Annotated in this window: 227 protein-coding genes, 1 tRNA gene and 1 pseudogene (1 of these 229 only partly in view); 91 read left to right on the plus strand and 138 right to left on the minus strand. The window is 57.0% G+C overall.

Going from position 1 to position 226,239, the window contains the following annotated elements; genetic code table 11:
- Window positions 1-146, plus strand: a pseudogene (gene glyA / locus GOV90_RS21125) (serine hydroxymethyltransferase); the annotation flags it as partial.
- An 89-nt stretch (window positions 147-235) separates the two neighbouring features.
- Here the strand turns inward: glyA and GOV90_RS04735 are convergent.
- From GOV90_RS04735 to GOV90_RS04750, 4 genes are all read right to left on the minus strand, one after another.
- Entirely contained in the window at window positions 236-520 is a 285-nt protein-coding gene (locus tag GOV90_RS04735; protein ID WP_171093944.1) for a hypothetical protein, read from the minus strand.
- Between the two features lie 37 nt (window positions 521-557).
- Entirely contained in the window at window positions 558-1,235 is a 678-nt protein-coding gene (locus GOV90_RS04740; RefSeq protein ID WP_171093946.1) for a PspA/IM30 family protein, read from the minus strand.
- A gap of 93 nt (window positions 1,236-1,328) precedes the next feature.
- Window positions 1,329-1,919: a TetR/AcrR family transcriptional regulator gene (locus tag GOV90_RS04745; RefSeq protein WP_171093948.1), complete on the minus strand. Its 591-nt coding sequence runs from the start codon at window positions 1,917-1,919 to the stop codon at window positions 1,329-1,331.
- Between the two features lie 57 nt (window positions 1,920-1,976).
- A complete protein-coding gene (locus tag GOV90_RS04750; protein WP_171093950.1) occupies window positions 1,977-2,351 on the minus strand; it encodes a hypothetical protein in 375 nt (124 codons plus the stop codon).
- A gap of 89 nt (window positions 2,352-2,440) precedes the next feature.
- Between GOV90_RS04750 and GOV90_RS04755 the strand changes: the two genes are divergently transcribed.
- Entirely contained in the window at window positions 2,441-3,199 is a 759-nt protein-coding gene (locus GOV90_RS04755; protein WP_171093952.1) for an alpha/beta fold hydrolase, read from the plus strand.
- Here the strand turns inward: GOV90_RS04755 and GOV90_RS04760 are convergent, their stop codons facing one another.
- The 6 genes from GOV90_RS04760 to GOV90_RS04785 form a co-directional block, all read right to left on the minus strand.
- The gene (locus tag GOV90_RS04760; protein ID WP_171093954.1) at window positions 3,200-3,385 is read right to left on the minus strand and encodes a hypothetical protein; all 186 of its coding nucleotides are present in this window, start codon (window positions 3,383-3,385) and stop codon (window positions 3,200-3,202) included.
- A 92-nt stretch (window positions 3,386-3,477) separates the two neighbouring features.
- Window positions 3,478-3,855, minus strand: a complete 378-nt coding sequence (locus GOV90_RS04765; RefSeq protein ID WP_171093956.1) for a rhodanese-like domain-containing protein — start codon at window positions 3,853-3,855, stop codon at window positions 3,478-3,480.
- 66 nt (window positions 3,856-3,921) lie between these two features.
- Window positions 3,922-5,274, minus strand: a complete 1,353-nt coding sequence (locus tag GOV90_RS04770; protein ID WP_171093958.1) for an HlyD family type I secretion periplasmic adaptor subunit — start codon at window positions 5,272-5,274, stop codon at window positions 3,922-3,924.
- A gap of 2 nt (window positions 5,275-5,276) precedes the next feature.
- Window positions 5,277-7,346 (minus strand): type I secretion system permease/ATPase, encoded by a 2,070-nt coding sequence (locus tag GOV90_RS04775; RefSeq protein ID WP_371732504.1) that lies wholly within the window; start codon window positions 7,344-7,346, stop codon window positions 5,277-5,279.
- 192 nt (window positions 7,347-7,538) lie between these two features.
- Window positions 7,539-9,494 (minus strand): type I secretion protein, encoded by a 1,956-nt coding sequence (locus tag GOV90_RS04780; RefSeq protein WP_171093962.1) that lies wholly within the window; start codon window positions 9,492-9,494, stop codon window positions 7,539-7,541.
- Between the two features lie 133 nt (window positions 9,495-9,627).
- Window positions 9,628-11,928 (minus strand): hypothetical protein, encoded by a 2,301-nt coding sequence (locus tag GOV90_RS04785; RefSeq protein WP_171172819.1) that lies wholly within the window; start codon window positions 11,926-11,928, stop codon window positions 9,628-9,630.
- Window positions 11,929-12,527: 599 nt separating this feature from the next.
- On the opposite strand from GOV90_RS04785, the gene GOV90_RS04790 reads away from it, so the two are divergent.
- Window positions 12,528-13,280 carry a response regulator transcription factor gene (locus tag GOV90_RS04790; protein WP_253284685.1) on the plus strand — a complete coding sequence of 251 codons (753 nt, stop codon included), beginning with the start codon at window positions 12,528-12,530 and terminating at the stop codon, window positions 13,278-13,280.
- On the plus strand, window positions 13,273-13,770 hold the full coding sequence (locus GOV90_RS04795; protein WP_171093966.1) for a hypothetical protein: 498 nt from the start codon (window positions 13,273-13,275) through the stop codon (window positions 13,768-13,770). The genes GOV90_RS04790 and GOV90_RS04795 overlap by 8 nt, the downstream gene beginning before the upstream one ends.
- Window positions 13,771-13,834: 64 nt before the next feature.
- Here the strand turns inward: GOV90_RS04795 and GOV90_RS04800 are convergent.
- From GOV90_RS04800 to GOV90_RS04815, 4 genes are all read right to left on the minus strand, one after another.
- Window positions 13,835-13,920: transfer RNA gene (locus GOV90_RS04800), tRNA-Leu, on the minus strand.
- A 487-nt stretch (window positions 13,921-14,407) separates the two neighbouring features.
- The gene (locus GOV90_RS04805) at window positions 14,408-14,908 is read right to left on the minus strand and encodes a hypothetical protein (RefSeq protein ID WP_170806662.1); all 501 of its coding nucleotides are present in this window, start codon (window positions 14,906-14,908) and stop codon (window positions 14,408-14,410) included.
- A 672-nt stretch (window positions 14,909-15,580) separates the two neighbouring features.
- Window positions 15,581-15,973 carry a potassium channel family protein gene (locus GOV90_RS04810; protein ID WP_367397140.1) on the minus strand — a complete coding sequence of 131 codons (393 nt, stop codon included), beginning with the start codon at window positions 15,971-15,973 and terminating at the stop codon, window positions 15,581-15,583.
- Between the two features lie 82 nt (window positions 15,974-16,055).
- Entirely contained in the window at window positions 16,056-17,009 is a 954-nt protein-coding gene (locus GOV90_RS04815; protein ID WP_170380016.1) for a helix-turn-helix domain-containing protein, read from the minus strand.
- Between the two features lie 78 nt (window positions 17,010-17,087).
- Between GOV90_RS04815 and GOV90_RS04820 the strand changes: the two genes are divergently transcribed.
- The gene (locus GOV90_RS04820; protein WP_170380015.1) at window positions 17,088-18,425 is read left to right on the plus strand and encodes an amidohydrolase family protein; all 1,338 of its coding nucleotides are present in this window, start codon (window positions 17,088-17,090) and stop codon (window positions 18,423-18,425) included.
- A gap of 104 nt (window positions 18,426-18,529) precedes the next feature.
- A complete protein-coding gene (locus GOV90_RS04825; protein ID WP_170380014.1) occupies window positions 18,530-19,339 on the plus strand; it encodes a DUF3299 domain-containing protein in 810 nt (269 codons plus the stop codon).
- 362 nt (window positions 19,340-19,701) lie between these two features.
- On the opposite strand, the gene GOV90_RS04830 is transcribed toward GOV90_RS04825, so the two are convergent.
- Window positions 19,702-21,378 carry an adenylate/guanylate cyclase domain-containing protein gene (locus tag GOV90_RS04830; RefSeq protein ID WP_171105801.1) on the minus strand — a complete coding sequence of 559 codons (1,677 nt, stop codon included), beginning with the start codon at window positions 21,376-21,378 and terminating at the stop codon, window positions 19,702-19,704.
- Window positions 21,379-21,602: 224 nt separating this feature from the next.
- Between GOV90_RS04830 and GOV90_RS04835 the strand changes: the two genes are divergently transcribed.
- Window positions 21,603-22,403, plus strand: coding sequence for a methyltransferase domain-containing protein (locus GOV90_RS04835; RefSeq protein WP_171093970.1), 801 nt, complete (start codon window positions 21,603-21,605; stop codon window positions 22,401-22,403).
- 108 nt (window positions 22,404-22,511) lie between these two features.
- Here the strand turns inward: GOV90_RS04835 and GOV90_RS04840 are convergent, their stop codons facing one another.
- The 3 genes from GOV90_RS04840 to GOV90_RS04850 form a co-directional block, all read right to left on the minus strand.
- A complete protein-coding gene (locus GOV90_RS04840) occupies window positions 22,512-23,384 on the minus strand; it encodes a methyltransferase domain-containing protein (protein WP_254429067.1) in 873 nt (290 codons plus the stop codon).
- A 130-nt stretch (window positions 23,385-23,514) separates the two neighbouring features.
- A complete protein-coding gene (locus GOV90_RS04845; protein ID WP_170806671.1) occupies window positions 23,515-24,087 on the minus strand; it encodes a carboxymuconolactone decarboxylase family protein in 573 nt (190 codons plus the stop codon).
- A 478-nt stretch (window positions 24,088-24,565) separates the two neighbouring features.
- On the minus strand, window positions 24,566-25,438 hold the full coding sequence (locus GOV90_RS04850; protein WP_171093972.1) for a bile acid:sodium symporter family protein: 873 nt from the start codon (window positions 25,436-25,438) through the stop codon (window positions 24,566-24,568).
- 194 nt (window positions 25,439-25,632) lie between these two features.
- Here GOV90_RS04850 and GOV90_RS04855 point away from each other — a divergent pair, with 194 nt between their 5' ends.
- From GOV90_RS04855 to GOV90_RS04870, 4 genes are all read left to right on the plus strand, one after another.
- Entirely contained in the window at window positions 25,633-26,643 is a 1,011-nt protein-coding gene (locus GOV90_RS04855; RefSeq protein ID WP_170806673.1) for an AraC family transcriptional regulator, read from the plus strand.
- Window positions 26,644-26,804: 161 nt separating this feature from the next.
- Window positions 26,805-27,671: a cysteine hydrolase gene (locus GOV90_RS04860; protein ID WP_058282012.1), complete on the plus strand. Its 867-nt coding sequence runs from the start codon at window positions 26,805-26,807 to the stop codon at window positions 27,669-27,671.
- Between the two features lie 48 nt (window positions 27,672-27,719).
- On the plus strand, window positions 27,720-28,205 hold the full coding sequence (locus GOV90_RS04865; RefSeq protein ID WP_171093974.1) for a YHS domain-containing (seleno)protein: 486 nt from the start codon (window positions 27,720-27,722) through the stop codon (window positions 28,203-28,205).
- A gap of 135 nt (window positions 28,206-28,340) precedes the next feature.
- Window positions 28,341-28,910: a carboxymuconolactone decarboxylase family protein gene (locus GOV90_RS04870; RefSeq protein WP_171093976.1), complete on the plus strand. Its 570-nt coding sequence runs from the start codon at window positions 28,341-28,343 to the stop codon at window positions 28,908-28,910.
- Window positions 28,911-28,956: 46 nt separating this feature from the next.
- Here the strand turns inward: GOV90_RS04870 and GOV90_RS21295 are convergent, their stop codons facing one another.
- Together GOV90_RS21295 and GOV90_RS04880 are read right to left on the minus strand one after the other, a co-directional pair.
- Window positions 28,957-29,349 (minus strand): LysR substrate-binding domain-containing protein, encoded by a 393-nt coding sequence (locus GOV90_RS21295; protein ID WP_256368028.1) that lies wholly within the window; start codon window positions 29,347-29,349, stop codon window positions 28,957-28,959.
- 352 nt (window positions 29,350-29,701) lie between these two features.
- Window positions 29,702-29,971 carry a DUF2312 domain-containing protein gene (locus tag GOV90_RS04880; protein ID WP_171093977.1) on the minus strand — a complete coding sequence of 90 codons (270 nt, stop codon included), beginning with the start codon at window positions 29,969-29,971 and terminating at the stop codon, window positions 29,702-29,704.
- A 151-nt stretch (window positions 29,972-30,122) separates the two neighbouring features.
- Here GOV90_RS04880 and GOV90_RS04885 point away from each other — a divergent pair, with 151 nt between their 5' ends.
- Window positions 30,123-30,341 (plus strand): hypothetical protein, encoded by a 219-nt coding sequence (locus tag GOV90_RS04885; RefSeq protein WP_171093980.1) that lies wholly within the window; start codon window positions 30,123-30,125, stop codon window positions 30,339-30,341.
- Between the two features lie 9 nt (window positions 30,342-30,350).
- Here the strand turns inward: GOV90_RS04885 and GOV90_RS04890 are convergent, their stop codons facing one another.
- A complete protein-coding gene (locus GOV90_RS04890; protein WP_171093981.1) occupies window positions 30,351-30,566 on the minus strand; it encodes a hypothetical protein in 216 nt (71 codons plus the stop codon).
- A 244-nt stretch (window positions 30,567-30,810) separates the two neighbouring features.
- Between GOV90_RS04890 and GOV90_RS04895 the strand changes: the two genes are divergently transcribed.
- Genes GOV90_RS04895 through GOV90_RS04910 form a run of 4 tightly spaced genes read left to right on the plus strand, consistent with a single transcriptional unit; the run spans window position 30,811 to window position 33,001 of the window.
- Complete coding sequence (locus tag GOV90_RS04895; RefSeq protein WP_171093983.1) at window positions 30,811-31,674, plus strand: MBL fold metallo-hydrolase; 864 nt, start codon at window positions 30,811-30,813, stop codon at window positions 31,672-31,674.
- Between the two features lie 26 nt (window positions 31,675-31,700).
- A complete protein-coding gene (locus GOV90_RS04900; protein WP_171093985.1) occupies window positions 31,701-32,129 on the plus strand; it encodes a YeeE/YedE family protein in 429 nt (142 codons plus the stop codon).
- The gene (locus GOV90_RS04905; RefSeq protein ID WP_171093987.1) at window positions 32,129-32,560 is read left to right on the plus strand and encodes a DUF6691 family protein; all 432 of its coding nucleotides are present in this window, start codon (window positions 32,129-32,131) and stop codon (window positions 32,558-32,560) included. The genes GOV90_RS04900 and GOV90_RS04905 overlap by 1 nt, the downstream gene beginning before the upstream one ends.
- A 9-nt stretch (window positions 32,561-32,569) precedes the next feature.
- Window positions 32,570-33,001, plus strand: coding sequence for a TIGR01244 family sulfur transferase (locus GOV90_RS04910; protein WP_171093988.1), 432 nt, complete (start codon window positions 32,570-32,572; stop codon window positions 32,999-33,001).
- A 10-nt stretch (window positions 33,002-33,011) separates the two neighbouring features.
- Here GOV90_RS04910 and GOV90_RS04915 read toward each other — a convergent pair whose 3' ends face one another.
- The 5 genes from GOV90_RS04915 to GOV90_RS04935 form a co-directional block, all read right to left on the minus strand.
- On the minus strand, window positions 33,012-34,115 hold the full coding sequence (locus tag GOV90_RS04915) for a FliM/FliN family flagellar motor C-terminal domain-containing protein (protein WP_171094462.1): 1,104 nt from the start codon (window positions 34,113-34,115) through the stop codon (window positions 33,012-33,014).
- A gap of 77 nt (window positions 34,116-34,192) precedes the next feature.
- Complete coding sequence (locus GOV90_RS04920; RefSeq protein WP_171093990.1) at window positions 34,193-36,871, minus strand: sensor histidine kinase; 2,679 nt, start codon at window positions 36,869-36,871, stop codon at window positions 34,193-34,195.
- On the minus strand, window positions 36,871-37,176 hold the full coding sequence (locus tag GOV90_RS04925) for a hypothetical protein (RefSeq protein WP_171093992.1): 306 nt from the start codon (window positions 37,174-37,176) through the stop codon (window positions 36,871-36,873). Before GOV90_RS04925 ends, GOV90_RS04920 begins: the two co-directional genes overlap by 1 nt.
- The gene (locus GOV90_RS04930; protein WP_171093994.1) at window positions 37,176-37,556 is read right to left on the minus strand and encodes a response regulator transcription factor; all 381 of its coding nucleotides are present in this window, start codon (window positions 37,554-37,556) and stop codon (window positions 37,176-37,178) included. The genes GOV90_RS04925 and GOV90_RS04930 overlap by 1 nt, the downstream gene beginning before the upstream one ends.
- Window positions 37,557-37,633: 77 nt before the next feature.
- On the minus strand, window positions 37,634-38,926 hold the full coding sequence (locus GOV90_RS04935) for a helix-turn-helix domain-containing protein (RefSeq protein WP_171093996.1): 1,293 nt from the start codon (window positions 38,924-38,926) through the stop codon (window positions 37,634-37,636).
- A 212-nt stretch (window positions 38,927-39,138) separates the two neighbouring features.
- On the opposite strand from GOV90_RS04935, the gene GOV90_RS04940 reads away from it, so the two are divergent.
- From GOV90_RS04940 to aat, 4 genes are all read left to right on the plus strand, one after another.
- Window positions 39,139-39,675: a helix-turn-helix transcriptional regulator gene (locus GOV90_RS04940; protein WP_171093998.1), complete on the plus strand. Its 537-nt coding sequence runs from the start codon at window positions 39,139-39,141 to the stop codon at window positions 39,673-39,675.
- Between the two features lie 150 nt (window positions 39,676-39,825).
- Window positions 39,826-40,326 (plus strand): acetyl-CoA carboxylase biotin carboxyl carrier protein, encoded by a 501-nt coding sequence (accB, locus tag GOV90_RS04945; RefSeq protein ID WP_171094000.1) that lies wholly within the window; start codon window positions 39,826-39,828, stop codon window positions 40,324-40,326.
- Between the two features lie 9 nt (window positions 40,327-40,335).
- The gene (gene accC, locus GOV90_RS04950) at window positions 40,336-41,682 is read left to right on the plus strand and encodes an acetyl-CoA carboxylase biotin carboxylase subunit (RefSeq protein ID WP_171094002.1); all 1,347 of its coding nucleotides are present in this window, start codon (window positions 40,336-40,338) and stop codon (window positions 41,680-41,682) included.
- 51 nt (window positions 41,683-41,733) lie between these two features.
- Window positions 41,734-42,366, plus strand: a complete 633-nt coding sequence (gene aat / locus GOV90_RS04955; RefSeq protein ID WP_171094004.1) for a leucyl/phenylalanyl-tRNA--protein transferase — start codon at window positions 41,734-41,736, stop codon at window positions 42,364-42,366.
- Here the strand turns inward: aat and GOV90_RS04960 are convergent.
- The 6 genes from GOV90_RS04960 to GOV90_RS04985 all read right to left on the minus strand — a co-directional run bounded on the left by GOV90_RS04960 (window position 42,321) and on the right by GOV90_RS04985 (window position 46,173).
- Complete coding sequence (locus GOV90_RS04960) at window positions 42,321-42,689, minus strand: DUF2155 domain-containing protein (RefSeq protein ID WP_171094006.1); 369 nt, start codon at window positions 42,687-42,689, stop codon at window positions 42,321-42,323. The genes aat and GOV90_RS04960 overlap by 46 nt on opposite strands.
- Window positions 42,686-43,138, minus strand: a complete 453-nt coding sequence (mlaD, locus tag GOV90_RS04965) for an outer membrane lipid asymmetry maintenance protein MlaD (protein ID WP_171094008.1) — start codon at window positions 43,136-43,138, stop codon at window positions 42,686-42,688. The genes GOV90_RS04960 and mlaD overlap by 4 nt, the downstream gene beginning before the upstream one ends.
- Window positions 43,139-43,149: 11 nt before the next feature.
- Window positions 43,150-43,533, minus strand: coding sequence for an NADH:ubiquinone oxidoreductase subunit NDUFA12 (locus tag GOV90_RS04970; protein WP_171094011.1), 384 nt, complete (start codon window positions 43,531-43,533; stop codon window positions 43,150-43,152).
- An 80-nt stretch (window positions 43,534-43,613) separates the two neighbouring features.
- Window positions 43,614-43,976: a RidA family protein gene (locus GOV90_RS04975; RefSeq protein ID WP_171094014.1), complete on the minus strand. Its 363-nt coding sequence runs from the start codon at window positions 43,974-43,976 to the stop codon at window positions 43,614-43,616.
- Window positions 43,977-44,140: 164 nt separating this feature from the next.
- Window positions 44,141-45,409 (minus strand): ATP-dependent Clp protease ATP-binding subunit ClpX, encoded by a 1,269-nt coding sequence (gene clpX, locus GOV90_RS04980; protein WP_171094016.1) that lies wholly within the window; start codon window positions 45,407-45,409, stop codon window positions 44,141-44,143.
- A 131-nt stretch (window positions 45,410-45,540) separates the two neighbouring features.
- A complete protein-coding gene (locus tag GOV90_RS04985) occupies window positions 45,541-46,173 on the minus strand; it encodes an ATP-dependent Clp protease proteolytic subunit (RefSeq protein ID WP_170530866.1) in 633 nt (210 codons plus the stop codon).
- Window positions 46,174-46,540: 367 nt separating this feature from the next.
- Here GOV90_RS04985 and GOV90_RS04990 point away from each other — a divergent pair, with 367 nt between their 5' ends.
- Window positions 46,541-46,882: a helix-turn-helix transcriptional regulator gene (locus GOV90_RS04990; protein WP_171094018.1), complete on the plus strand. Its 342-nt coding sequence runs from the start codon at window positions 46,541-46,543 to the stop codon at window positions 46,880-46,882.
- Window positions 46,883-46,943: 61 nt separating this feature from the next.
- A complete protein-coding gene (locus tag GOV90_RS04995; protein ID WP_171094020.1) occupies window positions 46,944-47,081 on the plus strand; it encodes an entericidin A/B family lipoprotein in 138 nt (45 codons plus the stop codon).
- Window positions 47,082-48,235: 1,154 nt separating this feature from the next.
- Here the strand turns inward: GOV90_RS04995 and GOV90_RS05000 are convergent.
- On the minus strand, window positions 48,236-48,685 hold the full coding sequence (locus GOV90_RS05000; protein ID WP_171094022.1) for a hypothetical protein: 450 nt from the start codon (window positions 48,683-48,685) through the stop codon (window positions 48,236-48,238).
- Between the two features lie 448 nt (window positions 48,686-49,133).
- On the opposite strand from GOV90_RS05000, the gene GOV90_RS05005 reads away from it, so the two are divergent.
- Window positions 49,134-49,664, plus strand: coding sequence for a hypothetical protein (locus tag GOV90_RS05005; RefSeq protein WP_171172820.1), 531 nt, complete (start codon window positions 49,134-49,136; stop codon window positions 49,662-49,664).
- 30 nt (window positions 49,665-49,694) lie between these two features.
- Here the strand turns inward: GOV90_RS05005 and GOV90_RS05010 are convergent, their stop codons facing one another.
- The 4 genes from GOV90_RS05010 to lepA all read right to left on the minus strand — a co-directional run bounded on the left by GOV90_RS05010 (window position 49,695) and on the right by lepA (window position 53,726).
- Window positions 49,695-50,015 (minus strand): hypothetical protein, encoded by a 321-nt coding sequence (locus tag GOV90_RS05010; RefSeq protein WP_171094029.1) that lies wholly within the window; start codon window positions 50,013-50,015, stop codon window positions 49,695-49,697.
- A gap of 82 nt (window positions 50,016-50,097) precedes the next feature.
- Window positions 50,098-50,451 (minus strand): hypothetical protein, encoded by a 354-nt coding sequence (locus GOV90_RS05015; protein ID WP_171094031.1) that lies wholly within the window; start codon window positions 50,449-50,451, stop codon window positions 50,098-50,100.
- A gap of 230 nt (window positions 50,452-50,681) precedes the next feature.
- The gene (locus GOV90_RS05020; protein ID WP_171094034.1) at window positions 50,682-51,896 is read right to left on the minus strand and encodes a hypothetical protein; all 1,215 of its coding nucleotides are present in this window, start codon (window positions 51,894-51,896) and stop codon (window positions 50,682-50,684) included.
- A gap of 30 nt (window positions 51,897-51,926) precedes the next feature.
- On the minus strand, window positions 51,927-53,726 hold the full coding sequence (lepA, locus tag GOV90_RS05025; RefSeq protein ID WP_171094035.1) for a translation elongation factor 4: 1,800 nt from the start codon (window positions 53,724-53,726) through the stop codon (window positions 51,927-51,929).
- 305 nt (window positions 53,727-54,031) lie between these two features.
- Between lepA and GOV90_RS05030 the strand changes: the two genes are divergently transcribed.
- From GOV90_RS05030 to GOV90_RS05040, 3 genes are all read left to right on the plus strand, one after another.
- Window positions 54,032-54,622, plus strand: coding sequence for a hypothetical protein (locus GOV90_RS05030; RefSeq protein ID WP_171094038.1), 591 nt, complete (start codon window positions 54,032-54,034; stop codon window positions 54,620-54,622).
- Between the two features lie 238 nt (window positions 54,623-54,860).
- A complete protein-coding gene (locus GOV90_RS05035) occupies window positions 54,861-55,169 on the plus strand; it encodes a hypothetical protein (RefSeq protein ID WP_171094041.1) in 309 nt (102 codons plus the stop codon).
- 66 nt (window positions 55,170-55,235) lie between these two features.
- Window positions 55,236-56,189: a LysR family transcriptional regulator gene (locus GOV90_RS05040; protein WP_171094043.1), complete on the plus strand. Its 954-nt coding sequence runs from the start codon at window positions 55,236-55,238 to the stop codon at window positions 56,187-56,189.
- Here the strand turns inward: GOV90_RS05040 and GOV90_RS05045 are convergent.
- Window positions 56,186-56,629, minus strand: coding sequence for a low molecular weight protein-tyrosine-phosphatase (locus GOV90_RS05045; protein WP_171094045.1), 444 nt, complete (start codon window positions 56,627-56,629; stop codon window positions 56,186-56,188). The genes GOV90_RS05040 and GOV90_RS05045 overlap by 4 nt on opposite strands.
- 27 nt (window positions 56,630-56,656) lie before the next feature.
- Here GOV90_RS05045 and GOV90_RS05050 point away from each other — a divergent pair, with 27 nt between their 5' ends.
- A complete protein-coding gene (locus tag GOV90_RS05050; RefSeq protein ID WP_171094047.1) occupies window positions 56,657-57,355 on the plus strand; it encodes an NAD-dependent deacylase in 699 nt (232 codons plus the stop codon).
- Window positions 57,356-57,416: 61 nt separating this feature from the next.
- A complete protein-coding gene (locus GOV90_RS05055; protein WP_171094049.1) occupies window positions 57,417-58,025 on the plus strand; it encodes an HdeD family acid-resistance protein in 609 nt (202 codons plus the stop codon).
- 88 nt (window positions 58,026-58,113) lie between these two features.
- Here the strand turns inward: GOV90_RS05055 and GOV90_RS05060 are convergent, their stop codons facing one another.
- The 4 genes from GOV90_RS05060 to meaB form a co-directional block, all read right to left on the minus strand.
- Window positions 58,114-58,602 carry a copper chaperone PCu(A)C gene (locus GOV90_RS05060; protein WP_171094051.1) on the minus strand — a complete coding sequence of 163 codons (489 nt, stop codon included), beginning with the start codon at window positions 58,600-58,602 and terminating at the stop codon, window positions 58,114-58,116.
- A 44-nt stretch (window positions 58,603-58,646) separates the two neighbouring features.
- A complete protein-coding gene (locus GOV90_RS05065; RefSeq protein ID WP_171094053.1) occupies window positions 58,647-58,997 on the minus strand; it encodes a hypothetical protein in 351 nt (116 codons plus the stop codon).
- Between the two features lie 405 nt (window positions 58,998-59,402).
- Window positions 59,403-59,690: a 50S ribosomal protein L28 gene (gene rpmB, locus GOV90_RS05070; protein WP_171094054.1), complete on the minus strand. Its 288-nt coding sequence runs from the start codon at window positions 59,688-59,690 to the stop codon at window positions 59,403-59,405.
- Window positions 59,691-59,875: 185 nt separating this feature from the next.
- On the minus strand, window positions 59,876-60,847 hold the full coding sequence (meaB, locus tag GOV90_RS05075; RefSeq protein ID WP_171094056.1) for a methylmalonyl Co-A mutase-associated GTPase MeaB: 972 nt from the start codon (window positions 60,845-60,847) through the stop codon (window positions 59,876-59,878).
- A gap of 176 nt (window positions 60,848-61,023) precedes the next feature.
- Here meaB and hrpB point away from each other — a divergent pair, with 176 nt between their 5' ends.
- The 3 genes from hrpB to GOV90_RS05090 all read left to right on the plus strand — a co-directional run bounded on the left by hrpB (window position 61,024) and on the right by GOV90_RS05090 (window position 65,655).
- Window positions 61,024-63,474, plus strand: coding sequence for an ATP-dependent helicase HrpB (gene hrpB / locus GOV90_RS05080; protein ID WP_171094464.1), 2,451 nt, complete (start codon window positions 61,024-61,026; stop codon window positions 63,472-63,474).
- Between the two features lie 136 nt (window positions 63,475-63,610).
- The gene (locus GOV90_RS05085) at window positions 63,611-64,087 is read left to right on the plus strand and encodes an NUDIX hydrolase (protein WP_253284683.1); all 477 of its coding nucleotides are present in this window, start codon (window positions 63,611-63,613) and stop codon (window positions 64,085-64,087) included.
- An 89-nt stretch (window positions 64,088-64,176) separates the two neighbouring features.
- Window positions 64,177-65,655, plus strand: a complete 1,479-nt coding sequence (locus GOV90_RS05090; protein ID WP_171094058.1) for an inorganic phosphate transporter — start codon at window positions 64,177-64,179, stop codon at window positions 65,653-65,655.
- 9 nt (window positions 65,656-65,664) lie between these two features.
- Here GOV90_RS05090 and GOV90_RS05095 read toward each other — a convergent pair whose 3' ends face one another.
- The 3 genes from GOV90_RS05095 to GOV90_RS05105 all read right to left on the minus strand — a co-directional run bounded on the left by GOV90_RS05095 (window position 65,665) and on the right by GOV90_RS05105 (window position 68,633).
- The gene (locus tag GOV90_RS05095) at window positions 65,665-66,639 is read right to left on the minus strand and encodes a 2-dehydropantoate 2-reductase (protein ID WP_171094060.1); all 975 of its coding nucleotides are present in this window, start codon (window positions 66,637-66,639) and stop codon (window positions 65,665-65,667) included.
- Between the two features lie 77 nt (window positions 66,640-66,716).
- Window positions 66,717-67,679: a pirin family protein gene (locus GOV90_RS05100; RefSeq protein ID WP_171094062.1), complete on the minus strand. Its 963-nt coding sequence runs from the start codon at window positions 67,677-67,679 to the stop codon at window positions 66,717-66,719.
- A 120-nt stretch (window positions 67,680-67,799) separates the two neighbouring features.
- Window positions 67,800-68,633: a phytanoyl-CoA dioxygenase family protein gene (locus GOV90_RS05105; RefSeq protein ID WP_171094468.1), complete on the minus strand. Its 834-nt coding sequence runs from the start codon at window positions 68,631-68,633 to the stop codon at window positions 67,800-67,802.
- A 210-nt stretch (window positions 68,634-68,843) separates the two neighbouring features.
- On the opposite strand from GOV90_RS05105, the gene GOV90_RS05110 reads away from it, so the two are divergent.
- A complete protein-coding gene (locus GOV90_RS05110) occupies window positions 68,844-69,332 on the plus strand; it encodes a twin-arginine translocation pathway signal (protein ID WP_171094065.1) in 489 nt (162 codons plus the stop codon).
- Window positions 69,333-69,338: 6 nt separating this feature from the next.
- Entirely contained in the window at window positions 69,339-69,935 is a 597-nt protein-coding gene (locus GOV90_RS05115) for a ferric reductase-like transmembrane domain-containing protein (protein ID WP_174825483.1), read from the plus strand.
- On the opposite strand, the gene argF is transcribed toward GOV90_RS05115, so the two are convergent.
- Together argF and GOV90_RS05125 are read right to left on the minus strand one after the other, a co-directional pair.
- The gene (argF, locus tag GOV90_RS05120) at window positions 69,932-70,858 is read right to left on the minus strand and encodes an ornithine carbamoyltransferase (RefSeq protein WP_171094069.1); all 927 of its coding nucleotides are present in this window, start codon (window positions 70,856-70,858) and stop codon (window positions 69,932-69,934) included. The two genes, GOV90_RS05115 and argF, sit on opposite strands and share 4 nt — an antisense overlap.
- Before the next feature lie 75 nt (window positions 70,859-70,933).
- Window positions 70,934-72,121, minus strand: coding sequence for an aspartate aminotransferase family protein (locus GOV90_RS05125; RefSeq protein WP_171094071.1), 1,188 nt, complete (start codon window positions 72,119-72,121; stop codon window positions 70,934-70,936).
- Window positions 72,122-72,422: 301 nt separating this feature from the next.
- On the opposite strand from GOV90_RS05125, the gene GOV90_RS05130 reads away from it, so the two are divergent.
- Window positions 72,423-73,325 (plus strand): DMT family transporter, encoded by a 903-nt coding sequence (locus tag GOV90_RS05130; protein ID WP_171094073.1) that lies wholly within the window; start codon window positions 72,423-72,425, stop codon window positions 73,323-73,325.
- Here the strand turns inward: GOV90_RS05130 and GOV90_RS05135 are convergent.
- From GOV90_RS05135 to GOV90_RS05145, 3 genes are all read right to left on the minus strand, one after another.
- Window positions 73,305-73,724, minus strand: a complete 420-nt coding sequence (locus GOV90_RS05135; RefSeq protein ID WP_171094075.1) for a NusA N-terminal domain-containing protein — start codon at window positions 73,722-73,724, stop codon at window positions 73,305-73,307. The two genes, GOV90_RS05130 and GOV90_RS05135, sit on opposite strands and share 21 nt — an antisense overlap.
- Entirely contained in the window at window positions 73,721-74,617 is an 897-nt protein-coding gene (locus GOV90_RS05140; protein WP_171094076.1) for a Hint domain-containing protein, read from the minus strand. The genes GOV90_RS05135 and GOV90_RS05140 overlap by 4 nt, the downstream gene beginning before the upstream one ends.
- Before the next feature lie 321 nt (window positions 74,618-74,938).
- Complete coding sequence (locus GOV90_RS05145) at window positions 74,939-75,742, minus strand: ABC transporter permease (RefSeq protein ID WP_171094079.1); 804 nt, start codon at window positions 75,740-75,742, stop codon at window positions 74,939-74,941.
- A gap of 126 nt (window positions 75,743-75,868) precedes the next feature.
- Between GOV90_RS05145 and GOV90_RS05150 the strand changes: the two genes are divergently transcribed.
- Window positions 75,869-76,444, plus strand: a complete 576-nt coding sequence (locus tag GOV90_RS05150; RefSeq protein ID WP_171094080.1) for a GcrA family cell cycle regulator — start codon at window positions 75,869-75,871, stop codon at window positions 76,442-76,444.
- Window positions 76,445-76,449: 5 nt separating this feature from the next.
- A complete protein-coding gene (locus GOV90_RS05155) occupies window positions 76,450-77,094 on the plus strand; it encodes an NUDIX hydrolase (RefSeq protein WP_216602321.1) in 645 nt (214 codons plus the stop codon).
- A gap of 3 nt (window positions 77,095-77,097) precedes the next feature.
- Here the strand turns inward: GOV90_RS05155 and GOV90_RS05160 are convergent, their stop codons facing one another.
- Complete coding sequence (locus tag GOV90_RS05160) at window positions 77,098-78,174, minus strand: DUF2235 domain-containing protein (protein ID WP_171094082.1); 1,077 nt, start codon at window positions 78,172-78,174, stop codon at window positions 77,098-77,100.
- Window positions 78,152-80,443: a xanthine dehydrogenase family protein molybdopterin-binding subunit gene (locus GOV90_RS05165; protein WP_171094084.1), complete on the minus strand. Its 2,292-nt coding sequence runs from the start codon at window positions 80,441-80,443 to the stop codon at window positions 78,152-78,154. The genes GOV90_RS05160 and GOV90_RS05165 overlap by 23 nt, the downstream gene beginning before the upstream one ends.
- A 112-nt stretch (window positions 80,444-80,555) precedes the next feature.
- Between GOV90_RS05165 and GOV90_RS05170 the strand changes: the two genes are divergently transcribed.
- The 4 genes from GOV90_RS05170 (at window position 80,556) to GOV90_RS05185 (ending at window position 86,203) form a co-directional block, all read left to right on the plus strand.
- Entirely contained in the window at window positions 80,556-81,284 is a 729-nt protein-coding gene (locus GOV90_RS05170; RefSeq protein ID WP_171094086.1) for a dienelactone hydrolase family protein, read from the plus strand.
- A 79-nt stretch (window positions 81,285-81,363) separates the two neighbouring features.
- The gene (locus GOV90_RS05175) at window positions 81,364-84,525 is read left to right on the plus strand and encodes a valine--tRNA ligase (protein WP_171094088.1); all 3,162 of its coding nucleotides are present in this window, start codon (window positions 81,364-81,366) and stop codon (window positions 84,523-84,525) included.
- Window positions 84,526-84,667: 142 nt separating this feature from the next.
- The gene (locus tag GOV90_RS05180) at window positions 84,668-85,831 is read left to right on the plus strand and encodes a benzoate/H(+) symporter BenE family transporter (RefSeq protein ID WP_254429068.1); all 1,164 of its coding nucleotides are present in this window, start codon (window positions 84,668-84,670) and stop codon (window positions 85,829-85,831) included.
- A 39-nt stretch (window positions 85,832-85,870) separates the two neighbouring features.
- The gene (locus GOV90_RS05185) at window positions 85,871-86,203 is read left to right on the plus strand and encodes a DUF1992 domain-containing protein (RefSeq protein WP_171094090.1); all 333 of its coding nucleotides are present in this window, start codon (window positions 85,871-85,873) and stop codon (window positions 86,201-86,203) included.
- On the opposite strand, the gene GOV90_RS05190 is transcribed toward GOV90_RS05185, so the two are convergent.
- The 3 genes from GOV90_RS05190 to GOV90_RS05200 form a co-directional block, all read right to left on the minus strand.
- Entirely contained in the window at window positions 86,200-86,574 is a 375-nt protein-coding gene (locus tag GOV90_RS05190) for a VOC family protein (protein WP_256367905.1), read from the minus strand. The two genes, GOV90_RS05185 and GOV90_RS05190, sit on opposite strands and share 4 nt — an antisense overlap.
- Window positions 86,571-87,353, minus strand: a complete 783-nt coding sequence (locus tag GOV90_RS05195; protein WP_171094092.1) for a crotonase/enoyl-CoA hydratase family protein — start codon at window positions 87,351-87,353, stop codon at window positions 86,571-86,573. The genes GOV90_RS05190 and GOV90_RS05195 overlap by 4 nt, the downstream gene beginning before the upstream one ends.
- A gap of 66 nt (window positions 87,354-87,419) precedes the next feature.
- Window positions 87,420-88,490 carry an SMP-30/gluconolactonase/LRE family protein gene (locus tag GOV90_RS05200; RefSeq protein ID WP_171094094.1) on the minus strand — a complete coding sequence of 357 codons (1,071 nt, stop codon included), beginning with the start codon at window positions 88,488-88,490 and terminating at the stop codon, window positions 87,420-87,422.
- An 86-nt stretch (window positions 88,491-88,576) separates the two neighbouring features.
- Here GOV90_RS05200 and GOV90_RS05205 point away from each other — a divergent pair, with 86 nt between their 5' ends.
- Window positions 88,577-89,692, plus strand: coding sequence for a pyridoxal phosphate-dependent aminotransferase (locus tag GOV90_RS05205; protein WP_171094096.1), 1,116 nt, complete (start codon window positions 88,577-88,579; stop codon window positions 89,690-89,692).
- Window positions 89,693-89,713: 21 nt separating this feature from the next.
- Here the strand turns inward: GOV90_RS05205 and GOV90_RS05210 are convergent, their stop codons facing one another.
- The 6 genes from GOV90_RS05210 to GOV90_RS05235 all read right to left on the minus strand — a co-directional run bounded on the left by GOV90_RS05210 (window position 89,714) and on the right by GOV90_RS05235 (window position 98,523).
- On the minus strand, window positions 89,714-90,904 hold the full coding sequence (locus tag GOV90_RS05210) for an alanine--glyoxylate aminotransferase family protein (RefSeq protein WP_171094098.1): 1,191 nt from the start codon (window positions 90,902-90,904) through the stop codon (window positions 89,714-89,716).
- Between the two features lie 51 nt (window positions 90,905-90,955).
- Window positions 90,956-91,588: a bifunctional 4-hydroxy-2-oxoglutarate aldolase/2-dehydro-3-deoxy-phosphogluconate aldolase gene (locus tag GOV90_RS05215; RefSeq protein ID WP_171094100.1), complete on the minus strand. Its 633-nt coding sequence runs from the start codon at window positions 91,586-91,588 to the stop codon at window positions 90,956-90,958.
- Window positions 91,589-91,591: 3 nt separating this feature from the next.
- Window positions 91,592-93,397 (minus strand): phosphogluconate dehydratase, encoded by a 1,806-nt coding sequence (gene edd / locus GOV90_RS05220; protein WP_171094101.1) that lies wholly within the window; start codon window positions 93,395-93,397, stop codon window positions 91,592-91,594.
- Window positions 93,398-93,400: 3 nt separating this feature from the next.
- On the minus strand, window positions 93,401-94,846 hold the full coding sequence (gene zwf / locus GOV90_RS05225) for a glucose-6-phosphate dehydrogenase (RefSeq protein WP_171094104.1): 1,446 nt from the start codon (window positions 94,844-94,846) through the stop codon (window positions 93,401-93,403).
- Between the two features lie 148 nt (window positions 94,847-94,994).
- Entirely contained in the window at window positions 94,995-97,238 is a 2,244-nt protein-coding gene (gene ptsP / locus GOV90_RS05230) for a phosphoenolpyruvate--protein phosphotransferase (protein WP_171094107.1), read from the minus strand.
- Between the two features lie 46 nt (window positions 97,239-97,284).
- Complete coding sequence (locus GOV90_RS05235; RefSeq protein ID WP_171094108.1) at window positions 97,285-98,523, minus strand: aspartate kinase; 1,239 nt, start codon at window positions 98,521-98,523, stop codon at window positions 97,285-97,287.
- 165 nt (window positions 98,524-98,688) lie between these two features.
- On the opposite strand from GOV90_RS05235, the gene GOV90_RS05240 reads away from it, so the two are divergent.
- A complete protein-coding gene (locus GOV90_RS05240; RefSeq protein WP_171094110.1) occupies window positions 98,689-99,045 on the plus strand; it encodes a hypothetical protein in 357 nt (118 codons plus the stop codon).
- Here GOV90_RS05240 and GOV90_RS05245 read toward each other — a convergent pair.
- From GOV90_RS05245 to GOV90_RS05265, 5 genes are all read right to left on the minus strand, one after another.
- Entirely contained in the window at window positions 99,039-99,677 is a 639-nt protein-coding gene (locus tag GOV90_RS05245; protein ID WP_171094112.1) for an SDR family oxidoreductase, read from the minus strand. The two genes, GOV90_RS05240 and GOV90_RS05245, sit on opposite strands and share 7 nt — an antisense overlap.
- Window positions 99,678-99,680: 3 nt before the next feature.
- Window positions 99,681-100,136, minus strand: coding sequence for a DUF1178 family protein (locus GOV90_RS05250; protein ID WP_171094114.1), 456 nt, complete (start codon window positions 100,134-100,136; stop codon window positions 99,681-99,683).
- A 72-nt stretch (window positions 100,137-100,208) separates the two neighbouring features.
- Window positions 100,209-100,670 carry an NUDIX hydrolase gene (locus GOV90_RS05255; protein ID WP_171094116.1) on the minus strand — a complete coding sequence of 154 codons (462 nt, stop codon included), beginning with the start codon at window positions 100,668-100,670 and terminating at the stop codon, window positions 100,209-100,211.
- Window positions 100,671-100,805: 135 nt separating this feature from the next.
- Window positions 100,806-101,549 carry an EcsC family protein gene (locus tag GOV90_RS05260; RefSeq protein ID WP_171172821.1) on the minus strand — a complete coding sequence of 248 codons (744 nt, stop codon included), beginning with the start codon at window positions 101,547-101,549 and terminating at the stop codon, window positions 100,806-100,808.
- A 52-nt stretch (window positions 101,550-101,601) separates the two neighbouring features.
- Window positions 101,602-102,096, minus strand: a complete 495-nt coding sequence (locus GOV90_RS05265) for a GNAT family N-acetyltransferase (RefSeq protein WP_171094120.1) — start codon at window positions 102,094-102,096, stop codon at window positions 101,602-101,604.
- A 71-nt stretch (window positions 102,097-102,167) separates the two neighbouring features.
- Here GOV90_RS05265 and GOV90_RS05270 point away from each other — a divergent pair, with 71 nt between their 5' ends.
- Window positions 102,168-102,773: a flavin reductase family protein gene (locus GOV90_RS05270; protein WP_171094121.1), complete on the plus strand. Its 606-nt coding sequence runs from the start codon at window positions 102,168-102,170 to the stop codon at window positions 102,771-102,773.
- Between the two features lie 136 nt (window positions 102,774-102,909).
- Here the strand turns inward: GOV90_RS05270 and GOV90_RS05275 are convergent, their stop codons facing one another.
- Window positions 102,910-104,544: a SulP family inorganic anion transporter gene (locus tag GOV90_RS05275; protein WP_171094123.1), complete on the minus strand. Its 1,635-nt coding sequence runs from the start codon at window positions 104,542-104,544 to the stop codon at window positions 102,910-102,912.
- Between the two features lie 61 nt (window positions 104,545-104,605).
- Between GOV90_RS05275 and GOV90_RS05280 the strand changes: the two genes are divergently transcribed.
- Both GOV90_RS05280 and GOV90_RS05285 read left to right on the plus strand, forming a co-directional pair.
- Window positions 104,606-105,271 (plus strand): hypothetical protein, encoded by a 666-nt coding sequence (locus GOV90_RS05280; protein WP_253284681.1) that lies wholly within the window; start codon window positions 104,606-104,608, stop codon window positions 105,269-105,271.
- A 65-nt stretch (window positions 105,272-105,336) separates the two neighbouring features.
- Window positions 105,337-106,209, plus strand: coding sequence for an S-methyl-5'-thioadenosine phosphorylase (locus tag GOV90_RS05285; protein ID WP_171094125.1), 873 nt, complete (start codon window positions 105,337-105,339; stop codon window positions 106,207-106,209).
- A 2-nt stretch (window positions 106,210-106,211) separates the two neighbouring features.
- Here the strand turns inward: GOV90_RS05285 and GOV90_RS05290 are convergent, their stop codons facing one another.
- Complete coding sequence (locus GOV90_RS05290) at window positions 106,212-107,060, minus strand: alpha/beta hydrolase (protein ID WP_256367904.1); 849 nt, start codon at window positions 107,058-107,060, stop codon at window positions 106,212-106,214.
- A 251-nt stretch (window positions 107,061-107,311) separates the two neighbouring features.
- On the opposite strand from GOV90_RS05290, the gene GOV90_RS05295 reads away from it, so the two are divergent.
- The gene (locus GOV90_RS05295; protein WP_171094128.1) at window positions 107,312-107,941 is read left to right on the plus strand and encodes a LysE family translocator; all 630 of its coding nucleotides are present in this window, start codon (window positions 107,312-107,314) and stop codon (window positions 107,939-107,941) included.
- A gap of 7 nt (window positions 107,942-107,948) precedes the next feature.
- Here GOV90_RS05295 and GOV90_RS05300 read toward each other — a convergent pair whose 3' ends face one another.
- A complete protein-coding gene (locus GOV90_RS05300) occupies window positions 107,949-108,122 on the minus strand; it encodes a hypothetical protein (protein WP_170384937.1) in 174 nt (57 codons plus the stop codon).
- 107 nt (window positions 108,123-108,229) lie between these two features.
- Here GOV90_RS05300 and GOV90_RS21300 point away from each other — a divergent pair, with 107 nt between their 5' ends.
- The 3 genes from GOV90_RS21300 to GOV90_RS05310 all read left to right on the plus strand — a co-directional run bounded on the left by GOV90_RS21300 (window position 108,230) and on the right by GOV90_RS05310 (window position 109,640).
- Window positions 108,230-108,364, plus strand: a complete 135-nt coding sequence (locus tag GOV90_RS21300) for a hypothetical protein (RefSeq protein ID WP_256367903.1) — start codon at window positions 108,230-108,232, stop codon at window positions 108,362-108,364.
- 83 nt (window positions 108,365-108,447) lie between these two features.
- Entirely contained in the window at window positions 108,448-108,987 is a 540-nt protein-coding gene (locus GOV90_RS05305; RefSeq protein WP_171094131.1) for an adenine phosphoribosyltransferase, read from the plus strand.
- Between the two features lie 170 nt (window positions 108,988-109,157).
- Window positions 109,158-109,640, plus strand: a complete 483-nt coding sequence (locus tag GOV90_RS05310; RefSeq protein ID WP_171094133.1) for a fasciclin domain-containing protein — start codon at window positions 109,158-109,160, stop codon at window positions 109,638-109,640.
- Window positions 109,641-109,677: 37 nt separating this feature from the next.
- Here the strand turns inward: GOV90_RS05310 and GOV90_RS05315 are convergent, their stop codons facing one another.
- The 11 genes from GOV90_RS05315 to coxB all read right to left on the minus strand — a co-directional run bounded on the left by GOV90_RS05315 (window position 109,678) and on the right by coxB (window position 119,638).
- Complete coding sequence (locus GOV90_RS05315) at window positions 109,678-111,093, minus strand: FAD-binding oxidoreductase (protein ID WP_171094135.1); 1,416 nt, start codon at window positions 111,091-111,093, stop codon at window positions 109,678-109,680.
- Window positions 111,094-111,131: 38 nt separating this feature from the next.
- On the minus strand, window positions 111,132-111,950 hold the full coding sequence (locus tag GOV90_RS05320; protein ID WP_171094137.1) for an MBL fold metallo-hydrolase: 819 nt from the start codon (window positions 111,948-111,950) through the stop codon (window positions 111,132-111,134).
- A gap of 103 nt (window positions 111,951-112,053) precedes the next feature.
- A complete protein-coding gene (locus tag GOV90_RS05325) occupies window positions 112,054-112,638 on the minus strand; it encodes a GNAT family N-acetyltransferase (protein ID WP_171094139.1) in 585 nt (194 codons plus the stop codon).
- A complete protein-coding gene (locus GOV90_RS05330; RefSeq protein WP_171094141.1) occupies window positions 112,638-113,900 on the minus strand; it encodes a pitrilysin family protein in 1,263 nt (420 codons plus the stop codon). Before GOV90_RS05330 ends, GOV90_RS05325 begins: the two co-directional genes overlap by 1 nt.
- Complete coding sequence (gene thrC / locus GOV90_RS05335; RefSeq protein WP_171094143.1) at window positions 113,897-115,285, minus strand: threonine synthase; 1,389 nt, start codon at window positions 115,283-115,285, stop codon at window positions 113,897-113,899. The genes GOV90_RS05330 and thrC overlap by 4 nt, the downstream gene beginning before the upstream one ends.
- Window positions 115,282-115,959, minus strand: coding sequence for an SURF1 family protein (locus tag GOV90_RS05340; RefSeq protein ID WP_171094144.1), 678 nt, complete (start codon window positions 115,957-115,959; stop codon window positions 115,282-115,284). The genes thrC and GOV90_RS05340 overlap by 4 nt, the downstream gene beginning before the upstream one ends.
- A 156-nt stretch (window positions 115,960-116,115) precedes the next feature.
- Window positions 116,116-116,931, minus strand: a complete 816-nt coding sequence (locus GOV90_RS05345; RefSeq protein WP_171094145.1) for a cytochrome c oxidase subunit 3 — start codon at window positions 116,929-116,931, stop codon at window positions 116,116-116,118.
- Between the two features lie 22 nt (window positions 116,932-116,953).
- Window positions 116,954-117,529, minus strand: a complete 576-nt coding sequence (locus tag GOV90_RS05350; protein WP_171094147.1) for a cytochrome c oxidase assembly protein — start codon at window positions 117,527-117,529, stop codon at window positions 116,954-116,956.
- Window positions 117,529-117,690: a hypothetical protein gene (locus GOV90_RS05355; protein ID WP_171094149.1), complete on the minus strand. Its 162-nt coding sequence runs from the start codon at window positions 117,688-117,690 to the stop codon at window positions 117,529-117,531. Before GOV90_RS05355 ends, GOV90_RS05350 begins: the two co-directional genes overlap by 1 nt.
- Window positions 117,687-118,637 (minus strand): heme o synthase, encoded by a 951-nt coding sequence (gene cyoE, locus GOV90_RS05360; protein ID WP_171094151.1) that lies wholly within the window; start codon window positions 118,635-118,637, stop codon window positions 117,687-117,689. The genes GOV90_RS05355 and cyoE overlap by 4 nt, the downstream gene beginning before the upstream one ends.
- Before the next feature lie 89 nt (window positions 118,638-118,726).
- Complete coding sequence (gene coxB, locus GOV90_RS05365; protein WP_171094153.1) at window positions 118,727-119,638, minus strand: cytochrome c oxidase subunit II; 912 nt, start codon at window positions 119,636-119,638, stop codon at window positions 118,727-118,729.
- A gap of 176 nt (window positions 119,639-119,814) precedes the next feature.
- On the opposite strand from coxB, the gene tldD reads away from it, so the two are divergent.
- The 5 genes from tldD to GOV90_RS05390 all read left to right on the plus strand — a co-directional run bounded on the left by tldD (window position 119,815) and on the right by GOV90_RS05390 (window position 126,819).
- A complete protein-coding gene (tldD, locus tag GOV90_RS05370) occupies window positions 119,815-121,236 on the plus strand; it encodes a metalloprotease TldD (RefSeq protein WP_171094154.1) in 1,422 nt (473 codons plus the stop codon).
- Between the two features lie 237 nt (window positions 121,237-121,473).
- Window positions 121,474-122,598, plus strand: coding sequence for a DNA-processing protein DprA (dprA, locus tag GOV90_RS05375; RefSeq protein ID WP_171094157.1), 1,125 nt, complete (start codon window positions 121,474-121,476; stop codon window positions 122,596-122,598).
- A 180-nt stretch (window positions 122,599-122,778) separates the two neighbouring features.
- Complete coding sequence (gene topA / locus GOV90_RS05380) at window positions 122,779-125,397, plus strand: type I DNA topoisomerase (RefSeq protein ID WP_171094158.1); 2,619 nt, start codon at window positions 122,779-122,781, stop codon at window positions 125,395-125,397.
- Window positions 125,398-125,488: 91 nt separating this feature from the next.
- Entirely contained in the window at window positions 125,489-126,193 is a 705-nt protein-coding gene (locus GOV90_RS05385; RefSeq protein WP_171094159.1) for a CoA transferase subunit A, read from the plus strand.
- Window positions 126,193-126,819: a 3-oxoacid CoA-transferase subunit B gene (locus GOV90_RS05390; RefSeq protein WP_050603192.1), complete on the plus strand. Its 627-nt coding sequence runs from the start codon at window positions 126,193-126,195 to the stop codon at window positions 126,817-126,819. Before GOV90_RS05385 ends, GOV90_RS05390 begins: the two co-directional genes overlap by 1 nt.
- Before the next feature lie 36 nt (window positions 126,820-126,855).
- Here the strand turns inward: GOV90_RS05390 and GOV90_RS05395 are convergent, their stop codons facing one another.
- On the minus strand, window positions 126,856-127,722 hold the full coding sequence (locus tag GOV90_RS05395) for a lytic transglycosylase domain-containing protein (protein WP_171094160.1): 867 nt from the start codon (window positions 127,720-127,722) through the stop codon (window positions 126,856-126,858).
- A 353-nt stretch (window positions 127,723-128,075) separates the two neighbouring features.
- Between GOV90_RS05395 and GOV90_RS05400 the strand changes: the two genes are divergently transcribed.
- The 15 genes from GOV90_RS05400 to pdeM all read left to right on the plus strand — a co-directional run bounded on the left by GOV90_RS05400 (window position 128,076) and on the right by pdeM (window position 143,704).
- The gene (locus GOV90_RS05400; protein WP_171094161.1) at window positions 128,076-128,303 is read left to right on the plus strand and encodes a Flp family type IVb pilin; all 228 of its coding nucleotides are present in this window, start codon (window positions 128,076-128,078) and stop codon (window positions 128,301-128,303) included.
- Between the two features lie 303 nt (window positions 128,304-128,606).
- Window positions 128,607-128,846, plus strand: coding sequence for a hypothetical protein (locus GOV90_RS05405; protein ID WP_171093942.1), 240 nt, complete (start codon window positions 128,607-128,609; stop codon window positions 128,844-128,846).
- A 286-nt stretch (window positions 128,847-129,132) separates the two neighbouring features.
- On the plus strand, window positions 129,133-130,014 hold the full coding sequence (gene cpaB / locus GOV90_RS05410; RefSeq protein WP_171094162.1) for a Flp pilus assembly protein CpaB: 882 nt from the start codon (window positions 129,133-129,135) through the stop codon (window positions 130,012-130,014).
- A 194-nt stretch (window positions 130,015-130,208) separates the two neighbouring features.
- Entirely contained in the window at window positions 130,209-131,582 is a 1,374-nt protein-coding gene (locus GOV90_RS05415; RefSeq protein ID WP_171094164.1) for a type II and III secretion system protein family protein, read from the plus strand.
- A 16-nt stretch (window positions 131,583-131,598) separates the two neighbouring features.
- On the plus strand, window positions 131,599-132,219 hold the full coding sequence (locus GOV90_RS05420) for an OmpA family protein (RefSeq protein ID WP_171094167.1): 621 nt from the start codon (window positions 131,599-131,601) through the stop codon (window positions 132,217-132,219).
- A gap of 208 nt (window positions 132,220-132,427) precedes the next feature.
- Entirely contained in the window at window positions 132,428-133,666 is a 1,239-nt protein-coding gene (locus tag GOV90_RS05425; protein WP_171094169.1) for an AAA family ATPase, read from the plus strand.
- A 24-nt stretch (window positions 133,667-133,690) separates the two neighbouring features.
- Window positions 133,691-135,133, plus strand: a complete 1,443-nt coding sequence (locus tag GOV90_RS05430) for a CpaF family protein (RefSeq protein WP_171094170.1) — start codon at window positions 133,691-133,693, stop codon at window positions 135,131-135,133.
- Between the two features lie 11 nt (window positions 135,134-135,144).
- Window positions 135,145-136,113 (plus strand): type II secretion system F family protein, encoded by a 969-nt coding sequence (locus tag GOV90_RS05435; RefSeq protein ID WP_171094172.1) that lies wholly within the window; start codon window positions 135,145-135,147, stop codon window positions 136,111-136,113.
- Between the two features lie 9 nt (window positions 136,114-136,122).
- Complete coding sequence (locus tag GOV90_RS05440; RefSeq protein WP_171094174.1) at window positions 136,123-137,097, plus strand: type II secretion system F family protein; 975 nt, start codon at window positions 136,123-136,125, stop codon at window positions 137,095-137,097.
- A gap of 15 nt (window positions 137,098-137,112) precedes the next feature.
- A complete protein-coding gene (locus tag GOV90_RS05445; RefSeq protein WP_171094176.1) occupies window positions 137,113-137,694 on the plus strand; it encodes a tetratricopeptide repeat protein in 582 nt (193 codons plus the stop codon).
- Between the two features lie 29 nt (window positions 137,695-137,723).
- Window positions 137,724-138,575, plus strand: a complete 852-nt coding sequence (locus GOV90_RS05450) for a lipopolysaccharide assembly protein LapB (RefSeq protein ID WP_171094179.1) — start codon at window positions 137,724-137,726, stop codon at window positions 138,573-138,575.
- A gap of 3 nt (window positions 138,576-138,578) precedes the next feature.
- Window positions 138,579-139,124: a prepilin peptidase gene (locus GOV90_RS05455; protein ID WP_171094181.1), complete on the plus strand. Its 546-nt coding sequence runs from the start codon at window positions 138,579-138,581 to the stop codon at window positions 139,122-139,124.
- Between the two features lie 117 nt (window positions 139,125-139,241).
- Window positions 139,242-140,549: an ATPase gene (locus GOV90_RS05460; RefSeq protein WP_171094183.1), complete on the plus strand. Its 1,308-nt coding sequence runs from the start codon at window positions 139,242-139,244 to the stop codon at window positions 140,547-140,549.
- 40 nt (window positions 140,550-140,589) lie between these two features.
- The gene (locus tag GOV90_RS05465; protein WP_171094184.1) at window positions 140,590-143,001 is read left to right on the plus strand and encodes a ligase-associated DNA damage response DEXH box helicase; all 2,412 of its coding nucleotides are present in this window, start codon (window positions 140,590-140,592) and stop codon (window positions 142,999-143,001) included.
- A gap of 40 nt (window positions 143,002-143,041) precedes the next feature.
- Window positions 143,042-143,704 carry a ligase-associated DNA damage response endonuclease PdeM gene (gene pdeM, locus GOV90_RS05470; RefSeq protein WP_171094186.1) on the plus strand — a complete coding sequence of 221 codons (663 nt, stop codon included), beginning with the start codon at window positions 143,042-143,044 and terminating at the stop codon, window positions 143,702-143,704.
- 2 nt (window positions 143,705-143,706) lie between these two features.
- On the opposite strand, the gene GOV90_RS05475 is transcribed toward pdeM, so the two are convergent.
- The 18 genes from GOV90_RS05475 to ruvC form a co-directional block, all read right to left on the minus strand.
- Window positions 143,707-144,393, minus strand: coding sequence for a LytTR family DNA-binding domain-containing protein (locus GOV90_RS05475; RefSeq protein ID WP_256367902.1), 687 nt, complete (start codon window positions 144,391-144,393; stop codon window positions 143,707-143,709).
- Between the two features lie 270 nt (window positions 144,394-144,663).
- Entirely contained in the window at window positions 144,664-145,554 is an 891-nt protein-coding gene (gene folD, locus GOV90_RS05480) for a bifunctional methylenetetrahydrofolate dehydrogenase/methenyltetrahydrofolate cyclohydrolase FolD (RefSeq protein WP_171094190.1), read from the minus strand.
- A 52-nt stretch (window positions 145,555-145,606) separates the two neighbouring features.
- Window positions 145,607-145,912: a chorismate mutase gene (locus tag GOV90_RS05485; RefSeq protein WP_171094192.1), complete on the minus strand. Its 306-nt coding sequence runs from the start codon at window positions 145,910-145,912 to the stop codon at window positions 145,607-145,609.
- 58 nt (window positions 145,913-145,970) lie between these two features.
- Window positions 145,971-147,647 (minus strand): formate--tetrahydrofolate ligase, encoded by a 1,677-nt coding sequence (locus GOV90_RS05490; RefSeq protein WP_171094194.1) that lies wholly within the window; start codon window positions 147,645-147,647, stop codon window positions 145,971-145,973.
- Window positions 147,648-147,812: 165 nt separating this feature from the next.
- Complete coding sequence (locus GOV90_RS05495; RefSeq protein ID WP_171094196.1) at window positions 147,813-148,388, minus strand: MOSC domain-containing protein; 576 nt, start codon at window positions 148,386-148,388, stop codon at window positions 147,813-147,815.
- 99 nt (window positions 148,389-148,487) lie between these two features.
- Complete coding sequence (ftsH, locus tag GOV90_RS05500; protein ID WP_171094198.1) at window positions 148,488-150,404, minus strand: ATP-dependent zinc metalloprotease FtsH; 1,917 nt, start codon at window positions 150,402-150,404, stop codon at window positions 148,488-148,490.
- 75 nt (window positions 150,405-150,479) lie between these two features.
- Entirely contained in the window at window positions 150,480-151,739 is a 1,260-nt protein-coding gene (gene tilS / locus GOV90_RS05505) for a tRNA lysidine(34) synthetase TilS (protein ID WP_371808828.1), read from the minus strand.
- Window positions 151,730-152,551, minus strand: coding sequence for a tol-pal system protein YbgF (ybgF, locus tag GOV90_RS05510; RefSeq protein WP_171094201.1), 822 nt, complete (start codon window positions 152,549-152,551; stop codon window positions 151,730-151,732). The genes tilS and ybgF overlap by 10 nt, the downstream gene beginning before the upstream one ends.
- 4 nt (window positions 152,552-152,555) lie before the next feature.
- The gene (pal, locus tag GOV90_RS05515) at window positions 152,556-153,062 is read right to left on the minus strand and encodes a peptidoglycan-associated lipoprotein Pal (protein ID WP_171094203.1); all 507 of its coding nucleotides are present in this window, start codon (window positions 153,060-153,062) and stop codon (window positions 152,556-152,558) included.
- A gap of 72 nt (window positions 153,063-153,134) precedes the next feature.
- Window positions 153,135-154,454, minus strand: a complete 1,320-nt coding sequence (gene tolB / locus GOV90_RS05520) for a Tol-Pal system beta propeller repeat protein TolB (protein WP_171094205.1) — start codon at window positions 154,452-154,454, stop codon at window positions 153,135-153,137.
- On the minus strand, window positions 154,451-155,554 hold the full coding sequence (locus GOV90_RS05525; protein WP_171094206.1) for an energy transducer TonB: 1,104 nt from the start codon (window positions 155,552-155,554) through the stop codon (window positions 154,451-154,453). Before GOV90_RS05525 ends, tolB begins: the two co-directional genes overlap by 4 nt.
- A gap of 9 nt (window positions 155,555-155,563) precedes the next feature.
- Entirely contained in the window at window positions 155,564-156,040 is a 477-nt protein-coding gene (gene tolR / locus GOV90_RS05530; RefSeq protein WP_152457226.1) for a protein TolR, read from the minus strand.
- Between the two features lie 2 nt (window positions 156,041-156,042).
- Window positions 156,043-156,738, minus strand: coding sequence for a protein TolQ (gene tolQ / locus GOV90_RS05535; protein WP_171094208.1), 696 nt, complete (start codon window positions 156,736-156,738; stop codon window positions 156,043-156,045).
- A 110-nt stretch (window positions 156,739-156,848) separates the two neighbouring features.
- Window positions 156,849-157,232 (minus strand): tol-pal system-associated acyl-CoA thioesterase, encoded by a 384-nt coding sequence (ybgC, locus tag GOV90_RS05540; protein WP_171094210.1) that lies wholly within the window; start codon window positions 157,230-157,232, stop codon window positions 156,849-156,851.
- The gene (locus tag GOV90_RS05545; protein ID WP_171094212.1) at window positions 157,229-157,852 is read right to left on the minus strand and encodes a hypothetical protein; all 624 of its coding nucleotides are present in this window, start codon (window positions 157,850-157,852) and stop codon (window positions 157,229-157,231) included. Before GOV90_RS05545 ends, ybgC begins: the two co-directional genes overlap by 4 nt.
- Before the next feature lie 63 nt (window positions 157,853-157,915).
- The gene (gene ruvB / locus GOV90_RS05550; protein ID WP_171094214.1) at window positions 157,916-158,935 is read right to left on the minus strand and encodes a Holliday junction branch migration DNA helicase RuvB; all 1,020 of its coding nucleotides are present in this window, start codon (window positions 158,933-158,935) and stop codon (window positions 157,916-157,918) included.
- A gap of 4 nt (window positions 158,936-158,939) precedes the next feature.
- A complete protein-coding gene (gene ruvA, locus GOV90_RS05555; protein WP_171094216.1) occupies window positions 158,940-159,617 on the minus strand; it encodes a Holliday junction branch migration protein RuvA in 678 nt (225 codons plus the stop codon).
- The gene (gene ruvC, locus GOV90_RS05560; protein WP_171094217.1) at window positions 159,614-160,111 is read right to left on the minus strand and encodes a crossover junction endodeoxyribonuclease RuvC; all 498 of its coding nucleotides are present in this window, start codon (window positions 160,109-160,111) and stop codon (window positions 159,614-159,616) included. Before ruvC ends, ruvA begins: the two co-directional genes overlap by 4 nt.
- A gap of 334 nt (window positions 160,112-160,445) precedes the next feature.
- On the opposite strand from ruvC, the gene GOV90_RS05565 reads away from it, so the two are divergent.
- The gene (locus GOV90_RS05565; protein WP_171094219.1) at window positions 160,446-160,661 is read left to right on the plus strand and encodes a DUF1127 domain-containing protein; all 216 of its coding nucleotides are present in this window, start codon (window positions 160,446-160,448) and stop codon (window positions 160,659-160,661) included.
- Between the two features lie 103 nt (window positions 160,662-160,764).
- On the opposite strand, the gene GOV90_RS05570 is transcribed toward GOV90_RS05565, so the two are convergent.
- From GOV90_RS05570 to GOV90_RS05585, 4 genes are all read right to left on the minus strand, one after another.
- Window positions 160,765-161,109 carry a hypothetical protein gene (locus tag GOV90_RS05570; RefSeq protein WP_171094221.1) on the minus strand — a complete coding sequence of 115 codons (345 nt, stop codon included), beginning with the start codon at window positions 161,107-161,109 and terminating at the stop codon, window positions 160,765-160,767.
- 101 nt (window positions 161,110-161,210) lie between these two features.
- Window positions 161,211-162,089, minus strand: coding sequence for a 50S ribosomal protein L11 methyltransferase (locus GOV90_RS05575; RefSeq protein WP_171094223.1), 879 nt, complete (start codon window positions 162,087-162,089; stop codon window positions 161,211-161,213).
- Window positions 162,090-162,155: 66 nt separating this feature from the next.
- On the minus strand, window positions 162,156-163,388 hold the full coding sequence (locus GOV90_RS05580; RefSeq protein ID WP_171094225.1) for an MFS transporter: 1,233 nt from the start codon (window positions 163,386-163,388) through the stop codon (window positions 162,156-162,158).
- A gap of 79 nt (window positions 163,389-163,467) precedes the next feature.
- Window positions 163,468-165,663: a primosomal protein N' gene (locus GOV90_RS05585; protein ID WP_171094227.1), complete on the minus strand. Its 2,196-nt coding sequence runs from the start codon at window positions 165,661-165,663 to the stop codon at window positions 163,468-163,470.
- Window positions 165,664-165,751: 88 nt separating this feature from the next.
- Here GOV90_RS05585 and fsa point away from each other — a divergent pair, with 88 nt between their 5' ends.
- From fsa to GOV90_RS05605, 4 genes are all read left to right on the plus strand, one after another.
- Window positions 165,752-166,405, plus strand: coding sequence for a fructose-6-phosphate aldolase (fsa, locus tag GOV90_RS05590; protein ID WP_170520531.1), 654 nt, complete (start codon window positions 165,752-165,754; stop codon window positions 166,403-166,405).
- A 197-nt stretch (window positions 166,406-166,602) separates the two neighbouring features.
- Window positions 166,603-167,310, plus strand: a complete 708-nt coding sequence (locus GOV90_RS05595) for a DUF484 family protein (RefSeq protein WP_171094228.1) — start codon at window positions 166,603-166,605, stop codon at window positions 167,308-167,310.
- Window positions 167,307-168,227 carry a tyrosine recombinase XerC gene (locus tag GOV90_RS05600; RefSeq protein ID WP_171094231.1) on the plus strand — a complete coding sequence of 307 codons (921 nt, stop codon included), beginning with the start codon at window positions 167,307-167,309 and terminating at the stop codon, window positions 168,225-168,227. Before GOV90_RS05595 ends, GOV90_RS05600 begins: the two co-directional genes overlap by 4 nt.
- Window positions 168,228-168,296: 69 nt before the next feature.
- A complete protein-coding gene (locus GOV90_RS05605; RefSeq protein WP_171094233.1) occupies window positions 168,297-168,992 on the plus strand; it encodes a phosphatidylcholine/phosphatidylserine synthase in 696 nt (231 codons plus the stop codon).
- A gap of 22 nt (window positions 168,993-169,014) precedes the next feature.
- Here GOV90_RS05605 and GOV90_RS05610 read toward each other — a convergent pair whose 3' ends face one another.
- The 10 genes from GOV90_RS05610 to GOV90_RS05655 form a co-directional block, all read right to left on the minus strand.
- A complete protein-coding gene (locus GOV90_RS05610; protein ID WP_171094234.1) occupies window positions 169,015-169,482 on the minus strand; it encodes a hypothetical protein in 468 nt (155 codons plus the stop codon).
- A 76-nt stretch (window positions 169,483-169,558) separates the two neighbouring features.
- A complete protein-coding gene (locus GOV90_RS05615) occupies window positions 169,559-170,014 on the minus strand; it encodes a methylated-DNA--[protein]-cysteine S-methyltransferase (protein ID WP_171094236.1) in 456 nt (151 codons plus the stop codon).
- Between the two features lie 78 nt (window positions 170,015-170,092).
- Window positions 170,093-173,050: an isoleucine--tRNA ligase gene (gene ileS / locus GOV90_RS05620; RefSeq protein ID WP_171094238.1), complete on the minus strand. Its 2,958-nt coding sequence runs from the start codon at window positions 173,048-173,050 to the stop codon at window positions 170,093-170,095.
- A gap of 163 nt (window positions 173,051-173,213) precedes the next feature.
- A complete protein-coding gene (locus GOV90_RS05625) occupies window positions 173,214-175,916 on the minus strand; it encodes a DUF2339 domain-containing protein (RefSeq protein WP_171094240.1) in 2,703 nt (900 codons plus the stop codon).
- A 79-nt stretch (window positions 175,917-175,995) separates the two neighbouring features.
- On the minus strand, window positions 175,996-176,478 hold the full coding sequence (locus tag GOV90_RS05630; RefSeq protein ID WP_171094242.1) for a DUF2269 domain-containing protein: 483 nt from the start codon (window positions 176,476-176,478) through the stop codon (window positions 175,996-175,998).
- Window positions 176,475-177,791, minus strand: a complete 1,317-nt coding sequence (locus GOV90_RS05635) for an SDR family oxidoreductase (RefSeq protein WP_171094244.1) — start codon at window positions 177,789-177,791, stop codon at window positions 176,475-176,477. The genes GOV90_RS05630 and GOV90_RS05635 overlap by 4 nt, the downstream gene beginning before the upstream one ends.
- A 76-nt stretch (window positions 177,792-177,867) precedes the next feature.
- The gene (locus tag GOV90_RS05640; RefSeq protein ID WP_171094246.1) at window positions 177,868-178,578 is read right to left on the minus strand and encodes a VIT1/CCC1 transporter family protein; all 711 of its coding nucleotides are present in this window, start codon (window positions 178,576-178,578) and stop codon (window positions 177,868-177,870) included.
- A gap of 60 nt (window positions 178,579-178,638) precedes the next feature.
- Window positions 178,639-179,628 (minus strand): YcjF family protein, encoded by a 990-nt coding sequence (locus GOV90_RS05645; protein WP_171094248.1) that lies wholly within the window; start codon window positions 179,626-179,628, stop codon window positions 178,639-178,641.
- On the minus strand, window positions 179,621-180,076 hold the full coding sequence (locus tag GOV90_RS05650; RefSeq protein WP_171172824.1) for a GNAT family N-acetyltransferase: 456 nt from the start codon (window positions 180,074-180,076) through the stop codon (window positions 179,621-179,623). The genes GOV90_RS05645 and GOV90_RS05650 overlap by 8 nt, the downstream gene beginning before the upstream one ends.
- Window positions 180,073-181,488 carry a YcjX family protein gene (locus tag GOV90_RS05655; protein ID WP_171172825.1) on the minus strand — a complete coding sequence of 472 codons (1,416 nt, stop codon included), beginning with the start codon at window positions 181,486-181,488 and terminating at the stop codon, window positions 180,073-180,075. The genes GOV90_RS05650 and GOV90_RS05655 overlap by 4 nt, the downstream gene beginning before the upstream one ends.
- A gap of 107 nt (window positions 181,489-181,595) precedes the next feature.
- Between GOV90_RS05655 and truA the strand changes: the two genes are divergently transcribed.
- Window positions 181,596-182,363: a tRNA pseudouridine(38-40) synthase TruA gene (gene truA / locus GOV90_RS05660; protein WP_171094254.1), complete on the plus strand. Its 768-nt coding sequence runs from the start codon at window positions 181,596-181,598 to the stop codon at window positions 182,361-182,363.
- On the opposite strand, the gene GOV90_RS05665 is transcribed toward truA, so the two are convergent.
- The 4 genes from GOV90_RS05665 to GOV90_RS05680 form a co-directional block, all read right to left on the minus strand.
- Window positions 182,360-183,346 carry a nickel/cobalt transporter gene (locus GOV90_RS05665; RefSeq protein WP_171094256.1) on the minus strand — a complete coding sequence of 329 codons (987 nt, stop codon included), beginning with the start codon at window positions 183,344-183,346 and terminating at the stop codon, window positions 182,360-182,362. The genes truA and GOV90_RS05665 overlap by 4 nt on opposite strands.
- Complete coding sequence (locus GOV90_RS05670; protein ID WP_171094258.1) at window positions 183,331-183,978, minus strand: DUF1007 family protein; 648 nt, start codon at window positions 183,976-183,978, stop codon at window positions 183,331-183,333. The genes GOV90_RS05665 and GOV90_RS05670 overlap by 16 nt, the downstream gene beginning before the upstream one ends.
- Window positions 183,979-184,050: 72 nt before the next feature.
- A complete protein-coding gene (locus GOV90_RS05675) occupies window positions 184,051-184,857 on the minus strand; it encodes a thioesterase family protein (RefSeq protein WP_171094260.1) in 807 nt (268 codons plus the stop codon).
- 8 nt (window positions 184,858-184,865) lie between these two features.
- Window positions 184,866-186,095: an acyl-CoA dehydrogenase family protein gene (locus GOV90_RS05680; protein WP_174825490.1), complete on the minus strand. Its 1,230-nt coding sequence runs from the start codon at window positions 186,093-186,095 to the stop codon at window positions 184,866-184,868.
- A 131-nt stretch (window positions 186,096-186,226) separates the two neighbouring features.
- On the opposite strand from GOV90_RS05680, the gene GOV90_RS05685 reads away from it, so the two are divergent.
- On the plus strand, window positions 186,227-187,162 hold the full coding sequence (locus GOV90_RS05685) for a glyoxylate/hydroxypyruvate reductase A (RefSeq protein ID WP_171094264.1): 936 nt from the start codon (window positions 186,227-186,229) through the stop codon (window positions 187,160-187,162).
- Window positions 187,163-187,177: 15 nt separating this feature from the next.
- On the opposite strand, the gene GOV90_RS05690 is transcribed toward GOV90_RS05685, so the two are convergent.
- Window positions 187,178-187,534 carry a hypothetical protein gene (locus GOV90_RS05690; protein WP_171094266.1) on the minus strand — a complete coding sequence of 119 codons (357 nt, stop codon included), beginning with the start codon at window positions 187,532-187,534 and terminating at the stop codon, window positions 187,178-187,180.
- 174 nt (window positions 187,535-187,708) lie between these two features.
- Here GOV90_RS05690 and GOV90_RS05695 point away from each other — a divergent pair, with 174 nt between their 5' ends.
- The 3 genes from GOV90_RS05695 to GOV90_RS05705 all read left to right on the plus strand — a co-directional run bounded on the left by GOV90_RS05695 (window position 187,709) and on the right by GOV90_RS05705 (window position 190,018).
- The gene (locus tag GOV90_RS05695) at window positions 187,709-188,536 is read left to right on the plus strand and encodes a bifunctional allantoicase/(S)-ureidoglycine aminohydrolase (RefSeq protein ID WP_171094268.1); all 828 of its coding nucleotides are present in this window, start codon (window positions 187,709-187,711) and stop codon (window positions 188,534-188,536) included.
- A 117-nt stretch (window positions 188,537-188,653) separates the two neighbouring features.
- Window positions 188,654-188,977: a hypothetical protein gene (locus GOV90_RS05700; RefSeq protein ID WP_171094270.1), complete on the plus strand. Its 324-nt coding sequence runs from the start codon at window positions 188,654-188,656 to the stop codon at window positions 188,975-188,977.
- A 54-nt stretch (window positions 188,978-189,031) separates the two neighbouring features.
- The gene (locus tag GOV90_RS05705) at window positions 189,032-190,018 is read left to right on the plus strand and encodes a type I glyceraldehyde-3-phosphate dehydrogenase (RefSeq protein WP_171094272.1); all 987 of its coding nucleotides are present in this window, start codon (window positions 189,032-189,034) and stop codon (window positions 190,016-190,018) included.
- 47 nt (window positions 190,019-190,065) lie between these two features.
- Here the strand turns inward: GOV90_RS05705 and GOV90_RS05710 are convergent, their stop codons facing one another.
- From GOV90_RS05710 to puuE, 3 genes are read right to left on the minus strand one after another with little or no spacing between them, the layout of a single operon-like run.
- Window positions 190,066-191,496 (minus strand): uracil-xanthine permease family protein, encoded by a 1,431-nt coding sequence (locus GOV90_RS05710; protein ID WP_171094274.1) that lies wholly within the window; start codon window positions 191,494-191,496, stop codon window positions 190,066-190,068.
- A 42-nt stretch (window positions 191,497-191,538) separates the two neighbouring features.
- Window positions 191,539-192,045, minus strand: coding sequence for an ureidoglycolate lyase (locus GOV90_RS05715; protein ID WP_171094276.1), 507 nt, complete (start codon window positions 192,043-192,045; stop codon window positions 191,539-191,541).
- The gene (gene puuE, locus GOV90_RS05720; RefSeq protein ID WP_171094278.1) at window positions 192,042-193,460 is read right to left on the minus strand and encodes an allantoinase PuuE; all 1,419 of its coding nucleotides are present in this window, start codon (window positions 193,458-193,460) and stop codon (window positions 192,042-192,044) included. Before puuE ends, GOV90_RS05715 begins: the two co-directional genes overlap by 4 nt.
- A 164-nt stretch (window positions 193,461-193,624) precedes the next feature.
- Here puuE and uraH point away from each other — a divergent pair, with 164 nt between their 5' ends.
- On the plus strand, window positions 193,625-193,981 hold the full coding sequence (gene uraH / locus GOV90_RS05725; RefSeq protein ID WP_171094280.1) for a hydroxyisourate hydrolase: 357 nt from the start codon (window positions 193,625-193,627) through the stop codon (window positions 193,979-193,981).
- A gap of 16 nt (window positions 193,982-193,997) precedes the next feature.
- On the opposite strand, the gene GOV90_RS05730 is transcribed toward uraH, so the two are convergent.
- Window positions 193,998-194,918: a LysR family transcriptional regulator gene (locus tag GOV90_RS05730; RefSeq protein WP_171094282.1), complete on the minus strand. Its 921-nt coding sequence runs from the start codon at window positions 194,916-194,918 to the stop codon at window positions 193,998-194,000.
- A 96-nt stretch (window positions 194,919-195,014) separates the two neighbouring features.
- On the opposite strand from GOV90_RS05730, the gene GOV90_RS05735 reads away from it, so the two are divergent.
- The 3 genes from GOV90_RS05735 (at window position 195,015) to GOV90_RS05745 (ending at window position 202,270) form a co-directional block, all read left to right on the plus strand.
- Entirely contained in the window at window positions 195,015-196,238 is a 1,224-nt protein-coding gene (locus GOV90_RS05735; RefSeq protein ID WP_171094284.1) for a urate hydroxylase PuuD, read from the plus strand.
- Window positions 196,239-196,379: 141 nt separating this feature from the next.
- Entirely contained in the window at window positions 196,380-198,185 is a 1,806-nt protein-coding gene (locus GOV90_RS05740) for an autotransporter assembly complex family protein (RefSeq protein WP_171094286.1), read from the plus strand.
- Window positions 198,182-202,270, plus strand: a complete 4,089-nt coding sequence (locus GOV90_RS05745; RefSeq protein WP_254429069.1) for a translocation/assembly module TamB domain-containing protein — start codon at window positions 198,182-198,184, stop codon at window positions 202,268-202,270. Before GOV90_RS05740 ends, GOV90_RS05745 begins: the two co-directional genes overlap by 4 nt.
- A 4-nt stretch (window positions 202,271-202,274) precedes the next feature.
- Here GOV90_RS05745 and GOV90_RS05750 read toward each other — a convergent pair whose 3' ends face one another.
- From GOV90_RS05750 to ychF, 7 genes are all read right to left on the minus strand, one after another.
- The gene (locus GOV90_RS05750) at window positions 202,275-202,796 is read right to left on the minus strand and encodes a thioesterase family protein (RefSeq protein ID WP_171094289.1); all 522 of its coding nucleotides are present in this window, start codon (window positions 202,794-202,796) and stop codon (window positions 202,275-202,277) included.
- Window positions 202,797-202,807: 11 nt separating this feature from the next.
- A complete protein-coding gene (locus tag GOV90_RS05755; protein ID WP_171094291.1) occupies window positions 202,808-203,593 on the minus strand; it encodes a cyclase family protein in 786 nt (261 codons plus the stop codon).
- A 115-nt stretch (window positions 203,594-203,708) separates the two neighbouring features.
- Complete coding sequence (fdhF, locus tag GOV90_RS05760; protein ID WP_171094293.1) at window positions 203,709-206,492, minus strand: formate dehydrogenase subunit alpha; 2,784 nt, start codon at window positions 206,490-206,492, stop codon at window positions 203,709-203,711.
- 13 nt (window positions 206,493-206,505) lie between these two features.
- A complete protein-coding gene (locus GOV90_RS05765; protein ID WP_171094295.1) occupies window positions 206,506-208,209 on the minus strand; it encodes an NAD(P)H-dependent oxidoreductase subunit E in 1,704 nt (567 codons plus the stop codon).
- Between the two features lie 85 nt (window positions 208,210-208,294).
- Window positions 208,295-209,176 carry a LysR family transcriptional regulator gene (locus tag GOV90_RS05770; RefSeq protein ID WP_171094297.1) on the minus strand — a complete coding sequence of 294 codons (882 nt, stop codon included), beginning with the start codon at window positions 209,174-209,176 and terminating at the stop codon, window positions 208,295-208,297.
- A gap of 89 nt (window positions 209,177-209,265) precedes the next feature.
- Complete coding sequence (locus GOV90_RS05775) at window positions 209,266-209,607, minus strand: DUF1493 family protein (RefSeq protein WP_171172826.1); 342 nt, start codon at window positions 209,605-209,607, stop codon at window positions 209,266-209,268.
- Window positions 209,608-209,719: 112 nt separating this feature from the next.
- Window positions 209,720-210,817, minus strand: coding sequence for a redox-regulated ATPase YchF (gene ychF, locus GOV90_RS05780; RefSeq protein WP_171094301.1), 1,098 nt, complete (start codon window positions 210,815-210,817; stop codon window positions 209,720-209,722).
- A 200-nt stretch (window positions 210,818-211,017) separates the two neighbouring features.
- Between ychF and GOV90_RS05785 the strand changes: the two genes are divergently transcribed.
- The 7 genes from GOV90_RS05785 (at window position 211,018) to GOV90_RS05815 (ending at window position 217,030) form a co-directional block, all read left to right on the plus strand.
- Window positions 211,018-211,506, plus strand: a complete 489-nt coding sequence (locus GOV90_RS05785; RefSeq protein ID WP_171094303.1) for an acyloxyacyl hydrolase — start codon at window positions 211,018-211,020, stop codon at window positions 211,504-211,506.
- Between the two features lie 78 nt (window positions 211,507-211,584).
- On the plus strand, window positions 211,585-212,376 hold the full coding sequence (gene trpA, locus GOV90_RS05790) for a tryptophan synthase subunit alpha (protein WP_171094305.1): 792 nt from the start codon (window positions 211,585-211,587) through the stop codon (window positions 212,374-212,376).
- 147 nt (window positions 212,377-212,523) lie between these two features.
- Window positions 212,524-213,690, plus strand: a complete 1,167-nt coding sequence (locus GOV90_RS05795; RefSeq protein ID WP_171094307.1) for an alpha-hydroxy acid oxidase — start codon at window positions 212,524-212,526, stop codon at window positions 213,688-213,690.
- Window positions 213,691-213,937: 247 nt separating this feature from the next.
- Window positions 213,938-214,591: a 50S ribosomal protein L25/general stress protein Ctc gene (locus GOV90_RS05800; protein ID WP_171094310.1), complete on the plus strand. Its 654-nt coding sequence runs from the start codon at window positions 213,938-213,940 to the stop codon at window positions 214,589-214,591.
- Window positions 214,592-214,718: 127 nt separating this feature from the next.
- A complete protein-coding gene (gene pth / locus GOV90_RS05805) occupies window positions 214,719-215,399 on the plus strand; it encodes an aminoacyl-tRNA hydrolase (RefSeq protein WP_171094311.1) in 681 nt (226 codons plus the stop codon).
- A gap of 83 nt (window positions 215,400-215,482) precedes the next feature.
- Entirely contained in the window at window positions 215,483-216,646 is a 1,164-nt protein-coding gene (locus GOV90_RS05810) for a serine hydrolase (RefSeq protein ID WP_171094313.1), read from the plus strand.
- Between the two features lie 9 nt (window positions 216,647-216,655).
- Entirely contained in the window at window positions 216,656-217,030 is a 375-nt protein-coding gene (locus GOV90_RS05815) for a DUF2237 family protein (RefSeq protein ID WP_171094315.1), read from the plus strand.
- A gap of 39 nt (window positions 217,031-217,069) precedes the next feature.
- Here the strand turns inward: GOV90_RS05815 and GOV90_RS05820 are convergent, their stop codons facing one another.
- The 8 genes from GOV90_RS05820 to GOV90_RS05855 all read right to left on the minus strand — a co-directional run bounded on the left by GOV90_RS05820 (window position 217,070) and on the right by GOV90_RS05855 (window position 224,744).
- A complete protein-coding gene (locus GOV90_RS05820) occupies window positions 217,070-218,719 on the minus strand; it encodes an Ig-like domain-containing protein (RefSeq protein ID WP_171105819.1) in 1,650 nt (549 codons plus the stop codon).
- Window positions 218,720-219,243: 524 nt separating this feature from the next.
- Entirely contained in the window at window positions 219,244-220,491 is a 1,248-nt protein-coding gene (gene trpB, locus GOV90_RS05825; protein ID WP_171094319.1) for a tryptophan synthase subunit beta, read from the minus strand.
- A gap of 69 nt (window positions 220,492-220,560) precedes the next feature.
- Complete coding sequence (locus GOV90_RS05830; RefSeq protein ID WP_171094321.1) at window positions 220,561-220,896, minus strand: DUF3291 domain-containing protein; 336 nt, start codon at window positions 220,894-220,896, stop codon at window positions 220,561-220,563.
- Window positions 220,897-220,943: 47 nt separating this feature from the next.
- Window positions 220,944-221,585 (minus strand): phosphoribosylanthranilate isomerase, encoded by a 642-nt coding sequence (locus tag GOV90_RS05835; RefSeq protein ID WP_171094323.1) that lies wholly within the window; start codon window positions 221,583-221,585, stop codon window positions 220,944-220,946.
- 9 nt (window positions 221,586-221,594) lie between these two features.
- Window positions 221,595-221,945 carry a lipopolysaccharide assembly protein LapA domain-containing protein gene (locus tag GOV90_RS05840; RefSeq protein WP_171094325.1) on the minus strand — a complete coding sequence of 117 codons (351 nt, stop codon included), beginning with the start codon at window positions 221,943-221,945 and terminating at the stop codon, window positions 221,595-221,597.
- 7 nt (window positions 221,946-221,952) lie between these two features.
- On the minus strand, window positions 221,953-222,237 hold the full coding sequence (gene ihfB / locus GOV90_RS05845) for an integration host factor subunit beta (protein ID WP_008758048.1): 285 nt from the start codon (window positions 222,235-222,237) through the stop codon (window positions 221,953-221,955).
- A 270-nt stretch (window positions 222,238-222,507) separates the two neighbouring features.
- Window positions 222,508-224,184: a 30S ribosomal protein S1 gene (rpsA, locus tag GOV90_RS05850; protein ID WP_171094327.1), complete on the minus strand. Its 1,677-nt coding sequence runs from the start codon at window positions 224,182-224,184 to the stop codon at window positions 222,508-222,510.
- Between the two features lie 266 nt (window positions 224,185-224,450).
- Window positions 224,451-224,744, minus strand: coding sequence for a DUF6525 family protein (locus tag GOV90_RS05855; RefSeq protein WP_256367901.1), 294 nt, complete (start codon window positions 224,742-224,744; stop codon window positions 224,451-224,453).
- A gap of 197 nt (window positions 224,745-224,941) precedes the next feature.
- Here GOV90_RS05855 and GOV90_RS05860 point away from each other — a divergent pair, with 197 nt between their 5' ends.
- A complete protein-coding gene (locus tag GOV90_RS05860; protein ID WP_171094329.1) occupies window positions 224,942-225,349 on the plus strand; it encodes a hypothetical protein in 408 nt (135 codons plus the stop codon).
- 43 nt (window positions 225,350-225,392) lie between these two features.
- On the opposite strand, the gene GOV90_RS05865 is transcribed toward GOV90_RS05860, so the two are convergent.
- Window positions 225,393-226,239, minus strand: the 3' portion of a protein-coding gene (locus GOV90_RS05865; RefSeq protein ID WP_171094331.1) for a tryptophan halogenase family protein. 839 nt of this gene lie beyond the right edge of the window; only the last 847 of its 1,686 coding nucleotides appear in the window; its start codon lies off the right edge, out of view — the gene reads right to left on this strand; it ends in the stop codon at window positions 225,393-225,395.

Genomic DNA, 226,239 nt, shown 5'->3' on the forward strand with positions numbered 1-226,239 from the left:
AGTTCCGCCAGATCGCCGATTGGATCATCGAAGTGGTCGACGGCCTGGCTGCCAACGGCGAAGATGGCAACGGCGCTGTCGAAGCCAAGGTCAAAGCCGAGGTCGCAGACCTCTGCGCCCGCTTCCCAATCTATCCGAACTTGTAATCTATAAAACACAAATGATAACGGCGCCTCTGAGGCGCCGTTTTTCTTACTAAGGCTCGGGCCAAACGCCGCGGCCGGAACGGGTGAGATCAGACCTCGCCCTCGGCCTCTTTCAAAGCATCTTCAAGCAGTTTCTCATTTCGCGCCTCTTCGATCCTGTTGATGCGATCCTCGGCTGAGCGGCTGTCAAAGCGGTATTTCACAACGTTGATCAGGCTGAGTGTCAGCAAAACAATGCCCATACCCCAGTAACCCTTGGTCGCCAGCGGCACGTCGGTAGACAAGTACAAAGAGATGCCCAGCAACAGGTAAGCCACAGCCACGCCAGCACCGTTCAGCATCAGGATCAAGTTGTTTTCACCACGGTTAGTCATTTGAAGTCTCCTTAGTCAAAATACGGGTTCGTCAGTTTCAGGATTGAGCCTTAAGGCGGCTCAGAACTTCCGCTGCGCTAGAGCGGGTTTTGGGGCCGTACCCGGCCTCTTCCATCCGTTGGGCCACGGTGCTGTGATCCAAGCCCGCGTCGATCTCGCGCAGGATTTCGGATTGTTCAAACGGGTCATCCTGAGACATCACTCGGGCGATCAGCTCTTCCGCCTCTTCCGCCGGGCTGGTGCCACCCAAGTGACGGTTCAGCCGCTTTTGCAGCCCCTGCTCTCGTTTCACCGCTCGCGCCGAGATTGCGCCTTGTTTGAGATCCAGAATACGGCGGTTGGCCGTTTGCACCGAGTGGCGCAGTTGTAAGATACGCGCCTCAAGCCGGTCGACGGTTTGCTGGCGCAACGCCAATTCGTTTTCCAAATCCGCAACCGCCTGCGCCGCGCTTTGAACAAGGTCTTGCTGATCATCTGCCAGCGCCTGACGGGTCCTTTCCATCAAATCCTGGATGCGAGCCTGCAAGGTTTCGATTTGGCGGGTTTCACCGCGTTGCTTCTGGATCAGGCTGGCAAGCGTCAACTTGGCGGCCTTAAGATTTTGGTCGGCCTCTCGGATTTTCTGGTCAATCAGCTCAATTGAAAAACTATCGCGCAGCCTGTCTTCGGCCCGGGCATTTGCACCATTCATCAGGGTCTTCAATGTATTGAACATGTGATCCTCCAAATTCATGAACATCGTTCACAATTCGGAGGTAGCAATTTCCTGAACAGCGTTCAAGTATTTTCATGAACGGCGTTCAGGAAACTATTTGTTTCCAATTCGTGAAAGAACCTGCGCGATCATGCGTTCAATCTGTTCAGGCGGCACGCCCGAGATACGGTTCTCAAGCCCAAGGGTGACAATTCCGTGCACCGATGAGAACAGCGCCCGTGTCATCAAGTCCATTTCGACCCGATCCAATTCGGGGAACAATTCGCTGACAGGTTCGGCAATAAAGGAAAACAGGTCTTTCAACGCGCTGCGATACCAATCGGGTACCGAGCCATCATTCGGCATCTGCAGATCAAACAAAGCCCGCCACAGATTGGTATTTTTGTCGGCGAAATGCAGGTAGGCCGTGCTCATGACAATCAGGCGCTGCACCGGTGGCTCACTGCCGTCAAAAGACGTTCCGACAGCTTGCCCAAGACGTTTGAACGTACGCCCGTTTACAGCCATGACAATCGCGTTCAGATCTTCAAACACGTTATATATGGCACCCAATGCGCATCCAGCATCTTTGGCCAGATCGCGTGCACGAAGATCGCTTAGACCGTGTTGACCGATACGTATCTCGGCCGCCTCAACCAGTTTTTCGCGCAACTGTTCTCGCCGGATTTGTGCTTTGGTTGCCATTGCGCCCTCAGAGCTTGAACCACGTTCAGATCCCTGCGCATAATCCGGAACCCAAGGTCAGATCAAGCCACGCCACCACAGAAAAACCAGCAGCAGTGTCGTCAGTGCCAGCAAGTTAAAGGCCAACCCACCCAGCATTCCCAAAAACCAGCCCCATCTGCGGTCGGCCAGATTGATCGCGCTGAGATGTCCTTGCACAACATCAGACGCGCGGATCAGCTTGGGTGTGTCCAGTACCTGCCTCAGCTTGGGATGCGCAGCCATCGCCTCGGACCGTGCCAACACCATGGCTTGTTTGTAAACACGTCGCGGCAGGCGTCGCTTGGCTTTTCGGATCGACGCCTCAAGCGTTTTGTCCCGCACGCCAAGCTTGGCGCGCAGCAAGGCTACGGTCTCGGCAATCCGGGTTTGAATGTCTGTGTCCTGCGACATGGGACCTCCTAACGCGGCAATCTAGCCTTTGGCTCAAAGACCTACAATGGGGCTAGTCGTCCGCAGCGCGTGCGGGTATCACTCGGGACATGTTGAATACAATAATACATGGCGAACCGACTGCCCTTCCGCCGCTTATCATTGCACATGGCCTTTATGGATCCGCCCGCAACTGGGGTGTGATTGCCAAACGGCTTTCGGACGAACGGCAGGTCGTGGCGGTGGATATGCGCAATCACGCGCGCAGCATGTGGGACCCGCAGCATGACTATCCGCATCTGGCGCAGGATATCGCCGAAGTCGTCGAACAGTACGGCGGCAAGGCCGATGTGCTGGGGCATTCGATGGGCGGCAAGGCTGCGATGACGCTGGCGCTGCAACACGGGTCATTGGTGAACAAGCTGGTGGTCGCAGACATTGCGCCAGTGAAATACACGCATAGTCAGATCCAGTTCATCGAGGCCATGCGGGCAGTGGATTTTTCACGCATCGAACGCCGGTCAGACGCAGAGCAGCAACTGGCTGAACTGGGTGTTGAAAAAGCACTGCAGAGCTTCTTTACGCAATCCCTGGACATCAATGGCAAACGTTGGCTGTTGAATCTGGATGTATTGGCGGACCAGATGCCCAACATCATGGGCTTTCCCAACTTGGATGCCTCATGGAACGGGTCCGCTCTGTTTTTGTCAGGTGGTGCATCAGAATATGTTCTGCCAGAGCATCGTGACAAAATCCGCGCGCTGTTTCCCAACGCACGGTTTGCCAAAATTCCCGGAGCCGGTCATTGGCTGCACGCCGAGAAACCGCGCGAATTTGAAGCGGCCGTCAGAACGTTTCTGAACGCTTGATCATGCGCCCTGATACAGCCGCTTGGCGACCATCCAAGACGCGGGCGCAGCAAGCACGGCCCCTGCTGCTGCGGCACCAACAATCGCGCTGACCGAAACCATACCGGCAGACAAAACGGCGATCACAGCCGAGCCCGACAGGGCAGTTGCGATAAGTGAATACAGCATAGCGGCAAGGCGAAACATGGCCGGAATTCCTTTTGGTGACTTCCAGCTAAATATCACACGATTCGAATGTGTTTTGCTTTGATTTGGGTCAGATGCGAAACGCCCATATGTTAGGCGCTGACAAGTTCGCCGCCCCCGTTCACCCAATCCACCAAACCGCCAAGGTTGTAGACCTGCTGATACCCCATGTCTTTCAGCAGCTTGCAAGCCAACGCTGCACGCCCACCCGAAGCACAATGTAAAATGATGGGACGGTCTTTGCGCAATTCCGGGTCGTGGGATTGCAGCGTGTCATCTGCCCGGAACTCCAGCATTCCGCGCGGGATATGATGTGCCCCGGCGGCACGACCGGTGGCTTGCAATTCCGATGCATCCCGAATGTCCAGAAGCAGACCGCCCTGTTCCAGGATGGTCTTCGCCTGCGCTGTATCAATCCGCGCAACCACCGCATTGGCGGCCGCCATCATGTCTTTGACCGTTACCGGCATGTGTGTACTCCTTCACCTGTTCCGGCAAAGGGTAACATGCAAAAATTGGAAGGTGTAGCCGTGACCTCAATGCTCACGAAATGCGCGAGACATGCTGTCTGACACTGGTTTCGCGATATAGGCGGCAAAGGTCCTCTCTTCAGTCTGGATCATGATTTCTGCGGGCATCCCGGGCGTTGGGATAAAGCCGCTGACACGTTGCAGTTCATCCGGAGTAAGGGAAATACGTGCCAGATACACTTCTTGAGGGCTGCCTGTGGTCTGTTCAGGCAAAGCGTCAGCAGAAATATAGAAAACCTCTCCATACAAAACCGGGGTCGTGCGTTGGTTCAACGCGATCAGACGCACCGAGGCCGTCTGCCCTGTAATCACGCTATCGATTTCCGTACGAGGAATCTGCGCTTCGATGATCAGGGGGGCATCGGCAGGCAGGATCTCGGCAATGGGTTCGCCAGTTTCAATAACACCGCCCGGCGTGTGGTAGTGCAGCCGCACGACTGTACCGGTAACTGGGGCCCGGACAACCGCCCGGTCCAGAACGCTGCGGGCCTGACGGGATTTTTCACGCACGCTTTCCAGATCGGCTTCGATCACGCCCAACTCATCCAGCGCAGCTTCACGATAGGCAGATCGGGTGCGCATGATCTGCTCTTCGTATTTCAACAGCATCTGGTTGATCTCGGCGGCTTCGGCCTGCAAGCGCGCCTGTTGTCCTTCGGCCTCGGCCTGAACGCGACGGATCGTGTTGAGCTCACCCTTGCGGACCAACCCCTTTTCGTAAAGTTGGCTCTTGGCCTCGTATTCTTCCTGCAAAATCTCGGCGCGCCGCATCATGCTGTCCAACTGAGCCTCAAAGCCGCTGGACCGGATTTTCAACGCTTCCATGTTCCGCTCAAGCAATGCGACATCATTCAGCAACGTCTTGCGCGACACGTCAAAACTGAGCTTTTGCCCGTCGAGAATAGCCATGACCTCGACATCATCGGATGCCTCGACAAGATCAGGGGAAAACACAAGTCGGTCGCGTTCACCGTATTCGGCCAGCAGCCGTTGGGTCATGGCTTGCAGGCGCAGTTTGCGGATGAACAGCTCGCGCTCATTAGCTTGTGCCGAGGTTTGGTCCAACGTCATCAGCACTTGCCCGGCCTGAACCGACTGACCTTCGACCACCTTGATATCTTCAATGATGCCGCCTTCAAGATGCTGAACGATCTTGTTGCGACCGGTGGCCACAAAGCTGCCCTGTGCAATTACCGCAGCCGCCAAAGGGGCGCTGAAGGACCAGACCCCAAAACCGCCAAAGCACACCAGAAGCATGATAAGCCCGATGGCAATCAGCCGGTTGATCGAGCGCGGAACCTCGGCATACCAAAGCTGAGGTTCATCGGCAGAATTCTTCACAGGTACGAGGTCATTCATGGTCAGCCCCCCTGCTGGCCTTCAATTCCGGTTTGTTTGCGCGGCGCGTTGATCTGTTGCAGGACCTGATCGCGCTGCCCGAACAGGGCCACGCGCCCATCGGTCAGCAGCATGATCTTGTCGACCACGTTCAACAGCGTCGGTTTCTGCGTGATAACGACCACGGTGATCTTGCTTTCGCGCGCCTGTTCAATCGCCCGGGCCAGCGCTTTGTCACCAGCCACATCGAGGTTCGAGTTTGGCTCATCCAGCACAACCAATCTCGGGTTGCCGAAGAACGCCCGCGCCAGCGCTATGCGTTGTTTTTGCCCACCGGACAAAGGCGCGCCATCTGCGGCGACCACCGTCTCATACCCTTGCGGAAGGGTCGCGATCATGTTGTGAACATCGGCCAAAACGGCAGCATCGTGGATCTGTTCGTCGGTCGCATCGGCCCGCATCCTACCAATGTTGTCCTTGATCGTGCCGGGGAACAGTTGGACATCCTGCGGCAGGTAGCCGATGCTTTCCCCAAACTGGCGTGGATCCCAGTTGCGAATATCCATCAGGTCCAGCCGCACACTGCCCGAAGTCGGCAGGATAGACCCCACCAGTGTTTTCCCCAGCGTCGTCTTCCCCGCTCCGGAATTGCCGATAATGGCCAACGTTTCACCGGGTGTCAGCGAGAATGTGATCCCGTTCAAAACCACCCGTTTGGTCCCACCGGGCACATACAGCAGGCGTTCAACATCCAAACGGCCCTCGGGGCGCGGCAGGCGCAGTTTTTCGTATTGCAATGCCGAGGTCGACAGCAACGCTTTGATCCGGCTGTAGGCCCCACGTGTCAGCAAATAGCTGTTCCAGCCTTCAATCGAACCTTCGATGGGCGCAAAGGCACGACCTGCAATGATCGAGGCGGCAATCACCATCCCGCCGGTGATCTCTCCTTGCAGGGCCAGATAGGCGCCCCAGCCCAGAATACCAATTTGGGTCAGCAGCCTGACAGCGCGCGAAACTGCGGCGAAGATCACATTGCGGTCCTGTGCGCGCACCTGCCAAGTCAAAGACTGAGCGGTGTCCCTGCCCCAGATCCGCACGGCTTCGGGGATCATGGCCAGCGCGTTGATGATCTGGCTGTTGCGCGACATCGAATCCAGATGCTGGTTCGCCAGCGACTGCGCCTTGTTGGCCTCGGCAAAGGGTTTGGCTGTCATTTTCTGGTTGATCAAGGCAATCGTCATCAACAGCAGCGCGGTCACGACAACGATCATGCCCAACTGCGGATGCACCAGGAAAATCATCAGGATAAACAAAGGCGCGAAAGGGACATCCAAGAATGAGATCAGAGTACCCGATACCAAAAAGCCACGCAGTTGCTGCAAATCGCCTAACGTCTGGTATTCGCGCCCGTTGCCATGCAGAGACGCATGGGCCGCCGCGCTGAGCACAGGTGCGCCCAAGCGGGCAGCCACTTCAACCCCGGTGCGCATCAGCATGAACCGGCGCACCGCGTCAAAGGCCGATTGAAAGATCACCGCGCCCGCAACGATTGCGGTCAGCATGATCAATGTGTCCAATGACCGGCTGGTCAGAACGCGGTCACTGATCTGAAACAGGTAAATCGGGATCGCCAGGATCAGGATGTTGGTGGCGCAGGTCAGAACCAGCACAAAAGCAAGGTTACGCCAGATCGCGCGGTTCGACACCTGCAAGGTACGCTGAAAATCCTCGGGCGGGGTACGCTTGTGAAAAGTTTGGGGTGGCCCCTTGCCATCACCGCCGCCGGTCTGATTTTGCGGCAGTGGCTGGTTCGCCTTGGCCTCGATCGTGGTGCCCATGCGGTTTTCGCCGGCCGCGCGCGCAGAGGGGGTCTTACGCGCGGTCGTTTCCTCGGCGGTTACCTGATCGGGGCCATCGGCATCGGCCACCCCATTGCCGCCACCCGTTGGGTCTTTGTCTTGTGCGGGCTGCGGCTGCACGCGCCGATGGGGAGGATCAGCGCGCCGTTGTTCCTGTGAGTGGTGTTGGTCCTCGGCGTGTTTCAGTTTCTCAGGTTTCTCTGACTGTTTTTCATCTGGGTTTGGTACGCGCATCTGCTCTGTCAGATGCAGACGCGGTGCGATTTTGGGCCTTTCGGGCGCGGGTTTCACCCTTGCACCAAGATTTTGGCTTTGCGGCCTTCCTCCGCCCTGTCTGTCCAGGGGGCTGGATAAGTAAGGGCGGCGCGACGTGAATACGATCGACATCTACTAACCTTTTGGTCACTCGGTAAAAAAACAGGAAAATCAGGCCAGCACGGATTGCAGGCCGTCGTCGTTGGTCGTGGTATCTGTTGCCGGAGTGGTCAAGGCCAACGCAGCATCCGGCTGCGCGACACTCATATCGCTCATTATGGCGGCGATGGCTTCGTTGGTCATTGCCGTTATGTCTTCATTCGTGGGCATATCCAGCAGACTGGCCTGATGCAAAAGCAGATCCGAATACGCTCCGTTTGCGGCCATGATTGTCGAATCCACTCCCATCTTGGTCACACTTGCGCTGTTCAACAGGGCGTTGCTGCCGGCGACCACTTCGGTCTGCGGCGCTTCGGGGCCGGATAGCTCAATGTCATCCTGATCCTGCATCACGGTGGTCTGTTCAACGACGTTCACCTGCACCAGATCTCCGTCGATCTTCAGAACACGGATCTGCTCCATCCCGGCGAAATTGGGATCATTCAACAAAGCGTCTTCAAGCGCGGCAATGTCGTCATCGGCCAGCGCCATAGTGTCGGACATCTCCTGGGACATGTCCTGATAGGTATCGTCCCCAACCGTTTTGACAGTGGCTTCGTTCATAACCAGGTTTTCGTCGCCCCCGGCTTCGCCTTCATCCATTGACGGGTCCATGCCGCCGCTGATCACATCGTCATCCACCAAAACGAGCGTCTGGTTCACAACGTCCACAGAAACCATGTTTCCGTCGATGATGATCACATCATAGTAATTGCCCAACTGAATAAGGTCCGAGACGTTGTACATCTCGTTGTCGCCCATCGCATACACGGTCGACGAAGCCGAAATTTCGGTCTCGATTTGGTCGATATCTGTGGCATCGATATCCTGCTTGATGAAATTCGCGACGACCAGATCACCCTGAACATGGTCAACGATAACAATCGGCGCCGCTGCCGCAGCGCCTGATGTTGCACCAAGCCAAGGTGCTGTTTTGGACTCGACCTCGATTTGCGAAGTCTGCACGATATTCGTACCACTTCCCGTTCCCGGAGCACCTTGATCCCAATCGGACACAACGGCGACCTGACTAATGGCCGTCAGGCTGACCGCCTGCCCTCCTACAGCTATGATCGGGGCATCCACCCAAGCCACAGTGGCCGCCATGGCGTTGACCGCAACGTTGCCACCGGTCACAACCAGGTGTCCGTCATCAAACTCCGGGTCTTTTGACTGATCCCATTCATCGGGATACGGCAGCTCAGCCGTGTTTTCCGTGTCATCAGGCTGATGATATTCGGGAAGCAGATCCTTCCATTCCGGAGCCTCCGTGACGTATTCGCCGTTGACGATCACACCCAACGCATCGTCGCCATGGAACTGGTGCACAATCACGCCTTCAATGTCCGCGATCACCGGGTTTGCCATCTGTTCGGCCAGCGCCTCAAGCATTTCTGTCGATTGGTAGTCCGCGAGTGAAAATGATGGCGCAGCAATGGCGTGAAGCGACAGAGCCATGTCCATCATCTGCTCGCCCTGGGCCATCAGAACCTCAGGATCCCGGAAGTCGCCCTCGCCGACGACATCGTTATCGCGCATGTAGACGCTTTGTACCGTAACGGTCACAGCCGAACCCAAAGGCACTGTTTCAGGCGGCAGAATGATCAGTTGGACAAACGAAGACGGGCCTGAATCGCTTATTTCGTTTTCCGGCACATACCGCACAGGTTCTGCGGAACCATCGATAACAATCATCGCTTCGGACACCGGAACGGTAGGCGCGTTCGGCAGCGGCAATTCGGGGTCAGAGGGTTGGAAAGTATAGGGCAAAGCTTTGTACTCGCCCGCAGGAATATCAAGGTCTGCCTTGATGTGGATCGAGGCCGAATCTTCCAGCCCTTCGATTTCGGCTTTGCGCCTCAGAGCGGTGAATTCTTCGTATTGATCCCGCAACCGGGACTGTTCGATCGTAAGCTCAAAAGTTCCAACAAAATGCGCTATCGTTTCAGAAATACTGTCTAGGGCCATGTCGGTTTTCCTTTTCACCCGTGCCAGCACAAATTTCCGGTCTGGGTTCTGTTGGGCCGGGGCCGCGTTTTACGGCCCCGGCAGTTTTGTAGAATGAGACGAGGCCCGAAAATGCGGGCCCCGCTTGTTTGACTTAGGTGTCGGTGTCGTCGCTTGCGTACGAGGACGTCATCGAGCCGCCAACCATGGTCGTATCGACCGAGTTACCAAGCACGTTGGCACCCATGACGATCGATTGGTTGAAGGCCGAAGTATCGACAACCGCCGCAGCCGAGGCGTAGGATTCGCCGGTCACGATGCCATCGCCACCATTGTTTGCGCCCCAGTTGCCGCCCGTGCCACCTGCGCCACCGTCACCCGAATAGGCTCCGGCTGCGCTGCCGCCCGTGATGGTGCCACCCATGGTGTCACCCGAGGTTGCGCTGCCCATCGAGGCTCCGCTGGTTCCGCCGTTTGCAGCAGACGCGCCACCGGCACCACCGTTGCCCGAGTCAGCCGAACCCGTCGCATCACCGGAACCGGTCGAGGTCGAGTCGTTGTCGGAACTACCCGCGCCGCCGTATCCGGCAATCGCTTCGGCCAGGCTGTCCGCTGCACCGTTTGTATCTGCGTCTCCGAAGACATCCGCTGCACCGCCGCCGCCTGCGGTATTGGCTGCATCGGCAGATCCGGCACCGTTGCCGCTGGATGTAGACGTCGGAGTGGTGCTGCCACCTGCGCCGCCGTCACCGTCAGCTGCAGATGTGCCAGAGCCCATCGCATCTGCCGCGCCGTCGGCTGCATTCGAACCGCCGTCACCGCCGCTGCCATCTGTGGCTTGCGAGTTGCTGGCTGAACCGTTCACATCGCCTGGGCTCTGGTCGATATCAGGACCACTTGCCGATTGATCGCCAACACCCTGAGCGTCGGAATCCGCATCAGCAGTGCCACCGGAACCATCGCCGCCCGAGCCGTCTCCAGCCGTTCCGTCACCGCCGTCACCATCTCCGCCAGTTCCGTCACCGCCGGTTCCGTCACCGCCTTCACCGGGTTCCGCATCAATCATGCCAAGCTCTTCCTGCAGCTCCATGATCGCAGCTTCAAGCAATGCGGCAAAACCACCTTCGCCGTCACCGCCGGTTCCGTCACCACCGGTTCCGTCGCCGCCGGTTCCGTCACCGCCTGTGCCGTCGCCGCCAGTTCCGTCGCCGCCGTCACCATCAGCCGAACTGTCCGCACCGCTGTCTGCAGTGCCATCCGCTGTGTTGTCGCCTGCAGAGGCGTCATTGGCTTCGGTGTCGCTATCGCTGCTGTTCGAAGCTGAACCTTCTGTCGCAGCATTACCGTCGCCGCCGTCCGCTCCGGACGCATCTGTTGCGTTGTCGGCAGTACCGGTACCGGTTCCAGTCGAATCGGAATCGCTGTCTCCGCCGTCGGCGTTACCCGACGAGCTTGCACCCGACAGACCCAGACCAAGACCCAAGCCGAACGAATCCGCGCTGCCACCTGCGCCGCCGGTTCCATCACCGTCTACGCTTGTGCTGCCATCGTTGTCCGAAGAGGCCGAGTTGTCAGCGTCGCCGCCGTTGCCACCCGAGCTGTCGCCGGTCGAGCTGGCATCGGAAGTGCCCATGCCCATACTTGCGTTGGACGCGTCACCCGAAGACCCACCGTCTCCGCCTGCCGAATCCGCGTCGGCGCTGCCGGTGTCACCACCTGCCGCCCACGCGTGGCTGCCAAGCGTTGATGAGTTTGCCGAACCACCTACTGTGGTACCGCCATCACCCGATGTTCCGCCATCTGCATTCGCGCGAATACCTTCTGCAGCCGTGGCTGTACCGCCATTGGCGTCGCCGTTCTGGTAGAAGCCTGAATTGTTGGCAACGCTCGCGGATTCCAGCGTGTCGTCATCGCTCAGGCTAGCAACCTGATTGTTGACTGATGACATCGCCGTACCGGCACCATCCATTGAGATGTCCAGGTTCATGTCATCACCGGGATCGTAGTTCAGATCACGACCTGCGGTGATCACATCGCCAACCGTCGCGGAATCACCAAGATCCAGATCAACCTGATCATCGTCGCGCGGTATCCATTCACCACCACCAAAGTCGATATTAATGGCGTTGTTGTTCGAGTTGTCGTTGCTGTCGTCACCGGCATCCAGTGTCTGCGACTGGTCTTGTCCCTGACCTTGATCCTGACCTTGACCTTGGTCCTGACCCTGATCCTGGCCTTGGTCTTGACCCTGATCCTGTCCTTGGCCTTGGTCTTGGCCCTGACCCTGATCGTTCGAGTTGTCGACATTCTGGTCTTGCTGCTGCTGTTGCGCTGTCAGATCAGCCTCTACAAAGGCTTCTTCTACAGGAATTTCAACATTGACCGGAGCATCCAGATTTTCGACGTTAATTTCATCGACGGTCGTCACGTTGGTATTATTTACATTACGTCTCATAACAAAATCCCATTTCTGGAACGCCAGACCGCCATTCATCTACAAAGCGGCATCAGGCGCGGTTGAAACAAAAAACCACACGCAGCGAACCAAGCGCTGAATGCGGTGTAGATTTACTAATTCGAGGCCACCTCCTTTCCCGGCTTAGCCGAAAACGTGACCCTCTGATTCAATGCTGAAATACGCTGAAGGCGATCACGTCAGGGATAGTTGCTTCTGAAATTGAAGCTTGGCCATGTTCGCAGCGACATCAGCCCGCGCCTAGCTGATTGAAAGTATAACTTTACTCAAGTTTTTGATTTTTAACATTATTTTAGCGAAGCGCTCAAGACAGCGCTGGATCATGGTCGAAGTTCTAGACCTGGATATAGTCAAAAAATAAACACAATTGTTTCCGCTGCTTACACAAGAGGAGGCATTAAAACCTAATCAATAGTTCTATATCTTAACGGCCCGTCCTGCATCGTCAGGTTGTAGAGATTCAAGACTTGAGCTATAATAAAAAGAATATAATTCCTTGATTAGTTAACGTTTTTTACCCTGGTTCTAATTTAATTAAGCACCAATTTCCGGTTACGCCTGTTTTGTAGGGGGCAATAATGAGTAAGTCTTTGCAGAATGAACATGCCAGTCTTGACAGTTGTTCAGAAGATCTATCGATAATCTTTGTTGGGAAGGAGCTGTTCTATTCCAATCAAACGCTCAGAAGCGTGCAGACCGAATTTGGCGTGCATGCAGAACGTTTCGAGACCTTTGAAGCGATGCGTGCGCAGGCGCCAACCGGTAACAGGATTATCGTTGTCGACCAAATGATGCTTGAAGATCTCCTGTCGCGCCCCAATGCCTATACCAACTCGACCGGCGCTGGTTGTTTGGCGTTTGCTTATCGCAAAGAAGATTTGGCCCGCCGCTTGTTTGAGCGGTGGGATCGAGCGCAATTGGGTGAGATCGGATTTCTGCCAATGAATGTTGCACCTGATGCATGGCGCGCAATCCTGAGATTGCTGATGCATGAAGAGCTGTATTTACCCAGTTTTCTGGCTGACTGCGTTCCCGCCCCATCCCAAAGAACTACCCCGACTGCTATCCAAGCGCCGTCGGTTGCTCCAAATGGTGTCGACAGACATGCCCGCTACTCAAAACTGACCCGTCGTGAAAAACAGGTGTTGCAACTTGTTTCGCAAGGCAAAAGCAACAAGCTTATCGCAGCCAAGCTAGGGATCACGGAACATACAGTCAAACTGCACATGCACAATGTGGTGGGTAAAATTGGCGTCAGCAACCGAACCGCTGCGGCGCATTTCTATTTTGAGGTCGCGCCTCACGCGGCGCAGCAGTCTGCCCTTGACTGACACATTCGAAACCCGGTTCGACCGCCTGATCTTATTGGTTGGCAGGTTGAATTACATGTGGACCAATACGGAAAGCCTGTTGATCCACTTGATAGCAGGCCTGACAGGGGCATCCAAAGACGTCTCGGTAATCATCTTTCTGACGCTAAACACCACCCGCGCTCGAATCGATCTGGTCGAACGGCTGGCCAAGATGGAGGGGCGGTCGCCCCAAATTCGCGACCCGATCCTTGCACTTACACAGCGGCTGACCAAACTGTCGGGCATACGCAACAAATACAACCACTGTATCTATTCCTTCGACCCCGAAAGCGGCAATCCAAAGACTATTCTGATGCGGATCGCGGATCGTAAAACCGACATCAAACTTGGTCGCGAAGATACAGTGGACGACGATGCCTTACGTGAAATTGAACGGGTCGTTGATCAGCTGTCCGTGGCAAACAAGGACATTTGGAAGTTGATTCAAGATCTGGGGTATCCGGTTTAGATTAAACCAGCGCGACCGGTTCCAATGCATCTGCGATAAAACGGATGGTCGTGTCGGATCAAAGTGGTGCGGGCGGTGGGACTCGAACCCACACGGGCGTAAGCCCTTCAGATTTTAAGTCTGATATGTCTACCATTCCATCACGCCCGCACGGCGCGGCCCATTCGGGCTATGCAGTTTCCTTACATTCACAACAGGACGAGAACAATGCGCTTTGATGCAGATGAGGTCGGAAATATGGTCGGCGGTCCAATCCCAAGCCACACATGCCTTTTTGCCTGACAAGGGAGACGCACTGCCCCTCCCCGGTGGAAGGTCTCACATACCAAGTGCTTCTTTATTATGTTGGCTCAGAAACCGAGTCGTAGCTTAGTTTACTATTCGCTTTGGCTTTGAATCGGTTCTCAGCCGCTCCATAGCCACCAAGCCACGAAGATCCGTTGCGGAAGTTAATAAAACTGAAGTTCGTCTTCTAAAGGTTCGAGTCGCTGTATGAGTCTGCGATAGATCTCACCCAGATTCCCAACCGTGAACCGAAGACATTTCAGAGCAGTCCTGAGCTCAGTAAGGTGCCCAGCATGTCAGCTGTGCTGCGTAAGGTCATCAAAACTTAGCCACAAGGCTTTGAAAAATGACGTCACTTTCGTTTTCTTGAGCCGATCCCAACAACATTTCCGCTGTCACGCATGTTGCGAATATCTGCTTCCAGGTTTTCTATTTTGGTTTGAAGCTTTTCTTTCTCGATAAGCCAAGATTGTGCCTCAGATGACATCACTCTTATTGCTTCTTGAAGAAATGAAATCGAGTCCCGCCTGGCTTTCTTAGATTTCCGTTTGGCGGCAGTGTCAGATCTCTTGTGTTTCTTTAACCAGGCTTTGACGTGCTCGCGAAGGTCTAGATGGCGCTCGTTCCTCAAGTAGTTAACACCAAGACCAGATCTTCGCAGAACCTCTGCCATTGAAAGGCCAAGAGGCCGATCAGGGTCCTTGGGATCACAATAATAACCTCGCGCAGAAATCTCCGTATCGATCTGCTTCATCATATCGATAATACCATCGCGAGCTCGCTTGCTACGGTTTGCATGATAGTCCTTTAAAGGCGCCGATTTCCTGCTTTGCTCTTTTGGTTCGCGTTTCATACTTAGCCAACAAGTTGAGCTAGTTTTTCTCGGGTCGATGGCGGGAGCGGCGCGAACAGTCTCTTTTCACAGTCGAACAGAGCATCCTTAAATCGCTTGTCGTCGAGAAACTCGTCAATCGTTGACTCAAAGACGGACAAGTTCCCGATAATCTGCGATTGAAAGTATACTCGGATGCCCCTTCCCACGTCCCCAGAAAGGAGTTGTAGGGCATTCCTGATTGCTTCCTTTCTATCTTGTCGAGACGCAGCCATTTCCAATCGAAATATGCAGGAAGAGTTGCAAGCTCCAACGTCACGTTGACCTGTAAACTTTGAACAGAGCCCATTCTCCATATCCCCAGCAGTGCAATATCTTTCTGGGCCAACTTGTTGAATGTTAGGCAGTACTGCCAGAAGCAGCGCTGGGTCATCGTCTCCAAGGTCTTCCCGTATACCGCGCGCACGGAGTTCGTCGCGCGCCACTCGAATTCTAGGCGCGCTTGGCCCACCGCACTCATCAATTTCATTGACGATCCTCACTCGGAGCAAATGCTTGTGCTCCTGCCTAACTGATAAAGAACCTTGTCTTTGCTTTGTTTGCCTTAATCCAAGCAGTTTCTCAACGACCTTAACCGCATACGGCAGAGCGAAGCGCTAGGGTGCAACGACCGAAAGACCGTTGCTTCAGTCTTCAATTATCTGACGACTTTTTCTCATCGTAGTCCCTAAGAAGGGCATGTGTGAATTGTACAAACAGCGTGATGAAGACCCCGACGCCTACGAAAATATACAACACGGTAAAGAGTTTTCCTGTGTCGGTTACGGGCGTTAGGTCACTGAGGCCAACCGTAGAAATAGTAGTTGCACTGAAGTACAGCGCGTCCACCCAAGACCACCCCTCGACGCTGACATAAAACAAAGTTCCGGAAAGCAACAAGAGTATTGCAAGGGTAAGCGCTCCGCGGAATCTAGGGCTACTCCACGAGCGGACAATCGCTTTTAAGAGCCTGTAGAAATTCAAAAAAAATGAAAACATTCCGCCGTCCAATCCATAGTTCTGTTTGGCAAATCGTTGAGGTGCCATTGCAATCCGTCAAGGGAACTCTGCTAAATCGGAGCCGAGATTCGTATTAATCGGTTTTCGGCAGAACTAAAAAGACAACCGGTCAAATGGGTACAGTACGCTCAATTTGCTCTGATGGTAAAATTCCATATATGCTTTTGTACAGGCTCCCAAATCGTCCCAAATCGGTGAATCCGTGAGCGAGCGCCACTTGCTTCACCATGGGTTTTTGCTGAGACGCCTGAACAAGTTCATCATGGACATTGGCCAGTCTTTGAAGAGCAAAAAATCGTGCTGGTGTTTCACCCGTTACGTCGCGAAATGCTGAGATCAATGTTGGCGCGCTTACCGCGGTTACTCGACACAGATCTGCCACTGATGGCCTTTTTGACAAGGCGGAAGAATAGTACTCTCGTGCTTTTGAGACCAAACCCACTTTTTGAGACCAAGTCGCTTTGCGTGCATTCCCACTATTCAGAGATAAGGCAAAGAAGATCGCAAGCGTCCTTGCAAGACGCGCCTCCAAATCACTCTGGGTATATTGACCATCGGCTTGGTTCATTATGCAGCTAAGTGTTCGCACCAAAGCTGCGTGAAAATCAGAAGACAGTTTCACGATAACCGTTGGTCCGCGAAAATCCGATGTATTTCTGCCGGAAAAAAGTTGAACCTCTTTGAGAAATCGTTGCAAGGGCACACGACCACATAACGAAGTTCGATTGCGCGCGACTACCTCGGTTTCCGATGCAGTGAAATTGAAGAAAACGGAGTTTTCTTTCAAAGGAACGCCACTTACCGTCCATAACTCTGAAGCGCAGATTGGTACAGTGAAATTAGCGAAGCTTTCACTTTGTGCGGTTCTCACCAATGCATTGGGCTTGAAGCGGATACTAGACAAACGGGAAAGCCCTAAACGAGCTGTGAAAATTGCGCCTTCGTCAGCCCCCTTTCCCAACTGTATCACATCGCCATCGAAAACCTCTCCTGTCATTGCTTCACGTACGGTTGCCGCAAAAAGCTCCGGTTTGCCTTCGCCAAGTTCCTTAAAAAAGTTCATATCGATTTTCCTCGGAGAGTTGGCTACCTTCGTTAAAATTAAACAATCGAATGCTTTGATATTCCTAGGGTGAAAGATATGCGCAAAAATCAATTGTCAACGCTCTGCTTGGTAATCTCAAGCATGCTGGCAACGCTGGCGAGCGCTCAAGAGGATTCTACAAGAACTCTCATAACGAATGTTCATGTTTTTGACGGGGTAAACGAAGCACGCATCGAGAATGCTAACGTTTTGATCGAAGATAATCTCATAACCGCTGTTTCTTCCGACCCAATCGAAGCCGAGAACGCGGTGGTGATTGACGGTGGCGGTCGCACGATGATCCCAGGATTGATCGATGTCCATTGGCACACGACGTATGCCTACACCCCTGCATCCGTTCTAATGTTGAATCAAGGCGACATGTCGGAAGTGGCCATTCGCAGTATGAAGGGGGCTGAAGAGACTTTAATGCGTGGATTTACCACCGTTAGAGACCCTGGCGGAAATCCGTTTACGATCAAGAAACTGATTGACGCTGGTGAATACCCCGGTCACCGCATTTTGCCCTCCGGACCATTCATGAGCCAAACGTCAGGCCATGCCGACTTTCACACGCTGCTTGAAAACCCAAGAAACTCCAACTCTGAACTGAGTTATTGGGAAAAAAATATGATGGCGATGATTTCTGATGGCGTACCGGAAGTCAGAAAGAGAACCAGAGAAATCCTCAAGTTTGGTGCTACTCAGGTCAAAATCACGACTGGTGGTGGTGTCTCTTCCCAATACGATCCGCTGGATGTGAGCGAGTATTCGGTCGACGAAATTCGTGCGGTAGTCGAAGAGGCAACGAACTTTAACACCTATGTTTTGGCGCATGTGATGACAGACAGAGGTATCCGTACCTCAATAGAAAACGGCGTGATGAGCATTGAGCACGGCTTCTTCGCATCAAGAGAAACACTGGAATTGATGAAGGAAAAAGGCGCTTGGCTCAGTCCTCAGGCGATGTTTGAGGCCGATATGGTTTGGGATAGCCCAGTTAGTGCCAAAAAGTGGAAACAGGTGACTGATGCTGTAGACGCGCTGTACCCAATGGCCGTCGAAATTGGCGTGAATCTCGCCTTTGGCACCGATCAACTCATGGATCCATCAAAGGCGTATCAACAGAGCGAATATCTTGTGAGGTTGGGAACTTGGATGACGCCTTATCAAGCGCTCAAGATAGCGACCTCTGAAAATGCCCGCCTAATGGAAATGAGTGGCCCTCGTCATCCCTACCAAGACGGTCCACTCGGAGTTATCAGAGATGGCGCATACGCTGATCTGATCCTCGTGGACGGCAACCCGCTTGAAAACTTGGAGCTTGTAGGGGACCCACAAGAAAACTTCGACCTGATTATGAAGGACGGAGTCATCTATAAAAACGAGCTTTGAACTGTGTTTCGCTTAGAGCCCAAGTGTCCATAAATGTCTTAAGCTGGCAGGTGATGACGCATTGACCAACATCCAAGTGGCCATACGGTTGAAAAGGATAAGTCATGAAGATTTGGAGAATAGTCTGTGTTGCCTCTTTGATTTCAACGTCGTTGTCGGCAGAAATCGCTGAGTTAGACTGGAACCAATTGATTGATGAAGAATCTCAGGAATACGTAGATCCTTTCAAAGAACTGACACCTGACCAGCTTAGTGGTCTTGTTGAAGTCGTCCGACTAAAGCTCAGACTGGATAGTGGAGCCCATTCCGAAGATGTCCGCAAAAGTCTTGAAGCGAAAATTCTGGAAAATGAGACGCCGCTGCAAAAGGCTGGGATCGACGTTGATTGGTTGATTGAACAACGATGGGTCGTTGCAGAGCGACGAAAGAAAGCCGCCACGGCTGGTAATCCAGAAATTGACGGAAAAGTCGTAAAGCTGGCGGGCTATGCGATACCCGCACCACCGGATCCTGATGGTACAAACGTCGCTTACTTGGTTCCGGAGAGAGGTATGTGCAGCCATACGCCTCCACCGAACCCAAACCAGCTTATTCGTGTTCGATTGCCGGAAGGTTGGTATCCAGAACGCTTTCACGAGCCAGTTCGCCTTACAGGGATAGTTTCTATTTCGCCGTCAGAGAGGACGATGAATTTCGTGGATGGGTTCGTTCCAATGAGAGCAACGTATTCATTTGAAGCTCAGTATGTAGAGGCTGGCGATGATCTCCCAGCTTATGGTTGGAAGTTCACTGACGCGGATGAGGTCAACGATCCAAGCGCCATTGGAAAATTAGGTTCCGGGGCTGCAAAATTTGACGCGTCAAAATTGGCAAGTTTTCGAGCCAAAGCTGCGCGTGAAGCAAATTCGAATTAAAAACCGCCTGTCTTAAGCATATGAAAGCCAGTGTGTTACGTGCCCAGACTGTGGATAAAACAGAATGTCATGCAGTAATACTTAAATGAAATTGCTTAATACGATTATCAATCTGGCGCCCACCAAGCATTGAAGTGCTGCTTGAAGTGGAGACTGTGACTTTGCAAAGTCAGCTTTCTGCGCATTGCTGTCATTGGGGCGTCGAGCAGCATCGGTCAAAGTGGGCTCGTAGTCGACCTTCGCTACCTCTCGCACAATTGGCTGGAGGCAGCCCGAAGCCGACCTTCAAATCCGAGCTTTGCAGCTACCAAGATGCGCGATCAAGCTACCGGCTTTGCTAGCGCAACTTGGTTCCAGAACCGCTATTCTGGCAACCCTGCGCGGCGAAGCGCCTCAAAGTAGCGTTCAGCGCCTTCAGAACCGCCATAGTCCACGTTGCTACGCCATTTCGAGATCGTTTCATCAGGTTCCATTTGCAGCATTCGCGCCAACGCCGCAGATGCCTTTTCAGGTTCCCCAAGCATTGCGTGAGCAGCAGCCCTCGTGCTGTGGAGTGGGGCATAGTTCTTTGAAAAGCGCAAACCTGCCTCTGCATAGGCGATAGCATCGCGGTCTCGACCAAGCATTACGCAAGAGGTGGCAGCACCTCCGGAAGCCCCCACGAAAACGGCACCATATCGGCCCAACCGAAGCGCCGTCTGAAAACAGCCAAGTGCCATTGTAGGAAATCCGGCCCAGTTGTAGCCCCACCCCATAAACAAATGCAGACGGGCATCTAATGGCGCTCTTTGCCGGATTTGCTCAAGCGCTACGGAGAGTCGATCCGCATCTCTGTCTACATTGTAGTCAGCCACAGCGACACTCAGATCAAGCGTTGGGCTTTGCCCCGCCATGTGTCGCCCGGCCTCGATCCAGCCTGGCAGTTTCTCATAGTAGGATGACAATTCGCGACGGAGATCATAGGTGTTCGCGCCATTCATTGTCCAAATAGCTTCCGCATAGGCCGCCGCGAGGGTTGGTTTGGCTTCTATGGCCCTGGCGTGGTACGATAACGCCTCTTCGTAGCTGCCGATGCCAGCGTCCGACCAAGCGATCATGCCCATCAGGACACACTGTTCGGCAGTCAGTTCGTCTTCAGGCAAAGCAGAGAGCTTTGCGGTCTCAGACTGGATCAAGATCCCACTCACGGCATCCAATAGCTTTTCTACGACCTCGTCCTGCCAATCAAAGATTGCATCGACCGAACCGTCGAACTTTTTAGTCCAGATTTCGGAACCAGAAGAGTCATTTAAGCGGGCTTCCAGGCGCAATCGGTCGCCGTGTCCACGCAGCACCCCACGAAGTGCATATCCCTCTGATGCTTCCGCGGATGTTACTGCCGCGTTTAACCAGTTGATCGTTCGAAAACAAGAACCGAAATCTGAAGTGAGAGCTGCGGCCATTTCCTTGAGTTCAGCGCGTTGGTCGCTGCACGTGACAGGATAGATGGATAGCTTTGGCAAGCTCGTCTCTGTAAAAGAAGGCGAGCTTTGCGGTGCACTCAGTTGTGGTCCATCGTGAATCCACACATCCAGGCTGCGTTGGATGTTTTTGAGCTTCTTCTTCCCAACTGTTTTGAAAGCGTCTGCCAGATTGTGTTCAAGGTTCAGATGTACGGGTTCAGAAATTGCGATACCACCGGTTGGCGCAATGCTCTCAAGCCGTGCGGCAATGTTCACACCGTCACCCAGGATGTCATCACCTTTTTCTGTGATGTCACCCACATGAACACCGATCCGCATGTTTATTAACGAGTGTTCAGCCAACTGCTCTTGTAGCTGCATTGCTGCGGTTACAGCTTGCGCCGCGCTGTCAAATTGTAGCAGCCAACCATCGCCCATGCTCTTCACGACACGACCTGATTGGCCGGCTATCGTTGGGATGACGATGTCGCTTTTCAGGTGATCAAGCATTAGAATTGTGGCTTGCTCATCTTTGTGCATAAGCGCCGAATACCCAACGACATCCGCGGCCAGTATTGCCGCCAACCTTCGTTGCAACTGTTGTCCCTTGTCCGACATGCGTTCGACGATAGATGATGCGGCCCTCTACTCCAACTGCCTGAATACGAGGTTCGCTCAGGGCTTTTTACTGAAGCTCCCTGCCCTTAGCATAAACCTCCTATTTGCCCCAAGTATACCCATTTTGGCACGGCTTGTTCTTGGTTCAGGTGATGCTAGGGTTTTTGGTAGAGAATACTGAGCGTTAATGGAGGGTGGTTGGGATGGCTGATCCGTTTCAAGATGTAGATGCTGCGGGTGCGGAGTTCATTGCCGCATTTGCCGACTCGATGGACGCGCGTCAGGCCGATCCCACAATGGAAAAGATCGTTTCAAACTATCTGGCCAAACTTGAGTTTGCCGAGGATAGTCTGACGATTGAAGTCGGATGTGGCGCAGGAGCTGTCACGCGCCGCATTGCGGAGAAGGCCAAACCCGCGCGCATCATTGGTTTTGAGCCGTCTGTCGGCTTTGTGACCGAAGCAAGAGCGCGGGTTGGGGGCCACGACAATGTGGCGTTTGAGGTCGCCGATGGAGCGTCGCTGCCCCTGGATGATGGCTCGGTTGATAACTTGATAATGCACACGGTGCTTACCCATGTGGAAGATCCGGCACCTCTTCTGACCGAGGCAAGGCGCGTTCTAAGGTCGGGAGGGCGTCTCGTGGTGTGTGACGCTGATTTTTCGAAAGCGTCACTGGGAAACCTGCCAAACGATCCTCTGGACGCCTGTGCCAAAATATTTGTGAACGAGTTTGTCACCGACCCATTTGTTGTCGCCAAGCTGCGCGGACTGGCCTCAAATGCCGGCTTCACTGTCGAAGACTTCAGTCTTCAAAGCAGAAGTATACTGGACAATGACCAAATGCTCCCCTGGGTCGAAGAAACGGGAAAAGTGCTGATGAAACGCGGTGACATTGGAGAGGATCTGCACAATGGATTAGTCGCCGAGTATCGCCGTCGAGCAAGAGAGCGCACACTTTTTGGCTATCAGGTCTTTGCAACACTGATTGCGAGACGGCCTTAAACTCTTGGCATTCGAGTGGCGACGGTAGACAACCGTCAGCCGCCAACCTTGCTCCATACGATGGTTTAGCGCGCACGGCCGAGGTCAAGTGGCAGTATTGTAGAACGATCAACCCTTTTTGCGCGCCACGACGATAAATTGGGTCATCGAAAAGAAGAAGCGTCCAGCTTTTGCAAGGCCGAGCTGCTCATCGAACCACGATTGCGCAACAGCGGGATCCACATGGTCATTTGCAACAGCGTATTGCTTCATGAGGTGCATCATCATGATTGCGAGGCCATCAGGCTTTAACTGGTGATCTGTCATTGTGAACGACAAGACATTTTCCACATGGTCGCCGCGAGCCTTTATCAGTGCAGGCAGTCTTTCCGGTAAGGAACCACTCACAAAGTGATGGTTCCAGGAAGTCAGCATCTTTTGCATTCTTCCGGGCTCGTCGCTGAACCAAATCAAGCTGCCAAAGTGTAGATCGCTGATGACAAGGCGCCCGCCGGGTTTGACGCACCGCAGCGTGTCAGCCAGTGCACCGTCTACATCGTCGATGTACTCAAAGACCTGTACCGAGACGGCCTTGTCGGCACTCTCATCCTCAATGGGCAAGCTATTTGCGGCACCAGCACGAAACTCCACGTTTGCGTAGTCGCTGCATCGTTCTTTAGCGGCTGCTGTCATGTCGGCGCTTGGGTCAATCCCGATGACATAGCCATCCGAGCCAACTGCGCGGGCCAACTCCGCTGTTAACATCCCGTTGCCACAACCGATGTCCAAAATAGTTTCACCGGGAGCCGGGCACAGCGCATCAAATGAAGCCTGTCTTCGCCGCGTCAATTCAGCTCCTTGATAGGCGATTTCAAGTAATCTCGTTGTCTCCGCGTCAAACTTAAGCAACTCTCCCCCCTTACAAAGCCGACAAGTTCCCAAAACCTTATCAGAAAATGGGCTATCAACGAAAAGCAGGACGGATAGTTGAGGCTTGAACATGGATCCACCGACAATAAATGAACACGCCGATTTGATCCGACGAGTGATTTAACCCTGAGAGCGAAGGACGCTGCTGGCGTTTTATCGGACCATCTTTTTGTGCTCGTTCGAAAGTTTGAACAACATCAATTCATGGGATGTCGAGGCCGTTCTCTCGTCCGAAATCGGTATAGAAGCTGTCACTGCGGCATCTGTCTAAAGTGGCTTCGTCCGCTTCTCTTGGGTCGGTGCCAGGGCTTTGAACACCTGTTCCTTCTATGAAGCGGTTCACGAGATTGAAGACACCACAGACCTGGATAGCATCGAACAGCGCGCGCTCTGACCAGCCTGCCGCGTAGACCGCATTTGCGTCGGCTTCTGTCATTCGTGATGGCGAGACGGTGAGCTTTTCAATGTAAGCCAGTAGCGGTTTGAGATGATCCTCGACCGGTGCCGTATCGCGGTCTTCCATCAGTGCTTCGATTGTCTCGACCTCAATGCCGTAGGCTTTGGCGAAAACGATGTGCGCCCCATGGCAATACGCACAAGCATTCAAGCCAGAGACATAGGCTGCAATCAATTCACGTTCAGCAACCGAGAGGTCGCTCTCGCCCCTCATCACAAGGCTTTCGTACGCACAAAGCGGAGAAAGTTTGTCTGGAAAGGCTTGATAGACACTTCCCAGCGTCGCGTTCTGCGGCAGAGATGGAAACAGGCGTTTCATTCAATTCTCTTTCAATCTTGCTTGAGTAAACCTCGTCTCAAAGTGAGGAACCAAAGTTGTTTACGCAACCCCGAAGCAATTCCGGGTTCCGCACAGAGATTCTGTTGGAACACTACGAACGGCAGGTTTGCCTAACGAGACCCCAGCAAGTTCGTCGTTTGGTTAAAAGCAATATCATTTGAGCCGTTCTCGTAAGTCTTCAAAGTATGGATTGAGCTCAAAACCGGGGCTTCACATCCAAGCGTGGTGACTTCCGCCTTGCGGACAAAACTGACCTTGGAGTCTACACCTTCGCTGACGCAGGATCCACCGCACTGGCAGCAACAGTTTTTCCCTTCAACAGGGAAAATCGCCAAAGCGGCCGTTCCACAGAGGGCTTGGGAGCTCCTTGATCGCTCTTTGACCAGATGGCGCTCCGGCATGGAAACTAAGGGACTTGGCCCAGCCCATAATCAGAGCTGGCAAATAGGCGTCAGGATCATAAAATTGGGCTTCTTCGCGCAAGGAAAGCGAACACAGGCAACATTGTTACGATCCAGACCACGCTATAAATTGCGGATGGGATGGCATATTCGCTTAACCCATTGGTGTTAGGCAACAGCAAGGTGGCAATTGCGATCCCCAAAGCTCCGTTTTGAACGCCGGTCTCAATTGAAATCGTCTTCGCCTCGATGTCTGTGCATCCGAGCATCCCTGAACTCATGATGCCAATAAACGTGAGTGACGCACCTACAACCAAAAGTGCGGGTCCAAGCCTAAGGAAGTTATCCGCGACCACCACCCAGTTTGAAATGATCGCGCCTCCAATGACCAGCGCAAAAAGTAGCATAGAGACCTTGCTAAAGACTGGTTCGACAGCGGCTACAATCCGCGGCGCCAATGACCGCGCGGTCACCCCGACTAGGATTGGAGAAGCTGTTAAAAAAAACATTTCTAAAGCCGTCGAAGAGATGTCGATAGCGGGCGCAGTTGCCCCCATGAACATCTGCATCGAAAACCCCAGGATAAGCGGTACGGTAACGACACAAGTCAGACTGAAGACTGCTGTAAGAGTAACGGACAAAGCAACATCCCAATTCGAAAGCTTGGTTACGATGTTACTGATCGCCCCGCCCGGACAGGCCGCTAAAATCATGATACCAACGGCTGTCTCGGTGGAAATCCCAAAGATAAAGATCACCATCAAAGCGATGCAAGGCAGCAAAATGATCTGGTTGAGAGCCCCGACGCAAAAGGCACGTGGACGTCGTCCGATGCGTTGAAAGTCAGCCGCTGTGAGTCCGAGGCCAAGGCAGAACATGATGACAACAACTGCGAGCGGCAGCAGCACAGATATAAAAATTTCGCCCATCCACCATGACCTCTATGACTGCATGCTTCCGCACGCTTTCGGACGATACCGTTCAGAAAACCTGATGACGAGTTTTATCAGTTTGGCGCATTTATCCTCAAGCGCCCGAAGATCGAGGCTGTCTCTATTTATTATACCTATCACTGGGTGGGACGATCTGGTGTGAAAGAGCATTCCAGTGCTAATCTCACTGTATGGCAAGTGTAACTTACGCATTCGCCCGCGCGATGGCCAACGCCGCCGGGATGACGCTGAACGACGATGGCGCCCTGATTTCGAATGGCGCTGTCGTGCTGCGTCTACCAGAAGCTCAAGACGGCCAATTGGCGGATGATGCGTATTTCGATCTGATCGATTGGATTCGTGCGCAACAAGCGGATGAGGTTGCGTTGGTTGAGGCCTATGCGAACGCGATTGCGACCGATGATCTCGGCGTCCTTGGCCTGGCTGTAAAGACAGCTCCCACCTTGCGGGAATCTTTGCAACGGATCGAACGTTACTTTCGTCTCGTCACGGACACCGCAGTTTACAGACTTGACGAAACCGGCGATCCGGTCCTTTGGATATTTGAAGGGCAAACGCCACATCGCGCCGCCTTGGAATTGCGCAACGAATGCGCGCTTGCCGCCTTTGCACAGAATATGTATCGGTTTGTGGGTGCTGGATTGTCGCTCGAATATGTCGCGTTCAAACATGCGTGCCGACAAGAGCATGAACGTTACGCCGAGCATTTTGGTTGTCCCGTGCAATTTGGTACTGACCACAACGCCATTGCTATGCGCCCTGCTATGCTGGAAAGCGAAAATCGTCTTGGCGATCCGGGCTTGTCAGATTTCATGACGAAGCACCTAAATGAGGAGTTCAACTCTCGCGATGACGACACCTCACTGAGCCAAGCAATTGTCCACCGGCTTACGCCAGCCCTAAGTAACGGCGCACCGCAGGCGGCGCATGTCGCCCAAGAGATGGGAATGAGCGAGCGCACTCTTTACCGCAGGTTGGCCGAAGAAGGGCTGACCTATCGCGACGTTCTTGGTCAGGCACAAGTTGCACTCGCTCGTGACCTGCTCCGTGACGGTAAGGCTTCCATAGCCGAGATCGCCTTTATGACCGGGTTTTCGGAACAGAGCACGTTCAGCCGTGCCTTCAAGCGCTGGGTTGGCCAGGCTCCGGCACGATTCAGGCAGCAGGCGACCTCCGACTAGCCACACACCTCAAGACCACATGGCAGGTTCGGCCAAAACCTTGGCAGGGCGGGCCGATACCTCAATCGATGTGGCGCCTAACTTCTTCTTTGTCAGATCCACCTGGGGCGCTCCCGAGTAAAGCAAACCCATTTGCCCCTCTCAGACAAAGGAAATTTGCAATGAGCAATCATGACCACAAACATGGAGCAAGCTGCGCTTGCGACGTCACGCCCGAACGCGTTGATATGGCGCGCCGGCGACTCTTGCAACAAGCCGCCGGTGCGGCCGCGGCAGGTACAACAATAGTGGCTGGCGGGCAGGCCCTTGCCGCGACCGACGAAGCACGCGCCTACTATGCTGACCCGGAAAATCCAGGCCTTCCCCAAATCGACATGACCATCGAGCCGGGGCGTACTGCGCTTGTGGTGACCGACCCCCAGATTGATTTTTTGTCAGAGGACGGTGTGACGTGGGGCGTCGTTGGCGAAAGCGTGACCGAGCAGGGCACCGTCGACAATATCGAACGGCTTTTCATTGCCGCCAAGGCTGCGGGGATGCCGGTCTTCATCTCGCCCCACTATTACTACCCACATGACCACAAGTGGGAGTTCGAGGGCACTCTGGAAGCCACGATGCACAGCATCGGCATGTTTGACCGCCTGGGACCGCTCAATTTGGACAACTTCGAGGGCTCAGGTGCCGACTGGATGCCGCAATACAAGAAGTACATCGAGGATGGCGAAACCATCATTTGCTCGCCACACAAGGTTTACAGCCCTGCTCAGAATGACCTGAACCTGCAATTGCGTAAACGCAAGATCGACAAGGTGATCCTCGCGGGGATGTCGGCGAACCTGTGTACGCAGGCGCATCTCTACGAGCTGCTGGAGCTGGGCTACGAAGTCGCTGTCGTTCGCGATGCCACAGCCGGGGCCAAGGTGCCTGAAGGTGACGGGTATCTCGCCGCCATCATCAACTTCCGCATGGTCGCCAACGGCGTCTGGTGGACCGACGACGCGGTTGAGCGCATCGGCCAATCAGCCTGACCCGAACCGACTTTCCAAATTGATCCTGACATCACGAAAGGACACAACATGAAACGCATCTTTATGTTTCCTGCGCTTACAACAGCGCTGACTCTTGCCCTGGCGGCGGCGGCATTGGCCGATGATGAATACAACGTCTCGAACAGTCTGACGCTGACCGGACACCCCCTTGGTATGCACGGCGTCGATCCTGTGTCGATGTTTGAAGCTGAGAAACCCGAGATGGGCAACGCCGCTTACACATCGGCTCATGACGGTGTGGACTACTATTTTGCATCACAGGCAGCGCAAGCCACGTTCGAAGCGGATCCGACGGCACATCTGCCCCAATTCGGCGGTTTCTGCGCCTTTGGCGTCTATGTCGGCAAGAAGCTTGATGGCGATGTTCGCTATGCCGATATTGTCGACGGCAAACTCTATCTCTTTGTGAATGAAGACATCTTCAAGAAGTACCTTGAGGACAAAGAGACCGTGATCCAAGGCGCCCATGCGAAATGGGCAGATATCCACCAAACGCCTGTCGGCAGCCTTTGACCAAGGAATTTGGTGGCTTTTGCCGGTCGGAGCCACCCCTGCCTCTCCCCTCCCCAAAGACCGGCATTTCTCCAAGACGCCCTGTCCGCAAGGACAATACGGGTGCGAAAAACCTCATCCCAAAGGAAACCAGACATGACTGATTTTGAGACCTATACAATCGCCTCTGCCCCTGAAGCCGCGAAACCAATTCTGGAAGCATCGCTGAAAGGGTATGGCTTTGTACCCAACCTTTATGCTGCCATGGCCGAAGCTCCTGCAATTCTGGAAGGCTACACGACACTTTCCAGCATCTTCGGAAAGACCAGCCTGTCAGAGACTGAGCGCCAGATAATCCTGATGACCAACAACCGGTTGAACGGGTGCAAGTACTGCATGGCCGCCCATACCACGCTTTCCCAGATGGCCGGTGTCCCCGAGGACGTCATCACCGCATTGCGAACTGGCAGCCCCATTGCCGACCCCAAGCTGGAAGCGCTGCGCAAATTTGCCATCGTGATCAACGAAAGCCGGGGCTGGCCCAGCGACGCCCAGATCGAGGCGTTTCTAGTGGCAGGTTACACACGCCAAACCATGCTGGAAGTCATCCTTGGCACCGCTTTGAAAGTCCTGTCGAACTATACGAACCATGTGGCGGACACCGCTTTGGATGATGCCTTTATTCCAAATGCGTGGACCTCTTCGGTTTCGGCGGCGGCTGAATAGCGCGAACTCGCCCTTTGTTGGTCGCGCGTTCAGAACTGGACTCTTTTCAAGCTAGAAGGGGATTGGATTTGAGGCGCTCGGCCGTAAAATTGACAAAAGCGCGCACCTTCGCAGACACGGTTCGTCCCCCTTGATGAACAAGGTGGATGGGAACCTCGGGTGGCTCATATGACTTCATGACAGTCTTGAGCCGCCCATCTGCAATGTAGGGTGCCACCTGATACGACAAAAGCCGTCCGATCCCATGACCTTGCAACGCCAACTCAATCACGGCGTCATTAGTATTCATGCTGATGCGTGGGTTCACTCGTTTGGTTATGCTCTTTCTACCGCTTTGAAAATGCCATTGGGCGGATGCATTCAGGGCAGTAGAATTAATGATCGCCGACCTTGTGGCTCTCCACAGCCCGGGAGGAGCGGTTTCCGATGCACTGTCCATTGGTAAGCAGGTGAGAGGTGCTGAGCTTTCTACAGCCGTTCTAGCTGGCTCGATGTGCGTGTCGTCATGTCCTTACATCCTTGCAGGCGGTGAGGAACGCCTCGTCTCTCGTCGAGGCATTGTGGGTAGGCCCGGAATACTGCGAAAATAGGCTTCTGTTGCTACCCGTACCAAAGACTTTGCAAAGTCCGCTTACTGCGCATTCCCGTTACTCATCGTTTTGAAGGTCAGCCTAATAGTGCCCTTACTATTTGTGCGCAGTGCTATGTCGCTCTTCTTGGCATTCGCCAGCCCTCATCACCACTCCAAGGGCAAGTGACCTGAGTCTCAGAGCTGGTTCATAGACTCGGTTTTAGGTCATACCAAGAATTTCTTTGTACATCTCCAACACAGCCTCTTCTTCGGCAATGTCGTCCTTGTCACGCTTGCGCAGCGCGATCACTTTGCGCATGACCTTGGTGTCGTAGCCCCGGGCTTTGGCTTCGGCCATGACTTCTTTCTGTTGTTCGGCCAAGTCTTTTTTCTCGGCATCCAGACGTTCGAACCGTTCGATGAACTGGCGCAGCTCGCCTGCGGTCACGCGGTAATTGGCGGCGGCCTGATCTTCGGTGATGTCTTCCATTTGCGTCTCTCCCAAAGGCTGAAAATCTGATGCAAGATGCCGGATACAGTGCTGTAGCCCGGGTCGCAAGCACCCAATCCTCAGACGCACTTGTGCCACCTGATCCGATCCGTTAAGCGCGGGGTCAGTTCACGATGAGATGTGGGGAACCATGTTTGAATTCATCACCTGGGGCGGAGCAGCCCTGTCCCTTGCCGGGCTTTGCGGTCTTGTCTCGTGTATTCTTCGCGTGATGAAAGCGCGCAAGGCCGGTTTGTCGGATGACGAATTGCGCGCTGTTGTTCAGGGCGTACTGCCCTGGAACCTGGCCTCTTTGTTCTTGTCGGTTATTGGATTGATGATGGTCATCCTCGGGATATCCTTCGGATGACCGCCTAGTTCAGATCGGCAGGTTATCGAACTGCGCTTCCATCGCGTCTTCGCACAAAGCCGCATCCAGTCGCCGCAATCGCGACGGCACGTGCATACCCTGCTGTCGCATTCGATCAACAACCTTGCTCACACTCGGTTGCAGCGCCAATCGCGTGTCCAGACACGCGCCTTGAAGCTTTTGTTCAAGCTGTTCTGCTTCGGAATACAGATTAGTTGCTGTCATAACCATCCTCCCAAGTGTTGCCAGTATCCCTCATATAGGTAACGGGAATAAGACCCGCAGATGTTAACCTGAATGTGTGCGGGATTTTGCCTGACGTAATCGTAATTTCGGCAATTCGGCGCAGATGGGTTAAAGTTTAAGCCATTTTAATCGAACCTGCCTTGACGGGCATCAAATTCAGATTGGCAGTTGTGTCACATTCCGAAATACATATATGAATTAAGCAACCGAAACGGAGGACAATATGACGCCCGCAGTGAAAGCGTTTTTCGACGATCAAACCTTTACGGTGTCTTACGTCGTCTACGAACCACAAGGGCGCGCCTGCGCCATTATCGACAGCGTTTTGGATTTCGATCACGCCTCGGGTCGAACAACGACCGCTTCGGCTGATCAGATCATCGACTATGTGCGCAGTCACGACCTTAGGGTTGAATGGATTCTGGAAAGCCACGTTCACGCCGATCATCTGTCTGCGGCCCCCTATCTGCAACAGGAGCTGGGCGGCAAGATCGGGATTGGCGCTCAGATCGTCACCGTTCAGGACACGTTCGGCAAGGTTTTCAACGAAGGAACCGAGTTCCAGCGCGATGGCAGCCAGTTCGACGCGTTGTTTTCGGAAGGCGACAGTTTCCACATCGGCCAGATGCGCGGAGACGTGCTGCATACCCCAGGTCACACGCCTGCCTGCCTGACCTATGTGATCGGCGACGCAGCTTTTGTAGGCGACACGCTGTTCATGCCCGATTTCGGAACGGCACGATGCGATTTCCCCGGCGGCTCCTCGGCGACCCTCTACGCGTCGATCCAGAAAATTCTGACCCTGCCAGATGAGACGCGAATCTACGTGGGCCACGACTACAAGGCCCCGGGCCGCGACGAATACGCGTGGGAAACGACAGTGGGCGAGCAAAAGGCCCTGAACGTCCATATCGGACAAGGCCGCAGCATCGAAGAGTTTGTGGAAATGCGCGACGCACGCGATGCGACACTTGCTATGCCGCGCCTGATTTTGCCGTCCTTGCAGGTTAATATGCGCGCAGGACAGATGCCGCCTGCAGATGAGGAAGGTGATGTCTTTCTGAAACTGCCGATCAACAAACTCTGACACGGGTAAACAAAGGGATGAACCTCATGAATATAGAGTGGGTCATGGGCCTGTTCGGCGGTTTACTGATTGGTCTGGGCGGGGCTGTTTATCTGCTTGGCAACGGTCGGATCATGGGCGCAAGCGGCATCCTGGGCGGCCTTGTTGATGGCAGCGCCCGCGATACGATGGCCGAGAAGTTGGCCTTTGTTGCTGGTCTGATCGGTATGCCGTTTCTATTGCGCCCGCTGATTGCGCCCGAGGTTCAGACACATCTTACCAGCAACTTGATCCTTGTCGTCATCGCCGGGTTGCTGGTTGGCGTTGGCACACGCATCGCCAATGGCTGCACGTCTGGTCACGGGGTTTGCGGCATTTCCCGGTTTTCACTGCGCGGGATCGTGGCCACCGTCTTTTATATTCTAGCCGGGGGCGTGACCCTGGTTTTGTTGCGTCACTTGTGGGGCCTGATCTGATGCGCCTTTTCATTGCTTTACTTGCCGGATCACTTTTCGGTACCGGATTGTTGATTTCAGGCATGACCGATACGACGAAGGTTCAAGGGTGGCTGGATGTTTTCGGCAACTGGGACCCGACCTTGGCCTTTGTGATGGGTGGAGCGATTTTGCCTATGCTGATCGCATGGCGCTTGACATCAGGACGTAAGTCTTTGACTGGGAACGCATTTCCGCCAGCTGCAAAACCCGAAGTAGACCGAAAGTTGGTCGTAGGATCAGTGCTGTTTGGAATGGGTTGGGGGCTGGTTGGTCTTTGCCCCGGACCAGCGATGGCGTCGTTGAGTTACGGAGGGCTTGGCGGTGTGGTCTTCCTGGTCGCGATGGCGGCAGGCATGTTCGTTGCCCCAACATTTGGCGCGCAACTGGACAGAGCGGCAAACGCGGCCTAAGGAATTGGCATGGAGATTCGACCCATCACCCCCCGCTATGCCGTATCGCCGCAGATCACAGTTGAGGATGTGCCTGCAATAGCCGCTGCCGGCTTTGTGAAGGTGATCTGCAACCGCCCCAATGTCGAGGTCCCGCCCGTGATGCAATCCGATGCAATCGGCGATGCCGTGCGTGCTGCGGGCATGGAATATGAGGTGCTGGAGCTGACCCATCAGACGATGACACCAGAAAACGTGAAGCTTCAACGTGATATGGCAGAAGGCTGCGGCGGACCGGTCTTGGCCTACTGTGCGTCAGGCACGCGATGTTCCGTTGTTTGGGCTTTGGGGCAATGCGACCAAATGAGTACAGATGAAATCCTGAACGCAACGACGAATGCAGGGTATCAGTTGGAAAATTTGCGCCCTGCTTTGGACAGTCTTCGCACCAAAGCGGGTTAAACACTCTGCGTTACGAGCTGCCATTCTCTGGTTCGGGTGTATTCAGCCCGGCCAGTTGAGAGATTTCGGCCACCATCCGATCAGAGTCGTCCAGGATCAGATCTTCTGAAAGGCTCCCCTCAAAGTCCGTCATGGGCACCGGGGGTGTGATTTCTACCACGTTGGCCATTGGTTCGTCCAAACTGTCCTGCGGGTGAATCCCTCTGCGGCTTTCAATAAACTCCTGGGCTTCAGTTCCGCTTAGCGCTGGTAGCGCAGCATGTTCGTTCAAGCGTACTGCTCGCAACCCTCCGCACTGGCCCAAGCGACCAACACCTGCCCGCGTGCGTTCGATCGTCAGGATCTCGGTTCGGTCCAAACGCGCCCCACGCAGGGGCAGGATGTCGCCAATTTGCACAGCGGTCAGCATAGACAACGGCACGGTCATCCGACACAAAGCCGCGTTCAAATCGGCCTTCACCACACCCGAGGAATGCTCAAGTCGCGGACCTGAATGATCCGATGCCTCATCAGCTATGTCAGACACGATTGGGGATTCTGGCACAAAGACCGAGATATGCCCTTGCCGTATCCCATTGGCCAAATCGACGGTCAGATCAAAGACCCGATATACTTCATCTGTCAGAGCCAGCGACAGTTCCCGAAGGTTCGCAGCGCGCGATGCATACTCATGACCATCAAGGCAAACCTGCTCTGCTGTCGGGTCAATCAGACCGGCGGATCGGGTCAGAGCAGCTTCGATCAGAGGCGAAGACATGGCGGCGTCCGTGTCTGTAAATGCACGAGGAGCCGGATCGTCCTGCAAGACCTCTCCGATCGTTTGGGTTTGAACGATGGCGGACACCAGATGCGGGTCAAGGCAAGCCGCCAAACGCCCCCCAGGCCCGTCAAACACCAGCAACAGCCAATCCGGACCAATCGCTTCGACCAGATCCTCTGCAGACCGGCTGGATTGCTTAGCCCCTATTACTGCAAGCGATAAATTCACGCGGTCGTTTGCGGCCCGCGCAAACCCCAGACGCAGCGCCCGCAGAACCGAGCGCGGACGGTCACCCAGATCTTTCTGACCAACGGTCAGTTTTCGCGCCAAGGCGGCATTGACGGTTTCTGACATGACGCCGATCACCAATTGTTCCAGCAACTGGTAATAGGTTTACATCGCCGAACGTTACAAAGTTCTTTATGACCGCATCACTGAGCAGCTTGCCGATGAGCCAAAGGCAAGCTGACTCGAAACGCCGCTCCGCCCTGTCCCGGCAGATAGGTGATCTCGCCCCCAAGCCGCTGCATGATCTCGCGGCAGATGGCCAGACCCAGCCCTGCCCCGCCGGCCTTGTCGACGCCAACGCGCGCAAATTTCTCGAATACCATCGAACGCGCGCCGGGTGGAATGCCACTGCCATTGTCGATGAAATCGATGATAACTCGCCCGCCAACATCATATGCTGAAATTGTCAGAACGGGCTCGACCGCATCGCAGTATTTCTGTGCGTTTGAGATCAGGTTTATGAACACCTGACCCAGCCTGTCTAAATCCGTGTGCAAGACAATCCGCTCAGCAGCTCGTGCGCGCCGTACAGTTATCTTGCGGCCTGCTCCGGCCAATGCGCTGGACACGGCACGATCCAGAACCGAACGCAAACTGTCATCACTGATGTTGAGGTTGACCTGACCGTTTTCCAGAACACTCAGATCCAGCAGATCGTCCAGCAGGCGGGTCAATCGCAGCGCCTCATCGTGGATGATTGTGGCGTATCGGGTTTGTTCCTCACGACTCAGACCTTCAGTGTCACGCATGATTTCAGAAAACGCCCGGATCGAGGTCATGGGCGTCCGCAATTCATGACTGACCTGACTAAGGAAGTTGTCCTTTTGCGCAGACACCTGTGTAAGTTTGGAATTAGCCTCGCGCAGTTGCCGCGCCGTTCGGCTAAGCTCGGATGACTTCACCTCAAGCTGGCTGGAGTATTCCAGCAATTGCGCGGATTCATCCGCCACAGCCAGCAGATCTTCGACCGACACTGACGAGCCGCCCACGATCTGGCCGATCATGGCATGGGCCGTGGCCGTCCCAACGGACCCGCTCAATTCGCGTTCCAAACGGCTGAGAAATCCGGGGGTAGGTTCCGGCAGTTGCGACCGCCCTCCCTGCTTCTCGGCTTCGGCCTGAAAGAACTCCTGCGCGGGACCGGTGCCCAGAATGCGCTGGGTCATGATCATCAGGTCTTCGCTTTGCGCGACCGAGCCCGACCAGCCGCGCGGAGCGACCGAATGATCGAACACGTTGACAAATTGCGCCCCCTGCAACCGCTCAAGCGGGCTGGGAAAACTGAGCAAAGAGGCCACACAGAACGCGATTGTGTTCAGCAACAGCGACCACATCACGGAATGGACGATCGGATCTATCCCCTCAATCCCAAACAAGGCCTGTGGACGCAGCCAGCCGATTCCGAACAACCCGTTCTGCAGCACGCCATCGGGCATTGATGCGCCGCCCATTCCAGGCAGCAGCAAGGTGTAAATCCACAGAAGAAACCCAACCGTCAGCCCGACAAGTGCACCGGTTCGTGTAGCCCCGCGCCAAAACAGACCACCAACCAAAGCAGGCAGGATCTGAGAAATTCCGGCAAAGGCGATCAAACCGATCGAGGCCAGCGCGGCTCCACCGCCCGACGCCCGATAATAGAAATAGCCCAGCGCCATAACAACGGCGATAGACACGCGGCGGGCCATCAGAACGATATTGCGAACATCGCCCGAGACCGAGCCCGTGCCTTCCTGTGTATTCAGCCAGATGGGCATGACGACATGGTTTGACACCATGGTCGATAGCGCCATAGCGGTCACGATTACCATTGATGTCGCAGATGAAAATCCACCGATAAAGGACAGCATCGCCAGCCAATCGTTACCCTGTGACAGGGGCACAGTCAGAACGAACAAATCTGGATTGGCGCCTTCGGGCAGCAGGTCCAGGCCCACGACGGCAATCGGGACGACAAACAGGCTCATCAATAGAAGATAGAGCGGGAAAGCCCAGGCTGCGGTTCTCAGATGGCTTTCGTCGTCATTCTCGACCACCATCACCTGGAACATGCGCGGCAAGCAGATAAAGGCTGCAGCAGACAAGAAAATGAAGGTCGTCCAACGCCCGGCGTCGACGTTCCAGTGCCCAATTTCCGACGCATCGATCCGCTCCATCATGGGTGCGATACCACCGGCAATGCCCCAGACGACAAAAACGCCGACTGCGATGAGTGCAAACAGTTTGACGACGGCTTCGACCGCAATCGCCGTGACCACCCCGTGATGGCGCTCATTTACGTCCAGATTGCGTGTGCCAAAGAGAATGGCAAACACGGCCAAGCCAGCCGCAACCCAAAACACGCTCGAGCCTTCGCGATACAGGCCCGACGGATCGGCCTCGGCAAAGATCGAGAAAGACAGCGTAATCGATTGTAATTGCAGCGCGATATATGGCGTTCCGCCCAACACCGCCAGAATGGTGACGCAGACCGCCAGTGTGTTTGACTTGCCATAGCGCGACGACAGCAGGTCCGCGATCGAAGTCACCCTTTGACTGCGCCCCACACGCACAAGTTTACGCAGCCCCCACCACCAGCTGACCATAACCAGCGTGGGACCAAGGTAGATGGTGACAAACTCTAACCCCGACCGCGCGGCGTTGCCCACAGCACCGTAGAACGTCCAAGCGGTGCAATAGATCGACAGAGACAGCGTATAGATCAGGGGAGAGCGCAGCCATTTCCCACGCCCAGCCGCAGCCATGCGATCTGCTGCGAAGGCTACAGCAAACAGAAATACGACGTAGCCCAAACAAACGAGAATCAGGACGTTCACAGTGGTCATCATTCAACCCCTGTGTCTTGATCCTCGGGCGTGGGTATGCGGCGGGCAGCAAACCCAAAGATCAGACCGATCACAATCAGTGCGCCCCAGCAAACGAAGACGTAGAAGATTGCCGATGACAGTGGCACTGCGACATCCCCGCTGGAGCGATCTGGCCACAGAAGCGGTAGTGCGAACAAGAGAGCCCCAAGAAATGGCAGCAGTCGGGCAGCGTCTGTCAACCTGCGACGGCGATAGCTTTGACGTTCCAGAAAAACCGAAGATCGTGCGCCCGGCCGCTGATCTTTGTTACCCTCGTCTGACATTATAGCCGCGTCGCCTGCGCATGCAGATCACGCACAGCCGTTAGCACTTCGGCGTTGGAAAAGGGTTTCGTCATAAATCGGCTGACGCCTGCATTTTCCGCCATTTCCCGGTCGCGCGACTGTCCGCGCGCCGTCAGCATAAGTACAGGAAGACCAGACAGCTCTTCCATCTCTCTGAGATCACGCAGAATATCCATGCCGCTTTTGCCCGGCAGCATGACGTCCAGAATGACCAGATCAGGCTGTGCGCCCTGAATTACCTGAAGCGCGTCGGCACCGTCGCCGTGAATCTCGACCTGCCAACCCTCGCGGGTCAGCAGGAACCGGATTGCCTCGGCGATATTCGGCTCGTCCTCGATCAACAGAACCTTACGGCTCATATTTTCAGTTCCTCCCAAGACCGGTCGCCCATCCCTTGGCCGGTCGTAGCCAGATTAAGCGTTCTGTCAGGAAAGTGTCAAAAACCTTCGCTCAAAATCGACGGCTCGCGGCGTGCTGTGCAATCATTGCGTGGGCAGACCCGACAATTAGGTCCAACCTCGGTAACTGCTGGTTCGAAAGCTGTTTCCGGCTCGGGGCGCACCAACATGACAGATCGATAGGCTGGATCTTGATCGTACCCGGCCACAGAATGCGGCCAGGCATACGCGAAACACTCAAACGTGGCCGAGGCCCGTCCAGTCTGCACAACGCGCTTGCGCACCGGCACCAGGGGGCGGTTCAAAGCAGTAAAAACTGGCCAAAGGGGGCAAGCCTCGCCATGTCTTGGCATGGCAAATCCCGGAACCGGCTTGAGAAATAAGATGCTGCCGGACGCATCGCACAGCACCAAGCCGATCGGGCCAGACACAACACTTTCGGGCAAACATGCCAAGCGTCTAAGGACCGTTGCCATGTCCACAGAAAAGTGGCGCGCAAGGTTAATCGGATCTGGGCCAGCGTCTTGGATAAACGAGGCAACCGCATCCATTGGCATGGCTTGTGCGTCAGCGCTCAGTGTTTCCAACATTTCACGTGCGACGGCTCGGGCCGCCGCAGTGTTAAGGTCACTCAGGTCAATGATATCAGCCTCACCTCGACCCTCCAATTCCGAGAAAGTGTAATCACGCGCCTGAAAGAACGCTTCGACCTCTTCCAAAGGTACACCGCGCGGGTCGACCGCTGTATCGCTTTCATCCAGAAACGTCACCAACGCCTTGGAACTGCCTGCCAACCGTTCGGCATCCTGATGCAGGTTCTTATGAAACCGTTCGCGCCATTCAGCCTCGATATCCTCGGTGTCTGCAAGAATCGCGGCCGTAGATCGAATCGCTGCTGCTGTTGACAAGACCTCGTGCATCGAGGCCGCCAGCTGGGGATCATGGGTCAGTCGGTCAGACAGCATCTCGACATTGCGTTCCAACGAGACGACACGGCGATGCATCTGTGCCAGCACCCCGGCCCAGCCTGGAAAGCGCCCGGCGAACTCTTCCAGACCGTCCAACTCCGCGGTCTGACCAACCGCATCATCCGCTGCTTCGCGCAGGGCCGACACCAATGTGGCCTCGATCCCCTTTGTCAGCACCGAAGGCTCTACCGACAAGGCCGCCGCGATATCCACCAGCAGCTTGCCCCCGATCCGACGCCGATTATGTTCGATCAAGTTCAGGTAAGAGGCCGAAATCCCAGCCAACCGCGCCAATTCAGCTTGCCTGAGCCCGGCAATCTGCCGCCTCTCTCGGATACGGCTTCCCGTCAGAGTATCACGCATGCTTGCATCCTCCTGGCTAAGGTTAAGCCGAGATCGCGAAAGTTATTATCGAAACATATTATATATTTCTGAGGTTTAGTTCAAAGTTTTCAATCCGGATTTACAATTTTGACAAAGCCAGCGTGGTCACCGCGCAGGGAGGACTTGTCGTTATCACACGATAAGGCCCATCCCCCCTTCTCTTCTGCGCAGTTTCCCGGCACGATACCCGCATGAGCGACCCAGCCTTCGAATATGCGCCCATCGGCCTTGTAGAGCTTGAAAACCGGATCATCCGGCGCTGCAATCTGCAATTCGCGCGCACGTTCGGTGGCGAGGAAGCAGACTACCGCAACATGCCACTGCTGCACCTTTATCCTTCGGTCGCCGATTGGGAACGGATCGGAGAGCGCAGCCTGCAGGTCATGCGCGACACCGGCTATTACACTGACGAGCGTGTCATGAGACGCCGCGATGGCGATCTGTTCTGGTGTCGCGCGCGCGGTCGATCACTAACCCCCGACGATCCGTTTCGGCACGGCATCTGGAGTTTTTCGGATATTTCAGAAGAACGACCTCTGGTTGAATTGACAGTGCGTGAACGCGAAGTGGCCATCTTGTCCTGCCGCGGTTTGTCGGCCAAGGAAATCGGCGCAGAATTGGGGCTGAGCTATCGCACGATCGAAGCCTATCGCGCCCGGTTGCTTGAAAAATTTGGCGCACGAAAGCTGTCTGAACTGGTCGCGAAGCTGTCTGGGATGCCCCTGTAAGTCAATCGGCCCTTTAAATTAAGCGGCAAACCAGTTCGTGATGGTGCGAGTCGGCGCTTTTCATGCACCGCTGCTTGGCCTATAACGCTGCGTAATTTGATCAGAGCCCGCAAAAACAGACGGGCCAAAGGGGAACCGTCGAGGACACTCATGACAGATACCAAACACGAAGCGGATGTGGCATTCATCAAGGCTCTGGCTGAATTGCTGCGCGAAAACGACCTGACCGAATTGCAGGTCAAACGCGAATACGGCGAAGAAGACAGCCTGAACGTGCGCGTCAGCCGTATGACACAGGCCGCTGCCGCTCCGGTTCAGGTCGCGGTGCCCGCCGCAGCCCCTGCTCCTGTTGCCGCCCCTGCGGCCGCCCCTGCCGCTGCCGAAGCCCCAGCGGCGCAGGAAGACCCGGCCAGCCATCCCGGTGCTGTGACCTCACCCATGGTTGGAACGGTCTATATGCAACCCGAACCCGGTGCGCCTGCATTTATCTCCGTTGGTGCTGCGGTCTCGGAAGGCGACACGCTGCTGATCGTCGAAGCGATGAAAACCATGAACCACATCCACGCCCCAAAATCGGGCACGATCAAACGCATTCTGGTCGGTGATGGCGACGCTGTGGAATTCGGCACTCCTCTGGTCATCATCGAGTAAGGCGGGCCCATGTTCGACAAGATCCTGATTGCCAACCGAGGCGAGATCGCCCTGCGCGTCATCCGCGCTGCCCGCGAGATGGGGATAAAGACGGTCGCCGTCCATTCCACCGCCGACAGCGACGCGATGCATGTACGAATGGCGGACGAATCGGTCTGCATTGGCCCCCCGCCCAGCCCGCAAAGTTATCTGTCCGTGCCTGCCATCATTTCGGCGTGCGAGATCACTGGTGCACAGGCCATTCACCCCGGCTATGGCTTCTTGTCCGAGAATGCCGAATTCGTGCAGATTGTCGAAGATCACGACATCACGTTTATCGGCCCCACCGCCGAGCATATCCGCGTGATGGGCGACAAGATCACCGCTAAGGACACGATGAAAGCACTGGGCGTGCCTTGCGTGCCCGGATCTGACGGTGGCGTACCCACATTGGAAGACGCCAAGCGCATCGGTGAGGAATTCGGTTATCCGGTCATCATCAAGGCCACAGCAGGTGGCGGCGGTCGCGGCATGAAGGTCGCGATGAATGCGGATGAAATGGAAAGCGCCTTTATGACCGCGCGTGCAGAAGGCAAAGCCGCCTTTGGCAATGACGAGGTCTATATCGAGAAATACCTGACCACGCCGCGCCATATCGAAATTCAGGTCTTCGGCGACGGCAAGGGTAAAGCGGTGCATTTGGGTGAACGCGACTGCTCGTTGCAGCGCCGGCACCAGAAAGTGTTTGAAGAGGCCCCCGGCCCCTGCATCACCCCCGAAGAACGGGCCAGGATCGGCAAGATCTGTGCCGACGCCGTGGCCAAGATCAACTATATCGGCGCGGGCACCATCGAGTTCCTCTATGAGAATGGCGAGTTCTATTTCATCGAAATGAACACCCGCCTTCAGGTGGAGCATCCGGTAACCGAAGGCATCTTTGGCGTCGATCTGGTGCGCGAGCAAATCCGCGTGGCCGCAGGCGAGCCGATGTCATTTGGGCAAGAGGATCTGGAAATCAACGGCCACGCCATTGAGGTGCGGATCAACGCGGAAAAGTTGCCGAACTTTTCACCTTGCCCGGGCAAGATCACCGCGTATCACGCGCCGGGTGGTCTGGGCGTGCGGATGGATTCAGCGCTCTATGATGGCTATTCCATCCCGCCTTACTATGACTCGCTGATTGCCAAGCTGATCGTTCAGGGCCGCGACCGGGCCGAAGCGCTGGCGCGTCTGGAACGCGCATTGGGAGAGTTGATCGTGGACGGCATCGATACCACAGTGCCTCTGTTCCATGCCTTGCTGCAGGAACCCGACCTGCACAGCGGCGACTACAACATCCACTGGCTGGAGCGCTGGCTTGCGGAGAATATGGAATAGGAACCTCCAAGAACCGGAGGGCACACGCCTTCCGGTTCCTGCATATCCCAGATGAGCCTATCCGCTGAACTTTTGCTGCACGGGTACTCCATCGGCATTTTCCCGATGGCAGAACACCGCGATGACCCCGAGCTGTTCTGGGTCGATCCAAAATTTCGCGGCGTGTTTCCGTTGGACGGGTTCCATGTCTCCCGTAGTCTTTCACGCCGCATCCGCAATTGCGGGTTCGATATCACAATAAATCAGGACTTTTCAGGCGTCGTGGATGGCTGTGCCGATCGGGCCGACACCTGGATCAACGCAGAACTGCACGATCTGTACCGCCAATTGCATCAAACAGGTTATGCCCATTCTCTCGAAGTCTGGGACGGAGCCGCACTTGTGGGCGGTGTCTATGGTGTAACCTTGGGGGCTGCATTCTTCGGGGAAAGCATGTTCTCACGCCGCACCGATGCGTCGAAAATCGCCCTTGCCTATCTTGTGGACCGCCTGCGACAAACTGGATTTCACTTGTTCGATACGCAGTTTTTGACTGCGCATCTGGCGTCCCTTGGCGCTATCGAAATCCCGCGCAGCGCTTACAAAAGAGAACTTGAAGAGGCTCTGAATCTCAGCGCCGATTTCAAGGCGTCAATCGATCAGTCCGCAGCGGGTGTAATACAGCGGATCACCCAGACATCATAACGCGCATGGTCCAACGCATTTAGGGCTGGGGATGTCGCAATCATCCAGCCGTCAAACAACTGATCAGCTTTCCCCGTTTCCCAAATCGTCAGATAGGCAAACGCGTCACCCGTCGGGTTATCAACCGGATAACGACAATCCCCCAGCGCGACATCCAAGCCGAACACAGCTTCGGTCTCACCGCTTTGCATTTCAACATCGACGGTTTGACCGCTGACTTTGTCCAGCCCGCGCAGCATGGCCCCCGGACCGGACTGGACCTTTTGCTGAGCAACAGCACTGGTTCCGACCAGAAGAAGGGCAATCAAAACGGCGCGGATCATTCGCTGCCATCTCCGGCCACAAACTTGACCAGCAGAGAGATCAGACTGACCGCGCCTTGTGTATCTTCGATCTCGTCTCCGGGTTCGAAATAGAATGGCGACCCCCCGGGCATAACTTCGACGAAATTGCCACCCAGCAGCCCCTCGGACGAGATCACAATGGCGCTGTCATCCGGCACTAGGATGCCATCGGCAATGGTGAACGTCGTGTCTGCGCGATAGGTATCCGCGTTCAGCGTCACACCGGTTACAGTTCCAATCTTGACGCCTGCAAGACGGACATCCGTGCCAACACCGACCCCTTCCAACGACCTGAAAGACGCACCAAGTTCGTACCCGGCCGCGCCTTGCGACAAGCCCGTCGATTGGCTGGCGTAAACGCCAAATGCCAGCGCACCGGCCAACACAACGCCACCGACAAATACTTCGGTCCAATTATGGCTCGACATGTTCGCCTCGCTTATTCTGGGCTCCAGGCCTCATAATCCTTGCGTTCTACCGGCTCGGCCCGACGCAGCGAACCTGCAGGCGCATAAGCCATAGCAGTGCCGGTCAGGTTTTCCTGATGCGGCTTTTCCCAGGATTTATGCGGCAAAGGCTTGTCCGTCGGAGGCTCATCCCAGGTGCGATGCAACCAACCGTGCCATTCGGGATCAACTCGGCTGGCTTCAGCCTCACCGTTGAAGATCACCCAGCGTTTGCTGTCGTCCGCTGTGCGATAAAACACATTGCCTTCATTGTCTTCGCCGACTTTGACGCCTTTTCGCGAAGTGTAAATCTGCGTGTTCAAAGTGGACCCGTTCCACCAAGTTACGGCTCGCAAAAGACTGTTCAGGATTCCCATCGGGTGCCTCCGGCATTTCGGTCGAGAAAAGGTATGGACCAAAGGCTCGCCAAGGTCCAGTACCCCTGGGGCCGCATGCGTCACTCCGGCAGAAACGCGGTCACTTCGATCTCGATCCTGTATTTCAGATCGATCAATCCACATTCAATCATGGTCGCAGCCGGAGGATTTGCGCCGAAGGTGTCCGCCAGAATGGGCCAGCAAGGCTCAAACTCTGTGCGATCCGGCAACATGTATGTCACCCGAACCACATCCTCGAATCCTGCACCTGCCTTTTGCAGAGCAGTTTCAATGATGCTCAGCGCGGAGCGGCACTGCGCCACAATATCTTCACCCTGCCCCACTGTTCCGGCCACGTGAACCCAGCCGCCCGCGACAACCGCACGGCAGTATCCAACTTTTGCTTCGAATTCACCGCCGGATGAGATCCGCTGAATCGCCATGCCGCTTCCTCTTCGTTGATCGCAAGCCAAAGACCACTGCTACAAACGAAAAAAGGCAACAATCGCCAGTTCTCGGGCCGCAACTGTCTCGGGGACACTGGTAAAACGGCAGCGGGGGCAGAACCCCCTACTGTCTTGTCAAATCCAACACCCGTGAATTGCTACTAACCTGCTGATGCCGATTCCGGCGCCGCGTCAGCATAGATGAACAGTGGTTGTGACTCGGACGATACCGCCTCTTCGTTCACGACAACTTCACTGACGTTCTTCATGCCCGGCAGTTCGAACATGGTATCCAGCAGAATGTCTTCCAGGATCGACCGCAAGCCGCGCGCACCGGTTTTGCGCTCAATCGCTTTCTTGGCGATAGATTTCAGCGCATCATCCGTGAAGTCGAGTTCGACATCTTCCAATTCGAACAAGCGCTGATACTGCTTGACCAAAGCGTTCTTGGGCTTGGTCAGGATCGTGACCAAGGCGTCTTCGTCCAAGTCTTCGAGCGTTGCCAGAACCGGCAAGCGTCCCACAAACTCGGGGATCAAGCCGAATTTCAGCAGATCTTCCGGCTCAAGATCCTTGAAAATCTCGCCTACGCCGCGGTCGTCATTGTCACGCACATCGGCACCAAAACCCATGGCCGAACCTTTGCCGCGCTGCGCGATGATCTTGTCCAGACCGGCAAAGGCGCCGCCGCAGATGAAAAGAATGTTGGTGGTATCCACCTGCAGAAATTCTTGCTGCGGATGTTTGCGTCCACCTTGCGGAGGAACGCTGGCCACGGTGCCTTCCATAAGTTTCAGCAAGGCTTGCTGCACGCCCTCGCCCGAAACGTCCCGCGTGATCGACGGGTTCTCGGACTTGCGCGTTATCTTGTCGACCTCGTCGATGTAGACGATGCCGCGTTGCGCGCGTTCGACGTTGTATTCGCTGGCCTGTAGCAGTTTGAGGATGATGTTTTCGACATCTTCGCCCACATAGCCCGCTTCAGTCAGCGTCGTTGCATCAGCCATGGTGAATGGCACGTCCAGAATACGGGCCAGTGTCTGCGCCAGAAGCGTCTTACCGCACCCTGTTGGGCCAATCAGCAGGATATTGGACTTCGCCAGTTCAATGTCGCTGCCGGCTTTCTGAGCATGGTTCAGACGTTTGTAATGGTTGTGAACCGCAACGGACAGAACGCGCTTAGCGGTTGCCTGCCCGATTACATAGTCGTCCAGGACCTCGCAAATGTCTTTGGGCGTGGGGACACCATCAGACGACTTCAGCCCGCTGGCCTTGGTCTCTTCACGGATGATATCCATGCACAGTTCGACGCATTCGTCACAGATGAACACGGTCGGGCCCGCGATCAGTTTTCGCACCTCATGCTGGCTTTTCCCGCAGAAACTGCAGTAGAGCGTGTTCTTCCCGTCGCCGCCTGAATTCGTCGCCATGATCTACCTTTCGGGCCTCGTCCCTGCACCCCGGCAGGGATGCGCTTACGCCTGTTTGTGCAGCTTAGGCCAGCACTCTGGCGGCTACAATCTCAAAATGACCCCCGCGCCGATGGCGCGGAGCACTGGCCTTAGGCCTCTTCCGTGTCCATTTTTGCACGGTTTTCGACGATTTCATCGATGTGGCCCCAGTCTTTCGCTTCTTCCGGGCTCATGAAGTTGTCACGGTCCAGCGCCTTTTCAACCGCCTTTTTGGTCTGCCCGGTATGACGCACGTAAATGTCATACAGGCGATCCTTCAGCTTTTGCGTTTCGGCCGCATGGATCATGATATCGCTTGCCTGACCCTGATAGCCACCGCTGGGCTGGTGAACCATGATCCGGCTGTTGGGCAGCGAAAACCGCATCCCTTTCTCACCACCGGCCAGCAGAACCGAGCCCATCGATGCCGCCTGACCGATCACCAATGTGGAACATTTCGGCTTGATATACTGCATTGTATCGTAAATCGACAAACCGCTGGTCACCACACCACCAGGCGAATTGATGTAGATCGAGATTTCCTTGTTCGGATTCTCGGCCTCAAGGTGCAACAGCTGCGCAACTACCAAATGGCTCATACCATCGTGAATTGGGCCGTTGATGAAGATGATCCGCTCTTTCAGCAGACGCGAGAAAATATCGTAAGCGCGTTCGCCCCGGCTGGTCTGCTCGACGACCATGGGAACGAGCGTATTCATGTAGGTATCTACGGGATCGAACATTCTGAACCTGCCTGCTTTGCTATGGATCGGGACACTACCCCAACAAGTATTACCCGAGTCTTAGTATCGGCTCGGGGGGGCTGCAAGGGGGGCAAGTGAGAACGACGCAGGAATGTGTACTGTGATCAAATACGCGCAAGGCAGCACCCGGTCTTCACATTCAAAAACGAATGGTGGAACGCAGCCGGCGCCCTTTGGTTGCGGTAGGGGGGAAAGGTGGCTTCTGTTTCCCTTTCACTCATCACGGTATTTTGATTTATACATATGGAGCAAAATGACCGAAACATGTAAGTGGATGCAACGCGGCAAAGGTTCGTTGTGATGTAATAACGTGACCAACTTGATGGGTTAGCAAGGAAATAGAACAATGGCACTTCCCCAACTGTCACAAGACATGTCCCAAGAAGACTTTGACCGCATGGTCGGCAACGCGACACGTGCGTCGAATTTTCTTAAAGCGATCAGCCATGAAGGGCGCTTGATGATCTTGTGCCACCTGGTATCGGGTGAGAAATCTGTGACAGAATTGGAAGAGCTTTTGTCCGCAAGGCAAGCCGCGGTGTCTCAGCAATTGTCGCGCCTTCGATTGGAAGGTTTGGTCATCCCAAGACGGGAAGGTAAAGCGATCTATTATCGTCTGGCGGACAATCGTCCAAAACGGATGTTGGAAGTGATCTATGAGTTGTTTTGTGGCGAGGGTGCTTCTTAACGACTGGTTTCATTGGCGGAAAGCTGCTACCGAACCTCCATCGAGCACCAAGGAGACGACAATGATCCGTGTTATTTTGATTGGCCTGAGCCTGTTTGCCCTGACAGCCTGCGAAACTGCAAAAGGCGCTGGGAAAGATATTGAAAAGGCCGGGGACGCCATCCAGGACGCTGCGACAGACGTGCAGGAAAACCTGTAAGGTTTTCCGAACTTGCGCAGTGCGTTCGTCTTCAAACCAAGTAGACGGATTGCTGCGCCCGATCCCAATACCCACATTGCCGAGGCGCAGCCTCTTGGCTTTATTTTCCAGAACCACATCGGGGCTCTTTTGCACGCGCGAAAGAGCCCCGTTCTCGTTCAGCTGGGGGTGAGTGGTAGCCTGTATAAAACCGTAAACCGGCAAAGGAAAAGGCGTCAGGTGCGCCGACGTTGTCTTTGCGAGTACCCTTTCGGATACGCCTGACGCCTTACCGGGTCGATGCGCCCCAAGGGGTGCCCCGATCCTTTTGCCTCAGCCCACTGAGGGGCCGTGACAACTGCTCTGACCCCTAAGGATCGCGCAGCCTGCATCGGCCATCAACGAGGACAGTCAACTGAAACAAGCGCGATGCCTGCCCACAACTGACCTTAACGGTAAGTCTTTGAAGCTCTAAGAAAATCCCAAGACCCTCTCAAACCCTCAAACCTCTGGACCTTTGCTTGCCACCGTCGGTTCCGAGGACCCTAGGCAGTGATCAGACTGTTACATTCCGGTCCTCGCCCGGCAAGAAAATAGCACTGCAGCATGAAAAATAGACGGGGATAAAATGTTGATATCCGGCGGGACATTTCTGTGGATAATCCGAGAAAGCACGACACCGCGCTGAGTTGATCGGATGTTCAGGTAGCCGTCGATTATGTGCCACTTTTCCATGAAATGCTGCGGGTGCAAAGGCGGCAGCGCGGCCGTTTCGGTGAAAACCACTGGGTTTGTTCAACTCTCAGGCGCCAATTCCATCGAATCGGCGACCTGAACAGCTCTTTATTAGGTCACTTCGTTACCCACGGCAGTGCTTGGCCCCCAGCTGAAATAGGGCGTGAAAAACTCTTGTCGGTAATTCATCAGAAACCGGATGGCGAAGATTCACTACGTGCGAGACCCAACTGGCCCCGGTCGTGGGACAGCGCACTCCAACCGAAACGCTTTGAATCCTGCAGCACACAGTGACATCGCCACCCGGTCTCCTCCCCTTGAAAAAGACAATGGCTTCAATACTGAGAAGCGGTCCGACCCGGACGACGACCGGCCACTCTGCCGCATAGGCGGCGGGCGGCGGTCTATACCCCCTACGGTCCGACCGGGCCGGAACCGCTTCAGTTCACCTGACGTTCCAGAACGGTGCTGTAAGTCGTTCCGTTTCGCAGGCTACGGAAATCCGCATAGATCTTGCCGTCTTCATACCGCGCATCGATCAACGCATTGGCGCCAATCACCAGCGGTGACGTTTCAACGATGCCGATGGCACCAGAGCCGTCCAGACTGATGGTTCCGGTCGCCTCGTATTCATTCCATTCGGTGTCGCCATCGCGCCGCCACTTGCTGGGACCCCAGAAGACATTGTCCTCCTGAATCTGCACATCAAGCATCCATTCCGCTTGGTTGAACCGAGGCTCGTCGCCTTTGTAGTAATGGCTTGGCTGGACGGTCGTGTAAGACCCCAACCACGTACCGCGCAGGTCAGGCGTTGTTTCAGCCATCGCGGCTGTTCCAAGGGTGAGTGTCGTGGCCAAAGCAGCTGCTCCGGCAGTCATGTATCTGGTCATGGGCTCTCTCCTTCTGTGTGCCCAACAGATTGGGAGAGCGCGTAGCGGTTACAACTTACCTAAAGTAAACTTCACACACCGTTCAGGTTGCCGGGCGCATGAAGCGATCGGAACCTGCTGATGGTGCGCCTTTTTCCTTCCCACAGCAGTCAACGCAACTTAAAGACTGGGTGCGATACACCCGCCCGACGGACAGAAACGCGAATAGGTACAAATGCACTTTCCCAAAAGACACCATCGCGCCTTCAAAAGCGCTGTCCGACGCTTCCGAAGCGAGTTTTCGCAATTTGTACTGGAACAAAGCGGCTCTGAAGTGCTGTGCGGGCCGATGAAAGGTTTTCGCTTTACCGAAAACGCCTTTTGGGGCGGGCACTCTGATACCGCCACAAAGATCTTTGGCCTTTATGAGCAGTAGAACCTTGGCATTCTGAGCAACTCGGACAAGCCCGTGCTGGTGGATATCGGCGCGGCCGATGGCTTTTGGGGCGTTGGCCTTGTCTCGACCGGTAACTTCGAGAAAAGCGTGTGTTTTGAAGTATCGGCAAAGGGCCGCGAGGTCATCCGCGAGACGGCCGAGCATAACGGTGTCGGCGACCACGTGACCGTGTTTGGCGACGCGCTGGATAACACCGCCGAGAATATCGCAAGCGTTGCCCCCAACCCCGGTGACATTTTCTTTCTGATCGACATCGAGGGCGTGGAATTCAGCCTGCTGACCGAAGAATTTCTGACCCAGTATCGCCAGTCGGAATTCCTGATCGAACTGCATCCTCAGATGGTCGAGAACGGCGCTGCCAAATTGAGGGCCATCGAAGATTTTTGCGGTCAGTATTTTCAGATCACCTATGTGGACGGCAGCGTCCGCGACACGTCAGAGATGGATAAAATCCTCAAGCTGGGGGATGATTTCAAATGGCCGATCATCTCGGAAGGGCGCGGGTTTCCGATGCAATGGCTGCATCTGGTGCCGCGCGGATAAGGCATTTGGCCTGAGCGAAAAGAGAAAGCGTCAGGCCCAGGCCAGCGCTGTCCCGATCAAAACCAGAGCGATCCCAGCAACTTCCCGGTATGAGAAATTCTCGCCAAACAGAAAGAATGAGGCGATGGCGATCAGAATGACCTCGGCCCCCAGAATACCCGTATAGATGATACCTAACCGCTCCTCACGCAGGGCGGCGAGTTCCAGCGTTGCGGCGGCCAGCAGGGTTGCGACGATCAACAGGCTGAGGCCGACTCCGGGGAGTTTCCACCAAAACTTCATCGAGATCATGGCCACGGAATAAAGACCCGCCGACCCAAGGGCGATGAGGGGGATCATGGATGTAGACATCGGGGCCTCCTGCCAAGGTTGCCGTGGGATCAAGTTTAGCAGGAGTATGGGTTTGGGGGTGTGAGGTTGGTCACAGACCCGGTCAGAACACAATCGCGATGAGTTCGGCCAGCCCGATCAGACCGAGCAACACATTGGACGTTAAGATAAGCCCTTTCACGTTATGGGATTTGACGCCCTTGCCGAAATTCGACGCCGCCAATTCGTCGTCCATGTCGTCCCGCAGGTTTTCGACATCGGCCAAAGCGGTGCTGCCCGCCAGAATGCCAAAAGCCGCAGTGGCAATGACCAGGACTACCAGAACCAGCGAAATTCCCTGAGCGCCAAACCCGATTATGGCAGCGAGCGCCACATAGGCAAAAATTGTCGTCCGCATGATGTAATAGTAATGATCCAGACGGCCCATAGACGTTCTTGAACGCAGAGTCTGATCCATAACACACTCCCCCATTTTGAATTTTCTGAATTCAATGTTGGGAGTGTAGCATCTGATGGCGGAAACTCGAAATCTGGGACGGTGGTTTTTCAGCAGAGTTTACGGCAGCGCCGTCCCGAGAGGAGGCGCAAACGCGCCACCCCATGGGGGCGGGTCGACGTGGCCCGGCGGTGCCGCCGGGCGGGTGAGCCAAACGATGGGAATATATTTCAAACAGTAGGAGTTTTCAGTCACTCAAAAAAGCCCGAGTAATCATTGATTAAATCCGAACATCCCACTTGGTCGAACTCTAGGCTCTGCACGTTTAGTCTTCCTAGGCCGTTTTTGTACCAAGTTGATATACGATTTTTAGCTTTGTTATCATTGTATTCTGAAACACCCAGATTTGTTCCGAAACACTGGCATTCTACACCGTCATCCGGCTTCAAATAATCCATGTTCAATTTCAAAAAAGAAAACCCTAGAAAGAATATGGAATCCGAATTTTCAAGACTTTTTCGCACCTCAGAGCGCACCTTTTCATCTCCGCCTTCTGTAAAAACACGTAGTGAAGATGCTGCATCGATAATATCTTGAGACTGCTCTCGTTTTCCGAACCCCGAACCTTCTGCTTTGGGTTTTAGCTCTCCAAGTGACCCATATGGATGTAGAATGTTCAGGTTTTCAGCACAAAACCTGTCCGCCTCATCCTCGGAGAGATCGAAAGCCGCCTGAATAGCGAGAAAAAAGAAGCGTGCAATCACCCTATCGTAGTTAAACGAAACGAACGTGATTTTTTTGAGTTTTTCTGCCACGTCCTCAACTTTGCCGACTGTACATAGTGCACTGAACAATGCCGCGAGCCAAGTATCGGAAGTTTGTGAAAAATCAAAACGGTCATAGAAATTTGTTGGATTAAAAAACAGTTTTGAGGCTTTCTCTGCGGCGAGAAGCTCGCTAGCAATCAATATTTTTCCCAGTTTGACACGGCAATCATTGGTCGAATGCGCATGCAAGTAGTTATCAATGGAAGGAAGCAGCAAAACCCCCGCCGAGATTTTCTTCATTTCTGAAACGACATTGACGTCCGGGTATTCGTTTGAAATCCATCGGGCCACGTCACTCAATAGTCTATCTGTGCCAACTATTCTTCCGAAATCCTCGACTTCGACTGAGTTTGCACTCGATGAGATCGCTTGTTTGAGTGTCGATCCGACAGGCAGGCCAAACTCAACGCTCGCCCCAGCACCGACAACAAACACAATGCGGCTATCCTCGTTCATTCTCAAAATCTCTTCGCTGCCAATTTGATTGAATAAATTAATAAATATTCTCTCACCCAACCCCGTGGGCACGCAGTTGGCTGCGCCACCCGCTTTCAACCACCCGTCGTAATAATGCCCAGCCTTCAGCTGTCCAACAGCACTATTACTGTACCGGGTGCCGCACGCGTTTGGCTTTGCCAAACGCTTTCGCGCTTTCGCACTTAAAATGGATTAAGAATCCATTTTAAGTGCGGAAATAAACGCCTCCTGCGGGATATCAACCTTCCCGAACTGGCGCATCTTCTTCTTACCCGCCTTCTGCTTGTCCAGCAGTTTGCGTTTCCGTGTAGCATCCCCTCCGTAGCACTTCGCGGTCACGTCCTTGCGCAGCGCCGAGAGGGTCTCGCGGGCGATGACCTTGCCTCCGATGGCGGCCTGGATCGGGATTTTGAACATGTGGCGCGGGATCAGGTCCTTGAGCTTTTCGCACATCGCCCGGCCCCGCATCTCGGCCCGGTCGCGGTGAACCATGGTCGACAGCGCGTCAACCGGTTCGTCATTCACCAGCACCGACATCTTGACCAGGTTATCCTCGGTATAGCCGGTCATCTGGTAGTCGAACGAGGCATAGCCCTTGGTCACCGATTTCAGGCGGTCGTAGAAGTCAAAGACAACCTCGTTCAGCGGCAGGTCATAGACGACCATGGCGCGGCTGCCCGCATAGGTCAGGTCCAGCTGGATGCCGCGGCGGTCCTGACAGAGTTTCAGTACGTCACCCAGATATTCGTCTGGCACCAGAATGGTCGCCTTGATGCGCGGCTCCTCGATATGGTCGACCTTGGACGGGTCGGGCATGTCCGCGGGGTTGTGCAGCTCGATCATCTCGCCGTCCTTCATGTAGACGTGATAGATCACCGAGGGCGCGGTGGTGATAAGCTCGATATCGTATTCGCGTTCGATGCGGTCGCGGATGACCTCAAGGTGCAGCAGGCCAAGGAAGCCGCAGCGGAAGCCAAAGCCCAGCGCGGCCGAGGTTTCCATCTCAAAACTGAACGAGGCGTCGTTCAGGGCCAGCTTGTCGATCGCATCCCGCAGGTCTTCAAATTCGGCCGAGTCCACGGGGAAGAGGCCACAGAACACCACCGGCTGCGCGGGTTTGAACCCGTCCAGTGCGTCTTCGGTCCCGTTGCGGTCATTGGTGATCGTGTCACCGACGCGGGTGTCGCGGACCTGTTTGATGGATGCGGTCAGAAAACCGATCTCACCGGGGCCGAGGCTGTCGACCATTTCCATCTCGGGCCGGAAAACGCCGACGCGGTCGACGTGGTGCAGGGTGTTGTTCGACATGAACTTGACCCGCATCCCCTTTTTCAGCGTGCCGTCCATGATACGGACCAGAACGATCACACCCAGATAAGCGTCATACCACGAATCCACCAGCATTGCCTTGAGCGGCGCGTCCAGATTGCCCTCCGGCGCAGGAAGTTGCTGCACAATGGCTTCCAGCGTTTCGTGGATGCCCTGCCCCGTTTTGGCGCTGACCTGAATGGCATCAGTCGCGTCGATGCCGATCACATCCTCGATCTGTTCGGCCACGCGGTCGCAGTCGGACGCGGGCAGGTCGATCTTGTTCAGCACTGGAACAATCTCATGATCGGCGTCGATGGCTTGGTACACGTTCGCCAGCGTCTGCGCCTCGACCCCTTGGGTCGAGTCCACAACCAGCAGCGAGCCTTCGACCGCACGCATGGACCGTGAGACCTCATAGGCAAAGTCCACGTGGCCGGGGGTGTCGATCAGGTTCAGCACATAGTGCTCGCCGTCATCCGCCGTATAGTCGATGCGAACCGTGTTGGCCTTGATTGTGATACCGCGTTCGCGCTCGATATCCATGCTGTCGAGCAGCTGTTCTTTCATGTCGCGATCCTTGACGGTTCCGGTCTCTTGGATGAGCCGGTCAGCAAGGGTGGATTTGCCATGGTCGATATGCGCGACGATGGAGAAATTGCGGATATGAGCGAGGTCTGTCATGGGTTGGGGATATGTAGAGGAATCGTGGGTTGGTCAAGGTGGATTGAGTGCGCGTGGCAGATTGCAAATCTTCTTTCTAGCGCAGTGCCAAAACTGAAGCTTTCGAATTGGTGGAGCATCTTAACAACCTTGAGCTGTTGGTCCACTTGTAGTCATCACATTCCTTCTCCTTTGATGCCTGCTTACCTAAAATGCTGGTCTCTGATTGAGCTATTGGCCTTTGTGCTGTGATTTGCTTGCTTGGGATTGACTAAACGTGCTCCAAGGACAAACACGCAACACATTCAATCAGGGCAATAAATGCTATGAAATTTGATTTTGTTTCAATTTTTGTCGGTCTCGTTATCCTTCCAGCTTCCTTGTTTGCAAGGGATGTGAACGCAATAGTCGGCGCTTGGGACAAAGAGGTTGTCCTGGCCGGCGAGAAGGAGACTCCATCACTAGAGAACCCCACCGATTACGAGATCAGCATCGGAACTCGTATTGAATGTGTGGGTGTTCAGTCAAAAGGCTTCAACTACAAAGACTCAGAATGGATTTCTGAGAACTTTAGCACCAGTCGATACCAGTTCTGGAAAGTTGATCCAGATGATCACGACTTTTGTAAAGTTTCTCTTTCAGAAGAGTTGGATTACGAAACGCAATCAGAGAAATTCCTGCAACGTTGCTGGCAAACTTTTGAAACAACCAAAAATTCCATCACAAACCCCAGCACAAGAAAATGCACTGAAATCTACGTTGAAAATGGATTTTTGGTGTCCGTGCACTGTGGGGGCGTACACTTCCACCCGAGCGGAGCATTTTCGGTCGGAAATGACTACATGTTCGATTTAAGAAAAAACGCTCCCTACAACGATTCATTATACGTGGAGGTCGGTTATTGCTCTCATCAATGAAGTCATAGGCGGTACTTTCTCAATAGCATTGGTCTAATCCTGAGGCACTGTGACTCTTTTCGGCCTGTCACAATTATTGGTGCCGAGTTGAAGCCCGCCCTGCGGGCTAGGCGTTTCCGACTCGTGCAATCACTTTTTCGCAACGTATGATTGATCCGTTAACCACATTGATTCATACTCCCGCGCAGACCGAGAGGGGCACAAGATCCCTTAGGGCAGGCAAAAACGAGGCATGAGCATGAAACAGTTCCTCTTAATCGCATTCTGTGCCGCAACGATGACGGCCATCGCTCCGCAGGTTGAGGCTGCGCAGATCAAGCGCGCCTGTCTGGCGTCGGATCGGGCGGCGGCCACACGTGATCGGTGCAGCTGCATTCAGCGCGTGGCAGATCAGGCACTGACGCGCAGTGACCAGAAGACCGTCTCGAAATGGTTCGAAGACCCCCATCAGGCGCAAGAATTGAAGATGTCGAAGACCGCGCGTGATGATGCGCTGTGGGATCGTTATCAGAACTTTGGCCAGATGGCGCAGGCGATCTGCAGCTAACGCACCGCAAATCCTTGACCTGATGCAAGCTGCGCCTCAGAAAAGGCGCAGCGAAAGGTGTGTGCGATGGTGATGAAAGGGCTGACCCTGCGGGGCCTTGAGGTGTTCGAGGCTTTGGCGCGGACGGGATCGGTAGCGCAGGCCGCCGAGATCACCGGGCTTAGCCAGCCATCCGTTTCTCAGCAATTGCGCAATCTGGAAAAGGCGCTGGGCACCGATCTGGTTGATCATGGACGCCGCCCGATGCGACTGACGCAAGCCGGGCGCAGTTTTCTGGAACGGGCCGAGGCCGTTTTGGCCGAGTTGCAGATGGCACAAAGCGAGCTGTCGGTCATGGAGCTGGGGCACCTGACCACGCTTTCCATCGGGTTGATCGACGATTTCGACAACGATCTGACCCCACGGTTGGCCACGCTGCTGGCGGACAGCCTGACGCGGTCGAATTTCAAACTGATCACCCTGTCCAGCCTCGATCTGTTCGAGGCACTGGCCGAACAACGGCTTCATATGGCGGTCACCGCCCATAGCGGCGAGGTGCTAGAGGGAGTGGTCGAATATCCTCTGGTGCGCGATCCATTCATTCTGGTGGCCCCGAAGGGGTCTGGCGGCGTGACAGCGGTGCAAGACGGTTTACCGTTTCTACGCTATGCCCGCGAGCAACTGATCAGTCGCCAGATCGAAGTGCATATGGCGCGTGAGGCGCAGGAGTTCGAGGAACGGTTTGAGATCGGGTCGCATATGGCGCTGATGGCCATGGTCGCGCGTGGCCTGGGCTGGGCGATCACGACGCCGTTGGGTTTCATGCGTGCAACACGGTTCCATGATGGCTTAGAGGCCCACCCTGCCCCTTTCGGAGATTTCTCTCGCACGATCTCTCTTTTGGCCCGCACCGATTGGTCGGATCAGGTGCCGCAGGAGGTCGCGGGAATGACACGTCGGCTGATGCAAAACCAGATCATCGAACCGGCCCTCAACAAACTGCCCTGGCTGAACGGTCAGTTGAAGGTGATCGGCGGCTAGCGCTCCAGATGAATGGCCAGTCCGGCCACTGCTGTTTCGATCAGATCCAGTGCACCATCGAAGTCCCGCGTGTAGTAGGGGTCAGGCACATGGTCCGACTGGGATTCATGGGCAAAGTCCGTCAACAGGCGCACAGGCGTGTTATTGCCTGCAGGGCGCAGATCTTCGATATCCGCCATGTTGTTTGCATCCATACCGATGATCAGATCGAAACGTTCGAAATCGGCAGCCGTGAACTGTCGGGCACGCAGGTCGCTGAGGTCATAGCCCCTGGCTTTGGCGGCGGCCTGCATCGGTCCGTAGGGTGGTTTACCCGCGTGCCAACCCATTGTTCCGGCACTGTCGGTTGAATGATGCGGCGCGCGAGAGCGAAAGACGCCCTCGGCCGCGGGGGATCGGCAAATGTTGCCGAGACAGACAAAGAGGATACGGTGTGACATGGCAAAGCTGTACCGTGTGGAGGGGATATGGAAAAGATCGTCATTCTGACCGGAGCCGGAATTTCCGCCGAAAGCGGGCTCAGCACCTTTCGCGATGAGGGCGGGCTATGGGCGCAACACAGGATTGAGGATGTGGCCACACCCGAAGGCTTCGCCCGCAACCCGGCCTTGGTGCAGGGATTTTACAATGCGCGTCGCACTCAGGCGGCGGGCGTAGAACCGAATGCCGCTCACAAAGCACTGGCACGTCTGCAACGGGACTGGCCCGGAGAAGTGGTGATCGTCACTCAGAACGTCGACAGCCTGCACGAAGCTGGTGGCGCGCGAAATGTCATTCACATGCACGGGACACTGGCAGGTGCGTTGTGTTCGGCCTGTGGGCATCGCTGGATCGCTCCACCTGAGATGGCCGTGGGTGAGCCCTGCCCATCCTGCAACCAGCCAACGGCCCGTCCCGATGTGGTCTGGTTCGGAGAGATGCCGTACCACATGGATGAGATTTACGACCATCTGGCCAGCGCGTCGCTTTTCGCCGCCATCGGCACCTCAGGTCAGGTCTATCCGGCTGCAGCGTTTGTGCACGAGGCACAAGCCGCGGGCGCACAAACCGTAGAGATTAATCTGGAGCCGACGCTTGGGGCCTCGGGATTTGACACATATATCCTCGGCAAAGCGTCAGAAACGGTGCCGCACTGGGTTGAGCAATTGCTGGCGCGACCCTCATAAGGTGCAGACACCGCTTGATTTATTTGCTTAGATTGCATCCGAAACAACCGGAGGATCAGCCATGACCGACCAAGAACCCAAAACCGGCGAAATCCTTGAGGATGGCAGCATGGCCCAACGCGACCTGCTGGGCGCGCAATTGTCCAATCTCTGGTGGACCTTCTTGCTGCGTGGCGTTCTTGCGGGAATTGTGGGCATCGCTGCGCTGTTCTGGCCGTCTGGCAGCATCGCCATGCTGTTGCAACTGGTCGGTGTACTGTTGATTTTAGATGGCGGCCTGACACTTTTGGGGATCGGACGTCGCGGGGTGTTGGGAGGCGCTGCAATCGGCGCACTTCTGATCGGTTTGATCCTGTTGATTTGGCCCGAAGGCACGGTCAAGCTTGCCTTTTTCCTTTTGGGCGCATGGGCATTGATTATCGGAATCGGTTCACTGGCAGCGGCTCAACAGATGCATGAGCGGGACCCACAGCGTGGCTCCATGCGGGTCTCGGGCTTTCTGGCTTTGGTTATCGGGTTGGTTCTTATGATCTGGCCAGCAGTAGCGCTGGTGGCGTTGGGCTGGGGTATCGCCTTCTCAGCGCTTGCAATTTCTGCCGTCATGTTCTGGCTGGCCTCCCGGTTCCGCAAAGCGGGTGACCGGGTCGGATTGAAGACCGTCAATAAGTAGAGCGGCCATTGACCAAAAGCGTTTCAGGCCGGGCAGTGCCCGGCCTGACGTTTTTCAAAGGTCGCTGGACTGTCCGAAGACTCGCGCTTTAATCTGAATGCGATCCGTGATCGTGTGACCCGTGTCCGCCTTTGTCCTGACGTTCAAGGTCGACGGGGATCTCGATCTCAACCTCACCAGCATTCTCGAAAATCAGTGTCACCGGGACCGTAGCATCTTGCTCAAACGGTGCAGTCAGACCCATGAACATAACGTGGTCACCACCGCGTTTCAGCATGTGAGTTTCGCCCGCTGGAATCACAAAGCCTTCTTCGACATGCACCATCTTGGCCACACCGTTGTCATCAACCTTGTGCGTGTGCAGCTCAACGCGCGCCGCAGCATCTGACGTTACGCCAATCAGGCGGTCGTCCGTGTCGCTCTGGTTCTGGATCATCATGAACGCGGCACCAGCCTTGGCGGTTTTACCCGAGGATCTGGCATAAGCGTCATCCACAGAAATGGTGCCGTCAGCCAATACAGGAACGGCCAGGGTCATAGCAGCCAGGGTTGCGAGCAGATTTGATTTGAAAGACATCGCGTCTCTCCTTGTTGTTTGATTTCTCGAAAAAAGATGGAGTTTCAAACAACAACTGGCGGTGCACGGGCCGGGGTATGGGGAACTGGCAACGCAATCTGATTACCGACATCCCGTAACGGCGCGGGCTGCGACAGTTCCGGCGGTGCGGGCATCGGGGGATGGGATGCAGCAATCGCACCCATAAGGGACAACGCGTAATCCGGGCAATAATGCGGTGGCGCTGTGGGCTGACCACGTTCGTCCATATAGACAACAACCGGGCCAGTACCGGTGCACAGCACCATCTGACCCACAGCAGTGTCCATACCACGTGACATGGCAACGCCCTGCCCGGTCAGCACCAGCAGCAGGGAAACGACGAAAGGTAGGAATCTGGTAGTCTTAGGTCTCATCCTGACCTTGGTATAGGTCAGCGCCCGAAGGCGCTTCAAGCGCAAAAGGGTCGCGCTTGAAGCAGGTCTTAGTAGTCCAGTCCGGTCCGTTTCACCTGGCTTGCGGTGAAGCTGGTATGGGTCCGGTTCACCCTGCGCTGCATCTGTGAACAGGCTGCAATTGCCTTACGAAACACAGCGGCCAGAAACAAAAAAATGTAGAAACTTTTTAACGACATTATAGGGCCCCCGCCTGATGAATGCCCTGACGTTAGGTCAGATTCGAATCTCTGTATGTGAAGAAATTCACCAATCGAGAAAAATAATTTCGAAATTGGGAACAATGCCAGCCACTCATCGGAGGCCGCTACAAAAAAAGCCCCGCACTTAAAGGTGCAGGGCTTTGAATTTCATAAGGAAAAAAGCTTAGGCCGATGCTTGCGCCTTGGCAATTTCCTTTTTCACTTTCAGTGCGTTTGCCGACAGCTCTTCGTCCTTGGCTTTAGCCAGGAACGCGTCCAGACCACCGCGGTGGTCGACCGAGCGCAGGGCAGCTGCCGAGATGCGCAGCTTGACGCCACGGCCCAGAGTCTCGGACTGCAGGGTGACGTCGTTCAGGTTCGGCAGGAAACGACGTTTGGTTTTGTTGTTGGCGTGGCTGACATTGTTGCCAGTCATCGGGCCTTTTCCGGTCAGTTCGCAACGGCGCGACATGGTTTCTTCCTTTGTTTCTGGAGGCCGGGCTTCAGACCCTTGGCCAAATCACAAGGGGCGCAACCCGAAGTCGCGCCCGAAAACTGGTTGGATGCGTGTAGTGGGAATCGCCGGGAGGGTCAAGACAGGCCGCGCGAAATCTTTCATTTTGCTCGGCCATCACGATCCTTGCCCGCGCCCAACCATCAGGTCAATGTGCTGAGCAGTTCTTCCGCCGCTTTGGCCGGGTTCAAATGGCCCGCTGAGACTTCGGCGTTCAGACGCTCCATCTCGGCCCTGGCTTGCGGCGTGTCAAGGCGCGCAAGCAGAGCATGGCGAACCTCTTGATCGAACCAGTAGCGCGCCTGTGCGGAACGGTTTGCGTCCCATATGCCATTGTCACGACGCCATTGGGTCAAGGATTGCATTTCGTCCCATGCCTGCTCCAGGCCCTGCTCTTCAACCGCTGAAACAGTCATCGCCTTGGGAAAACCTTCCGGGTCTTGTGGACGCTTGCGCAGCAGCCGCAATGCGCCTGCATAGTCAGCGCAGGTACGCGTAGCGGTCGCCTTCAACTCACCATCGGCTTTATTGATCAGGATGATGTCGGCCATTTCCATGATGCCGCGCTTCACACCCTGCAATTCGTCTCCACCCGCAGGGGCCAACAACAGCAGGAACAGATCCGACAGCTCGGACACAACCGTTTCTGACTGCCCGACCCCGACAGTTTCGATCAGCACCACATCATATCCCGCAGCCTCGCACAGGGCGATGGCCTCACGGGTGCGGCGTGCAACGCCACCGAGGTGGCTTTGACTGGGAGAAGGACGGATAAAGGCGTTTTTTTCGCGGCTCAGGCGCTCCATCCGGGTCTTGTCACCCAGAATCGAGCCACCCGAACGGGCCGAGCTTGGATCAACCGCCAATACCGCCACGCGCAGCCCTTGCTCCGTCAACATCATGCCGAAGCTTTCGATGAAAGTGGATTTACCCACACCGGGTGTCCCCGACAGACCAATCCGCAACGCCTGACGTCCGGATCCTGCCAGTTGGGCCAAAAGATCGCTGGCCTGTGCCCGGTGATCAGCACGGTTACTTTCGACCAGAGTAATCGCACGCGCCAGCGCTCGACGCTCACCGTTTAAAATCCTGTCGCTTAAACTGTCTGTCTGCATTCTTGTCCCGATCCATGAGGCAGGAATAGTTGCCGTGGTCAGGGGGCGTTTGTCCAGACCAGAGAACGCGTGAAATGCATTCCAAACAAAACCTGCGTCATTTCGTTCTGGGAAATGTGCCGATGGGCGTGCGGGAACTAGACGCCATCGGAACGATGGCGGATAAGGTCCGCATGATAACAAGCCTGCCTATAGACGACGCCGTTCCCGACCTGCTGAATGCCCTAGGCACACACGGGAGAGCGGTTTTGCAAGCGCCACCAGGCGCAGGCAAGACCACGCGGGTGCCATTGGCGATGCTCGAGGCGGGCCTGTGCGACGGCAAGATCGTGATGCTGGAGCCCCGACGCTTGGCGGCACGGGCGGCGGCCGAGCGGATGGCCGAAACTCTGGGCGAACGCGCGGGACAAACCGTGGGTTACCGCGTGCGCGGCGACGCGAAAGTGTCAAAAGACACGCGGATCGAGGTCGTAACCGAAGGCATCCTGACCCGGATGCTGCAATCCGACCCTGACCTGCCCGGTATCAGCGCGGTGATTTTTGACGAGTTCCACGAACGCTCTCTGAACGCCGATCTGGGGCTGGCGCTGTGTCTTGAGGTGGCGGGTGCGCTGCGGGATGATCTGATCCTGCTGGCCATGTCCGCCACATTGGACGCAGAACCCGTGGGCCGGTTGATGAACGCCCCGCTGATCACGTCCGAAGGGCGCAGCTTTCCGGTCGAGACCCGCTGGCTGGATCGCCCTCTTGCGCCGCAGGCTCGGCGTTTGGATGCACTGGTTGAACTTGTGGTACAGGCCGAGCGTGAAACCCGCGCAACAGGGGGTGGCCTTTTGGTTTTTCTGCCCGGCGAGGGCGAAATCCGTCGGGCTGAAGGCGCGCTGAAGTCCCGGCTGCCCGAAGCCTGCGCCGTGCATCCGCTGTTCGGAGCAATGCCCTTTGCCGCCCAGCGCGCGGCGATTGTCCCGGCCAAGACCGGGCGCAAAGTGGTGCTGGCGACGTCGATTGCCGAAACCTCGCTGACCATCCCCGATATCCGGGTGGTCGTGGATGTGGGCCAAGCACGGCGGGCACGGTTTGATCCGGGCTCGGGCATGTCGCGGCTGGTCACAGACCGCGTGACACGTGCCGAAGCGACGCAACGCGCAGGCCGCGCAGGCCGTGTGGCCGAAGGCGTTTGTTATAGGCTCTGGTCAAAAGGTGAGGAAGGCGCGCTGGCCGCCTACCCGCCAGCCGAGATTGAGGCAGCCGATTTGACCGGGTTGGCGTTAGAGCTGGCCCTTTGGGGCGCGGATGCCAGCGACCTGGCTTTTCTGACCCCACCGCCCGACGGAACCATGTCCGAGGCGCGGGCTTTGCTAAGAATGCTGGGCGCGTTGGACGGCAACGGCCGGATCACGGATCACGGGCGCGCCTTGGCAGCGCTGCCTCTGCACCCCAGGCTGGGTCACATGTTAGAGCGCGCAGGCGTGCAGGCCGCTTCACTGGCAGCACTGATGGCCGAGCGCGATCCTCTGCGCGGTGCTCCGGTCGATATCGCGCTGCGGCAAGAGGCGCTGCGGGATGTGCGGGCGTTTCAACGCAACCGCGTCTGGCAGGTGAATATGGGTGCCCTGGACCGAATAAAGGCCGAGGCCAAACGGTTGCGGGCGCAAGCCACCGACGGATCCGAGCCGCAAAGCACGGCTGCCATGGCCGCCCTCGCCTATCCAGATCGCATAGGACAAAGGCGCAAGGGTGAAGCGCCACGCTATGTGCTTTCGGGCGGCAAAGGCGTTGTTCTGGACAACGGCGACACGCTGGCAGGCGCGCCTTACTTGGTTGTGACCGATACGGATGGCAACCCGCGCGAAGCAAAGGTGCGACTGGCCACGCAGATCTCGGAACAAGAGATCCGGGATTTGTTCTCGGACCAAATCGCATGGACAGACAGCTGTACATGGTCGAAACGTGAGCGCCGGGTTGTGCCCCGACGACAAGAACGGTTCGGATCGATCACACTGGATGATCGTATCTGGAAGGATGTCCCGGATGATGTGGTCGCCAGGACAATGTTGGACGGGGTACGTGATCTGGGCTTGCGACTGGATGGGGCTGCCGCGCGGCTGGCGGCTCGGGTCGAACTGGTTCGCGCGGACGGGGTCGACTTGCCCGATTTCTCGGTCGAAGGTCTGATGGCCAGTTTGGAGGGCTGGCTCCTGCCGATGCTCTCAGGTGTCAAAAGTGCAGAGGATTGGAAGCGGTTCGATCTATTGCCCGCCTTGCGCGCCAGATTGGATTGGTCCCAAACGCAAGAGCTGGACCAGCGCGCGCCGGGGTCGTTTGAAACACCGCTGGGGCGCAAGGTGCCGATTGATTACAGTGCTGCGGTCCCAGAAATCTCGGTCCGGTTACAGGAGTTGTTTGGCGTATCCAGTCATCCGGTTGTCGGAGGCGCGCCGCTGAAGATCACCCTTCTGTCCCCTGCGCAGCGCCCAATCCAGATCACACGCGATCTGCCTGGATTTTGGGCTGGCTCTTACGCAGACGTCCGTAAGGACATGAGGGCGCAATACCCCAAACATCCCTGGCCCGAGGACCCAACCCAAGCCGACCCCACGCTACGAGCCAAACGTAGGCGCGACTAGACTCGCCCCAAAAGCTCAAAACACACAGTATTTCCGCAATCCGCCCCTAAAACCGCTCGTGAACAGAGAATTCCTGAAGATTTAATTGAAATTCAACATTTCCACTGTTACGTCCCTTCAATTCCGATGACAGCATATGGGTAAACCGCTTCTAATGGGCTCAAAACTGCGAAATCTATGGGAAGAGGTCGGCAGACCTCTGATCCTGCGCCCTCGGCGGGTGCAGTTCGCGGCCCTATGCACCCGAAAGAAGAAAGGCCAGGACGAAGTTCTGTTGATCACAAGCCGTGACACAGGTCGCTGGATCATTCCGAAAGGTTGGCCCATCGACGGTCTGGACGGGGCTGAAACAGCACTGCAGGAAGCCTGGGAAGAGGCCGGAGTGCGCGCGGAAACCGTTGATAAGAAGCCGGTAGGTCACTTTACCTATGACAAAATCCTCAAGGACGGGTCTGCTCAGCCGGTGCTGACCAATGTCTACCGGATTGCTGTCAGTAAGCTGGTCGAAGATTTCCCCGAAGCTCATCAGCGAACACGCAAATGGTTTTCCCCGGCTGAGGCGGCTTCGCACGTGCAGGAACCTGAGTTGCGGGCGTTGTTGCGCAAAATGTAACCTTTACACAACAATTTCATGACACGTGGCTTGCTCTTGCAGTAGCGAACCGTTAGCTGCGGGCGGTCTTTGAAAAACTGATCAAGCCCATGTCTGATACAAACCCAAAACCACGCTGGCAGGCGCTAGATACCGATCTGCATCGCATTTCTCGCGTTGAAAACGCCAGCATACACGTGTCGCGCCCCATGCTGGCACCCGGCATCGCGTTGGCGTTCATGGTCGTTGCAGGACTGCTGGCAGCCGTTCTGTTTGGCCAAGCAGAGGGCAGCTATATCGTGGTGGCTGCTGCCGCTTTCGGGGCCTATATGGCGATCAATATCGGCGCCAATGATGTGGCCAACAACATGGGCCCGGCAGTTGGTGCAAACGCGCTGACCATGGGCGGGGCCATTGTGATTGCCGCCATTGCCGAAAGCGCGGGCGCGTTGCTGGCAGGTGGCGATGTGGTCTCGACCATCTCGAAGGGCATTATCGACCCTACTTCGGTTCAGAACAGCAATGTGTTCATCTGGGCCATGATGGCGGCTCTGATTTCTTCAGCCATGTGGGTCAATCTGGCGACCTGGGTCGGTGCGCCGGTATCGACCACGCACTCGGTTGTCGGCGGGGTTATGGGGGCCGGAGTCGCAGCTGCGGGGCTGAGCGCAGTCAGCTGGGGCACGATGAGCGCGATTGCAGCCAGTTGGGTGATCTCGCCCGTGCTGGGCGGTGTGATTGCCGCGTGTTTTCTGGCGCTCATCAAGGCCAAGATCCAGTATCAGGACGACAAGATTGCAGCTGCCCGAAAATGGGTGCCTATTCTTGTGGCGATGATGGCAGGGGCTTTTGCGACCTACCTTGCGGTCAAAGGTCTGAAACGCATCGTGAAAATCGAACTTGAGATGGCCCTTCTGATCGGTTTTGGCGCGGGTCTGCTGGCTTGGTCCGCCGCCGTGCCTTGGGTGCGGCGCAAGTCCGAAGGGCTTGAAAACCGGACACGATCGCTGAAAACCCTGTTTGGCCTGCCTCTGATCATCTCGGCGACGTTCCTGAGTTTCGCCCATGGTGCCAATGACGTGGCCAACGCGGTCGGCCCTTTGGCTGCGATTGTGCACGCGGCAGAATTCGGAGATTTCGCTTCAAAAGTTACAATCCCGCTTTGGGTGATGATCATCGGCGCGTTTGGCATTTCGTTCGGCCTGTTCCTGTTCGGCCCCAAGCTCATCCGTATGGTCGGCAGCCAGATCACCAAGCTGAACCCCATGCGAGCCTTCTGCGTTGCGCTTTCGGCAGCGATTACCGTGATCGTAGCCAGCTGGCTTGGCCTTCCGGTCAGCTCAACACATATTGCTGTGGGTGCAGTCTTTGGCGTCGGATTTTATCGTGAATGGCACTCAGAACGGCGGCGCAAGCAAGTCAGCTTTCAACGTGCAGCGACCCAAAGTCTGGCCCCAGAAGAGCACCGTCGTCGCAAGCTGGTACGGCGCTCACATTTCATGACCATTGTGGCGGCATGGGTGATCACCGTACCTGCTGCTGCAACTATGTCGGCCGTTATCTATTGGATGTTGACTGCCTTCGTTTAACCGGAGTGGTTACAGCCTGATCTGATCCGGGGTCAGCGGGTGATCGGGCGCGTGTTTGATCAAGTCAGACACTTGCGTGCAAATGGGTGTCGGCACGCCGGTTTCTCGACCCAATCGTATGATATGGCCTTGCAAGCTGTCGATTTCCGTTTGCCGTTCAGCCATCAAATCATAGGCCATCGAGGTTCGGGCGCTTGGATCAATGGTCAGCATCCTGGCCGAAATGCGGGTGAATAAGGGCGTCGGCAGCCGCAGGATATGCGGGGTCATCCAGGCGGGAAGCGGCGTGGTAGAGGCCACAGGGTGCCCCGCTGCTTTTAGAACGGAAAGCGCTTCTGCCATCTGATCTGCAACGAGGATGCGCCAGTCGCGGTTTGTCAGTTGATCCACAATCGTAAGGCCTGACAACGCATTCAGCGCGTTGTTCAGGTTGATCAGCAATTTGCCCCATTGCACGGCTTCGATCTGGTCGCTCGCCAAAACAGGCAGATCCGGGCTGCTGAGGCGGGACGCCAGATCGCCCGGACCGCTTTCAATAACAATCTCGCCCGACGTCGCCCGGTGATAGGTGGCAGGGCCATTGGGCACGACGTTGAAAGGCACCATTCCGGCGCGCACATCACGCCCTGGCAAGGCTGCGCGCAAGGTCGCTGCGTTTTCGATCCCGTTCTGCCAGGACAGAACCGGCACGTCTGGCAATGCCTCGGTGCCGATCTGGTCGGCGATATCCGCCGTGGCCACCGATTTCACGGTTACGATGATCAGTTCCGCATGCCCCAGACAGGTTGGGTCTTGGCTGAGAGCCAACGATGCTGCTGGTGCGGTATAATCGAGCCCGTCAAAATCCGTGACCGTTAACCCGTTTTCGTGGATCGGATCCAGCACACGCGCACGGCCCAGTAAGGTGACGGAATGACCCGCTCGGGCCAACAGAGCTCCGCAATAGCAGCCAATACTGCCCGCGCCCGCAATGACTAGTTTCATAATACCCCCTCAGAAATACCTGAAAGGATCACCGCAAACCGCTGGTTACACAACCCCGCCCCACTAGGGACGGCCTGTTATCGCGCCAGACGTGGTTTGGTTCGCTCAAGTTCCTCAGAAATCGGGATAAATTCGTGGTCATCACCGGGCGGAAGATGAAAGGCACCGTTGGCCCAATCGGCGCTTTTCCACTCACGCGTTGCAGTTTCGATCTTTTCTTTCGACGACGAAACGAAGTTCCACCAGATATATCGGTCTTCGTTCAGTGTCGCACCGCCCAGCAGCATCAGCCGCGCCCCCAAAGGACCCGCCTTGACCGACAGTTTGTCACCGGGGCGGAACACCATCATGCGGCCTTCGTCAAACGTGTCGCCCGCGATCTCGACTGAACCCTGCGTCACATAGACACCGCGATCCTCGTGATCGTCGGGCAGCGGGAAGGACGCGCCGGGCTCAAGCTGTACATCCAGATAGAACGTCTCAGACAGCATGGTGACCGGGCTGGACTCACCATAGGCTGAGCCCAGGATTAGCCGCGCGCTGACACCCGCATCCTGAATGTGCGGCAGCGCGCCTTGTTTGTGGTGCTCAAAATCAGGGGCCATATCCTCATGCGCTTCGGGCAAGGCGATCCAGGTCTGGATGCCAAAAAGGCTGTGTTTCTTGCCCCGTGTCTCATCGCTGGTGCGTTCGGAATGGGTCACGCCGCGCCCTGCTACCATCCAGTTAACCTCACCCGGATAGATCATCTGGTGGGTGCCAAGGCTGTCGCGGTGCTCAAACTCGCCCTGATAGAGGTACGTGACAGTGCCCAACCCGATATGCGGGTGGGGCCGCACGTCTATGCCACCTTCGGTGATGAATTCAGCTGGACCCATTTGATCGAAGAAGATGAACGGGCCCACCAATTGCCGTTGGACCGAAGGCAAAGCGCGGCGCACCTCGAAACCTCCCAGATCTCGGGCGCGCGGAATAATCAACGTATCCAGCGCCGGATTTTCCGAGACGCAATCTGGATTGTGGGTCGGGTTCCAGCTCATTCCTTTTCTCCCTAGATCTCAGATGGCCGGGCTGGCACATCGTTCGCTGATAACAGAGTAACCCTAACCACGTCCTGATAAAGTGCATCTTCGCACATACCAGGTGCGAAACGAGCGCTCTTATCGTGGCCAGAGCTGAGGGAAGAATGCGCCGTCGATCCGATCCCATTCGCCATAACCCGCGGCCTCGAACTGCGTACGCTCGTTTTTGGCCCAGTCGCCACGGTATCGGATGACGCCATCCGGAGCGGTCATGCGAAGGGTAAAACGGCGAACCGTTTCCGACGGGGTCGTCGCCGATAGCCCGCCATGCAAGGTTCGCATATCGAAAAAGATGCAGTCCCCAAGCTCCAGATCCCATTGCAACAGGTCATACGCATCAGGGTCCGCATTCACGTCAGGTGGCGGGTGATAGGTTTGCCCGGCAACCTTAGTCGGCTCATAACTCGGATGCCCATCAGCAAAGCGCACCCGCATGAACAACTTGTTCCACAGGTGCGAACCTTTGACGAATGCGATGCCGTTTTCCTTCGTCACCGGCTCCAGCGGCAACCACAGCACGCACATAGTGCCCTCAAAATCGAAATACGACAGATCCTGATGAAACGGCGGGCGCGATGTTGATCCGGCTTCACGAAGGAACCAGTTGTCCATAACAAGGTTGATGGACGGTGCACCCAGCAACCCTGCGGCAAGCGGCGCACAGGGTGAGTTGCGAACGAAATCGTCGAATTGGGAGATCTTGTTCCAGGCCCAGTAATCCTCGAAATAGCCGGGGGCATTGGGGTCCTTGGTATGGCGCGTGAAATTGTCAGTCGGATTTTCAAGGTCGGCGTCGATGCCTTCACGCAACAACGACAGCCAGTCACGCGAGAATTTGGACCTCAGAACAACTGCACCGTCGCGCCGGAAGGCATCTATGTCCTCGGCTGAGACCTGATCCGCTTGTGTCATGGCACGACCTTTCGTTTCAGAAACGATGAATACAAACATCGCACCTTGCAAAACGAAACGTCAAAGAGATTCGGTGCGGCCGCCTCTGTCCGTCTCACAGAACCGTGAGAGTAAGATTTTGTGATCCGGTGTGCCTCGGAATCCACCGGAACCATGCTATCTTGAGTATCGATGTCGGACCGTAAGGGGTCGCGGATTGGAGGTTTCTCAATGGCTGACGCGTTGCTCTCCCGTCGTTCACTGATCACCCAAGGTGCCGCTGTTGTGGCAACTGGGGCCTCGGGGCTTTTGTCACCAGCACGTGCGAGCGGGCTTGCACCAACGCCGTCGATGCGGGGCGGATCGAACAATTACCGTCCCGGAGCACCTATCGTGAACCGGATCGGTGGCGGTGGGTTCTGGATGACCGGCACGGTGCGGCGTGCAGGCGACGGAGCTCCCCTGCCCGGCCAACGCATTCAGATCTGGGCGCACACGACTGAGGGGCACGAACGCGATCCGCACAGCCATGGCGCGACGTTGACGGATGCGAAGGGTGAGTTTCGGCTGGAGATGCCGCAAATCGTGCCCGCCTTCGGTCAACCTCACGGGCATTTGGCCTATGACAGCGGGGAGTTCGAGACCGTTTTCCTGCGCCCTGTGATGTCGAGCGCAAGGGATAAGACACTCGCCGCGCATTTTGTATTGCAGCCTCTCTGAGTGGTGCTGAGGCGCAGTCTGATCTGGGTGCTGTTAAGTGCCGCACTTGCTATCCCGATCACCGCAGCGGCCTACAGCCCTTATCTGGCGTGGCGTGATCCGATCTACATTCTCGCCGGATTTGCGGGCATTATCGGAATGTGCCTTTTGCTGCTGCAACCGCTGCTGGCCGGGCGCTGGTTGCCTGGACTTTCCCCTGTATCCAGCCGCCATTGGCACAGGTGGTGTGGATTGGCCCTGATCGTGGCCATATTGATCCATGTGGGAGGTCTATGGATTACCAGCCCGCCAGACGTAGTCGACGCCTTGCTTTTTGTTTCAGCCACCCCGTTTTCGAATTGGGGTGTCATCGCGATGTGGTCAGCTGTTGCGGCGGTTCTGTTGGGTGTCATGCGCCAACGTTTGAACCTGCGGTTTCGCCTTTGGCGGCTTAGCCATACCGGTCTGGCAATGGTGACAATTATCGGCAGCGTTGTTCACGCGATGCTGATCGAGGGAACAATGGAAGTCATGACCAAGACCACGTTATGCGTTCTGGTTCTCTTGGCGAGCACACGGACGCTCGCCAAGCTAAAGGTTTGGGATATCCGCCGACGAGCCTAAACGCCCAGGCACCAGCGCATGACCGCTTTTTGCGCGTGCAGGCGGTTTTCGGCCTCATCGAAAATGACGGAGTTCGGGCCGTCCATCACCTCGGACGTGGCTTCTTCTTCACGGTGCGCGGGCAGGCAGTGCATGAACAACGCATCCGGTTTGGCGTGGGACATAAGTTCCGTGTTGACCTGATAGGGGCGTAGCAGGTTGTGGCGACGTTCTTTGGCCGATTGGGAATCATGCATGGAAACCCAGGTGTCTGCGACCACCAGGTCCGCCCCTTCAACGGCTTTGAATGGGTCGCGTTCCACCACGATTTGCGAGCCTTTCTGGCGCGCAAAGCCCATAAACTCTTCCTCGGGATCAAATTGCGCCGGACCTGTGAATGTCAGATCGAACCCGAACTGGCCCGCCGCGTGCAGGAATGAGGCACAGACGTTATTCCCATCTCCGGTCCAGACCACCTTTTTGCCTGCGATGGGGCCGCGATGTTCTTCGAACGTCAGCACGTCGGCCATGATCTGGCAGGGATGCGTGCGGTCGGTCAGGCCATTGATCACCGGCACGTCCGAGTATTCTGCCATCTCGGTCAGGATCGTTTCATCAAAGGTCCTGATCATGATCATGTCGACGTAACGGGACAGCACGCGGGCTGTGTCGGCAATCGTCTCGCCATGACCCAGTTGCATGTCCTTGCCCGAAAGCACCATGGTCTGCCCACCCATCTGGCGCACGCCAACGTCAAAGGATACGCGCGTCCGGGTCGAAGGCTTTTCAAAGATCAACGCGACCATCCGGTCTTTCAGAGGTTGTTCCTGATCAAGTGCTGCCTTGGGTCGACCCAGACGCGCCTGCTTCATTGCGCCTGCCTGATCAATCATGGCCCGCAGGTCGGCGGCGTCGGTTTTATGGATGTCGAGGAAATGGTTCATTTTACTTCGCTTTTTGGCTGATGACGGGTGGGGGCCAGCCCCCACACCCCCGGAGTATTTGGGAAAAGATAAAGCTTAGGCCGTCGCAAGCTGGGTTTCGATTTGTTTCGCGGCCTTGTCGAGCCGGATCATGGCCTGTGCGATGTCATCCTCGGTCAATGTCAGTGGTGGCAAGAGGCGGATTACGTTGTCCGCGGCGGGGACGGTGATGACCTCGTGGTCATACCCCGCATTCACCACATCGATGTTGGGTGCCGTGCACTTGAGACCAAGCATCAGGCCAGAGCCGCGAACCTCTTCGAATACATCAGGGTGGTCGGCAATCAGACCTTCGAGTTTTTGACGTAGAAGGCCGGCCTTGCGGTTTACACCTTCGAGGAAAGCTGGCGTTGCGACCTGATCGATCACAGCGCAGCCCACAGCGCAGCCCAACGGGTTGCCGCCATAGGTCGAGCCATGGGTGCCAGCCGTCATGCCCGAGGCGGCATCTTCGGTTGCCAGCACCGCGCCAAGAGGGAAACCGCCGCCAATGCCTTTGGCGACCATCATGATATCGGGAGTGATCCCGGCCCATTCATGCGCAAAGAGCTTGCCGGTACGGCCAACACCACATTGGACCTCATCAAGGATCAACAGTAGACCGTTGTCGTCGCAAATTTGACGCAGAGTTTTGAGTTCAGCATCAGGCACCGGGCGGATGCCGCCTTCGCCCTGAACCGGCTCGATCAGGATCGCTGCGGTTTTATCGGTTATAGCGTTGGTGACGCCGTCAAGATCGCCGAAGGCAAGATGAACGAAGCCGGGCAGCAACGGGCCGAAGCCTTTGGTCATCTTTTCGGACCCAGCGGCGGCAATACCAGCCGAGGACCGGCCATGAAATGAGCCGTCAAAGGTTATGATCTCGACCCGCTCGGGCTGACCTTTCTCATAGAAATACTTACGTGCCATTTTCACGGCCAACTCGCAAGATTCAGTGCCGGAGTTCGTAAAGAACACCGTATCGGCAAAGGTGTGTTCCACAAGTCTGTCGGCCAGCGCCTGCTGCTGTGGGATGTTGTACAAGTTCGAGACATGCCAAACGGCATGCGCCTGTTCGGTCAGTGCGGCCACCAGTGCCGGATGCGCGTGGCCCAGCGCATTCACTGCGATCCCCGCCCCGAGGTCCAAGAAACGTCGGCCATCCGCCTCGGTCAGCCAGGCGCCTTCGCCCTTCACAAATGTCAGGGGCGCACGGTTATAGGTCGGCAGAACGGACGGGATCATCGGATCATCCTTTTCGAATAGCTTGAGCCCTGTGAGTGATACACGAGAGCCTTGGTCGTCAACAGATTTGGTGGGGTTTGCGCAGATTTTGAACGCGCAATAGATCAAACGGGCCGGTTACGCGGTCAGGCGTCGGCGTCGGAGTCGCAGGATATGTGCGGCTTTGATCATGGCGGCTCGTATAACGAGGCTGGTTCGATCTGGAAACCCTTTATTTGCGATGCTTCGAAAATTCGCTCGGAAGTAATAACGGCGAGATTTCCTACTTGTCATTCGCGTCCGCGTGTCGCACCGCTGGGGCATGACACCCGCACGCCAGAATCCAGCCCTCGCGGCCTTGTTGATCTTTGCCGCCAGCGCTCTTCTGGCTGGCACGACCTTGCTGGCCAAGGTGCTTGGCACGGATACGCTGGGCCCGCCACTGCATCCGATGCAGATCAGCCATGGTCGATTTTTGTTTGCGTTTCTTGTGATTGTCTCAGCCGTTGCTGTAATGCGCCCGACCCTTAGACGCCCGCATTGGAGGCTGCATATCGGGCGTACCAGTTTTGGGTGGCTGGGTATCACACTGATGTTTGCTTCGGTCGCTTACATTCCGATGGCAGATGCTACTGCGATTTCATTCCTAAACCCGGTTTTTGCCATGGTTCTGGCGATCCCGCTATTGAAAGAAGGGGTTGGGCCCTGGCGCTGGCTGGCGGCGGCCGTTGCCCTTATCGGCGCATTGATTCTGTTGCGCCCGACCCCGGCCAGTTTTCAACCTGCGGCTTTGCTGGCTTTGACCGCAGCCGCGGTCATTGGAATGGAGTTAATTTTCATCAAAAAGCTGTCTGGCCGCGAAATTCCGATTCAGATCTTATTGGTGAACAACTCCATGGGATTGGCAATCGCCACTGTTGCAGTGATTGCGGTGTGGCAGACGCCAACTTCGGCGCAATGGGCGGCGTTGGCTGGAATCGGCGTTTTGATGGCCTGTGCGCAAGCCTGTTTCGTTAACGGCATGGCGCGGGCGGATGCTTCTTTTGTAGCACCGATCAGCTATGCGACACTGATCTTTGCTGCGTTTTACGATTTCGTCGTGTTCGATGTGATCCCGGATCGGACAAGCCTGATCGGGTCCGCCATTATTCTGGCGGGAGGATTGATTTTGGTCTGGCGTGAAGCGCGGGTGGTTAAACACCCTTCAGCGCACATTGATCGATAAGTTCCGAATCTGTGTCTCGCCTGACCGTAACCACTCTGAAATCCTGTGCGGATGAATGGGGGGCACGGGATTTACGACATAGTGCCCAAGTTCGGCATCCGACTGCGTGTTTCTAATATCGGTGAGCGCGACTTCACGGTACTCATTCAACATAACGTCGACGACTTTAAGAACCTGAGCCAATTCAATTGTCCCCTCTTTCTTGACCTTGGCCCAGAATTCGTACTCGGCCCCATACTCCGCCTCGGCAGCGCGAACATAGGCCGCTTCGATTTCCCGCAATGCGGTTTCCCGCGGGATCTGCTGCGCTCGGGTCAGGACGTTTGCCAGGACAAGCAAGTTTCGCTCGCCTTTCAGATTTATCTCCTCAGGAAGGTCCAGAAATATTTCACCTGTCATGCAGAAACTTCCACCACAGGCTTTTTGTTCTGGATCAGGCGTTGGCACAATCGGTTGATGTGTTTTCCGTGGGCATGAAACGGTCGCGCGGGTGCGGGATTGGTAGTTTTATCGAGAAGGTCGGGAAACAGACATTCCAGTTCTTCGATTGCTTCGGCGCTCAGCATTTTCATTGCTTGGGGGCCGATGTAGAGAGATTCGGCATAGGCACCATCCGCGACCACAATTGAGTGGTCTTCGAGTGCAAAATGGAAATACTCAACCTCTTCACAGGTTTCGACTCTCTCAATCCCCTGCAACCCGGTAAGTTTCTTGGCGGGAACAAGTATTTCAGCCTCTCCCAGAACCCGTTGCGCCACTTTTGAGCGCACCAACAGACGGTGCTGAGGGGAAACCGTCAGATCGGTTGCTGGCATGCCCAGACCAAGCGCACCTTTCAGAATGCGTATCGGTCGCATTTTGGGATTGGCGATCAAGTCCAGACGGCTGAGTTTCTTAGACCCGATCCAACGGATAGCCTGCGGCGCACCGTCCAGAGTTGTAACCAAGTCGCCCGCTGAAAGGTCATCGATGTCCACTTCACCATCCGGTGTCTTGATCCGGGTGCCAGATGTGAAACAAACCATCAACGAGACATTGTCGAGGATCGTTCCGAGACTGTTGTTTGGACCCTGTTCGGTAAAGCGAAGCGTGTACGTCCCTTCGGCACCGAAATTGAAGTTCAGGGAAACGTTCGTGAAACTTCCTACAGTGGTCGGCGTCACGACTTGCGTAAAAATCACGGTGTTGCTGGAATCCACAACCTCAACAAGAACCGGGTCTGCAAACACCCCGCCCGTGTTTCGGGCTCCGATGTCGAAACTCAGCGTTGCACCTCGGTTGTCACCGGTCACCACAAAACTCTGCTGAACAACCGAAGTCGGGCCCGCGTTGCCATCAAGCTCAAGGACAAGGTCTGACGGATCTCCGCCAGTGAAGAAGAGTGATTGCTGGCCAATTTCGATTTCATTGCCGAACCACGCCCCATAGGTGCTGAAGATCTAAAACGGACCCGTGATGCCGGGTGATTGAAAATCCCCACCGACAATAAGTTCTGTAAGTGCCATAAGAAAATCGCCTGTCGTTCTTCGGTATCCAAATACCCTACTCGGCCCTCGCCGCCAACATAACAGTCGGAAAACGCATCAACTTTACGTGACGTCGCCTGCGCAGCACTATGCTTTGAGGCGATACCCTGTGCGCAACATCTGCCAGGTGATGAGGCCGATCAATACCGTAGCAAAGGAACAGACAGCCATACCCACCCAAGGCGAACTGTCCGAGACACCGATCATCCCGTAGCGCAAACCGTCGATCAGATAGAACACCGGATTCAGATGGGTCAGACGGTTCAAAACCGGGGGGAGCGCCTGAACCGAATAGAACGTGCCCGACAGGAAGGCCAGCGGTGTGACGATGAAATTGGTAATGGCTGCCATTTGGTCAAACTTATTGGCAAAAATTCCGGCAAACAGACCCAATGCTCCCATAAAAGCGCCGCCCAAAACGACGAAGATCGTCGCGATAATGAAGTTTTGTGGCACGATGCCAAGAACCAGGGCCAGCGCAACAGCGACAACACACGCAATCAGGATGCCTCGGGCGATTCCCCCCGCCAGATAGCCAAGCAGGATTTCAAGCGGCGACAGCGGCGGCATCAGGGTATCCACGATATTGCCCTGTACTTTGGAAATGACCATGGAAGACGATGTGTTGGCAAAAGCATTCTGGATCACCGTCATCATCATGATCCCCGGTGCCAGAAAGACCAGGAACGGCACCCCCATGACATCCGGGCGGCTGGGCCCTATGGCAATGTTAAAGATCAGCAGAAACAGGCCCGCCGTTACCAACGGCGCTAAAAGGGTTTGCGTCCAAACCGCCAGAAAGCGCAGAGTTTCGCGCTGCGCCAGCGTGTAAAGGCCCATCCAGTTGACTGCTCCGAAGCGGTGCGCGGTCTGTTCTGCGGAATTCTGCATGGTTTACCCTCAACCTGATTCGAAGACAGCTTGTAACTCGGGCTGCAGTGTTTAGAATAGGGGGCTGAGACGATTTCCCAAGGCGGCCCGAATCCGGGGCCGCTTTCCGCTTTTGAAAGGCTAACGATGTCCTGGACAGACGAGCGCGTAGAACTGCTGAAGAAGATGTGGGGCGAAGGCCAGTCGGCCAGCCAAATTGCCAAGGAACTGGGCGGCGTGACCCGCAACGCGGTGATCGGTAAAGTGCATCGCCTGGGCCTGTCCAACCGGGCAGCGGGCGCTTCTCCGGCCAAGTCAGAGCCAAAGGAAAAACCAGCTCCGGCACCCAAGGCCGAGGCCAAGCCAAAGCCTGCGCCCAAGACCGAACCCGCACGTCCGGCCCCTTCCCCCGCGGCCGAGGCCAAACCGGCCGTGCCTGCCCGCCGTCAGATCATCCCTGCCGGTCAACCGTTGCCTCCACAGCCGTCGGCCAACGAGATCAGCCCCGAGGCGTTGGCAAAGGTCAACGAGGTCGAAAAGAAGGCTAAGAAGCTGACGCTTATGGAACTGACCGAGAAAACCTGCAAGTGGCCGGTCGGCGATCCAGCGACAGAAGATTTCTGGTTCTGCGGTTTGCCCGTTGAAGCCGGCAAACCCTATTGCGAGGCGCATGTGGGCGTGGCCTTCCAACCCATGAGCGCGCGTCGCGACCGACGCCGGTGACACAGATGCGCCAGGATCCGACAGCAATGGAGGATACCTGGCTAGCCCGTGCAAAGCGCCTGCTGGCCCTGTCTGAAACCGGCCAGCATTTCACCAAAGACCCTTTTGACCGGGAACGTTTCGACGAGATCGCCGCCATGGCCCGCGCCATGCTGGCTGATCTCGGTCAGGTACCGATTTCGCGGATTGAAGGGCTGATCACAGATCACGCGGGTGGCTATGCCACGCCCAGTATCGATATTCGCGGTGCGGTGATCCGGGATGACCGCATCCTTCTGGTGCGCGAACGCAGTGACGGGTGTTGGTCGATGCCCGGCGGCTTTGCCGATATCGGCAGCTCTCCGGCAGAAAATATCGAGCGTGAGGTCTGGGAAGAAGCCGGGCTGCGCGTTCGGGCGCAGCGTTTGTACGCCCTACGCCACAAAGCGCGGCATCCCTACCCGGCAGATGCACGGGATTTCTATAAGTTCTTCTTCTTGTGTGACGAAGTTGGGCAGGCTGACCCCAAAGCGGGAAGCGAAACCAGCGATGTTGGTTTCTTCCCAATGGCAAATCTGCCAGACTTGTCCCTTGCCCGAAATATTGAGAGGGACATTGCAGAAGCGTTTGAAGCGCAATCTACCTCGACGGCAACAGCGCTGTTTGACTGATCTCTACTGCGCGGGATGTGACGGCAGGTTCGGCATCGCCACCCAACCGGGCAATTCGTCAGGTGAAACCGAGACGTGCAGACGCTCGGATTGATCGCGGCCTACTTTGCGGTGTTTGCGCAGAAGGAAAATCTTGCCCCAGCCGCGCCACGTCCCAACCGAACGTGCGTGCGGATCGGTGGGGAAGCGGTCACGCCAGCCTTCAGGTAGCGGCAATCCGTGCATCTCGGCCTTGTCCAGCATCCAAATCAAGGAAATGTTGCTGAGCGGCCGTGCCTCTTCATACCCGTTCAACTGCCCGCCGATGTCACCATGTGTGCCCCGGAACCAGACTTGTTCCACATGCCCTTTGAATTCGGGCGTGCATTTCCACAGAACCGGATCGAACACCTCGCGCGTCTCGTCCAATGCCATCGCGTGATAGCCGTGGCGGGTCGAGGGGCCCAACTGATGGTTGTGGAAGGCGTGGCGTTCTTCGGCCCAGCGCCACAACAGCGGCAGCCGCAGGCCCAACGCCTTGACGGTGTCCCAGACCCCGATCATCTCGATCTCAACCTCGTCGTGACAAAACTTGCGGCGGAAATCGCGCGCGGCGGTGCCACTGGGATTGCATTCATAGTGACGATAGGCTTGCTGGATGTTGCGCTCGGTCGCGTGTTCGGCCTTGAGCAAGCCGATCATGTCGATCACTCCGGCCAGACTGCGCACGCCGTACGCCCCACGCGAATAGCCAATGAAATAGATCCGGTCCCCAGGTTTGTAGCGTGAGGCAAGATAGCCATAGGCACGGCGGATCTGGCGATTGATACCCCGCCCCATCATCACATCCAGCGAGGACTTCCAGCTCTCCCACTGCACGCCCGCCTCATAAAACACCGAAACCTTGCTGCCCATCTCGCAACACAGGCGCAAGGTTTGCCCTGCATGGGTCTCGAACCCCGGTTCGAGCGTCGACATGGTACCGTCAAGGATGATGACATGGCTGAGCGGTTCGCGGTGAAGAACCTCGGCAGAATGTTCGGACCGCAAAGGCCGTCCGAGCCATCCAAGAACCTTTCTACTCAGCCGCGACAGATTCATGCGTCAGCAATTCCCATACTCTTTGAGGTGTGAAAGGCATATCCGCCTGCCGCACCCCGTGATCCCAGAGCGCATCCTGAACCGCGTTTGCCACTGCGGCCAGCGCGCCCACTGTACCGGCCTCGCCGCACCCTTTCATGCCCATCGGGTTCGAGGTTGACGGAACCGGCACCGAGGTAAACTTAATCATGGGTATGTCGGCGGCACGGGGCAAGGCGTAATCCATAAACGAAGCCGTGAGCAGTTGCCCGTGTGCATCGTGCACAACATGCTCGCTCAGCGCCTGTCCGATGCCTTGCACCACCCCGCCGTGCACCTGCCCTTCGGCCAGCATCGGGTTGATAAGGTTGCCAAAATCATCAACAACCGTATAGCGATCAACCCACGTTTCCCCGGTGTAAGAATCGATCACGACTTCGGCAACATGCGCGCCGTTGGGATAGCTGCGGGCATCTAGGTTGGAGCGCGCTTCATGCTGTAGCAAATCCATACGTCCATCGATGCGCGCCATCTCGGCCGCTTCGGTCAGGGTCGGCGTCAGGTTGGACCCCGGCGCGCGGAATGTCTCGTGGTCAAAACTCACATCGTTTTCCTCGACACCCATCTTATCGGCCAGATAAGGCGTGAATGCGGCGATCATCTTGTCGATCGTGGCGAGCGTTGCCGTGCTTTGCACCGTGACCGAACGTGATCCGCCCGTGCCGCCGCCGTGGCCAAGCCTGTCGGTATCGCCCTGAATGACCGTAATTCTATCCATGGGGATACCGGTCTGGTCCGACAAGAAATGGGCGTAAACCGTCTCATGCCCTTGCCCGTTCGACTGCGTGCCCACGTAAAGGTTCACTCTGCCATCCTCGCAAAACTCGACCTTTGAGTTCTCGGAAGGATCACCCAAAATACTTTCGATATAGTAACAAAGGCCCCGCCCCCGGATCAGGCCGCGCTCGGCATCTGCCGTTTTGCGGGCCTCAAAGCCGATGGTCTGGCTGGCTGCGCGACTGAGGATCATGTCGAAATCGCCGACATCATAGGTTTCGCCAGTGGCCGAGGTGTAAGGAAAATCGTTGGGGCGGATAAAGTTCTTGCGCCGCAGCTCCCACGGATCAACCCCCAGCTCGCGTGCTGCACGGTCCATCGCGCGTTCCAGCACATAGATCGCTTCGGGGCGGCCTGCACCGCGGTACGCATCGACTTGCGTCGTGTTTGTGTAAAACCCCTCGACCCGCAGATAGGTGGTTTGCACGTCATAAACACCCATCAGCACCTTGCTGAACAGGCTTGTCTGAATTGCCTGCCCGAAATGGCTGTTATAGGCACCAAGATTGACCTCGCTGTGGACACGGTAGGCCGTGATCTTGTGATCAGCATCAAAGGCCAGTTCAGCCAACGAGTGCAGATCGCGGCCATGGTGATCGGACAGCATCGCCTCGGACCGGTCCGACATCCAGTGCACCGGTTGGCCCAGCTTCATCGCAGCGACAGCGACGCAGAAATATTCGGGATATGGCATCACTTTCATGCCGAAGCCGCCGCCCACATCCGGCGTGGTGACCCGGATATCCTCAGCATCAAGCTTCAGCTTTTGAACCAGTTGCGCCTTCATCGCCCAGACGCCCTGCCCGCCATAAGAAAAATGCAGACGACCTTCGAACCAGTCGGCCTGACATCCGCGCGGTTCCAGCGAGCTGATGATGACCCGGTTGTCCTGCACGTTCAGCGACACGGTATGAGCTGCGTCCTGAAAAGCGGCCTCGGTGGCGGCTTCGTCACCCAGCCCCCAATCAAAGGCCCGATTGTCGGGGGCTTCTGGGTGCAGAATCTCACCGCCTGCCTTCACGTCCAGCTTGGCAGGGCGTTCTTCCGTGTCCATCCAGATCAACTCGACCGCGTCCTGCGCCTGTGCCAGCGTGTCCGCGATAACAACCGCCACCGGCTCGCCGACAAAGCGCACGCGGTCCTTGGCCAGCATGTGCCGCTCCGGAGCCGCAGCCTTCGATCCATCGCGGTTTTGTAAAACGGCGGCGTTTAGCACCGTGTCGATGCCCGAAGCTGCCAGATCATCCAACGTCATCACCAGTCGCACACCTTCGGCAGAGCGCGCATCCTCAAGATCTAAACTTGTAATTTCCCCATGGGCAACCGGGCTGCGGAAGAAGGCAGCAAACAGCGCATTTTCAGGCACGGCATCATCCATGTAACGCCCCTGTCCAGTCAGGAACCGCTGATCTTCGGTCCGTTTGACGGGCTGGCTCTTGCCGAATTTTTCCATGGGCGGTCCTCCTTATGGATCTTGCGGCCGAGCCTAGCCCGTGCCCCGACGATGTCCAGCGGGGCTCACGGAAATTCGTTTGTGCCTGCCAGATGTTGGAGTAGGTTTGGTCATGACCTGGACCCACGACACCGTTTTTCCTTTTTCCGCTCCGCTAACTGGCGGTCAGAGCGTGACACATGACGTCTATGTCGGCGGAGAGGGGCCACCGATCCTGATCCTTCAGGAATTGCCCGGAATCGGACCAGAGACTTTGGCGCTGGCAGTAAAGCTGAACGCATCCGGTTTTCGTGTCTACCTGCCACATCTGTTCGGCACCTACGGTAAGGTCGAGATGGCCAAAAACACCGCCCGGCTGTTTTGCGTCCGGAAAGAGTTCAACATCTTCGCCAGAGGCAAACAAAGCCCCATCGCAGGGTGGATGCGTGCCCTTACTCATGAGATCAAAAAGCGCGAAGGTAGCGCCGGTGTAGGTGTCATCGGCATGTGCCTGACAGGCAGTTTTGCCCTGACTTTGATGGCCGAAGACGCCGTTGTTGGTGGGGTCGCCAGTCAACCTGCATTGCCAGTTTTTGGTGGCAAGCATCTGCATATGAGCGCGCAGGATATCGGCGCAGCATCGGCAGGAATGGCCGCGAAGGGGCCCGGGCTGGCAATGCGGTATTCCGAAGACAAGCTGGCACCTAAGAAACTGATGCAAGCATTGGAACAGGCTTTCGGCGATCTGTTGGAAACGGTTGAATACCCCGGCAGGGACCATTCGCTGCTGACATTGGATTTCCACAATCCCGCCTATCAACGCGTGGACGCCTATTTCAAAGCCCGCTTTGGTATAACCTAAGCGCGCAAGGCCTTTCCCTTCCTGCCTCCATTCGCTATTGCAGGCGCTGACCCGAATTTGTTGACGCAGGACGCACCCCATGGCGATGGAAAAGACATTCAACGCGGCCGAGGCCGAGGCCCGCATCTATGAAGCCTGGGAACAGGCCGGAGCCTTCAAGGCAGGCGCAAATAAATCGCGCGACGAAAGCTTTACCATTATGATCCCGCCGCCCAACGTTACGGGTGCGCTGCATGTGGGTCATGCGTTTAACAACACGTTGCAGGACATCCTGATCCGCTGGCACCGGATGCGCGGGTTCGACACGCTGTGGCAACCCGGTCAGGACCACGCGGGCATCGCCACGCAGATGCAGGTCGAGAAGATGCTGGCCGCCACGCAACAGCCGGGTCGGCGCGAGTTGGGCCGTGAGAAGTTCCTGGAGAAAGTCTGGGAATGGAAAGGCGAGTATGGCGGTACAATCATCGAGCAGCTGAAACGCCTGGGCTCCTCCTGCGACTGGTCGCGCAACGCCTTCACCATGGCCGGTGCAGCTGGTGATCCTCGCACGGGGCATGAGAACTCGGCCAATTTCCATGACGCCGTGATCAAGGTCTTCGTCGATATGTACGAAAAAGGTCTGATCTATCGCGGCAAGCGTCTGGTCAACTGGGACCCGCATTTCGAGACAGCGATCTCGGACCTTGAGGTCGAGAATATTGAGGTCGCCGGGCATATGTGGCACTTCAAGTACCCCTTGGCCGGCGGTGAGACATATGAGTATTTGGAAAAAGATGAAGATGGGAATGTGATCTTCCGCGAGGAGCGGGATTATATTTCCATCGCCACCACACGCCCCGAAACCATGCTGGGCGACGGCGCGGTTGCTGTTCATCCGTCGGATGAGCGCTATGCGCCCATTGTGGGCAAGCTCTGCGAAATCCCGGTTGGTCCGAAAGAGCATCGCCGTCAAATCCCCATCATCACCGATGACTACCCCGATCCGGATTTCGGCTCAGGCGCAGTGAAGATCACAGGCGCGCATGACTTCAACGACAACATGGTGGCCAAGCGTGGTGGCATTCCGATGTATCGCCTGATGGACACCAAAGGCGCGATGCGGGCCGATGGCGCGCCTTACGCCGACGAGGCCGACAAGGCGCAGGAATACGCACGCGGCAAGGAGTTCACCGAAAACGAGATCGACGCGATCAACCTGATCCCCGATCACCTGCGTGGGCTTGATAGGTTCGAGGCGCGCGCGAAGGTTGTCGAGGAAATCACCGCCGACGGTCTAGCCGTGATGACCCGCGCGGATGATCCGCGTCTGGGCTCAACCGCTTTGAAGCCCGATCACGAAGGTGCCGACAAGATGGTGCCGCTGGTCGAAAGCAAACCGATCATGCAGCCCTTTGGCGACCGCTCGAAGGTCGTGATCGAGCCGATGTTCACCGACCAGTGGTTCGTCGACGCCGAAAAGGTCGTCGGCCCCGCGCTGGATGCAGTCAAGGACGGCACGGTCAAGATCATCCCCGAGTCGGGTGAGAAAACCTATTACCACTGGCTGGAAAACATCGAGCCCTGGTGCATCTCGCGCCAGCTGTGGTGGGGGCATCAGATTCCGGTTTGGTATGGCCTTGATCTCTCGGCTGAGAACTTCAAGGACGACGAAAATGACGGCGACCTTGATCTGGTCGAACTGGGCCGTTTGTTGAACGAAGGTGGAATGCTGCACCGTGGCAACGTCATGGAATGCGGTGCGAGCCTTGAGGCTGTGACGGAGAAATTCCTCGACGACAACGCAAACATTCCAAGTCCACTGAGCCACGCGACGGTTATCGAAGTCGGTGACAAGCAGGAAGCCATCCATCAGTTTGCGGAAAGCCTGGCTCAATATGCCGTCGAACAGGATCCAACCAAGCTGGTCTACCCTGTTTGGCGCGACCCCGACGTCCTCGACACATGGTTCTCGTCCGGCCTCTGGCCCATCGGCACGCTGGGCTGGCCCGAACAGACCGAGGAGCTGGAGCGTTACTTCCCTACGGATGTTCTGATTACCGGCTTCGACATCCTGTTCTTCTGGGTCGCCCGGATGATGATGATGCAGCTGGCCGTGGTCGATCAGATCCCGTTCCACACCGTCTACCTGCACCAGCTCGTCCGCGACGAGAAGGGCAAGAAGATGTCTAAGACCACGGGCAACGTCATCGACCCGCTGGAGATCGTGGACGAATTCGGCGCCGACGCGCTGCGGTTCACCAACGCCTCGATGGCGGCGATTGGCGGCGTGTTGAAACTGTCCCGCGAGCGCATCACCGGCTATCGCAACTTCGGCACCAAGCTGTGGAATGCCGTCCGCTTTGCCGAGATGAACGAGGTCTTCACCGACGCCGTGCCACAACTGGACGTGGCAGATTTGAAACCCAAAGCCGCCGTGAACCGCTGGATCATCGGCGAAACCGCCCGCGTGCGGGAAGAGGTCGACGCCGCGCTGGAAAGCTATCGTTTCAATGACGCGGCCAACGGGCTCTACGCCTTTGTCTGGGGCAAGGTCTGCGATTGGTATGTGGAGCTGTCCAAACCGCTTCTGCAAGGCGACGATGCCGAAGCGCAAGCCGAGACCCGCGCCACCATGCGCTGGGTTCTGGATCAGTGCATGGTCTTGCTACATCCGATCATGCCCTTCATCACCGAGGAACTCTGGGGCCTGACCGGCAACCGCGCGAAAATGGTCGTCCACGCCGACTGGCCCAGCTTTTCCGCCTCTGATCTGATCGACGCCGAGGCGGATCGAGAGATGAACTGGGTAATCTCGGTGATCGAAAACACCCGTTCGGCCCGTGCGCAGATGCGGGTGCCGGCTGGCCTCTACGTACCAATGCTGGTGACAGGGATCGACACCAATGGCCAAGCTGCATGGGATCGCAACGAGGCGCTGATCAAGCGCTTGGCGCGGATCGACAGCCTGACATCGGCGGATGAGCTGCCCAAAGGCACCATCTCCATCGCCGCCCCCGGAGCCTCCTTTGGCCTGCCGCTCGCCGACATCATCGACATCGGCGCTGAAAAGGAACGGCTTGAGAAAGCCAAGGGCAAATTAGCCAAAGAGTTGGGCGGCCTACGCGGGCGCTTAAACAACCCCAAATTCGTGGCCTCGGCCCCGGAAGAGGTGGTGGAGGAAGCCAAAGCCAACCTCGCTGCCCGCGAAGAAGAAGAGGCGAAGCTGAACGAGGCGCTCGCCCGCCTCGCTGAGATTGCCTGACTTTCATCTTTTCAAAAATACTCAAGTCCCAACCCCTGCGCCCATACCGACGCAAGGGTTTTTCTTTACCCTCAGAGCTTTCCCCTTGTTCGCCCCACCCGCCAGTTGTTAGCAATCAAGCAAAACAACGCCCGAGGCTCTGATGGCGCAGCCCTTTCCCCCGATGCAAACCGTCTCGACCGGACTGGTCGTGGCTGTCGTCGGGTTCTTCAGCTCGTTCCCCATCGTCCTGCAAGGGCTCACCGCCATGGGCGCATCCAAGGCCGAGGCTGCCTCGGGTCTAATGAGCGCCGCCATCGCCATGGGGCTGGCCGCGATCTTTCTCAGCTTAAGATACAAGCAGCCGATTAGCGTGGCCTGGTCCACCCCCGGCGCGGCGCTGCTGGCCGTTTCCGCCACCCCGGTCGAGGGCTTCTCGGGCGCGATCGGAGCATTCCTCTGCGCCGGCGCGTTGACGGTTTTGGCCGGACTCTGGAAACCGCTCGGCCGTTTGGCTGCTGCAATCCCGACGACGCTGGCCCAAGCCATGTTGGGGGGCGTTCTGCTACCGCTGTGTATAATCCCCTTCAAAGCCGCGGTCGAACTGCCCTGGCAAGCCCTGCCTGTCATCCTGACATGGTTTATTGCCGGGCGCTTCAACAAGCTATTCGCCGTGCCCGCTGCCGTTGTGGCCGCCGCACTGGTCGTCGTATTCAGCGCCGACGGTACATCAGTACGACCCGAGAGTTACCTGGCTGCTCCGGTCTGGACAATGCCCACATTCTCGCTGGCCTCTGCCATCGGCATTGGCTTGCCCCTATTTGTCGTGACAATGGCCACCCAGAATATACCGGGCATCGCGGTCATGCGCAGTTTTGGCTACACGCCCGAACCGGGCAAGCTGTTCTCGTCAGTGGGTGGCGCAAGCCTGTTGTCCGCCCCATTCGGGGCACCCGCCACTTGTCTTGCAGCCATCACGGCCGCCATGTGCTCCAACGAAGACAGCCACCCGGATCGCACCTTACGCTATTGGTCAGCGATCATGGCGGGGGTGTTTTATTGCCTGTTTGGTATTTTCGCCGTAGCGATTACCGGATTTGCCGCCCATGCCGACCCGTTGTTGATGGGGACGCTGACCGGTGTCGCTTTGATCGGCGTGATGGCCAACGCCACCTTCACCGCGCTGGAAGTTCCTGCAGAGCGCGAAGCAGCCATCCTGACCTTTGCAATCACAGCTTCGGGCATCACTGCGTTTGGTTTCGGCGCGGCTGTTTGGGGTCTGCTGGCGGGCGGGGTCGCCTACCTGATCTCGCAACGGATCAGATAGATGGTTTTTCTGACACTCCAGATCGCTTAAATTGAACCCATGTTTGGAGCATTGGCAAAACTGGTCGAACGCCAGATCAAGAAGGCTCAGTCCGAAGGCCAATTACAGGGGTTGGAGGGTGAAGGCGAACCGCTGCCTGACAGGTCATCAGAAGCGATGACTGATCCGGCCATCGCCGCAGGTCACCGGATCATGGCGCAAGCCGGTGTCTTACCGGAAGAGTTCCACATCAAGAAACAGCTCGAAACAGCGCGGCAGACCTATACCGACCTGAATGACCCGGCCAAGCGTAAAGCCGCGATGGCGCGCATTGCCGATTTGGAAATGCGCTACAATATGGCCCGCGACGCACGCCGGGCCTTTATGCGTTAGCACTTGTTCAGGAAAGCGCGGCTCGAGACGGAAACAGAGTTTTTAGATGGGTCTTTAGTATTTGCAAACTGATACCCCTCAGCCTGATGAATCGGCCCAAATACCACGCCGCACTCAGCTGCCTGAGCGCAGAACTCTGCAACATTCGGTACGTCGAAAACCAGCTTCACAGCGGCTTGCCCTTCTCGGGCGCCTTTGGCCGCCGGATGCAGAAGAAGATGTACGCCACCTGATTTTGGGACCAGTTCAACAATTCGATCACCCGGGTTCCGCTGAACAACATAGCCAAAGTGGGTTTCGTAGAAAGCCACCATTTGGTCCATTCGTTTGGTGTACAGCACCAACCGGTTGATCGCGGGAAAAGCGGTCACTTGAACTCGGGCTTGCGGCCCTGCATCTGCGCCATCACAACCTCCATCTGGTCGGGCTTGCCGATCAGTTCCACCTGCTCGGCGGATTCCGCCATCAGAACGTCAGTGCGCCCCTGCGTTTCGGCGACTTCGATTAAACGCTTCGCAGCGCGGATGGCCGAGGGGCTTTGACCGGCGATATTCTCGGCAAGGGCCAGAGCTTCGGTCAACGGATCATCGGAAAGCTGCGTGACCAAGCCCCAATCCACCGCTTGCTGCGCACCAATGGGACGCGCGGTGTACGTCAGTAACCGAAGCACATCCGAACGGACCAAACGCGGCAACAAAACCATGCCGCCCATGTCCGGAATGATACCCCATTTCATTTCCATCACAGCCAGTTTGGTCTCGGGATGCGCAATCCGAATGTCCGCGCCCAGCGCAATCTGAAGCCCACCCCCATACGCCACACCTTGCAAGGCGCAAATCACCGGCACCGGGACACGGCGCCAAACAAGGGCCAGTTCCTGCATCTCGTTGGCGTCTTCGTGGCTGCGGGTCATCAGCCATTCGGTTGGGTCCATATGGGCCATCTTCGCAAAGCTGGCCATGTCCAGCCCCGCGCAAAAGCTTTTTCCTTCCCCGGACAAGACCACGGCGCGCGCATCCGAGGCCGCAACCTCTTTCCCGGCGGACAACAGCGCTTTGATCATCGCGTCATCCAGCGCGTTCATCTTGTCGCCTCGTGTCAGCGTGACATGGGCAACATGATCTTGGTAAGTGACGGATACACGTGACATAGGCGGCCTCTCGAAATTCCAGTGTTGCAAACATGCCCGCCCCGGCGGTCGAATACCACTGCGACGTCAGGGCAGATCGCTGATAGGCATCCGCCCAAACCATGGGGAATCGAGGGTCATGACATAGAACTGATCGCCCACGATCTTGCCCCCGGTTGTGATACCCAAGCGGCCCTGCGGGTCCTGTAACGTGCGTAGGATTGTGCCCTCGCCATCGAATTGCACTACCATGCCTCGATGAATTGGTGCCGGACGCACTGCTGGACCCAGCCGCCAGATCACCTTCCGCAAGAACGGGTAGGGCATCAGCGCTTCGGACGGTACGCGCGGGCTGGCAAAAGCCAACCAATAAGTGCCATCTCCCTGCGCCTCGATATTGTCGGGGTACCCAGGCAGGTTTTCCATCAGAATCTCTTGTTGTCCGGCCTTGGAACCGGTCAGCCAAAGCTTATGCACCCGTGCGCGGCCCGTTTCTGCGATCAACAGAAAGTCCTCATCAGGTGAAAGGGCGACGCCATTGGTATAGACGAACCCGTCGGCGATCTTCTCGGTCGTACCATCCGGTGCGCGACGCGCGACATAACCTGTGTCGGACTGTTCCCAGATGGTCAGGACCGAGGTGGGTTTGGTCCCCCCCATGGTTTCCGGGTCGAAGCGGTCTGTTGAATTGGAAAAATAGATGGTGCCATCCTGCGCCACGTCCAGTTGGTTGGCATAGATCACTGGCGCACCGTCGACGTCAGCAACGACAGTTTCCAAGGTGCCCGGCCCGGTCCATCGCATCACACCGCGAAAACTGTCAGCAATATAAAGTGCGCCATCTGGCCCGGCCTTAAGGCCAAGAGGTCGCCCACCCAGGCGATCAACCTCGACAGGCTCAGCCCCGTCAACGCGGTAAAGTATGCCTGCCAAGCTTGTCGTATACACCGGGCCATCAGACATAACGGCGATGTCTTCGGGGCCAACCTCTTCTCCGGGCAAGCGGACAAGCTGCGCGGCGTCCAGCGCTGTATTTTCCGCGAAATCCCCAGTAAATCCAGCGTCCTCCGGAAACTCGACGGCGACGGGTGCAACCGGTACAGGCCAGAACAGAAGATAAGCGACACCCAGAAGAAAAACCGCGAAAAGAATGCGCATTTGCGTTCCCTTGTTAAAGTCCGCCACAGCGCGACTAACCGCGTTGTGAGCTTGCTCAATAAGCGGGCTTGAGGTTATCTGCCCACATGACCGGACCTCGATACACACCGCTTGCCCAATCCCTGCCCGCCACCGTGCCCTTTGTCGGCCCCGAAACGCAAGAGCGGCAACGGGGTGCCCCGTTCGCGGCACGTCTTGGGGCAAATGAAAGTGTCTTTGGCCCTTCACCACAGGCTATCGAGGCCATGGCGCAGGCCGCATCTGAAATCTGGATGTATGGCGACCCCGAAAACCATGACCTGCGCAGTGCATTGGCAGATCATCATGGTGTGATGCCAGAGAATATCGTTGTGGGCGAAGGGATTGACGGGCTTTTGGGGTATCTGGTGCGTCTGATCATAGGTCCCGGAGACGCGGTAGTGACCTCGGACGGGGCCTATCCGACCTTTAACTATCACGTGGCCGGGTTCGGCGGCGATCTGCATAAAGTCCCATACACCGGTGATCATGAGGACCCAGATGCCCTGTTTGCCAAAGCAACCGAGGTCGGCGCCAAGCTGGTTTATTTGGCCAACCCAGACAACCCAATGGGCAGTTGGCACTCGGGCGCAGAGATCGTGACAGCATTGGATGCCATGCCAGAAGACTGCCTGTTGGTTCTGGATGAGGCTTACGTGGAATGCGCGCCTGATGGGACCGTTGCGCCTGTCGAAATAGATGACCCCCGAGTGATCAGGATGCGAACCTTTTCAAAAGTTTACGGTTTGGCAGGCGCACGAGTAGGCTATGCGTTGGGAGCGCCGGATCTGATCGCCGCCTTCAACAAGGTGCGCAACCATTTCGGCATGAACCGCGCGGCGCAAGCCGGTGCCTTGGCGGCGCTGCAGGATCAAGCCTGGTTGTCGCACATTCAGGCCCGGATCACGGAAGCACGAGATCGTATCGCTGCTATAGCGCGCGAGAATGGGTTGGACCCTCTGCCTTCAGCGACCAACTTTGTCGCGATTGACTGCGGTCGGGATGGAGACTTCGCGAAAGCAGTTTTGGACTCTTTGTTTGCGCAGGGGATTTTTGTGCGGATGCCGTTTGCTGCACCTCAGAACAGGTGCATACGGGTCAGTTGTGGAGAGGCCGCGGATCTGGACGCGTTTGCCGCAGCCCTGCCAAAAGCGCTTGCCGACGCGCAGGAACGCGTCGGCTGATCTTCAATCGCTTGGCTTAGTTTATGTCGCAAGCGTCGTTGCGGCGGCCTCTAGCGCTCCTACGCCTCGGGGGATGTCCAACGCAGCCAATGCGGTTTCCATGCCCCCTAGCATCGCCATGATCATTTGCCCGTTCACATGCCCCATGTGGCCGAGACGGAAACAGCCGTCGTAGTCCTCCATCCCCAAACCGATACCAAGCGTCAAACCCAATTGGTTTTCGGTGTAGGCGCGCAAAGGGGTACCCCTGCCATCACTCAGGCGCAACGACGTGACTGCACGGCTGCGGTGGGCACGGTCGGTGACGTTGAGATGCAAAGCCCCGCCTTGCGCCCAGGTTTCGCACGCGGCCCAGATCGCTTTGGCCAGATGTTCATGCCGGGCCCAAACGTGTTCGATCCCCTCGGCATGGATCAGATCCAGCGCGGCGCGCAGACCGTAGAGATGATGCGTCGGCGCTGTCCCATTGAAATACTGGTAGAAAAGGTCTGGGTTTGCGCGCGGCTGCCAGTCCCAATACTGCGACACGCGCGGCATTGCGGCCCGCTTGGCCTGAGCTTTGTCGTTAAAGAAAACAAATCCCAAACCGGCTGGGGTCATCAGACCCTTTTGGCAGGCACTGACTGTTACGTCTACGCCCCAGTCATCCATCTCAAACCGGTCGCATCCCAAAGAGGCAATACAATCAGCCATCAGCAATGCCGGGTGACCGAGATCATCCAGAAGTCGGCGAAGCGTAGGGATGTCGTTGCGGATCGAGCTGGACGTGTCCACATGAACCGCTAGCACGGCTTTGATCTGATGGTCTTTATCCGCGCGCAACGCATCGTCGATTTGGTCAAAATCCCACGCTGAGGCGGTTCCAAAGTCGAGCAGTTGAACCTTGGCCCCCACCCCTTCAGCCATTTCAGCCCATCCGTGGGTGAATCGGCCAGATGCCGGGGCAAGCACTGTTTCACCCGGCGCGATCACATTGGAAAGTGCTGCTTCCCAGGTACCGTGACCGTTGGCAATGTAGATTGCCACATTATGTCGTGTCTGTGCGACGCGCTTTAGATCAGTGATCAGCGCGGGCATCATCTCGACCAGTTCACCGTCATAAATATTTGGCGACGGGCGGTGCATGGCTTGTAATACGGCGTCGGGCATGACCGACGGGCCGGGAATGGCCAAATACTCGCGCCCTTGCACGAGCGAAATTTGGTTTGTCATAAGATCAACCTGTCTGAATTGATGCACACCCTAGCAAGGGTTTTGGCGGCGTCAATCCATCAGCTTCGAGGCTTCGCTTGCCAGCGCTTCAATACCCGCCCAATCCCCGGCTATAACCAGATCCTTTGGCGCAACCCAGCTGCCGCCAGCACAGACCACGTTGGACAATGTCAGGTAATCGCGGGCGTTAGAAGGGGACACACCACCTGTAGGGCAGAAGCTGATCTGCGGCAGAGGCGCACCGATTGCTTTCAATGCCGGTGCCCCGCCCGAAGCCTCGGCCGGGAAGAATTTCAGCATGTCGTAGCCTTTTCCTAACAACTCCATCGCTTCGGTTGCTGTGGCAGCGCCGGGCAACAGCGGCAGGCCCTCTGCCTCGCACGCTGCGATCAGCGCGTCAGTTGCGCCCGGAGAGACACCAAACTGAGCGCCCGCTTCTTTGGCTGCACGGACATCCTCGGGGGTGACCAGTGTACCTGCGCCTACAACACCGCCGGGCACTTCTGCCATGGCCCGGATTGCATCCAATGCAGCCGGTGTGCGCAGTGTGACTTCAAGCGCGGGCAAGCCGCCAGCCACCAGCGCTTCAGCCAAAGGGCGCGCATGCGCTGCGTCATCGATCACCAGGACAGGCACAATAGGCGCAAGAGCGCAGATTTCGCGGGTGCGTTGGGATTTCGTCATCACTTATGCTCCGAATATGCTGGCGCCTGTGTCGGCAGATCCGACATTCAGCCGGAACGCACCAAAAAGGTCACGCCCGACACCGTGTTGATTTGCTGACAGGTCGGCGGTGGCAACGGGGCGGTCCAGCACGCCTTCGGTCAGGATTTCCAACTGACCCTGCACCGCATCAACACGCAGGATGTCGCCATCCTGCAGGCGCGCTATGGCACCACCGTCCAGCGCCTCGGGACAGACATGGATGGCAGCGGGGACTTTGCCCGACGCACCGGACATACGGCCATCTGTGACAAGCGCCACCTTTTGACCCCGGCCTTGCAGGATCGACAGAATAGGGGTCAGCGAATGCAATTCAGGCATCCCATTCGCTTTGGGTCCTTGGAAACGCACGACAACGATGACGTCATCCGTGAACTCCCCGGCCTTAAAGGCCGCTTTGACGTCATCCTGATCATGGAACACGCGTACCGGTGCTTCGACCAGCTGATGTTCGGGGGCAACGGCTGAAACCTTCATAACACCGGTGCCTAAGTTGCCCGTCAGGCGCGACAGACCTCCGGTTGGTTGGAACGGATCATTGGCCGGGCGCAAAATCTTTTCGTTCAGGCTGTGGTCGGTGCCGTCTTGCCAGACAAGGTCTCCGTCCATCAGTTTGGGTTCCTTGGTGTAATTGTGCAGGCCCTGCCCTGCTACCGTAAGGGTATCGGGGTGTAGTAGACCGTTCTCAAGCAGAGTGCCGATGGTATACCCAAGCCCTCCGGCGGCATGGTAGTGGTTCACGTCCGCCAGACCGTTGGGATAAACCCGCGCAACCAAAGGCACCACGGCAGAGATTTCGGAAAAATCTTCCCAATCCAAAACGATACCGCCTGCCCGCGCCATAGCGATCAGGTGGATCAGCAGGTTGGTCGATCCACCTGTTGCCATCAGACCCACGATGCCGTTCACAAAGGCACGTTCGTCAAGGATTTGGCACACAGGTGTGTAATGGTTGCCCAGCGCGCTGAGCGACAGGGCGCGGCGTGCACCTTCCTCGGTCAAGGCATCACGCAAGGGCGTATTTGGATTGACAAAGCTGGAGCCCGGCAGGTGCAGGCCCATGAACTCCATCAGCATCTGGTTCGTGTTAGCCGTGCCATAAAAGGTGCAGGTGCCGGGGCCATGATAAGCGGCCATTTCCGCCTTCATGAGCGCATCGCGGCCCACCTCTCCGGCCGCGAATTGTTGGCGGACCTTGGCTTTTTCGTCGTTCGGCAACCCGCTGGTCATCGGACCTGCGGGCAGGAAAACGGCTGGCAGGTGGCCAAAAGCCTGCGCGCCGATGATCAGTCCGGGGACGATCTTGTCGCAGACCCCAAGGAAGACCGCGGCGTCATACGTGTTGTGGCTGAGGGCAACCCCGGTCGCCAATGCGATCACGTCGCGTGAGAACAGCGACAGTTCCATCCCCGCCTCACCTTGCGTGACGCCGTCGCACATCGCCGGAACCCCACCCGCGACCTGCGCGGTGCCGCCAGCTGCACGGATCGCCTGACGGATCAGTTCGGGATAACGCTCAAACGGCTGATGCGCCGACAGCATGTCGTTATAGGCGGTGACAATTCCCAGATTGCCTGCCGTACCGGTTGCCATGGACTGCTGGTCGTCACCGGCGCCTGCGTAAGCATGAGCCTGCCCGCTGCAAGACAGGTGCGCACGGGCCGGGCCTTTGGATTTAGCCTGCTCCATGCGTTCCAGATGCGGACCGCGCAGATCGGCGCTGCGGTCTATGATCCGTTTGGTGACGTCGGTAATAACTGAATGTACCATTGATTACCCTCCGATCTGACGCCAGCGGCGTCCATCGCGATGCATCAGCATCAGTGCTTCTTCGGGGCCGGAACTGCCCTGATCGTAGCGAGACGGGCGGTCGCCGCGCTGTTCCCAGCCCTGAATAATGGGATCGACCCAAGCCCAGGCGGCCTCGGCCTCGTCGCCACGCATGAACAGCGTCTGATCGCCTCGGATGACATCCATGATCAGCCGCTCATAGGCATCTGGGGCTTGCGCTTCGGCGCCAAGCGCATCGGCAAAGCTCATGTCCAGTGCCACGTCCGACAGGCGGAACCCACCGGGACCCGGATCCTTGATCGTGGTGCGCAGGGTAATGCCTTCGTCGGGTTGCAGACGGATTACAAGCACGTTTCCGTGCAGGGGGCCGACATTGGGGAAAATGGTATGTGGCGGATCCCGGAAGAACACCGCAATCTCGGATTCGCGCGCGCGCAGACGTTTGCCGGTGCGCAGATAGAAAGGCACACCCGCCCAACGCCAGTTACCAATATGAACCTTTAGGGCAATGAAGCTTTCGGTTCGGCTGGCGGGGTTGCCCACATGATCGACATAGCCGCCCTCACCCTTGTCCGCCCGGTATTGGCCGCGCGCGATATCTTTGGGCTCGACCGGCTCCAGCGCTTCGATGACTTTAACCTTTTCGTCACGCACGGCGTTTGGTGCGTATTTCGAAGGCGGCTCCATCGCTGTAAGGCACAGCAATTGCACCAGATGGTTCTGGATCATGTCCCGCATTGCACCGGATTGATCGTAATAGGCCCCGCGCCCTTCGACGCCCACGGTCTCGGCCACTGTGATCTGAACGTGATCGACATGGGTGGAATTCCAAAGCGGCTCGAACAGCGAGTTCGCAAAGCGCAGCGCCATCAGGTTCTGCACGGTTTCCTTGCCCAGATAATGGTCGATCCGATAAATCTGATGCTCTTCGAAACAGGCGCGCAAACCCTCGTTAAGTGCCTTAGCCGAGGCCAGATCATGACCAAACGGCTTTTCGACGACGATGCGACTGTCGGGTGTCGCCAAGCCAGTGTCATGCAAGCGCTGCGCAATGCCAGCAAACAGACTTGGCCCAACGGAAAGATAAAAGGCCCGCACAACATCATCACGCACCAGCTTTTTTAGATCGGGCCACCCGCCTTCACCCAAAGCGTCCACAGGCACATATTCGACATGTGCCAGAAACCGATCCAGCGTCTCGGACGAAAAGTCTGGTGCAAATTTCTGCATCGAGGCGCGGACCTGATCACGGAAACCATCGCTATCAATTTCCGATCGCGCCGTACCGATGATACGCGCGCCCTCGGGCATTTGACCAATCGCGAAACGATGGCACAAGCCCGGCAGGATCTTGCGTTGCGCCAGATCGCCGGTCGCCCCAAACAGCACCAGATCAAATGGTTCTACCGGAATTACGCGTGAAACCATCACGGGCTCCTTCTGAGTGTGCCGATATCAATCTCGCATGGCACGAAACCGCACAATACAAAGATTGTTATCGCTAACATTGCCAGTCAAATAGAAAGCTCTAGCAAAAAAATCAAGCAGAGTTTCCCAAACTGGATCGTTTTGCGCCCTACCCTTGATTGCGCAGCCATTCCATCACAGCCGGGCGTACACTCTGCTCGCCGCGATGGCGGGCGTCGGCAATGATTTTACGCACCTCCGACAGGTCACAGCGCAACAACAGGCTTTTAACTGGGCCAATTGAGGCTGGACGCATCGACAATGTCCGTATCCCGATCGCCGCCAGACACAGAGCCTCGACCGGGCGGCCTGCGTCTTCGCCACAGAAGCTGAGGGGGGTGTCCGAGATATCGCAGCGCTCGACAATCCGCTCCATTAAGCTCAGGAAACTGACATTCAGCGTGTCATATCGCCGGCGGACCAGCTCGTTTTCACGGTCGGCCGCGAAGAAAAACTGTTTGAGATCATTGCCGCCGATCGAGATGAAGTCCACCTCGTCAAAGAACTTCTGAGGGGCAAAAGCCAGCGATGGTGTTTCCAGCATCGCGCCGACCTCAAGCATTTCCGGCAGGACGTGGCCCAACCGTTTCTCACGCTCGATGGTTTTGTTCACCTCCCACCGGGCTTCGCGGAACTCGTCGGCCTGCGCGACAAAGGGGAACATAATGGTCAGCGGACGACCATTTGCAGCCCGTAGAAGCGCTTGCAACTGCATCCGCATGACGCCGCGTTTGTCCAGGCCCACCCGAATGGCGCGCCAGCCCAGCGCAGGGTTTGGTTCGGCCACGTGTTTCATGTAGGGCAACACTTTGTCCGACCCGATATCGAGGGTGCGGAACACCACCCGTTTGTCGCCTGCCGCATCCAGAACACGTTGATATTGTGTGACAAGCTCGGACCGTTTCGGCATCTTGTTACGGATCAGGAATTGCAGCTCGGTGCGGAACAGGCCCACGCCTTCAGCGCCTGACGTTCCCAGCGACGGCAGGTCAGCCATCAGACCCGCATTCATCACCAAATTGATGCGCGCACCATCACGGGAAACACACGGGGTTTCTCGGATCGAGGCATAGCGTTCCTGCGCCTTGGCCTGCATGGCGATCTTGTCTCGAAAGGCACTGACCACGGTATCTTCGGGGCGCAAATGCACAACGCCCTGATCCCCATCGACCAGAATATGATCACCGTTCAACGCTTCGGTCGTAATCCGACCCACATGCACCACAAGAGGAATCGCCAGTGCCCGCGCCACGATGGTCGCATGGCTGCCGACCGAGCCTTCCTCGAGCACGATCCCCTTCAGCGCCCGTCCGTATTCCAACAGGTCTCCGGGGCCGATATTGCGGGCGATCAGGATCGGATCAGGTGGCAAATCGGCACTGTCGGTCTTGCCCTGCCCGGTCAGAATGCGCAGCAGGCGGTTGCTCAGATCGTCCAGATCCGCCAGCCGTTCGCGCAGATAGGGGTCCGTGACCTGCCCCATGCGCGCCCGCGCCTGCGATTGCTCTTTCTCAACTGCAGCTTCGGCGCTTAGGCCAAGTGCAATGTCCTCTTCCATTCGGCGCATCCAGCCTTTGGAATTGGCAAACATGCGATAGGCTTCCAGCACTTTAAGCTGTTCGGTGTCGCCGTTCTGAGAAATCTCGAGCATCTTGTCGACACCGACACGCAGTTCGTCGACCGCTTCGACCAGCCGTTCACGCTCTCGGTGGGGGTCTTCGGCAATCGGGTTTGTGACTACGACGCGGGGCTCATGAAGCCAGACATGTCCTTCCGCAGACCCTTCCTGTGCCTGACCACCACGCAGCAGAACCGATTGCTGGTGCAGCGGTGACAGTGCCGCGCCCTCGCCCACAAAAGCACCAAGCTCGGCCATTTCGGCCAGAACCATGGCAACCACTTCCAACGCATACACTTCGTCAGCGGAAAATTCGCGCACTTCACGAGACTGGACCACCAAAACGCCCAGCTTTTCCCCTAGGCGCTGAACCGGAACGCCCAGGAAGGACGAATACCGTTCTTCGCCGGTTTCCGGCATGTACCGGAATCCCTTTTCGGACGGTGCATCCGCCGTATTCACGATTTTTCCGAACTTGGCGACGCGTCCCACTAGACCTTCGCCCATGCGCATTCGCGTTTTATGAACCGATTCAGGTGAGAGACCCTCGGTCGCGCACAGTTCCAGCGTCTCTTCATCGCGGAACAGGTAGACCGAGCACACCTCGGCCCGGATGCTGTCAGCAATCAGGTGGGTAATCCGATCAAGGCGCTCCTGACCGGCGGCTTCGCTCGCCATTTCCTCGCGCAACCGCCGCAGCAGCTTACGGGATTCTGTTTCGGTGCCGTCCGCCATGGCCCACCCAGTTTAGTGTGTCAGGCGAGACCCTTGGCTGAAAAGCTCAGGCCGCCTTGTCCAGTTCAAAGGCATCATGCAGCGCCTGAACAGCAAGTTCCATGTATTTCCTGTCGACCAGAACGGAAATTTTGATCTCAGAGGTTGTAATGACCTTGATGTTGATCCCCTCATCCGAGAGCACATTGAACATTTTGGCCGCAACACCCGACTGCGAGCGCATGCCGATTCCCACAACCGAGACCTTGCAGACATCATTGTCGGCAACCAACTCAGCATAGTTCAACTCGCCCGCCTCTTTGATCGCAAGCAACGCTTTTTCTGCGCGTGCCACCTGATCGGTCGGGCAGGAGAATGTCATATCCGTGCGGCCCTCGTCCGAGATGTTCTGAACGATCATGTCCACATTCACACCCTCGTCGCTGAGCGCAGTGAAGATGATCGAGGCGATACCAGGGCGGTCGGCCACCGATACGACGGTCATCTTGGCTTCGTCACGGGAATAGGCCACACCGGCCACAACATTGGATTCCATGATATCCTCCTCGTCGCAGACCAAAGTACCGGCCTCGTCGGATTGTTCTTCGAAACTTGAGAGAACGCGCAGTTTCACTTTATAGCGCATCGCCAGCTCGACCGAGCGGGTTTGCAGCACTTTTGCGCCCAGCGATGCCAGTTCAAGCATTTCTTCGAACGAAATGCGGTCCAGCTTGCGCGCCTTTTCGCAGATGCGTGGATCGGTGGTGTAGACCCCATCCACATCTGTGTAGATGTCACAGCGCTCGGCACCGAACGCCGCTGCGAAAGCCACAGCTGTGGTGTCCGAGCCGCCGCGACCCAACGTGGTGATACGGCCCTCGGGACTAAGACCCTGGAAGCCCGCAACAACAGCCACTTTCATGCCTTCCCCGAACTTCTGGTTCAGGTTCTCGGTCGGGATCTCCTCGATCCGGGCCTGGCTGTGCGCGCTGGTGGTCAGCAGCGGCACCTGCCAGCCCTGCCAACTGCGTGCGGGAATATCCATTTCCTGCAAGGTCAGGGCCATCAGACCAGCAGTGACGTTTTCACCCGAAGACACAACAGCATCGTATTCACGCGCGTCAAACAGGGGCGATGTCTCATTCACCCAGCCCACCAGCTCGTTGGTTTTGCCGGACATGGCCGAGACGATGACGATCACGTCATAGCCTTTGGCAACTTCGACACCAATGCGCTTGGCGGCACGGCGGATGCGGTCCAGATTGGCGACAGATGTGCCACCGAATTTCATAACGAGTAAGGGCATGGGGGCAAAAGTCTCCGCGCCGTGGATTAGAGGTTCCGTGCCTCATATGCGAGGGGCATCCCAAGAGCAAGGGCGCAAAAGGCGTCTGCCTGCGGCGCAGGGCCGCTTTACTTTGTAAGGGCGTGGTGTCAGCCTAAGGACAACAACCAAATCAAGAGGTTCTACATGTTTCGCCTAGCCCTTGCCGTTGCTCTCCTTTCATCGCCTGCCCTGGCCCAAGTCGCAAGCGTCGCGGGGACTGATGGCCAGAACGCATTGGGGACTGTGCCCTGCGCCGCCAATGCAGGTGATCCGCTGCAAAGCTGTAATGCAGAGCTGCGCCGCCACGATGACGGCACAATAACGCTTGCAGTCGGTTTGGGCGGCGGACAAGTGCGCAATATTTATTTCAAAGATGGCGTGCCTGAATCCAGCAGCTCGACCTCGAAAATGTCTTATGAAACGCGTGGCGATCTGATGGTGATCTATATCGATCCAGGCGAGGTCTACGAGATCCCCAAGGCCGCACTGGTTGCTCAGTAAGCGTGCGGCTGCCCGTCATAGGTTTCAAAACAACCTGAGGTGGACAGTGACAAGTCATCAAAACGGTCCATCAGGCCGGACACGGCCTGGTCGACATGAATGTCAGCCGCGACACCGCCCATATCGGTTTGAACCCAGCCCGGGTGATAGATACCAACGGCAATACCGTCTTGCTTGAGGTCTGTCGCCAGGTTGCGACCCAAGTTCAGCACCGCCGCCTTGGACGCGCGGTAGATATAGCTGCCACCCGGCGCGCGGGTATGCGAGGCCATTTGCGACGACAGGATCGCCACCTTGCCGCCTGACGCGCGAAGATTGGGCAATAGGGCCTGAATGGTCAGGAACACTCCGGTAACGTTGGTCGCAAAGCTTTGCGCCCACATGTCGGCCGGGTAGTCGTTGATCGTGTGGCCCTTGTCCAGATACACGCCTGCATTGCAGATCAGAAGGTCGATGGGCTGATCCTTCAACCGTTCAGCCATTGCCGCCTGTTGCACCGGATCCGTTACGTCCAGACGCAATTGCGCGCCGTCGTCGCGCGACGTTCCGGTAACAGCGTCGCCCCTGTCGCTGTAGCGCTGAGACAGAGCGCGTCCGATGCCGCGATTGGCGCCGGTGATTACGACGTGCATATGTCAGTTCGTCTTTCTGCTGGGGACAAAGGGCAGCGGAGCGACCGGCACGCCATCTTCGATAAGCGATTTGGCCTCGTCTGGCTTGGCCTCTCCGTATATGGCGCGATCCGGGGCCTCGCCCAGATGGATCTTGCGCGCCTCGCTGGCAAAATCCTTGCCTACGTAATCCGAGTTTTCTTCGACATGCCGCCGCATCTCGGCCAAAACTTTCTCAATTTCCGGCGACGGGGTGGCAACATCGATTTTCTCTTCCGCAGATGGCGGTTGTTGAAGTTTCGGTTGCGCGTTTCGCGCCGGACGAACGCGTGGCGTCATGATCGCCTTTTCAACCCGCTCACATCCGCAGACCCCGCAGGTTACCATCCCTGCCGCAGCCAGTTTGTCGTAGGCTTCGGCGGATTGGAACCAACTGTCGAACGTGTGGCCTTCACTGCATTTCAACGCGTATTGAATCATGTTCAGTCCAAAAAATCGATTGGCGAATAGATACCGACCAGAATGACAATATCAAGCCTCTCGGGCCTGATCTTAATGTGCGTATGGCTTAAAGTCTCGTAACAGATTGGACAGTCCGGGTGAATGCACCTTAAGAGCTGCCTTTTTGAGCGGATACCACTTGCGTTTGCGCATCCCTTGTTCCGGGAAGTCCTGCGAAACGGACCGCACGTGAACCGGGAACACATCCACCAGAATCAACACGGGCGGTCGATTCGACTGGTGTTTGTGATGAAGAAACTGCCCCTGCCGAACCCCGCTGCTTTGGCCGGAGACCCCTGCTTCTTCCCACGCTTCCTGCAAGGCCGTTTCAGCCGGGGACAAGCCCGGGATGAACCAACCTTTGGGAATAATCCAATGCTGTGCCTTGCGTGTTGTGATCAACAATACCTCGGGCCGGTTGTTCTTGATCCGGTAACACAGTGCAGCGGCCTGCTGCAAAACGGGCTGTTCCGCAGCGTTAAGATCTTCAAGACGCAGCAGCGTTTGTTTCATGACCTGGCGGTTCCTTAGGTCAAAATTCAGCCCTTTCGCACATAGGATCAAAACGAACCCATTTGGTGCAAGGCATGCTACAAGATACCATATAATGTGTTGATCGCCAAGTCAGGCGCAGGTTTGATGGGCGAACTACATTCGGGCCGAAAGCTGCCGCACCAGTTCGTCGTGGGGAATATCAGCGTCGATTGCCAGACGTCTCAATCCAAAATGTACGCGTGCAATCTGCTGGTAGTACCGCGTGTAGACATAGTTCGTCCCACCGCCGGCTAAGGCTCCGAGTACAGGTACGGACTGAGCCGCCAGCTTTTGGCCCAACACAATCGAAAAGCGCGGTGCAACTGCTGCAATCAGGCGCTGCATAGCGGGCCCCGTCAGGGTCAAGCGAACCGAGAAAAAGCCAAGATCCGCACCATCGTCATGGGAAAGCGGCCCCGAGGCGGGCAGAACCCGCACACAGTCGAATTTCACGTTCTCTGCTGTAGGGTCAAAGCCTTCGCGCGCCGCAGCCCCTTGAATGGCGCGCAGCAGCATAGCGGTTGTTGCAGGCAGTTCCATCAAAGCTGTCGAAACCCCACCCAGCCCGCCAGCCGCACCCATGGCCGTCGTGACAGCGGTATTCACCCAGGGTTTCTGATCGGGAACGGCGCGCCGTGAACCTTGCGCGGCGTGCATCGCCAGCCACAAAGCCTGCTCGGTAGCTCCGGTCAAGCCAAGCCGCACCGTTTCCGGCAACTGCTCAAGCAAAGACTCGGCTGATCCGCCCAGCTTGTTCAAAAGTTTGACGCCAGCACCACCGGCAGATCGGTAGTGATCCGCCAGACGATCCAGTTCGGCCTCGGCATCCACGTTTTCGACAAGAACCACGTTCTGCATCTACGCCCTCCTGTCTATCAACATCGGCGTTGCGCGGCGTGGATTCAATAGGTCAGCGGCTCCAACGGGTCACTGCACCCTGCACTCCGGACCAGACGCCGGGTTTCAATTCCAATCCCAAAACCCTGTCAGGATTGGTGGGCGGCGGCATCTCGACCCCGCTTAAACGCTGGAATCCGAACCGTTTGTAGTAAGGTTCATCACCCACCAGCATGACCCGCTGCCACCCGCGCGTGCGCCCTGCCTCAACACCTGCGTGGATCAGATACCCGCCCAGCCCCTCGCCCTGATGAGTAGGGTGTACGGCGACGGGCCCCAACAGTAACGCATCGTGATCGCCGACATGAACGGGCCAGAACCGGATTGCACCGGCCAGAATGCCCTGACCATCCCGCGCGACCAAAGACAGACCCGCAACCGGCGGCACGTCATCGCGCAATCGATAAGACGACAAAGCCTCACGACCCGGCGCAAAGCACAGGTCATAGAGGGCCTCAACCTCCCACCAATCGTCCGGCTCTTCCGGCCTGATCCCGAATTGCTGCACCCTGCCCTCTTTTCCTTGCTGGAATTCGCCCTAGCACTTCGGTACGCCTTGGGCAAACGCTTGGAGATCAGATGTTCTATCGCCCCGAAGACGGCCACGGCCTGCCGCACAACCCGTTCAACGCCATTATCACACCGCGCCCGATCGGCTGGATTTCAACCCGGGATGCAAACGGGATCAACAATCTGGCACCTTATTCCTTTTTCAATGGCGTCGCCTACACGCCACCGCAGGTGATGTTTGCCACAACCGGCACCAAACACGATCAGAACGGAGGTAAGGACAGCATCGCCAATATCGAAGCGACCGGCGTTTTCTGTGTCAACGTGGTGGCTCATGCTCATCGGGATGCGATGAACGCCAGTTCGGCCGGACTACCGAAAGACGTTGATGAGTTTGAGCATGCCGGGCTGTCACCTGTCGAATGCAAAACGATTCCATGTTCCCGGATTGCAGGGGCACCCGCTGCACTGGAATGCAAGCTCACCCAGATCGTCACTCTGCCCGGTGAAGCCAATCGGGTTGTATTTGGCGAAGTAATCGGCGTGCACCTGCACGATGATCACATCCGGGACGGCAAGTTTGATGTGACATCGTTTCAACCATTGGCTCGCCTGGGCTACCGCGATTACTCGGTCGTGTCCGAGTTGTTCTCACTCAATCGCCCAGATGATTAGCGTGATCCGGGGGCGCTGCCCCCGCCGCCCGTTCCGGGCGACTCCCCCGAGGTATTTGACGCCAGATGAATAAAGGATCCCCTGCTTCATCTGGCTAAAAATACCTCGGAGCGCGAGGCAGAGCCTCGCAAAAGACTTAGTGCCCGCCAAGAATACCGGTGCGGACAGAGTAATCGACCGCCAGTTCGTAATCCGGGTCGTCATCGCTGTCGACCATCAGGTGTCCTGCCTTATTCAGCAGCTTGTGACAATCGCGGCTCAGGTGACGCAGCATGACGCGTTTGCCCGCAGCTTCGTATTTCGCGGCGATGTTTTCGATGGCCTGCAAGGCTGATTGATCGACCACGCGACTTTCGGCGAAATCGACGATCACGGTTTCAGGGTCGTTCGGGACGTCGAACAGTTCGATGAAACCATCAGAAGACCCAAAAAACAGCGGTCCTTGAATTTCGTAGACCTTTGCGCCCTTTTCGGTCTCAGAGTCGCGCGTGACCGCGTGAATGCGTTTGGCGTTGTTCCAGGCATAAGCCAGAGCCGAGACGATGACGCCGACCACAACGGCAACCGCAAGGTCCTCCATCACGGTCACGACGGTCACCAGAACGATGACAAAAGCATCTGTCGTGGGAACCTTGCGCATGATCTTGAACGAGTTCCACGCAAAGGTGCCGATCACCACCATGAACATCACACCGACCAATGCGGCCAGCGGGATTTGTTCGATCAGGGGCGAGGCAAACAGGATAAAGACCAGCAGGAACAGCGCCGCAGCGATACCGGCGATACGAGTTCGGCCGCCGGATTTCACGTTGATCATCGACTGACCAATCATCGCGCAGCCGCCCATGCCGCCAAAGAACCCGGTTACGATATTCGACGCACCCTGCGCGATACATTCCTGAGACGCGCCACCACGTTTACCCGTGATCTCGCCCACAAGGTTCAGGGTCAGCAGGGATTCGATCAGACCAATGGCCGCCAGAATGACAGCATAAGGCAGAATGATTTCGAACGTTTCCCAGTTCAGCGGCACCATCGGGATGTGGAACGCAGGCAATCCGCCCTCAATCGAGGCAAGATCGCCAACGCGTGGCACATCCAGTCCCAGGCCGATCACCAGAGCCGCGACCACCAGAATTCCTGCCAGAGGCGCAGGAATGATACGCGTGACACGCGGCATGACCCAGATCACCGCCATTGTCAGCGCCACAAGACCCAGCATGGTATAAAGCTGCATTCCCGACAGCCATTCCCCTCCGCTCATGCCATGGCCGGTGTTTTCCATGGTTCCGGGCACCTTGAACTGTCCCATCTGCGCCAGAAAGATCACGATGGCCAGACCGTTCACAAAGCCCAGCATCACCGGATGCGGCACCAGACGGATAAAGCGCCCCCAATGCATCGCCCCGGCTATGACTTGGAGAATTCCCATAAGAACAACGGTCGCAAACAGATATTCAACTCCGTGTTCGGCCACCAGCGCCACCATGACAACCGCCAGAGCGCCGGTCGCGCCCGAGATCATACCGGGCCGCCCGCCGATCAGTGCCGTGATGAGGCCAACCAGGAACGCCGCATAGAGACCAACAAGCGGGTGCACGCCTGCGACAAAGGCAAAAGCCACGGCCTCGGGCACCAGCGCAAGGGCCACGGTCAGGCCGGACAAGAGTTCGATCCGCAGGCGAGAGAAGGTCAGCCCCTCATCAGGCACCCAGCGCAGATCGGGCATGGCAACGCGGTTGGCAAAACTTGCCAGCAAGGCTCGGGGCATTGGTCAGTCCTATAGGGTTTTATGTTCGCGCGAAGGCGCCTATGTAGCGGACACAAGGGTGTTGAGCTACCGCATCAAGCGGGATGCAGCCATGTGCTTGATGCATACCTCGGCCTCGCGGCAACGTGACTTGCAGGTCTACGCTTCACCAACCAACAGTGTGGTCATGCGTTGGATCATGCTCTTTCTCGTCTCAGCCCTGCCCGCTTTGGCCCAGGATCTGGAAGGTAACGACACGGCCGGGAATTGGCGGGTCACCCACCATGAGATTTTCGGGATATGGAATTCGATCTGCGACGAACGCGAAGAACACGGGGCGTTGAAGCAGCGGTGTTACATCCGACGGGCAGAGGTGTTTTCGCCCAGACCGAAATTCGCGGCACAGTTCGTTTTCATCACACCAGAGGTCGAAGGTTTCAAGGTGGAATTCGGAATGGAACCCGGCACCCTTTTCAATCCGTCCGGGTTTCGCATCGACAAGGGTAATGAAACCATCTGGCGCACGCGGCGTCCCGGTTGCCTGACCGGGCTTGGCTGCACCTTCGAAGATCAGCGTGCCGAAGACCTGTTAGATGCCATGCTGGCCGGGGACGCGTATCGCTTTTTATTTCGTGACAGGCATGGGCAACCGCAGGACTTAACCTGGCCACTGGAAACATTCGGCACAGCCTGGGCTGATTTCAAGACACAGTCCCGTCTGCGCAACCTGTTACCGAAACAGGATTAGCCCCCTTGTCAAAAGCCCCCCAACCCGCAAAAATTCAACAGCAATTCAATACGTGGAGCAGGACTTTGACCCAAACCAAGATTGCCGTTATTGGCGGATCAGGCATTTATGAGATCGACGGGCTGGAAAATGCGGAATGGGTCGAGGTTGAGACTCCTTGGGGAACACCATCGGACCAGATCCTGACCGGTTCATTAGACGGTGTCGATATGGCCTTTCTGCCGCGTCATGGGCGCGGCCACGTGCATTCGCCAACCGATGTGCCCTATCGCGCCAATATCGACGCGTTAAAGCGGCTTGGCGTGACGGATGTGATCTCGGTTTCAGCCTGCGGATCGTTTCGCGAGCATATGGCACCCGGCGATTTCGTGATTGTCGATCAGTTCATCGACCGGACTTTTGCACGGGATAAGAGCTTTTTCGGAAGTGGCTGTGTGGCTCATGTCAGCGTGGCGCATCCGACTTGTCCGCGCCTGTCAGACGCCTGCGAAACAGCAGGTAAAGCCGCAGGCATCAATATCCATCGTGGCGGCACCTATCTGGCGATGGAGGGGCCTCAGTTCTCATCCCTAGCAGAATCCAAGATGTACCGCGAGCAATGGGGCTGCGATGTGATTGGCATGACCAACATGCCCGAAGCCAAACTCGCCCGTGAGGCCGAGCTTTGTTACGCCTCGGTTGCGATGGTCACGGATTATGACAGCTGGCACCCGGACCATGGTGAGGTTGACGTGACCGCCATCATCGCCACGCTGACCGGCAACGCAGACAAGGGTCGTGCTTTGGTCAAGGGTCTGCCTGCATTGCTGGGGGCTGAGCGAGAACCTTGCCCGCATGGCTGTGACAGGGCCTTGGAATACGCGATCCTGACTGCCCCCGATAAACGCGACCCTGCGCTGTTAGCCAAGCTGGACGCAGTGGCAGGACGCATTCTCTGACGTTACCTTTGTGGCAAACGGTCCTGAACAGTTTGCCACAGACCATGTGACCACAAGTCATTGTGGGTTCCGTCGGGAACCGAGAAGAACTCCACCCTTTCACCACCCATGTCGGCAAGCCGTTCTCCGTGATGAACGGGAACGGTCTGATCGTCGGTGCCGTGGAAGATCAATGTCGGCACCTCGATCGCGTCGATGATGTCTCGGGTGGCGAACTGGTCGCGCATCAGGGCCGATACGGGCAACCAAGGGTAACGTTCAGCTGCCACATCCACGGTCGCTGTAAACGGCGCTTCCAGCACCAGCATCTCGGCCTCGGGCCGTTGCGCCGCAACCGCCGCAGCCACTCCTGTACCAAGGCTTTGGCCATGTAGAACAACTGGCTCTCCGGCGCTGCGCAATTGGTCAAACAACTCTAATCCGTCCGAGATCAAACCCGCCTCGGACGGCGCGCCTGCGCTGCCGGGAAACCCGCGATAGCTGGGCGCCAGAAGCCCGTAGCCGCTGTTCAGTATCGCTCGGAACCGATCCGCGCGATCGCTCAGATTGCCGCTCTGGCCATGAAAGAACAATACGGTCGGGGCACCTTCGACGGCTGCCGGCGCGGCCCAAGCCGTCAGAACCGTACCATCGGACATAGGAATTGAAAGCACATCGATATCCGCCAAAGAAACCGAGGCGGGATCAGGCAATTCACCGTCTGGCTTGTAAAGCAGCGATTGCTGGTTGAAGTACATGTATCCGACGATGACCCCATACACGACGCCCCCGGCCAAAAAGAGGCCAAGCAGCAACCGTTTGATGCGATTGACCCGCCTCATCGTATTGGCATCTGTACTTTGGATCTGCACCTTTGCCTCCTGCGAAGTTATACCCTTTAGTCTGGGCAGGTTCAGCACCGTTTCAAGATGAATGAGCAAAGCTTCATCTAAACTTCAAGTCGTCGCCACACTGCTTAAATCCATCAGCTTTGCGATTCAGATGCGAGAAACGCGCAGGTGCTCGATCTTGCCGCCTCAAAAACAGCCAAACGATCAAGGCAGAGACTTGACGTTGGCTTCATACAAGGGCTTGGTGTGACGACGCCTTTACAGGAGACCCCATGTCGCTTGAACTCTGGCTGGCTTTTGTCGCCGCGTCCACCGCTTTGCTGCTGATCCCCGGCCCGACGGTGTTGCTTGTGCTTAGCTATGCGCTGTCCAAGGGCCGCAGCGTTGCTGTGGCCTCGGCAACCGGAGTCGCGGTGGGGGATCTTATCGCGATGACCGCCTCACTGTTGGGGTTGGGCGCGCTGGTGCTGGCATCCGCCACCTTGTTTTCATTGCTCAAATGGATCGGGGCAGCCTATCTGGTCTGGCTTGGGATCAAACTGCTGCGAAGCGCACCGTCCGGCGGGCTGAACGCGGTCGATACCGACAACGATGTATCGGCGCGCAACGTGTTTGGGCACGCCGCTGCGGTGACCGCACTGAACCCGAAGTCCATTGCCTTTTTCATCGCCTTTGTTCCGCAGTTCCTGCGTCCAGCCGATCCGCTGGGTCCCCAATTCGTCATCCTGATCGCGACATTCGTGGGGCTGGCCTGGCTGAACGCGTTGGCTTATGCGCTGCTGGCCGACCGGCTGCGGCGCGTGATTGGCCGTGCCAGCGTTATTACAGCAATGACGCGATTTGGTGGGCTGACTTTGATCGGAATGGGGGTCGCGACGGCTGTTCTGCGCCGCCCGGCCTGAGGCGCGCTTAGTCCTCGGCGTGTTCTTTCATGAAACCACGAATAAACCGGCGGATTTCGCGCGCGGCTGACGTATCCAGTTCTTTGCACAACTCCACAAAAGCGTCGCGCTCATCCTTGTCCAAGCGCAGGACCAGTTGACTGTTTTTTTTGGTCGATCCCTTGCCGTCTTTCTTAGCCACGCGCGCTGTCCCCAACATCATCTTGCAATTTTAGGCGATGCATTGTATATACATAGCATAGTGATTGTCGTTATCGGGCACTTAACAACAATAAAAGGAATATGGCAATGAACCTTCATACTGCTCAGGCATTTCTATTGCGAGATCAACGCAATTGGCGCAAACCGCACCTGTCTTGGTTGCCCGCCACGCTGTATCGCTACAAAAGCCTGCCCAAGGCTATCGTGACCCGCCGTTCCTGACCGTGCGCCGGAATGGCATCTTGCATGGTGTCGTTTGATAGGCCAAAAACCCTTGCGTGTTTTGCCGCTAAAAGGGTTGGCCTATGTCCAGAAATAAATCTGTCAAAGATTACATCCGAACCATCGTCGATTTCCCCCACGAAGGGATCATGTTTCGCGATGTAACAACCCTTTTTGCCGACCCGCGCGGGTTTCGGATGGCGATCGACCAGATGCTGCACCCCTACGCCGGTGAGCAGATCGACAAGGTGGTTGGGCTTGAAGCGCGGGGATTTATCCTGGGCGGTGCGATTGCGCATCAGCTGAGTGTTGGTTTTGTGCCGATCCGTAAAAAAGGCAAACTGCCCGGAACCACAATCAGCCAAGACTATAAACTTGAATACGGTGAGGCCATTGTCGAAATCCACGACGATGCCATCCAACCCGGAGAAAAGATTCTGGTGGTCGATGATCTGCTGGCCACAGGCGGCACGGCGGCGGCAGGCATCAAGCTGATCGAACGGCTTGGCGGCGAAATTATCTCATGCGCATTCATCATCGACCTTCCCGAGTTGGGAGGCCGCAAAGTTCTTGAAGACATGAACATGGATGTGCATGTGCTGTGCGAATTTGAAGGGCTCTGATCGAAAGAACTTCACAAAAACGTGACTGGAAACCAAAAGCCGCGCTGGCTTAGCGCGGATTTCTTGTTGATCAAGTCGCAAGTTGGCTCAAAACAAGTGATCTTGCTGTGAGGCTACTGCGTAACTTGGGTGATGCTACTTGAAGCATTCTAACCTAGGGAGATTAGCATATGTTCCGCAAACTCGCCGCCGCCGGTGTCGCCTCAATCCTGTTCAGCACAACTGCTTTGGCCGATGGTCACGGCAAAGACATCGTTGACACAGCAGTTGCCGCTGGCAGCTTTGAAACACTTGTTGCCGCTGTGCAGGCCGCCGAACTGGTGGACACGCTGAAAGGCGAAGGCCCGTTCACAGTGTTTGCCCCAACAGATGACGCGTTTGCGGCTTTGCCTGAAGGCACAGTCGAAAACCTGCTGAAGCCGGAAAACAAGGATCAGCTGGTTGCGATCCTGACCTACCATGTTGTGCCGGGTAAGGTCATGTCAGGTGATCTAAGCGACGACATGACCGCCGCAACCGTTCAGGGCGGCGACATCACAATCGATCTGGATTCTGGTGTGATGGTCAATGACGCGAACGTCGTTCAGGCCGATATCGAAACCAAGAACGGCGTGATCCATGTGATCGACAAGGTGATCCTGCCTGCGTCGTAAAGCGATCGTCGGACACGGCCCCTGGTGTGGGCCGTGTTCACACCTTCAGGACCGCACCGGGGTTCATGATACCCTGCGGATCCAAAGCTGCCTTGATGGCCCGCATCGCACTCAGCTTGACCGGATCGCCATAACGCTCCAGATCGTCGGTCTTCAGACGCCCCACCCCATGTTCCGCACTGACCGAGCCGTCATGGGCGTCAACCAGATCATGCACCGCTTGTTTGATGACACCGCGTTGATCTTCAAATTCTGATCGGCTGTGCCCATTGGGTGGAAATACATTGTAATGCAGGTTGCCATCCCCAAGGTGCCCAAAGCAATTGATCCGGTACGGGCCAAGTTCAGCGATCATCTTTCCACCTTCGCGAATGAAGCCAGGAATTCTGGAAATCGGAACCGAAATATCGTGGCTCGAAACCGAACCGATCAGCCGATTGGCCTCGGGGATGCGTTCGCGTACCGCCCAAAGATCGGCACGTTGGGCTTCGCTTTGCGCAATCACCCCGTCCAGAACTTGCCCACGATCTTCGGCAGAAACATAAAGAGTCTCCAAAGCATCTGAAGATGATTGACCCGCGGCCAGACCCAGCTCGATCAATACGCACCACTCTGGGCGGGTGCTGAACGGTTGGCGGACGTCTGGAAGAACCTCTGACAGGAAATCAAACCCTTGCCGGTGGATCAGTTCAAAAGTGCTGACAGTCTCGCCCACCTGATCCCGTGCCAGCGCAAGCAGGTTAATGGCCGCTTCAGGTGAAGCCACCTGAAACATGGCCGTGCCCTGAACTGCAGGCTTTGGAAACAGCTTGAGGGACGCGGCCGTGATGATGCCCAATGTGCCCTCGGCCCCAATCAGAAGATCGCGCAGGTCGTAGCCGGTGTTGTCCTTCCGCAAGCGGCTGAGCCCATGCCAAATCTCGCCATTGGGCAGCACCGCCTCAAGCCCCAGACACAGATCGCGCGCGTTGCCGTAGCGGAGTACGTTGACGCCCCCGGCATTGGTCGACAGATTGCCCCCGATCCGGCAGGACCCCTGCGCCGCCAATGACAGTGGAAACAGCCGATCCACTTCCTCAGCCGCCACTTGAACGTCTTGCAGAATGGCACCGGCTTCGGCGATCAGAATGTTTTCAGTCGGAAACACAGACCGAATAGCTGTCATGCCCTCCAAAGAGATCAGCAAAGGTGGCGGGCCGTCTGAGATCACCTGCCCGCCTACCAGACCTGTGCCGCCGCCATAAGGGACAACCGGCACCCGCTCCTCTGCAGCCAACCGCACCAACGCGGCAACCTCTTCGGTGTTTCGGGGAACAGCCAACACACCGATCTGGCCAGCGAACCGCCCGCGCGGTTCTTCCAGATACCGATCTTCTACGGGGCGCAGGATATCTTCGCCCAATGTCGAACGGATCAGCGCAGCAAAACGGGCATCGGCGGGGTTCAAACTCATACGTTTTCAATGCCCAAGTAACGCGGCTGCGGCAAGCCCTATTCCAGATCAATCAGATATTGCGGCTCCAGAACAATTACCGTCGGCCTGTCTGGCAGATCCCTGAGGGAAACGGTGAGTTCTGACACCCCCTGGCGGTCAACTGGAAATGTATCACGAATATCGACCAGAAACCGATCCAGCGAGAACCCCGAGAACCAATGCATCGGAATAATCACCGAACTCTTCAGCCGCTTCAAAACCGAGATCATATCCGGCAAGGGCATCGTGGTCCCCCCATCAACCGCAGCCATGACCACATCCAGCCGCCCCAAAGCGGCAAACTGTTCGTCTGATGGCACATGATGCAGATGACCCAGATGACCAATACACAAACCCTCAACCTCGAATACAAAGATCGAGTTCCCGCGCTCCTCGACCCCGCCATAGGCTGACCGGATATCGGTCGAAACATTCCTCACAAGCATCTCACCCAGATCAAGATGATGCTCAATGCCCTGCCCGAACTCTCCCCATCCCGGCAGAACATTCGGGATCGCCGGGTCGGGGTGGGCGGTCCAATGGGTGCTGTGGGCATGGTTCATCGTCACAACATCGGGGATCAAATCTGCGCTGCCGATGAACCCTGTAAAATCCGTGACGGCATTCAACCCACCCCGCGTCTGGATCAGAAACGACGCGTGCGCGATGTAGCTGATCCGCACGGAAAATTCCGGCACTGGATCCTGCCAAGCCGCTTTGTGAAGGTATTCAATACCCGGCGCTGCATCTGCGATAGCAATGCAATGGCTCGGCCGCCGCTCCTGCGCTACAGCCCCGCCCGAAATCACCATCAATGCCGCAACCAACCAGCGCATAATCCAAGTGTAGCGCAGAACGCGCCCGAGTCATGCCCCCTTGTTCATCTGGCCAAAAATACCTCGGGGGAGGCGCGGCGAGCCGCGACGGGGGCAGCGCCCCCTAACCCGCGTCGGTTTTCCCGCGCCTGTCGGATCGTAGGCTGGCATACAAAACGTGTGTCCGCCACCGCCCGTTGATCTGCAGGTAAGATTGCGCCACACCTTCGTATTTGAAGCCCGAGCTTTCCAACAACCCGCGCGAAGCCCGGTTTTCCGGTAAGCAGGCCGCTTCGATCCGGCTCAGATCCAGTCGGGTAAAGGCGTGATGAACCATCGCACCAATTGCTTCACGCATGTATCCCTGCCGGGCAAAAGCCTGACCGGTCCAATATCCCAGAGTACCCGCCTGCGCGGGACCACGCCTTATATTGTCAAGCGTGATGGCCCCCACCAGAACGTCATCCTCGCGGCGAAACAGGAACAGCGGTATCGCAGTACCACTGGCGACTGAACGCTGTGCCCAATACACCCGATTGGTAAAGGATTTGCGGCTTAGATGATCGCTGGCCCAGACAGGCTCCCACGGCGTCAGATAGTCTTTTGAAGACCGCCGCAACGCGGACCAGTTATTGAAATCGGAATGTACAGGCGGGCGCATGCTAAGCCGCGCTGTTTCGAGTTTCAGCTTGCGTCTGCCCAACAGCATCACGCCGCCCGCCTCTCCTGCAGTTCGGTCAAGCTCGGCGCACCGGACACAGGCCCATAAAGCGCCAGAGCTGCCGGAGCCTGTACAGCCATGGTTTCTGCAAAGGCTCTCACATCTTCAGTGCCAACCGCATCGATCTTGGCAACAGTATCCTCAAGCGAGGGCACCCTACCCCAAATCTGCACCAGCCGCGCCAAACGTTCGGCCCGGTTCGATGGGCTTTCCAGTCCCATCAACATCCCAGCCTTCATCTGGGCGCGGGCCCGGGCGACCTCCTCTGCGCTCATGTCCTCGGCCGCGCGTTTCATCTCATCAATGGTGATCGTCGCCAACTCACCAACCTGATCCGCCGAGGTTCCCGCATAAATCGTGGTTGTACCAGTATCAGCGTAAGCACCGGTCTGAGCAAAGATTGTGTAGCACAGCCCGCGCGTTTCCCTCACCTCCTGGAACAAGCGTGAGGACATGCCGCCGCCCAAAGCCGTCGAATAAATCTGCGCCGTATAAATCGCGTCGTCGCGGTACCCGGGGCTTTCCAGCGCCAGGGCAAAGTGCGCCTGCTCCAACTCTTTCTCTTGCCGTGCCTCACCTCCGGTGAACCGTGCGACGTCCGGGATCAGGCCCTTGCGTGGTTGCAGATGCCCGAACATCTCTTCGGCCATTTTCATCAGCGCATCGTGATCCACGGCACCGGCAGCCGACAGGATCATCTGCTCGGGGCCGTAATGCTCGGCTACAAAGCCCGACAGATCCTCGCGTGAAAACGCACTGACCTTTTCAGTTGGCCCCAGAATAGTGCGACCCAAGGGTTGGTCGTGATAGCTCTGCTCTTGCAGCCAGTCAAAGATCACATCGTCCGGCGTATCATAGGCCTGACCGATTTCTTGCAGGATCACCCCACGCTCAACTTCGATCTCACGCGGATCGAAAACCGGGTTCAGAACAATGTCACCGATCACGTCCATCGCCAGCGCGACGTCGTCCTTGAGAACACGCGCGTAGTAGGCCGTCACCTCGCGCGAGGTATAGGCGTTGATATAGCCGCCCACATCCTCAATCGCTTCAGCGATTTGCAGCGCAGAACGACGCTCGGTTCCCTTGAACGCCATATGTTCAAGGAAATGCGCGATGCCGTTTTGCTCGATCCGCTCATGCCGCCCACCGGCGGTCACCCAGATGCCGATGGCCGCTGATTGCAGCCCCGGCATATGTTCACTGACGATACGAAAGCCGTTCTTCAGTTGGTCTTGTCTGACAGTCACTCGGCGATATGCCCTTTGATATGATCCTCGAGGGCACCCAGATCATTTGCAATGCGGGTTACCCGTTCCGGACGTTCATACAGATCAGACATGCGGGATGGAAGAGGCGGATGCACGTCGCTCGCCTTCTCGACAGCCGCCGGGAACTTTGCAGGGTGCGCAGTCGCCAGGGTGATCATCGGCACGTCAGCCGCTCGGTGCTCTTCTGCAACCTTGATACCAATGGCGGTGTGCGGGCAAACCAGTTCCGCGCTATGCGCCAGCGTGTGCTTGATCGTTTCCAGCGTCTGATCTTCGGATACGCGGCCCGAGTCGAAACTCTCACGCAGCGCCTCCATCGCGCCCTGGCTGACGTTGAAGCCGCCATTCTTGAGCTCGTCCATCAACTGAGCGACCGCGCTGCCATCCTCGCCATACGCGTAGTACAATGCGCGCTCAAAGTTCGAGCTGACCTGAATGTCCATCGAGGGGCTGATCGAGGGGATGGTATCTCCCTTGAAATACCCTTCACCACTCAGACAGCGGTGCAGGATATCGTTCTGATTTGTCGCAACCACCAACCGATCAATGGGCAGGCCCATCCGTTTGGCCAGATAGCCTGCAAAAATATCCCCAAAATTGCCGGTCGGCACGGTGAAGCTGACCTTGCGATGTGGCGCGCCAAGACTGACGGCAGCAGAAAAATAATACACGATCTGCGCCAGTACGCGGGCAAAGTTGATCGAGTTCACACCAGCCAGTTTCACGCTGTCGCGGAAGTCGAAGTCGTTGAACATGTCCTTCAGCGCGGCCTGACAATCGTCAAAATCACCATCCACGGCCAAAGCGTGCACATTGCTGTCCGCTGGTGTTGTCATCTGTCGCCGCTGCACCTCGGACACGCGGCCATGTGGGTACAGGATGAACACATCCACCGCGTCCAGCCCCCGGAACGCCTCAATGGCAGCGGAACCTGTATCACCACTGGTTGCACCCACGATGGTCACGCGGTCATTGCGGCGCTTCAAAGCCACCTGGAACAGCTGACCGATCAATTGCATCGCAAAGTCTTTGAAAGCCAGCGTGGGTCCATGGAACAGCTCCAGCAGGAAGTGGTTCTCGTTCAACTGTTTCAATGGCGCACGGGCATCGTGGCCGAACCCGGCATAGGCGCGTGTGATGATCTCTGCGAACTCGTCTTGCGTGAATGAGCCGCTGACATAGGGCCACATCACGCGCATGGCGATCTCTTCATAGGGCAAACCGGCCAGTTCGGCGATCTCGTCCTGGGACATCACCGGGATCTCGTCGGGCAGGTACAGGCCGCCGTCGCGGGCCAGACCGGTCAGCATCGCCTCTTCAAATGTCAGTTCAGGCGCTTGGCCACGGGTCGAGATGTATTTCATGTCGCGTCACTCTCAGAATTGGCACGGCTGCGCCACAGGAAGTATCCGGTCATCGCGGCCCAGACCAGAGCCAGACCAAACCAGGTGATTGCATATTGCAGGTGATCATTCGGGATGCCCGCCGTATCGACCGGTAAGGGCGTCACATTCGGGTCGGTTTGTGACCGGGCGATCAACAGAACTGGTTCGGCCCCCAAAGCAGCGGCCAAGTTCTGTACGTCACGGGCGAACCATATATTGGCGTCGATATCCGCCTCAGGCGTGTAACTGTCGATCTCATCCGGCCAGTGAAGATTCCCGGCAATCTCCATTGGGCCGGTCAAACGCTCAGTGTCTTTGGCAGTTGTTGGAACGAAGCCCCGATCCACAAGGATCGTACGATCCCCTGTGTTGAAAGACTGGATGATGCGATAACCCGCCCCAACCTGTTTCACGGAGACCAGCACGTGAATTTCCCCGGGAACCATTTCACCTGACACGACCACCGGCAGATACTTATCCGCTTCTTCTGACACCTGCGCTGGCAGATCCACAGGATTCGCCGAAATTCGATCCTCAATCTCAGCCAGCACCTCTTGTTTCCATGACAGACGCTGCACTTGCCAAATGCCAAGCGACAGCAACACGCCCAGACCGGCGAGACCGAAGATCAGCAGGAAAAGAATGCGGCGCATGGCGGGATCAGACCTCGTTGCAGGAACCGGCGTCTTGTTAAGGGCGGAGCAGACGAAAATGCAACCACGCAATTGTATCGGGCGCAATCTTGTGCCCAGAACAGAGAAAAAGCCGCCCCAAAGGGCGGCTTTTCCAATTGGATTACCTGATCGGCATTACATCAGCGGGGCTTGGCCCCAGATGTAGACGGCGAAGAACAGGAACAGCCAGACAACGTCAACGAAGTGCCAGTACCAGGCCGCCGCCTCAAAACCCACATGCTTCTCGGGGGTAAAGTCGCCCTTAAGAGCACGGATCAGACAGACCGTCAGGAAGATTGTCCCGATGATCACGTGCGCGCCGTGGAAACCGGTTGCCATGAAGAAGTTCGAATAGAACTGATCGCCGCCGAATTCCCAGCCTTCGTGGGCCAGCAACTCGTAGTATTCGTAGGCCTGCAGGAAGGTGAACAGCAGACCCAGTACGATACCGATGGCCAGACCGTTGATCAGCGCCTTGCGGTCATTATCATGCACCAGCGCGTGGTGTGCCCAGGTGATCGCACAGCCCGACAAAAGCAGGACCAGAGTGTTGATCAGCGGCAGGTGGAAGGGGTCAACCGCATGAATGTCCGGCTGGATGTACTCAGTGCCCGCATAGTCGTACATCGGATACATGCGATGCTTGAAGAACGACCAGAACCAAGCGAAGAAGAACATCACTTCGGACATCACAAACAGTATGAAACCATAACGCAAACCGATGCGGACGACGGGCGTGTGATCGCCTTGACGGCTTTCAACAACCACTTCTGACCACCATGCGAACATGGTGTACAGCACCGCGACCAGACCGGCCCAGAACATCCACGGCGTAAGGCCATGCATCCAAAGGACGGCCCCGAACAGCATCACAAAGCCACCAACGGCTCCGATCAGAGGCCAGATCGACGGGGCCAGAATGTGATAATCGTGGTTTTTAGCGTGTGCCATCAGCGTCCCTCACCTACAGGCGTTAGTTCGTGTTTGTATCTGCCTGCGTTTCAAGGGCGGCATAGCCCTCGGGCAGGTCAATTTCGTAGAATGTATACGACAGCGTGATCGTATGAACATACTTTGCTTCAAGATCGTCGACCAGTTCCGGGTCGACGAAGAAGGTCACCGGCATCTCTACACGTTCGCCGGGTTGCAGCACCTGCTCTTCAAAGCAGAAACAGGCGATTTTCTGGAAATACCCACCCGCCGAATAGGGGGCGACGTTGTAAGAGGCTTGGCCCGCAATCGGCCGGTCGGTTGGGTTGTATGCTTCGTAGAAGGCAAGCCCGGTTTCGCCGATGCGCACTTCCATCTCACGCTCAATCGGTTTGAACTCCCAAGCCATGCCCTTGGCCTTAGAGGCGTCAAACCGGACGGTGATGGTGCGATCCAGAATGTCTTCGGGCGCTGACTCAGCTACACCCGTGGTGCCGCCAAAACCCGTTACCCGACAGAACCAGTCATAAAATGGTACAGCTGCCCAAGCCAGACTGCCCATAAGGATGACCACACCAACAGTCTGTGCAACCGTTTTCTGGGGACCTGTCAAAGCCATCAGTTCTGAACCTCCTGTGGTGCCATACCGAAATCCGTGCCCGAGACCTTAACAACCGTCAGCCCAAAAATAATTACGATAAAGGCGGCCAGTGTCAGACCAACACCCAGATTGCGGCTGAAGCGTCGCTGATGCAACTCATGGTTCTTGCGCAGGCTCATGACCAGCCTCCCAGGCCATAGGGTTTCAGCAAAGCCTCAACCAGAATGGCGCCGAAATGCAGGAAGAGATAGAGCAGCGACAGTTTGAAAAAGCTGCGCTCAACCTTGAAATTATCGGCTTCGGAATCCTCTTCGGTCCGCCGCGAGATTTGCCAAGCTCCGCGCAGGAACAGGGCGTTCAGCACCAGCGCAACCGCCAGATAAACCGGGCCACCGATACTCGAGAACGCCGTGCCGACAGCCAGCACTGCAAGCAGAGCGGTGTAGACCAGGATATGAAACCGTGTGGCGCGACGGCCATGTGTAACGGTCAGCATCGGAACACCCGCGTCATCATAATCCGAGCGCATGAACAGAGCCAACGCCCAGAAATGCGGTGGAGTCCACATGAAGGTCAGGGCGAACATCAGCCAGGGCTCAACCGTCATCGAGCCGGTGGCAGCAACCCAGCCGATAACGGGCGGGAACGCACCAGCGGCACCGCCGATGACGATGTTCTGCGGCGTCGAACGCTTGAGCCACATTGTGTAGACAACAACGTAGAAAAAAATCGTGAAGCCCAGAAACGCGCCTGCAAACCAGTTTGTTGCAAGACCCAGCATGATCACGGAAAGGCCCGAAAGAGCCAGCCCAAGCGCCAGCGCCTCACCCTCTTCCACCTTGCCGGAAGGGATCGGGCGACCCTTGGTGCGTTTCATCACGCGGTCGATATCTGCGTCCCACCACATGTTCAAAGCACCAGACGCTCCACCGCCGATCGCTATGAACAAAATGGCGCAAAAGCCAACGAAAGGATGCACGGAAACGGGTGCCGCCAGCAGTCCGACCAGCGCGGTGAAAACAACCAGAGACATCACACGCGGCTTCAGCAGAGCGAAGTAATCGCCAAAGCTGGCCTCGTCCGCATGGGCGGTCGCAGTGCTGGCATTGATGCTTGCGTCGGTCATTTCCGGTCCTTCTGGGGCGAAAGCTGCGCGATTACCCGCGCAGCCTGCGTCATGTCCAAGGAGGGGTTATCCCCGCCCATGTCGCTCAGTTAGTTCGAGGCGACCTGATAGCTTTGCGGCAGACCCGCATATTCGTCGATCGCGCCCTGAAGCCATGCGTCGTAAGCTTCCTGGCTGACCACTTTGACGGTGATCGGCATATAGGCGTGGTCCTTGCCGCAGAGTTCGGAACACTGACCGAAATAAACGCCTTCTTTCTCGGCTTCGAACCACAGTTCAGCCAAACGTCCGGGCACGCCGTCCTGTTTCACGCCAAAGGACGGGATGGTCCACGAATGGATCACGTCGGATGCGGTCACTTGCATCACGATAACCTTGCCAACCGGTACGACCACTGCGGTATCGGTGGCCAGCAGCCATTCGTCGTCGCTGTAACCCGCATCTGCCAGCTTGGCGCGCATGGCGTCATCCAGAACAAACGGGGTCACGTCCGCATCTGCAGGGCGCGCACCTTCGTCCAATGTGGCCGGGTGGCCCAGCAAGTAGCTGTCGAACGCAAAGTCGTGATCGACATATTCGTAGGTCCAGTACCACTGGTTGCCCACAACTTTGATGGTGATGTCACCTTCGGGAATTTCCTGTTGCTTGAACAGAACCGGCAGCGAGAAAGCGCCAATGAAGACCAGAATCAGGATCGGACCGAGGGTCCAGGCAATCTCGACCGGGGTATAGTGCGAGAATCGCGCCGGGGTCGGGTTTGCACGCTGGTTGTAACGTACGATGCAGTAAAGCAGCAGGCCCGCAACAAACAGACAGATCACGGTGATGATCACCAGAATCATTGTGTCCAGCCGCTGAATACCATCGGCCAAGCTTGTGGCCGCAGGCTGGAAGCCCATGCCGCCATCGACCGGCTTGCCAATAATCTCAAGCTCCTGAGCCATGGCGGGAAGGCTGGAGAGGGCTGTCATAAACCCTGAAAGCATCAAAGCATTCTTCATGTTCTGTCCTGATCGTTTGATCTTTGCGTCCCTGGCGAAAAGGTGTGAATCGGTCGCACCTCTCCCGTTGTCTTTGGCCGCGTTAAAAACCATATTCCGTCGGGTAGATAAAGCAAAATGCTTGCGTCAAACAGACGCTATTTTTGATCTGGATCAAACCCGAAAGGTCACAACCCATGTCCGACGCCCCGTTTCGCCCGTTTGAAAGCGCCCTTCCGCATGATGAGGCGTTATCTATTCTGCAATCGGCGACCGCCGGGGCGGAAGACGGAGAACTGTTTGTCGAGCGTCGCAAATCCGAGTCTTTGGTGTTTGATGACGGACGTCTGCGCACCGCGTCTTACGATGCGTCCGAGGGATTCGGGCTGCGCGCAGTTCAAGGCGAAGTGGCCGGTTACGCGCATTCCACAGATGTGTCGATTCCCGCTCTGAAACGCGCGGCCGAGACCGCGCGGCTGGCCGTTGGGGACGGCGGTGGGACGCTGGCCGAGGCACCCCGGTCCACCAACACGCGGCTCTACACCGACGAAGATCCCATCGACTCTGCCGCGTTTCCGGTCAAGATCGAAACCCTGCGCGAGATCGATGCCTTTGCCCGCGATATGGACCCGCGTGTGGTGCAGGTCAGCGCTATGATCTCAGCCGCTGTTCAAGAGGTCGAGATTCTGCGCCCTGACGGCGTGATGGTGCGGGATGTGCGCCCGATGACGCGTGTGAATGTTTCGGTGATCGTTGAACAGAACGGACGCCGCGAAAGTGGTTCGGCAGGTGGCGGTGGCCGCGTTGGCCTGAGCGGGTTGATCGATCCGAAGGACTGGCAGGCCAAAGCCCGTGAAGCGTTGCGCATTGCGGTGGTCAATCTTGATGCGGTTCCAGCCCCTGCAGGGGTGATGGAGGTCGCGCTGGGCCCAGGCTGGCCGGGTATTCTGTTGCACGAGGCCATCGGCCACGGTTTGGAAGGAGATTTCAATCGCAAGGGCAGCTCGGCCTTTGCCGGTCTCATGGGACAGCAGATCGCCTCAAAAGGTGTAACCGTAGTCGATGACGGCACGATTGCTGACCGCCGAGGCTCGATCACCGTGGATGATGAAGGCACACCCAGTTCGCGCACAGTGCTGATTGAGGATGGCATTTTGACTGGCTACATGCAGGACCGTCAGAACGCGCGTCTGATGGGAGTTGCGCCCACTGGCAACGGGCGGCGGCAGAGCTACGCGCACAAACCCATGCCGCGTATGACCAATACGATCATGCTGGGAGGGGAGGCTGACCCTGCGGCCTTGGTCGCGGATATAAAGGACGGCATCTGGGCCGTGGGTTTCGGCGGCGGACAGGTGGACATCACCAACGGCAAGTTCGTCTTCTCCTGCACCGAAGCGTATCGAGTGGAGAACGGCAAGATCGGCGCACCCGTCAAAGGAGCTACACTGATTGGTGACGGACCGTCTGCTTTGAAACGGATCCGGGGGCTTGGCAACGACATGGCGCTGGATCCCGGTATGGGCACCTGCGGCAAGGATGGACAATGGGTGCCGGTGGGGGTCGGACAGCCAACTGTGCTGATGGACGGTCTGACCGTAGGCGGCTCAGCGGCCTGAGTCGGAAAAGTATGGAAAACACGGGTGCAGGGTTAACCTTGCACCTGTACGCCTTACCCTCTGACCGCAAGCCTCATTCTGCGCTGGGGTATCCGAATTTATTTTAATGCATATTTTCCAACGCTTTAGGGAGTTTTTGACAGCACGTTCGAAAAAATATGCCTTTAATTTTCTACGATTTACAGGCTGTTAACCCGCCCTCTTGTAAACCAGTTTTGCAACAAGGCGGAGCACCGGATGACCGAAGAGCAGCTTTCTTCCAATCACCCCCCACTCCCACCCACCACGGAAGAGGACAGGTTTTCGTGGCTTCGCCTTTTGCGTTCTCGCAAGGTTGGTCCGGCGACGTTTCGCCGGCTTCTACGAGAACATGGCTCGGCGCAGAACGCGCTGGCTGCGCTGCCCGAAATGGCACGCGCCGCCGGAATAGAAGGGTATGAAATCTGCCCCCCCGGCGTGATCGAGGCGGAACTCAAGGCCGCAAAAGCCGCCAAAGCGCGGCTTTTGTGCCTTGGGTCCGCTGATTTCCCAGCAGCCTTGAATGATCTGAACGATGCGCCCCCGATGCTGTGGGCGATCGGCAACGTATCTCTGCTGCAGCAACCAGCTATTGCAATGGTCGGCGCGCGAAACTGTTCCTCGCTTGGCGCACGGATGGCCCGAGGGTTGGCGACCGATTTAGGCGGCAAAGGACATGTCATTGTCTCTGGCCTGGCCCGAGGAATAGATACGGCAGCGCATATTGCAGCCCTGACTTCCGGCACCATTGCTGTCATGGCGGGCGGCGTGGATGTGATTTACCCGGCAGAGAATACAGAACTGGCCCATGACATCGCCTCCAACGGGCTGCGCCTGTCGGAACAACCGATGGGCGTGACACCTCAGGCCCGGCACTTCCCTCGTCGGAATCGGATCATCTCGGGCCTTGCGCAGGCCGTAATCGTGGTCGAGGCTGCAGCCAAGTCCGGCAGTCTGATCACGGCGCGCGATGCGTTGGATCAGGGGCGCGAGGTTCTGGCCGTTCCTGGCCACCCTTTTGACGCGCGGGCAGCCGGGTGCAATCTGTTGATTCGGGATGGTGCTACTCTGGTGCGGTCGGCAGAGGACGTGATTGAAGCCCTGCCGCAAAAAGACAGTCTGCTGTCACGTAAGCCTGATCAGCCCCCTACCCCCGCCGCACCAAGGTCCCAAGACTTGCACGTTCAAATCCTCGAACGGCTCGGCCCCTCACCTATCGCAGAAGACCAATTGCTTCGCGACATTGCGGCTTCGGCTGGTGAGCTTGGCCCCGCATTGGTCGATCTGGAACTGGATGGACGAATCCAGCGCCAGCCCGGAGGTCTGCTGTCGCTGGCAGGCTGATCGAACCGCCCACCGAGACCATGGCATCGGCCTATCTAACGGCACGAGAGCTGTAATAGTTGCCTGAAATCACGTTGCTTTTCAGCCTGCAAAAGGAACGCATTGACAATTCCCGCTTGCCCCACACATTTTGCATCACCATAGAAGGCGCCAAATTCGTCGAGCGAGGTTTCCCCTTAAATGCCTGTAGTTGTTGTAGAATCTCCGGCCAAAGCAAAAACAATCAACAAATATCTCGGCCCCGACTACACCGTTTTGGCCTCTTACGGCCATGTGCGGGACCTTCCTCCGAAGGATGGATCGGTTGATCCCGAGCATGAGTTTTCCATGAAATGGGAAGTTGGCAATGACAGCCGCAAGCATGTCAAAGCCATCGCTGACGCGCTGAAAGAAGACAACGCGCTGATCCTTGCAACCGACCCTGATCGTGAAGGCGAGGCGATCAGCTGGCACTTGCAAGAAGCTCTGACCAAGCGCCGTTCGATCAAGAAAGATACGCCGGTCAGCCGCGTAACGTTCAACGCCATCACCAAAGAAGCCGTCACCCAGGCAATGCAGAACCCGCGTGAGGTCGATATGCCGCTGGTCGAGGCCTATCTGGCACGCCGTGCGCTGGACTATCTGGTGGGCTTCAACCTTTCTCCCGTCCTTTGGCGCAAGCTGCCCGGAGCAAAGTCCGCCGGTCGCGTGCAATCGGTCTGTCTGCGCCTGATCGTTGAACGCGAGATGGAGATCGAGGCGTTCAAGCCGGTTGAATACTGGTCGGTTAAAGCGCTTTTCGAAACACCGCGCGGCCAGACCTATGAGGCCCGTCTGGTTACGCTAGCCGGGAAAAAGCTGGATAAACACGATCTGGCCAACGCCACGCAGGCGGAACTGGCGGTGCAGGCGATCACCAGCCGCGCGCTGAGCGTCACCTCGGTCGAAGCGAAACCGGCAGCCCGCAACCCCAGCGCGCCGTTCATGACGTCAACCTTACAACAAGAGGCCAGCCGCAAGTTCGGCATGGGTGCGCGCCACGCGATGCAGGTGGCGCAGCGGTTATATGAAGCCGGGTACATTACCTACATGCGAACCGACGGCATCGACATGGCCCCCGAGGCCGTGGCCGCGACCCGCGATACAATCGCGGACCGCTATGGCGCCGAATATGTGCCAGACAGCCCGCGCATGTATAAGAACAAGGCAAAGAACGCACAGGAAGCGCACGAGTGTATCCGCCCAACGGATATGTCACGCGATGCCAAGGCACTGAAGGTCACCGATGAGGATCAGCGCAAACTTTATGACCTGATCTGGAAACGCACTATTGCCTGCCAGATGGCCGCCGCCCGGTTGGAACGTACCACCGTCGAGATCGGCAGCGATGACGGGCAAGTCGGCCTGCGTGCCACCGGTCAAGTGGTTCTGTTTGATGGCTTCATGCGCGTTTATGAAGAAGGTCGCGACGATGTAGCCGATGACGACGAAAAGCGCTTGCCGCAGATCATGCAAGGCGATCCGGCACGTTTTGCCAAAACCTCACTGAAAGATCAGTTCGCGAAAGCCGAAGAAAAAGCCGCGATCCTGTCCGAGAACGAGGCCGTTCTGGCGTTGCAACACCACACCCAACCGCCGCCCCGCTATACCGAAGCCACCTTGGTTAAGCGGATGGAAGAGCTTGGGATCGGGCGTCCGTCAACCTATGCCTCGATCGTGACGACGATTCAGGACCGGGAATATGTGCGCAAGGACAAGAACCGGTTAATCCCCGAAGAAAAGGGCCGGATCGTTACGATCTTCTTGCTGAACTTCTTCCGGCAATATGTGGGTTATGAATTCACAGCCAATCTGGAAGAAGAGCTGGATGACGTCAGCGCCGGGGACCGTGATTACAAAGACCTGCTGGGCAAGTTCTGGCGCGATTTCTCGGCCGCTATCGGAGAGACATCCGAGCTACGGATTTCCGAAGTACTGGACAAGCTGGACGAAGCGCTGGCGCCTCAGCTGTACCCGCCGCGTGAGGATGGATCGGATCCGCGCATATGCCCGAAATGCGGTACCGGCCAACTGCATCTCAAAACCTCGCGCACGGGCGGTTTCGTCGGTTGCGGCAACTACCCCGAATGCACCTATACGCGCCCCATCGCGGGTGAAGGTGCCGAAGGGGATGAACGTTTGCTGGGCGAAGATGCAGGCGATGAGATCTGGCTGAAATCCGGTCGTTTCGGTCCTTACGTTCAGCGCGGCGAACCCACGCCCGAGAACAAGAAGCCACCGCGCGCCTCTCTGCCGCGTGGTTGGAGCAAGGATGACATGGATCTGGACAAGGCACTGACGCTGTTGTCCCTGCCACGTCAGATCGGCGAACACCCGGAAGGCGGCATGATCAGCTCGAATTTCGGGCGGTTTGGCCCCTACCTGATGCACCAACTGCCGGAAGAGGCAAAGCCGGTTTACGCCAATCTCAAAGATCCAAACGATGTGTTCGAGATCGGCATGAACCGTGCCGTTGAAATGCTGGCCGAAAAACGCGCCAATCCAGGGCGCGGACGTCGGGCCGCTGCCAAACCGTTGAAAGAGTTGGGTGAACATCCCGATGGCGGCGCGATGCAGGTTCTGGACGGGCGCTATGGGCCTTATGTGAAGTGGGAGAAGGTCAATGCGACCATTCCCAAGGACATCAAGCCCGAAGACGTGACGCAGGAAATGGCCATCGAACTGGTGAACGAACGCGCCGCCAAGAAGGGCACCAAGAAAAAGGCAGCCCCAAAGAAGAAGGCGGCAGCCAAGAAGACAACCAAGAAGGCGGCGGAATAGGTAGAAATACCAACACCCCCTTGGTTTCATTGACTTCCCCATGACGTGGCGGCACAACCTGCCCATCACCATGTCATTGGGGGAGTTTTCCATGAAGAAAGTCTATGCCAATGCCTCTGAAGCGCTCGACGGAGTGCTTTCGGATGGCATGCTAATTGCCGCAGGCGGGTTTGGCCTGTGCGGCATACCGGAGTTGTTGCTTGAGGCCATCAAGGATTCGGGCGTCAAAGACCTGAGCTTTGCATCGAACAATGCCGGTGTGGACGATTTCGGAATCGGCATCCTGCTGCAGACCAAGCAGGTCAAAAAGATGATCAGCTCATATGTCGGCGAAAATGCAGAATTCATGCGCCAGTATCTGAGCGGTGAGTTGGAACTGGAATTCAACCCGCAAGGTACTCTGGCTGAACGGATGCGCGCCGGCGGCGCTGGTATTCCGGGGTTTTACACCAAAACCGGTGTGGGCACCGTGATCGCCGATGGAAAGGAACACAAAGACTTCAACGGCGAGACCTACATCCTAGAAGAAGGCATCTTTGCCGATCTGGCCATCGTTAAGGCGTGGAAGGCGGATGACACCGGAAACCTCGTGTTCCGCAAGACCGCCCGTAATTTCAATGTGCCTGCGGCGACCTGCGGCAAAATTTGCGTAGCCGAAGTAGAAGAGATCGTTCCGCGCGGCTCACTTGACCCGGATTCGATTCACCTGCCCGGCATCTATGTGCATCGCATCATTCAGGGCGATCACGAAAAGCGCATCGAACAACGCACCACCCGCAAGAAGGAGGACGCATAATGCCCTGGGACCGCAATCAGATGGCCGCGCGCGCGGCAGAGGAACTGGAAGACGGCATGTATGTGAACCTCGGCATCGGGATTCCGACGCTGGTGGCGAACTATGTGGGTGACAAGGACATCACCCTGCAATCCGAAAACGGCATGCTGGGCATGGGCCCCTTCCCGTTCGAAGGCGAAGAAGACCCGGACCTGATCAATGCGGGCAAACAGACGATCACGGAACTGTCCCGCACCGCCTATTTCGACAGCGCCACATCCTTTGCCATGATCCGTGGCGGCAAGATCGCTGCGGCGATCCTGGGCGCAATGGAAGTGGATGAAAAAGGCGACCTGGCAAACTGGATGATTCCCGGCAAGCTGGTGAAAGGCATGGGCGGCGCGATGGACCTGGTCGCTGGTGTCGGCCGTGTCATCGTTGTGATGGATCACACCAACAAGCACGGCGACAGCAAGGTACTGAAAGAATGCACCCTACCCCTGACAGGTAAAGGCGTGGTCGATCGCATTATCACCAATCTGGGTGTGCTGGATGTGGTCGAAGGTGGGCTGAAGATCGTCGAATTGGCCGATGGGGTCAGCGAAGACGAGATGCGCGCTGCGACCCAAGCGACACTTGTTTCTTAAAAGAACAAAGGTCCGCCGAATCAAGGCGGGCCTTATTCAGTTTGAGGTCTGGAACACGCAACCGTCAGAAATCAGATCGGGCGGCGTGGCACACAAGGCCTTTGCGATCTGGAATGCCGCCAGAACCTTGGGCACGTAGTCGCGGGTTTCCGTGTAAGGCGGAACGCCACTATGTTTGCGCACGGCCCCTTCACCCGCGTTATACCCGGCCAAAACCAGAATCGGGTCATTCCCGAACTCTTCCATCAGCCAATTGAGGTATTTCACACCCCCGGCGATGTTCTGGTCTGGCTGAAGGCTGTCTTTCACACCAAAACGAGCTGCCGTGGCGGGCATGAGCTGCATAAGGCCCTGCGCGCCTGCGGAACTGATCGCATCTACCCGTCCTGCCGACTCGACCGAGATCACTGCCAGGACAAGAGCGGGAGAAACATTCGTTCCAACAGTTGAACGCAGAATCTCTTTGCCCTGCTGCTGCGCAATGTTCTGGAGCGTTTGCAGGCGGGGCGACCGGACGTTGGTAGCAGCAAGGGCGGAAATAGCTGCATCCAGGCGCCCGGCCCCACCTTGGGCGATCTCTGGCGAGATCCTGTCCCAAAACGCCTTGTACGAGCCTTTAGGATCACGCTTAGGCTTCAAATCCGGCTGAACAGGTTGGGCAACTTCGGTGCGCGCAATAACTTCAGGCACCGAAATCTCAGCCCCTGTACTGGGTGCTGAGGGCTGCGTCGCATGTTCTTCTGCAGTAATCTGTACAGTCACCCTAGGGCGCTGCCCCGGTTGGGGTGCCTTGATCCGTTTGTACACGCCGCGCGGTTCAACCTCGGTCGCATCTACTGATGCGACACCCGATACGAGAAACGCCAGTACACCGGCGCATTGGAGTGCGGTCCGGAGATTCATTTGCCTGCCTCATGTTTTCTTTTTAGGCGATTTGAACCCCGAATCTTCGCGCAACGCCAGAAAAACAAAGCGAAATGGGGCAATTTCGCCTCATTTGACGCAATTTTGCACCGCCCAGGGAAGTGCGAAGCAAATCAATTGATTTTTTATTTGTTATTTTTCAATTGGTTACGAATTTTCTAACCAAAAAGTTAAGTTGCACGGAAAAAAATCTGCGTTTGGCCCAATTCCTGCCACGCCTCACAGGCAAACATAGATGCATACCGAGACGGACGGGAGCGGACTGAGAGAGGAAGCTCTGGAAGACGCCGAGGTTCATTAGACTTATTTAGATCCTTTAGGAGGGACGTAACATGATCAAGTTCATCAAGAACTTCCGCAAAGACGAAGACGGCGCAGTAACAGTTGACTGGGTTGTTCTGACCGCAGCAGTCATCGGCCTGGCCGCCGTTGCATACAACCAGATTTCGGCAGGTGCCACAGGTCTGGCGACCGACGTAAACACCGCGCTGAATGCTGCATCGCTGAGCACCGGCAGCAACACCACCACCGGTGGTATCACTGGCGAAGGCACCAACTAAGCTTTTGCTTTAGTAAGGTATCGGGACCGCGCCTTTTGGCGCGGTCTTTTTTTGTGATCACTCGCAAGACCAAACAACTTGAACGTCGGCTGGTGACCCATGTGTGCGTGCCGCGCTGAGGCTCGCACCACAGTATTTGCAATCAAATTTCAGGACAGGCCGCATCAATAAAGCATCCGGTAAGCTGAGAGGGCTGCGTTTTTTCGAAATCAATTTTTGGCCCGATTTCCGCCATGCAGATGAACTAGTTATCGACGACTTTTAAAAAAACACTGAAATGATCTACGTATTGGAGAGAAACGCATGCTCAGGTTCATAAATCGGTTTAAGTCCGACGAAGCGGGCGCTGTGACAGTTGATTGGGTGGTATTGACTGCTGTGCTCATAGGATTGTCGGGCGCGACCTTTTTTGTCATCAGCTCAAGCGTTGACGGCTTGGGCGGCAACGTCAACGAAGCCATGAGTACATCTGTCGTCAGCACCGGCTCGAACAGCACGCCCGGTGGCCTTGTAACAGAGGGCACCGCAGGTGGCGGAAGCTAAAGCTCGGCCGCATTTTGCCTAAAGCAGTCTAAGCTGGCCACGGTTATCGGCGCGAAAAAAAACGCGACATCCTTTAGGACGTGGCGTTTTTGCGTCCGCCGCGAACCTATCCCGCTCGAATGGCCTAACGGCTCGAGCAAAAAATTGTGCGGATTTTGGCGGCGAAACTGATAAACAGACATATTTGTCCCACATTTCGACACAATTTGCTTTTAAGACATAGGCTGTTTCAAAACGACCTATTGGCCGTTTAGTGTTCGACAAAACAAAATAAAGAGGTACTCGCATGCGAGCGGTATTCGGACTTGTCCTGATTGTCGGCGTAGCTTTGGCCGGTGGCGCAGTCTATATGGCGCGCAACTATATCTCGGCCTACCAGAACGAGCTTGCCCGTCAAAGACTGGCCGCAGAAGAGGCTCTGGCCAATGCCCAGGTCGAGGTGATTCCAACGGTAACTGTCTATGTGTCGAATCGTGCGCTGAAATATGGCGAACGTCTGACCCAAGAAGACATCCGTGCTGTGGACTGGCCGGAAAACGCGATTCCGGAAGGCACTTTCTCGGAACTCACCGCATTGTTCCCTGAAAGCGGCCCTACTGAGCGTTTCGTTCTGAGAACGATGGAAAAAGACGAAGCGATCATGGCTGTCAAAATCACCGAACCCGGTGAAAAGGCGGGGCTGACCTCGCGCCTGGAAAAGGGAATGCGGGCCTTCGCAATCAGCGTCGATGTTGCCTCGGGTGTTTCCGGCTTTCTGCGCCCAGGTGACAATGTTGACATTTACTGGACCGGCACCAGCGGTACCATTGAAGGAAATGGCAGTGGCGGTATTACCAAATTGATCGAAACCAATGTACAGCTGATCGCAGTCGACCAAACAGCAGGTTCAGACGTAGCCAACACGACAATCGCGCGAACTGTCACTGTTGCGGTGACTCCTCAACAGGTCGCCGCGCTGGCCCAAGCCCAGAATTCAGGGCGTCTATCCTTGGCATTGGTTGGCGTCGCTGATGAATCTGTTGCGTCAACGATCGAGGTCGACCAGCGCAAGCTGCTTGGTATTCAAGCTGCTGCCCCTGAACCAGAGAAAAAGGTTGAAGAGGTTTGCACAACCCGCATCAGACGCGGCGGTGAGATCGTCAACGTGCCAATTCCCTGCACAAACTGACGCCAATTCAGAACCTTACAAGATCAGAGTCGTACCTTGGGTGCGGCTCTTTTTTTATGATTGTTGCCAATTCTCCACATAAGGAACATTCCAGAAACCATTGATTATTGCAATAAATTTGGAATTCGCGCAGTCTATTTCCCTATAGGGCATAAGACCCAAAAAAACGAGGCGTGATCGGAGAGGCAGGTCACATGACAATACGTTCCTGGATCAGCGCAACCCTGCTGGGGTTGTCGCTTGTTGTAAGTCCGGTTGGCGACGCCGCCTGGGCTGAAACTTTGCGCGTGGTAAAAAAGGGTACAGTGGAAACACTGGATGTCCCCATGAACCGCGCAATCGTCGTTGAAAGCGAGCAACCCTTTGCCGAGCTCAGCATTGCAAATGCGGGCATTGCGGATATCTCGTCATTATCGGATCGAACTATTTATGTTCTGGGCAAGGCCCCCGGCCTGACGACGCTAACCCTGTTTGACGGGGCCGGCAACTTGTTGGCCAACGTACGCGTACGCGTTTCGCCCGACGTTACAGAGTTTAAAGAACGTCTGCGTCAGATTCTACCGGATGAACCCATTGAAGTTCGGACAGCAAATGATGGCATCGTCTTGTCCGGGACAGTTTCAGGCGCGGCCAAACTGGCACGCGCGCTGGAATTAGCCGAACGCTACGCGCCGGAGCGCGTTTCGAACCTGATGTCGGTCGGTGGCGTTCAGCAGGTTATGCTGAAGGTTCGGTTTGCCGAGATGAATCGCTCGGTCGCAAAAGAGCTTTCTTCGACGCTTTCCATTAACGGCACTGACTTTGTCGGTGGTTTCAATCCGCAGAACCTTGTTCCCCCTGTTCAGGTTGAAAATGGCGTCTTGTTGTTTGGTTTCGGTGTCGGTTCAGCCCAGGTCAACCTGCTGCTGCAAGCGCTCGAGACGAAGGGCCTTGTTCGCAGCCTCGCTGAACCCAATCTCTCAGCGCTTTCCGGGCAGGAAGCAACCTTCTTGGCTGGTGGTGAGGTTCCGATCCCTGTTCCGCAGGATGACGGCGTCGTTACGATCGAGTTTAAGCCTTTCGGCGTTCAGATGGCGTTTACTCCGCGGGTTGTGGACGGTGACCTGATCAATCTGGAGATGGGCACATCGGTCTCAAGCATCGATCCCGGCTCGAACTTCACGATCAACGGAGACACCGTTCCGAGCTTTATCGTGCGTCAAGCCAAAACCACAGTTGAATTGCGCGACGGGGAGAGTTTTGCCATCGCAGGGCTTCTGCAGGACAACTTTGTGGACGAGGCCAATCAAGTGCCATGGCTTGGAGATGTTCCAATTCTGGGAGCCCTGTTCCGTAGCGCTAATTTTCAACGTGACCAAAGTGAACTTGTGGTCATTGTCACCGCGCATCTGGTGTCTCCGACCCGGGGTGAAGCGCTGGCGCTACCAACTGATCGCGTCAAACCTCCCAGTGAATTTGATCTGTTCCTGAATGGGAAAACCGCGCGCACGACCCGCACGGGCGCAGGTGCTGCATCCGAAGTTGCCAAACAGAGCTTCGGAAGCTCTTACGGCTACGTCTTAGATTGATGAGGAGGACAGACCAATGAACAAGTGGATCATTACACTGGGTCTTACGGTCGCCGTCTCGGCATGTACCCGTGAGGCTGGCTATGAAGCTGATCAGGGTGCTTTTGGCAACGCGACACTGAACAACACGCAGGTCCTGAATGGTGAACTGACTTACGCTCAGATTCTGAGCCGTCGCTTTGCCGCTGATGTGCCGAGTCAGGTGAATTTTGCATTTAACAGTTCACAGCTGGACGCGTCAGCACAGCGAATCTTGTTACAGCAAGCTGACTGGATCAAACAGTTCCCTGAAGCTCGCTTCCGGGTTTACGGCCATACAGACGCTGTGGGTTCGACCAGCTACAACCAAAGCCTTGGTCTCCGCCGCGCGCAATCTGCAGTTAACTTTCTGGTGCAACAAGGGATTTCAAGATCCAGGCTTGAAGCCGTCGTTTCGTTCGGCAAAAGCCAACCTTTGATTGCAACGCAAAACCGCGACCGCAGGAATCGCCGAACCGTGACTGAAGTTTCTGGCTTCGTTGATGGCCGCATACAGAAGTTGGACGGCAAGTATGCCGCCGTCATCTACCGCGAATACGTCGAAAGCGCCACGCGCGAGAGCTACATCGACTCCAGCACCACGGAAGTATCCGAATAAAGTGGATAATTCATCCGGAATGGGCGGCATCGTCGCCCATTTCCCTACAATTGGTTCTTTTGCGCCCAATTCTCGCCCAACTTCAAAGCAACATTGTGAACAATAGGGTGACCTGCGGCCAAATTTGACCGTATTGGGGCGACAGCACATCAATTTGGCGGATTTCGTTCATATGACATGCTGAGCCCTCACGACGAGGATAGTGTTTATGACCAGCGCGACGCCGCAAGATGACGAAACAGCAATTTTGGCCTGCACCATCAGCCGGGATGTCCAGAATTTCGATCTTTTGATCGAAGACATGGAGGCCATTCTGGGAGAGCGTTGGGGTGATCTGGGCTTTGCCGAGGCGCTGGCCTTTTTTAGCCAACCAGAAGCTGAAACACTTGAATTCGTAGCATTGGCTATCGACGGCGAGGATGAAGACAGTCTCTCGCTGATGGGTGAGATCATCACACAAGCCAAGGAAAAGAAGATCAAAGTTGTCCTGATCGCCGAGGATGTAACTCCCGCCTCGCTGCATCAACTGCTGCGTAAGGGCGCTGACGAATTCGTCCCCTACCCGCTTCCAGAAGGTGAATTGCAGGAAGCGATTGAGCGCATGAAGCAGCCTGACCCCGTCGCAGTCGCACAGGCCGCCGCAGTGCCGTTGGCCAAAGGGGACTCAAAGGAAGGAGCGTTGTTCGTCGTACACGGGCTGGCTGGCGGTGTGGGCGCGACCACTATGGCCGTCAACCTGGCCTGGGAGCTTGCCTGCGCGTCGGACAAGGATGCACCGTCTGTTTGCCTGATCGATCTGGATCTGCAGTACGGGACCGTGTCCACCTATCTGGATCTTCCGCGGCGCGAAACGGTCTTTGAGATGTTGTCAGACACAGAGTCGATGGACAATGAAGTTTTTTCACAAGCCCTTCAAACATATGAAGAAAAGCTACAAGTACTGACAGCGCCGTCCGACATGGTGCCTTTGGATCTGATTACGCCAGACGATATTCAGCGTGTCATTGACATGGCCCGTGCGCATTTTGACTACGTGATCGTAGATATGCCCAAAACGCTGGTCCTGTGGTCAGAAACTGTGCTGCAGGCAGCACATGTGTACTTCGCTATGATCGAACTGGACATGCGTTCTGCTCAGAATGCACTGCGTTTGAAACGCGCGTTGCAAGCAGAAGAGCTGCCGTTCAACAAACTGCGCTTTGCGCTGAACCGCGCGCCCAAGTTTACCGATCTCAACGGTAAGAGCCGGGTAAAGCGTATGGGCGAAAGCCTTGGTATCTCAATTGATCTGCAATTGCCCGACGGGGGCAAACCAGTCATGCAAAGCGGTGACCACGGTCTCCCGCTGGCAAACTCGGCCGCCAAAAATCCATTGCGCCGGGAAATCGCGAAACTGGCGAAATCGCTTCACAGCCTTGGTAGCAGCAGCGCCGAAGAAGCTGCGTAACAACTTACCAAAGGGGTACCTGCCGTGTTTTCAAGATATAAAAAACCGTCCGCTGCACAGCCCGTGAAAACGCCGGCACAAACTGCCGAGCCGGCAGCGCCCGTTGCAGAGGCCCCCGCGACTACGACTGCGGTTGCACGCAAACCCCAAAAGAAGAAACCCGGCGAGGTTGCGGGTTCTGATCGTGATCGCAAACGCAAGGAACGGCTGGGCGAGATCAAAATCGAACTGCACCGGGAACTGCTGGAGAACCTGAACCTTGCCGCGTTGGAAAACGCGGGCGAAGCTGAATTGCGTGCTGAAATCAGCGCAATTGCCAGTGAGGTGCTGGAAACCAGGAATATTGTTCTGAACCGCGAAGACCGGTCGCAGTTGAACAAGGAACTGTATGACGAGGTGACGGGCCTCGGCCCGCTCGAAACTCTGCTGCAGGACGATACGGTCAACGATATTCTGGTGAACGGCCCCCAACAGATTTTCGTGGAACGCGCCGGTAAGCTGGAACTCAGCGACATTACGTTCAAGGACGAAAAACACCTGATGCGGATCATCGACAAGATCGTGTCCGCTGTGGGCCGTCGTGTCGACGAATCAAACCCTTACGTTGACGCCCGACTGGCGGATGGATCGCGTTTTAACGCCATGGTTCCACCCATTGCCGTGGATGGATCGCTGGTTTCGATTCGTAAGTTCAAGAAAGACAAGCTTGGCATCGACGATCTGGTCAATTTCGGCGCGTTCACCGAAGAAATGGCCGCATATTTGCAAGCCGCAGTGTCAACCCGCCTGAACGTGATTGTTTCCGGCGGTACCGGTTCGGGTAAAACCACGACGCTGAACGCGCTTTCCAGTTTTATCGATGATGCCGAGCGTATTCTGACCATCGAGGATACGGCAGAACTTCAGCTGCAACAGACACATGTGGGTCGGATGGAAAGCCGTCCGCCCAACGTAGAAGGCAAAGGCGAAGTCAGCCCGCGCGACTGCCTGAAAAACGCCCTGCGTATGCGCCCTGACCGCATCATCGTGGGTGAGACGCGTGGCGCGGAAGTGATCGACATGTTGCAGGCGATGAACACCGGCCACGATGGATCAATGACCACGATCCACGCCAACTCGGCCCGTGACGGGATTTCGCGTCTGGAAAACATGATCGCCATGGCCGGGATCGAAATGCCGATCAAGGCCGTCCGCAGCCAGATTTCGTCCGCTGTGAACTTGATCGTACAGGCAAGCCGTCTGCAGGACGGTTCGCGCCGCATGACCTCGATCACCGAGATTACGGGCATGGAAGGCGATGTGATTTCGATGCAGGAAATCTTTCGTTTTCAACGTGTTGGCCTGACACCCGACAATAAGATCATCGGACATTTCACCGCAACCGGCGTGCGCAGCCACTATTCGGAACGCTTCCGTCTTTGGGGCTTTGATCTGCCTGCGTCGATCTACGACCCAACCACAATGTAGGAGAACCGGGTATGCAATTGCCTATGGAGGCGATCATCTATGTCGCCATCTTTGTGGGGGTTCTTGCCCTGGTTGAAGGGATTTATCTTGTCGCCTTTGGCAAGTCCATCAGCCTGAACAGCCGAGTAAATCGCCGCCTGGACATGTTGGAAAAGGGTGCCGGGCGCGAACAGGTGCTGGAACAGCTGCGCAAAGAAATGCAGCAGCATATGAAATCGCAAAGCATCCCCTTGTACTCCCTGCTCGCGGACAAGGCTCAGAAGGCGGCGATTGCATTTTCACCTCGCCAGTTGATCATGATCATGGCTTGGGTGTCCGGCGTCGCTTTTGTCGGGCTGAGCATCGGTACAGCCACAGACACCGCGCTGCGGGCAGCAATCTCGATCGCGATTGGTATCGGCGGCGTTTACGCGTGGGTCAATCACAAGGCCAAGAAACGTATGAGTATGATCGAAGAACAACTGCCTGACGCGGTTGAACTGATGGTCCGCTCGCTGCGCGTCGGCAACCCGTTTGTTTCGACCATTCAAGTGGTTGCGAATGAAGTTCAGGATCCGCTTGGCACCGAATTTGGGGTCATTGCGGACGAATGCGCCTATGGCCGCGACGTTGGCGAGGCGTTGAAAGACATGGCCGAGCGCTTGGACATGCAGGATCTACGTTTTTTGGCCGTGGCTGTTGGCATTCAGCAGCAATCAGGGGGTAACCTGGCTGAAATTCTGGCCGGCCTCGCCCAAGTGATCCGGGCTCGCTTCCGCCTCTTCCGCCGGGTAAAGGCCATCACCGCCGAAGCGCAGTGGTCCGGCAAGTTTCTGTCCGGCTTTCCCGTCGCCTGTTTGATCTTCATCCTAGTCAAGGATCCCGGGTACTACGACGACGTTATGGACCACCCTTGGTTTATCCCTGCGTGTTTCGTAGTCGGCATACTTCTGACGCTGAACCTGATTGTCATGAAGATCATCACCAACATCAAGGTCTGAGGACAGCCAATGGAATTTCTGACGCGAATCAATGACCTTTTGACCCAGAACTTGGGTGAGTTTGGGCCGCTCATAGCTGTGGGTATCCTCGGCTTGCTTTTGATTATCGTGGCCGTGTTGCTGATGATTAATCAGCCTGAGGACCCGCTGAAAAAGCTGCAACGGTCGAACGTTGCCCCCAAAAAGCAGACCAAAGACAAGAAAGAGCGTTTGCGTAATTCAAGCCGCAACGAACAGCTTGAGAAATTCGCAAACTTCCTTGAGCCTAAGAACGAGGAAGAATATTCGGCGGTTGAGTTGAAGCTGCGTCAGGCTGGGTATCGATCAAAGGACTCGGTGCGGTTTTTCCACTTTGCGCAGTTTGCGCTGGGCATTATTGGCATCCTGGTCGGAGTACTTTTGATTACGGTCTTTTCCAGCGGTCAGGAATTCACCGGTCAACAGATGATAATCCGGGTGTTTGTTCCAGCTGCAATTGGCTATTATGCTCCCAAATACTGGATCACACGCCGGGTGGCCGAGCGGCAGGAAGCGATTACCGCAGGCTTTCCAGACACGCTTGACCTGATGCTGGTTTGCGTTGAAGCCGGACAATCGCTGGATCAGGCGATCGTGCGTGTCGCCAGCGAAATGAATACATCTTACCCGGAAATTGCGCAGGAGTTCGAAATCGTCGCCCACGAAATGAAGGCCGGTAAGGACAAAGACACGGTTCTGCGGGACTTTGGCACGCGGTGTGGGGTCCAGGATGTGACCTCATTTGTCACCGTTATGATCCAATCGGCCACGTTCGGTACATCCATTGCCGAAGCGCTGCGGGTTTACGCTGGCGAGATGCGCGATAAACGGGTCATGCGCGCCGAAGAAGCTGCTAACAAGTTGCCGACCAAGATGACTCTTGTCACAATGATGCTGACAGTTCCGCCACTGCTGATCATTCTGGTCGGCCCGTCGGCAAACGTCATTTCGAGTTTTGGTCGCTAGGGCGGATAGAACCCTATGAAAACTGACTTCAGGTGCTTCCCCTTCGGGGTTCGCCGAATACTCTGGGCCACCACGGTTTGCGCTGTGGTGGTTTCCTGCACGGAAGGGCCGTCATCGAACGGCCTGGATGCACCGGGTGTTGATCACAACGCCCAAGCCGAAGACAGCATGGCGGTTGGCAACAGACTAATGGCCGCCGGAGAATATGAACTGGCATTGAAGTCTTTTTCCCGCGCGGCCCTGGATCAGGGCATGACGACGCAGATCCTGACGTCTCTGGGAACGGCAAATCTTGGCTTGCGACGACTGGGCCAGGCTGAAACGCTGCTGCGCCGCGCTGTAGAGGACGACCCTGACTGGCCGGTTGCCTGGAACAATCTGGGCGTTCTGCTGATGGAAAAACAGGAATACCCCGAGGCCGCACAGGTGTTTCAACGGGCGTTTGCGTTGGACAATGGCGAAAGTGACGCAATCCGGGACAATCTGCGCTTAGCACTCGCAAAAATGGAAAATCCTGTTAATACTACTGTTCAAGAACAAGAATACACGCTGGAACAGCAGGGCGATGGGCAATTTACGCTCCGCAAGATCCAGTAATTGAGGCAAGAGCAGTAAAGGACGCAAAAATGCGCCAGCAATTCTTGATTCCGACTGTCATTTTCAGCGGTCTGATCTTTTCGGCCTGTGCACAGGAAACCGAAGAGGAAAAGGTTGAACGCACCTTTCAAGAGGTGAACGTCATTGACGAAACCAACCTGAACGATGTGCTACTGTCCGCAGCTGACCCAAATGAGGCTGTGACCTATTTTCAGGGCGCCGCGCTCAAGAACCCCGACAGGATCGATCTTCAGCGCGGACTGGCGGTTTCTCTAAGCCGGGCAAAACGCACGACCGAAGCCGCCGCCGCCTGGAAACGTGTGACGACGATGAAGGGTACGAACGCCTCTGACAAAGTCGAATACGCAGATGCATTGGTACGCAACGGTGACTGGACACAGGCCAAGTCCGTTCTGGATTCCGTTCCACCTACCCTTGAAACCTTCAAACGGTATCGCCTTGAAGCGGTGGTCGCGGATTCACGCAAAGAATGGAAGCGGGCGGATCACTTTTATGAAACCGCTGTCGGTCTGACCACTCGGCCAGGCAGCGTGATGAACAACTGGGGTTATTCAAAACTGACCCGCGGTCAATATGCCGAGGCCGAACGCCTGTTCACTGATGCCATCCGTCAGGACAGCTCTTTGTTCACTGCCAAAAACAATCTGGTCCTCGCCCGGTCGGCACAGGGAAACTATAGCTTGCCCGTCGTTCCGATGAGCCAGATCGAACGCGCACGGCTGCTAAACACGATGGCCATTTCGGCGGTCAAACAAGGCGACGTGGCAACCGCCAAGAACCTGTTCCGCGAAGCGATCGCAACCCATCCGCAGCATTTTGACGAAGCGGTCCGCTCGCTTCGTGCGCTTGAAGGGGCTTGATACATGCACATCCCCGCAGCCGCCGCGGCTTGGTTTTTGCCGTTTGTGCTGCCGATCTGTTTTTATGTAGCCTTCACCGATATGCGTGACATGCGGATCAAAAACCACGCAGTTTACGCGCTGGCGCTCGTCTTTGTGGTGGTTGGATTGATCGCACTTCCGCCCTGGTCCTCGGAATGGCTCAGCGGAAGTCTGGGGCCTTTGTCTGTGTCGCTACCGGTTTATGGCTGGCAACTGCTTCATATCGTTGTGGTTTTGCTATTAGGCATCATTCTAAATGCTGCAGGAGCCATGGGCGCAGGTGACGCCAAGTTTATGGCGGCAGCGTCAGCCTTTCTCTGGTCGAACGACTTCATGGTTATCGTAATGATCCTTATGGCCTGCATTCTGGCTGCTGTTGTCACACATCGGCTGGCCAAGCACACACCGCTGCGGGCCATTGCACCACATTGGGAAAGCTGGGATCGTGGCAAACAGTTCCCAATGGGTCTGGCTCTGGCAGGCTCACTGGCCATGTATCTGATTTTGGGCACTGTTCTCGGATCGTAAACTATCATCAGCACGCCTTGCGATTGCCTTTGTCCCGCCACAAAGCTGGGTCACTTTTTCTCCAAACCGCCCCCATTCGGGCATTTGGCGTGACAATTTGACGAACGAGCAACGCGCATGAATATGCAGACTTCCGCAGTTATGGCCCCTCCTACCCCTAAGGGATTGGGTGAAATGAGACTTCCGCTGGTGATGATGAGGGACATCCTGCTGAAAACCGTCTTCCGCAAAAATGCCAGCACAGTTTCCGAAATCGCAGCAGCCATCTGTCTGCCCGGTTCCGTAACGCAAGAATTGGTCGACATAGCACGTGACCAGAAGCTGCTGGAAGCGACCGGAACACTGAATGCCAACAGTGGTAACGAGATGGGGTATCAGCTGACCGATGCCGGCAAGGCCCGTGCATTGGACGCGCTCAGCCAGTCAGAGTATTTCGGCGCAATGCCTGTTCCGCTGGACGTGTATCGCGAGCAGGTCAAACGCCAGTCTATCCGCAACATCCAAGTCACCCGAGAGCAACTGGTTGGTGCAATGGGTCATCTGGTTCTGCCCGACAGTCTGCTGGACCACTTGGGCCCTGCAGTCAGCGCGGGCCGGTCGATCCTTATGTACGGCCCTCCGGGTAACGGTAAATCCTCGATTTCGAACGGTATTCGCGACGCGCTTGGGGACAACGTCTATGTGCCTTACGCCATCGAATATGCCGGTCAGGTGATCACCGTCTATGATCCGATCGTACACACTGCGATCGAGCAAGAGCCAGACGACCCCAACAGCCTGCGTCGCCGCAAACGATTTGATTCGCGCTACGTCCAATGTGAACGACCCACGGTTGTGACCGGTGGTGAACTGTCGCTGAGCATGCTGGATCTAGTCTACAACCCGACCGCGCGCACATATCAGGCCCCACTGCAGCTGAAATCGACCGGCGGCATCTTCATCGTGGATGACCTTGGCCGTCAGGCCGAACCGCCGCAGGCGCTGGTCAACCGTTGGATTGTTCCGCTTGAAGAGAACAAGGATATCCTTGGCCTGCAATCGGGTGAGAAATTCGAAGTGCCATTTGACACGCTGGTCATCTTCTCGACCAACTTCCACCCGAACGAGATCTTCGACCAAGCGGCGTTGCGCCGGATCTTCTTCAAAATCAAAATCGACGGTCCGAACCAGGAAAACTTCCTGAAAATCTTTGCCATGGTGGCCCGCAAACGCGGAATGCCGCTGGATGAGGCAGCGCTGGTGCACCTGCTGAAGGTCAAATACCCGACCATCAACAACATCTACGCAAATTATCAGCCGATCTTCCTGATCGATCAGATGATCTCGATCTGCGAGTTCGAAGGCATCCCCTATCAGATGAGCCCCGAACTGATCGACCGTGCTTGGGCCAACATGTTCGTAAAAGACGAAAAAATCGTCAAATAACGCCATGCCAATTCCTCCGCCGGGCGGGTAATCTGTGTTCATGACGCAGATTCCCGCTCGGATTGGCACATGGTTTTCCGCCAAAGGCTGGTCCATTCACCCGCATCAGCATGAGATGTTCAACCGGGCGCAAGACCCCGCGACCTTGCTGATCGCGCCGACGGGTGGCGGAAAGACCATGGCCGGGTTTCTGCCAACATTGACAGAGCTTTCTGACGGCCTTCATCGCGGGCTGCATACGATTTATGTTTCACCCCTCAAGGCACTGGCGGCGGACATTAAACGTAATCTGCGTACGCCTGTGGACGAAATCGGCCTGCCCATCCGGATCGAGGATCGCACAGGCGACACCTCAGCCACTCAAAAGAAACGCCAACGCGTAGATCCGCCTCATATCCTGCTGACAACGCCCGAAAGTCTGGCCCTTTTGACCTCTTACGAGGATGCGTCACGTATGTTTGATGGGGTGCAGCGGATCATCGTTGATGAAATTCACGCGTTGGCAGAAAGCAAACGCGGTGATCAGCTTATGCTGGCCTTGGCGCGTCTGCAGCGCCTCAACCCCGATCTGCGCCGCGTTGGTTTGTCGGCCACGGTCGAGGACCCTGGTGCAATTGCCCGTTTTCTGGCCCGCCATCCTGACTCATGCCAAATCGTGCAAGCAGATCCCGGCCCGGACCCGGACATCCGAATGTTGGAAACGGTCGAGATGCCGCCTTGGTCCGGTGGTGGCGCGGCCTATGCGATCCCCGCCGTGCTCGAACAGGTCCGGCGACACAAAACTACGCTGATCTTTCACAACACCCGCGCGCAGGCCGAAATCTTCTTTCACAACCTTTGGCTGGCAAACGACGACGGCCTGCCGATTGGCATCCATCACGGCAGCCTGGACCGGCAACAGCGTGAGAGGGTTGAGGCTGCGATGGTCCGGGGGGATTTGCGCGCCATCGTTTGCACAGGCTCTTTGGATCTGGGCATTGATTGGGGCGATGTGGATCTGGTGATTCAGATCGGCGCACCAAAGAACGTCAAACGTCTGGTGCAACGGATCGGACGCGCCAACCACCGCTATAACGCGCCTTCCAAGGCCCTATTGGTGCCTGCCAACCGGTTTGAGGTGGTCGAATGCATCGCCGCGCTGGAGGCCGCAAAAGCCCATGATCTGGATGGTGAACCGCGTGGTCCCGGCCCTCGCGATGTCTTGTGCCAACACATCCTGATTGCCGCCTGTGCCGGACCGTTCGACGCCGATGACCTTTACACCGAGATGTCATCTGCCGGACCTTTTGCAGGATTGGCCCAGCCCGCGTTTGACGCGTGTCTCGATTTCTGTGCCACCGGCGGCTACGCACTCAGGGCCTACGACCGCTGGCAGCGGTTGCAACAGCGTGCCGACGGGCAATGGCAGTTGCGTGATCCCCGCGCAGCTTCGCGCATTCGTATGAATTTGGGGACGATTCAAGACACAGACACTCTGAAGGTGCGCCTTAAACGCAGCCGGGGCGGCAAGCCGTTGGGAGAGGTTGAGGAAGCTTTTGCAGCCTCATTAACGCCCGGCGACACCTTTTTGATTGGCGGGCAAATCGTGCGATATGAGGGCCTTCGCGAAATGGTGGTCGAGGTCAGCCGCCGCGCTGATCGCAAGCCTAAGATCGCGACCTTCTCGGGCACAAAATTCGCGACCTCTACCCAGCTCAGCGACCGCATTCTGCGCATGTTTGCCCAAAGGGACTGGCCGCAACTGCCCTCTCATACTGCGGATTGGTTAGCCTTGCAGCGGCAGATCTCGCGCCTGCCCCAGCGCGACCGCTTGCTGATCGAAAGCTTTCCAAGCGACGGCCGGGAACATCTATGCGTTTATGGTTTCGCCGGCCGCAACGCGCAGCAAACACTCGGCCTGCTACTAACCAAACGGATGGAAGATACCGGCTTGGCCCCGATGGGCTTTGTTGCGACTGACTACGCCACGCTTATCTGGGGTCTGGATGCTGTCACCGACCCTACCCCGTTGTTTCAACGCGACGCGCTGCGCGACGGGTTGGACACCTGGCTGGCTGGCAATGCCGTGATGAAACGCACCTTTCGGGCCTCTGCCACCATAGCGGGCCTGATCGAACGCAATACGTTGGGACAAAAGAAAAGCGGGCGGCAGGCGACGTTTTCGTCTGACATCCTTTACGATACCCTGCTGAAATACGATCCTGATCACCTGCTGATGCAGATCACCCGTGAAGAAGCCATGCGTGGACTGGTTGATTTTGGCCGGATCGAAGCCATGCTGGACCGGATCGGCGACCGTGTGGATCTGCTCCGCCTGGATCGTGTATCCCCTTTGTCTGCTCCGTTGTTTCTTGAGGTCGGAAAAGTGCCCGTCAAAGGCGCGGCAGAGGAGCGTTTGCTGGCCGAGGAAAGCGCGCGTCTGATGCAGGCGGCCGGTCTTGATCAGCTTTGATCCCCTTGCGCCGGATGCAAAAACGCGCCAAGAACGTATCATGAACGTATGCGAGTTTTCTTTTGCAGGACAGCGTTTCGTCGCGTTGCCATCGGGCGCACTGTGGTGGCCCGAGCGCCAACTACTGTGTGTCTCAGACCTGCACCTTGGTAAGTCCGAACGAATGCTGCGGCGCGGTGGGCCTGCATTGCCCCCTTACGACACAAGCGAAACGCTGGATCGGTTGGCAAGTGACATCGAACGCACCAACGCGGAAACTGTACTATGTCTGGGTGACAGCTTCGATGACCTTGAGGCCGCGCAGGCGTTGACTTCAGCCGAAAGGCTTCGGATTTCTACATTGCAGGCCGGGCGCAAATGGATATGGATCGAAGGCAACCACGATCCTGGGCCGATTGAGCTGGGCGGTACACACTTGTTCGAATGGCGCTGCGATCCGCTGGTCTTTCGCCATATCGCAGAGGACCATCCGCAAGGAGAAGTCTCTGGCCATTACCACCCAAAAGCGCAAATTCGTGTGAAAGGAAGACATATCTCTCGGCCCGCTTTTCTGTTGGACAGCAACCGGTTGATCCTGCCAGCTTACGGTGCTTTCACGGGTGGGTTGCGCAGCTCAGACCGGGTTCTGGCCGACCTCATGGACCAGAACGCAACAGCAATCCTGACCGGCCCGCATCCGCACATGATACCGATGCCGCGCTGAGGTCAGATCAAACCGTCCTGTTCCAGCATTGGTTTGTACTTGCGACTGACCGGCACCAGATCGCCGTTGACCAGCTTTAGAAAAGTCTTGCCGCCTGTTTTCTCTACACCAGTTATGGAGTCATCAGTCACCCAATGTGAGCGGTGCGAGCAATGACCGGGAACCGGTTCCATCTCGGCGATGGCATCCGTAAACCGTGACCGGAGCGTAAAAACACCTTCTGAGGTCACGACATCCACATTGTGATCCTGAACAGTCAGGCGATAGATCTGCCCATCGAAATCAGGCGGCAAACGATTGACAAGTCTCGGTTTTTCATCCTTGAACGTAGGTGCCACTGCAGCCTGCAATTCATGACGCTGCACAAAAACCAGACCTGTGGCCAACAACACCCCATAAACAGCTACGGTTTGCGCCCCCGGTGCCATTTGGCCACCACAAGTGAACAAGATCCACGCCAAAAGCCAAAGCGAAGGTGTAAACAAAGACAGGATCAGAGCAGCGAAGGCTAAATCACGGGCTGGAATGTTCAGCAGCAGAGGGCTGTTTAGCATCAGTTTCCGAACCAGCCCGGTTACCGAAAGCGCCAGAACCATCACCCCGGCCCAAAATAACAGACGCAAACCAAAATTTAGCTCGGATACAAGAAAAGGTGGAAACGCATAGGCCAGCAAAGGAAGAAAAACCACACCCGCTGTAACTCTCTGCGGAGTACATGCATTTCGAATTAAACTTAGCTTAGACGTCATACTGCTTTTGTACGTACTTTGCCCGAGTGCAATACACACAAGGGAAATTCAACCTGTAAACAACTGGGAATACAGGCTTATCACGATTATTCAAGCTGGGGAAGCCATTCAAATTCCTATCGCCCCTGACGCTTTGGGGCAGTCCGATCTCATATTGCTCTCAAGGGCCGGGTGTCGGGCCGCTTACACGGCCCGACCCACAATTCGAACTTAAGCAGTCAGACCTTCAGGCTCTGGCAGACCGTTGGACCGGCAGCAGGCGGTCAAAGTGTTGGCCAGTAGGCACGCGATGGTCATCGGACCCACGCCACCCGGAACCGGGGTGATTGCGCCCGCACGTTCAGCCGCGCTTGCGTAATCCACATCGCCGACCAGCTTGTTCTTGCCGTCGCGCTCGATACGGTTGATGCCCACGTCGATAACCGTGGCGCCTTCCTTGATCCAATCGCCCGGCACCATCTCGGGACGGCCGACAGCGGCCACAACGATGTCCGCGCGACGTACAACGTCCGGCAGGTCTTTGGTGCGCGAATGCGCGATGGTCACGGTGCAGCTGTCGCCCAGCAGCAACTGCGCCATCGGTTTACCCACGATGTTCGAACGGCCAATCACCACGGCATCCATGCCCGACAACGAGCCATGATAATCGCGCAGCATCATAAGACATCCCAGCGGCGTACAAGGCACCATCGACTTCTGACCAGTACCCAGCAGGCCCACGTTCGAGATGTGAAAACCATCGACATCCTTGGCAGGGTCAATCGAGTTGATCACCAGATCTTCGTTCAGGTGCTTCGGCAGCGGCAGCTGAACCAGAATACCGTGTACGGCAGGATCGTTATTCAGCTTGTCGATCAGGGCCAGAAGATCTTCTTCCGCGGTTTCGGCATCCAACTTGTGTTCGTACGAGTTCATGCCAACCTCAACGGTCTGCTTGCCCTTTGAGCGGACATAGACCTGACTGGCCGGGTCTTCACCGACCAGAACCACCGCCAATCCGGGGGTGATGCCGTTTTCTTCTTTCAGCTTAGCAACCTGATCAGCCACTTGCGCGCGCACTTTGGCCGCAAATGCCTTACCGTCGATAACCTGCGCTACCATCCTTTGATCCCTTCTTTCAAAAACGGATCGGGCGCAAAATGCGCCCGGTCAGTCAGTCAGAGCCGAGCACACGCTCTTCGCGGGCAATCGACCAGTCTATCAAAATACGCCAGAGTTCTTCGGCAAGATCGGGGTCCATACCCAGTTCATCGGAACTCTTGCGCACGCGCTGTACCACTTCTTCGACACGGTCCGGGATTCGGGCGGGCAGCCCCTCGCCGGGTTTCAACTGGGACGCGCGGTCGATGTAACTGGCACGTTTCACCAGCATTTCGATCAGTTGGCGGTCCAGCCGGTCGATCTGAACGCGCAATTCCTGCATCGTGTTACAGTCTTGCGGCGGTGTCAGAGTGGGCATCGCGGTCTCCTCATGGCCCGGGGAAGTCCCCGGACCACGAGATGGTTCAAAATGCGGCTTAGAACAAGCCCTCGATCTCACCTGCGTCGTTAAGGCAGATGGTTTCAGCGGCCGGTTTGCGGGGCAGACCGGGCATTGTCATGATCTCACCGCAGACGACCACGATGAAGCCAGCACCTGCGGACAGGCGAACCTCACGTACCGGAACCGAGTGACCGGTCGGCGCGCCGCGCAGTGTCGGATCGGTCGAGAACGAGTACTGGGTTTTCGCCATGCAGACCGGCAGGTTACCGTAACCGGCTTCTTCCCACTCGCGCAGCTGGTTGCGGATCTTGTTGTCGGCCAGAACCTCGTCCGCGCGATAGATTCGCTTGGCGATGGTTTCGATCTTCTCGAACAGCGGCATGTCGTCGGGGTAGATCGGCGCGAAGTTCGCGGAACCACCTTCAACGATTTCGACAACCTTTTCGGCCAGCGGTGCAGACCCTTCCGAACCCAGTTCCCAGTGACGCGACAGAACCGCCTCGACCCCGTGCTCGCCGCAATAGTCTTTCACGGCCTGAACTTCGGCGTCGGTGTCGGTGACGAAGTGGTTGATGGCAACGACGACCGGCACACCAAACGACTTCACGTTCTCGATATGACGACCCAGGTTGGCACAGCCCGACTGAACTGCGTCGACGTTTTCGGCACCCAGATCGGCTTTCGCAACGCCGCCGTTCATTTTCATCGCGCGTACAGTGGCAACCAGTACAACTGCCGACGGGGCGATGCCCGCCTTGCGGCATTTGATGTTCATGAACTTTTCAGCGCCCAGATCCGCACCAAATCCCGCTTCGGTCACAACATAGTCAGCGACTTTCAGAGCGGTCTTGGTCGCGATGACCGAGTTACAGCCATGCGCGATGTTCGCGAACGGGCCACCGTGAACAAAGGCCGGGTTGTTTTCCAGCGTTTGCACCAGGTTCGGCTGCATCGCGTCTTTCAGCAGAACGGTCATCGCGCCTTCTGCCTTGATGTCGCGGCAGTAGACCGGTGTCTTGTCGCGGCGGTAAGCAACGATGATATCACCCAGACGCTTTTCCAGGTCTTTCAGGTCGTTGGCCAGGCACAGGATCGCCATGACCTCGGACGCCACGGTGATGTCGAAACCAGCCTCACACGGATAGCCGTTCGACACGCCGCCCAAGCTGGCGGTGATCTGACGCAGCGCACGGTCGTTCATGTCGACCACACGACGCCATGCGACACGGCGGGTGTCAATCTCACACTCGTTGCCCCAATAGATATGGTTGTCGATCATCGCCGACAGCAGCGAGTGGGCTGAGGTGATGGCGTGGAAATCGCCGGTGAAGTGCAGGTTCATTTCCTCCATCGGAACAACTTGCGCGTAACCGCCACCTGCAGCGCCACCCTTCATGCCGAAGTTCGGGCCAAGCGAGGCTTCACGGATACAGATCATGGCGTTCTTGCCAATGCGGTTCAGGCCGTCACCCAGACCAACAGTCGTGGTGGTTTTGCCTTCACCTGCAGGGGTCGGGTTGATCGCAGTCACCAGAATCAGCTTGCCGTCTTCGCGGCCCTGAACCGAGTTGATGAAGTCCTGGCTGACCTTGGCTTTGTCGTGGCCGTAGGGCAGCAGATCCGCAGAGTCGATGCCAATTTTGGCACCGATTTCCTGAATCGGCTTTTTGTTCGCTTCACGTGCGATTTCGATATCGGATTTGTAGCTCATTGGCCGGGGTCCTTAATTGAATACCGTGCAAAGCCGACGCAAAACGTCGGCGCTGCGCATTCCATACCCTTGTGTACAATCTCAATAGCCATGGATTCCGACATTCTGGTGTCGCGAAGCGTCGTAAGGTCATTTCGTGGGTTTCTAATCGGAAACCTGACCCGTTTATGGCGCCCAGTTGGGTTGATCCGGAACAAACAAAGCCAAACGATCGCCAAGCTCAATCCGCCCCGGGCGCTCGACCCATCCTGTTATGCCGCGCCGCCCCGCCGCAGCAGGTTTGAACGCGGCGCCATGCCCGGGTTGATCCGCCTCGATCTCGCGCCCCGGCAAAACGCAAGGCGCGTTCTCCATATCCACGGTTATCGTCAAACCACTCCCTGCCTGTAGCCGAGAGGACGGGGGAACGTGCGAGAAATCGGGGATACCCTTCAGCACGATCGATGCACCAAGGTAAGCCGGATCAAGCGCATCGAGACCCATCTCAAGTGCAATCTGTTCAAGCTCTTCCACAGAAAGCACCGACAATTGACGGACATTGCGAATCTCTGTGCCTTGTGAATAGAGGTTCTTGACTCGCACACAGGACGCACGGTTGACGCCTGCGTGTCGTTCACCCTTCACGCCATCGAAGCCCAGATCCAGTGCTTGGACCGCTTCGGCGCGCAGCGATTGCCCAGCAGGGACATAGCCGAGCCAAACCACTTCGGCTGCGTATTCAGTTTCCCGCAAGAACGGCATGTTTGTTTCCCTTTTCCTTAGCACTTACGGGCGCATATTGCCCGGCAACGACCTGAAGAAAAGAAAAAAGACCCGGGCCTCGGCCCGGGTCTTTGGCGTTTATGTGGTGGGTTCAGGCTCCATCCCACCCTCAGGTGGCGACTTCTTTGCCTTCGTCTTGGGAATGGCCGTAACGCTGGGTGCATTGCCTTCGTCCGGCTTGTCGCCTTCGTCATCGCCTTCGGTCGGCGATTCACCATTCATGACGCGCTTGATCTCGTCGCCGGTCAGGGTTTCGTATTCCAGCAGACCTTGGGCCAAACGCTCCCATTCTTCGTTCTTGTCCGTCAGGATCTTGTGAGCACGCTCATAGCCTTGCTGGATCAGGCGCTTCACCTCTTCCTCAATCAGTTCTTTGGTATGGGCGGACACCGAGAAACCTGCTGTATTGCCCTGATACCCTTCGTGGGCTTCGGCATAATCGATGTTGCCCACCTTGTCCGACATGCCCCAGCGCATCACCATGGCACGTGCCAACTGGCTGGCCTGCATGATGTCACCGGCGGGGCCGTTCGAGACGTGGTCTTCACCGTATTTGATCACCTCAGCCGCTTTACCAGCCATGGTCATGGCCAGCTTCTGCTCGCACTCATCGCGGTGATAGTTCAGGCGGTCCATTTCCGGCAGAGAGACAACCATACCCAGCGCACCGCCGCGCGGGATGATCGTCGCCTTATAGACCGGATCGCACAGCGGCAGTTCCAGACCGACAACAGCATGACCGGCCTCGTGATAGGCGGTCTTTTCCTTCTGGTCCTGGGTCAGCACCATCGAGCGGCGCTCGGCCCCCATCATCACCTTGTCTTTGGCGTTCTCAAAGTCTTCCATGGTGACAAAGCGACGACCCACACGAGCGGCCATAAGCGCAGCCTCGTTCACAAGGTTCGCCAGATCGGCACCCGAAAAGCCCGGCGTGCCTCGCGCAATGATGCGCAGATCAACATCGGGGCCCAGAGGTGTTTTGCGCGCGTGCACGCCCAAGATTTTCTCGCGCCCTTTGATGTCGGGGTTCCCGACGGTCACGTTGCGGTCAAACCGGCCCGGACGCAGAAGCGCGGGGTCCAGAACATCTTTTCGGTTGGTCGCCGCCAGGATGATCACACCTTCATTGGCCTCAAACCCGTCCATTTCAACCAGCAACTGGTTGAGGGTCTGTTCGCGTTCGTCGTTACCGCCGCCGTAACCGGCACCACGGTGGCGGCCCACAGCGTCGATCTCGTCGATGAACACAATACAAGGCGCGTTCTTCTTTGCCTGTTCGAACATGTCGCGCACGCGGGATGCACCAACACCCACGAACATCTCAACAAAGTCCGAACCGGAAATGGTGAAGAACGGAACACCCGCCTCACCTGCAATCGCGCGGGCCAGAAGTGTTTTACCTGTACCCGGAGGGCCAACCAGCAACGCGCCTTTTGGAATCTTGCCGCCGAGGCGGCTGAACTTCTGCGGGTTGCGCAGGAATTCAACGATCTCTTCCAGTTCTTCCTTGGCTTCGTCGATGCCAGCCACGTCATCAAATGTCACACGGCCATGCTTTTCGGTCAGCATCTTGGCCTTGGACTTGCCAAAGCCCATCGCACCGCCTTTGCCGCCGCCCTGCATCCGGTTCATGAAGTAAACCCAAACGCCGATCAGCAGTAGGAAGGGCAGCAGCGTGATCAGGAACGACTGGAACCCAGACTGCTGTTGTTTGACCGCTTGAACCGGAATGTTCTCATCGATCAGCAGCTTTGTTACCTCGGCGTCGCCGGGCTTGATGGTGACATAGGTAGCGCCGCTTTCGGTGGTATAGCGAATCTGCTCGCCATCCAGCGTCACGTTTTTGACTTCACCGCTTTGGACGGCACCGACAAAGTCGGAATATGTTCTCTCATTGCTCTGAAGCGTTCCGCCCGGTCCACTGAACAGATTGAACAGTGCCAGAATAAGCAGGAACAGAACGACCCAAAACGCGATATTGCGAGCGTTGCCCAAGGAAAATCTCCCAAAAGTTTCGGCAGGTGAGGAACTGCCAAGTTGTCTCTTAAAATAGAGAGGATTGTTCTATGTTCAATGCGATAAAAAAGATGCGTCAAACGCGGGCCAATCCGAGACCGGATCAGCCTGCCATCCATTGGCAAATCCCGCAAGTGGTGCTGCAAGCACCGTTTCACCCGCCCAAACGGCAGGCGTTGCGGTCAAAGCAAGCCTGGGACGCCCTGTGGCGCGCCAATCCGGAACCTGCTGCAACCCTTTTTCGCCCAACGCCCGGATTTCCACGCCTGGGATTTCCGGCCCGGTCAGCACCCATTTTCCATCCCAGACAGCGCCAGATGCGGCAATTTGGCCCTCTACGGCCTTAAATTCCCTGCAAATCCAAACACTCGCGCCTTTCGGCACCAGCAGACACCCGGCAATTGACACGGCTTGACCGTGAATTACCGCATCCATAGCCTGCTCCAAAGCCGACTGGCGCGGGGGATAGCCCTGCCCCGCAATCCATTGAAGTGATCCCAGCAACGCGCGTCTCTGGATTTCCCGCGGCAACGCGGCAAAGCCAGCCTGGTCCACCCTCACATCGCTGTGGTCAACCTGTGCCACATTCCGCGCGGATTCCTGCGCAAACACGGCCAACGCCCTATGCGCCTGAGCCAAATTTTCCGCCACACGAGATAAAGACAGCGTATCGATTCCCAAGGGCGAAAGGCTTTGCAAGGCATCGCGGGCCTTGATCCGGTCAAATCGCATGTCCTGATTCGAAGGATCCTCGACCCAACTCGCTCCGATTTCAGTTAGGTAGGCGCGCAGCCTGTCGCGGGTGACCCCCAGCATCGGTCGCAACAACGTCACTCCGTCCCGTTGCCGCACGGGCGACATACCTGACAGACCCGTCACGCCAGAGGATCGACCCAACCGCATCAGCAGTGTTTCGGCCTGATCGTCTGCTGTGTGTCCCAAGGCAATTGCATCGATTTCACGGGCCTTCGCCCAGTTTATCATCAGAGTGTACCGCGCTTGTCGCGCTTGATCCTGAAGATTGCCGGTGCCGTCCCAACCGGACCAACTCAAGATGTCATGCTGCACCCCAAGAGCCGCCGCATCACGGGCCACAGCCTCGGCCTCCTGCGCGGCTTCCGGGCGCAAACCATGATCAACTGTGACGGCGTAAAGAGTGACTGCCTCGGTTTGCGCAACTGTGTGCAACAAATGCATCAAGGCGACGGAATCCCCACCGCCTGAGACTGCGATCCCCAGTTTGCTGGGCAAATTGTCCGGCAACCGATTCCGAAGATTGGAAATCAGGCTGTCTGGCTGAGTGCTCAAGAACACCCCAGCGCGGTCATCTCTTGCGTGGCGTTCGACAAAGCGGGCGCAGAGGGGAAACGCACCCCGACCTCGTTCAGCGTGATACAGGCCTGATCGGTTTGTCCCAATCGGCCCAATGCCGCACCCAGCTCGTACAGGGCCTCGGGGGCAAATGCGCCCTCGGAATCACCGGTAAAGCTGGCCAAAAAGGCACGGGCCGCTTCGCGGGTGTCGCCCAGACCTTCAAGGGCGTGGCCTCGTTTAAGGTTCGCTTCAGGGGCCAGAGGGCTGCCGGGATAGTTTGCCTCGAACTGCGCGAACATGGTGGCAGCGGTCTGGAAATCCCCATCGGTCAAAGCTTGCGACGCCGTATCGAAATCTGCGCGCTCGCCCACGGCAAGCTCGGTTTGGTCTGTTGCAGGTGGCGTTGTAACGTTCGCCGAGCCTGTTTCTGACACCGTGTCACCACCCAAAGTCGATGTTTCCTCAAGCGCGGACAGGTCTCCGCCTTCCAGTTCGACCAACCGGAACTCCAGGTCACCAATGCGGTTTGTGCCGTCAGTGACGATATTCTGCACCCGTTGGTTCAATTGCTCGGTCTGGCGCGTCAGACGCTGCAGCTCTGCTTCAATCGCGTCGACACGCTCAAGCACCGAACTGCCGGACAGGTTGGGCGCAGGCGATCCTGTGGTGGAAAACTCGCGCTTCAGGCGCTGTATCTCGACATGCAGCACAGTCAGCTCCTGACGAATATCCGCCAGGGTCTGCTGATCCTGTGCCTTAGCCACACCCGCCGTCGCCATGACGGCTGCCAAAACCCATCCTGCAATACGCATCGTCTTACCCCAAAGTTGACCCGGTCAGCACCGTCACCGCGCGGCGGTTTTTGGAATAGCAGTCCTCGGTGCTGCAAATCTCGATCGGGCGTTCCTTGCCGTAGCTGACTGTTTTAAGTCGATTACCTGCCACACCGCGTGAAATCAGATACTCGCGCGCAGCGTTAGCCCGGCGCGCACCCAGTGCAAGGTTGTATTCCCGCGTCCCCTGCTCATCCGCGTGCCCTTCGATGGTGGCAACAAAATCAGGGTTGGCCAGCAGCCATTCAGCCTGCCCTTGCAGCACGGTTTGTGCCTGCGGCGTAAGGGTGGACTGATCAACCGCGAAAAGGACACGGTCGCCAACCGTCTGCTGGAAATACGCCGGCGAACGTGGGTCGCTTGGCGAGCCCGGCACGATAGCGCCAGTGCCACCTGCGCCACCGCCCCCCAATGCGGAAGGGTCGTTATTTGAACAGGCGGCAATCACACTCAGTGCGCCCAGCGCCAGAACTTTGCTCAATACGTTCATTTCAAGTGCCTCGTGTTTTGATTATTGCCGCCTGTCTACCACAGGCGCGATTCGTTGTGAACTTTGCTGCGATCAATTCTGTAACGGGCCCCATGACGGGTCGCTGCCGCCATCCGGCGTGCGTACCGGGCGCAGGTTGCGGCCCGATATATCCACTGAATACAGCGAGGCCCTACCGCTGGCCCCCTGCGTTTCGCGGGTAAACATTATGACGCGTCCATTGGGCGACCAGGTGGGGCCTTCGTCCAGGAATGACGCAGTCAGCAACCGCTCTTCCGACCCGTCTGTTCGCATGACGCCAATGTGGAACCGGCCTTTGTTCTGCTTGGTAAAGGCAATCAAATCGCCGCGCGGCGACCAAACCGGGGTGCCATAGCGCCCGGCGCCAAAGCTGATCCGTGTCGCTTCACCCCCGTTTGCGGGCATCACGTAGAGCTGCGGCGTGCCCGACCGGTCGCTTTCAAAAACGATGCGGCTGCCATCCGGTGAATAGCTGGGTGCCGTTTCGATTGCAGGCGTGTTGGTCAGGCGTGTACTTTGACCCGAGGCCAGATCCATCTTCCACAAATCCGTGTTCCCGCCCTGAATCAGCGAATACACGATCGACCGACCATCCGGCGAGAAACGGGGCGAGAAGCTCATGGTGCCGTCCTGGGTCTTGAGTTCCTGCCGTTTCACGCGTCCGACATCCAGAACATAAATGCGTGGGGCGCCGCTTTCATAGCTGGTATACAGCAACCGGTCACCTGTGGGTGAAAAGCGCGGTGCCAGCACGATGGCGGAACTGTCGGTCAGGTACTGCACATTTGCGCCGTCGTAATCCATGATCGCCAACCGTTTGAGGCGTTGATCCTTGGGTCCGCTTTCCGACACAAAAGCCACGCGGCTGTCGAAATACCCTCCTTCGCCCGTGATCCTGCTATAGACCTGATCAGCCACCTTATGCGCCATGCGACGCCAACCATCGGTCGTACCTGCCAGTTGCAGTCCGGTGCCCAGCTCCTGACCCGAGAAAACATCCCAGACACGGAACCGGACCGTCAATCGTTTCCCCGAAACATTGACTGCCCCAGTGACCAGTGCATCAGCGTTGATTGCTTTCCAGTCGGCAAATTGAACCGGCGCTTCAAAACTGCTGACCCGGCTGATGAACGCATCCGATGAAATTTCCCGGAACAGGCCCGTCCCGGTCAGATCCGCTGCCACCACACGCGAAATATCCTGCGCGTATTGTGCCGCCGAGGGGCTATCGGGCACGAAATTGGGAACCGCAAACGGCAAAGGCTCGATAATACCCTGGTCCAATTCCAGTCGCAGGGGGCCATTTTGTGCGTAAACCGGCGCAGACATCAGGGTCAGACCGACAAAGAGGCTGGTCAGAAGTTTCATCATTTGATCCGCATCCTCTCGGGATTGAATGTAATCTCAACATCCTGCCACTGAGCGTATTTGTCAGCAGGCAAGTCATATCCTTTGGCGCCACAGCGCAAAATCGCGCGTCGGGCAGCCTGGTAAGCCTGATTGGCGGCACTGGCAGACCCGCCCGAGCTGTCCAGCATCCGAATACTGCCGCCTAAAACTGTACCATCACGGTTCAGCGAAAACGCAACCACAACCACAGTTTTCAGCGCATCCGTAGACAGTGAACCTACGTTCCAGCATCTGGACACAGCCAGTCGCATTGCATCTTTCTCACCGCTGGTAAGCGGAGGGCCCGAGGGCTCGGTGCCTGCGCCCAGGGCTTCAGCCAAGGCATCGTTTATCGCAGTCTCGTCTGCCTGCACTTCAGGTTCCGGGGTCGCGTCGGGCGTTTCAGCAACTTCCGGTTCCGGCGGCGGGCTGGGCCGGTTGGGGCGTGTGCGTGGGCGAGGTGAACTGAGCAGCGGTTCCTTGGTCTCTTCCGCCTCGGTCACGATCTCTGGCGCGGCCTCTTCCGGGGCGGTCTGATCTTGCTGTTCCTGCTGCACCTCAGCGCCCTCATCCAATGACACCGGTGGCGTTTCAAACTCATCCGGTGTCGCTTCGGGCGGTGGCGGAGCAATCGCCTCGGGCGCAACGCGATCAGCAGGGCGTGGCTGCGCCTCAGGCTCGGGCTGCACGGGCTGTGCAACGGTTTCCACCTCAGGCTCGGCCAACGAAGGTGGCTCTTCCGGCAGCTCGGGCTCTGGCGGGGCCTCAACGATAACGGGCGCAGGTTCAGGGTCAGGTTCAGCAGGAACCACGGGTTCGGGGCGCGGCTGTTCCTCAACCACCGCCTCCGGAGCAGTGGTTTCGGTCTGCTCAGGTTCAGGAGGTTGCTGCAGAGCAGCCGGTACTTCGGAAACGTCAGGCGCGTCGCGCTGCGCAGTCATGGCCGCAAACTGTTCAGCGGTAATCACGGAAACATCCTGCACGGCCATCGGCAACGGCTCGGACCGGAAGGTGCCGCCAAAAAGCGCGACGCCAATCAGGCTGACATGCGCAATCGCCGAAATCTTGGTGCCGGTATCCACCGTGCGACCTCACTCTCCACCTTCATCCAGCGTCGGCCCGCCCGTATCGGTCACAAGGCCAACGTTGGAAAACCCGCCCGCATTCAGCGCGCCCATGACCTGCATCACCTGCGCGTAGGGAATTGCACCATCAGCGCGCAGGAACACACGGTCACTGCTCCGCTCTGCCGCAATCGCGCGCAGCTTGCCAATCAACTCTTCGCGCAAGACATCCGTCGTCTGGATTTGCACGCGCCCATCTGCGGTGAGCGTCACGGTCAATGGTTCCTCGTTGTCACCGGGCAAAGCGCTTGCCGCAGTCTTAGGCAGATCGACAGGAACACCCACGGTCAGCAGCGGTGCCGCGACCATGAATATGATCAGCAACACCAGCATGACGTCCACAAACGGGGTCACATTGATCTCGGCCATGGGCTGAGCGCGCCCGCGACGCCGTCCGCGTCTGCGCCCGTTACCGCCCGAAGATTGCTGAACCGCCGCGCCCATGGTCAGCTGTCCAACTGACGCGACAGAATGGTGGCGAACTCATCGGCAAATGCTTCGTAGCCACCAACGATCCGGTCACTATCCGCGCTGAGCTTGTTGTAGAAAATAACCGCAGGGATGGCGGCCAATAGACCCAGACCCGTCGCCAACAGCGCTTCGGCGATACCGGGGGCGACAACGGCCAGATTGGTGTTCTGCTGCTCAGCGATCTCGATAAAAGCATTCATGATGCCCCAGACGGTACCGAACAGGCCAATAAACGGCGCGGTTGATCCCACCGTGGCCAAAATGGGCAACCCTTTCTGCAAGGTCTCTGCCTCTTTCGCGATGGCAACATCCATCGATCGGTCGATCCGCGCAGTTGCACCGGCGATCAGGCCACCATCATTACGGTGTGACCTTCGCCATTCGATCATACCTGCGGCAAAGATCTTTTCAGAACTGCCGTCCGGTTGCGTTCCGATCTGCTCAAACAGCTCATCCAAAGGGTTGCCCGACCAGAAACTTTCGTCGAACACCTGCGCCTCGCCACGCGCGGCCCGATAGTTGATCAGCTTTTGGATGATAATGCCCCAGGACCAGATCGATGCACCGATCAGCATCAGCATCACCAATTTGACGATAAAGGTCGCGCGGGCATACAGCCCCCACATGGAGAAATCGATCTCCTGCGCCAGCGCCAGCGTTTCAGCTTCCATGAACCTGCTCTTTGTTTTTGCCTGACGGCCGTTTGCTTGGCCTCGTTTTGCCAAACGCTAACGCAGTTGGGGTTGAAAAGCCAACAGAACCACCCTTGGTCCGCAAATTGTTACATCAATGCGCGAATCTCTGCCGGAAGGCGGATCGGTTTGCCATCCTTGTTGATGCACACGGCCGTCACCGAGGCGCGAAAGATTTCGGTTTCCCCCCGCCGAACCAACTGCGCCATGGTCAGGCGCACGCCGGAAATCTCAGTCACTTCGGTTTCAACAATCAACTCGTCATCAAACTTGGCAGGCGAAAGATAATCGGCCTCAACCCGCCGCACGACCCAAACAATGCCTTCCTCGCGCATTGCGTTCTGATCATTGCCGAGATTGCGCACCCAATCTGATCGGGCACGCTCAATGTACCGCAGGTAATTCGCGTGATAGACGACACCGCCCATGTCGGTGTCTTCATAGTAAACGCGAACCGGGTACACGTGTTTCATTGTGGCAGCTCCAGCCGGGCAAACAGCCTGAGTGCATGAGACGCATCCTGCGCCGCCCCGGGCAGGACCGGATCATAGGCGGCCCGGATCAATGCAGCAATGTCAGGGCGCAGGATCGTTGCCTCTCCTGCGACAGCCAGCGGTGATTGCGTGCGAAACGCAGTATCGGACCAAAGCAAGACAGTCTGCACCACCTGGCTAAGGGCAAGCGTTTCCGCCGGAACCTTGGACAATTCCTTGTCCATACGCAGGAACACAAACGCCGCTCGGATTGCGCCATCTACTTCGAACCGGAATATACGATACTGATTGGCATCCGCAGCCACCAGGCGTTCCACCAAAGGCCCAAGGTCCGGGACCAGCCGATCAAGATCAGGCACTTCCAGCAATTCCTGCCAGTCGCGAAAAAAGAAGACCATACAATTGGCACCAAGTTCTGGATCGGTTTCTGCCATCTGATGCCCAGCCAAAGTGACAACGGCCTCAAACGCACCTTTCACCGTGGCCAGCGTCTCGTCTTCAACACCAAACACGATTGGTACAATCGGCCGCCCCCAGCGGGCAAACAGAAACTCACCGCTTTCGCGCGTGAACAGCGCCTCGATCTCTTCCGGTGTCACGCCCCGCCCTTCATCTTTTCAAAAATACTCTCGCCGAAGGCTTAGAATCTCTGCGCCCGGGCTTCAACCAAACAGATCGCTCTGCCGCTTCGGCGCAGCCATACCCAAATGGGTCCACGCCTTTTGCGCCAACATCCGTCCACGCGGGGTGCGTTGAATCAATCCCTGCTGCAACAGAAAGGGTTCGATAACTTCTTCCAGCGAGTCGCGGCTTTCAGACAAGGCCGCCGACATCGTTTCGATCCCAACGGGACCGCCACCATAGTTTTCAGCGATTAGCTTCAGATACCGACGGTCTGCGCCATCAAGCCCCAGGTGATCCACACCCAGCCGCGTCAAGGCTCCGTCCGCCAGTTCGCGCGTGATCCGCCCGTCGCCTTCAACGATGGCAAAGTCCACAACCCGCCGCAGCAACCGCCCCGCAATCCGAGGGGTGCCACGAGACCTGCGCGCAATCTCTCGTGCGCCATCATCATCTGCAGGCGCGCCCAGCTTCCGCGCGTTGCGCGTGACGATCTCATGCAATTCATCGACCGTATAAAATTGCAATCGGGTCGGGATACCGAACCTGTCGCGCAGCGGAGTCGTCAGCAGTCCCATCCGTGTGGTCGCCCCCACCAGCGTGAACGGCTGCAACTCGATCCGTACGGTTCTCGCCGCAGGTCCTTCTCCGATCACCAGATCCAGCTCGAAATCCTCCATCGCGGGATACAGCACCTCTTCCACCGCCGGGTTCAAACGGTGGATTTCATCGATGAACAGCACATCGCGTGCTTCCAGATTGGTCAGGATCGCCGCCAGATCACCCGCTTTGGCCAGAACCGGGCCAGAGGTCATACGAAAGTTGACACCCAATTCACGCGCCATGATCTGCGCCAGAGTCGTCTTCCCCAATCCCGGCGGGCCATGGAACAAGGTATGATCCATCGCCTCGCCCCGTTGCTTGGCAGACTGGATAAAGATGCGCAGGTTGGCACGTGCTTCGGCCTGACCGATGAATTCGTTCAGCCCCTGTGGGCGCAAGGCGCGGTCGTTGTCCTCGGGCAGAGGATCCGGGCGCAGGGTGGGATCAGCATCTACCATTCACTTACCCTTTCGGAGCCAACAATCTGAGCGCCGCTCGGATCAATTCGGCCTCGCCCGCTTCGGGCTGACTTGCCGCTGCTTCAGCCACAGCCGCTGCTGCGTCGGAGGGACCATACCCAAGATTTGCCAAAGCCGACAACGCCCCAGCAGACGCTGCAGCGGCCCCTGATGGCGGTTTTGACGACCGTTTGGGCGCGGGCGCAGGTTCGGCCAGTTCCACTACCTCAAGCGCGGGCCCATCCAGCGCCTCGGCGACCGTGCCGCCCATGGCCATGACACCCGGCGCCTTGTCCTTGAGGTCCAGCACAATCCTCTGCGCCGTTTTCGGCCCTACCCCCTTGGCCGCTTTGACTGCACCCCAATCGCCCAGGGCAATGGCGCGGCTTACACCATCCGGCCCCAAAGCGCTGAGGATGGCCAAAGACACCTTGGCACCGACACCTTGAACCGAGCACAAAAGGCGATGCCATTCCTTTTCGACCAAGGACAGAAACCCATAAAGCTGCATCAGGTCCTCACGTACGACCATGTCGGTATAGATCGAGACGGCCTCGCCCACGCCCGGCAACGCGGCCATGGTCCGGTCGGAGCAATAAACGATATAGCCAACACCCCGAACATCGATCAGAACGTGATCTGCTGCTCGGTAATCCAGCCGCCCTGTCAGTTTGCCAATCATGCCCGCACCTCTTTCACACGCGCCTGCTGTGTCTTTCCGTAATAGGCGTGACAGATGGCAATCGCCAGCGCATCTGCAGCGTCGGCACCTTTCGGCGAACACCCCGGCAACTGTAGCTTGACCATGTGGAGCACTTGTTCTTTTTCGGCGTGACCCACACCCACGATGGTTTTCTTGACCCGATTGGGCGCATATTCGCCAACTGGCAATCCAGCCTGCGCCAATGTCAGCAACGCAACGCCCCGCGCCTGACCCAGTTTGAGCGTCCCTGCCCCATCCTTGTTCACAAATGTCTGTTCAATGGCAGCCTGGTCCGGTTGATGATCGGCGATCACCTCAACAATCTGGTTGTGCAGCGACAGCAGACGCTCACCCAGATCATCCCCATCTGACTTGCATAATCCATTGGCAATATGGCTCAGACGGCTGCCATTTGATTCGATGACGCCCCACCCCAGGGTCCTAAGCCCCGGATCAATGCCCAGAATTCGCATGTTGTGCCTCGGCCTGCTCGGGTTTTGTGATCTTTTTTCAACGCCTAGCACGAAGCGTGAACATTTTCCAAGCGAATTGACCTGAAGTCTGAAAGCGACACCTGTATCTCAGTCGCGACCCCAAAGCAGATTTACGACGTCAAAAAGGTCTGAAAACGGCACCTTTGTTAACGCAAATTTACCAATAAATTAAGGGGGTTTCAGCATTTCAGAGCATTGCAAAAAATGCATAGGACACATGCAAAAACTGTGCTTGTACACACGAATTGGCAGCACTAGATGCCGCTCAGATCGCAAGATTGAAAATTGAACACAAACCAGAAGGAAACAGGATATGGCTGCACTGGACACTACCCGCATCGCCACCACTGGCTCGTTCGGCCTCGTTGGCCGTATCGGCGCATATTTCGTATCGGCCGTGAACGCCGTAATCGAATGGAATGACGCCCGCGTAACCCGCAACGCGCTGATCGTTCTGAGCGACCGCGAGCTGGAAGACATCGGCCTGTGCCGTGGCGACATTGACGCCATCGCCGAAGGCCGTCGGTGATCCCGACCACCACGTACACGCTCCTGGCTTTTTCGTCATGAGGGCAAAAGAAACACCGCGCGCCCGGACGGCACGCGGTGTTTTTTTGATTAGAGCATAGAATTCAGAAGAGAAGCTTGTTCATTTGCTGGGACAGCGCCTGTGACACAGGATCGATCTGCATCACCCAAGCCCCTGCCTGTTCGACTTTGGTGCCTTCGCTCAGGCTGTCGATTCTGTATTGATATCCCGTCGGCCCAAGGTGAGACAAAAGAAACGCTTTGAACACAAAGAACGCAACAAGCGTGAACAGCAGGACCCGCACTGGCACGGCAGAACTGACCCGTTGCGGCCTCATGACCACCAGACCATCCTTGCGCATCGTTGCGCGATAGCCCCGGCTCATCTTCTGATGCTTCTTGTTCAGGCGATTAACGCGCTGATTGAACTCCAGTTGTTTACCCGTCATGGCAGCCTCCAAAAACCGCCCCCCTCGACTTTGATCAGAAAACGGTAATTAGAGATTGCGACAAAAGCGTGGCAAAATTCCACAAAACTCCTGCAAATGGCCTAATTCGCGCCCTGTTTGCTTAAAATTAGGGTCGTCCATTCACCAATCTCGCCTCTGTGGGCAAGATTGAACTCGTTTTGAGAATAAACGGAAACCACATCATCTGCCTGCTCGTTAAGGATTCCCGACAATATTGCATACCCTCCGGGGCGCAGATTCGCGGAGATTTCAGGCGATAAGGCCACCAGCGGACCCTTCAGAATATTGGCAAAGATCAGATCATACGGGGCGTGAGCTTTGAGGTCAGGATGATCGAAGCCAGCGGCCTCGACGCATTTCACCGCACCTGACATACCGTTTGCCTTCAGGTTCGCCTCGGCCACGTCAACGGCGACTTCGTCGATATCGCTGGCGATGATGTCACCATCCCAGACCCGAGCGGCGGCCATGGCCAAAACAGCCGTACCACAGCCAATATCCGCCACTTTCGATGCAGTAAATCCTTCGCCCAACAAGCGATCCAGTGCTTTCAAGCAGCCCAATGTTGTGCCGTGATGCCCGGTGCCAAAGGCCATTGCAGCCTCGATCAGCAACGGAATGCGGCCTTCGGGCAGCTTGTCGGCATCATGGCTGCCGTAGACAAAGAACCGACCTGCTTCGACTGGCGCAAGCTCGCGGCGCACATGTGCGACCCAGTCGGTTTCAGGCAGCTCAGACACGACAAAGGGCTTCGCCTCGAACGCAGCGGCAAGGACAGCCAGCGCGGTTTCGTCCGGGGCTTCGGTGAAATAACCGCCCACTTCCCACAGGCCCGAACCGTCCTCGACCTCGAACACACCAACACCGGTGGGTTCAGGCTCCAAACGCTCCATGGCTTCGCCCAGACCTTCGGCGGCCTTCTTACCTGTCAGCGTAGTCAGCGCGGTGAATGTGGGCATCTGGGCCTCCTGTCTCAGTTGGCACAGCGCCTAGGACGCCGCGCCGAGAAGGTCAAGCCGCCCAGCCTATTCCGCAGGTGCCGGAGCGTATTTGGTCAGGGTTGTCTCATTGCCCGGTTCGGGATGGCGCGGGATCAACAGCGACAACAGAAGTGAAACAATCGCCATAGCTGCCGCCAAACCAAACACTGCGCCCGGCGAAACCACCCACAAAAGCCCCAGCAAAGCAGGCAGGAACACAGCAGCGATGTGGTTGATCGTGAAAGCCACGGCCGCTGTTGGAGCAATGTCCGCAGGGTCCGCGATTTTCTGAAAATAGGTTTTCAGCGCCAGCGCCAGTGCGAATAGGACATGGTCGATCACATACAGGATCGCAGCCAGCAACACACCCCAGCCGAACCAGTAGATACCGCCATAAGCCGCAAACACGATAGCCAGCCCGGCATATTCGAAGATCAGGGTGCGCCGCTCGCCAAACTTTGCCACAGCTTTGCCCAGCAAAGGCGCGGCCATCATGTTGATCATCAGGTTGATCAGGTAAAGGCTGGTCAGTTCATGCACTTTGAAACCGAACTTTTCGACCATCATGAACCCGGCAAACACAATAAAGATCTGCCGCCGTGCGCCGGCCATGAATTGTAGCGCATAGTAGAGCCAGTACCGGCGACGCAGGATCAGCTTTTTGGTCTGCGGTGTTGGGGCATCAAACTGAGGATAGGCGATCAGGCTGAACAGGGCCAACAAGACCGTCACGCCGCCTGCAGCCATGAAAACGAAGTTGTAGGACAGATCAAAGCGCTCCCATGTCAGAACGATCAACCCGTAGACCACTGCGGTCGCTGCCGACCCCATCGCAACCAGCCATCCCAGAATTTGCGGCGCGCGATCCTTGGGCAGCCATTGAAGCTGCAGCGACTGATTTACCGTTTCATAGTAGTGAAACCCGATCGAGCTGAACAGGGTCACAAACAACAACCCACCCAAGCTGGGGAACCAGGCTGTTACAGCGGTTGCCACCCCAAGCATCATCAGCGAAATCATCGCCAGAACCTGCTCGCGGATGAAAATGATGACGGCGATCACGCCAATCGCCAGAAAGCCCGGAATTTCACGTACCGTGTGCAGCAGGCCAATATCGGCCCCATCAAAATTCGCCACCTCAATGACGAAATTGTTCAGCAAAGCACTCCATGCGTTAAACGCGATGGGCATGGTCATGGCCATCACAAACAAGAGCGTGACAGGACGACGCCAGAACGGAAGGCTCTGCGCCTCGTTGAGGGGCATGGGTTTTAGCATATTGGTCCTCTACGCCCATTTCGTCGTCTTGGCGAGAGGGAAGCCGTTGTCGCACAGCCGCCCTGCGCTGATGCAGAGGTCAGTAAAAGCTCTGCGGGTCGATATCGACAGTCAGGCGGATATCCCCTTTCAGACGCAAAGGCGCGATCCAGCGGGCTATCGCGTCCTGAATGGGGGCCCCTTTTGGGGCTTTGACCAGAAGGCGCACACGGTGCCGTCCGCGAATACGCGCAATCGGCGCTGGTGCAGGGCCAAAAACTTGCCCCCCCACATCGCGCACAGGGGCATCATTGCGGGCCATCGCGTTGCCGATGTCGAAGACCGGGCCGACCTCTGGCCCCGACAAAACAATTCCGGCCATGCGCCCATAGGGAGGCACCCCCGCCGCCTGCCGCCCAGCGGCTTCGGCTTTCCAGAATCCTTCCTCATCACCGGACAGGATCGCCCGGATAACGGGGTGTTCCGGTTGGAATGTCTGCAAAAGCGCCTGACCGGGCTTATCTGCCCTGCCAGCACGCCCGGCAACCTGCCGCATCAATTGAAACGTTCGTTCTGCTGCGCGCAGATCGGCACCGTGCAGTGACAGGTCCGCATCAATAACGCCGACCAAGGTTAGTTTGGGGAAGTTATGCCCCTTGGCGACCAACTGAGTGCCGATGATGATGTCCGCATCTCCTGCGGCAATCTCTTCGATCTTGGCTTTCAGCGCACGGGCCGAGCCGAAAAGATCGGAACTCAGCATCGCAATCTTAGCATCCGGAAAGGTCGCCTCGGCCTCTTCTGCCAGCCGCTCGATCCCCGGCCCAACCGGGGCCAGTTTGCCTTCTACGCCGCAGGACGGACAGATTTCGGGCATCGGCTTGGTCTCACCGCATTGGTGGCACATCAGGCGTTTCAGAAACCGATGTTCAACCATGCGCGCGTCGCAATGGTCGCAGGCGATCTGCTCACCGCAAGCCCGGCACAGAGTTACGGGCGCATATCCACGACGGTTTATAAACAGCAGCGATTGTTCACCCTTTTCAACCCGCTGCCGCACCGCCTGTCGCAGGGACGGAGAAATCCATGTTCCGGGCTGCATCTGCTCAGCGCGCATATCAATGGGCTTCATCTCAGGCAGAACCGCCGCGCCGAAGCGCGAGGTCAGGTCGATCCGGTCATACTTTCCTGCTTCAGCGTTTGCCCAGCTTTCCAGCGACGGCGTCGCACTGGCCAGAATCACGCGCGCGCCGCAAATGGCCGAACGTAAAACTGCCATATCCCGCGCGCTGTAGTGCACGCCGTCTTCCTGTTTGTAAGAGGTGTCGTGTTCCTCATCGACCACCACCAGCCCCAAATCGCGGAACGGCAAAAACAATGCAGATCGTGCACCTACAACCAGCTGTGCATCCCCCTGCCCAACCATCCGCCAGACCCGGCGGCGTTCCGTCATTGTCGCGCCCGAGTGCCATTCGGCCGGGCGCGCACCGAACCGCGCCTCAACACGGGTCAGGAATTCAGCGGTCAGCGCAATTTCCGGCAGCAAGACCAAAGCCTGGCGTCCCATCCGCAAGGCTTCGGCGACGGCTTCCAGATACACTTCGGTCTTGCCCGAACCCGTGACACCTTTCAGGAGTGTTGTGCCATAGTCGCCTGTCTGCTGCCCGGCCCGCAATCGCGCCACAGCCGCCGCCTGATCTTCGGTCAGGTCTTTACCCGGCAGGTTCGGATCAAGATGCGGGTACGGCAGATCGCGCGGGCTGTCCTCTTCCCGGACAGCGCCTTGTTTGACCAACCCTTTGACAACAGAGGAGGTTACACCTGCCTGCTCGGCCAGTTCCTTCAATGTAAAGGCGAGGCCACCATAGTCTCGCAAAACCTCCAGCACACGGGATCGCGCATCGGTCATCCTGTCCGGTTCGCCACTGCCAAGGCGATACACTTTGCGCATTGACGGAGGGTCCCCCAGCCCCGGCGCACGGGTTGCCAAACGCAGCATCGCTGGCATCGGTGTCAGCGTGTAGTCGGCGACCTTGCCCAGAAACACCTGCATCTCTTCGCGCATCGGTGCAACCTCAAGTACCCGGATCACGGACCGAGCCTTGCTCAGATCAAACCCGCCCTGCCCAGGGCCCCAGACCACGCCAAGAACCTTACGTGGCCCCAAAGGCACTTCGACAAACGCACCCAGAAAACACCCGCCTTCGGGCGCTTTGTAATCCAACGTCCGGTCCAGCGGCTGCGTTGTCAGCACCGCAATCAGCTCTCCTTGGTTGAAAAATCCGTTAGCGCTCACAGCATATCCTTAGCAGGGGGTTCCAGCATGGCTCACTTTGAGGTAAAGCCATCCGCGACCAAGGCCAACCCATCAAAGGACTGCCCTCATGAAATTCTTCGTAGACACCGCCGAGATCGACGCCATCGCCGAACTGAACGATCTTGGCATGGTGGACGGCGTAACCACCAACCCTTCGCTGATCCTAAAGTCGGGTCGCGACATTCTGGAAGTAACCAAAGAGATCTGTGATCTGGTCGACGGTCCGGTTTCGGCCGAGGTTGTCGCCACCGAAGCTGAGGACATGATCGCAGAAGGCCGCAAGCTGGCCAAGATCGCGCCGAACATCGCCGTCAAAGTGCCGCTGACATGGGCTGGCCTGAAAACCTGCAAAACGCTCAGCGACGAAGGTCAGATGGTCAACGTGACGCTTTGTTTCTCAACCAATCAGGCAATCCTTGCTGCCAAAGCAGGTGCAACATTCATCTCGCCTTTCATTGGTCGCCTCGACGACATCAACCTCGACGGCATGGATCTGATTGCCGACATCCGCCAAGTCTATGACAATTACGGGTTCGAGACTGAAATCCTGGCCGCCTCGATCCGCACCGTGAACCATGTGACCGACAGCGCCCGCATTGGTGCTGATGTCATCACTGCTCCGCCAGCCGTGATCAAAAAGCTCGCTGACCACCCGTTGACCGACAAAGGTCTGGAAACCTTCCTGGCCGATTGGGCCAAGACAGGTCAGAAAATCCTCTGACCTTTTGCAAGACCGCGCGGTGCTTTCAGGCACCGCGCCCGGCCCAACGGCCCTTTGCTTGATCTGTGATCAGGCATGGCGGGCGAGAGCCCCTTCGCCACAGCACTCAAGGAAATCCACCTTTGCGTGCATTTTTCCCAAGGCAAAACCGGTCTGGCATGTTATAAGCCGCTCAACAAAAAAAGACCGGACGGGACATGAGCAGCAACCCCAAACTCGAGGATAACCTCCGCGCGGCGATTCTGGCCGAGCCTGACGTCGTGTTGGATGACAAGGATCTGATGCAGGCGCTGGTCACTGCCAATGAACGCGCACGCGGCGACAATGTGATCGATCTGCGCGGCATCGCCATGCAACGGCTCGAAGCGCGGCTGGACCGGTTGGAAGACACCCATCGGTCTGTGATAGCAGCAGCCTACGAGAATCTGGCGGGCACAAACCAAGTGCATCGCGCAATTCTGCGTCTGTTGGAGCCCGTTGAATTCGAAGATTTCCTGCGCGCGCTTGGCGCGGACGTTGCCGATATTTTGCGTGTTGATCACATCACTTTGGTTCTGGAAACAACCGTGGTTCAGGACGATCCAGCAGTCGATACGTTGGGGGGCGTTCTGACAATTGCCGAACCCGGCTTCATCGACCAGTACCTGACCATTGATCGCGGCGGACCGGCCCGCGACGTCACGCTGCGCGAGGTGCATCATCCCAACCGCCGCATTTTTGGCGCGCTTGCAGATCAATTGCGGTCCGAAGCCTGCCTGAAGCTTGACCTCGGCCCCGGTCGTTTGCCGGGAATGATTGTCATGGGTGCGCGGGATCCGCGGCATTTCACGCCGCAGCTTGGCACCGACCTTTTAAGCTTTTTTGCTGGCGTGTTCGAACGCTCGATGCGCCACTGGCTGTCGTGAGCCTGATCTCACCCGCCTGCCGCGATGCGCTGCAGCATTGGCTGGACAGCTTAGGTGCGCTGGCGGGTAGATCGCAGAACACGCAAACCGCCTATCGCGGGGATGTGACGGATTTTCTGTCCTTTATGACGCTGCACCACGCTGAACGGCAGGGGTTGAAAGCGCTGGAACGGATCACTGTGTCAGATATGCGTGCCTGGATGGCGGACCAACGCAGTGCAGACGTAAGCGCACGATCACTGGCGCGCAAACTCTCAGCCGTCAAAAGCTTTTACCGCTGGCTGGCCGAACGTGAAGGCTTTGAACCCACTGCTGTCTTGTCCACACGCGCACCAAAATTTACCAAGAAACTTCCCCGCCCCCTGGCCGAAGACGCCGCCCGCGCCATGATCGACACGGTCGAGCTGCAATCCACCTCGGATTGGGTCGCCGCGCGGGACGTGGCCGTGGTGACTTTGCTATATGGGTGTGGGCTGCGCATATCCGAGGCGCTGTCATTGACTGGTGCAGACGTACCTTTACCCGCCACCTTGCGCATCGTTGGCAAGGGCGACAAAGAGAGGGTCGTACCGGTTCTTCCTGCTGCCCGTGAAGCCGTCGACCGGTACGTAAAACTCTGCCCGCACCCGAAGGCACAGGGCGCGCCTTTGTTCCGCGGTGTCCGCGGCGGGGCGCTGAATCCACGTGCGATACAGGGCGTCATGGCCAAGGCCCGAATGCAATTGGGCCTGCCTGCAACCGCAACACCCCACGCCATGCGGCACAGCTTCGCAACGCATCTTCTTTCGGCGGGAGGCGACTTGCGTGCGATTCAAGAACTTTTAGGCCACGCGTCGCTTTCAACCACCCAAGCCTATACTGCCGTGGACACGGCGCGGTTGATGGAGGTCTACAACCGTGCGCACCCCAAGGCCTGACACACACATCCATCAAAACCGCACGGCTTTTGGTTTGCATCTCAGGCGTGCATCAGTCATGACGCGTGCATGACACTCAGATTCAAAGCTCTTTCCGTCCATCTCTTCACTGCTACCGGCGCTGTTTTTGCCATGCTCGCCATGCTGGCCGCCGTCGAAGAGAAATGGAGCCTTATGTATCTTTGGCTGGTTGTTTCTTTTGTCGTGGACGGAATCGACGGCCCTCTGGCGCGTCATTACCACGTCAAAAAGAACGCCCCGGAATTTGATGGTGTTCTGCTGGATCTGATCATCGATTACCTGACCTATGTGTTCATACCGGCCTTTGCCCTGTTCAAGTCCGGGCTGATGGACGGCTGGACGGGATGGTTTGCGATCATCGTTATAACTTTTGCCAGCGCGATGTATTTTGCGGACACCCGGATGAAGACCAAGGACAACTCCTTTTCCGGGTTTCCCGGATGCTGGAACATGTTCGTTATCGTGATCTTCGCGCTCGAGCCGAATTTCTGGATTATTCTGCTGCTGGTCACACTGCTGTCACTGGCGATGTTCCTGCCGCTCAAGTTTGTCCATCCCGTACGTACCGAGCGTTGGCGCAGCCTGACCCTGCCTATGGCTCTGGCATGGACGTTCTTTGCCGGTTGGGCGGCCTGGGTCGATTTTCACCCTGAAAGCTGGGCGCATTGGGGGCTGGTGATCACCAGCCTATACCTGACATTTGCAGGCATCGCGCAGCAAATCATACCGCAGCGCCGCGCCTGACGCAGCGCTGCCGACAGTCGAGCTACATGACGTCCTGCACCTCGAACTCGGTGCCGTTGTGAGTAAAAACATCGCCCTCTTGCAGGCCCACCATGGCCAGATAAATCGGGCTTTGTGTTGAAATGCCCATATAGGTCTTTCCATCCACCTCGAACCGGGTGGTCGAGACGCATACGACAAATCTGCGATTGTTGAATTTGATCACTGCGCCGGGTTGAACTGTGTCAGTCAGACCGAAATCGGTGTTTTCAATCACGTCGATCTTAGCGTGGTGTGCATGCACAGGGGCGTCAAACGCAGCCGCCAAGTCAGCGTTTTCGCGTGAGGCGGCAAGGTCATCCTTGTCGTGACCTTCCCGATCATCCAGTTGAGCGTCCTTCAAAAACGCATCGTAATGCGCCTGCGCCGTTGCAAGCTCTTGCGCTTCAAGTGACATCAACCTGTCAATAATGGCCTTCTTTCGGGCGGCGCGATCTTGATCCGTGGTCATGCAATGCGGTCCTTCAAATTCAACAACACATATATGGTGTGCCCGCCGCAGACGGATTGCAACCGAATTTCACAGGTCAGATCAAAAGCCCGGCGGCCCTCTCATGGCGCAACAGGGCCACTTTGGTCTCGACCCCGCCGGCGCCGGAAAAGCCACCAAGACCATTTGCTGAGAGCACCCTGTGGCAGGGAATGATCACCGGAATGGGGTTTGCACCGCAAGCCTGCCCTACGGGTTGCGCGGGCTGCCCAAGCTCTTTGGCGATATCTCCGTAAGTACGCGTTTCGCCCAGAGGAATCGCATACATCAGATCGCAGACCTGTCGCTGAAAGTCAGACCCTGCGACGCGGTAAGGAAGGTCAAACCGGTCCAGTTGCCCGGCGTCATACGCTTTCAATTGCGCGGCGGCTTCACGCAACAGATCTGTCGGCTCTCCCACATCGCGGCCATCCCAGACCAGGCGCGTGAGTGCACCGTCTGTTTCTTCGACACCCAGACATCCAAATTGGGTTTCTACGGCAATCATCGGCATAGGCGCAGCGTTTCAGATCACCAAAGCTGTTGCAAGCAGGGAAAGAAAAACCCCCAGCCGATGGGCTGGGGGTAAGTGTTAACTAAGCGCGTCGTTACAGCGGCTGCATACACCCGGATGCGTGTGGCGGCCCACGTCGGGCAGGATTTTCCAGCACCGCTGACATTTTTCGCCTTCGGCTTTTTCGAAGACAACACCCACGCCTTCAATCTCTGGGACGCGGAACGCCTCGGCCGGGGCCGGATCGCCCGAGACGGTCAAACCCGAGGTGATGCACATGTCATCTACATCGAACGTCGCCAGAAGATCGCGGGTTTCCTCGTCCTCGACATGCACGATCGGCGCAGCCTCAAGGCTGGAACCAATCACTTTGTCCTGACGTTGAACCTCGAGCGCGGCGGTCACGGCGCGGCGGACGCGGCGCACTTTGGCCATGCTGGCTTCCAACTCATCATTGCGCCAGTCGACAGGTGTGTCTGGGAAATCCACCAGATGGACCGAGCTGTCATCGCTCGGGAAGCGTTCCAGCCACACCTCTTCCATGGTGAACACCAGAACCGGAGCCAGCCATGTGGTCAGGCGATGGAACAGAATGTCCAGAACAGTGCGCGACGCACGACGGCGCAGGCTGTCGCCATCGCAGTACAGCGCATCTTTGCGGACGTCGAAGTAGAAAGACGACAGATCAACTGTGGCAAACGTAAAGACGGCGCTGAACACACCCTGAAAGTCGAAGGACGCGTAGCCCTTACGCACCTGCTCATCCAGTTCGGCCAGACGACTGAGGACCCAGCGTTCCAGACGCGGCATATCCTCGGGCTCGACCTGATCCGCTTCGGTGAAGTCGGCCAATGAGCCCAGCATGAACCGCATGGTATTGCGCAGGCGACGATAGCTGTCGGCCGTGCCTTTCAGGATCTCAGGCCCGATCCGCTGGTCGGCGGTATAGTCAGTCTGCGCCACCCACAAACGCAGGATATCGGCACCGTATTGCTTGACGACCTCTTCCGGCACGATGGTGTTGCCCAAAGACTTGGACATCTTGTTGCCTTTGGCGTCCAGCGTGAATCCGTGGGTGACAACATTCCGATAAGGCGCGCGGCCCTTGGTGCCGCAAGCTTGCAACATCGACGAATGGAACCAGCCGCGGTGCTGATCCGTGCCTTCCATGTAGACATCGGCGATGCCGTCCTCGGTGCCATCCTCGCGGTCACGCAGAACGAAGGCGTGGGTCGAACCCGAGTCGAACCATACGTCCAGCACGTCAAACACCTGATCGTAGTCGTCCGGGTTGGCGATGCCGTCGAGGATCTTTTCCTTGAAACCGTCAGTATACCAGACGTCAGCGCCATCCTTCTCGAACGCAGCCTTGATGCGCGCGTTGAGGTCTTCGTTGCGCAGCAGGTAATCCGCGTCGGTGGGCAAGGCCCCCTTCTTGGTAAAGCAGGTCAGCGGCACGCCCCAGGCGCGCTGACGGGACAGAACCCAGTCCGGGCGCGCTTCGATCATGGAATACAGGCGGTTGCGTCCGGTCTGCGGCGTCCATTTGACCAATTCGTCGATGGACCGCAGCGCACGCTCGCGGATGGTGTCGCCCATCTCGCCCATGCCATCGTCCAGCTTGCGGTCAACGGATGCAAACCACTGCGGCGTGTTGCGGTAGATGATCGGAGCCTTCGAGCGCCACGAATGCGGATAGCTGTGCTTGATCTTGCCACGCGCCAACAGCCCGCCGACCTCGACCAGCTTGTCAATGACGGCTTTGTTCGCGTCACCCTCGCCGCCCTTTCGAGACAGGATGTATTTGCCACCAAAGAACGGCAGGTCACCGCGGAAAGAGCCATCGTCCATCACGTTGTAGGTGATGACTTGTTCCAACATACCCAAGTCACGATACAGCTCGAATTCCTCCATCCCGTGCGACGGCGCGCAGTGAACGAAGCCGGTCCCTTCGGAGTCGGTCACGAACTCAGCAGCGCGGAAATCGCGGATGTCGTCCCATTCGCCATTGCCACCCTCGGCGCCGGCCAGCGGGTGGGTCAGTTGAACGCCTTCCAGCTCATCTGCGGTCACGTCACGAACGCGGGTCCACTGGTCGTCGTTCAGTCGCGCGCGGCCCAAAACGTCAGCGGCCAGATTGTCGGCCAGCAGGAACTTGTCGCCTACTGCAGCCCAGCATTCCTCGGGCGCGCCGGTGACTTCGTACAGGCCGTATGAGATGTCTTTGCCGTAAACGACTGCCTTGTTCGATGGCATGGTCCAAGGCGTGGTCGTCCAGATCACGACATAGGCGCCACCTAAGTCATTCACCGCCTTCTTCGTGGCTTCTCCGAGCGTTTTTTCAACGTGAGCATCCTTCACAACCTTGAACTTCACCCAAATGGTGAAGCTTTCCTTGTCGTGATACTCGACCTCGGCCTCGGCCAGAGCGGTTTTTTCGATGGGTGACCACATCACGGGTTTCGAGCCCTGATAAAGCGTGCCGTTCATCAGGAACTTCATGAACTCATCCGCGATCACAGCCTCGGCGTGATAGTCCATGGTGATGTAGGGATCAGGCCAGTTGCCGGTGATGCCCAGGCGCTTGAACTCTTCCCGCTGGATATCGATCCAACCCTCGGCGAACTTGCGGCATTCCTGACGGAAATCGACGATGTTCACCTCGTCCTTGTTCTTGCCCTTCTTGCGGTACTGCTCTTCGATCTTCCATTCGATGGGCAGGCCGTGGCAATCCCAGCCGGGCACGTAACGCGCGTCGAAACCCATCATCTGATGGCTGCGCACGATCATGTCCTTGATGGTCTTATTCAGCGCGTGGCCGATATGCAGGTGACCGTTCGCATAAGGTGGGCCATCGTGCAGGGTAAAGGGTGTGCGGCCTTGTTTCTCGCGCAGGCGGTCATAGACGCCGATGGTTTCCCAGCGCTCCAGCCATGCGGGTTCGCGCTTGGGCAGGCCAGCGCGCATGGGGAAGTCGGTTTTGGGCAGGTTCAGCGTGTCTTTGTAATCAGGTGTCTGGATCGTGTCGGCGCACATTGGGGGCGTCCTTTGGATGATCTGGTCGTACTAGGATCGAAGCGGTCGGTGCGAGTTCTCAAACACCTTTGCCCGGCGTCTCAGAGGGTCAGAGCGCCGGGGATATAATTCGAATAATGATGGCCAAACGGTCATGCATGGCGGGCTTATAAGACGCCCGCGCCTAATGGTCCAGAGGTTCTGCCCCATGCGGCGAATGGCGCAGTTTGGCCCAGCGGTTCAGCCATGCCAGACCAGCCAGCGCAAGGCCAAGCGCAAGCAGCGAGAAGACGCGGATCAGACCGCCGAGACCCGCAATATCGATCAGAAAGACCTTGGCCACAGCCAGACCGATCACCACAAGCCCCGCCTTCCGCATCAGATCCGATCCACGGGCCAGAGATTGATAGAACAGCGCGGCTCCGATCAGCAGTAGAACCAGCGTATAGGTGTAAAGCTCGGGCTGTGTAACGCCGTTGCCTTCGAACATGCCCGCAGAGCCCTGCCAGACATGGCGGATTGTCAGGCCTAGCCACATCGCCGCAAGCCCCCCTGCCACGACATAGCTTGTCATCGTGATCTGCTTGGGCATGTCCTTGATCCGCCAAGCGGACCCGGCGATAACCAGCGCGGGCAGCAGATACGCAATTGCAAGCGTGTTGAGAACCGGTAGGCCGAGCACAGGATCGGCGTTTGGGTTTAGCAGCGGGTTTTGCTCGGTCACGACAAGCATCAGATGGAACAGACCGTGCGCCGCAAAGAACGCGGCCAACACATAACGCGCATAGTTCAGCTTGCCGCCCAGACCAAATCTTTGAACCTGAGCAAAAGCCAGCAGCAGCCAGATGACAGCCAGCAGACCCAGCCCCCAATGGCTGTTGTCGGCACCGCCCTCACCAAACCCTTCCAGCCAGCGCAGCAGCAGCAAGGACAGCAGAATGCCACCTGTCGCCGAGGCTGCACTCTCCAGCAACAAGGACGCCACAGGGCGCTGCAAGGGGCGCAACATCCACCAGCCGACGACAAAGCCAATCGTGGCCGAACCGTATACCAATGTCATCTCGGGCACCGGAGCCGAATTTGCCCAATCCAGCCCCGGATCAAGCACCAGTCGAACGGTGACGGTGAATACACCGGCCCAGATGAACCAGCTCATCGGGGGTAAAGTGAACCTGCGATCCAGAGCCGCCGCCGCCGCGACGCTTGCCACCAGCGCCACCGTCAGTGCCGCCGCGCTGAGCACGATGACGCAGGCAAAGACCAGACAAGACAGCGCAGACAAAGTGGCCAGCGCAGCACGCATCCGATCCTCTCCGTCGACACGGGCAAAACGTTCCGCAAGAACCACCATCAGGACGGCCAGCGCCACAGCGTGCAAAGCCCACGGGTATGCGCCAATTACAGAAGCCGGATGCCAGCCGACCTCCAGCCCGATCGCCATTGCCGGGGCAAACAGAGCGGCCCCTCCGGCCCAGATCGCGCGAAACTGGCTTGCCTGTGCAGACCGCCACGCCATCAGGATTGAGATCAAAGCTCCCAACGCGACTAACACCGTGACGACCATTGGATAGTCGGCCTCAACCGTTTCCGCATAGGTGACAGCAAAGTCACGAAGAACCGCGCCCTGATCAAGCCCATGCGACAAGACATAGAATACAAGCCCAACCGCCGGCAGGACGGTCAAATCCTGAAGTGCGGGCGCATCCTTGGCCCAAAGCAACAGGGCCAGCACAAGGACGGTCAACAAGGTGACACCCAACCAGAACTCTGCCGCCGAATCCGCCCAATGCCAGGACAAGATCGCTGAACTGACTGCAACGGCCCCTGCCGCCAGCCGGGTTGGAAAGTCAGGCCAAGGGCGGGACTTTGGATGACGGATCATTTGAGAGATCATGGGGCCCGCGTGATCCGGCCATATGCGACGCGCGGGAATAGCCATCACCAAAAGCGCCAGTATCAAAGCAGCGACCAGATAACTCGGTTCTGTGTTCGGCGCGCCTGCCACCAGCAGCAGGTTCGCCGAATAGACCCCAAACACGGTCAGAACAGACACCCACGCCCAACGCCGAACCGTGTCGATACCAAGCCCCAAAACGGCAACCAGCAGGAAATAGGCATAAAGCCACGAAGGATCCTCGGACGAACCACCGACCATGAAGGGGGCCGCGAATGCTCCGACCAATCCGACCGCCGCCAACAAGGGGCCATGAAACCAACCCAGTACAAGACCAACCAAAGCGACGGCAACCATCCCTGCCAGCGCCGCTTCGGCACTAATCAGGTTGTACAATTGGCGCGCGGCCAGAATTGCCCCGAAAAGGGTAACAAGCCCGGCCCCGGAAAAGACGGAAGGCAAATAGGCAGTGGACGCATCCTCATCATCGCCGAACTTCCGGCGCAGAACTTCACCCGCCACGATCAGAAGTGACCCGAATCCAAGTGCTGCGAATACGCGGGCCGCCGGAGGCAGCAATCCGTTTTCAACGCCGTATTGCACAAGGAAAATCCCGGCCAACGCCAGCGACAAGGCTGAGACCACATAAAACCAGTTTTCGCGCATCCATGCGCCCAGCGCGGTAAACCGGTCAGAATTGAATACGACGGCAGGAGAAGGCACGTCCGCCTCAACAGGAGTATCTTCTTCCTGTCGTTTCGGCGCGGCCCATGGGGCGGGTCTGCGCGCTTCTTTTGCAACGTCTGTCTGTGGGTCAGGCTCCTTTACCTCGTGGGTTTCAGAGCCCACCTTGTCACCTGCCGAGAGGGTCGAAATCCGCGCCTCTAGCTCTGCCACGCGGCGGCGCAACCGGGTTTGTCCAACCATCAGCACGACCAGCGTGACCGGGATTGCCAGAACAATCAGGCCGACAAGAACAAGTAGCGATTCCAAAGCAATCTCCGATCTAAGTCTTGCGGCAAGGCTATCTTGGGGCGATGGCCAATAACAGTCAGGAAAGCTGCAGACCTTCCTAAAACACAGAAATCGCCGGGCGCGCGATCATCAACCACAGGATGACCAACACCGCAAGAAAGGCAGGCACGCCACACGCGAACCAAAACCGAAACAAACGGTAAAAGTCTTGCGGCAAAGACGACCCCTGCTCTGCCGCTGTTCTGGCATAATCCCGCATTCGAAGTTGCACCCAAACCACCGGCAACCAGAAAAGACCGGTCAGCACGTAAAGCACCAGGGACAATGCAATCCATCCTTCGCTTAACGACCACCCAATACGCCAAGCCAACAGAGTGCCAGTAATGGGTTGCAGGATGACTGCTGTTGTCGTGAACAAAAGGTCGGCCAGCGCGACGACACCCGCCGTGTGCGCGACGATTTTCGGATCATTGCTGCGATGTGCCATGAGCATGAAAAAGGCAATCCCTGCTCCGGTCCCCAGCAGGACACAGGCGCCAATGACGTGCAACCAGCGCAGGATCAGATCAGGGTCCGTCATCGACTTGCCAACATGGGCAACGCGACAAGGGATAAGACCATCGCGGGCAGGATTTTCACCAGTGGGCCCAACGGGTCGGTCCACAATTCCGGTGACGTGATTGTGGCGGCAGTCATGTAGATTCCGGCCACGCCAAACTGAGCCAAACAGGCCCGCACAGCCCATTTACGCCACAAGATGGCCAACCCCAGCACGACGTCGACCAGAGACCAGAAAACAACGGCGACCATGGCTGCAGGCGCTGACCAACCAGCTCCTGTCAGTACGCCCGAGGCTTTGGACAGGCCCGACAACCCGAACAGGCCCGACAGAACCCAAAACAGGCTGAGCGTTGCAACAACCATCGGCATCAACAGCGTCATTCGTGCAGTAAGGCGGTGTTCCCGGGCACAGGGAAGCGATGCGTAGATGTCGGGCAAAGGTGAAAACCCGCGCCCCGAGGCAGCCCTGTAAGGCGCGGGATCTCCGATCACGCCGTCCGCCATGACCGTCATCGCCGTGCTGCGTAGAGGTGATCGCCAGCCAAACCAGGCCAAACCATCGGCTAACGCTGCAACGGCTTTGGTCATAACCGGCGGTAAACTTACTGAGAAACGCGCCGCAGGAAACCCTAGCCATTGCCGGGTTCCGCGCACCACGTCCGACAGGCTGTGCGGGCTGTCCTCGACAAGGTCATACGTGCCTTGCGGCAAATCCCCCGCAATGGCATCGACGACCGTGGCGCAAAGGTCAGGCATCCCCACGCACTGCACTGGCGTATTGGGATAGGCCAAGGGTTGAACCCAAGGCACAGCGGCCAACATGCGTAGCAGTGCTGTGCCGCCAAAATCCGTCTGTCCGATAACAAGCCCGGGCTTCAGCACCCAAAGCGGAACGCCCGACGCACGCAGAGCCTGATCTCCGGCCGCTTTGGTGCGCAGGAAATGCGTGCTTGCTGCAGGTTCCGCACCGATGGCGGAAATCTGGACAATACTGATCTTCTGATCCGCGCAAGCGTTGGCCAGGGCCGCGATCGCTGTGTGGTGCACGGTTTCCAGATCGTCTTTGGCATTGTCCTGTAAAGCACCGGCGCAATTCACGACGACATCGACGTTTTCTAACAGACCCAGCCAATCTTGCGTGTGAAGAAGATCGCGCATGTCAGCCTGCTTGAGCGGAACACCCGGTAAAATCCGTGCCCCTTGCGCAAGGTCGCGTACCGCGCCTTGAACCGAGGCACCTTCGGCTTGCAACGTACGCGTGACTGCCGCGCCAATGAAGCCGTAAGCGCCCAGAACCAATACGTGTTGTTCAGATAAAGAGAGACGTGGCATCGGTTTTCGCACCCGTTTTTGGCCACTCTACCCAAGTGCTGCATATTGGCCAGCCGCCACAGCCGCGCTGCGACAATTAAGGATGGAACAGAGACCCGACCAGATACGCGATCAGCGCAGCCAGCCCTCCGATCAACAGCGTCTCTATCCCTGACCGCCACCATGGGGACAGAGACCAACGACTTTTAAGCGCTCCTATCGCAAAAAAGACGCCCATGGTCATCCAGGCGGACATCGCAAATGCGTTCGGAACCGAAGCCAGAAAGGGCAGCAAGGGGATCATCCCTGCCACCAGGAAGGCAAAGAATGTGGCCAGCGCCGCCTTCAACGGATGCGGGTCAACACTGCCCAACCCATACTCTCCTTCGATCATCAGGTTGATCCAGTTTTCGTGGCTCGAGGTAATCTCGGCCGTGGCTTCGGTCAAAACGTCGCCCGACAACCCCTTTTGCGCAAGGATCTCGCGCACTTCTTCCCGCTCACCATCGGGGTACAAGGCTATGTGGCGTTCCTCGACCGCGCGGATGCGCCGAATGTTGTCCAGTTCCGCCTTGGTGCCCGAGTAATTGCCCGCAGCCATGGAAAACCCGTCAGCCAGCACATTCGCCAAACCCAACGCAACGATCACAAACGGGGAAAGCCCTGCCCCTGCGACCCCTGCCACGATGGCAAAAGTGGTAACAGACCCGTCGATGCCGCCATAGACAACATCGCGCAACACTCCACGACCAGGCGGTGCATTGATCCGTTCGGCGATTTCCTGCGGGCTGTGACCGTGATCCGTCATGGCTGGCTCCTCCGACACTCCTAGTGTGACGAAGGGTGGGCTATGACGCTTTGCTTTGGATCAACCCTTGGAAAACAGGCCCTGCAAGGCGCGTTTGATGATGCCGCGCGTTGACGGTTTGTGCCGTTCTGAGAATGGCAGCGGGCGGCAAACCTCCATCGCGGCTACGCCCACACGCGCGCTTAGCGCCCCGTTGACCAACCCCTCTCCGAACCGGCGGGACAGTTTGCTGAGGACGGATCCGCCCAGTACAGGCTCCAGCAGATCGTCGCCGACGGCGACCGCGCCTGTGGCCACGAGATGAACAAACACGGCACGTGTCAGGCGCCAACTGCCGAGGGTACCGGCCCGACCGCCGTAGATTTCCGCGACCCGGCGGATCATCCGAAGCGATGCGGCCAGCGCTGTCACAACATCTGCCAAAGCCAAAGGGACTAAGGCGGTCACGGTTGCGACCTGCCGGGCCGCAGCCTCAACTTCTCGGCTAGCCGCCTCGTCTAGCGGAGCCAGCAGCTCATCTTCGGCAAGGCTCAGCAAAGCCGAGGCATCAAATTGATCCCCCATACGCTCTGCCAGTCGGTCGCGGCCCCAGCGGGTCTCTTCCCGGCCTTTGTAAAAGGTGATCAGACGATTGGTGACAACACGGGCCTGTGCCAGATCGGCATCCGCCAAGGCCGTATCCGCCGCGCGGCGCATTCCGTCGACCCGCGACAATCGCCCCAAAGCCGCCAATTCGCGGATTGCAATGATCAATCCAACCAGCACCAATGCCGACAGCAGGCCAACTACGACCCACCCCAGAACTGGCGTCCGCGCCACTAGTGAAGTTGCAAAATCCCAAGCTGCAACAGAGATTGCCGCGCCGATGACGGCCAAGGCCAGCCCCCAAAACCAACGCGCCAAGGCGGATGGTTTTCGGGCGGCAAGCCTCGCAGCGCTCTGCATCGCTTGCCCTTGAGGCTGCGCCACATCTGGCACCGGAGGGGCCTGCGCAACATCAGCGGCGGGCTCATCCGCTTCAAGATCGATCAGAACCGGGCCTTTAGCCATGGGTCATACCTTTGCTGCGCCAGACAAACCTAATGTCCGGCAGGTTTTCGTCATTTTCCGCGCCATTGCTGCGCGCTGCTTCGGCAAAGCCGTTGCGCTCGTAAAATTTACAAGCGCCTGTGTTGGCCTGAAACGCATACAAGCTAAGCCGGGTTTGGCGAGATTTCGCGTGGTCCAGCAGTTGCCGCCCGATCCCTCGCCCTCGTTCATGTGCATCCAGATAAAGCGAGTGGATTTCGGTACCGTTGAGCGCCAGAAACCCGACCACGCCCACGTCACTTTCCGCAACAGTCACCCAATCCTGATCGATCATTTTACCGCAAAAGGCGATGGTTTCAGCGCAACTGTGCAGTTTTGGCACCCAGTCGTTTTCCAAGGTGAAACCGTGCAGGATTGTTCCGATGGTACCGGCATCTGTGGTACGTGCAGGACGCAAGATAACGGTCACAACCTGTCTCCGATCAGGAACTGGGCTGCGCGATCCAGACGGATATGCGGCGGCCCATCGCCGGGTTTCAGGGTCAGATGCGCAGGGGCAAATGCCATGAACCCATAATCCTCATCCAACCAACTGTCCGCCCCATTTCGCGCCGGACCCAAAAGATGCGCTGGGTCTTCAGGCAATTCGCCGGGATAGAACGCAGCCTGTTTCCCGCTGTCCAACAAGGTGCCCCTCACGCAGGGCAACTCCACCCCGTTGTGCCTGCGCATTTCTTCGGTCGTAGCACGCAGCGAAGCCAACGACAGAGCTGCCGTCTGCGCCCCCGCGAAATTCGCGCGGTCTCGTGCCTCGCGTGTCAACGCTTCGATGATCGCCGTCATGCGGGGATGTTGTGTGTGGTGCAAATGGTCGGCTTTAGTCGCCGCAAAAAGGACGCGTTCGACCCGCTTGCCCAACAGCAACTGGCTGAGCCACGCGTTCCTGCCCGGACGAAAAGCCGACAGGATATCGGCCATCGCGCGGCGCATATCCTCAACCGCCTGCGGGCCTTTGTGGATCGCGCCCAGCGCGTCGACCAAAACCACCTGCCGGTCGATGCGCGAAAAGTGGTCGCGAAAAAAGGGTTTCACCACTTGAGACTTATAAGCCTCAAATCGCCGCTCCATCTCACGCTGAAGAGTTTTACGGCGTGATGGTCCGGACAGAACCAAAGGCGCAAAGGTCAGCACCGGTGAGCCCGCCAGATCACCCGGCAACAAGAAACGCCCCGGGGTGCAGTCATAAAAACCAGCTTCACGCGCCTGATTGAGATAAGCCGTGAACGCCGCCGCCAGAGCTTGCGCCGTCGGCTCGTCATGCGCACCAGACGGGTCTGTGGCCTTGACCAGCGCCAGATACTCGGCTGCCTCGGCACGGGTCTCGATGCGCGTCAGTGTCTCTTGCGACCAATCTTCGTAAGATTTGTCCAACAAAGCCAGATCCAGCAGCCACTCACCGGGGTAGTCCACGATGTCCAAATGCACTGTTCGCGCCCCCTGCAACCCGGCAAGTAACCCTGCGGGGCGCGCCTTGAACGACAAACGCAGTTCGGACACAGCGCGGGTGCTGTCGGGCCAATGCGGCGTGGGGCCGGTCAGAGCGGACAGGTGGGTTTCATAGTCGAACCGGGGCACCGTATCGTCCGGCTGTGGTTGCAGATAAGCGGCGTTGATCCGTCCCTCCTGCTGAGCGGTCAGGCCGGTCATGCGGCCCCGGTCCAACAGGTTGGCCACCAGCGAGGTGATGAAAACCGTCTTGCCCGATCGCGCCAGTCCGGTGACACCCAGACGGATGACCGGCTCGAAAAACGTCTCGGACACGGTATCGCCGATGGTTTCGACGCCACGCACAAGACTGTCTGCCAGTGATGAGATGACCAAACTGTCGCCCCGCAATTATCGTTTTACCCAAGATAGGTAGAGGGTGCGGCACATACCAGCGCTTTCGCCCCCTTGCCCGTTTCGGCCCCGCGCGTTACCAGCGGCGCATGCCCAGATATGCGTTAAAAGTCGAATACCAAGGGGAACCGTTTGCCGGATGGCAGCGGCAAAAGGATCAGCCGTCCATTCAGGGGGCCATTGAAGAGGCTCTGTCGCGCATCCAGCCGGGTGCGCATACAATCGCCGCCGCAGGTCGCACCGATGCCGGGGTTCACGCGCTTGGTCAGGTTGCCCATTGCGATATGGCGAAGGACTGGGACCCGTTTCGCCTGTCCGAGGCACTGAACTATCACCTCAAACCGCAGCCTGTGGCGATTGTGAAGGCCGCTCGGGTCGATGAGGATTGGCATGCACGCTTTTCAGCGGTTGAACGGCAATATCTGTTCCGCATCCTGATGCGCCGCGCCCCGGCAACGCATGACCGGGGGCAGGTTTGGCAGATCAACCATCAGTTGGATGTTGATGCGATGCAGGACGGGGCAAACATGTTGCTGGGACGGCATGATTTCACCACGTTCCGGTCTTCAATCTGTCAAGCGGCGAGCCCTGTAAAAACTCTGGATGAGCTGTGGATCGAGCAGGTTCCGGGTTTTTCCGGCCCCGAGATCCATTTCCACGTGCGTGCGCGTTCCTTCCTGCACAACCAGGTCCGCAGTTTCGTGGGCACCTTGGAACGTGTCGGCGCCGGTGCTTGGACGCCTGAGGATGTCCGCGACGCATTGAACGCTGCTGACCGTGCGGCCTGTGGGCCGGTCTGCCCGCCGCAGGGGCTGTATCTGGCGCGGGTCGGTTACCCTGAACCGGTGTTTGACTAAATCGCGCGCAACAGCAGACCACCGGCAATCACTGCAATGACAAGCCCCGCGACCAGTTCGATGGTTGGGGCCAGCACGGACGCAAAGCGTGTGGCCGAGGTTGAAGCGAGCAACCCTCCGCGCAGGCCGAAAGAGGTCCAGCCGACCAGCGTTGTGACTGTAGCCGTGCCCAGCGCCATAGCAAAAGCCCCGGCGACACCAACCATTGCAATGCCCATCTGCCAGGTCAGGATCAGCACGAACAAAGCACCCGTACAGGGCCGCGCGGCAATACCAGCGATCAGGATCATAGCCTCGCGCAGAGTGCCCACATTTGCGACCTCTTCCGCCGTTGGTCCATGCCGATGGCCACAATCCGAGCAGACACCGTCATCACGGTGATGGTGATGTGCATGGTCATGGTGGTCATGATTATGGTCGTGATCATGTTGGTGCGCGTCGGCGTGGTGATCGTGAGCATGGGCATGATCATGCGTCGGTTGGCTTTTTTGCCGCCGCGCAAAACTGCGCAAAGCACGAAACACTAGCCACAACCCGATCAAAGCAATCGCGCCATAGCTTATGGGGGCCATGACCTGCTCGGTCGCGCCGACAAGGCTTTGGCGGGACATCTGAAACACCAATACCCCGGCATAGACCAGAACGATGGCCGTTACGGCTTGCCCTAGACTGGAAAGCACACTTATCGCTGACAGCCGCCAGAAAGCCACGCGCCGACCCAGCCCGTACCCGCCGATCAGAACCTTACCGTGACCCGGGCCGATGGCATGAAAGAAGCCATAGGCAAAACATACGGTCAGCAGCGTGGCAACGGCCTGCGGCTGCTCGGCGCGTGCGGCACGCAGCGAGCGGGCGATCTGGTTCTGAAATTCGCGTTGCTCGCCTGCTGCCCAGGCTGCAAGAGAGTCAAACCCGCCACTGCCCCAGAACCAGAGCAGCAGTCCACAGGCAAGGGCAACCGGAACAATCAGGTAGCGGGACATGAAATGCGAATCTCGGTGGCAAAGTTCTCTCCGACCAGAGGAATGTCGTTTTCCTCAAGGTCGTAATCTGCATCCAGCGTTAGCAGAAACGCCTGCATCTGGGCCAATTGACCGTCAATATCCGGATCGAAACGTTCCATCTGGCAGGTAGCGGGGCCTGTGACGATGACAGGGCGTGTCACTTCGTAGGCTGTGTAATAGGTCTCATCGAACGCCTTCGCCGACAAGGCGCTGGCGGGCACTGAACCCCCTTCGACCGCGCGCAGATGCGTTGTGACGATGCGGCCATCTTCGGTTGTGGCATGAGGCGACAGCGGGCCCGAAAGGTCAACTTGTACTCCTCCGGCCGTCACAACCAGATCACCGTTATACCCTTCGATCCATTGCGCATCGAACCCGGTAAGGATCGCTTCTTCGCCTTCGGTCAGCGCGCCATCACCGTCCTGATCCAGCCGCATGTCTTCCAGTTGCAGTAAGGAAAACAGCTCATCATAGGCCCAGGTCACTCGGACATGGGTCAAGTGACCACTTTCATCCACGATGAACTCGAGCCCAGTGTCGATAAAGACGTGCGGGTGAGCCAAGGCCGGGACAGGCAGGCAACAGGTTATAGCGGCAAGCATCCAACGCATGATTTCAAGATAGGTCTGCCGATCGGCGGCGGCAACGGCTTTTACAGTCAGGATGCAAAAACCGGCCGAGTGTCAGCCGGGCGGGAACAAAACCAGTGTTTGCAATGCGGTTCCAACCGGACCTTGCGTGTCATACAACACCGACTGTGACATCCCGATACCTGACGGCTGCCAATGCGAGACAGAGTCTGAGGCCAACCAATCGGAAACCGGCTCTCGATGGATGTTCACTGTCAGGTCGGTATTCATGAATCCCATTTCCGAGGTTGGCGCATTCCATGAGATGCCATTGCCGCAATCTGCCAGTGGACACAGGGCCTGAATGGGCGATTGCGCCTCGCCCTGCAAAAGCTGCGGTGTCCGCATCCAAACCGTTTTGGGTCCGGCCCCCTGCCTGCCGCCTTTCGGGTACCGAATATCGCTGTAATGGGCAAAACCGGGCAACTCGTGGCGAATCTCGCCAATTGGAAACGGGCCGTCGACGGCATCCTCGATCCGAGGGGCGGTGCTTTCGACATTTGCAACCGATCCAAGATCGCGACGCACCAGATGCATGGTCGAGGCCGTTGCACATAGCGCGTCGTTCAAATCGTGAACCGTAACGCGCGTGGTCGCCAACGTCTTGGTGTGGCGCGTTGTTTCTGCCGCAACCCGCAAACCGGCCAGCGGTAAAGGGCGTAACAGGTCGACGGTCAGACGGGTCAGCATCTTTTCCGGGCCGACTTCGGTTTCCGCCGCCCGCACGATCAGACCACTAACAGGCCCCGCATGGCAGTGATCAGCAGACCACGGGCCACGTGCGGGATCGTTGCCGACAAATGCCCCGTCTTCTCGTTGACTAAAATAGGCCTTGTCGGCGAAATCGAGCGCTGCTGCCATAGGCCCCCTCAGATCTTTTCCTGCGTGTATTTCTTTAGCTCGGCCCGCGCCACCTGACGGCGATGCACCGCATCTGGCCCATCGGCCAATCGCAGGGTCCGCACATGGGTCCAGGCCGTCGCAAGCGGTGTGTCCTGACTGATGCCCTGCGCACCGAACATCTGCACTGCTTCGTCGATCACCTTCAGCGCAACTTGTGGTGCGACGACCTTGATCTGGCTAATCCAAGGAGCGGCTGCCCGCGCGTCGCCCTGATCCATGTACCACGCCGCTTTCAGGCACAGCAGCCGGGCCATTTCGATCTCCATCCGGCATTCGGCAATGATGTCGTAATTGGCCCCAAGCTGTGCAAGTTTCTTGCCGAAAGCCTCGCGTTGTAGCGATCGTTTGCACATTTGCTCCAGCGCACTTTCGGCCTGCCCGATGGCGCGCATACAGTGGTGGATGCGGCCCGGCCCAAGGCGACCTTGCGCAATCTCGAACCCGCGCCCTTCGCCCAGCAGGATGTTTTCGGCCGGAACGCGAACGTTGGTGAACCGGATATGCATGTGGCCGTGAGGTGCATCATCGTGGCCATAGACCTGCATGGGGCGCAGAACTTCGATCCCTTCTGCATCCGCAGGCACCACAATCATCGACTGACGCTTGTGTTTGGGTTGTTCATCGCCGCCGGTTTTGACCATGACGATATAAACCTTGCATCGCGGGTCGCCCGCGCCCGAAGACCACCATTTTTCACCATTTAGGACATAGTCATCCCCATCCCGCACACAGGACATCGACACATTGGTTGCGTCAGACGAGGCCACGTCAGGCTCGGTCATCAAATAAGCTGATCGGATTTCACCTTCTAGCAAGGGCTTCAGCCATTGCTCCTTCATCTTCGTGGAACCGTAGCGTTCGAAAACTTCCATGTTGCCGGTATCTGGGGCCGAGCAGTTGAACACTTCGGCCCCTAGGGGGGTCTTGCCCATTTCTTCGGCGAAATAGGCGTATTCCACGGTGGTCAGGCCAAACCCCTTGTCGCTGTCGGTCAGCCAGAAATTCCACAGCCCCGCTGCCTTGGCCTTGGCCTTCAGCCCTTCAAGAATTTCGGCTTGGCGCTGTGTGTACTGCCAACGGTCGCCCTTGTTGATTTCGGCGTGGTATTCTTCCTCAAGCGGCATGATCTCATCCCGGATCATTTCCGAAACGCGTTCCAGAAGAACGCGGTTTTCCTCGCGCAGGGTAAATGACATGTTCACGGAAGCATCCTCCTCAGGCGTCGGAACCGGGCTATACTTTTGCTGCAAGGATGGCTTAACTGCCCCGAGCCTGTCCACCACAGTGACGGGACGTCACCACACCAAATTCTACGCAGGAGCCGCGCATGGCGTTGTTGATCGAAACCGGGTTGTCCGATTGGATAGGCGATGAAGAAATTGCTGCCAAATTGAAGGCCGCAGCGCCAGATGCAGATATCCGCACGCCCCAAACGCTTGGGAACCCGGAAGACATCACGATGCTGGCGCTGGTCGGCATGCAAAGCGACCACCCCGCGCGACTGCCCAACCTGAAACTGGTTCAGAAGCTGGGGGCGGGCGTAGAAACCATTGTCAGCCATCCAGACCTTCCGGCCCATGTCCGCATCGCGCGCTTGAAACCGGATGCCCCTGCACAGGGCATCGCCGAGTGGTTTGTGGCATACATCCTGCGCCACCAACGGCATATGGCGTTCCATGAGGCCGCCCAAGCCCGGTCGGAATGGTCGCCGCGAGAGCCGATCTTTACACCAGACACCGTCGTTGGCGTCCTGGGTCTGGGTCATATCGGTGCGCGTACCGCCCTGATGCTGCGGGCCGTCGGGTTTCAGGTCATGGGCTGGAGCCGCACAACCAAATCCATAGAAGGTGTGACCTGTCTGCATGGGCAAGACACCCTGCCTGACCTTTTGGGGCAATGCGATCATGTATGTGCGATTTTGCCGTCGACACCACAGACCGTTGGTTTGTTCGACGCAAAAACACTGGCCACGATGAAACCCGGTAGCCAGTTGCTGAACGCCGGGCGCGGGGATCTGATTGATGAAACCGCCCTGATCGAAGCGTTGGATAAAGGCACACCGGGTCATGCCGTGCTGGACGTTACATCAGTGGAACCACTGCCACAGGACAGCCCGTTATGGGCCCATCCCGGCGTGACGATCACACCGCACGTCTCGGGCTGGCATCTGGGTGACGCGCTTTCAGATGTTGCCGAGAACTTTAAACGGCTCAACTCTGGCGCGCCCTTGCTGCATGAGGTGGATCGGGCTCAGGGCTATTGAGGCCCGTACTGAAGATCAGGGCGTGAGAATCCAGTTACCATTGCCGTCGTTGCACCGACGGGTTCTGATCTCGCGGCTCTGATCCCCGCCTTCCGGCTGAACGACGTGCTGAAGGCTGACGCAGTTGCCCTGCACATTTTGCACCCGGATCGTGCCCTTCGATCCGGTGTCGTCGTTTTTCCAGGCCCGTTCCTGACCCACAGAAGGCGTACCACTGGTCAGCATGGTGTTCGCGGTTGCGTTGACCACTTCGAAATCCGCAGGCGACAAGCCCATCTCTGCAATGATTCGCGACAGTGGCTTGGCGTCTGCCAAACCGGTCATCAAAAGAACACCACAAGCGGCGATTGCGGGCAAAAACTGGGCTTTCATAGCGGCCTCACAGAACTGAAATCATTTGTGTCCAAGGATATACCGCTGCCGCTGCAGGGCCAAGCCCCTGACGTCGACCTTCAAATTATCCCGAACAAACCTATCGCGCCGGTGAACCTATCTGCGACCGGTCTTTGCGCTCATAGTGCCGTACAAACGACCCCGAGGCTCATGATGACCAACCCAACCTATTTTGCCCCGACCGGGGGCCATCCCGGTCAGGACCAACTGTTGACTGACCGCGCCATGTTCACCGACGCTTATGCAGTCATTCCCAAAGGCACGATGCGCGACATCGTCACCAGCTCCCTGCCTTTCTGGGAAGGCACACGCCTGTGGGTTCTGTCGCGTCCGCTCAGTGGTTTCGCCGAAACCTTCTCGCAATACATCATGGAGGTGCAACCCGGCGGTGGCAGCGACCAGCCTGAACCCGAAGCGCAGGCCCAGGCCGTTCTTTTTGTGGTCGAGGGGGCTGTCACCTTAACCCTGAATGCCGAAAAACATGTATTGGAAACAGGGGGGTATGCATATATTCCGCCGGGAAGCGACTGGACATTGCACAACACGGGTGACGCAGTCGCCCGGTTCCATTGGGTCCGCAAAGCCTATCAGGCGGTGCCCGGGCTGCCTTTGCCCGATCCGATCATAACCAACGAGCGAGACGTGACACCGGTGGAAATGCCGGGAACACAGGGCCGCTGGTCCACCACGCGGTTTGCCGACCCTCAGGACCTGCGCCATGACATGCATGTGAACATCGTCAATTTCGAACCCGGCGGGGTCATCCCGTTTGCCGAGACTCATGTGATGGAGCACGGGCTTTACGTACTGGAAGGCAAAGCCGTCTATCGCCTCAATCAGGACTGGGTTGAGGTTGAAGCAGGCGACTATATGTGGCTGCGCGCCTTCTGCCCGCAAGCCTGTTATGCAGGTGGTCCGGGGCGGTTCCGGTATCTGCTGTATAAGGACGTCAATCGGCACATGCCATTGTCTTTGCCCTAAGGTAATCATGTGGTTCGCGGGGGTGTGCTGTGAATTTCTGGCTTCGGGGCTTCACACGCGCGCCGGAATTTGCTGAAATCCAAGCAAATTCTGATTTTAAGCATTGGAGATTGTTCCATGAAACTGCGCCCTGCCCTGCTGGCCATTGCCGCACTCGCCGCGTCTGCGACCCTTTTTACCTCGCCCCTTTTCGCCAAGGAAGAGACCAAGTCCGTATTTGTCATGAGCCGCACTTGGGCAGTGACGCAAGTCTCGGACGCGCCGGTTGTGTACCGCGCCACGCGTGACAACAACAATCTCAACCCGTTTGGCCCCCCACCACGTCTGCGCACCCTTCAGGCCATCGCCGCCATTCAGCAGGCAACCGGGTGCAAACCCATTGTGGCCAGCATGTATCAGAACATCTCGGGCCAGTTCTTTTCACAGGTCAGCTGCAACTGACAGTACGTCAGTTAAGGCATTGAGGTCGCCTGAACGGCCTGCCATAGCTTGCGCATGAAACTCGCGATTAACGGATTCGGCCGTATCGGCCGTACGATCCTGCGGCAGGTTCTGGCCCTGCCGCAGGGGTCGGATATCGAGCTGGTGCTGATCAATGACATCGCACCGCTTGAAACCTGCGCCTACCTGTTCAAATACGACAGCACGTTCGGCCCCTACCCCGGCGATGTGTCCGAAGGGGATGCCGCGCTGATTGTGGATGGGCGGACGATTCCCATGACCCACAGTGCCGATCTGACCCGCGTTGATTTGTCGGGTGTTGACGTGATGCTGGACTGCACCGGCATTGCCCGCAGCTCTGACGTTGCGCGTCGCGGTCTGACCGCGGGCGCGGGTAAAATGCTTATTTCAGGCCCGTCGCCTGCAGCGGATGTGACCATTGTTCTGGGCGCCAACGAGGATCAACTGGGCAGCGCGAGGATCGTGTCCAACGCCTCGTGCACTACCAACGGGCTGGCACCGCTGGTCAAGATGATCGACGACATCGCAGGCATCGCCTCTGGGCATATGACCACCATTCACTGCTATACCAATAGCCAACCGATGGTGGACGCGCCGCGCGGCGACCTTGCCCGTTCGCGGGCCGGTGCATTGTCAATGGTCCCCACGACGTCAAGCGCCATGCATCTGATCGATGTGGTCCTGCCGCATCTGGCCGGACGCATTTCAGGCGCGGCTGTCCGCGTGCCGACGGCCAGTGTTTCCGCCGTGGACCTAATCGTGACACTTGAGCGGGGCCTCAGCATAAGTGCTTTTGACCAAGCGCTGAAAGAGGCCGTTTCTGCCTCGCTCGTGCTTGGCTGGACAGATATGCCGCTGGTCTCGTCTGACTTGCGCGCCCGCCCAGAGTCATTGGTCATCGCCGGGCCGGAAACCCGCATGGTAGGGGAAAATCAGGTTCGGATCTTCGGCTGGTACGACAATGAATGGGGCTTTTCAGCCCGGATGCTGGACGTCGCCCGCCTTATGGCGACGGAGTAGCCGGATCGCGGCCCTGACGGATGGCACGTGATCCGGCGGGGAACAGGTTACTTATGTCCAGGCAAGCTGCCTGCACCATGCCCGGACATTCCACCCGATACTTCTTCGGTGGCTTCGTCAGTCAATTCTTCCGGCAAGATGAGGTTGAGCACGATCGCAATAACTGCTGCTGGCAGAAGTCCACTTTTCATCAGGATACCCAGCGTGTCCGGCAAGTGCTGAACCGCGTCTGGTTCAAGCTGTAACCCGAATCCGATGGAAAGCGAGATCGCAAAGATCACCATGTTGCGTCTGTTCCAGTCTACATCTGACAGCATCGAAATACCCGCAGCCACGACCATCCCGAACATGACGATGACGCCCCCGCCCAACACCTCAATTGGTATGGTCCGGATGATTGCACCGACCTTGGGAACCAACCCGCACAGGATCAGGAACAAGGCACCAATGGTCACGACATGGCGGCTCATCACGCCTGTCATCGCGATCAAACCGACATTCTGACTGAAGGATGTGTTGGGCAAGCCACCAAACACACCGGCCAGTGCCGAACCGAAACCGTCAGCATAGGTCGCACCGGCTATCTCTTCATCCGTTGCCTCACGTCCTGCACCACCCTTGGTCACACCCGAAACGTCGCCTACGGTTTCGATGGCCGAGACAAAGGCCATGAGGCAGAAACCGATCACGGCGGCAAATGAGAATTCAAACCCGTATTTGAACGGAACAGGCAGTGCAAACGCCGAAGCGCGACCCCAGCTTGTACCAATCGCTTCAAAGGTCACCATCCCGACCATCAAGGCATAAAGGTATCCAACCGCCAGACCAATCAGGACAGCTGAAACTGAAAGCATGCCCCTGGCGAAGAATTTCAACGCAAGCGTTACAACAACAACGACCATCGCTGCTGACCAGTTCAGCATTGACCCGTATTCTGGCGTACCGATTGCCGGAACCCCTCCGGCAGCGTACTGGATACCAACTTTGACCAACGCCAGACCGATCATCGTGACTACAAGACCGGTCACAAGTGGTGGCAAAGCGAAACGTATCTTCCCGATGACAGCCCCCAGACAGGCATGGAACACACCACCGATGATCACACCCCCGAACAAAGCTGCCAACCCGTCGACCCCTTTACCCGCCACAAGTGGGATCATAATTGGCAGAAAGGCGAAACTTGTCCCCTGAACAATCGGCAACGCAGCCCCAACCGGACCCAGAGTGACCGTCTGCAACAACGTAGCCACGCCAGCGAACAGCATCGACATCTGGATCAAGTACAAAAGCTCTGGAAAATCGGGCGAGTTCGAACCAAACCCAAACCCAGCCGCACCTGCGACAATGATTGCAGGTGTCACGTTTGATACAAACATCGCCAGAACGTGCTGAATACCCAGTGGAATCGCCTTGTGCAGCGCGGGTGTGAAATTCGGATCCCGAAGTTGTTCGGGTGTTCCAATTGAAGTTTCGGCCATGGGCACTGTCCTCTCAGTCAGAGTTCACGGGGGTATTGCCGCTTATCCCGCGGCTTCATTGGGTTTCGGCACCACCTCGTAAGGTGTGTCGAACCAGTGTTCTTCCAGATTTGATCCGGTACCGATCCTGTCCACCACCGCGAACAGACCTGGGCCATGTAGAGGTGTCAGCACGCCATGCCACGTACCGCGGTGGTAATTCACCATCTGGCCCGGCTTGGTTATGAACGCGCGCGGGACGCCCGGTTTCCCGGCATTGTCGGTCGCGACGATCACCAGAAAAGGCTGATGCGTCATGGGAATGAAAGCCTGACTGCCGTCAGGATGGCGCTCGACCATCTCAAGCGTAAAGGGCAGCGAACGGGGGTTGGCATTGAACAGGCTCAGCCCAGCACGGCCATCAGAAAAATCCAACTGCGCGCGGTCATGAAACCGCCCGCATTGCTCTTGGTTGATGATCTTGTCGGGCGGCCCAGACGCCTCGATCAAATCGCCGAATGGGGCAAATGCGTCTGCCGAGATTACTTCTGTCACGATCTGCCGGGTCATGCGGGCAATACATCCCGCAACCGGAACTCGGCGATCCGTTCAACCTGACGGCAGGCTTCGGCAAATTCCGTCGTGCGATCCTGTTCAATACGTCGCTGAAAGGCTTCGAGGATCGACGCTTTGTTATGGTCCCGTACCGCTATTATGAAAGGGAACCCGAATGTCTGCGTGTAGCGCTGGTTCAGATCGGTAAACGTCTCGCGCTCGGCATCGGTCAGCGCGTCCAACCCGGCCGAGGCTTGCTCTGACGTGCTTTCCTGTGTCAGCCGTTTGGCCTGCGCCAGCTTACCCGCCAAATCCGGATGTGCGGTCAGAACGCCCAAACGCTCGTCTTCTGAAGCCGAACGGAACATGCGCGTCAACGCGTTGTGCAGCCCACCAGCAGTGTCATGTGCCGGGCCCAGCTCCAGATCAAAGGCGCGTTCAGCAATCCAGGCCGAATGCTCAAAAATACCGCCAAATGCCTCGACAAACGCGGTGCGGTCCATCTGTGACGGACGCACGCGATGCACCGGCGGATGGGTGGTTGCCCAATGTTGCGCGATTTGCAATCGCGTTGCGAACCAGACATCGGCAAATCCCCGTGCATAGTCCAAGAACCGTTTCAGCGCCATCACACGCCCCGGTCGGCCAATCAGGCGGCAATGCAAACCGATCGAGAGCATCTTGGGAACGCCCGCCTCACCCTCAGCGTACAGTGCGTCAAAACTGTCTTTCAGGTACGCGAAGAACTGATCACCCGAATTGAACCCCTGCGGGGTGGCAAAACGCATGTCGTTGCAATCCAGCGTGTAAGGCACGATCAACTGATCCCGCCCTCCGGTCTGCATCCAATAGGGAAGGTCGTCCGCATAGGTGTCTGCAACATAGGCAAACCCGCCCTCTTCCGCGACCAGACGCACTGTGTTTTCGGAACAGCGCCCCGTGTACCAGCCGCGCGGGCGTTCACCGACAACTTCTGTGTGCAGACGTATGGCCTCGGCTATTTGTGCACGTTCTTCTTCCGGGGCCATATCCTTGTGTTCGACCCATTTGAGGCCGTGGCTGGCAATTTCCCAACCAGCGGATTTCATCGCCGCCACCTGATCGGGCGACCGCGCCAGAGATGTGGCCACGCCGTAAACCGTGATCGGAATATCCTTCATCAGCCGATGCAAACGCCAGAAACCGGCGCGGGCGCCGTATTCATAGATCGACTCCATATTCCAGTGCCGCTGACCCGGCCACTGCGCGGCTCCCACGATCTCGGACAAAAACGCCTCGGACGCGTCATCGCCGTGCAGCACGCAGTTTTCGCCGCCTTCCTCATAATTCAGCACGATCTGCACAGCCAACTTGGCCCCGCCCGGCCACTTCGCCTGCGGAGGGTGTGCTCCGTATCCGATCATGTCCCGGGGGTAACGCGGCGGCTGCATGGTATGGTCCATTTCTATTTCTGTTTCCAACAGACTTACCCCAGAACACAGCCTTTGATTATCAAATCAATCCGAACGCTGTTTCCGGTTCTTTCGGCATTTCAACTGTTTCGAACTTTGCGCCAGACTGTCAAAAATCAAAAGGCACATGATAGGAGAGACCGGTGGCAGGCTATTTGACAACCCATGTTCTGGATACCGCACGTGGCTGCCCTGCAGAGGGGCTGAAAATCGCGCTTTACAGTGTGTCCGGGAACTCTCATCGAAAACTGGTTGAGATGGAAACCAACGCGGATGGCCGTACCGACAGCCCAATATTGCCGCAGGACGCATTTAAAACAGGCACTTACGAACTGATTTTCTTTGCAGGCGATTACCTGCGTGCAACAGGTCAGGACGGAGACGATCCCTTGTTTCTGGATCAGGTACCCATCCGGTTCGGCATGTCCGATGCAGAGGCGCATTACCATGTCCCGCTTCTGCTTTCGCCCTATGGCTATTCAACCTATCGCGGAAGCTGACTGAGAGCCGGGGGGCTTAAGCGGGTAGCTCGGCACTGCGGACGATTTTTCCGATCCGTTCGATCATGAAATCCATGAACAGGCGTGCCTTCGGGTCTTGATGTCGCCGGTGCGTGTAGAGACAGGCCATCTGCACGGGAACCGGTGGTGTTGCGGTTGCAACCGGAACAAGACGCCCGGATTTGAGGTGTTCGGCGACCTCAAAAACGGGTTTCATTGCAATCCCTTGCCCTGACAAAGCCCAATCCGTCAACACGTCTCCGTCATCACATTCAAACCGACCCGACACCGCAAAACGTTTCGGTCCCTCGGGGGTTTCCAGCATCCATTGAAACTCAGCCGCTCCCGGAAAGCGCAGGTTCAGGCATTCGTGCTTGTCGGCGACCAGATCAGCCCCGGTTGTTGGCATTCCGCGCCGCAACACATAGTCGGGGGCGGCACAAAGCACGCGCTGACAATCTGCGATCTTACGGATGCGCAGGGTGCTGTCTTCGGGTTGACCAATGAAGAACGCCAGATCCAGCCCTTCGGTTGTCAGATCGACAGATCGGTCCGTCAGGCGCAAGCGCACGTCTACTTCTGGGTACGCAGCCAAGAAATCAGGCACATGCGGCGCCAGCAGACGGCGACCCACCCCCAGAGGCGCCGCCGCAAACAATGATCCACGTGGGGCTTCGGTCAGATGGGTCACCTTAGCCTCGGCATCATCCACCGCGTCCAGAACCGCTACCGCACCGGGATAAAACGCTTTGCCTTGCTCGGTCGGAGACAGATTGCGGGTCGTGCGCTGAAACAGGCGTACGCCTAAGTGATCCTCAAGCTGAGAAATCCGTGCAGAAGTCACTGCCGGAGAAATTCGCAGGTCTCGCCCTGCGGCTGACATGCTGCCCAGATCATAGACCCTGACAAAGGTGCGGATATTGTCGAGATAGGACATCTTTTCGTTTTTTTTGATACAGTTTGACAATATACGGGAATACCGAAGAAAAGCCTGTTTGCCTAGTGTGGTGGCAACCAATCGGAGACCTCTGAAATGTACGACTTTGCCGTGTTCTGGGACTGGATGGCGTTTGCCGTGCGCTGGTTGCACGTGATCACCGCCATGGCCTGGATCGGATCCTCATTTTATTTCATCGCGCTCGACCTGGGTCTGAACCGCAATATTCCGGGTCCGGCGGATGGCGAGGAATGGCAGGTGCATGGCGGCGGCTTCTACCATATCCAAAAGTATCTGGTGGCCCCCGAACGGATGCCCGATCACCTGACCTGGTTCAAATGGGAAAGTTATTCGACATGGCTCAGCGGTGCCGCGCTGCTGATGATCGTTTATTGGGTCGGCGGAGAGCTGTATCTGATCGATGCGGAAAAGGCTGATCTGGCTCTTTGGCAAGGCATTCTGATCTCTGCCGCCTCGCTGACCGTTGGATGGCTTGTTTATGATTTCCTGTGCAAATCAGGACTTGGAGAACGCCCCACTTTGCTGATGGTTTTGCTGTTCGTGCTGCTGGTGGCCATGGGTTGGGGGTACAACCAGATCTTCACGGGGCGTGCGATGATGCTTCATCTGGGCGCGTTCACAGCCACGATCATGACGGCAAACGTGTTCTTCATCATCATGCCCAATCAACGCATCGTGGTGGATGATCTGAAAAATGGGCGCACACCGGATCCGAAATACGGCAAGATCGCCAAGCTGCGCTCGACCCACAACAACTACCTGACATTGCCCGTCCTGTTCCTGATGCTGTCGAACCATTACCCGCTGGCTTTCGCGACGGAATACAACTGGATCATCGCTGCGCTGGTTTTCCTGATGGGCGTGACCATCCGGCACTATTTCAACACCCGCCATGCCCGCGCCGGTAATCCCACCTGGACGTGGCTGGCCACCGCACTGCTGTTCATTGCCATCATGTGGCTGTCGACAGCCCCCATGTACCAGCCGCTGGAAGAGGCAGAGGCACAGCCGCTAACTCCATATGAACAGAAATTTGCTGATGCAGACGGGTTCGAAGACGCCCATGACATTGTTCTTGGGCGTTGTTCAATGTGTCACGCGCGCGAGCCGGTCTGGGAGGGCATTCTTTGGGCCCCGAAAGGTGTGCTATTGGAAACCGAGGCCGATATCGCCCGAAACGCGCAGCAAATCTATCTGCAGGCTGGTGTGACGCATGCGATGCCTCCGGCAAACGTAACCTATATGGAACCTGAAGACCGCCAAGCCATCATCAGATGGGTGCGCAACGCCGGACTGTAGCACAAACGCAATTTACCCTAAATTTTCGCGTCAGGCGCATAATCTCTTTCCCAGATCGCATTCAGATGCTCTAACCTGAATGCAAAGGACCGCGGCAAACGCGGTGTATGATATTTGGAACTGGGACATTTGGGGCAATTCATGCAAGGGAGCAAGCCGCAAGGCCGTCTGAGGCGCTGGCTGAGTGTCGCTGTTGTGGCGTTGGCTCCAAACGTGTCACTGGCATTGGAAACCTCTCTGACCGCACCGGGTGCGTCCAAAGAACTGGTGGAGCGTCTGAAAGAGACGTCATCCGTCACCACCGCCGAAGAGCGCGGCCTGGATACCCCGCTTGAAATCCTGTCCGCCGCATTGTCGGATTACCGCACGATTGTGCAGATCCTGTATGACGAGGGGTATTTCAGCCCTGTCGTCAGCATCAAACTGGACGGCCAGGAAGCCGCGGAAATGAGTTCGCTGACCGTTCCGGCAAAGATCGACCGGGCGGCGATTAACGTTGAAACCGGGCCCAGCTTTAAATTCGGCACCGCCACTGTACAGCCGTTGGCGCCTGACACCGTTCTGCCGGAAGAGTTCGCAACCGGCAAACTGGCAACAACCGGCGCTATTCAACAGGCCACTTCAGCTGGCGTGCAAGGGTGGCGGGATGCAGGCCATGCCAAGGCTGGGGTCGCGGGGCAGAAAGTCATCGCACGGCATTCTCAGGCGCAGTTGGACGCTCAGGTCACGCTGGAACCGGGGCGCAGGCTGACATTCGGTAAAATGTTCATCAAGGGCGACACGGATGTGCGCCACAGATCCATCGAAAAGATCGCTGGGTTTCCAAGTGGAGAGGTTTATTCGCCTGAAAAGATCCAAAAGGTCGGAACACGTCTGCGCCGCACCGGCACGTTCAACGTCGTTTCACTGCAAGAGCGTGAGACACCAAATCCAGATGGCACGTTAGACTTTGATGCAACTTTCGAAGACCTGCCCAAACGTCGCATAACCTTTGGTGTTGAAATCGCCTCGCGCGATGGTGTTGACGTGACAGCGACCTGGGCCCATCGCAATATGTTCAAACGCGCGGAACGTTTGCGCTTTGAAGCCGCGATACGCAACATCGGCGGGGCCGAGAACATCGACGGCCGGATCGGCTTGCGTCTGGATCAACCGGATCGCCTCGGCCCGGACGACAACACATTCTGGAGCGCGCTACTGGAACGGCGCAACACTGAAAACTACAACGTGTCGGTTGCGTCGCTGGCCTACGGTGCGCGTCGCACCTTCTCGGACAACCTCTATGCCGAAGCCTCTGCCGGTTTTCAGTGGTCGGATGCTGATGATGCGTATGGAAGCGGTCGCAAGTTCAGGTATTTCATCGTGCCGTTCCGCTCGGAATGGGACGAACGCGACAGTAAAGTCAGCGCCACACGGGGCTTTTATCTTGACTCACAAGTCATGCCCTTTGTTGGTATTTCCGGTACCGACACGGGCATCCGCCTGTTTTTTGATGGTCGGGCTTATACCAGCTTAGGGACAGGGGGTCGGATCGTTTTGGCCGGGCGCGCGCAGCTGGGTTCCGTAATTGGTCCCCCTGCCGATGGCGTCACGCCTGACTTCCTTTTCTTCTCGGGCGGTGCGGGAACCGTTCGCGGGCAACCCTATGAAAGCCTTGGCATTCCGGTTGGAACCGGCATCGCAGGCGGCAAGTCGTTTATCGGCTTGTCAGGTGAAATTCGCGGCAAGGTCACCGATAGCCTGTCACTGGTCGGGTTTTATGACTACGGTGTTGTCGATACGTCTTCGTTCATTGGCAGTGGTGCGGAAGATCACGCTGGTGCTGGGATTGGTGTAAGATACGATCTGGGCGGATTTGGACCTTTGCGATTTGATCTCGCCTATCCGGTGAGTGGTCCCACCGGCGACGGCCTGCAGTTTTACATCGGGATCGGACAGGCGTTTTGAGACGGTTTCTTTCATACCCTCTGCTGATCGGCACTCTGCTGCTTGCACCAACAGCCGGGCAAGCGCAGGAGGACGAAGGCGGCAGCATGATCGAGCGGTTCCTGCAGGATACGCTGTCAGGTGACAATCAGAACGTGACCGTCACGGGTCTTCAAGGCGCGCTGAGTTCGCGGGCCACCATCGCCGAGATTACGGTTGCCGACGATGAAGGGATCTGGCTGACCATCAAGGATGCGGTGCTGGACTGGAACCGTCTGGCGCTGATCCGTGGCCGGTTTTCCGTCAACGCCCTAACCGCACAGGAAATTGACATCGCCCGCACCCCGGGCACCACCACCAAAGATACGCCGCCCCCCGCAGCTGAAACGCAAGCCTTTCAACTGCCCGAACTTCCTGTTTCCATCGAAATCGGTGAAATCAGCATCAGCGAACTGTCTTTGGGCGAGCCACTGATCGGCGTTGCGGCAGAGTTGGCAGTGAACGGAAACCTGTCACTGGCGGATGGCACGCTGGATACAAATCTCGACATCACACGCCTGGACCGCGCCGGGGATGAAATCAAGCTGAGCGCGGGGTTTCAGAACTCTGACAGTCAAATCGATCTTGATCTTCAAGTGACCGAGGCGGCGGGCGGCCTGATATCTACGGCTCTTAAAATCCCGGATAGCCCACCCATTGGGCTGACCGCAAAAGGGTCCGGGCCGGTGAGCGATTTCACGGCGGATATTGGCCTCAGCAGTGATGGCCAACCACGCGTGACCGGACAGGTGCGCCTGCGTTCGGCACCGACCGCAGCGGCAAGCGCCGACGAGGGCATCGCCTTTACAGCCGATCTCGGTGGGGATCTGACGCCCTTTGTAGCCGAAAACATGGATATGTTCTTTGGCACCAAGACACAGTTGTTTGTGGACGGGCGAACCGAAGCAGATGGCGCGCTGACCATCAGTGATCTTGAGCTGACCTCTCAAGCGCTGAACCTCAAGGGTGAGCTGCAACTGGCCGCCGGTGGGCAACTGCAACTGGCCGCCTTGCAAGGGCGGATTACACCGCCGGACGGGCAAAACGTGGTACTGCCGGTTTCGGGCGGCGACACGTCCATCGAAGCGGCACAGATTTCGGCGTTGTTTGACGAGAAAAACGGCAATCTGTGGGACCTGAGCCTTACGGCCAACGGAATAAAGACGCCACAGATCGATTTGCAACGTGCTCAAATCTCGGCGCAGGGTACGCTGGAACAAGGGACGGCCCTGCAACTGGATGGCGATCTTCAGGCTGCTCTGGACGGGATCGACCTGGCTGACGATGCGCTGAACGCAGCCGTGGGCGAGCGCGTCACGCTGGATGGTGTGTTCGCCTATGGCAGTGATCAAACGGTCAATCTGTCCGGCGTGGAGCTGGTTGGTTCTGATTACGAACTGGGGCTGGACGCGGAGATCAGCGGCCTGTCCACAGGTCTGGCCGTAGATGGCACGGCCACGTTGCAGGCGACGGACTTGTCGCGGTTTTCGGATCTGGCAAAGATGGATCTTGGGGGCCAGGCGTCTGCACGGCTTGTGGGGCAAGGCTCTCCGCTGGAAGGCAGCTTTGACGGCAAGCTAGAGGTCGAAGGAAATGACCTGTCCACCGGGCGCGACGACATCGACCCGGTCATTCGCGGTAACACCACAATCACTGTAGACGCCAAGCGGGGTGCAGATGGCGTAACGATCCGGGATTTCACACTGATCGGGGACACCCTGCGTGCACAGGCTGACGGCACAGTTACCACGCCCGGTGGCAATCTGACCATCGACGGGCAGGCCACGGTCAATGCTCAGGACCTCTCCATCTTCTCGGGCCTTGCAAATCGCGAGCTTGGCGGTGCTATACAAGCACAGCTCAACGGTAAGGGCGCGGTTCAGACGCTGGAATTCGATGGGACCGCCAGCGTGACGAGCCGGGATATCAAAACCGGCATGTCTGAAATCGACCCCCTGGTTTCGGGTCGGACCGAGATCACCTTTGACGGTGCGCTCAGTCAGGATCAAATTGTGATCCGCGACGCCAAGGTGAACGGAACCGCCGTTACGGCACAAGCGGCAGCCACAATCGACGATCCGACAAGTGCGCTGGCTGTGGATGGCGAAGCCAGCCTGAACATCCCCGATCTGTCTCTGTTCTCGGGCCTTGCCAAACGCGACCTTGCCGGGTCAATCAAAACCGATGTTTCGGGCAAAGGTGCGTTAGGCAGCAAAAGCTTTGATGTGAAAGGCAAACTGGATGCGAACGACATCCAGACCGGAATCGACGCTGTCGACAAACTGATCCAAGGGCGCACCACCCTGACCGTGGACGCGCAAAATGGCGATGAAGGGCTTGATATCCGCGGTTTCCGGTTGAAGGGAACCGCCCTGTCGGCTGAGGCGTCTGGTAAACTCGATCGGGATGCCGGGGGGTTGAGCTTTACTGCTGCGCTGGACGACTTGGGCCGACTGTCGCAAACATTGACGGGGCCATTGAAACTGGATGGAAACGTCGCGCCCATAAGCACAGGCTTTGAAGGCACAGCCAATCTGCAAGGACCGGACAGCTCTTATGCCAAAGTCGCGGGTTCGGTCGATACGAACGGCTCAGCCGACTTGGACTTCGACGCAAAATTCAATCGCATTGAGCGGTTCGTCCCTGATTTCCCGGGCACCATCGCAGCGACGGGCAATGCAAAGCGGGACAATGGGCTTTGGACCATCGATGCCAAAGCCGAAGGGCCTGCCGACATCACCAGCACCGTTGCCGGAACCTTCGACGAAACCAGCACCGAAGCCGATCTTAAGGCGCAAGGCGGCGTCAACCTTGGGATTGCAAATATCTTTATAACACCCAACAAGATCGACGGGTCGGCACGTTTCAATTTGACCCTGAAAGGGGCACCTGCGCTGGCGTCGCTCAGCGGATCTGTCACGACCTCTGGCACATCACTTGCTATTCCAGATGCAGGCCAAACGATCACCGGTATCAGCGGCCAGATCGATCTGGCGCAAAGTCGTGCAACCATCAACCTCAGCGGTGGAGTACGCGCTGGCGGTGGCTTTACCGTTACCGGACCTGTTGACCTTACACCGCCTTTCAACGCCCAGATCACGACGGCGTTGAACAGCCTCGTGCTGACGGATCAGCTGCTTTACGAAACCACCCTAAACGGCCAGATTGCAATGACCGGAGCGCTTGCCGGAAACAGTTCATTGGCCGGGCAAATCACGTTCGACGAAACCAATATCAATCTCGCGGCCGCTTCCGGCGCGGTCGGGGCGGCACCGATCCCCGAGATTGAACATGTCAATGAAAGCCGTCCGGCCTTTGTCACCCGAGAACGCGCGGGGCTGGTTGTCACGGAAGAAGCCAGCCAAAGCAATTCCAGAATTGCTCTGGACATCAGCCTGCTGGCCCCCAAGGCCGTGTTCGTCCGAGGACGGGGCGTAAACGCAGAGTTGGGTGGCCGGATCTTCATCGGCGGCACCACCACTGCCGTTGTTCCGTCGGGCCAGATCGAACTGATCCGAGGCAATTTCGACATTCTGGGCCGCCGGTTGGCCCTGACAAAAGGCATCGTTACCCTCCAAGGCGACCTGACGCCTTATATCGAGTTCGAGTCCTCGGCCAGTACGTCGGACGGAACTGCCACAATCGAAATTGCGGGACCTTTGGATTCGCCCGAGGTCAACGTGTTCTCTGACCCCGAACGCCCAGCCGAAGAAGCGCTTGCGATGCTGCTGTTCGGGAATCGGTTCTCGGAGATTTCACCATTCCTGATTGCGCAGATGGCCGCCTCGCTGGCCCAACTCAGCGGCGCGGGCGGTGATGTAACCAAGGGCCTGCGGGACTCCACCGGCGTGGATACAATCGATGTCGGCGCTTCGGAAAGTGGTGCGGGTCGGTTGGGGGCTGGCGCGTATCTGGGTGAAAACCTGTACACCGACTTCACGGTCAATACCGAAGGCGATACCGAGGTGAACCTGAACCTGGATGTGACAGACAATTTCACGGTCAAGGGCACGGTTGATGGCCGCGGCGAAACCGGCATAGGGGTGTTTTTCGAACGCGATTATTAAAGCGTTATTTGCGGCGAATACCAATCGGCTGCCCAATCTGGGGCGCGGGTGGCAAAGACGCGTGATCCGACACCATCCGTGCCAACCGAGTGACCGCCCAATCCGGATAGGGTTCGGACCGACCTGTTCTGTGGCTGACATTCATGAACAGCACTTCTTGCGTGGCGCATACAGTCTGGTCGGGGGCCGAGATCATTTGACCGAAATAGTGCCCCCGTTTGTGATCTGCATCCAACAATCGAAACTGGAAATAGATCGTCATGTCGTCGGTCACTTCGCGCAGAAACTGCATGTGGGATTGCAAGACGTACGGCCCCTGCCCCAACGCATGGACCTGAGGCTCGCCAAGGCCAAGATGATCGACAAGCAACCGTTCAAAAGCCAAATCGAACGCGACGCCGTAATAGCCCACGTTCATATGCCCGTTGTAGTCGATCCAATCTGGATGCAGCGCAAACTCGTGAATTTCAACAGGCGCATCGTACGGACCATCATGGCCACCTAAGGGCTGGGTTTCTTGTGGCATGGCAACAGTCCTCACTCGTCCGGATCTTCAAAGATCGCAACGGCGCGGATGAACCCGGCCGACGCACCTTTGATCTTGAAGGGAAAACAGGAAATCTCAAACCCTGCCGGCGGAAGCGTTTCCAGATTAGTCAGCTTTTCCATGTGGCAATACCCGATCTCCATCGAGGCACGGTGCCCTTCCCAGATGATCGAGGGGTCTTTGGTCTCCGCATATTCCTGCGCGGTCAGCGGGAAGGGTGCATCCCAACTCCAGGCATCTGTTCCGGTCACCCGCACCCCGCGTTCGGTCAGGTACAAAGTCGCCTCACGGCCCATACCGCACCCCTTCATCAGATAGTCGGGTTGGCCGTACTGCGTCCCTGCTGACGTGTTGACCACCACGATATCCAACTGGTTCAGCGTGTGGCCTATCCGCTTCAACTCGGCTTCGACATCCGCAGCGGTAACCACATAGCCATCCTCGAAATGACGGAAATCCAGTTTAACACCGGGGTTCATGCACCATTCCAAAGGAACCTCATCAATGGTGATCGCCCGCTCGCCTTTGTTCATTGTGGAATGATGGTGATAGGGCGCGTCCAGATGGGTGCCGTTGTGGGTCGCGATTTGCAAACGTTCCAACGCCCAGCCCTCGCCATCCGGTAGGTCTTCTTTGGCAAGACCGGGAAAAAAGGACATGACCTGCTCGGCAGTTTGGTCATGGGTCAGGTATTCGATCTCGGGCAGCATGATCGGCGGGTCCGATACAATGCCGGTTTCCAGCGGGACGGACAGGTCCACAAAACGCCGCGCCATAGCATTCTCCGTTTTTGATCGTTGGTACAGGGTTGGCCGCGCGTAAGCTGCTGTCAAGACGCGAAAAAGGCGGCCCACTAAGACCGCCTTTTCGAAAGAGTGAGTGGCGCAGAGGTTATTCCGCTGCGATGGCGTCTTCGATCTTTTCGACCTTTATCGCCGAGAACTTGAACTCGGGGATCTTGCCATAGGGGTCGATGGCCGAATTGGTCAGCATGTTCGCAGCCGCCTCGACATAGGCAAACGGGATGAACACCATGTCTTCGGCAATCGCCCGGTCGGCACGCACCATGATCTCGATGGAACCGCGACGGGTCGTCAGACGGATCATCTCGCCCGGTTCGATCCCCATCAGCTTGAGCGTACGCGGATTCATCGAACAGTTCGCTTCCGGCTCTACGGCATCCAGAACAGTGGCGCGTCGGGTCATTGAACCCGTGTGCCAATGCTCCAACTGGCGACCCGTTGTGGCGATCATCGGATACTCTTCATCCGGGGCCTCATCCGGTGGGATGATGCTGGCCGGAGTAAACTTTGCCTTGCCGTCGGCCCGCGGGAAGCCGTCGCCGAACACGATGGACTGGCCCGGGTCGGTCTCGCTGAGCGACGGGTAAGTGATCGTCTCGGTTTCCAGACGTTCCCACGTGATGTTGTCCAACGACTCCATGGTCAGCTTCATCTCGGCAAAGACCTGAGACACATCGGTGTACTCCCAGTTCAGACCGATGCGCTGCGCCAACTCAACCGTGATCGCCCAATCCTCGCGCGCCTCACCCGGAGGTGCCACGGCCGGACGTACACGCTGTACCTGACGGTTGGTGTTCGACACAGTGCCGTTCTTCTCATACAGCGCCGAGGCGGGCAGGATAATGTCGGCATAGTTCGCCGTCTCGGTCAGGAAAATGTCCTGCACGATCATCAGATCCAGCTTGGCCAAAGCATCACGGGCGTGGTTTACATCCGGGTCGGACATGGCCGGGTTTTCGCCCAGAATGTACATGCCCTTGATGTTGCGCGCATAGATTTGATCAATGATCTCGGTAACGGTCAGGCCCTTCTCGTTCGAGAAATCGTCCGAACCCCAGACATCGGTAAACTGAGCCCGGATGTTGTCATCCGTGACGGTCTTGTAGTCCGGCAGGAACATCGGGATCAGACCCGCATCCGAGGCACCTTGAACGTTGTTCTGGCCACGCAGCGGGTGCAGACCCGCGCCGGGCTTGCCCACGTTGCCGGTCATAAGCGCCAGGCTGATCAGGCAGCGCGAGTTGTCGGTGCCGTGGATATGCTGGCTGACACCCATGCCCCAGAAGATCAGACCGGCCTTAGCCTGCGCAAAGGTGCGGGCCACGCGGCGCAACTGATCTGGTTCGATGCCACAGATCGGAGCCATCGCCTCGGGCGTGAACTGGCGCAGGTGCTCTTTCTCAGCCTCCCAGTTCTCGGTCCAGCGGTGAATGTACTGGCTGTCGTAGAGTTCCTCTTCAACAATCACGTTCATGATCGCATTCAGCATCGAGACATCAGCACCCGGGCGGAATTGCAGCATTTCGTCTGCGAATTTGCGCATCCCGACGCCGCGCGGATCCATCACAATCAGTTTGCCGCCGCGTTTGGTGAATTGCTTGAAGTAGGTCGCTGCAACGGGGTGGTTTTCAATCGGGTTGGCCCCGATGATGATTGCCACATCCGCGTTTTCGATCTCGTTGAAGGTCGCGGTCACAGCGCCCGATCCCACGTTCTCGATCAACGCTGCAACGGACGACGCGTGGCACAAACGGGTGCAGTGGTCGACGTTGTTGTGCTTGAATCCCTGACGGATGAACTTCTGGAACAGATAGGCTTCTTCGTTGGTACACTTGGCCGAGCCAAAACCCGCAACGCTGCGCGGGTCTTCTTCGCGCAGAGCCATCAGCTTGGTCGCGGCCAGATCCATCGCCTCTTCCCACGTTGCTTCGCGGAAATGGGTCGACAGGTCCGAAGGATCGACGTTCAGACCCTTTTCAGGGGCGTCTTCGCGCCGGATCAGCGGCTTGGTCAGGCGGTGCGGGTGGTGGATGTAGTCAAAGCCAAAGCGGCCTTTGACACACAGACGGCCTTCGTTAGCGGGACCGTTGATGCCCTCGACATATTTGACCTTGCCGTCTTTGACCTTCAGCGAGACTTTACAGCCCACACCGCAGAACGGGCAGACGCTTTCGGTCTCGGAATCGTAGTCCTTGCTGTCGCCCAGTTGCTGATCATCCAGCACGGTGGCGGGCATCAGCGCACCGGTCGGGCAAGCCTGAACACATTCACCACAGGCCACGCAAGTAGATGCGCCCATTGGGTCGTTCTGGTCAAACACCACCTGCGCGGTGTGGCCGCGACCAGCCATGCCGATCACGTCATTCACCTGCACGTCACGGCAAGCGCGAACGCAGAGGTTGCAGTTGATGCAGGCGTCCAGATTGACACGCATCGCAACGTGACTGTCATCCAGTAGCGGTATTTTCTCGGCCTCTTTTGCAGGAAATCGACTGTCGCTGACATTGTTCAGCTTGGCCATATCCCAGAAATGGCTGGACGCATCATGCGGCTGCTCGGGCTGGTCGGCCACCAGCAGTTCCATGACCATGGCACGCGATTTCTCGGCGCGGTCGGTGTCGGTTTTGACGACCATCCCTTCGGTAGCGGGGCGAATGCACGAGGCAACCAGAGTGCGCTCGCCTTCGACTTCGACCATGCACGCGCGGCAGTTGCCGTCTGGTTTGTAGCCGGGTGCCGGTTTGTGGCAAAGGTGGGGGATCACCAGTCCACGGCCATTGGCCGCTTCCCAGATCGTGGTGCCCTCGGGCACAGTGACGTCATCGCCGTTCAGGTTGAAGGTGACGGTCTTGGTTGGGCTTGCGTCAAGCATGGCTCTGTCTCCCTCAGATTTCGTCAGCGAAATGTTTCATGACCAGGCGGATCGGGTTCGGGGCCGCCTGCCCAAGACCGCAGATCGAGGCATCACCCATGACCTGGCACAGATCTTCCAACAGTTCGGTGTCCCATTTGTCGGCCTGCATCAGCTTCACCGCCTTTTCGCAACCCGCACGGCAGGGCGTACACTGACCGCAGCTTTCATCTTCGAAGAACCGCAGCATGTTCAGCGCAGCGTCGCGAGCGGTGTCCTGATCTGACAGAACCACAACTGCAGCGGAGCCGATGAAGGTGCCCAGTGGTTGCAAAGTGTCAAAGTCGAGCGGGACGTCGTCGATGCTGGAGGGGAGAAGACCTGACGACGGCCCGCCCGGTTGATACGCTTTGAACACATGGCCTTCTGCCATGCCGCCAGCGGCATCAATCACATCAAGAATGGTCGACCCTGCGGGCAGCAGGTACACACCGGGCTTTGCCACCCGGCCCGAGACCGAATAGCTTCGCAGGCCAGTGCGGCCATTCTTTTCGGTGCTGTTCAGGCATTCCGGCCCTTCACGGCACACTTTTGTGACCCAATACAGTGTTTCGACATTGTGCACCAAGGTCGGGCGGTTAAAGACACCAACTTGCGCCACGAACGGAGGACGGTGACGCGGCAGGCCCTTCTTGCCTTCAATCGACTCGATCATCGCGGATTCCTCACCGCAGATGTAAGCACCAGCACCCCGGCGCAGGTCGATGTAGCCTTTTTCGACAATACCCGCCTGTTCCAACGCGGCGATCTCGCGGCGCAGGATTTCCAGTACTGCCGGGTATTCATCGCGCATGTAGATAAAACAGGTCTCAGCCTCGACCGCCCAAGCGGCGATTAACATGCCCTCAAGGAAGACATGCGGCGTGCGTTCCAGATAGTAGCGGTCTTTGAACGTGCCCGGCTCGCCCTCATCTCCGTTTACGGCCAGATAGCGTGGACCTTCGTTCATGCGAACAAAGCCCCATTTCTTACCCGACGGGAAACCGGCGCCACCCAGACCACGCAGGCCCGAGGACAGGACGTCTTCTTGCACCTTTTCCCAATCACCACCATCGCGCAGCTCGTTCAGCTTGGCGTAGCCGCCATTGGCTTCATAGGCGGCGAAGGCTTCATAATCGGGCAGATGGGCATGGGTGTCGCCCGCTGCAATCGCAGCCTGTACCTTTTCGGGTGTCGCATGATCGATATGGTTGTGACCGATCTCCAACACCGGAGCTGTATCACAACGGCCCATGCAGGGCGCGCGCACGACGCGGACCTCAGCCGGGTCCAGACCGTCTTCCAGCGCCTTCTGCAACTGCTGGGCACCGGCCATTTCGCAGGACAGAGAATCACAGACCCGGATGGTCAGCGCAGGCGGAGGCGTTTCTTCCTCTTTCACCACATCGAAATGGGCATAGAAGGTCGCCGTTTCATAAATCTCGGCCTGTCCGACACGCATCTCAACAGCCAGCGCAGCGATGTGGTCGGCGCTGATATGGCCGTGTGCGTCCTGAATCAAATGCAGAAATTCGATCAGCAGGTCACGGCGGCGCGGGCGATCGCCCAGCAGGCGGTGAATCTCTGCCTGCGCCTCATCCGTGAATTGACGGCCTTTGGGCGTGTGCCGCCCCTTGCCTTTACCTGACTTCCAGACGCCCTTGGGTGCGCCTGATGGCTTGGTGTCTAATGGTGCCATGATGCCCTCCGATTGAGGCTCCGTGTCTCATCAGAATAGCATATCGTCAAATCTCTTGTCGCTATCGCACGATAACGACAGCTTATCACCGCAAAGACGTCACCACAGCACGCAAAGCCTGAACCGTCGGCAGTTCCGGATCGCGGTTGAGGGTCGCCAGACAAATCGGTTTGCTGACAATGGGATCGACCAAGGGCAGCACCTTGGTCCCCCTCAAATCGCCCAGCGCGCGCACCAGAACGCGGGGGACAACGGTGGCCGCCAGCCCCTCACGCGCCATCACCATCGAGGCCGTGAACCCGCTGGTTTCGGCCACAACATCTGGATGCAGGCCCATTTCGGCGAATATCCGGTCCAGAATTCTCCGGTTCTGCATCTGCGGTTCCAGCAGGCTGAGCGGGAATTCTGCCACCTGCGCCCAAGGGATCGGGCCGGTCTCGTCGGTCATATGTGACGGAATCAGCAGGACATAGGTTTCTTCGTACAGAGGCTGCACCTGCCGCAGATCGGTGCCGATGCTGTCGCCATAGGTGATACCTGCATCCAGACTGCCCTCGTCCAGGCGGTGCTGAATCGCGGTCGCTGACATGGTCTCGATCCGAGTGATGATACGCGGATGCGCGTCGCGCAGCCGTTTGATCAGGCGACCGGTGAAGGCGATCGCGGTGGGGATCACGCCAAGGATCAGCGTTCCGGTGATCTCACCTTTGGCGGCCAGCACCTGCTGTTCCAGCGCTTTGGTATCGTCGAGAATACGCCGCGCCCGCTGGACGATCATCTCGCCCTCTTCGGTCAGGCCCTGAAACCGGTTGGCGCGACGGACGATTGAGACGCCCAGCCGGTCCTCAAGGTTGCGGATACGCATCGAGAAGGCAGGCTGAGAAATCCCGCATTCCTCGGCCGCCTTGGCGAAATGGCGATGCCGCGCCAAAGCGCTGAGGAGTTGGAGATCGCGGATTTCGATCATGCACTAGAAACTCCACGTGTGATCAAGAGTCCAGACCAAGACTTATAGCTGGCCGGATGAATGCGCCATACATTTTGCCGTGCGTCCAACTATGACCCGGGTTCGCACCATTTTCGGGTTTTGACGGTTTTCACCAAGTCTGAAATCTCTAGGCGAACTATGTCGTGATCCAACCTCTTGCCCTTAAGAAAACACTGCAAATGATAAAACGGATTGTATGGCGCCTCGGAACCGAAATAGCGGGCACCATCCACATCACCAATGTCGATTTCAAATTCGTTTGCAATAGCTTGCAAAACTTCGGCACCATCGTCACCCGCCACGCCGAAATCGTGGAATAGAGAAGAACCTTCGTGTAACTTGGAAGGATCAACTCCAACCAGATCCGAGATCAAACTGATCAGCTTCTCAAAATCCTGACTGTCAGACAATTCAAGCTCCAGTTTCTGAGGAACGCACAACCACCAACAACGCAAAATCGTGGCGCAAGCAACGCAAATCCTCGGCGTCCACCAAAAACAGAGCGATGAACAGAGGCTATGTTTACGTATTAAACAAGAAATGCATCACGTCGCCATCTTTGACGATGTAACCCTTACCCTCGGCCCGCATCTTGCCCGCCTCTTTTGCACCCTGCTCTCCGTTCGCGGCGATATAGTCGTCATAGGCGATGGTCTCGGCGCGGATGAAACCCTTTTCGAAATCCCCGTGGATCACGCCAGCGGCCTGTGGCGCGGCAGTGCCGGTACGGATAGTCCAGGCGCGGGCCTCTTTCGGGCCGACGGTGAAATAGGTTTCCAGCTTGAGCAAGTCGTAACCCGCTCGGATCAGGCGGTCGAGGCCGGGTTCTTCAAGGCCCATTTCCTCAAGGAACATCTGGGCTTCGTCTTCTTCCAACAGGCTGATCTCTTCTTCGATCTTGGCGCTGATGATGACGTGAGAATTGCCCTGCGCGGCGGCCATCTCGGCCACTTTCGCTGAATACTCGTTGCCCTCAGCAGCTTCTTCTTCGGACACGTTGCAGACATAAAGCACCGGTTTGGTGGTCAGCAGTTGCAGCATCTTCCATGCCTTTGCGTCTTCGTCGCTCACTTCGACCAACCGCGCCGGCTTGCCGTTTTCCAGCATAGCTTGCGCCTCGGCCAACAGGCGATCCTGCTGCTGCGCTTCTTTGTCATTGCCCTTGAGCTTGCGCACCAGATTGGCACGGCGCTTTTCGATGCTTTCCAGATCGGCAAGCATCAGCTCTGTCTCGATGGTGTCGGCATCGGCCACCGGATCGACACGGCCATCCACGTGGGTCACGTCGCCGTCTTCGAAACACCGTAGCACATGTGCAATGGCGTCGGTTTCACGAATGTTGGCCAGAAACTGGTTACCCAGACCCTCACCCTTTGAGGCACCTTTGACCAGGCCGGCAATATCCACGAACGTCATCCGCGTTGGAATAATCTGTTTCGACGCAGCAATCGCGGCCAGCTTGTCCAGACGGTCATCCGGCACGGCCACGTCGCCCACGTTTGGCTCGATGGTGCAAAACGGGAAGTTCGCCGCCTGCGCGGCTGCGGTTTTGGTCAACGCATTGAACAGGGTCGATTTGCCCACATTCGGCAGACCCACGATTCCCATTTTAAAGCCCATCACGGCCTCCTGCTTAGAATACGAACGCAGCTTCTATGCAGGTCAGCCTCAATGCGCAAGCCATTGCTGGGCTGATTGCAACTGAGTCCTTTTCGACACATCACAAAACCGTTCCAAAAACGTGTTCTTGGAGGAATTGAAAAAGAGGCATTACGATTACCACTTAGCATTGCACCACAAGATCTTTTCGGCAGAACACGATGAAACGACTTCTTTTTGCAGCCGCTCTGACCATTTCCGCCCACGCGACAGCGCACGCCCAAACCGTTGTCTTCGGGGCCGGGTACTCAGACTTTTCCGAAGCGACATCCGAAGATCAGGCTTTGATCGCCCTAGAGTATCATCACACTCCGTTTCACCAGGCGACACGGTTCAGTGCTGGCTGGGGTGCTGCCTTTTCTGTGGACGAAGACGGGGATACACATATCGGTGCCGGGCTGGTCGGGCTGTATTCTCTGGGTGAGCGTTGGTTTGTCGAAGGCAGCGTCATGCCGGGGTACTTCAACGCCAGTAATGACCAGAATGACCTAGGCGGAGACTTTCAGATCCGCAGCTTGCTGGGACTGGGCTATAGCCTCAAAAACGGAAACAGCGTCTCTGTTGCGATTACCCATAAATCCAACGCTAGCACCCAGGACGAAAACCCCGGAGTGAACGCGGTGCTGCTGCGCTATCATCTGGGCTTCTGATCTATTCCTGCCCTCGCGGGATTGATTTTCGGTCAAAGTTTCTGCACACGGGTCCAAACCCGAGTGCAAGGACATCCGATGACCCGTATCGACGCAAAGTTTGCCGCCCTGAAGGCCGAAGGAAAAAAGGCTTTTGTTGCCTATGTCATGGCCGGAGACCCTGACTATGATACCTCACTTGAAGTGGTTAAGGGTCTGCCGGGCGCTGGTGTAGACGTCATCGAACTGGGCCTGCCATTTACCGACCCGATGGCCGATGGGCCGACAATTCAGGCAGCGGGTCAACGCGCTTTGGATGGCGGCATGACGTTGCAACGCACATTGGATCTGGCCCGCACATTCCGGGAAACGGACGATACGACTCCGATTGTCCTGATGGGGTATTACAACCCAATTTACAGCCGGGGTGTAGACGCATTTCTGGCCGATGCAAAAGAAGCCGGGATTGACGGTTTGATCGTTGTGGACCTGCCGCCGGAAGAAGACGAAGAACTGTGCCTGCCCGCTCAGGCGGCGGGGTTGAACTTCATCCGTCTGGCAACCCCGACCACTGACGACAAGCGCCTGCCGCGCGTTCTGCAGAACACATCCGGTTTCGTTTATTACGTCTCGATCACCGGGATCACCGGCGCGGCCGAAGCTCAGGCAACGGATGTTGGCCCCGAAGTCGCTCGCATCAAAGCCGCGACAGATTTGCCGGTGATCGTGGGTTTTGGCATCAACACGCCCGAGAAGTCCCGCAATATCGCATCCGTGTCCGACGGTGCCGTTGTCGGATCGGCGATCGTGAGCCAGATCGGCGCAGGCAAACCGGTAGCCGAAGTACTGGATTTTGTTAAATCTCTGTCAGATGGGGCGCACAGCGTCTGACCTAGAGAGCGCATTTCAATAACTAACAAACCGCCGCAGAATGCCCTGCGGCGGTTTTTTTGACGGCCGGTCACGTGGTCAATCCATTGCAGGCCTTGGAAGGGATTGGTAAGGAAAATTAACCAGAAAACCCAGAGGTCCGTAGCCATGCCCGTGATTACCAATATCGAAGACCTCAGGCGCATATATGAACGTCGTGTACCACGGATGTTCTATGACTACGCCGAAAGCGGCAGTTGGACGGAACAGACGTTTCGCGAAAACAGCAGTGATTTTGAAGAAATCCGTCTGCGCCAACGGGTAGCGGTTGATATGTCCGGGCGTTCGACATCATCACAGATGATTGGCGAGGATGTTTCGATGCCGGTTGCACTAGCACCGGTCGGTCTGACGGGGATGCAGCACGCGGATGGAGAAATGAAAGCGGCCAAAGCGGCCGAGGAGTTTGGCGTACCTTTCACCCTGTCCACCATGTCGATCAACTCGATCGAGGAGGTGGCAGAACACACCAACAAGCCATTCTGGTTCCAGCTTTATACGATGAAGGACACGGATTACGTCAGCCGACTGATCCAGCGCGCCAAAGACGCCAAATGTTCAGCGCTGGTAATCACTTTGGATCTGCAAATTCTTGGTCAACGCCACAAGGACCTGAAAAATGGCCTTTCTGCCCCTCCGAAACTGACGGCAAAAACCATCGCCAACCTGATGACCAAATGGACTTGGGGTGTCCAAATGCTGCGCGCGCAAAGACGCGAATTCGGCAACATCGTAGGGCATGTAGAAGGCATCTCAGACGCTTCGTCGTTAGGTGCCTGGACCGCCGAGCAGTTCGATCCCAGCCTGGATTGGGCCAAAGTCGAAAAACTGATGGAACAATGGGGCGGCAAGGTCATCCTGAAAGGGATACTGGATGCCGAAGACGCCAAGATTGCTGCCAAGCTGGGCGCTGACGCCATTGTTGTGTCCAACCACGGGGGGCGTCAACTGGACGGTGCCCTGAGTTCGATCCGCGTGCTCCCCGAGATCATGGATGCTGTCGGTGGAGATATCGAGGTGCATCTGGACAGCGGCATCAGGTCCGGGCAGGACGTTTTAAAGGCATTGGCCTTGGGGGCGAAAGGCACCTATATCGGGCGCGCTTTTGTGTATGGTCTTGGGGCCATGGGGCAAAAGGGCGTAACCACAGCGCTGGAAGTAATCCAAAAAGAACTGGACACCACAATGGCACTTTGCGGTGAGCGTAAAGTGACCGATCTTGGCCGCCATAACCTTCTTGTGCCCGAAGATTTTGGCGGTCGCTGGCAAGGCTGAACCGGTTGTTATTGGGGGGCTCTGCCCCCGGTCGCCCGATGGGCGCCTCCCCCGAGATATTTATAGCCAGATGAACAGAGGATCCTTGCTTCATCTGGCTATAAATATCTCGGAGCGCGAGGCAGAGCCTCGCAAAAAGGAAAACGGCTAAAAACCTCTTTCCAAACTCAATGAATCAAGCTAAGGACGCCGCTTAACGCGGGCATACAGCCTTGGAGGATGCCCGCCCTAACATTGGAGAATTATCATGGCTGGAGAGATTCCTGATCTCGTAGCTCTGGAACGGACGGGGACAGGCAAGGGCGCCGCTCGTCAGGCACGCCGCGACGGCATGGTTCCGGGCATTGTTTTTGGTGGCGATAAAGAGCCGCTGCCGATTCAGATCCCGTTCAACGAGTTGTTCAAGCGCCTGAAAGCAGGCCGCTTCAAGTCGACTCTGTGGAACCTGAAAGTTGACGGCCACGAAGACGTCCGCGTCATCTGCCGCGACGTTCAGCGTGACATCGTCAAAGACTTGCCGACCCACCTGGACCTGATGCGTCTGCGCCGGACCACCAAAATCGCGCTGTTTATCCCCGTTGAGTTCATCAACGAAGACGAAGCGCCCGGCATCAAGAAGGGCGGCGTTCTGACTGTTGTCCGTCCGGAAGTCGAACTGGTCTGCACCGCGGGTGATATCCCTGAGAAGATCACCGTGGATGTGACCGGTCTGAACATCAACGACGTTGTCACCATTTCGTCGGTCGACCTGCCCGCAGGCACCAAACCGACCATCGACCGTGACTTCGTGATTGCCAACATTTCGGCACCAACAGGTCTGTCCACAAGCGACGACGAAGAAGGTGAAGAAGTGGCAGCTGACGAGGTTGAAGTCGTCGGTCAGGACGCTGAAGAAGAATAAGCTCGAACTTAAAGAGTTCGGATTTTGGAAACGGGGCCCTGTCGGGCCCCGTTTTCTTTTGCCGCTCGGGCTGGAAACAGGTGGCATTCCGTGCCATCAACCACCTGCATCGCAAAAGGATGAGACTATGAAACTGTTTGTCGGATTGGGGAACCCGGGGTCGAAATACGCCCGCAACCGGCACAATATTGGCTTCATGGCCGTGGAACGGATCGCCGAGGATCACGGCTTTGGCCCATGGAAATCCAAATTCCAGGCCGAAATCGCCGAGGGGCGTTTGGGTGATGAAAAAGTTCTGCTGATCAAACCGCAGACCTTCATGAACCGGTCGGGTCAGTCGGTGGGAGAAGCGATGCGGTTCTACAAACTGGATTCAACCGATGTGACCATCTTTCACGACGAGCTGGACCTCGCCCCCGGCAAAGTCCGCGTGAAAGCGGGTGGAGGACATGCCGGGCATAATGGCCTGCGCTCGATCCATGATCACATCAGCCCGGCTTATGACCGCGTGCGGTTGGGGATCGGGCATCCGGGGCGGAAAGAGATGGTCTCGGCCTATGTTCTGGGCGATTTTGCCAAGGCAGATGCCGACTGGCTGGATGATGTTCTGCGCGGGGTTTCAGACGGCGCGGCATATTTGGCAAACGGAGATGGTGGCAAATTCATGAATGCGGTCGCGCTGCGCACTGCTCCACCGCGATCTTCGAAGACCCCTGCCCCGAAGACCCAGGCAAAGCCTGATACACCACCAGAACCAGTGGTTGATGACCGCTCTGCCATGCAGAAGCTGTTGGACAAATTCAAATAGCAGGTCCAAAACCTTCCGTTACGTAGCCATTGCAGAATGAATGCGGCCGCGATCCAATACCGTGGACCAAGGGAGGCTAAGGGATGAGAACCTTCTTGAAATGGGTGCTGCGCATCGGTGTAGCGCTGACTTTGGCAGCCGTTGCCGTAGGGTTGTGGAAACGTGAAGAGCTACAGCGCCTGATGGCTGTGAACTCGCTGTTTTCCGAAGAAAAGATCGTTCACAATTTTTCGCATATGGACGCGGCTTTTTTGACTGTTGATCTGCCCCGTGGCGACGCCCCGACATGGGAGCTGCCTTATGGCGACGGGTTTGATTTGCCGGACGGCACCGACGCCTGGATCGATGAACGCTCTGTCACCTCGTTGCTGGTGATGCAGGACGGCGATATCCGGTTCGAGGAATACTATCTGGGCACCGGACCGGATGACCGTAGAATCTCGTGGTCGGTGGCAAAAAGCTATTTGTCAGCTCTGTTCGGGATTTTGTTGGATGAGGGCGCAATCGAGTCGCTGGATGACCCGGTGGTAAAATACGCGCCAAAACTCAAGGGCAGCGCGTATGAAGGCGCGACAATCCGCAATGTGTTGAACATGGCCAGCGGGGTCACCTTTGACGAGGATTATCTGGACCCGAATTCCGACATCAACAGGATGGGGCGCGTGATCGCCTTAGGTGGTGAGCTGGACGATTTCGCGGCATCCTTGCAAGTCAGCTTCGCGACGCCGGGCGAAACCTGGCAATACGTCTCGATCGACACACACGTCCTGGGCATGGTGATACGCGGCGCGACCGGGCAGAGCGTTGCAGATCTGCTGACTGAAAAAATCATTCAACCCTTGGGCCTGGAACGCGACGGATACTACGTTACCGACGGTACCGGTGTTGCTTTTGTTTTGGGCGGCCTAAACTTCACCACGCGCGATTTTGCTCGGTTCGGTCAGATGATCCTGCAAGACGGCGAAGTGAATGGGCAGCAACTGGTCCCCGCCGCATGGATATTTGAGGCCACGCAACCCAGCGCCCCGACGGCACAAGGCAAGATCGGGTATGGCTATCAGTGGTGGATACCCCGAGGTGCGCATGAAGGAGAGTTTCTGGCGCGTGGCGTTTACGGTCAGTATATCTATTTCAATCAGCCCCGCGGTGTTCTTATCGTCTCGACCGGTGCAGATCGCCTGTTCCGTGAACCCGGCGTGAATGATCAGAACATCGAAATGTTCCGCAAGATCGCAGAAAGCCTGTAAGGTAGCCTTATGCAAAAGCAAGACAGTATCAATGTGCTGGGTGGTGTCCTCGCCCCCTGCTCAAGAGATCCCCTAACCGGCTTTTTCCGGGACGGCGCTTGTAACACCTGCCCCGAAGATCAGGGCAGCCACACCGTTTGTGCGGTGATGACAGCCGAGTTTCTGGCCTTCTCGAAATATGTCGGAAATGATCTGAGCACTGCACGGCCCGAATTCGACTTTCCCGGTCTCAAGCCCGGTGACAGCTGGTGCCTTTGCGCCAGCCGCTTTCTACAAGCCCATGACGAAGGATGTGCGCCTCAGGTCCATCTTGAGGCCACGCATCAACGCGCGCTAGAGATCGTGCCCCTTGAGATATTGCGACAGCACAAAGCGGAAAAATGAAAGCCTCAAAACGGTTATGCCTGATCCGCTCAAGTCGGGTCAGAAGGACATTTGCCAGAGCAGGTTAACGCTGTAGTTCTCGAACCCGCTTTCACCAATGCCGTCATAAAACACGTTAGCCGCAAGCACACTATTGTTCTCTAGTCGGTAGTCAAAGCCCAAATCCGCACGGGCACGGGCCGTATCGCCAATCGGTGTCACGCCGGGGACAGTGCCGGTGCCCGAGGTTGTACTCCAGATCCCTGACAATCCACCGGTTAGCTCCATGGCACCACGCGACACCTGGATAGGGTGACTGAAATCCATACCCAACCGCGCCGTAGTGAGGCTGAAGTCCTGCTGTGGAATGAGGTTCCCCAAACTGTCAGTGTACGCCTTCTGATCATCGCTGGCATAGCTGACATCCAGCAATGGCATCAAAGTCAGGGCTCCTCGCTTGATTTCGCCAGTGACGCGCGATTGCACCAACCAGCGATCGCTGTCGAAACTATCAGTATAGGTCCCAAGTGGAGAGATGTCGTTGTCAGCCTGTCCATACAGAGCGCGCCCTTCAAAAAACACCGGCTGGCTGGGCAACTTGGCGACCACGTAAGGGCCAATCAGCCACCCCGTGCCGTCAACGCTGGCCGGACCGTTTTCTGTTTCGGCATAGTCGAGTTGCAGCATAGCGCCGATCAGAAGGTTCGAATTGACCTGACGATGCGCGCCCAGAACAGCCAACGCATAAGAGCTGTCGAAATTGTCCTGTGAACTCCAGTTGCCGGTCAGATTGAACCAGACTGGGTTGGATGGATCTGAGGCAAAGTTCAGATAACCCGAACCTTGCGTTATCGAGGTGTCCAACACGCCAGAGCCCGAACGCTGCAAAAACCGGGTCAGTCCGGGCTGGTTTGTTGTAAGGCTGGTGGCCCGTGCGTTCTGAAAGGCCTGTATCAGCCGCTGCGTATTTGTAACCGCCTGTACCGTCGTCACAGTGTTGGAGGCCAGGTTCAAATTCCCTGCCGCGTCGGTGAATACACCCGCTGGAACGAACAGTTCGATGGTGCCGTTGTTTTGCGGTGTCAGCGTTGCAACATAGTTGGTCCCTGACCCTGTCAGGGTGGCCGTTGCGTTTGTCACCGACAGGTCCCCCACAGTGAAATCGGTGCTGGGTTCGCTGAGTGTGATCGACGCCTGAAACGTACCATTTCCTGTAGCCGTCAATGCTCCGATTGTGGCCGTTGGTTGGGTTGTATCCACCAGTGTTCGTGTGTTGATTGGAACCGTGTTCGTTACACCGGACAGCGCGAATTCATATCGATAGAGCGGCCCACCTGCGGTTTCCTGTGCTGTAAAGACAAACCCCATGTATCCATCAGCAGCATAAGTCGAATCTGCCCCGTCCTGACTGATAATAGTCGGATTGATCCAACCAAGCCCAGTCAACGCGGCAGGGGTGATTGCTGGCAAAACCGTGGAAACAGATCCCAAGCTGTAAAAGGTGCCCGCCGGGACAGATCCCCCCGCAGATACGAAGGCCGAGCCCAATGCCGGATTGTTGGAAAGCGCCACATTGCCGCCGCTGGGCGTCGGGTTGTTCTGCACTATGAAATTGGTGCCAAGCGCTGCACCCTGTTTCGTGCCCCCAAGCAATAGCGCTGCAACAAGCAGCAAGAGGCTTGACAACCTCAACATAGCTGACCTTACCATTTTACCTCCTACAGCACTGCGCGGGTGCCAAACAAAAAGGGGCTTGAGTCAAAACAGCAACCCAAGCGTGTCATCTCTTGCGCCAACAAGTAGAGACATCCCCGATAAACCGGCTCCCAAAACCAGTTTACAAAACGTTAAATCAATTCTGAGAAGTTGTATAGAATGTGGGATTGCACGACAAAGCGCCGACAACTACGCAATTGTTAAGCGTTTTTTGTAAGCTGTTTAGGTCGCACCAATGAACCAGAGGTTTTTGAAGGTGTTATGCAAGAAAACGGCCCGCAACGGCAGATGGAAAACCAGCGGTGTTTTGGGAGTTAAAGCTGAGAAAAGTTAGCAAAATTGCAACAGTTCATGCGATCAAATCAGGCTATCCTCAATCAAGAAACACCGTCTTTCCTACTCGACCAGACACCTAGTCCGCACTCGATTCCTTAGGTTTGGTGACTCTACTTATAGGCGAGTTCAACAAAGCGTAAGGTTGGATAGAAGAAACCGGGGCAAAGGGCCCCGGTTTTGATTTAACCGACTGTGCGACCTTCGGTGTCAGACATGTCGAAATTCAGATACTTCGCCACGGTCTGAACGTCCTTGTCACCCCGACCGCACATGTTCATGCAGATCAGGTGATCCTTGGGTAGATCCGGCGCGATTTTCATCACATGAGCCAACGCGTGGCTGGGTTCCAGCGCTGGGATGATGCCCTCGGTCGCGCAGCACAGCTGGAACGCCTCAAGCGCCTCTTTGTCGGTGATCGAGACATAGTTGGCGCGGCCAATGTCGTTCAGCCAGGAATGCTCGGGCCCAATGCCCGGGTAATCCAGACCAGCCGAGATCGAATAGCCCTCAAGAATCTGACCGTCGTCATCCTGTAACAGATACGTACGGTTGCCGTGCAGCACGCCCGGACGGCCTCCGGTCAGCGAAGCGCAATGCTCCATCTTCTCATTCACGCCTTTGCCACCGGCCTCGACGCCGATGATGTTGACGTCTTTGTCGTCGAGGAAGGGGTAGAACAGGCCCATTGCATTCGACCCACCACCGATGGCAGCGATGATCGTATCGGGCAGACGGCCTTCGGCCTTCATCATCTGCTCTTTCGCTTCCTTGCCGATGATTGACTGGAAGTCACGCACCATCGCCGGATAGGGATGCGGACCGGCCACGGTGCCGATGCAGTAGAACGTGTCGCGCACATTGGTCACCCAATCGCGCAGCGCGTCGTTCATCGCGTCTTTCAGCGTCCCACGGCCAGACGTGACCGGGATCACTTCGGCACCCAACAGGCGCATGCGGAATACGTTCGGGGCCTGACGCTGAACGTCATGCGCACCCATGTAGACGATGCATTTCAGGCCGAACTTGGCGCAGACGGTGGCGGTGGCCACGCCATGCTGCCCCGCCCCGGTTTCAGCGATGATCCGGGTTTTGCCCATACGACGCGCCAGAATGATCTGGCCCAGCACGTTGTTGATCTTGTGCGCGCCGGTATGGTTCAACTCATCGCGTTTCAGGTAAATCTTTGCGCCACCCAAATGCTCGGTCAGGCGTTCAGCGTAATACAGCGGTGAGGGGCGGCCCACATAGTTGGCCCACAGATCATCCATCTCGGCCCAGAAGGTGGGGTCATCCTTGGCCTTGTTGTATTCCTCTTCCAGCGACAGGATCAGGGGCATCAGCGTCTCACTGACAAACCGTCCACCGAAAATGCCAAAACGCCCCTGTTCATCGGGGCCGGACATGAAAGAGTTGAAAAGATCGTTGGCCATGGGTGTCTCCACTCGTCGTACCCGTTGTTCATAGGAGGTGGCGGCGGGATTTGCCATGGGCAAAACGCATCATTCCGCAACCTGCGTGTTTTGGCGCCAGACTTGAATTGCCTGATCCGAGGTTGGGACACCAATGCAGCTAAAATGGTAAAACCGGTTCAAATCCGCCAATCGATCAGCCGCCATCATGACGCGACGATGTGGGCCGGATTGCGCGAAGGTCAACATCGCCTCGATATCGTGCCAAACGCTAAGTGAGAAATAGAGACCGTCCTGCCGAAAAACTGCCGCATGAAGGCACAAGGGATCACCTTTTGCTTGATGATATGCCTGCCGCGCGCGCCAGAAAAACTCGGGCGCGTTGTACCAGTGTTTTAATGAGATTCCGCCGATTGCTGCTAACATTTTCCATCCCTCCGTATCGGGGGATACGCAGCGAATTCGAAATCAGATCACACCAGAGCAGCGGCAAACTCGTGGATCAGCGTGGCATCCTTTTGGCCCGGCGCGCATTCGACACCGGAAGAGACATCAACCTGCCGCGCGCCGGTCATCCTGGCGGCTTCAGCAACGTTTTGTGGAGTCAGGCCGCCAGCCAGCATCCATGGGCGTCGCCAGTATTTCCGACCCGCCAGCAAACGCCAATCGAATGCTAACCCATTTCCACCGGGCAATTCCGAATCCCTCGGCGGCTTTGCATCAATAAGCAATTGGTCTGCCACCTCGGAGTACAGATCTATTGCAGTTAGATCCTCAGCTTCGGCTACACCGATTGCCTTCATCACCGGCAATCCGAAACGGTCACGAACCTCAGTCACCCTATGGGGTGATTCCTTGCCGTGCAATTGAAGCATGTCCAGCGGAACTGCGGACACGATACTGTCCAGTTCTTCGTCAGTCGCATTTACGACCAATGCCACCTTCGCCACGCCCGGCGGTACCAATTGCGTCAATGCCGCAGCTTGCGCGGTCTCCAGATGGCGCGGCGACTTCGGAAAGAAAACAAAACCCACATACCCTGCTCCGGCGTCAACAGCCGCGCGCACGTGGTCAGGTGCGGTCAGGCCGCAGATTTTGAACCTAACATCTGACATGGAGTGGGCTCAGCTTGCCTCATCCAGAAGGGCCAGAACATCATCTTTGCCCTCGTTTTGCTTGTTCTTGAGCTTCTTGACCTCTCGCTCAAGCTTGCGCACTTCGCTTTTCTTCGCCGTTGCGTCACGGCGATGCTTGTGTTCACGCATCCATTCCCAAATGAATCCAATGATCAGACCGGCCACAACACCGCCCAGAACCACAAGGAACAAAGGAAGCGAAGCGGTCAGGTTGAACCCCAGCAACTCAGCCAATGGATCCGGCATCAGTTTAAGTTCAACCGACTCAACATTAGCCAAGGACACCGAGATCAGGATGATCCCAAGAGTCCCAAGAAAAGCGTATCGAATGTAGCGCATCATAGGGTCAGGCTTTACCGTTCAATCGGTCCCTTAGCAACTTGCCAGTTTTGAAAAACGGTACACATTTTTCCTCGACCTGAACCGTCTCACCCGTGCGAGGGTTCCGGCCCACACGTGCATCGCGCTTTTTGACCGAAAACGCGCCGAAACCACGCAATTCGACACGGTCGCCTCGTGACATGGCATCGGTGACTTCTTCGAACACGGTATTCACGATCCGCTCAACATCACGCTGATAGAGATGCGGGTTTTCGTCAGCGATTTTCTGAATCAATTCTGAACGGATCATGCGTGATACCCTCCCAGGCAGCCGGTGTGTCAGGTCTACTGATTTGACAGTATAGGAAAAAATCCGGTTTGGGGGAACGCATACTCTGCGCGCTGAGGCTTTATTTTGCCATATTCTCACGCGAATTTTTGCCGGACAGCGGATTTTGCACACTTAAAGCGCGAACAATACCGCGAATAAGCAATCCATTTGGAACATATTGATTCGCAACAAAAACGGCCCCGCGCTGATGCGCGAGGCCGAAATTCTTTCTTGGGATGCGCCCGGGGCTTAGTCGCCCGACTTCAGCGCTGCACCCAGGATATCGCCCAGCGACGCGCCCGAGTCGGAAGAACCGTACTGTTCCACGGCCTCTTTCTCTTCGGCGATCTCGCGTGCCTTGATCGACAGGCCCAGACGGCGGGTCTTGCTGTCGACGTTGGTGACGCGGACGTCGACCTTGTCACCGACCGAGAAACGCTCGGGGCGCTGTTCGGAACGGTCACGTGACAGGTCCGAACGACGGATGAACGACTTCATGCCTTCGTATTCGACCTCGATGCCGCCATCTTCGATAGCGGTCACTTCAACGGTGATGACCGAGCCACGCTTCACGCCACCCACGGCTTCGGCGAACTTGTCACCGCCCAGGGCTTTGATCGACAGCGAGATACGCTCTTTTTCCACGTCAACTTCCGAGACAACGGCCGAAACCATGTCGCCTTTGCGGTAGTTCTGGATCGCATCCTCGCCACGCTCGTCCCAGGACAGGTCGGACAGGTGGACCATGCCGTCGATGTCGCCTTCGAGGCCAATGAACAGACCGAATTCGGTGATGTTCTTGACTTCGCCTTCGACCTCGGTGCCCTCAGGGTGTGTTTCTGCAAACACTTCCCATGGGTTGCGCTGAGTCTGTTTCAGGCCCAGAGACACGCGACGCTTGGCGCCGTCGATTTCCAGAACCATGACGTCGACTTCTTGGCTGGTCGAAACGATCTTGCCGGGGTGGACGTTTTTCTTGGTCCAGGACATCTCGGACACGTGCACCAGACCTTCGACACCGGCTTCCAGCTCGACGAACGCGCCGTAATCAGTGATGTTGGTGACGCGACCCTGATGGACCGAGCCCAGCGGGTATTTCGCAGCAACCAGATCCCACGGATCTTCTTGCAGCTGCTTCATGCCCAGGCTGATGCGGTGGGTTTCTTTGTTGATCTTGATGACCTGAACCTTGATGGTTTCGCCGATCGTCAGGATCTCGGACGGGTGGTTCACACGACGCCATGCCATGTCGGTGACGTGCAGCAGGCCGTCGACGCCGCCCAGGTCAACGAATGCACCGTATTCGGTGATGTTCTTGACAACACCCTCGACGGTCTGACCTTCGGACAGGTTGCCGATAACTTCGGCACGCTGTTCGGCACGCGATTCTTCCAGGATTGCGCGGCGAGACACAACGATGTTGCCACGGCGGCGGTCCATTTTCAGGATCTGGAACGGCTGCTTCAGACCCATCAGCGGGCCAGCGTCGCGCACGGGGCGGACGTCAACCTGCGAGCCGGGCAGGAACGCAACTGCGCCACCCAGATCGACGGTGAAGCCACCTTTGACGCGGCCAAAGATTGCACCCTCGACACGCTGGTCGTCGGCATATGCTTTTTCCAGGCGGTCCCATGCCTCTTCACGGCGGGCCATCTCGCGCGAGATAACGGCTTCGCCGCGGGCGTTTTCTGCGGCGCGCAGGTAAACTTCTACCTCGTCACCAACAGCGATTTCAGGGGCTTCGCCGGGATTTGCGAATTCTTTCAGATCAACGCGGCCTTCCATTTTGTAGCCTACGTCGATGATGGCTTGGCCGGCTTCGATCGCCAGAACCTTGCCTTTGACAACAGAACCCTCTTCGGGCGTGTCCATTTCGAAGCTTTCGTTAAGGAGGGCTTCGAATTCCTCCATGGATGCGTTAGCCATGTGGCGTTGTTTTCCTTTACAGTACGTTTTTGCTGGCCGAGCGGTTGTCTCCGCCGGTCTTGTTTCATGATGCCGTCTGGCGTGACCCGGTGCGCCCCTGAGCAAACAAACACAAAGGGCCGAGATAACCCGGCCCTGCTCAGAAACGTCATCCGGACGTTGACCGCCCTTGTATCGACAGCGCGCGTATAGGCGGATTCCCTGATAGTTGCAAGGGCAAAGCCCATGTTTTCAAGGTTCGGCAGGTCATTGCTGCTGCAATTCGCCTATCTGTTCGCGCCCCACACTTGAGCGTCTCGTTGCAACATGGCCCGTTCTACCGTCTCCAGACGACCAATTGCGACCAACGGGTCGTGACCACCCCCGGCGTTGTTCCATATCTTCAAAGCCGAGCTTGGGCTCCAAGGCAAGCAGGCTTGCGCCAACCATTGCCGCAACTCCTGAGGTAGCGCGTCATAAGCCTGCATCGGTGGGATGTTCCGCCTGCGGCGCTTGAGCGTGCTGCGCAGGTTGCGATTGGATTCGCCCTTTGGGAAAGCCCGTTGCTGGGTTCTGCTCAAGTTCATGCTCTTTGCGGTCCAATTTTTGTGATGATATTACATCTCAAGGAGCCAAGTGCAAGATGACTAGAGCCACAAGGAACCCACCTATTGCCGGCTCACTCACATTCCGTTGATAACGCTGCGGGTTTGTTGAATCACCGCTTGCAACAAGGCACCAGTGGGGCTGCTCAGAGACGCACCGGAGATGTCAGATCATGGAAGAGTTCAACCTCATCGTCGCCCAACAGCCTCAGTGGATTCAGATTTGGTTAAACGTCCTGAGCTTTGGGGCCTTCCTCCTCCCGATCTCTCTCTTGATCTGGAAACAAACGCGCCTGACAGCGATCATCACCGTCGTTGGCAGTGTGCTCGCTGCGGTCGGGGTTTTGCTGATCTTCAACCAGCTTGGTTATGTCCGGTTAATGGGGCTGGGCCATGTCGTGTTCTGGACGCCAGTTGCCTGGTATCTGTGGAGGCAGCAGGCACGTGAAGACATGCCCGTTATCCCCGGATGGATCATCCGCGCGGTCTTATTGACCATCGCGATTTCATTGGTCTTCGACTATGTGGACGTGATCCGGTACCTGATGGGAGATCGAACGCCGGTTCCAGTACCGGCGTAAGGCGCACCCCCATCAAGACATCTGCACAATCGGCAGCCGTTCTTTAGAACAGTTGCAAGTCCTTGGCACCGCTTTGGATTTCGGCAAAATTGGGCATGTTCTGGATCCTGACCGGAGCCGGAGCAGTGCCCGGCATCGCGACAGTTGGCTGCGCAACCTTCGCCTTGCCAAAGGCCGGACGCTCTAGCTCGCCACGGATATCGCGCAGCAGCGTTTTGTGATCGGGCATTGTTCTGATGATCTGCGCAAGATCCTCTTTCGCGCGCTGCATACCCTGATACCAGATCACCTTCTTCAATGGTCTCACCTGATCCCGGATACCCGGCCCATAGCCTGTGTCATAGACCTGTTTACCCAACAGAACTGTCTGATACACGCGATGATCAAACAGCGTTGCGAACTCGACATCGTGATCCATTGGCAGGCGGTGCTGCCACAGCTCCAGGTTCTCGGCCAACCGGTCCGGCACCTTCATCTGTGTCCGCGCATCGATCCAATAGGGATCGTCCGTGCGATTGCCCAAGCGATAGTGCAGGCAGATAAACTCCAACACCTCGTTGTACATCTTGTCCATCTGCCGGTTGTATCTAGCTCGCAGCGATGGCTCGATGGCGCGTGTCGGCAAATGCTCGGCGAACCAGCGCACCGCATGATCAATCATGTGGATCGCGGTACTTTCCAGCGGTTCGATGAATCCGCCGGACAGACCAATGGCGACACAGTTTTTGACCCAGGCATTGCGCACGCGCCCGACGCGCATCGGAATAACGCGCGGTGTCAAACCCTTGCCGCTGTCCCCCAGCCATTCAAGATACTCATCTGCCGCCTGATCATCCGTGCGATGCGCCGATGAGTACACATATCCCGTGCCCACGCGGTTATAGAGCGGC

This window comes from Ruegeria sp. HKCCA5929 (assembly GCF_013034525.1).
Lineage (GTDB): Bacteria > Pseudomonadota > Alphaproteobacteria > Rhodobacterales > Rhodobacteraceae > Ruegeria.

Excerpts from the sequence above, each read along its gene's own strand:
- GOV90_RS04735 (WP_171093944.1), bottom strand. The coding sequence starts at position 520 with ATGACTAACCGTGGTGAAAACAACTTGATCCTGATGCTGAACGGTGCT.
- GOV90_RS04740 (WP_171093946.1), bottom strand. The coding sequence starts at position 1,235 with ATGTTCAATACATTGAAGACCCTGATGAATGGTGCAAATGCCCGGGCC.
- GOV90_RS04745 (WP_171093948.1), bottom strand. The coding sequence starts at position 1,919 with ATGGCAACCAAAGCACAAATCCGGCGAGAACAGTTGCGCGAAAAACTG.
- GOV90_RS04750 (WP_171093950.1), bottom strand. The coding sequence starts at position 2,351 with ATGTCGCAGGACACAGACATTCAAACCCGGATTGCCGAGACCGTAGCC.
- GOV90_RS04755 (WP_171093952.1), top strand. The coding sequence starts at position 2,441 with ATGTTGAATACAATAATACATGGCGAACCGACTGCCCTTCCGCCGCTT.
- GOV90_RS04760 (WP_171093954.1), bottom strand. The coding sequence starts at position 3,385 with ATGTTTCGCCTTGCCGCTATGCTGTATTCACTTATCGCAACTGCCCTG.
- GOV90_RS04765 (WP_171093956.1), bottom strand. The coding sequence starts at position 3,855 with ATGCCGGTAACGGTCAAAGACATGATGGCGGCCGCCAATGCGGTGGTT.
- GOV90_RS04770 (WP_171093958.1), bottom strand. The coding sequence starts at position 5,274 with ATGAATGACCTCGTACCTGTGAAGAATTCTGCCGATGAACCTCAGCTT.
- GOV90_RS04775 (WP_371732504.1), bottom strand. The coding sequence starts at position 7,346 with ATGCGCGTACCAAACCCAGATGAAAAACAGTCAGAGAAACCTGAGAAA.
- GOV90_RS04780 (WP_171093962.1), bottom strand. The coding sequence starts at position 9,494 with ATGGCCCTAGACAGTATTTCTGAAACGATAGCGCATTTTGTTGGAACT.
- GOV90_RS04785 (WP_171172819.1), bottom strand. The coding sequence starts at position 11,928 with ATGAGACGTAATGTAAATAATACCAACGTGACGACCGTCGATGAAATT.
- GOV90_RS04790 (WP_253284685.1), top strand. The coding sequence starts at position 12,528 with ATGAGTAAGTCTTTGCAGAATGAACATGCCAGTCTTGACAGTTGTTCA.
- GOV90_RS04805 (WP_170806662.1), bottom strand. The coding sequence starts at position 14,908 with ATGAAACGCGAACCAAAAGAGCAAAGCAGGAAATCGGCGCCTTTAAAG.
- GOV90_RS04810 (WP_367397140.1), bottom strand. The coding sequence starts at position 15,973 with ATGGCACCTCAACGATTTGCCAAACAGAACTATGGATTGGACGGCGGA.
- GOV90_RS04815 (WP_170380016.1), bottom strand. The coding sequence starts at position 17,009 with ATGAACTTTTTTAAGGAACTTGGCGAAGGCAAACCGGAGCTTTTTGCG.
- GOV90_RS04820 (WP_170380015.1), top strand. The coding sequence starts at position 17,088 with ATGCGCAAAAATCAATTGTCAACGCTCTGCTTGGTAATCTCAAGCATG.
- GOV90_RS04825 (WP_170380014.1), top strand. The coding sequence starts at position 18,530 with ATGAAGATTTGGAGAATAGTCTGTGTTGCCTCTTTGATTTCAACGTCG.
- GOV90_RS04835 (WP_171093970.1), top strand. The coding sequence starts at position 21,603 with ATGGCTGATCCGTTTCAAGATGTAGATGCTGCGGGTGCGGAGTTCATT.
- GOV90_RS04840 (WP_254429067.1), bottom strand. The coding sequence starts at position 23,384 with ATGTTCAAGCCTCAACTATCCGTCCTGCTTTTCGTTGATAGCCCATTT.
- GOV90_RS04845 (WP_170806671.1), bottom strand. The coding sequence starts at position 24,087 with ATGAAACGCCTGTTTCCATCTCTGCCGCAGAACGCGACGCTGGGAAGT.
- GOV90_RS04850 (WP_171093972.1), bottom strand. The coding sequence starts at position 25,438 with ATGGGCGAAATTTTTATATCTGTGCTGCTGCCGCTCGCAGTTGTTGTC.
- GOV90_RS04855 (WP_170806673.1), top strand. The coding sequence starts at position 25,633 with ATGGCAAGTGTAACTTACGCATTCGCCCGCGCGATGGCCAACGCCGCC.
- GOV90_RS04860 (WP_058282012.1), top strand. The coding sequence starts at position 26,805 with ATGAGCAATCATGACCACAAACATGGAGCAAGCTGCGCTTGCGACGTC.
- GOV90_RS04865 (WP_171093974.1), top strand. The coding sequence starts at position 27,720 with ATGAAACGCATCTTTATGTTTCCTGCGCTTACAACAGCGCTGACTCTT.
- GOV90_RS04870 (WP_171093976.1), top strand. The coding sequence starts at position 28,341 with ATGACTGATTTTGAGACCTATACAATCGCCTCTGCCCCTGAAGCCGCG.
- GOV90_RS21295 (WP_256368028.1), bottom strand. The coding sequence starts at position 29,349 with ATGGACAGTGCATCGGAAACCGCTCCTCCCGGGCTGTGGAGAGCCACA.
- GOV90_RS04880 (WP_171093977.1), bottom strand. The coding sequence starts at position 29,971 with ATGGAAGACATCACCGAAGATCAGGCCGCCGCCAATTACCGCGTGACC.
- GOV90_RS04885 (WP_171093980.1), top strand. The coding sequence starts at position 30,123 with ATGTTTGAATTCATCACCTGGGGCGGAGCAGCCCTGTCCCTTGCCGGG.
- GOV90_RS04890 (WP_171093981.1), bottom strand. The coding sequence starts at position 30,566 with ATGACAGCAACTAATCTGTATTCCGAAGCAGAACAGCTTGAACAAAAG.
- GOV90_RS04895 (WP_171093983.1), top strand. The coding sequence starts at position 30,811 with ATGACGCCCGCAGTGAAAGCGTTTTTCGACGATCAAACCTTTACGGTG.
- GOV90_RS04900 (WP_171093985.1), top strand. The coding sequence starts at position 31,701 with ATGAATATAGAGTGGGTCATGGGCCTGTTCGGCGGTTTACTGATTGGT.
- GOV90_RS04905 (WP_171093987.1), top strand. The coding sequence starts at position 32,129 with ATGCGCCTTTTCATTGCTTTACTTGCCGGATCACTTTTCGGTACCGGA.
- GOV90_RS04910 (WP_171093988.1), top strand. The coding sequence starts at position 32,570 with ATGGAGATTCGACCCATCACCCCCCGCTATGCCGTATCGCCGCAGATC.
- GOV90_RS04915 (WP_171094462.1), bottom strand. The coding sequence starts at position 34,115 with ATGTCAGAAACCGTCAATGCCGCCTTGGCGCGAAAACTGACCGTTGGT.
- GOV90_RS04920 (WP_171093990.1), bottom strand. The coding sequence starts at position 36,871 with ATGACCACTGTGAACGTCCTGATTCTCGTTTGTTTGGGCTACGTCGTA.
- GOV90_RS04925 (WP_171093992.1), bottom strand. The coding sequence starts at position 37,176 with ATGTCAGACGAGGGTAACAAAGATCAGCGGCCGGGCGCACGATCTTCG.
- GOV90_RS04930 (WP_171093994.1), bottom strand. The coding sequence starts at position 37,556 with ATGAGCCGTAAGGTTCTGTTGATCGAGGACGAGCCGAATATCGCCGAG.
- GOV90_RS04935 (WP_171093996.1), bottom strand. The coding sequence starts at position 38,926 with ATGCGTGATACTCTGACGGGAAGCCGTATCCGAGAGAGGCGGCAGATT.
- GOV90_RS04940 (WP_171093998.1), top strand. The coding sequence starts at position 39,139 with ATGAGCGACCCAGCCTTCGAATATGCGCCCATCGGCCTTGTAGAGCTT.
- accB (WP_171094000.1), top strand. The coding sequence starts at position 39,826 with ATGACAGATACCAAACACGAAGCGGATGTGGCATTCATCAAGGCTCTG.
- accC (WP_171094002.1), top strand. The coding sequence starts at position 40,336 with ATGTTCGACAAGATCCTGATTGCCAACCGAGGCGAGATCGCCCTGCGC.
- aat (WP_171094004.1), top strand. The coding sequence starts at position 41,734 with ATGAGCCTATCCGCTGAACTTTTGCTGCACGGGTACTCCATCGGCATT.
- GOV90_RS04960 (WP_171094006.1), bottom strand. The coding sequence starts at position 42,689 with ATGATCCGCGCCGTTTTGATTGCCCTTCTTCTGGTCGGAACCAGTGCT.
- mlaD (WP_171094008.1), bottom strand. The coding sequence starts at position 43,138 with ATGTCGAGCCATAATTGGACCGAAGTATTTGTCGGTGGCGTTGTGTTG.
- GOV90_RS04970 (WP_171094011.1), bottom strand. The coding sequence starts at position 43,533 with ATGGGAATCCTGAACAGTCTTTTGCGAGCCGTAACTTGGTGGAACGGG.
- GOV90_RS04975 (WP_171094014.1), bottom strand. The coding sequence starts at position 43,976 with ATGGCGATTCAGCGGATCTCATCCGGCGGTGAATTCGAAGCAAAAGTT.
- clpX (WP_171094016.1), bottom strand. The coding sequence starts at position 45,409 with ATGGCGACGAATTCAGGCGGCGACGGGAAGAACACGCTCTACTGCAGT.
- GOV90_RS04985 (WP_170530866.1), bottom strand. The coding sequence starts at position 46,173 with ATGTTCGATCCCGTAGATACCTACATGAATACGCTCGTTCCCATGGTC.
- GOV90_RS04990 (WP_171094018.1), top strand. The coding sequence starts at position 46,541 with ATGGCACTTCCCCAACTGTCACAAGACATGTCCCAAGAAGACTTTGAC.
- GOV90_RS04995 (WP_171094020.1), top strand. The coding sequence starts at position 46,944 with ATGATCCGTGTTATTTTGATTGGCCTGAGCCTGTTTGCCCTGACAGCC.
- GOV90_RS05000 (WP_171094022.1), bottom strand. The coding sequence starts at position 48,685 with ATGACCAGATACATGACTGCCGGAGCAGCTGCTTTGGCCACGACACTC.
- GOV90_RS05010 (WP_171094029.1), bottom strand. The coding sequence starts at position 50,015 with ATGTCTACATCCATGATCCCCCTCATCGCCCTTGGGTCGGCGGGTCTT.
- GOV90_RS05015 (WP_171094031.1), bottom strand. The coding sequence starts at position 50,451 with ATGGATCAGACTCTGCGTTCAAGAACGTCTATGGGCCGTCTGGATCAT.
- lepA (WP_171094035.1), bottom strand. The coding sequence starts at position 53,726 with ATGACAGACCTCGCTCATATCCGCAATTTCTCCATCGTCGCGCATATC.
- GOV90_RS05030 (WP_171094038.1), top strand. The coding sequence starts at position 54,032 with ATGAAATTTGATTTTGTTTCAATTTTTGTCGGTCTCGTTATCCTTCCA.
- GOV90_RS05035 (WP_171094041.1), top strand. The coding sequence starts at position 54,861 with ATGAAACAGTTCCTCTTAATCGCATTCTGTGCCGCAACGATGACGGCC.
- GOV90_RS05040 (WP_171094043.1), top strand. The coding sequence starts at position 55,236 with ATGGTGATGAAAGGGCTGACCCTGCGGGGCCTTGAGGTGTTCGAGGCT.
- GOV90_RS05045 (WP_171094045.1), bottom strand. The coding sequence starts at position 56,629 with ATGTCACACCGTATCCTCTTTGTCTGTCTCGGCAACATTTGCCGATCC.
- GOV90_RS05050 (WP_171094047.1), top strand. The coding sequence starts at position 56,657 with ATGGAAAAGATCGTCATTCTGACCGGAGCCGGAATTTCCGCCGAAAGC.
- GOV90_RS05055 (WP_171094049.1), top strand. The coding sequence starts at position 57,417 with ATGACCGACCAAGAACCCAAAACCGGCGAAATCCTTGAGGATGGCAGC.
- GOV90_RS05060 (WP_171094051.1), bottom strand. The coding sequence starts at position 58,602 with ATGTCTTTCAAATCAAATCTGCTCGCAACCCTGGCTGCTATGACCCTG.
- GOV90_RS05065 (WP_171094053.1), bottom strand. The coding sequence starts at position 58,997 with ATGAGACCTAAGACTACCAGATTCCTACCTTTCGTCGTTTCCCTGCTG.
- rpmB (WP_171094054.1), bottom strand. The coding sequence starts at position 59,690 with ATGTCGCGCCGTTGCGAACTGACCGGAAAAGGCCCGATGACTGGCAAC.
- meaB (WP_171094056.1), bottom strand. The coding sequence starts at position 60,847 with ATGCAGACAGACAGTTTAAGCGACAGGATTTTAAACGGTGAGCGTCGA.
- GOV90_RS05085 (WP_253284683.1), top strand. The coding sequence starts at position 63,611 with ATGGGTAAACCGCTTCTAATGGGCTCAAAACTGCGAAATCTATGGGAA.
- GOV90_RS05090 (WP_171094058.1), top strand. The coding sequence starts at position 64,177 with ATGTCTGATACAAACCCAAAACCACGCTGGCAGGCGCTAGATACCGAT.
- GOV90_RS05095 (WP_171094060.1), bottom strand. The coding sequence starts at position 66,639 with ATGAAACTAGTCATTGCGGGCGCGGGCAGTATTGGCTGCTATTGCGGA.
- GOV90_RS05100 (WP_171094062.1), bottom strand. The coding sequence starts at position 67,679 with ATGAGCTGGAACCCGACCCACAATCCAGATTGCGTCTCGGAAAATCCG.
- GOV90_RS05105 (WP_171094468.1), bottom strand. The coding sequence starts at position 68,633 with ATGACACAAGCGGATCAGGTCTCAGCCGAGGACATAGATGCCTTCCGG.
- GOV90_RS05110 (WP_171094065.1), top strand. The coding sequence starts at position 68,844 with ATGGCTGACGCGTTGCTCTCCCGTCGTTCACTGATCACCCAAGGTGCC.
- argF (WP_171094069.1), bottom strand. The coding sequence starts at position 70,858 with ATGAACCATTTCCTCGACATCCATAAAACCGACGCCGCCGACCTGCGG.
- GOV90_RS05125 (WP_171094071.1), bottom strand. The coding sequence starts at position 72,121 with ATGATCCCGTCCGTTCTGCCGACCTATAACCGTGCGCCCCTGACATTT.
- GOV90_RS05130 (WP_171094073.1), top strand. The coding sequence starts at position 72,423 with ATGACACCCGCACGCCAGAATCCAGCCCTCGCGGCCTTGTTGATCTTT.
- GOV90_RS05135 (WP_171094075.1), bottom strand. The coding sequence starts at position 73,724 with ATGACAGGTGAAATATTTCTGGACCTTCCTGAGGAGATAAATCTGAAA.
- GOV90_RS05145 (WP_171094079.1), bottom strand. The coding sequence starts at position 75,742 with ATGCAGAATTCCGCAGAACAGACCGCGCACCGCTTCGGAGCAGTCAAC.
- GOV90_RS05150 (WP_171094080.1), top strand. The coding sequence starts at position 75,869 with ATGTCCTGGACAGACGAGCGCGTAGAACTGCTGAAGAAGATGTGGGGC.
- GOV90_RS05155 (WP_216602321.1), top strand. The coding sequence starts at position 76,450 with ATGCGCCAGGATCCGACAGCAATGGAGGATACCTGGCTAGCCCGTGCA.
- GOV90_RS05160 (WP_171094082.1), bottom strand. The coding sequence starts at position 78,174 with ATGAATCTGTCGCGGCTGAGTAGAAAGGTTCTTGGATGGCTCGGACGG.
- GOV90_RS05165 (WP_171094084.1), bottom strand. The coding sequence starts at position 80,443 with ATGGAAAAATTCGGCAAGAGCCAGCCCGTCAAACGGACCGAAGATCAG.
- GOV90_RS05170 (WP_171094086.1), top strand. The coding sequence starts at position 80,556 with ATGACCTGGACCCACGACACCGTTTTTCCTTTTTCCGCTCCGCTAACT.
- GOV90_RS05175 (WP_171094088.1), top strand. The coding sequence starts at position 81,364 with ATGGCGATGGAAAAGACATTCAACGCGGCCGAGGCCGAGGCCCGCATC.
- GOV90_RS05180 (WP_254429068.1), top strand. The coding sequence starts at position 84,668 with ATGGCGCAGCCCTTTCCCCCGATGCAAACCGTCTCGACCGGACTGGTC.
- GOV90_RS05185 (WP_171094090.1), top strand. The coding sequence starts at position 85,871 with ATGTTTGGAGCATTGGCAAAACTGGTCGAACGCCAGATCAAGAAGGCT.
- GOV90_RS05195 (WP_171094092.1), bottom strand. The coding sequence starts at position 87,353 with ATGTCACGTGTATCCGTCACTTACCAAGATCATGTTGCCCATGTCACG.
- GOV90_RS05200 (WP_171094094.1), bottom strand. The coding sequence starts at position 88,490 with ATGCGCATTCTTTTCGCGGTTTTTCTTCTGGGTGTCGCTTATCTTCTG.
- GOV90_RS05205 (WP_171094096.1), top strand. The coding sequence starts at position 88,577 with ATGACCGGACCTCGATACACACCGCTTGCCCAATCCCTGCCCGCCACC.
- GOV90_RS05210 (WP_171094098.1), bottom strand. The coding sequence starts at position 90,904 with ATGACAAACCAAATTTCGCTCGTGCAAGGGCGCGAGTATTTGGCCATT.
- GOV90_RS05215 (WP_171094100.1), bottom strand. The coding sequence starts at position 91,588 with ATGACGAAATCCCAACGCACCCGCGAAATCTGCGCTCTTGCGCCTATT.
- edd (WP_171094101.1), bottom strand. The coding sequence starts at position 93,397 with ATGGTACATTCAGTTATTACCGACGTCACCAAACGGATCATAGACCGC.
- zwf (WP_171094104.1), bottom strand. The coding sequence starts at position 94,846 with ATGGTTTCACGCGTAATTCCGGTAGAACCATTTGATCTGGTGCTGTTT.
- ptsP (WP_171094107.1), bottom strand. The coding sequence starts at position 97,238 with ATGGCGGACGGCACCGAAACAGAATCCCGTAAGCTGCTGCGGCGGTTG.
- GOV90_RS05235 (WP_171094108.1), bottom strand. The coding sequence starts at position 98,523 with ATGCCCTTACTCGTTATGAAATTCGGTGGCACATCTGTCGCCAATCTG.
- GOV90_RS05240 (WP_171094110.1), top strand. The coding sequence starts at position 98,689 with ATGTTTCGCCTAGCCCTTGCCGTTGCTCTCCTTTCATCGCCTGCCCTG.
- GOV90_RS05245 (WP_171094112.1), bottom strand. The coding sequence starts at position 99,677 with ATGCACGTCGTAATCACCGGCGCCAATCGCGGCATCGGACGCGCTCTG.
- GOV90_RS05250 (WP_171094114.1), bottom strand. The coding sequence starts at position 100,136 with ATGATTCAATACGCGTTGAAATGCAGTGAAGGCCACACGTTCGACAGT.
- GOV90_RS05255 (WP_171094116.1), bottom strand. The coding sequence starts at position 100,670 with ATGAAACAAACGCTGCTGCGTCTTGAAGATCTTAACGCTGCGGAACAG.
- GOV90_RS05260 (WP_171172821.1), bottom strand. The coding sequence starts at position 101,549 with ATGCAGAACGTGGTTCTTGTCGAAAACGTGGATGCCGAGGCCGAACTG.
- GOV90_RS05270 (WP_171094121.1), top strand. The coding sequence starts at position 102,168 with ATGTTCTATCGCCCCGAAGACGGCCACGGCCTGCCGCACAACCCGTTC.
- GOV90_RS05275 (WP_171094123.1), bottom strand. The coding sequence starts at position 104,544 with ATGCCCCGAGCCTTGCTGGCAAGTTTTGCCAACCGCGTTGCCATGCCC.
- GOV90_RS05295 (WP_171094128.1), top strand. The coding sequence starts at position 107,312 with ATGTCGCTTGAACTCTGGCTGGCTTTTGTCGCCGCGTCCACCGCTTTG.
- GOV90_RS21300 (WP_256367903.1), top strand. The coding sequence starts at position 108,230 with ATGAACCTTCATACTGCTCAGGCATTTCTATTGCGAGATCAACGCAAT.
- GOV90_RS05305 (WP_171094131.1), top strand. The coding sequence starts at position 108,448 with ATGTCCAGAAATAAATCTGTCAAAGATTACATCCGAACCATCGTCGAT.
- GOV90_RS05310 (WP_171094133.1), top strand. The coding sequence starts at position 109,158 with ATGTTCCGCAAACTCGCCGCCGCCGGTGTCGCCTCAATCCTGTTCAGC.
- GOV90_RS05315 (WP_171094135.1), bottom strand. The coding sequence starts at position 111,093 with ATGAGTTTGAACCCCGCCGATGCCCGTTTTGCTGCGCTGATCCGTTCG.
- GOV90_RS05320 (WP_171094137.1), bottom strand. The coding sequence starts at position 111,950 with ATGCGCTGGTTGGTTGCGGCATTGATGGTGATTTCGGGCGGGGCTGTA.
- GOV90_RS05325 (WP_171094139.1), bottom strand. The coding sequence starts at position 112,638 with ATGCTGTTGGGCAGACGCAAGCTGAAACTCGAAACAGCGCGGCTTAGC.
- thrC (WP_171094143.1), bottom strand. The coding sequence starts at position 115,285 with ATGAAATACATCTCGACCCGTGGCCAAGCGCCTGAACTGACATTTGAA.
- GOV90_RS05340 (WP_171094144.1), bottom strand. The coding sequence starts at position 115,959 with ATGCGCCGCATTCTTTTCCTGCTGATCTTCGGTCTCGCCGGTCTGGGC.
- GOV90_RS05345 (WP_171094145.1), bottom strand. The coding sequence starts at position 116,931 with ATGGCACACGCTAAAAACCACGATTATCACATTCTGGCCCCGTCGATC.
- GOV90_RS05350 (WP_171094147.1), bottom strand. The coding sequence starts at position 117,529 with ATGGCTTTGACAGGTCCCCAGAAAACGGTTGCACAGACTGTTGGTGTG.
- GOV90_RS05355 (WP_171094149.1), bottom strand. The coding sequence starts at position 117,690 with ATGAGCCTGCGCAAGAACCATGAGTTGCATCAGCGACGCTTCAGCCGC.
- cyoE (WP_171094151.1), bottom strand. The coding sequence starts at position 118,637 with ATGACCGACGCAAGCATCAATGCCAGCACTGCGACCGCCCATGCGGAC.
- coxB (WP_171094153.1), bottom strand. The coding sequence starts at position 119,638 with ATGAAGAATGCTTTGATGCTTTCAGGGTTTATGACAGCCCTCTCCAGC.
- tldD (WP_171094154.1), top strand. The coding sequence starts at position 119,815 with ATGTCCGACGCCCCGTTTCGCCCGTTTGAAAGCGCCCTTCCGCATGAT.
- dprA (WP_171094157.1), top strand. The coding sequence starts at position 121,474 with ATGACCGAAGAGCAGCTTTCTTCCAATCACCCCCCACTCCCACCCACC.
- topA (WP_171094158.1), top strand. The coding sequence starts at position 122,779 with ATGCCTGTAGTTGTTGTAGAATCTCCGGCCAAAGCAAAAACAATCAAC.
- GOV90_RS05385 (WP_171094159.1), top strand. The coding sequence starts at position 125,489 with ATGAAGAAAGTCTATGCCAATGCCTCTGAAGCGCTCGACGGAGTGCTT.
- GOV90_RS05390 (WP_050603192.1), top strand. The coding sequence starts at position 126,193 with ATGCCCTGGGACCGCAATCAGATGGCCGCGCGCGCGGCAGAGGAACTG.
- GOV90_RS05395 (WP_171094160.1), bottom strand. The coding sequence starts at position 127,722 with ATGAATCTCCGGACCGCACTCCAATGCGCCGGTGTACTGGCGTTTCTC.
- GOV90_RS05400 (WP_171094161.1), top strand. The coding sequence starts at position 128,076 with ATGATCAAGTTCATCAAGAACTTCCGCAAAGACGAAGACGGCGCAGTA.
- GOV90_RS05405 (WP_171093942.1), top strand. The coding sequence starts at position 128,607 with ATGCTCAGGTTCATAAATCGGTTTAAGTCCGACGAAGCGGGCGCTGTG.
- cpaB (WP_171094162.1), top strand. The coding sequence starts at position 129,133 with ATGCGAGCGGTATTCGGACTTGTCCTGATTGTCGGCGTAGCTTTGGCC.
- GOV90_RS05415 (WP_171094164.1), top strand. The coding sequence starts at position 130,209 with ATGACAATACGTTCCTGGATCAGCGCAACCCTGCTGGGGTTGTCGCTT.
- GOV90_RS05420 (WP_171094167.1), top strand. The coding sequence starts at position 131,599 with ATGAACAAGTGGATCATTACACTGGGTCTTACGGTCGCCGTCTCGGCA.
- GOV90_RS05425 (WP_171094169.1), top strand. The coding sequence starts at position 132,428 with ATGACCAGCGCGACGCCGCAAGATGACGAAACAGCAATTTTGGCCTGC.
- GOV90_RS05435 (WP_171094172.1), top strand. The coding sequence starts at position 135,145 with ATGCAATTGCCTATGGAGGCGATCATCTATGTCGCCATCTTTGTGGGG.
- GOV90_RS05440 (WP_171094174.1), top strand. The coding sequence starts at position 136,123 with ATGGAATTTCTGACGCGAATCAATGACCTTTTGACCCAGAACTTGGGT.
- GOV90_RS05445 (WP_171094176.1), top strand. The coding sequence starts at position 137,113 with ATGAAAACTGACTTCAGGTGCTTCCCCTTCGGGGTTCGCCGAATACTC.
- GOV90_RS05450 (WP_171094179.1), top strand. The coding sequence starts at position 137,724 with ATGCGCCAGCAATTCTTGATTCCGACTGTCATTTTCAGCGGTCTGATC.
- GOV90_RS05455 (WP_171094181.1), top strand. The coding sequence starts at position 138,579 with ATGCACATCCCCGCAGCCGCCGCGGCTTGGTTTTTGCCGTTTGTGCTG.
- GOV90_RS05460 (WP_171094183.1), top strand. The coding sequence starts at position 139,242 with ATGAATATGCAGACTTCCGCAGTTATGGCCCCTCCTACCCCTAAGGGA.
- GOV90_RS05465 (WP_171094184.1), top strand. The coding sequence starts at position 140,590 with ATGACGCAGATTCCCGCTCGGATTGGCACATGGTTTTCCGCCAAAGGC.
- pdeM (WP_171094186.1), top strand. The coding sequence starts at position 143,042 with ATGAACGTATGCGAGTTTTCTTTTGCAGGACAGCGTTTCGTCGCGTTG.
- folD (WP_171094190.1), bottom strand. The coding sequence starts at position 145,554 with ATGGTAGCGCAGGTTATCGACGGTAAGGCATTTGCGGCCAAAGTGCGC.
- GOV90_RS05485 (WP_171094192.1), bottom strand. The coding sequence starts at position 145,912 with ATGCCCACTCTGACACCGCCGCAAGACTGTAACACGATGCAGGAATTG.
- GOV90_RS05490 (WP_171094194.1), bottom strand. The coding sequence starts at position 147,647 with ATGAGCTACAAATCCGATATCGAAATCGCACGTGAAGCGAACAAAAAG.
- GOV90_RS05495 (WP_171094196.1), bottom strand. The coding sequence starts at position 148,388 with ATGCCGTTCTTGCGGGAAACTGAATACGCAGCCGAAGTGGTTTGGCTC.
- ybgF (WP_171094201.1), bottom strand. The coding sequence starts at position 152,551 with ATGCGTATTGCAGGATGGGTTTTGGCAGCCGTCATGGCGACGGCGGGT.
- pal (WP_171094203.1), bottom strand. The coding sequence starts at position 153,062 with ATGAACGTATTGAGCAAAGTTCTGGCGCTGGGCGCACTGAGTGTGATT.
- tolB (WP_171094205.1), bottom strand. The coding sequence starts at position 154,454 with ATGATGAAACTTCTGACCAGCCTCTTTGTCGGTCTGACCCTGATGTCT.
- tolR (WP_152457226.1), bottom strand. The coding sequence starts at position 156,040 with ATGGGCGCGGCGGTTCAGCAATCTTCGGGCGGTAACGGGCGCAGACGC.
- tolQ (WP_171094208.1), bottom strand. The coding sequence starts at position 156,738 with ATGGAAGCTGAAACGCTGGCGCTGGCGCAGGAGATCGATTTCTCCATG.
- ybgC (WP_171094210.1), bottom strand. The coding sequence starts at position 157,232 with ATGAAACACGTGTACCCGGTTCGCGTTTACTATGAAGACACCGACATG.
- ruvB (WP_171094214.1), bottom strand. The coding sequence starts at position 158,935 with ATGGTAGATGCTGATCCCACCCTGCGCCCGGATCCTCTGCCCGAGGAC.
- ruvA (WP_171094216.1), bottom strand. The coding sequence starts at position 159,617 with ATGATTGGCAAACTGACAGGGCGGCTGGATTACCGAGCAGCAGATCAC.
- ruvC (WP_171094217.1), bottom strand. The coding sequence starts at position 160,111 with ATGCGAATTCTGGGCATTGATCCGGGGCTTAGGACCCTGGGGTGGGGC.
- GOV90_RS05565 (WP_171094219.1), top strand. The coding sequence starts at position 160,446 with ATGGCTGCACTGGACACTACCCGCATCGCCACCACTGGCTCGTTCGGC.
- GOV90_RS05570 (WP_171094221.1), bottom strand. The coding sequence starts at position 161,109 with ATGACGGGTAAACAACTGGAGTTCAATCAGCGCGTTAATCGCCTGAAC.
- GOV90_RS05575 (WP_171094223.1), bottom strand. The coding sequence starts at position 162,089 with ATGCCCACATTCACCGCGCTGACTACGCTGACAGGTAAGAAGGCCGCC.
- GOV90_RS05580 (WP_171094225.1), bottom strand. The coding sequence starts at position 163,388 with ATGCTAAAACCCATGCCCCTCAACGAGGCGCAGAGCCTTCCGTTCTGG.
- fsa (WP_170520531.1), top strand. The coding sequence starts at position 165,752 with ATGAAATTCTTCGTAGACACCGCCGAGATCGACGCCATCGCCGAACTG.
- GOV90_RS05595 (WP_171094228.1), top strand. The coding sequence starts at position 166,603 with ATGAGCAGCAACCCCAAACTCGAGGATAACCTCCGCGCGGCGATTCTG.
- GOV90_RS05605 (WP_171094233.1), top strand. The coding sequence starts at position 168,297 with ATGACACTCAGATTCAAAGCTCTTTCCGTCCATCTCTTCACTGCTACC.
- GOV90_RS05610 (WP_171094234.1), bottom strand. The coding sequence starts at position 169,482 with ATGACCACGGATCAAGATCGCGCCGCCCGAAAGAAGGCCATTATTGAC.
- GOV90_RS05615 (WP_171094236.1), bottom strand. The coding sequence starts at position 170,014 with ATGCCGATGATTGCCGTAGAAACCCAATTTGGATGTCTGGGTGTCGAA.
- ileS (WP_171094238.1), bottom strand. The coding sequence starts at position 173,050 with ATGTGCGCCGACACGATCCAGACACCTGATTACAAAGACACGCTGAAC.
- GOV90_RS05630 (WP_171094242.1), bottom strand. The coding sequence starts at position 176,478 with ATGACGGACCCTGATCTGATCCTGCGCTGGTTGCACGTCATTGGCGCC.
- GOV90_RS05635 (WP_171094244.1), bottom strand. The coding sequence starts at position 177,791 with ATGCCACGTCTCTCTTTATCTGAACAACACGTATTGGTTCTGGGCGCT.
- GOV90_RS05640 (WP_171094246.1), bottom strand. The coding sequence starts at position 178,578 with ATGACGGATCACGGTCACAGCCCGCAGGAAATCGCCGAACGGATCAAT.
- GOV90_RS05645 (WP_171094248.1), bottom strand. The coding sequence starts at position 179,628 with ATGGCTAAAGGCCCGGTTCTGATCGATCTTGAAGCGGATGAGCCCGCC.
- truA (WP_171094254.1), top strand. The coding sequence starts at position 181,596 with ATGCCCAGATATGCGTTAAAAGTCGAATACCAAGGGGAACCGTTTGCC.
- GOV90_RS05665 (WP_171094256.1), bottom strand. The coding sequence starts at position 183,346 with ATGTCCCGCTACCTGATTGTTCCGGTTGCCCTTGCCTGTGGACTGCTG.
- GOV90_RS05670 (WP_171094258.1), bottom strand. The coding sequence starts at position 183,978 with ATGCGTTGGATGCTTGCCGCTATAACCTGTTGCCTGCCTGTCCCGGCC.
- GOV90_RS05675 (WP_171094260.1), bottom strand. The coding sequence starts at position 184,857 with ATGGCAGCAGCGCTCGATTTCGCCGACAAGGCCTATTTTAGTCAACGA.
- GOV90_RS05680 (WP_174825490.1), bottom strand. The coding sequence starts at position 186,095 with ATGTCATTTACCCTGCGCGAGGAAAACCGCGTTCTTCTGGAACGCGTT.
- GOV90_RS05685 (WP_171094264.1), top strand. The coding sequence starts at position 186,227 with ATGGCGTTGTTGATCGAAACCGGGTTGTCCGATTGGATAGGCGATGAA.
- GOV90_RS05690 (WP_171094266.1), bottom strand. The coding sequence starts at position 187,534 with ATGAAAGCCCAGTTTTTGCCCGCAATCGCCGCTTGTGGTGTTCTTTTG.
- GOV90_RS05695 (WP_171094268.1), top strand. The coding sequence starts at position 187,709 with ATGACCAACCCAACCTATTTTGCCCCGACCGGGGGCCATCCCGGTCAG.
- GOV90_RS05700 (WP_171094270.1), top strand. The coding sequence starts at position 188,654 with ATGAAACTGCGCCCTGCCCTGCTGGCCATTGCCGCACTCGCCGCGTCT.
- GOV90_RS05705 (WP_171094272.1), top strand. The coding sequence starts at position 189,032 with ATGAAACTCGCGATTAACGGATTCGGCCGTATCGGCCGTACGATCCTG.
- GOV90_RS05710 (WP_171094274.1), bottom strand. The coding sequence starts at position 191,496 with ATGGCCGAAACTTCAATTGGAACACCCGAACAACTTCGGGATCCGAAT.
- GOV90_RS05715 (WP_171094276.1), bottom strand. The coding sequence starts at position 192,045 with ATGACCCGGCAGATCGTGACAGAAGTAATCTCGGCAGACGCATTTGCC.
- puuE (WP_171094278.1), bottom strand. The coding sequence starts at position 193,460 with ATGCAGCCGCCGCGTTACCCCCGGGACATGATCGGATACGGAGCACAC.
- GOV90_RS05730 (WP_171094282.1), bottom strand. The coding sequence starts at position 194,918 with ATGTCCTATCTCGACAATATCCGCACCTTTGTCAGGGTCTATGATCTG.
- GOV90_RS05735 (WP_171094284.1), top strand. The coding sequence starts at position 195,015 with ATGTACGACTTTGCCGTGTTCTGGGACTGGATGGCGTTTGCCGTGCGC.
- GOV90_RS05740 (WP_171094286.1), top strand. The coding sequence starts at position 196,380 with ATGCAAGGGAGCAAGCCGCAAGGCCGTCTGAGGCGCTGGCTGAGTGTC.
- GOV90_RS05750 (WP_171094289.1), bottom strand. The coding sequence starts at position 202,796 with ATGCCACAAGAAACCCAGCCCTTAGGTGGCCATGATGGTCCGTACGAT.
- GOV90_RS05755 (WP_171094291.1), bottom strand. The coding sequence starts at position 203,593 with ATGGCGCGGCGTTTTGTGGACCTGTCCGTCCCGCTGGAAACCGGCATT.
- fdhF (WP_171094293.1), bottom strand. The coding sequence starts at position 206,492 with ATGCTTGACGCAAGCCCAACCAAGACCGTCACCTTCAACCTGAACGGC.
- GOV90_RS05765 (WP_171094295.1), bottom strand. The coding sequence starts at position 208,209 with ATGGCACCATTAGACACCAAGCCATCAGGCGCACCCAAGGGCGTCTGG.
- GOV90_RS05770 (WP_171094297.1), bottom strand. The coding sequence starts at position 209,176 with ATGATCGAAATCCGCGATCTCCAACTCCTCAGCGCTTTGGCGCGGCAT.
- ychF (WP_171094301.1), bottom strand. The coding sequence starts at position 210,817 with ATGGGCTTTAAAATGGGAATCGTGGGTCTGCCGAATGTGGGCAAATCG.
- GOV90_RS05785 (WP_171094303.1), top strand. The coding sequence starts at position 211,018 with ATGAAACGACTTCTTTTTGCAGCCGCTCTGACCATTTCCGCCCACGCG.
- trpA (WP_171094305.1), top strand. The coding sequence starts at position 211,585 with ATGACCCGTATCGACGCAAAGTTTGCCGCCCTGAAGGCCGAAGGAAAA.
- GOV90_RS05795 (WP_171094307.1), top strand. The coding sequence starts at position 212,524 with ATGCCCGTGATTACCAATATCGAAGACCTCAGGCGCATATATGAACGT.
- GOV90_RS05800 (WP_171094310.1), top strand. The coding sequence starts at position 213,938 with ATGGCTGGAGAGATTCCTGATCTCGTAGCTCTGGAACGGACGGGGACA.
- pth (WP_171094311.1), top strand. The coding sequence starts at position 214,719 with ATGAAACTGTTTGTCGGATTGGGGAACCCGGGGTCGAAATACGCCCGC.
- GOV90_RS05810 (WP_171094313.1), top strand. The coding sequence starts at position 215,483 with ATGAGAACCTTCTTGAAATGGGTGCTGCGCATCGGTGTAGCGCTGACT.
- GOV90_RS05815 (WP_171094315.1), top strand. The coding sequence starts at position 216,656 with ATGCAAAAGCAAGACAGTATCAATGTGCTGGGTGGTGTCCTCGCCCCC.
- GOV90_RS05820 (WP_171105819.1), bottom strand. The coding sequence starts at position 218,719 with ATGGTAAGGTCAGCTATGTTGAGGTTGTCAAGCCTCTTGCTGCTTGTT.
- trpB (WP_171094319.1), bottom strand. The coding sequence starts at position 220,491 with ATGGCCAACGATCTTTTCAACTCTTTCATGTCCGGCCCCGATGAACAG.
- GOV90_RS05830 (WP_171094321.1), bottom strand. The coding sequence starts at position 220,896 with ATGTTAGCAGCAATCGGCGGAATCTCATTAAAACACTGGTACAACGCG.
- GOV90_RS05835 (WP_171094323.1), bottom strand. The coding sequence starts at position 221,585 with ATGTCAGATGTTAGGTTCAAAATCTGCGGCCTGACCGCACCTGACCAC.
- GOV90_RS05840 (WP_171094325.1), bottom strand. The coding sequence starts at position 221,945 with ATGCGCTACATTCGATACGCTTTTCTTGGGACTCTTGGGATCATCCTG.
- ihfB (WP_008758048.1), bottom strand. The coding sequence starts at position 222,237 with ATGATCCGTTCAGAATTGATTCAGAAAATCGCTGACGAAAACCCGCAT.
- rpsA (WP_171094327.1), bottom strand. The coding sequence starts at position 224,184 with ATGGCTAACGCATCCATGGAGGAATTCGAAGCCCTCCTTAACGAAAGC.
- GOV90_RS05860 (WP_171094329.1), top strand. The coding sequence starts at position 224,942 with ATGGAAGAGTTCAACCTCATCGTCGCCCAACAGCCTCAGTGGATTCAG.